Raw genomic sequence first — 222639 nt, forward strand, 5'->3', positions numbered from 1 at the left:
CGTAGCGCAGCTGGTCGGTGGTGTCGGCGAACTGGCGCCCCGCGACGAAGCCGCGCTGCGCCAGCGGCTCCTCACGCTCGAACTGGCGCCGCGTCTTGATCATCGCGAGCTCGGCCTCGAGCACGTTTCGCTGATTGGCGACGCGCGTCTGCGCCAGCGCCAGCTCCTGGCTGCGCATGTTGTTGATTTGCTGCTCGACCTCGGTCTGCCGCGCCAGCGTCGACAGCTGCAGCTCGGCGTTGGAAAGCACCGCGATCGGCTGCCCCTTCGCCAGCGTCGCACCGTCCTCGACCAGCACTTCCTCGACGCGCCCGCCCTCGATCGCGTCGATATAGACCGTCAGCAGCGGCTCGACGCGCGTGCGCAGCGGAATGTAATCGTCGAACGTGCCGCGCGTGACGGTCGCGATCGACAGCCGGTCGGCGGCGACGCTCTGCGTGCCGGCACGCGGCGCCAGCCACCAGAACAGCGCCGCCGCCACGATCAGCGCCGCGACGATCCCACCGATCACCGCAGCCTTGGGCAGGCGGCGACGCTCGATCACCCGGTCCATCCCGCTGCCGGAGACCGCCGCGCCTTCCGCACGATCCTTGGGGAGCCGCACGACGCTCATGTCCGCTTCCGGACGGCGGCGGTGTCCGGTTCCGGACGGTTGAGCGGGTCGGGGGCAGCAAGAACGCGGATCATGCCGGGCTTGTTGCATCGCGCGTGCCAAATGCCCGGCGCCTCAGCGTAGCGACACCGTTGCGCAAGTGGCACAACAATTGATTGTCCGCTGCCGACCACAGGTTGTACGGGAGCGGACGCAATGGGGCCGGAATACGATCGCTGCGTGATCGTCGACGACGACGACGATATCCTGCTCGCTGCGCGCCTGCTGCTGCGGCCGCTGTTCCGCGAGATCGTCACCGCCGGCTCCCCCGCCGAGGCGCTGCCCGCGATCCGCCGGCAGGTGCCTGACGTCGTCCTGCTCGACGCCAATTTCGCGCGCGGCGCGACCGATGCGCGAGAGGGGCTCGCCTGGCTCGATCAGCTCGTCGCGCTCGATCCCGAGATCGTCGTCGTGATGATCACCGCGCATGCCGGCGTCCATGTCGCGGTCGAGGCGATGAAGCGCGGCGCGACCGATTTCGTGCCCAAGCCGTGGTCGAACGAGCGGCTGCTCGCCACCGTGCGCACCGCCGCCGCGCTGCGCCGCTCGCGCGTCGCCGCTGGCGCGCCGCCGCCCACCAGCCCGTCCAAGGCGCCGCAGTCGCCGCTGCTCGGCCGCTCACCCGCGATGGCGCGCGTCCACTCGCTGATCGAACGCGCCGCACCGACCGACGCCAACGTGCTCGTGCTGGGCGAGAACGGCACGGGCAAGGAGCTCGTCGCACGCGATCTTCACGCGCGCTCGCTGCGCGCCGGCCGCGTGCTGCAGACGGTCGATCTCGGGGCGATCGCTGCCGAGCTGATCGACAGCGAGCTGTTCGGCCATGTGAAGGGCGCGTTCACCGATGCGCGCAGCGATCGCGTCGGCCGCATCCAGGAGGCGGACGGCGGCACGCTGTTCCTCGACGAGATCGGCAATCTGCCGCTGCACCTTCAGCCCAAATTGCTCACCGCGCTCGAGCAGCGCCAGATCACCCCCGTCGGTGCGAACAAGCCGATCAAGGTCGACATCCGCGTCATCGCCGCGACCAACATGACGCGCGATCGCCTGACCGACGAGCGCGTGTTCCGCCAGGACCTGCTCTACCGGCTCAACACCGTTGAGATCGCGCTCCCCTCGCTCGCCGAGCGGCCCGAGGACGTGGGCGAGCTCGCCGACCATTTCCTCGATCACTATGCCGCGCGCTACAACCGCCCCCGCCCGATGCTCAGCCCCGCCGCGCGCGACGCGCTTGCGCGGCACGATTGGCCGGGCAACGTGCGCGCGCTGCGTCACGCGGTCGAGCGCGCCGTCATCCTGTCGACCGAGCCCGTGCTCGAGATAGCCGACTTCGGTTTGGACGCACCCGCGCCGCGCACCGGCGCCGCGCCCGCCGCGACCGACGATCTCAACCTCGACCGGGTCGAGCGCCGGCTGGTCGAGGAGGCGCTGCGCAAGCACGGCTACAACATCACGCTCGCCGCGGGCGAACTCGGCCTGTCGCGCGCCGCGCTCTACCGCCGCATGGAAAAGCACGGCCTGTGAGGCACGTGCCGCACTGCACCGGTTTCATCGCCGCGAAGCGCGCCCGCTCGGAACGCCCGCATGGGCTTTGACGGCCGCTTCACGCTCGGCCTCGTCTTCCGCGTCGCGCTGCTGGTGCTCGCGCTGATGATGGTGGTCTGGGCGTTCCGCACCCCGTCGTTCGTCATGGTTCGCCTCGTCGCGGTCGGCATCGCCGGCCTCGCGGCGCTGGCCTTGTGGTATCACGTCGAGCGCACCAACCTCGCGCTCGCGCGCTTCCTCGAGGCGCTGCGCATCGGTGATTTCGCGGCGCATTTCCCGGAAAAGGGCGGCGCCGGCTTTCGCGCACTCGGCACCGCGCTCAACGAGACGATCCGTGGCCTGCGCGAACAGCGCGGGCAGACCGATGCCGAACTGCGCTATTACGAGGCGCTGATCGACGACATGCCCGTCGCGCTGCTCACCGTCGATGCCGGCCGCGTCGAGCCCGGCAACAAGGCCGCGCGCCGCCTCTTCTCGCGCCACGCCGGCGTACGGCCGGACGATTACGCCACCTATGGCGCGACCTTCGCGCAGCGCCTCGCCGAGCCGCGCGGCGACGAGGAGATGCTGATCCTCAACCTCGACGGGCGCGCCAAGCGTACGCTGGTGCGCCACGCCGCACTCAACCGGCTCGGGCGGCAGACGAGCGCAGTCGTCGTCCAGCCGATGCAGGGCACGCTCGACGCGGTCGAGATGGCGGCGCAGACCGATATCGTCCGCGTCCTGACGCACGAAATCCTCAACTCGCTCACCCCCGTCATGTCGCTCGCGCAGACCACCGCCGCACTGCTCGGCGAGGTCGAGGACGGCGATCCGCGCATCGCCGACGCGTGCGAGGCAACGCGCGCGCTCGCTCGCCGAACCGAGGGGCTACGGCACTTCATCGACAGCTATCGCGCGGTGGCGCGCGAACCACGCGTGGTGCGCCAGCGCTTCGCCGCGCGCGCCTTCGCCGACGAGCACGAGCGGCTGTTCCGCGCCGAATGGCCCGCGGTGACGCTGCACGCCGATTGCGCCGACACGACGATCGACGGCGACCGCGCGCTCCTCTCGCAGCTGCTGCTCAACCTGCTGCGCAACGCCGCGCAGGCGGCGAAAGCGCACGCCGCGCAGCCCAAGATCCGGCTCGCGATCGAGCGCACCGCGGACGGCATCGCGATCACCGTCGAGGACAACGGCCCCGGCGTGCCCGACAAGCTGCGGCAGGAGGTTTTCCTGCCGTTCTTCACCACGCGCGCGGAGGGTACCGGCGTCGGGCTCAACCTTGCGCGGCAGATCGCGGTGGCGCATGGCGGCACGCTCGACGTCGCCGACAGCCCGCTCGGCGGCGCGCTGTTCCGGCTGCTGCTCTAGCCGCGACGCGCGCTAGCGCCGCGGCGGCGCCCCGTTTGCGGCTTCACCGCCACGCGACCACGCCTTCTCGCCGCCGATCCACGTCTGCTCGACGCGCGTCGCGCGCAGCGCCGCGGCATCGCCCGCCAGCGGATCGCGATCGACGATGATGAAGTCCGCTTTCTGCCCCGGCGCGAGGTTGCCGAACTGCTTCTCGGCAAACCCGGCATAGGCCGCGCCGCCGGTGAACGCCCACCACGCCTGCTCGCGCGTCACCGCCTCCTCCGGCCGCCAGCCGCCCGCCGGCTGCCCAGCCGCGTCCTGCCTTGTATAGCCCGCCGCCCAGCCGGCCCAGGGATCGGGCTTCTCGACCGGGAAGTCCGATCCGAACGCCAGCCGCGCGCCGTTCGCCAGCATCGATCGCCACGCATAGGCGCCGGCCAGTCGCGCCGGCCCCAGCCGCGCCTCGGCCATCGTCCGGTCCCCGGTCGCATGCGTCGGCTGCATCGAGGCGATCGTGCCGAACTTGCCGAAGCTCTTGAGATCGGCGGGATCGACCACCTGCGCGTGCTCGATCCGCCAGCGCCGGTCGCCGGTATAGGTCTCGCTCAGCACCTGGATCGCGTCCAGCGTCTGCGCATTGGCGCGGTCGCCGATCGCGTGCACCGCGAGCTGAAAATTGTCCATCGCGGCGCGGCTCATCTGGTTCTGCAGCTGCGTATCGGTGAGGAACGCGAGCCCCTTCTCGCCCGGCGCATCGGCATAAGGCGCCTTCAGCGCCGCACCGCGCGAGCCGAGCGCGCCGTCGACGTAGATCTTGACGCCGCCCATCCGCAGCCGATCGGCGTAGAGCCACGGCGTCGGCCCCTTGCCGCCGACGCGGCTCGCCGTCTCCGTCCCCGCGGCATAGCTCATGATGCGCACGCGCAACGCGTTGATGTCGCCCATCCGGCGATAGCTCAGCCAGTCGTCGAGCGTCGTTCCCATGTCCGCCACGGCGGTGACGCCGTTCGACAGCAGCACGCGCTGCGCCTCCAGGAACGCCGCGTCGCGCTCCTTGGGCAACGGCTGCGGCAATGCCTTCTCGATCAGCTGCATCGCCGCGTCGACGAACACGCCCGACGGCGCGCCGCCGCTCTTCTCGATCCGCCCGCCGGCGGGCGCCGGCGTGCTCGCCGTCACGCCTGCTTCGCGCATCGCGACGCTGTTCGCCCAGCCGGCATGGCCGTCCGCGCGTTCGAGCCAGATCGCATGGCCCTGCGCGACGTCGTCGAGATCCGCGGCGGTCGGGAAGCGCCCCAGTCCCCACGCTTCCTGGTTCCAGCCGCGCCCCTGGATCCACTTGCGGTCGGGATTGGCGGCGATGTACGCCGCGATCCGGCTCTTCGCCTCGCCCAGCGACTTGGTCATCGACAGGTCGAGTGAGAGCACGCCGAAGCCCAGCCCCATCACATGCCCGTGCGCATCGATGAAGCCGGGCAGCAGCGTCTTGCCACCCATGTCGACGCGCCAGTCGTACAGCGGCTTGCCAGCGTTCTTCTTCAGCTCCTTGCGGCTGAGCTTGGGCGGCGCCTCACCCGGCGGCACCAGCCGCGTGACGCGCCCGTCCTTGTCGATCAGCACCGCCTTGAAGCGCACGACGCGCCCATCAGCAGTCGGCGCGATGCCGTTGACGTTGTCGACAATCCCGTCCGCGCCCGCGGGCACGGCGGCGAGCATCAGCGCGATGGCGAGCGCGCGCCTCATCGCGGCAACCTGCGCACCAGCGCGCTCGTATCCTGTCGTCCGCCACCCATCTTCTGCACCTCGGCATAGAATTGATCGACCAGCGCGGCGACCGGCAGCACCGCGCCGTTGCGCTTCGCCTCGTCGAGCGCCAGCCCCAGATCCTTGCGCATCCAGTCGATCGCGAAACCGAAATCGAATTCGTCCGTCGTCATCGTCGGCCAGCGATTGACCATCTGCCAGCTCTGCGCCGCACCACCCGAGATCGCCTCGAACACCGCGTCCAAATCGAGCGCACTCGCCTGCGCGAAGCGGACCGCCTCCGACAAACCTTGGAGCACGCCCGCAATGCAGATCTGGTTGACCATCTTGGTCTGCTGCCCAGCCCCCGCCGCACCGACGTGGACGATGCGTGCGGCATAGGCCTCCATCACCGGCCGCGCCTTTGCCATTGCCGCGTCGCTGCCGCCGCACATGATCGAAAGCTGGCCCTTCTCCGCACCCGCCTGCCCGCCCGACACCGGCGCGTCGACCACCAGCGCGCGCGCCTCGGCCAATTGCCGCGCGATCGCCGCCGACACCGTTGTGTGATCGATGAACACCGCATCATCGCGCATCGCGCCGAACGCGCCGTCCGTACCCAGCGTCACCGCCGCCAGATCGTCGTCGTTGCCGACGCACGTCACCACCGCGTCGGCGCCCGTCGCCGCCTCGGCCGGCGTTTCGGTGACGGCGAGCCCCGTCGCCTCCGCCTTGGCACGCGTACGATTATAGACGGTAACGTCGTGGCCGGCGCGGGCAAGGTGCCCCGCCATCGGGGCACCCATCACGCCGGTGCCGATGAAAGCGATCTTCATGGGCGTGGCGGATAGGCGCTGTTTGCACGCCGCGCCAGATGATCCTAGAGGCGCGGGCGCGAACTTGGGATCAATCAGGATTCCGTTCGGGCCGCGCCGTGTCGACGCCCTCCCCTTCTCTTCTCGCTGCGCGAAAGGAAAGATCGGCCAGTCGACGGGCGGCGGGCCTGGCGGCTGGGATATGAAGCGATGGCGACTGCGGCGAAACCGACGACGACCCAACCCGTCACCATCGACGACGTGCGCGCCGCCCACGCGCGCATCCGCGATTCGATCGTCCGCACGCCGACGCTGATCAGCCGTACGCTCTCCGCGCTGACCGGCGCGACAATTTACCTCAAGTTCGAGAATCTCCAGTTCACCGCCGCCTATAAGGAGCGCGGCGCGCTCAACACGCTGCTTCAGCTCAGCGACGAGGCGAAGGCGCGCGGCGTGATCGCCGCCTCGGCGGGCAACCACGCGCAGGGGCTCGCCTATCACGCCAATCGCCTCGGCGTGCCCGCGACGATCGTGATGCCCACCAATACGCCAACGGTGAAGGTTGTGCAGACCGAAGGCCATGGCGCGACGGTAGTGCTGCACGGCAATACGTTCGACGCCGCTTATGCCCACGCCCGCGTGCTCGAGGCGGAGCGCGGCTACACCTTCGTCCACCCGTTCGACGACGCGCGCGTCATCGCCGGCCAGGGCACCGTCGCGATCGAGATGCTCGAGGACGTGCCGGGGATCGACATGCTCGTCGTGCCGATCGGCGGCGGCGGGCTGATCTCGGGCATGGCGACGGTGGCGCGCGCCGCCGATCATCCGATCGAGATCGTCGGGGTGGAGGCGGAGCTGTTCCCGTCGATGTACAACCGCACGCGCGGCACCGACATGCCGTGCGCCGGCGATACGCTGGCCGAGGGCATCGCCGTCAAGGAACCCGGCGTCGTCACCTCGCGTATGGTCGAGGCGCTGGTGGACGATATCGTGCTCGTTTCCGAACGCAGCCTCGAGGAAGCGGTCAGCCTGCTGCTCCAGATCGAGAAGACTGTGGTCGAGGGCGCCGGAGCCGCCGGGCTCGCGGCGATGCTCGCCAACAAGGAACGCTTCGCGGGCAAGACGGTCGGCGTCGTGCTGTGCGGCGGCAACATCGATACGCGGCTCCTCGCCAACGTCCTGCTGCGCGATCTCGCGCGATCGGGGCGGCTCGCCCGGCTGCGCATCCGGCTGCAGGATCAGCCCGGCGCGCTCTACAACGTCGCGCGGATCTTCGATCAGGAACGCGTTAACATCCTCGAGCTCGCGCATCAGCGCATATTTACCAACCTGCCCGCCAAGGGGCTGAGCCTCGACGTCGAATGCGAGACACGCGATCGCGCGCACCTCGATCGCCTCCTCACCGCGCTCGAGACCGCGGCCTATGAGGTGAAGCTGATTGAACTTGCCTGACGCGGCCGCCCTTTGACCCAGAACGGGGCGGTCCGCCGGACTGGAAACTTTCTTAACGCGACGTTAACCTTGTATTGATGATCTCGCGACTTCCCCGAAGGCATCCGGCGATTCATAGCGGCGTTACAGCACGTGCAGCGACACGTTGCATGGAGATCCCACGCCGGTGACCGCGCCTTTTCGTTTCCCTCGTTTCTTCGTCACCAGCCCCGCGCCGTGCCCGTATCTGCCCGGGCGGCAGGAACGGAAGGTCTTCACCGAACTCACCGGCCCGCACGCCGCCGAGCTCAACGATGCGCTCGGCCGGATCGGTTTTCGCCGCAGCCAGGGCGTCGCCTATCGCCCGTCATGCGCGGGGTGCACCGCCTGCGTCTCAGTGCGCGTCGTCACACACGATTTCGCTGCCAACGCGACGCAGCGCAAACTCATCCGTCGCAACGCCGATCTCGAAGTTACCGCCTGCCGCCCGTGGGCGACCGACGAGCAGTTCCAGCTGCTCCGCCGCTATCTCGCGCACCGCCATCCGGGCGGCGGCATGGCCGGGATGGACGAGCAGGATTACGCCGACATGGTCGAACAGTCGCCGGTCAATTCGGTGATCGTCGAATATCGCGAACCCGGCGTCGACGGCCGCCAGGGCCGGCTCGTCGGCGCCTGCCTCACCGATCGTCAGGCCGACGGGCTGTCGATGATCTACAGCTTCTTCGATCCCGAGATCGCGAGCCGGCCGGGGCTCGGCAGCCTCATCATCCTCGATCACATCCTGCGCGCGCGCGCCGCGGGGCTCGGCTACGTCTACCTTGGCTATTGGGTGAAGGGCTCGGCGCGCATGGCGTACAAGGTGCGCTACCGCCCGATCGAGATGCTCGGCCCGCGCGGATGGATGCGGATGGCGGACGAGGACCTCGCGACCGGCGTAGACACGCGCGCGCGGGCGCTGGCGTAGTCGCCGCCGCACCACCCCGCCGCGGCCAGCCGCTTCATCCCTCGGCCTGCACCGTCACGTCGACGTCGAGCGCCTCGACGCCCTCTCCCAGCCGCGATCCCGCGATCGGCGCCGCGCCAATGGCGTCGAGCGCCACCGCGACGCGCACGTGATGCTGGTCGGCGAGCGTGCCGAGCATCGGATCGAAGCCGATCCACCCGGCGCCCGCGATCCACGCCTCGGCCCAGCCGTGCGGCGTCGGACGGTGATCGCCCGCTAGGTCGCAATAGCCCGACACGTAGCGCGCCGGCGCGCCCACGCACCGCGCGCCCGCGACGAACAGCTGCGCCATGTCGCGTGCCGTCAGCGCGGTGCGCGCGAACGCCTCGGCAACTGTCAGCCCCGGAGTCGGCCGCGCGGCGTCGAGCGGGAAGCGTTTCCCGATGGCGGCGTTGAGCCGCGTCAGCGCCGCGCGACCCGCGTCGCCCGCGAGATCGCGCGCGAACGCCTCGACGGCGGCGTCGGCGCTCGTCGTCGGCGTCGTGCGCTGGAACACCGCGGGGGGCAGCGTCTCGTGGCTGCCGTGCAAAACCCCGCCCGAGCTGCTCGTCACCACCTCGCCCGTCACCGTCAGCTCGATGTCCTCGAGCGGCCCCTCGCAGTACAGCATCGTCGTGTGATTGCCGAACCCGTCGCGGTGGTTCGTCATGCGCGCGTCGCAGTCGATCTCGATATGCCACGCCGCCACCGTCTGATCGTAGGTGTTCTCCGGCGTCATCCGCAGCAGCTGGACGATCCGCGCCTGCGGCGTGGTGAAGCGATAGCGGGTACGGTGCTCGATCGACAGTCGCATAGGCCCCCCTGTTTTCCGTGCAGCGCGAGACATGCGGCGCCGCTGCCGCCGCTACATCGTACCTGTTCCGACCTTCCCGCCGCACACTCCGCCGCCCGCGTGCGACCAACGCCCGCGATCGCAGCGCCGGCTGCCGTCTGTTCCGACGCGGATTGCCACCGCGGCGCGCACTCAGTGGAACTTGAACTGGCGGCCGATCGCCCGGTGCAGCTCGTCATTCTCCGCGATCAGCGCCTGGAGATGCTGGTGCAGGCCGGAGACGATCACGTCGCCGGTGCGCGTCTTGGTCATGCGCGCGTGACGGGCGCGTGCCATCCGCCCCGCCTCGCCATGCGTCCCGGTTCGCTTCGCCAGCGCGGTCAGCACGTCGACCGTCTCCTCGATCGCCGCGGCGATGCTGCGCGGCAGCTCGGCGCGCGACAGCAGTAAATCGATGACGTTCGCCGGCACCAGCCCGTCGTTGTAGATCCAGCGATACGCCGTCACCGCCGACACCGTCTGGAGGATCGTCGTCCACTGGTCGCGGTCCACCGTCCCGCCGACGCTCTGATCCTCGGGCAGCAGGATATGGTATTTGACGTCGAGCAGCCGCGCCGTGTCGTCGACGCGCTCGGTCGCCTGGCCCAGCCGCAGGAACAGCGTCGTCTGGTTGCGCAGCATGCGGTGGATCGCGCCTTCGAAACCGCGCGTCTCGGCCTTCACCGCGTCGACCAGCGCGAGCGTGCGATCGGAATCGAGCCGGCTCATCCGCTTGTCGAACACCAGCCACGCGCCGTTGATCGCCGACCATGACTCGCGCGTCAGTGCGGTGCGCACCGCCTTGGCGTTCATCCGCGCCATGTCGAGGCAGCGCACGATCGATCCGGGATGCGACGTGTCACTGGTCAGGAATCGCGCCACCGCCTCACGCGTCAGGCTCGCTCCGCTCGCCTTGAACGCCTCCTCGGTCTCGGTCACCACCAGCGCCGATTGCCACGCCGCCTCACCCGCGGGCCGCGGCGACAGCACGTCGAGGCGCACCGTCGCCTCCACCAGCCGCGCGATGAAATCGGCCCGCTCGACGTAGCGTCCGAGCCAGTAGAGCGACGACGCGGTCCGGCTCAGCATCGGCCGGCGCTCCTGATGCACCGGCTCACAGCGATTGCTCCTGCACCATGCTGCCGCCCATCATCACCTGCGACTGGACCGGGCGTTGCCCGGTGTCGAGCAGCACGAAACTGTCCTTGGTGCCCCCGCCCTGCGACGAATTCACCACCAGCGACCCCTCCTTCAGTGCGACGCGCGTCAGCCCGCCGGGCACCACCTGCACGCCCTTCGATCCCGTCAGCACGAACGGGCGAAAATCGACGTGGCGCGGGCTCAGGCCCCGGTCGGCGAGCGTCGGTACGGTTGACAGCGCCAGCGTCGGCTGCGCGATATAGCGGTGCGGCTCGGCAACCAGCGCCTCGCGGAACGCCGCGATCTCCGCCTTCGACGCGGTCGGCCCGACGAGCATCCCGTAACCGCCCGATCCGTCGACCAGCTTGACGACCAGCTCGTCCAGATGATCGAGCGTGTAGCGCAGCGCCTCGGGCTCGCGGCAGCGGAACGTCTCGACGTTGGGCAAAGCCGCGTCCTTGCCCGAATAGAAGCGGACGATCTCGGGCATGTAGCTGTAGATCGCCTTGTCGTCGGCGATGCCGTTGCCGGGCGCGTTCATGATCGCGACGTTGCCGGCGGCATAGGCGGCGATCAGCCCCGGCACGCCAAGCATCGAATCGGGGCGGAACACCAGGGGATCGAGGAAATCGTCGTCGACGCGGCGATAGATCACGTCCACCTTCACGCGCCCCGCGATCGTGCGCATGTAGACGACGTCCTCGTCCACCACGAGATCGGCCGCCTCGACCAGTTCGATCCCCATCGAATCGGCGAGGAAACTGTGTTCGTAATAGGCCGAATTGTAGTGGCCCGGCGTCAGCACGACGCAATTTGGGTTCTGCCCGCAGGTGCGCGGCGCGACCGATCGCATCGTCTCGAGCAGCCGGTCGGGGTAGCTGTCGACCGCCGCGACGCGGAACTGCTCGAACAGCTCGGGGCACAGCCGCACCATCGCCTCGCGATTCTCGAGCATGTAGCTGACGCCCGATGGCGTGCGGGCATTGTCCTCGAGCACGAAGAAATCGTCGGGCCCGGTGCGCACCAGATCGATCCCGCAAATATGCGCCCACACGCCGTGCGGCGGGTGGATGCCGACGATCTCCGGGCGGAATTGCGGGTTGGAGAGGATCAGCTCCTCGGGCAGCACGCCAGCCTTCAGGATCTCCTGCTTACCGTAGATGTCGTCGAGGAATGCGTTGATCGCCTCGACACGCTGGATCAGCCCCGCGGACAGACGCGTCCACTCGTCGGCGAGGAACACGCGCGGCACGATGTCGAACGGGATGATCCGCTCGCTCGCGTCGTTGTCGCCATAGACCGCGAAGGTGATGCCGAGCTGGCGGAAGGTCGTCTCGGCGGCTTCCTGGCGGCGGCGCAGATCGTCGGTCGGCGTTTCGTCCAGCCAGCGGACCAGGTCCGCCAATTCGGGGCGCGCCTCGCCCCCATCCCCCATGATTTCGTCGAACGCCGTCTGCCCCATTCACCGCCCAACGCGCGAGGATCGTTTCGGGTGCATGCTGCGCCACAATGTTGCGGCGCACAGGCACTGATCGGTAGCAAACAGTCGTGCAGGAATTCACCAACAATGCGAACGGCTAAGCCACGCTCACCTGCCAGGCAGCGCGGTCAGCATCCCGGTAGTAAGCAGCTGCGGCAGCACGCGTGGCTGCTTCGCGCCCTTCGGGTACCACAAGTATAGCGGCACTCCGGCGCGGTTGTGCGCCTCGATGAAGCGGCCGAGTATGGGATCGCCGTCGGTCCAGTCGCCGACCAGCACCGCGACCTTGCCGTTGGCGAACGCGCGCGCCGTTGCCGCGGTCTCGATCGCCGCTTTCTCGTTCACCTTGCACGTCAGGCACCAGTCGGCGGTGAAATAGGCGAACACCGGCCGCCCCTCGCGCTGCAGCGCCGCGAGCCGCGTCTCGCTGAACGGCTCAGCCCCGGCGATCCCCGTCGCGACCGACGCCGTCGCCGCCTGCGGTTTCACCAGTATCACCGCCAGCAGACCAAGCACCAGCGCCGGGATCGCCGGCCACCATGCGCGCACACGTCCGCCCGCCTGCCGCTGCCCGGTCCACCACAGCCCGCATCCGGCGAGCAGGATCGCCGCCAGCCCGATCGTCATCGCGTTGACCCCTGCCTGCCGCCCCAGCACCCAGGCGAGCGCCAGCGCGGTTAGGAACATTGGCACCGACAGGATGTGGCGCAGCCGCACCATCCACGCCCCCGGCCTCGGCAGGCGGCGGCGCAGTGCGGGGACGAAGCCGATCAGCAGGAACGGCAGTGCGATGCCGAGCCCCAGCCCGGTGAATACCAGCATCGCCGCCACCGGCGGCAGCACCAGCGCCGCGCCCAGCGCCGCGCCCATGAACGGCCCGGTGCACGGCGTCGCGACGAACGCCGCCAGCGCGCCGGTCGCGAACGCGCCGCCCGCGCCCGATCGCCCGGCGAAGCGCGGCGTCGGCAGTTCGAACAATCCGGCGAGGTTGAATGCGATCGCCGCGGTCAGCAGCAGCAGCACGCCGATCACCCGCGGGTCCTGCAGCTGGAACGCCCAGCCGACGCTCGACCCGCCCGCACGGAGCGCAAGCAGCACGCCGCCCAGCGCGACGCACACCAGCACCACACCCGCGGTATAGGCGAGCGCCTCGCCTCGCGCGGCGCGCTCGTTCCCGCCCGCCTTGGCGAGGCTCAGCGCCTTGAGGCTGAGGATCGGGAAGACGCACGGCATGATGTTGAGCAGCAGCCCGCCGATCAGCGCCCCGGCAAAGGCGATGGCGGCCGCGCGCCACGCGCCGCCCGTGTCCGCCGCCACCGGCTCGACCCGCCCCGGCGCCGCCGTCACCGCAAACCCGGTCCCCTCGCCCGTCGCCAGCACGCCTTCGATCGATCCGCTCGCCGGCGTCGCCGCCGCCTTGGTGGCAACGACGATCCGGTCGCCGTCGCGCGTCACCGTCTGCGGCGCGGCGTAATCGATCGCGCCCGCCGCCAGCGGATAGAAATAGGCCGAACCGATCGGCGCCTTGGCCGGAAACGGCACCGCCAGCCGGAACGCGCCGTCCGCCGCCGCCCATGTCGCCGGCGAGCCCAGCGGCCGCGGCAATTTGCGCCGCCACGCATCGAACCGCGTGCGCGTCGCCGGGTCGATCGCGCCGTCGCCCACCGTCAGCTCCGTCGACAGCGTTTGCGTTTCGGGCACGCAGATCTGCTCGGTACAGACGAGGTAATCCGCCTTGACGCGCACCGGCAGCCGCGTTCCCGCCGCCAGCCCCGCCGGGATCGTCAGGTCGACGAGCGTCGCGAACGGCGCCTCGTAGACGTAGTTCATCAGCCCCGCGACGATCAGCCTTCCCGGCACGGGGTAGCGCAGCGCGCCCGCGCGGACGCCGGCCGGCAGCGTCCACGTCAGCCGCGTCTCGACGCCTGCGTCCCCGCCGTTCTTCCAATAGCCGTGCCAGCCCTTCTCCGGCCGCGCGTCGAACGCCAGCGTCACCGTGCTGCCCGCCGCCGGCCGCGCGGTCTCGGGAACGAGATCGATCGCCAAGTGCCGCGGTTGTGCGCCCGCGAGCGACGCCGACAGCGTCATCACGATCCAAACGAACGCCGCTACCCACGCTTGCCTAGCTGTCATGACGGGCACATACCGCGCCACACCCCGCTTTGCATCAAGGTCCTCGATGAAACCGTATCTTGCCGCCCTGCTCGCCTCGATCGCGCTGCCGTCCGTCGCCGCCGCGCAGGACCGGGCACCGCAGACCCCCGCCGCAAGCACCGCTCCAAGCCCGCCGCCTCCCGGCGCCGCGCAGGCGACCACCCCCCGCACGCCGCCGCGCCTCGTCGTCGCGATCTCGGTCGATCAGCTCTCGGCCGATCTGTTCGCGCAATATCGCGACAAGTTCACCGGCGGATTCAAGCGACTGCTGACCGGCGCGGTCTTCCCATCGGGCTACCAGGGCCACGCGGCAACGGAGACGTGCCCAGGTCACTCGACGATCCTCACCGGCATGCGCCCCGCGCACACCGGCATCATCGCCAACACCTGGCTCGACCAGCGCGTCAGCCGCGCCGACAAGCTCGTCTATTGTGCGGAGGACGAGCGCGTCCCCGGCAGCAACCACGACAGCTACACCCCCTCCGATCTTCACCTCAAGGTGCCGACGCTGGGCGACATGATGAAGCGCGCCAATCCGAAGAGCCGCGTCGTCTCGGTCGCGGGCAAGGATCGCGCGGCGATCATGATGGGCGGCCACAATACCGATCAGATCTGGTTCTGGAACGGCAAGGAGCTCGCCACGCTCGCCGGCCGCCCGACGCCGCCGGTGGCGCAGCGCGCGAAGGATGCGATCGCGGCGCTTGTCGCCAAGCCGCAGGCGGCGCTCGACCTCCCCGCCTTCTGCCAGGGTCAGTCGAAGCCGATCCGCGTCGGCGAGCAGACGCTCGGCACCGGCCGGTTCGAGCGCGCAGCGGGCGACGCGCGCGCCTTCCGCGCCTCGCCCGCGATCGACGGCGCGGTATTCGCCACCGCCGCTGCCTTCGTTCAGGACATGAAGCTCGGCCAGGGCCAAGCGACCGATCTCATCGCGGTCGGCGCGTCGGCGACCGATTACGTCGGCCACGCCTTCGGCACGCAGGGCTCGGAAATGTGCATCCAAATGGCCGAGCTCGATCAGTCATTGGGCGCCTTCCTCGACAAGCTCGACGAGTGGAAGATCGATTACGAGGTCGTGCTCACCGCCGATCACGGCGCGCACGACATGACCGAGCGGCAGCTCGCGCGCGCGATGCCGATGGAGGCGCACGTCGATCCGACGCTCGCCGCCAAGGTCGTTGGCCCCGCGATCGGCCAGGCGCTCGGCATCGCCGGGCCGGTCCTGCTCGGGCCGGAGAGCGACCTCTACATCGCCAACGACGTGCCGGCGGCGAAACGCCCCGCGGTGATCGCCGAGGCGGTCAAGCGCTACCGCGCGATGCCGCAGGTCGCCGCGGTGCTGACGCGAGCGGAGATCGAGGCGACGCCGATGCCGCGCACCCCACCCGAAACCTGGACGCTCGTCGAGCGCGCGCGCGCCTCCTACGACGCCGAACGGTCGGGTGACTTGCTCGTCCTGCTCAAGCCGCGCGTCACCACCATCATCGCGCCCGGGCCGGGCTATGTCGAGACGCACGGCAGCCCGTGGGATTACGATCGCCGCGTGCCGATCCTGTTCTGGCGCGCCAACATGGATGGGTTCGAACAGCCGCTGTCGGTCGAGACGGTGGATATCGTCCCGACGCTCGCGGCGTCGATCGGCCTGCCGGTCGCCGGGCTCGACGGGCGCTGCCTCGATCTCGACCCCGGCCTCGGCGACACCTGCCGCCGGTAAGCATCCCGGCGCGGCCTCCCACCAATCGGGAGGGCGCGCCCCGGATCAGGGCTGGCGCGTCTCGTAGGGGCGCACGCCGGCGCCCAGCTTGTTGGTGCCCAGCGCCAGCCGCTCGCCGCTGACGTTGGCGAGGAACGCCGGGCTCCTTTCCTGCCCCGGCGCGAGGCGGGCGACATTGTCGTGGACGCTTAGGCCTGCCGAGCGATACTTGCGCTGCTCTGCCGCCACCACGATCATGCCGCTCCAGTTTTCCTTGCGCGTGCCCTGGACGAAGGTGTTGCGCGCGATCTCGCCCGTCCCGCCTTCGGGCAGGTCGATCATGTAGTTGGTGCGATCGCCGCCGGTATCGTCGAAGCTGTTGTCGGTGATCGATACGCGCGGCACGCGTAGCTTCACGTAATGCCCGCCGCGCCCGCGCTCGAAGCGTGAATTGGTGATCGTTACCGATCCCGAATTGCCGAGGTAGATCGAGTGCGCGCAATCCTCGGTCTCGTGACATTGCCCGAGGCCCGAGAAGGTCGACCGGTCGATCGTGATGTTCACCGGATCTTCCGTCGCGCCAAGAATGCCCTCCTGGCTGTCGAGAAACATCGAATTTTTGACGACGAGGTCGCCGATCTCGATCCGGATGCCGGCGCCATTGCCGTCGGGCACGCGAATGCCGCGGAACACCAGCCCGTCGACCACCGCGCCGCCCGCGCGCAGCACCAGCGCCGCCTTGCCCTCGCACGCCCCCTCGAAGATCGCAGTGCCCGGCTGGATCGCCTTGAACGTGACGCGCCCGGCCTGCTGCACCGCGCATTCGTTGTAGACGCCCGGTGCGATCAGCACGGTGAAGTCGCGCCCGCGGTTCCTCGACAGCGCGTCGTCGAGCGTCGCATAACCCTCGCCGGTTTCCTGCACCGTGAACGGTGCGCTCGCCTGCTGGCTGGTCGCGGGCGCGGCAAGCGCGAGGAAGAGAACGAGGGGAGCAAGGCGCATGGAACGGGAATCCTTTCACGCTCGCTCCTGCCGCGTCCGGGTTACCACCGATACCGCCAAACGCGGTTAACGTAGGCCGCGCGCTCCACCCGGCGGTTGATGGTCCGCGCTTCTGTCCCGTCGCGGCACGGCCACCGGCAATCGCGTTTCCTGTTGCAACGCAAATGAGCGCGCCGCATGTGCGTACCGAAACGTCGAATCCAATTGGCGGAGAGGCACGATGCAAAGCTACCTGAAACACTATATCGATGGCGCCTGGGTCGAGAGCGACGGCGGCAAGCGCCACGAGGTGATCGATCCCTCGACCGAGCAGCCCTGCACCGAGATCACGCTGGGCAGCGCGGCGGACGTCGACAAGGCGGTCGCTGCCGCGAAGAAGGCGTTCAAGACCTGGTCGCAGACCAGCGTCGAGGAACGCGCCGCGATCCTGGAAAAGATCATCGCCGGCTACAAGGCGCGCATCCCCGATCTCGCCGCCGCCACCAGCCGTGAGATGGGCGCGCCGATCTCGTTCGCCAGCATGGCGCAGGCACCCGCCGGGCTCGGCCATTTCATGGGCACGCTCGCCGCGCTCAAGGAATTCAGCTTTTCGGAAAGCGCCGCCAAGGGCGCGCGCGTCGTGCACGAGCCGATCGGCGTCGTCGCGATGATCACGCCGTGGAACTGGCCGCTCAACCAGATCTGCGCCAAGGTTGCGCCCGCGCTCGCCGCCGGCAACACGATGGTGCTGAAGCCGTCCGAAGAAGCGCCGAGCAACGCCATGATCCTCGCCGAGATCATCGCCGAAGCGGGCGTGCCCGCGGGCGTGTTCAACCTCGTCAACGGTGACGGCCCCACCGTCGGCGCCGCGCTGTCGAGCCACAAGGACGTCGACATGGTGAGCTTCACCGGCTCGACCCGCGCGGGCATCGCGGTTGCCACTGCCGCCGCCGCGACGGTCAAGCGCGTCCACCAGGAACTCGGCGGCAAGGCGCCCAACGTCGTGCTCGAGGGCGCGAAGCTGGTCGACGTGCTGCCCCCGACGCTCGCAGGCGTCATCGCCAACACCGGGCAGAGCTGCATCGCACCGACCCGCCTCCTCGTCCACAAGAGCCAGGTGAGCGAGGCCGAAGAGGTCGTGAAGGCGATCATGGAAGCGACGCAGATCGACGCACCGGAGAAGCAGGGCGCGCACATCGGTCCGGTCGTCAACAAGGCGCAATTCGACAAGATCCAGACGCTGATCCAGTCCGCGCTCGACGAGGGCGCACGGCTTGTAACGGGCGGTGTCGGTCGTCCCGACGGCCGTAACGCGGGCTATTACGTCAAGCCCACGGTGCTCGCCGACGTCACGCCCGAAATGCGCATCTATCGCGAGGAGACGTTCGGCCCGGTCGCGACGATCTCGACCTACGAGGATACCGATCAGGCGGTCGAGATGGCGAACGACACCGAATACGGCTTGTCGGCAACGATCTCGGGCGATCCGGCCGAAGCGGCGAAGATCGCCGGCAAGCTGCGCGCCGGCCTCGTCACGATCAACGCCTGGGGCCCCAACGGTCCGACGCCGTTCGGCGGCTACAAGTCGTCGGGGAACGGGCGCGAGGGCGGCAAATGGGGCCTCACCGACTTTATGGAAGTGAAGACCATCGTCGGCGAGAACGCCTGAACATCATCATCGAACGGCCGCCCGGTACGAACCGGGCGGCCTTTTTCTTGGGAGAGAGACCATGATCGTCAGCGTGCTGTATCCGAACCACGAAGGCGCGAAATTCAACACCGATTACTACAAGGCGACGCACGCGGAACTCGCCAAGGAGATCTGGAATCCGGAGCGTGTCGAGCTGATCGAGGGTCAGGCCCCTGGCGGCGGCGCGGCGCCCTTCGCGATGATCGCGCACTTCCACTTCTCGTCGCCCGAAGCGATGGCGACGGCGTTCGCGCACCCGCGCAACGGCGAGCTTCACGCCGATGTCGCCAACTGCACCGACATCGCGCCGACCGTCTCGATCGGTAAGGCACTCTGATATCGGCGACCACCCCGGCAAACTCGCCGGGGTGGCGTTCCGCCGTCAGCGCAGCGGCCAGAAGAACATGATCAGCGGCGTGCCCAGTAGCACGACGATCACCGACAGCGGCGCGCCCAGCCGGGCATAGTCGCCGAAGCGATAGCCCCCCGGCCCCATCACCAGCGTGTTGCACTGATGCCCGATCGGGGTCAGGAAGTCGCATCCCGCGCCCACCGCCGTCGCCATCAGGAACGCCTCGGGGCGATAGCCGAGATCGCTGGCGAAGGTCGCCGCGATCGGCGCCATCACCAGCACCGTCGCGGCATTGTTGAGGAACGGCGTCACCGCCATCGCCGCCGCCAGAATCAGCGCCACCGCGCCCCACCCCGGTAGCGTCTGCGCCACCTCGGCCAACCATGTCGCGATCACGTTCGACGCACCCGTCGTGCGCAGCGTGTCGGATACCGGGATCAGCGCGCCCAGCATGATCAGGATCGGCCATTCGACATGCTCGTACGCGTCGCGCACCGGCAGCGCGCCGATCGCCATGATCGTTCCCGCAGCCGCGAAGAACGCCACCGCCACCGGCACCAGTCCGAGTGCGGTCGCCCCCATCGCGACGCCCAGGATGCCCACCGCCAGCCATCCGCGGCGCGACGTGCCTAACCGGACGGCGCGCTCCGCCAGCGGCAGGCAGCCGAGGTCGCGCAGCCGTTCCGGCAGGAGCCCCAACGGCCCCTGCAGCACCACCACGTCGCCCGCGCGCAGTGTGGTATTGGCGAGCCGCCGCGACAGCCGCTCGCCGCGCCGCGAGATGGCGATCAGGTTCACGCCGTGGCGCGCCTGCAGATCGAGCCGCCCGGCCGTCTCGCCTACCATCACCGATCCGACGTTGATCACCGCTTCGATCACGCCCACCTCGTCGTCGGCCGAGCCCGCCGGGGCGGCGCGGTCCTCGCCCTCCAGCTTCAGCCGATCTCCCGCGATGACGCGCTCGAGCGCATCGGGCTCGCCGCCCAGGATCAGCACGTCGCCCTCCTGCAGCACGTCGTCGCGATGCGGCGCGCTGCGCATTTCCGCGCGCAGGATCTGGGTGATCGTGATTTCGCGCTCGTGCCGCTCGAGGAACGCGTCGACCGTTTCGCCGCCCGCCGGCGACCCTTCGGTGATCGTGACTTCGGTGACATAGCCGGTGATATCGAGCGCCTCGCCCATCGTCGGTGCGGCGCGGCGATCCGCCGGAATCAGGCGATAGGCGATCGCGAGATAGACGATACCGACGACGAACAGACACGCGCCGACCGGCGTATAGTCGAACATGCCGAACGGGTGCCCCGTCATCTGCTCGCGCGATCGGCTGACGATGATGTTGGGCGACGTGCCGACCAGCGTCATCAGCCCGCCGAGCAGCGATGCCGACGCCATCGGCATCAGGAAGACCGACGGGCTTGCCTCGGTCTTGCGCGCCGTCTGGAACGCGGCGGGCATCAGCATCGCCAGCGCGCCGATGTTCTTGACCAGCGCGGAGGCAACGCCGACCGACCCGGTCAGCACCAGCAACTGCCCGCGCACGCTCGTCACGCGGCGCGAAACACTGCGCAGGGCGCGCTCGATCACCCCCGATCGCTGCACCGCGCCCGAGATGACGAGCGCCGATCCGACGATGATGACGATATCGTCGGAGAAGCCCTTGAACGCGTCCGCCGGCGCGACGATGCCGAGCGCGAGCGCCACGAGCAACGCGATGATCGCCGTCACATCGTAGCGGAAGCGCCCCCAGATGAAGAGCGCCATCATTCCCGCCAGCGTCGCCAGCGATAGACATTGCGGCAGCGTCATCGGTCCCCCTCGATGGCGTTCAGGAAGATGGGCTAACGGCGGGCACAGACGTTAGGTTGCGCATTGCCACCGGCCGCATGCTTGATCGCGATCAATAGTCCTTCGACACGCGAACGTTCGCGCTTTGCCGCCCGAGCGTCGAGATGCTCGACAGTAGCGAGAGCCAGCGCGTCACCTGATATTCCACGCGGGTCGCGGAATAGCCCTGCCCGTCGGTCACGATCTCGGCATACAGCCGCCGCGTCACGTATTTCCCTGCCGCGATCGACGTGCCCTGCCCGGTTTGCGGATCGGCCGGCAGGATGCGCAGCCGGTCGAGCCCCGCCGCGCGACGCACCGCATTGATCGGGTTCAGCCCGCCGTTGCCGTCGCGCAGCGCGGCGACCGCGGCCGCGAGCTGCAACGCCTCGGGCGCCGACAGATTGGTGATCGAGGTGCCGAACAGCAACCGCGACAGCAACTCGTCCTGCGGCAGCGCGGGCACGCTGGTAAAGGTGATTTCGGGCTTCAGCGCGACGCCCGTCACGCGGATCGACGCGTTCAGCCCGGTCGAATTGGCGTTCGCCTCGATGTCGAGCGCCGGGTTCGCCGGCACCTCGCCGGCGAAGCGGATCACGCCGCGCGCCAGCTCGAATTCGCGGCCGGCAAATTCATAGTCGCCGCGGATCAGGTCGGCGCGTCCGGTGATCGCCGGGTTGTCGGGCGCGCCGCCGATCGCGAGGTCGGCGGACCATTCGCTCGTCAGCCCCAGCCCGGTGACGAACAGTGCATCGGCCGCGCGCGCCTTGATGTCGAGTCGCCACGGCGTCAGCGCGCGCAGCCCATCGTCGCCGCCGTCGGGCGCATTGATTTCGCGCACGATCAGCCGCGGCACCGCGCTCGTCGCGCTCGCCTGCCCCAGCCGGTAGCGGCTGCGATCGAGCCGCACGGCGCCGGAGATCACGCCGCCGCGCCCGCTCGATTGGAAACGCAGCGGCCCCGTCACCGTCGCGGCGATATCGTCGCGGTCGATCATCACTGCGCGCTCGGCATTGAGCGTCAGGTCGAGCCCGATCCCCTGCGCCGCCGCGAAGTCGAACCGCCCGGCGCCGCTCACCCGGCCCTTGCCCGCGTCCGCCGTGAAGCGCTCGATCGCCAGCCGCGATCCGGCGAACCGCCCCGCCGCCTGAACGTTGCTAAGCACCGTTCCCGTCGTCGCGCTCTCGATCCGCGCGCCCTTGGCCTGCACCACGCCCCGGATCTGCGGGTCGGCGACGCTGCCGGTCACGTCCGCCGCGATGCCCACCGGACCAGACAGGTCGAACAGCTCGACGCGGCTCAGCCGCCACAGCGTATCGGCCGGCCCGTCGTAACGCAGCTGCGCGAACAGCCCCGCGCGCGCGATCCGCTGCGCCAGATCCCCTTCGCCCAGCCGCAGCACCGCCTGTGCGCGCCCCACCGTTTTCCCGTCGGACGCCACCACCGCGCGCACGCCGGCGCGATCGGCGCTCAGCACGCCCGCCACCGCCATGTCGATCGGCGTCGACGACAGCAGCAGACCCGACCGCGTCAGCCCGCGCACCGTCATGTCGATCCGCCCGGTCGGCGTGCCGCCCGTGCCGCTGGCATAGCTCAGCCGCCCCGACGCACTACCGCCGAGCCCGAGGCCGGGATACCCGATGTCGAGCACGCCGAGCGGCATCCGGGCGAGCGTCGCGTCGATGCTGTTCCCATCGGTCCCGAAGCGGCCGGAAACGGTCGCCGTCCCCCCGGCAAAGGTCAGCCGCGTCGCTGCCAGCCGCCACGCGTCGCCGTCGCGCGTCAGCACCGCCGGCGTCTCGAGCTGCAGCGGTCGCCGATCGACCGTTCCGCTTGCCATCACGCGATAGCTGTCGGGCCCGACGTCGATCACGCTCTGGATGTCGAACGCGCGTCCGCGCGAGCCGGCGATCGCCGCGCGCACCTGGCCGATGCCGCCGCGCAGTTTGGCGTTGGCGGCAAATCGCGCGAAGCTCAGCGCGCCGCGCCGTAGCCCCGTCCCGCTCAGCGTCGCGTCGATCGACGATCCCGCCGGATCGAGCAATGCGGCGAGGTCGAGCCGCCCCTGGCGCACCGTGCCGATCCCGGCCAGCGTCGCCGCGTTGAGCCCGAGCCGCGCCTCGACGCGCTGGATCGTCCCCTCCGGGCGCAGCGCCACTTCGCCGTCGATCCCGCCGCCCGCCACCGCCAGCCGCCCATCGAAGCCCCCCGGCACGATGTCGATCGTACCGCTCGCGCGAGTCCCGCTAACGTCGAGCCGAGCGAGTGCGATCCGGTCCTGCCCGCCGCGCGGCAGCAGGATCTCGCCCGCGCCGGTGAACGCGCCGAGCCGCGACCCGCCCGCCACGTCGAATGCAAAGCCATTTGCGCTTGGCTCGAGATGCAACCGCACGTCGCTGAGCCCTAGGCTGTCGGCCGGGCGCTGGAACAACAGGTCGATCGTCGGCCGCTCGATCCGGCCATCCAGCTTGAGCGTCACCGGGCCGTAGCTCGCTTGCCGCCCGCCGCCCTCGAAATGGAACGTCCCGTCACGGCGGCGATAGCCGTTGCCCGTCAGCCGGATCGACGGCCCCGTCAGCACCAGGTTTCGGAAATGCAGGATGCCGTCGGGCGTGCGTTCGAGCGCGGTGACGATCCGCGGCAGCCCGCCCGCAAGGGTGCGGAAGAAACCGTTGTCGAGCCGCACCATCTGTGCCGTCCCGGTCCCGACGACGCGCGTGCCCCGCCGCCCCGGCCCCGGCACCACCTGCAGTCGCGACGTCACGTCGACGACGCCGAGCCCGGGGATCAGATAGCGTCCCAGCGCGCCGTTGAGCCCGACCTGATACTCACCGGTGCGCAGATCGACCGTCAGCCCGATGCGCGCGGTCAGCTTATCGGATTTCAACCGCAGGTCGTCGCCCGTGATCATCGCCGCGGTGATCCGCAGCACGCCGTCGACCGACAGGTTGCGCAGGATGCCGCCGGCGACGTCGCCAACACCAGTCACGCGGCGCGCGGTGAAGCGCACCGGCAGCACGATCGGCGCGGCCGACAGCCGCCCCCGCCCAGCGGCCCGCGCCTCGTCGAAGCCGGTGTCGTCGAACGCCACGCGCAGCGCGGTGATGCGATAATCGAACGCGGCGGTCTGGAACGGCCCGTCGAGCACCGCGCGCAGCTCGACGTTGCGCCCGCTCATGTCGTCGAACAGCGCCGCGGGCTGCAACAGCCGCGCGCGCACCCGCAGGTTGCGCCACGCGCTCGCCGCCAGATCGGCGACGCCCGTCGCCTCGAGCTGAAGCGCCGACGAGCGCAGCGAGAGCGTGCCGTCGAGCCGCCGCATCACAAAGGTCGCCGCGCCGTTCACCAGCACGCGCGGCTCGGTCAGCCGCCGCACGCGGCCGGTGGTGAGCACGCCCGGCCGCACCACCCCCGTCAGCGTATAGGCGCCCGCGCGATTGCCGAGCGCGAGGTCGATCACGCGCTCGCCGCCGGTACCCACCAGCGCCACCGCGCGGCCCTGCCACGTCGCCCAGCGGCCTGCCCCGCCGACATTGAGAGCGAGCGAGCGTCGCACCCCCGTCCACCGCGCGAGCACGCCAGTGGCGCTGCCGCGCGCGCGCACGTCGATGTCGAAGCGATTGCGATCGGGCACCGCGTCGATGCGCAGTCGCAGCGCGTCGCTTCCTTCGATCCGCGCGTCGAGCGCGACCTGCGCGCGTCCCCCGCGAATATCGGCGCGCCCGTCGATCCGGCCGTAGCGTACCGCCCCGGTCACCGCGCGTCCGACCACCAGCCGCTCGACCGTCAGCCGCCCGATCGCGATGTCGAAGTCGGGCAGCAGTGGGCTCGGCCCCGTCGCCAGCGTGCGCGGGATCTTGGCGAAGATCGCGACGGGCACGGTGAGCGAGCGGATCTCGAGCCGGTTCGACAGCCACGCGAACGGCCGCCAGTCGAGGTCGGCGCGCGGCGCCGCGAACACCAGTCCCTCGGGATCGGCCACGCGCACGTCGCGCAGCACCGCTTTTGTATAGATCGATCCATCGATCCGCCCGACACTGAAGCGCAGGCCGTTGGCGGGCCGCGCGGCGTTGATCCGCTCGGCGATCCAGCGGTGCCCCATCTGCGTATCGACGATCCACGCCGTCAGCGCCGCGATTGCGACGAGCAGCGACGCGAGCACCGCAATCCAGCGCCACCACCGCATCAGAACGCCTGGCCGAGCGACACGTAGACCGCGATGCGCGAATCACCGCGCTGCGGATTGATCGGCGTGCCCACGTCGAAGCGGATCGGCCCGAAGTTGCTGTAGTAGCGCACGCCGATGCCGGTGCCGTAGCGCAGCCCGGAGAAGTCGGGGGCGCCGCCGGTGTAGATGTTGCCCGCGTCGAAGAACGGCACCACGCCGAAATTGCCGAATGCCTTGATCCGGCCCTCTATCGCGAATTCGGCAAGGCTGCGCCCGCCGATCGGATCGTTGTTGGGATCACGCGGCCCGATCGATTGATAGCCGTAGCCGCGCACCGATGCGCCCCCGCCGGCGTAGAAGCGCCGCGACGGCGCGATCGCATCACGCGGCGCACCCACGATCGTGCCCAGCCGCACACGCCCCGCCAGTACCACGCCGCCGATCGTGCGATACGCGCTCGCGTCGATCTGCGCGCGGGTATAGCCGAACGTCGATCCCTGCAGCGACAGCTCGGGGCTCAGCCGCCCGCCAATCCGGAAGCCGCTCGTTGGGTTCAGCAGGTCGTCCGATCCGTCGTAGGTCAGGCTCGTTGGCGCCGCGGCGATGAAGAACGTCCGCCGCCGCGGCGCGCCCGTCGATACGATGACGTCGCGCTCGTCCGACGCGAGCAGTTCGGCACCGACCGACCACGTCCACGTCTTCTGGAAGAAGATGTTGGTCTGCCGCTCCAGGCTGCCCGACAGCGAAAAGGTGTTCGCCTCGTACGCGTCGCGCTGCGTGTGCGCGGCGGCGATCTGCGCGGTCAGCACGCGGTCGCGCCCGCGGAAATTGTTGCGGCGGAACGTCACCGCGCCGAGCTGCTCCTGCGTGCCCAGCACGCCGCGCAGCGTAAGCCCACCTTCGGGCGGGAACAGGTTGCGGTGCGTCCAGCTCGCTTCGACCCGGGCGCCTTCGCCCGTGCCGTAGCCGACCTCGCCGGCGATCGTGCGCGGCGGTGCGCGTTCCAGCCGCACGTCGATGTCGACCGTCTCGGGCGTCGTCCCCGGCACCGGCTTCACCTCTGCGACCGAGACAAGCCCGGTCTGGATCAGTGCGCGGCGCAGATCGTCCAGTGCTGGCGCGTAATAGGGCTTGCCGGGCGAGAAGCGTGCGATCTCGGCGACGTGCCGCGCATCGAACACGCGATTGTTCGCGTTGGTGCGCACCTGCCCGAACACGCGCGGCGTGCCGGGATCGACGCCGACGTCGAGCGTCGCGGTGCGCGCCTCGCGATCGATCGTCACGACCGGGTCGGTGACGCGCGCGAAGGGGAAGCCCTGCTCGCCCACTTCGCTGCGCAGCCGCGCCTCCGCCGCCGCGATGCGATCGGCGTTGACCGGATCGTCGGGCTTGACCGCGAACGCCTCGCGCAGCGTCGCGGCCTTCGCCCCCGCCGCCGCAACGCCCGCGACGGTCACGTCCTTCAGCCGATAGACCGGGCCGGGCGCGACATCGAGCACCACCAGCGGGCGCACGCCGGCCGTGTCGATCCGCATGTCGACGCGCGCATCGTAATAGCCCTCGCCGCGCAGCAGCGTGACAAGCAGCGCCGCATCCTCGCGCGCGCGCCGATCGAGTTGCGCCGCATTCGAAGCCTCGCCGTCATGCTGGTCGAGCACCGACAGTTCGGCGAACCGCTCGCGCAGCAACGGCGAGCCGATGCCGTCCATCCCGTCGAGCCGCCAGCTGTAGCGCGTTTCGCCGCTCGCGGTGGCTTGCACCGCCGTTGCCGCCGCCGGCTCGGGTGCCAGTTCGGGCCAGGCGACGCCGATATCGGGCAGGTCGGCGAGCGGCGCGGACGGATCGAGCGTAGTGTCGGTCGCAGGTGCGCCCGCCCGCCCGATATCGGCCTGCCGCGCCGCAGGCGCATCGGCCTGCTGCGCCGCTGAAGGCGTCGCGGCGAGGAACGCAAAAAGACCTGCCGCGCCGCCCAGCGCGCCTCGCCCGTACATTCCCCGTCCCTACGGTCTGCGCCCGCCAGCGGCAATGCCGCGCGCGCCTTAGTGCACCGTGCCGCAGGCGTAATCGGTCGCAAGCAGGTCGATCAGCCGCTCGATTTGCCGCCAGCGGCAGAAGTGGGCGACGTTGCCCACCGCGCGGCTGCGGTTCGCGCGGCTCGCAGCCTCGAAGGCGGCCGCACCGCCGTGTTTGGCGATCAGCAAGGCGGCATCGTCGACCGCGGCGCGGTCGGCTAGGAAGATCATCGGCGTCAAGGGCGACCCTGTTTTTGTGGTGTAGCGCCGGTATGGCGCGCAGCCGATGACATCGCGTGAACGGCAAGGGTTAACGCCGGTGGCGTCGGCCGGCGCGACGTGCGATGGACACGCCCATCATGAACGATCGGCCATCCCGCCCCCCCAGCGCTGGGGGTTTCCTCATCGCCATGTCGCTGCTGATCGGCACTGTCCTCGGCTTCATGAACGGGCAGACGACGATCGGCTTCCTGATCGGGCTCGCCGTCGGCGTCGCGCTGTCGGTCGTCATCTGGCTGCGCACACGCGGCTGATCCGCGCCGCGCGCACCGCTACGGCGCGCGCAGCAGCAGCTTCACGCGGCCAATCACCGTCGCCTCGTCCGGCGCGCACGCGATCGGCGGATAGTCCGGATTGTCGCTCAGTAGCGTCAGCCCCGAACGGTCCGCCCGGACGCGCTTGACCAGCAGATCCTCGTCGCGCCTGACGACGTAGATGCCCGTTGCCGCGACGCGCCGATCGCTGCGATCGACCAGCAGGCGATCGCCCGCGCGGATCGTTGGCAGCATCGAATCGCCGACCGCATCGATCATCGATGCCGCGCCAAGGTCGATGCCCTCGTCGCGCAGCATCCGCGCGGTGAACGCCACCGTGCGCAGCACCGTCTCGGGCCCCGCCACCGCGCCGCGTCCCGCCGACGCGGCCAGCGACAGATACGGTACCGCCACCTCCTGTTCCGGCGCCGCGCCGCCCAGCACCGATTCGGCGACGCCGAAGAAGCGCGCGAGCGTGGCCCGGTCGCGTTCGTCCAGCCGCCGGGGCGTTCCACGCCGCACGAACTGCTGCAAATAGGCGACGTTGCGCCCGATCAGCCGCGACAGTTCGGACAGCGACACCCCGCGCGCCGCCGCCAATTGCTCGAGCACAGTTGCGACAGCACGATCCATCACCCGACCCTAGCCATAGGAAATTTCCTAGACAAGTTGGAAAAGGTGAGAGAACAAAGCACGAACATAACGAGTCGGAGTGCACTGCCATGTCCCTGCTGGTCGAGATCGATCGCTACCTTCGCCTGACCGGCGTCTCGCCGTCGACCTTCGGGCGACGCACGGTCAACGATCCGCGGCTGGTGCACGATCTGCGCGCCGGGCGCGTGCCCGGGCCGGGCATTCGTGCGCGCGTCGAAGCCGCGCTGAAGGAGGCGCAGTGATGCGCGGGCCCGGGAGCGGCGCGCTGCTCGGACGCGCGATCGCGCGGTCGGCTGAGGCTGCGGGCGCGATGGTGGCGGTCGAGGATTGCGACACGCATCCGTGGTATAGCGCGACACTCAGCGGCGCGCGCTACGCCTTCGCCCTGACGGCGGACATCGACGCGCCCGTCGCGCACTGGCTGTACTCATTGCCGCAGCAGGACCTGCCGCTGCCCGGCCATCTCGTCGCCGACCTCGCGGTTGCGCCGGCAATCGAATATTCCGGCCGGCTGCACTGGCGGATCGACGCGCTGACCATCGCCGCCGCTTAGCGTGCGGCGGTCAATTCGCCGCCAGTCGCCGCAGCATCCCCAGCGTATCGTCGAGGCTCGCGACCGGCGCCGGAACCGGCGCTGGTGCGGGGGTCGGCGCCGCCGTGCCCCGCCGCCGGGCACCCCGCTCTAGCCGGTCGAGCAGCGTCGCGATCGACGTCTCGCCGACCGGCTTGGGCACCGCCGTCAGGAACGACAGCGTGTCGCCGGCCTCGCGAGCCGGCTCGATCGGCGTCGTCGGCTCGGCCGGCATCGCGCGGTCGATCTCCATCCGCGCCGGGATCACGCCTTCGTCGTCGCCAGCGTCGGCCGACGACCCCAGGTCCGCTGCGGGAGAGCCCACTTCGATCGTCCGCATCGCGATTGCCGGCGCGTCGATTGCGGGATCCCCGCCGACGGCGCGTTCCACCGCTTCCCACGCGGCGGCTGGCACGCGCTGCGCAACAGCCCATCGATCGCCGTCCTCCGACGCCTCGTCGATCTCTTCCCACACCGCATCTTCACTCGGTGACGGCTCGACCATTACCGCAGCGGGGGGCAGCACGACGAGCGGCGGCACGGCAGGGATCGGCAGGCGCGGCACATCGGGCACCGCTATCGGATCGAACGCGGCGAGCGGCTGGTCGAGATCGGCCGGCAGCGGCTGCTCAAGTTGGGGCACGCGCTTCGCCGGGGGCGGCGCGGCGATCGGCAACGGCGGGCCCAGGTCCTCGCTCGCGCGGATCGGTCGGCGCGGCGGCGCATCGGGATGTGCATCGGCGCGCCGAACCGATACCGTGCTCGCGGCCGTCGCCGGCGCCTTCACCCGGCGCGCCGGCAAGCGCAGTCGGCCCTTCGCCATCAGGTGAACGAGCAGCGCCGCGCCTAGGAACGGCAGCAGCGCCGCGATCGCCAGCGCCACCCGCCCCGTCACGCCGACCGGCGGCGCGGCGGCGGGAACGACGTACGGCAGCCACAATCGCCACACCAACAGGTCGATCCGCGGCTGCGGCAGCGCAGCGACGACGCCGGCCACGACCACCCCCAGCCCGGCGAGGGCAATCGGGGCCGCCTGTCGCATCAGGTTCGTACCGTTGTTCGCTGCGCCCATGTCCCACCCTTGCGTGCGGCCATGACGAGCCGCTGATAGACGGGTTCGTAGCGCGCAATATTTGACGACCAGTTACGCTCGCGCTCGACGAACGCGCGCGCCCGCTCGCGCCGCGCCGCCCAGCCGCTGCGATCGGCGAGCAGCCCGGCGAGCGCGTGCGCGATCGCTGCCGGATCATCCGCCGCGAACAGCGTCCCCGTTTCGCCGTCGCGGATCAGTTCGCGGTGCCCGCCGACGTCGGACGCGGCGACCAGCCGGCTCTGCGCCATCGCCTCCAGCGGCTTCAGCGGGGTGACGAGATCGGTCAGCCGCATCCGCTTGCGCGGATAGGCGAGCACGTCGACCAGGCTGTAATAGCGCTCGACCTCATCGTGCGGCACCCGCCCGACGAAGCGGATCCGGTCCGCCGCGGAGGATGCCGCCGCCTGCGCGCGCAGCGTCGCCTCCATCGGCCCCCCGCCCACCAGCATCAGATGCGCGCGCGGCCGCCGTTCGATCAGCGCCGGCATCGCCGCGATCAGATCGTCGAGCCCCTCGTAATCGTAGAAGCTGCCGATGAAACCGATCACCTCGCCGTCGAGCCCCAGCATCTCGCCCAGCGCGCGGTCACGCGGCGGCGGCGCGCCGAACATCGTCATGTCGACGCCGTTTGGCGATACCATGATGCGCTCGTCGGCGACGCCGCGCGCGATCAGGTCGCGCTTTAGCCCCTCGCAGATCACCGCCACCGCGTCGGCGCGCGCCACCGCCCAGCTCTCCAATGCGCGCGTCAGCCGATAGCGCACCGATCCCTCGCGCCCCGTGCCGTTGCCCACCGCCGCATCCTCCCAGAAAGCGCGGATCTCGTAGAGCAGCGGCAATCCGGTGCGCCGCGCCACCGGCAGCGCCGCCAGCGCGCCCAGCACCGGCGAGTGCGCGTGGATGATGTCGGGGCCGAAGTCCCGCGCCACCGCCGCGATGCGCCGCGCGAACGCCGCCACCTCCGCCATTTCACCGAGCGGCGCGGGCAGCCTGATCGCGGGCGCGGTGCGGTAGAAATCGATCCCGTCGACCCGCTCCGCCGCCGGCGCGTCCACGTGGTAGCGCGGCCCCGTCACCGCCGCGACGTCCCAGCCGCGCGCCTGCTGCGCCTTGACGATCGCGCGCGTGCGAAACGTATAGCCGCTCTGCAGCGGCAACCCGTGATCGAGAACGTGGAGAATGCGCATGCGCATCTCCTGCCACGCCCCCGCTTAACGCGGCGTCAACCGCCCGCGGCTAACACCGGCGCTTCCCAGCAGACAGGCGAGCGCGCGGCCGGCCATGATCGACAATTTCGCCCTCGGGCTAAGCCACGGCCTGCTGCTGCTCGCCGCGTGGCTGTTGATGCGCCGCGATGATCTCCACGTCGAGCCGCGCGCCGACGATGCCGCCACGCCCGCCGGGGGGCATCGCCAGCGTGCGTGATCTCGCGTTCATCGGCTTTCTCGTCGCATTGTTCGGGCTCGGCTTCCGCCGCCCGTTCGTGTTCGTGCTGACCTATGTCTACATCGACATCGTCTCGCCGCAGCGGCTGACCTATTATCTGCTCAATTCGGTGCCGATCTCGCTCATCGCCGCGGGGCTCGCGGTGCTCGCCTGGGCGGTGGTCGACAACAAGGCCGATTCGCGCTTCGCCCCGCGGCAGGGCCTGATCCTGCTGCTGCTGATCTATTGCGGCATCACCACGCGCACCGCCGATTTTCCGGTCGAGGCGGCGGAGAAGTGGGAATGGGTGTGGAAGAACCTCGCCTTCGCGGTTTTTCTGCCGCTCACCCTGCGCACCAAGCTCCGGATCGAGGCGCTGCTGCTCTTCATGGTGCTGTCGGCGAGTTCGATCGTCATCGTCGGCGGGATCAAGACGCTCGCCTCGGGCGGCGGCTACGGCGAACTCAACCTGATGGTCTCGAACAATTCGGGGCTCTACGAAGGCTCGATCATCTCGGCGGTGGCGATCTCGCTGATCCCGATCGTCCTGTGGTTCGCGAAGAACGGCACGGTCTACGTCCCCGATTGGCGCGTGAAGCTGTTCTGTTTCGCGCTCGTCTTCGCCTGCCTGTTGATCCCGGTCGGTACCTCGGCACGCACCGGCCTCCTGTGCATAGGTCTCCTCGCCGTGCTGATGTTGCGCGAGGTGAAGCGCCGCATGTTCTACCTCGGGGGAATCGCGCTGCTCGGGCTCGTCGCGGTGCCCTTCCTCCCGTCGGCATTCAGCGAGCGGATGGGCACGATCAAGACGTACAAGGCGGACGAGAGCGCTTCGACGCGCCTCGCGGTGTGGCAGTGGACGTGGGACTATGCCAAGGATCATCCGTTCGGCGGCGGGTTCGAGGCGTACCGCCAGAACCGCATCCGCTACGATACCGTCCACGTCGCGGGCGAGGGTGCGAGCACCACCGTCAAGCGCAGCCTCACCGTCGACAAGAGCCGCGCCTATCACTCGAGCTATTTCGAGATGCTCGGTGAACAGGGCTATTTCGGTCTCGCGCTATGGCTGCTGATCAACGCGATCGGCGTGATCCGCATGGAGGTGCTGCGCCGGCGCTACCGCAGTGGCGATCTTGCGTGGGCGGGCAGCCTCGCCGGCGCGCTGCAGCACGCGCAGCTTATCTACCTGCTCGGCGGCGCGTTCGTCGGCATCGCCTTCCAGTCGTTCCTCTACATGCTGCTCGGCGCGCAGATCGGTCTCGATACCTATCTGAAGCGCCGCGCCAGCGAGACGTCGTGGCAACCGATGCGACGGCAGCGCCCGGTCCCCGCTACCGCCTAGGCGGCTGCTGCCACCGCCCCCTTGTTGCAAGCGGTTCGCGAAAAGCCGCGTGCGTCAAGCCTTTTGTCGCGCAGGTCCCGCTTCCCGCCTTCCCCCTTACTCTCCGCGCTGCTATCGCCCGCGCAAACGTCTCGCCTTCGCCCGTCCGGGCGCGCCCGCGCGAGGGGCCTTGCCGCCCCCGCCTCCCCGCCGCGCTCCTGGCTGGCCGCATCTTTGGGGAAAGGACCCGCATGACCGCCATCGGCCACGATACCTTGAACGCCCGTCGCACGCTCGACGCCGGCGGCAAGAGCTACGATTATTACGCGCTCGAGGTGGCGGCCGCCAAATACGGCGATATCTCGCGCTTGCCCTTCTCGATGAAGGTGCTGCTCGAGAACATGCTCCGCTTCGAGGACGGCAAGACCGTCACGCCCGAGGACGTGCAGGCGATCATCGACTGGCAGCAGGAGCGCCGTTCGGACCGCGAGATCCAGTATCGCCCCGCGCGCGTGCTGATGCAGGATTTCACGGGCGTGCCGTGCGTCGTCGATCTCGCCGCGATGCGCGACGCGATCACCAAGCTCGGCGGCGACGCGGCCAAGATCAATCCGCAGGTCCCCGTCCACCTCGTCATCGATCACTCGGTGATGGTCGACGAATTCGGCACGCCCAAGGCGTTCGAGGATAACGTCGATCTCGAATATGCGCGTAATTCGGAGCGTTACGAGTTCCTGAAGTGGGGCTCCAAGGCGCTCGACAACTTCAAGGTCGTGCCGCCGGGCACCGGCATCTGTCACCAGGTGAACCTCGAATATGTCGCAAACGCCGTCTGGTCGACGCCCGAGACGGGTGACCATGCGACGGGCGCCACCGCGATCGCCTATCCCGATACGCTCGTCGGCACCGACAGCCACACCACGATGGTCAACGGCCTCGGCGTGCTCGGCTGGGGCGTCGGCGGGATCGAGGCAGAGGCCGCGATGCTCGGGCAGCCGGTCTCGATGCTGATCCCCGAAGTCGTCGGCTTCAAGCTGACGGGCGCGCTGCGCGAGGGCATAACCGCCACCGATCTCGTCCTCACCGTCACGCAGATGCTGCGCGCCAAGGGCGTGGTCGGCCGCTTCGTCGAATTCTACGGCCCGGGCCTCGATCAGATGACGCTCGCCGACCGCGCGACGATCGCCAACATGGCGCCCGAATATGGCGCCACCTGCGGCTTCTTCCCGGTCGATGACAAGACGCTCGATTACATGCGTCTCACCGGCCGCCCGGACGAGGTGATCGCGCTGGTCGAGGCGTACAGCAAGGCGCAGGGCATGTGGCGCCACGCCGACGCGCCCGATCCCGTCTTCACCGACACACTCGAACTCGACATGGCAACCGTCGTGCCCTCGCTCGCCGGCCCCAAGCGCCCGCAGGACAAGGTCAGCCTCGACGCGGTGGACGAGGTGTTCAACAGCGATCTGTTCAAGGTCTACCACAAGGAACAGCCGCTGCGCGTGCCCGTCGAGGGCATGACGCACGACATCGGCGACGGCGACGTCGTGATCGCGGCGATCACCAGCTGCACCAACACGTCTAACCCGTCGGTGCTCGTCGCCGCCGGACTCGTCGCCCGCAAGGCACGCGAGAAGGGTCTGAACCGCAAGCCATGGGTCAAGACCTCGCTCGCGCCGGGCAGCCAAGTCGTCACCGACTATCTCAACAAGGCCGGCCTGACCGAGGATCTCGACGCGATCGGCTTCAACCTCGTCGGCTACGGCTGCACCACCTGCATCGGCAATTCGGGGCCGCTGGCGGCGCCGATCTCCGCCGCGATCAACGGCAACGATCTTGTCGCCGCCTCGGTGCTGTCGGGCAACCGCAACTTCGAGGGCCGCGTTTCGGCCGACGTGCGCGCGAACTTCCTCGCCTCGCCGCCGCTCGTCGTCGCCTATGCGCTGAAGGGCACGGTGACGCAGGACATCACCGAAACCCCGCTCGGCCAGGGATCGGACGGTCAGGACGTGTTCCTCAAGGACGTGTGGCCGACCAACCAGGAAGTCGCCGATGTGATGGCGGCGAACATCGACGACGGCATGTTCCGCGCGCGCTACGGCAACGTCTACGCCGGTGACGAGAAGTGGCGCGGGATCGAGGTCGAGGGGTCGGACACCTACACCTGGCGCGCCGGCTCCACCTATGTCGCCAACCCGCCCTATTTCGAGGGCATGGAGATGACGCCGAAGCCGATCACCGACATTATCGAGGCGAAGCCGCTCGCGATCCTCGGCGATTCGATCACCACCGATCACATCTCGCCCGCCGGTTCGATCAAGGCGGACAGCCCGGCCGGCACCTGGCTGCAGGAGCATCAGGTGTCGAAGCAGGACTTCAACAGCTACGGCGCGCGCCGCGGCCACCACGACGTGATGATGCGCGGCACCTTCGCCAACATCCGCATCAAGAACGAGATGGTGCCGGGGATCGAGGGCGGCATGTCGTCGTACAACGGCGAAGTGATGCCGATCTACGACGCTGCGATGCGCCACAAGGCGGACGGCACGCCGCTCGTCATCGTCGCGGGCAAGGAATATGGCACCGGCTCGTCGCGCGACTGGGCGGCGAAGGGCACCAACCTGCTCGGCGTGCGCGCGGTCATCACCGAGAGCTTCGAGCGTATCCACCGCTCGAACCTTGTCGGCATGGGCGTTCTCCCGCTCCAGTTCGCCGACGGCGTGACGCGGCAGACGCTGAAGCTCGACGGCAGCGAGGCCTTCACGATCGAGGGCGTCGCCAGCCTGCGCCCGCGCCAGACGGTGATGGTCAAGCTCACCCGCGCCGACGGCACGGTCGAGCAGATCGAGACGCGCTGCCGGATCGATACCGTCAATGAGCTCGAATACTTCCTCAACGGCGGCATCCTGCAGTACGTCCTGCGCAATCTCGCCGCCTGACGATCCCTGCCGCCCCGGTGCCTCACGTGCCGGGGCGGCAGCCCGTTTGCGACGTACCGCAGCACAACCTGCCTATCCGCTGACTGAATGTTCCGGTGTTCCCGGCGTATCGTTTGTAAGACTCTGCGAGCATGACGGGACGCAGTCAGCTACTGATCTTCGCACCTGACGGTATCTGCTATCCCGGCACTTCGCGCATCTAGGCAGCGATCACCCACCTGCATCGAGCCGCGCTACGCGGCGAGCGCCCCACCGCCCAACCGCCCCCGGTTCCGGCGCGTTTATCTGAAGATTGCTCATCGCCGCGGTCGGCGGCTGGCCGCAGTCGTACGGTCGACGATCGTCCGCTCAGTCGGCGATGTGTCAGGGCATAGCGACGCGACAAGACCATTGCGCGACAATCACCGATTAGCGACGAACCAAACGCTCACGCGAGGCAGCTTCCGGGGTCAATTAAGAAATAACGCCCAACGTCGTGGCTTACCTAGCTAGCAGCGCACCTTCATCATTCGCCGTACTCAGGCTAGCAATTGCACAGCGCCCGCCTGCCTAGCCGTTGTCATCAGCGATCGGCGCGACGCCGAACCGCGGGATATCCATCGCCGGGCAGCGATCCATTACCACCTTGAGCCCCGCCGCCTCCGCGCGCGCCGCTGCCGCGGGATTGACGACGCCGAGCTGCATCCACACTGATTTCGCGCCCGCCGCGATCGCCGCGTCGACTGCCTCGCCGGCCGCTTCCGATCGGCGGAAGATATCGACCATGTCGATCGGCTCGCCGATCTGCCCGAGATCGCCGAACACATATTCGCCGTGGATATGTTCGCCGGGGATCTGTGGGTTGACCGGGATCACGCGATAGCCGTGCGCCTGCAGCGTCCGCATCACGCCGTAGCTCGGCCGATCCGGGCGGTCCGACGCGCCGACCAGCGCGATCGTCCGCGTCTCCTCAAGCAGCGCCTTGATATCGGCGTCGGCGGTCAGCGGCATCGGTGCGTCCCCCAGCAACTGGTCATTTACGAAACTGGTCCGCTCGTGCCGCCGACTGAACGCGCGGGGCACGACCGGTCGCCCATCAACGCGCTGTTCCCGCTTCGGTTTCCAGCCAGTCGGCGACACGGCGGGCAATTGGGCGGAAGGTCGCATCCGCCGGATCGGCCGCCGGCGGCGTCCCCGCGTCGGACGCGGTACGGATGCCGATCGCCAGCGGCACGCGCCCCAGGAACGGTACCCCAAGGTCGCGCGCCGCCGCCTCCGCGCCACCCTGGCCGAACGGATCGGACACCTCGCCGCAGTGCGGACAGGCATAGCCCGCCATGTTCTCGACCAGCCCGATGATCGGCACGCCCGCCTTGTTGAACAGGTCGATCGCGCGCGTCGCGTCGATCAGCGCCAGGTCCTGCGGCGTCGACACGATCACCGCCCCCGCGGGCCTATGCTTCTGGATCATCGTCAGCTGCACGTCGCCCGTTCCCGGCGGCAGATCAATCACCAGCGTGTCGGTGACGCCCCAGTCGGCATCAACCAATTGCCCCAGTGCGCCCGCCGTCATCGGGCCCCGCCACGCGATCGCCTTGCCCGGCTCGATCAGCTGCCCCATCGACAGCATCGGCACGCCGTAGCGCGTCGCGACCGGCAGCAGCACCTTGTCGCGCGCCTCGGGCCGCGTGCCTTCCGCCGCCATCAGCCGCGGCTGCGACGGGCCGTATATGTCGGCATCGACCAGCCCTACGCGGCGTCCTAGGTGGCTCAGCGCGATCGCGAGGTTCGCCGCCAGCGTCGATTTGCCGACGCCGCCCTTGCCGCTCGCCACCGCGATGATGTGGCGATTGGGTCGCTCCGCCGTCACCACGATCCGCGCCGCCGGCCCCGCCGCCATGCGCACCGCCGCCTCCATCGCGTCGCGCGCGGTCGCGTCGAGCCCGGTCGCGTCGACCACCACGCCGATCCGCTCGCCCTCGATCCGCACCGTCGCGCGGTTCCCGGCGACCGCCGCCACCGCCTGCTTCACGTCCATCTCGTCCATGCTCGGGGCGATACGCGGCTTCCGCCCGGCTTGGCACTGTTTTTCGCGGGGGCAGCTCCTATAAAGGAAGCATGACCTTTCTGCCGCCGTGGCTGCGCCGACCGCCGATATTGATGAGCGAGACACCCAGGGGCCCATGGGGCGGCGGCGGCGACGATGGCGGCGCGAAGGACAATGGTGCGCGCAACCCGTGGGCGGTGCCGCCCGGCGGCCGCAAGAGCACGGCGAAGCCGACCGCGCTCGACGAATTCCTGAAGCGTGCACGCGGCGGCGGTTCCGGCGGCGGCGGCAGCGGCGGCCCGCAGTTCCCGCTCGGCGCCAATGCGCGCAACCTGTGGCTGATCGGTGTCGGCGTGATCGTCGCGGTGTGGCTGATCTTCACCTCCTTCCACCAGATCGGCCCGCAGCAGCGCGGCGTCGTCACCTTCCTCGGCCGTTATTCGGGCGAGCTCGATCCCGGCATCCGCCTCACCCTTCCCGCCCCGCTCGTTTCGGTGCAGAAGGTCGACGTCGAGGCCGTGCGCGTCGACGAATTCCCGCGCGACGGCAGCGAGAACGTGCTGACCGGCGATCAGAACATCCTCGATCTCGCCTATACGGTACGCTGGCGGGTCGAGAATCCGCGCGATTTCGTGTTCGAGATCAAGGATCCGGTCGAAACCGTCCGCGCTACCGCGGAAAGCGCCATGCGCGCGGTCCTCGCCACCACCACGCTCAACGACGCGATCGGCGCCGGCCGCACCACGATCGAGGCGCGCGTGACGCAGCTGATGCAGCAGATCCTCAACGATTACGAAGCCGGCGTGCGCGTCCAGGGCGTCTCGATCCGGCAGGCGAGCGCCCCTGCCAGCCTGATCGACGATTTCAACGCCGTCACCGCCGCGCAGCAGGAAGCGGTTGGCAATCTCAACAATGCGCGCAGCTATTCGCAGCAGGTGATCGCGCGTGCGCAGGGTGAGGCCGCGGCGTTCGACAAGGTGTACGAACAGTATCGCCTCGCCCCCGAAGTCACCCGCCGCCGCATGTATTACGAGACGATGGAGGCCGTGCTGGCCAAGACCGACAAGACGATCGTCGAAACGCCCGGCGTCGCCCCGATCCTGCCGCTCGATCGCGCGCGCCGGTTGACGGAGCCGCAGACCGCCGCGCCGGCGACGCCTGCCCCCACCCCGGAGGCCGGCCGATGAACCCGGTGATGCGCAATCCCGTCACGATCGGCTTCGCCGCGCTCGGCGCCGCGATCCTCGCCGCGGCGACCTTCGCGATCGTGCCCGAGACGAAGCAGGCGGTGGTGCTCCGGCTCAACAACCCGGTGGGCCAGCCGGTCAACCAGTATCAGCCCGGCCAGGTCATCGGCCGCACCGGCGCGGGCCTCATCGCGCGCATCCCGTTCATCGACAAGATCGTGTGGGTCGACAAGCGCGTGCTCGATGCCGATCTCGACAACACGCTGGTGCTGTCGACCGATCAGCTGCGCCTCAACGTCGACGCTTTCGCGCGCTTCCGCATCGTCGATCCGCTGCGCGCCGTCACCTCGACGGGCAGCACGTCGAATACCGAGGAGCGCGTCGCCGATCAGCTGCGCCCGCTGCTCGGCACCGCGCTGCGCAACGAACTCGGCAAGGTGCCCTTTTCCGTGCTGCTCAGCCCGGAACGTGGCCGGGTGATGGACGCGATTCAGGCGTCGCTTCAGCGCGACGCGCGGCAATATGGCGCGACGATCGTCGACGTGCGGATCAAGCACGCCGATCTCCCTGACGGCAGCCCGCTCGAAAGCGCATTGCAGCGCATGCGCACCGCGCGCCAGCAGGAAGCGAACACGATCCGCGCGCAAGGGCAGAAGCAGGCGCAGATCGTCCGCGCGGAAGCCGACGCCACCGCTGCCAAGGTCTATGCCGAGGCGTTCAGCAAGGACGCGCAATTCTACGATTTCTACCGGGCGATGCAGTCGTACCGGCACACGTTCGGCGCCGATGGCGGGCCGCAGCCGGAAGGCTCGACCAGCATCATCATGGGCCGCGACAATGCCTATCTGGAGAAATTCAACAATCGATGATGCTTGCCGGGATCCGCGCACGGCGGCTGTCGGTTCGTTCATATTCAATCGCCGTTCATCGACTTGGCGCCATCTAGACCCGGTTCGGCTCGATATCTTTCTCTGGTCCGAACAAACGAGAGGAACATGACGATCGTGCGTTACGCATACGCGCTGACTGGCGCTCTACTTCTCGGCGGCACCGCCGCCTCGCTCGCGCTGCAGAACCCCGCCAGCGCGCAATCGGCGCAGAACGAGCCCGGCTCGATGCAGGCCGCCGCGCCCCGCGCCGGCGCGCCGATGAGCTTCGCCGACATGGTGTCGAAGCTGCAACCGGCGGTCGTCAACATCTCGACCGATCAGAAGGTCACCGTGTCGCAGCCGGCCAATCCGTTCGCGGGTACGCCGTTCGCCGATCTGTTCGGCCAGTTCGGCAACCGCGGTGGTGCGCAGGGCGGCGCCCCCGTGACGCGTGAGGCGCAGTCGCTCGGCTCGGGCTTCATCATCTCGCCCGACGGCTATGTTGTCACCAACAACCACGTCGTCGCGCCGGGCAACCGGCAGGCGACGGTGGAGGCGATCCGCGTCACGCTGCCCGATCGCAAGGAATATGTCGCGAAGCTCGTCGGCCGCGATGCCGCGTCCGATCTCGCGCTGCTCAAGATCGATGCACCCGGCGCGCTGCCGTACGTCAAGTTCGGCGATTCGGCGGGCGCGCGCGTCGGCGACTGGGTCGTCGCGATCGGCAACCCGTTCGGCCTCGGCGGCACCGTCACGGCGGGCATCGTTTCGGCCGTGCATCGCGTCACCGGCCAGGGCGGCGCGAACGATCGCTTCATCCAGACCGACGCGTCGATCAATCAGGGCAATTCGGGCGGCCCGATGTTCAACCTGCGCGGCGAGGTGATCGGCATCAACAGCCAAATCTTTTCGCAGTCGGGCGGCAACATCGGCATCGGCTTCGCGATCCCGGCGGAGGACGCCAAGCCGATCATCGACACGCTGATGAAGGGCAAGGCGGTGCAGCGCGGCTATGTCGGCGTCAGCATCCAGCCGCTCTCGGACGATCTCGCCGCCGCGGTCGGCCTGCCGAAGAATTCGGGCGAGATCATCGCGCGTGCCGAGCCGGGCGGTCCCGCCGCCAAGGCCGGCCTGCGCGCCGGTGACGTCGTGACGAAGGTCAACGGCAAGCAGGTGACGCCCGATACGACGCTGTCGTATCTCATTGCCAACGTGCCCCCGGGCCAGCAGGCGCGGCTCGACGTGATCCGTGACGGCAAGCCGACCACCGTCACCGTGACGACCGCGGTGCGTCCGGCGGAGGAGCAGCTCGCGCAGCAGCTCGGCAACGACGACAGCTTCTCGGAAGACGATTCGAACGCGCCTGCCGCGCCGGCGTCGAACGGGATCGGCGTGACGGTGCAGCCGCTCACCCCGGCGATCGCGCGCCAGATCGGCGTCGATTCGACCGTCCAGGGCGTCGTCATCGGCGCGGTTGATCCGACCAGCGACGCCGGGCAGAAGCTGCGCCGCGGCGACGTGATCGTCTCGGTCAATTCGGTGCCGGCGCGCACCGCGGCGGATGTCGCGCGCGGCGTCGCGGCAGCGAAGGCGGCGAACCGGCCGCAGGTGCTGCTGTCGGTCGTCCGCGGCCGCAATCCTGCGGCGTTCATCGCGGTCAAGATCAAGTAACCTTCCGCCGATCGGCAAAAGAAAAGGGCCTCGCGCATGAAGCGCGGGGCCCTTTTCGCATGCGCACACGCATCTTCCGGGCGGGCCCTGCCCCCGCTATCGTCGCGTCCGAACGGAGGACCGGCATGGCTGACAGCATCTTCATCGGCGCGAGCGACGGCGGCGCCAATCCACAGCTGCTGAACCTCAAACGCGCCAACCGCCACGGCCTGATCGCGGGCGCCACCGGCACCGGTAAGACGGTGACGGTGCAGGGCATTATCGAGGGCTTCTCCGCCGCCGGTGTCGCGTGCTTCGTCGCCGACGTGAAGGGCGATCTCTCCGGCCTCGCGATGGCCGGATCGCCGCAAGCAAAGAACCACGCGGCCTTCGCCGAGCGCGCCGCGGCGATCGGCGACACCGACTGGGCCTATGCCGACATGCCGGTGCAGTTCTGGGATCTCTACGGCGAACAGGGCCACCCCGTCCGCACCACCGTGTCCGAGATGGGTCCGCTGATGCTCGCCCGCCTGCTCGGCCTTAACGACGTGCAGGAAGGCGTCCTCACCATCGCCTTCCACGTCGCCGATCAGGACGGGCTGCTGCTGCTCGATCTCGACGATCTCCAGGCGATCCTCGCGCATTGCGCCGGGCGCGCGCAGGAACTGACCGTCACCTTCGGCAACGTATCCAAACAGTCGATCGGTGCGATCCAGCGCGCACTGCTCCAGCTGCGCAGCCAGGGCGGCGAGCATTTCTTCGGCGAGCCCGCGCTCGACCTCGCCGACTTCCTACGCACCGACGATCGCGGCCGCGGCATCGTCAACATCCTCGCCGCCGACAAGCTGATGGCGTCACCCAAGCTCTACGCCACCTTCCTGCTCTGGCTGCTCTCCGAACTGTTCGAGACGCTGCCCGAGATCGGCGATCCCGATCGCCCGAAATTGTGCTTCTTCTTCGACGAGGCGCATCTGCTCTTCAACGACGCACCCGAGGCGCTGAGCAAGAAGATCGAGCAGGTCGTCCGCCTGATCCGCTCGAAGGGCGTCGGCGTCTATTTCATCACCCAGAACCCGATCGACATTCCCGACACCGTCGCCGGCCAGCTGAACAACCGTATCCAGCACAAGCTCAACGCCTTCACCCCGCGCGATCAGGCCGCGGTGCGCAGCGCGGCGCAGACGTTCCGCGCCAACCCGGGGATCGACGTCGCCGCCGCGATCACCGAGTTGCGCATCGGCGAGGCGCTCGTCTCGCTGCTCCAGCCCGATGGCTCGCCCTCACCGGTCGAGCGCACGCTGATCCGCCCGCCGCGCAGCCGCGTCGGCCCGATCACGCCGGCGGAACGCGCGCTGCTGGTCGAGACCGACGCGATCGGCGCCAAATACGATACGCTGGTCGATCGCGAGTCGGCGGAGGAGCTGCTCGCCGCCAAGACCGCCGAGGCCGCTGCCGCCGCCGCGCAGACACGCGCCGCCGACGATGCCGAGAAGGCCGCGGCGGTGCAGGCCAAGGATGAGGCGCGCGCCGCCAAAGAGGCCGAACGCGCGCGCATCGCCGAGGAGAAAGCCGCCGCCAACTCGCCGTGGAACAAGGCGATCACCTCCGCCACGCGCGCCGCCAGTTCGTCGATCGGGCGGCAGGTCGCGAATGAAATCGGGAAGCAGGTGTTCGGCAGCAGCCGGCGCGGCGGCAGCAAGGCATCGGGCGGGATGGTCGGGTCACTGCTGCGCGGCGTCCTCGGCGGGCTGTTCCGCGGCTAGGCCGCTCGCCGTATCCCCTTCCCTTTCCCGCCGCGCCGCGCGACAACGCCGGCAAACGATAGCGGGAGAGGCCAGGATGAAGTCACCGATCTGCGCGATGCTAGGGATCGATTTCCCGCTGCTCGCCTTCAGCCACTGCCGCGACGTCGTCGCGGCGGTCAGCCGCGCGGGTGGCTTCGGCGTGCTCGGCGCCACCGGCCACACGCTCGAAAGCCTCGAGACCGAACTCGCGTGGATCGATGCGCACGTCGACGGCAAGCCCTACGGCCTCGATGTGCTGATTCCCGAGAACCTCGCCACTGGCGGCGCAAAGGGCCTTACCCGCGCCTCGATCCTCGACAAGGTGCCGGCGCAGCACCGCGCCTTCGTCGGCGATCTTGCCGAGAAGCACGGTTTCACGATGCCCGAGGAACGTGCAGATTCCGCCGCCCCCGCCCCCTTCGATCCCAATCTCGCGCTCGCGATGCTCGACGTCGCCTTCCGCCACCCGATCAAGCTTATCGCCAACGCACTCGGCGTCCCGCCGCAGGCGATGATCGACATGGGCCGCGCGCGCGGCGTGCCCGTCGCCGCGCTCGTCGGGGCGAAGGAACACGCTATCCGCCAGGTCGATGCCGGCGTCGACATCCTCGTCGTGCAAGGCGGCGAAGCCGGGGGCCACTGCGGCGAGGTTTCCACCATTGTTCTCGTCCCCGAGGTGATCCGCGCGCTCGAAGCGCATGGCAAGCGCGTGCCGATCCTTGCCGCGGGCGGAATCATGACGGGGGTGCAGATGGCCGGCGCGATGGCGATGGGCGCGGACGGCGTGTGGACCGGCTCGGTGTGGCTCGCCACACCCGAGAGCGAATGTTCCGACGTGTTCCGCGAGAAGATGGTCGCCGCCACCTCGCGCGATACCGTCCGTTCGAAGAGCCGTACCGGCAAGCCGTCGCGCCAGCTACGCTCGGCATGGACCGACGCGTGGGAGGGCCCCGCCTCCCCCGGCCCGCTGCCGATGCCGTACCAGAGCCTGATCAGCGAGCCCGCAATCCGCGCCTGCGACCTTGCCGCGCAGAAGGGCGATCCCGCCGCGCGCGAGATGGTGACCTATTTCGTCGGCCAAGGCGTCGGCCTCGTCGATCAGGTCCGCCCCGCGGGCCAGGTGGTGCAGGATTTCAAGATCGAGTTCGCCGAAGCGATCGAGCGGATCACCGGGCTCGTCGCCGATTGAGCCAAGCGGCGCCGCACCACGCCGACGCGAACCGGGGCGGGCGAGACCTGATCCGATTTGCGATGAACGGGGCATCCCACGCCTCTTTCGTCTCGCTCACTCATAGGGAGCCGGCCTACACGCCGCGCTACCAGCCAATCGATATCACGGGGCACGCCCGCCAATCGATACCGGTTTTTCATATGGTCGCTCGCCCTGTGAGCAGCGACCTACGCGCTCTTCACGCCTCGTTCGCAGCTGACGCCCGACGGATCCCCGATCACACTGAAAGACCGGCGTTCGTCACCACCTTCGCCGGCGCCACGCTGTCTGCCGCCGTGCTCGCTGCGCGTGATGGAGCCGGCATGGGCTGCGGCGCGTGCGACTGTTGGGGACGGTGATCCCGTTCCTCACCGATATGCGTTGAATGCTCGCCTCGCCGAACTACCTTACGTTCGAGCCTGGACTATTCCTCATCGCTCGCCACCTCGGCCGCACCGGCAGGCTCGCCCGTCGCGCCGCCGCCGCCGCCGCCAAGTCGCGCCACCGCGCAATCGGCGCCACCGCAACCGACAGCTACGCTGGATGATCAACGAGCGCGCCGACTATGTCGTCGCCGACCCAACCGCGCCGGCGCGAAACTGGAAGGTCGATCTCGTCGCTCGCCTCGCTGCGCACTCCGCGGCCCAGACCTGCGCGCGACCGGAGACAACCGGCGCGCCGATCGCGCCGGTCGCCCGCTGCGTCACGCCTTGACCGCGACCACCGGCGGCACCGTCTGCTGGTGCTGCACCACGCGCCACACGTCGTGCTCCAGCCGCCGCATCGTCGTCGTGCAATAGGCGGTGTACGCCTTGTCGTCGCGCTTCGCCTCCGCCTTGTAGGCGATCGCGATCAGCCCTTCCTGCGGCCGCATCACCTGTTGCTCACTGAACGCCACTTCGGTCCAGCGCGGTGTATCCGCCACCGCCTCGATCGCCTGTGCGCCCGTCAGCACGAACGGCTGTTCGGGCAGCACCATCACGCATTCGTCGTCGATCAGCTCGCGATAGTGATCGGCGTCGCCCACCCACAGGCTTTCCTCGAACGCCCACAGCCGTTGGTCTTCCACACGCATTCTCCTCGTCTCGCGAGCAAGAGCGCGGTCGCGCGGCGATCGTTCCCGCGGCGGGCGGGATGAAACGTCTCAGGCGCGCAGCATGACCGGCACATCATCGGGCAGAACGTGCGCCGGCAACACGCGAAAACCGGGTCGCGCCAGCAGATAGCCCTGCATGTAGCGCACGCCCAACGCGCGTAGCGTCCGGTATTCCGCCACCGTCTCAATCCCCTCGGCGACGACGGTAATGTTCATCCGCGCGAACATCTCCACCAGCCCCTCGACGATCATGCGCCGCGGCAGGCTGGCGTCGATGTTGCGCACCAATTCCATGTCTAGCTTGATGATGTCGGTCTGCAGCCGCGCGAGCAGCGACAGGCCGGCATGGCCAGCGCCAAAATCGTCGAGCGCGGTGGCGAACCCCATCCGGCGATAGGTGTCGATGATCGTCGCGACGTGCGCAGTATCGGCCATCTCCTCGTTCTCGGTAAACTCGAAGATCAGCCGATCGGTCGGAAAGCCGACCGCCGCCGCGGTCTTCAGCGTCAGCTGGATGCACGCCACCGGCGAATAGACTGCATTCGGCAGGAAATTGATCGACAGTCGCGCGTCGGTCTCGACGATCCCCGCCGCCACCGCCTGCGTGATCGCGGCGATGCGGCACTGCTGGTCGAAGGCATAGCGGTTCTCCGCGGTCACCCCCGCCAGCACATGGCCCGCGCCCTCGCCGTTCGGCCCCCGCACCAGCGCCTCATACGCCCAGGCGCGCCCGGTCTCGACGTCGACGATCGGCTGGAACGCCATCGCCAGCTCGAACGACGTGCCCGCCTGTCGGCACCCGCTGCATCCACTCATCGCTCGATCTCCATCGATTAAGCTATGAAAATGAATAGCTAAGGCTTCGTTTACCGATGCGGATTCGACCCACAGGATCCGGCCGTTCCGGCGGACAGCCGCCGATCATTCGCGCGCCCCGACCGGCGCAGCGCCCGTACCTCGAGTCAGATCCCCCCGGCCGCCACCCGATGCCCGGCCGCCTCGAGGGCCGCGGTCAGATCCGCGATGCACGCGTCGACCGCCGCCTCGTCGGGCGATCGGACGACGAAATTGGCACCCGTCCGCCCCTCGCGGAAGAACGGATAGCTGCCGATCGCGACGCCCGCGTGCGCCTTCTCGGTCTGCCGCAACAGGTCGGCGACCTCGCTCTCCGCCACCCAGCAGCCGATCTGCTTGCTCACCACCGGCCGCCCGCCTTCCAGCGTGCCGGTCAGCGCGTCGAGCATGCCCGCGGTGATGTGCGGCACGCCCGCCATGATGAACACGTTCTCGATCCGGATGCCCGGCGCACCCGACATCTTGTTCTCGATCAGCCCGGCGCCCTCGGGCACGCGCGCCATGCGCAGCCGCGCCTCGGTCGCCCCGCCGCGCGTCGCGTAATAGCGTTCGAGCACCGCCACTGCGGTCGGGTGATGGACCACGCCGACGCCCAGCGCCGCGGCGATCGCGTCCACCGTGATGTCGTCGTGCGTTGGCCCGATCCCGCCGGTGGTGAAGAGATAGTCGTTGCGCGCCCGCAGCGTGTTCACCGCCTCCACGATCGCGCCCTCCACGTCGGGTACCACGCGCACTTCGACCAGCCGGATGCCTTGGACGTTGAGCCATTGCGCGATCTGCGCGATGTTCTTGTCCTGCGTGCGGCCCGACAGGATCTCGTCGCCAATCACGACGAGCGCGGCGGTCCAGATGCGTTCGCCCATTGCCTCGGTCTCCATCGCCTGCGGGCATAGCCTCGCAAATCGCCGCTCGTCACGCTATATCGGCGGGCATGACCGATTACGTCACCGTCACCAGCGACGCACCGCTCGGGCGCACCGGCGCCATCAAGCTCCACGGCCCCGATGCCTTTGCCGGGATGCACGCCGCCGGCCGGCTTGCCGCCGAAACGCTCGACATGATCGCACCGCGCATGGTGCCCGGCGTGACGACGGCGGAGATCGACCGGCTGATCTATGATTTCGTGCTCGCCAACGGCGGCGTCCCCGCGACGCTTGGCTATCGTGGCTATACGCACAGCAGCTGCATCTCGATCAACCACGTCGTGTGCCATGGGATCCCGAGCGAGAAGACGCTGAAATCGGGCGATATCGTCAACGTCGATGTCACGCCGATCGTCGATGGGTGGCACGGCGATTCGTCGCGCATGTACCTCATCGGCGACGTGCCGCTGAAGGCACGCCGGCTGGTCGACGTCACCTACGAATGCCTGATGATCGGCATCGAACATGCCCGGCCCGGCGCGCATCTGGGCGACGTCGCGCACGCGATCCAGCGCCATGCCGAGGCGCATCGCTACGGCGTGGTGCGCGATTTCTGCGGCCATGGCCTCGGCCGGCTGTTTCACGATGCGCCCGAGGTCGTCCACGTCGGCCGCCCGGGCACGGGTCCCGAGCTCAAACCCGGCATGATCTTCACGATCGAACCGATGATCAACATCGGCCGCCCGGACGTGAAGCTGCTCGACGATGGCTGGACGGCGGTGACGCGCGATCGCTCGCTTTCGGCGCAGTTCGAACACTCGATCGGCATCACCGAGGATGGCTGCGAAGTCTTCACCACCTCGCCCGCTGGGATGCACAAGCCGCCCTACGCCTGATCCGCGCCGCTGCGCCGCATATGTCGGCGCGCGCACCCCCTTCCCTTCCGCGCCAACCTGCGTCAGTCTCTCCGCCCGAGGCTCCGGCACAGGGGCGGGGAGAGGGAAATGCAGCTTCGATACGCGCTGGCCGCGGCACTGGCGCTCACGTCGTGCAACACGGCGGCCACCAACGATACCGCCGCCGCCGATCGCAGCGGCACTACCGGCGCCGGCCGCGTGAACGCCGCCCTGCTCACCAGCGGCGGCGACGGCCGCGACTGGGCGATGACGGGGTATAATTACCAGGAACAGCGCTACTCGCCGCTGACGCAGATCAACGCCGGCAACGTCGGCCAGCTCGGCCTTGCCTGGTATGCCGACATGCCCGACGCGCGCGGCCAAGAAGCCACCCCGATCGTCATCGATGGCAAGCTGTTCGTCACCGGGCCGTGGTCGAAGGTGTTCGCCTACGACGCAGGCACCGGGCAGAAGCTCTGGGAATTCGATCCCGGCGTGAACAAGGAAAAGGGCGTCCAGGCGTGCTGCGACGTCGTCAACCGCGGTGTCGCGGCGTGGAAGGGGCGGCTCTACCTCGGCACGATCGACGGCCGGCTGATCGCGCTCGATGCCGCGACGGGCAAGCAGGACTGGTCGATCCAGACCACCGACAATTCGAAGCCCTACACAATCACCGGCGCGCCGCGCGTGGTGAAGGACATGGTGATGATCGGCAACGGCGGCGCCGAGTTCGGCGTGCGCGGCTACGTCACCGCCTATGATGCCGCGACAGGCGCGAAGAAGTGGCGCTTCTACACCGTCCCCAACCCCACCGGCGCGAAGGACGGCGAGGCGAGCGACGCGGCGATGGCCAAGGTCGCCCCCACCTGGTCGAAGAACGGCCAGTGGAAGCAATCGGGCGGCGGCGGCACCGTGTGGGATTCGATCGTCTACGATGCCGAACTCGACCAGCTCTATCTCGGCGTCGGCAACGGCTCGCCTTGGAACCACGGGCTGCGCAGCGAGGGTCAGGGCGACAACCTCTTCCTCTCGTCGATCGTCGCGCTGAAGCCCGACACCGGCCAATACGTCTGGCATTATCAGGAAACGCCCGGCGAGACGTGGGACTTCACTGCGACGCAACCGATCAACCTCGCCACGCTCATCATCGGCGGGCAGCAGCGGCGCGTGCTGATGCAGGCGCCCAAGAACGGTTTCTTCTACGTCGTCGATCGCACCAACGGAAAGCTCGTCAACGCCGGCCAGTTCATCCCCGGCGTCAACTGGGCGACGGGCTATGACATGAAGACCGGCCGCCCGATCGAGAATCCCGCCTCGCGCTTCTACAAGACGGGCAAGCCGTTCGTCGCGGTGCCGAGCGCGATTGCCGCGCACAATTGGCAGCCGATGAGCTTCAATCCCAAGGCCGGGCTCGCCTATATTCCGGCGCAGATCGTCGGCTCGGCGTATCTCAACCCGTCGTCGCCGCTCGATGCCGCGAAGCCGATCGGCTTCAACGTCGGCCAGGATCTCGGCAATGCGATGTATCCGCGCGATCCCGCGGCGGTGAAGGCCGCGATCGCCGGCGCCACCGGGCGGCTGGTGGCGTGGGATCCCGTCGCCAACAAGGCGCGCTGGACGGTCGATTATCCGACGCCGTGGAACGGCGGCACGATGACCACCGCGGGCAACCTCGTCTTCCAGGGTACGGCATTGGGCGAATTGCGCGCCTACACCGCCGATACCGGCAAGCAGGTGTTCTCCTACCCCGTCGGCACCGGCATCATGGCGGGCGCGTCGACCTTCATGATCGGCAACGAACAATATGTCGCGGTGCTCGCCGGGCGCGGCGGCGCGCTGCCGCTGTCGATCGGCTATGCGATCGGCAAGGCGCGCGACGTGCCCAACGTGCCGCGCCTGCTCGTCTTCAAGCTCGGCGGCACCGTCCAGCTGCCCGGCACGCAGCCGCAGGATTCGACCCCCGTCACCCTCCCCGCCAACACCGCGACGCCGCAGCAGGTGGCGCAAGGCCAGGCGCTGTTCGGCCGCTACTGCCAAGTCTGTCACGGCGCCAGCGCCGGCGGCGGCGGCGTGCTGCCCAACCTTCAGCGTTCGGGCACGCTGGCGGATGCCGATACGTGGAAGGCGATCCTGATCGACGGGATGCTCAAGGACAAGGGCATGGTCAGCTTCGCGCGCGTGCTCACGCCCGAGCAAGCGCAGCTCATCCGCCTCTACGTGATCGACGAGGCGCATTGGGCGCAGAAGAACCTCGCCAGTACCAAAACGGTCGCCCCCGCCCCGGCGGCACAGAAGTCACCCGTGCCGACCGGCGTCCGCTGAAACCCCCGCACCCCCTAGTATGCTCGGGGGGTGCTCTTGGGCGCGCGGGGTATGCCCTTTTGCTATGCATCCGGCGTGGCAGTGCCCGATTGTTAGGCACTCGTTAACCCGCCGCGCCGGCGAGTCTCCACCTTGCCTCGCGCGCGCGCGGCTGGCACGTTCGATGCAAGCCACAGATGTCGGGGCGAGGGTTCTAACCAGGGTGGGCGTTGCCGCGTGAAGAAGATCGAAGCGATCATCAAGCCGTTCAAGCTCGATGAAGTGAAGGAAGCGCTCCACGAAGTCGGCGTGTCGGGCATCACCGTCACCGAGGCGAAGGGGTTCGGCCGCCAGAAGGGCCATACCGAGCTCTATCGCGGCGCCGAATATGTCGTCGATTTCCTCCCCAAGGTGAAGCTCGAGGTCGTCGTCGAGGACGGCCTCGTCGATCGCGTCGTGGAGGCGATCGCGCAGGCGGCGCAGACCGGCCGGATCGGCGACGGCAAGATCTTCGTCATCCCGGTCGAGACCGCGCTGCGCATCCGCACCGGCGAGCGTAACGACGACGCGATCTGATCCACCGCCGGGTGCTCCCCAGCCGCCCCGTCATCACGACCGCCGATCGTTCAGTCGGCGGCGTAACCGCAAGGAAGAGAATAGACATGGCCACCACCGCCAACGACATCATCAAGAAGATCAAGGACGAGGAGATCGAGTGGGTCGACCTGCGCTTCACCGATCCCAAGGGTAAGTGGCAGCACCTAACCATGGTCTCGTCGGTGATGGGCGAGGACGAGTGGACCGACGGCCTCATGTTCGACGGCTCGTCGATCGAGGGCTGGAAGGCGATCAACGAGAGCGACATGATCCTCAAGCCGGATCTCGACGCCGTCTACACCGATCCCTTCTCGGCCACCCCGATGCTGATCGTGTTCTGCGACATCGTCGAGCCGTCGACCGGCGAGGGCTATGCCCGCGATCCGCGCACCACCGCGAAGCGCGCCGAGGCATACGTCAAGTCGACCGGGATCGGTGACACGGTCTACGTCGGCCCCGAAGCCGAATTCTTCATGTTCGACGACGTGCGCTTCGACACGTCGTACAACCAGTCGTACTTCAAGATCGACGATATCGAGCTGCCGACCAACACCGGCCGCGAATATGAGGGCGGCAACCTCGCGCACCGTCCGCGCGCCAAGGGCGGCTATTTCCCCGTCGCGCCGGTCGACAGCGCGGTCGACATCCGCGGCGAGATGGTCACCACCATGCTCGAAATGGGCCTGCCGTGCGACAAGCACCACCACGAGGTCGCCGCCGCGCAGCACGAGCTCGGCCTCACCTTCGGCACGCTGACCACCACCGCCGATCGCATGCAGATCTACAAGTATGTCGTGCACCAGGTCGCGCATGCCTATGGCAAGTCGGCGACCTTTATGCCCAAGCCGATCAAGGAGGATAACGGCTCGGGCATGCACACCCACTTCTCGATCTGGGAAGGCAAGACGCCGCTGTTCGCCGGCAACGGCTATGCCGGCCTCTCCGAGACGTGCCTCTATTTCATCGGCGGCATCATCAAGCATGCCAAGGCGATCAACGCCTTCACCAACCCCACTACCAACAGCTACAAGCGGCTGGTGCCGGGCTATGAGGCGCCGGTGCTGCTCGCCTATTCGGCGCGCAACCGCTCGGCCTCGTGCCGCATCCCCTACGGCACCGGCCCGAAGTCGAAGCGCGTCGAGGTGCGTTTCCCCGATGCGATGGCGAACCCGTACCTCGCCTATGCCGCGCTGCTGATGGCCGGCCTCGACGGCATCCAGAACCGCATCCATCCCGGCGAGGCGATGGACAAGAACCTCTACGATCTGCCCCCGGCCGAACTCGCCGAGGTCCCCACCGTCTGCGCCAGCCTGCGCGAGGCGCTGGAAAGCCTGCTCGCCGACCACGATTTCCTGCTGAAGGGCGACGTGTTCACCAAGGACCAGATCGAGGCCTATGTCGAACTCAAGTGGGCCGAAGTCGCCCGCTGGGAAATGACGCCAAGCCCAGTCGAATACGACATGTACTACAGCGCGTGAGCGGCATGCGGGTAGCGCAAGCGACCCGCACGACCGCGAACGCCGGCCGACCCCGCTACAGCGAGGATCGACGACGCGGCTTCGCCGCGGTGTGGTTTAAGAGAAAGGCGTCCGGTGAAAGCCGGGCGCCTCCTCTTCATCACGATGCGCGCAAGCCGAGTCCTGCGCCAAAGCCCGCCTCTTGCCCGATCGGTACAGACTTCTCACGCAAAGCGTCCTCTTACGCCCAATTGCGGACTTTCGACGATGTGCTAGCGAATCAAAAACGGGGATTCTATTCATGCGCGTCCACCCTCCCAAGCCTTTGCACGGCTGGCGCGAGTTCTTCGGGGAGGTAGGGATTATCGTCATGGGCGTCCTCATCGCCTTGGGCGCTGAGCAAGTAGTGGAGAACTTTCACTGGCAGGATAAGGCGAATTATGCTCGTGAAGCCTTAAGATCGGAACTGCAAGACGCCTACTTCCAAGCAGCCGAGCGGATAGAAGTGACGCCGTGTTTAATCACGCAAATCGAACAGCTGCAAAGTCGGGTTCTTTCGTCGACCGACCGCCTGAACAAGGCGCCGGTATTCCCCAGTAGATTTGGTCCAATCACCTTCCGGCATCCTGTCAGACCTTGGACCGATACTATCTGGCAAAGTGTTCTAACGGAGCAAGTGACATCACATCTTGCACCAGCCGAAAGAGAAAATCTCTCCTCCGCTTATCGTTCTCTTGCTCAATTGCGAGCAGCAAATGAGAAAGAGAATGAACAGGAAGGCGCGTTTCAAATGCTCGCATCAGCAATTCCGCTCGACGCTAGTTTACGCGCACACCTCCTTGAGACACTCGCGAATGAGCGGTGGCGAGCGCAGTATATGAACTTGGTCGCCGGTCAAATCAGCATCCGTATCAAAAAAATCGATGGAAGCATTGGAAGTGGCAAAGGCTATTCCGACTGGCGACGCGCCATGGCTGGGCCTGACACAACCGCAACTTGGTGTCGCGCTCAACGCTTACCATTGTCCATGCAGCACTCAGCGTAGGCCGCGCCCTATAATCGCTGTGTGGCAGCTTTCCTCCCAATACGGCCACCCCGAGCGCCACTCCTCGCTGTTGGCGAAGCCAGTATCAACCGCACGCATGATCGATCCGCTTCGCCGCGGGCGTCCCGCAGCCCAACCGCTCGAAACTGCGTCGGCGCCGGGGTCAGCCGAAACAGCAGCCCCCGCCCCGCACAGATTCTAAAACGTCACCGCCACCCGCGCCGTCACTTTGTCGCCCACGTGCCGCGCCCCCGCGAACCGTGACGCCACCAGCCGGTCGCGCGCGATGTCGGTGCCGGTATAGACAACGCCGATCGTCAGCGGCCCGGTGATATGGTCGACGCCGAGCGACCAGTCGGCGTAGCTGCCCCCCGGCCGCAGCCGCGCTGCGCGGCGCGGATCGTCGACCGAGCCCGACGAGTGGCCGACGCCGCCGTGCAGCGTGAACGGCGTCGCCGGCACCCCGACCCGCGCGCGTGCGCCGACCCACAGATTGTCGCCGCCGATCGCCGCCTGATCGGGGGCGTAACGCGCGTCGACGCCGATCTCCGCCGGCCCCAGCAGGTAGCTCGCACCCAGCCCGCCCTCGACGTAATCGAGCCGCTCGGCCGCGCCGACGAACAGATGCCCCGTCACGAACCCGTCGAGCCGCAGCCCGCTGCCGATGTCGCCACCGAAGCCGCTCGTCACGTCCGCCACCGCGTCCGCCCCGCCGTGGCGCGGGTCGCCGCGCGTGCCGGTGAGGCGCACGCCAAGGTCGAACCCTGCCGGCAGCCCCGCGCGCACGCTCGCCGCGGGTGCAAGGTCTCCGTCGCTCCAGCTGATCCCGCGCCGCCGCTCGTCGGTCGATGCCTCGACGCTCGCGCCGAGCGACACCTGTCCCGTCGCCGCCATCGGCACCGCCGCCGCGATCGTCGCGGCGGCGGCTACCAATATATTTGCAACCTGCATCTCAGCCGCACGCCGGCGCGTGAACGCGATCTAGCTCGAGCGCGAGCGCGCCGCGATCCTCCGCCGCGACCGCCAGCAGATGCTCGCGCATCTCGCTGCTGCGCATCGCCACCTCCTGCGCGATCGCGCCGCGCTGCGTGTCGCACCAGCCCGGGCGCGTGCCGCTGATCGGCGTCTCGCTGGCGATCGCGCGCTTCAGCACGTGGCCCGCGCTGCTGCGCGCCTCGCGCTCTACGGTGAGTTTCGCGGTCCACGCGCAGCGCAGCGTCGCGGGGCGGCCGGGTGCGCCCGCCGCGCCGATCTGGCGATGCGCGAGCGCGGCGTCGCTGCGATAGGTCACCTCGACGCGGTGGCCGCCGTGGTCGATCTCGACGCGGTGGTGATCGATCATCGGGGTGCCGAGCAGCAGCCCGGCGAAGAAGATGGACATGGTTTGCCTCCTGCAGGGCGGCCGGCTTTTGCGCCAGCTCGCCGGTACCGCGCAGGACGGGCGCGGCACCACGTCAACCGATGGCAGACCGCGTGCGTTCAACGCAATCGGCAAGGCAACGATTTCTAACAATCGCGCCATCTTGTCCGCACCCGCGCGGCCCGCCGGGGCCGCACCCCAGCCGCGCCGCCAATCGCCATCCCGGCCCACCGCCGCACCCGCTGGCCACCCCCGCTGGCCACCCCCGCTGGCCGCCGCAACGATCGGCTGATAGCCTCGCGCGCATGCACCGCCTCCTGCTCTTCGCCGTTCCGCTCGCACTCGCTGCCACCCCGGCCCCCGCCGCCCCCACCGCCGCGCAGGCGAAGATGCGGGCCGCGATCGCCGCAGAGGTGCCGCGGCACGAGGCGCTGCTCGAGAAGCTCGTCCGTCAGAACTCCGGCAGCCTCAACCTCGCCGGGGTCAAGGCGGTGGGCGAGATGATGCGCACCGAGCTCGAACCGCTCGGCTTCCGGGTCGAATGGGTCGACATGGCGGCAACGGGCCGTGCCGGTCACATCGTCGCGACGCACACTGGCAACGGCCGTGGCCAGCGCGTGCTGATGATCAGCCATCTCGATACCGTGTTCGAGCCCGACAGCGGCTTCACCGGCTGGTCGCGCGAGGGCAGCAAGGTCACCGGCCCCGGCGTGGGCGATGACAAGGGCGGGCTCGTCGTCATCGTCGCCGCGCTGCGCGCGATGCAGGCTGCTGGTACGCTCAAGGGTGCCGACATCAAGGTCGTCCTCACCGGCGACGAGGAGAAGACCGGCACGCCGCTCGGCGCCGCGCGCCGCGATCTCGTCGAAGCCGGCAAATGGGCCGACGTCGCGCTCGAATACGAAAATGTCGCGACCGACGCGGGCCGCGAACTCGCCACCACGGCGCGGCGCAGCTCGACCAATTGGGAGATCGTCGCCACCGGCCGCACCGGCCATTCGAGCGGCATCTTCAACGCCTCGCTCGGCTATGGCGCAACGTACGAAATGGCGCGCATCCTCGACGAGTTCCGCCGCACGCTGCCCGAGCCAAACCTCACCTTCAACGTCGGGGTGCTCGTCGGCGGCACCCCCGCCGCGCTCGACGACGTTGGCGTCAAGGGCCGCGCGGAGGGCAAGACCAACGTCATCCCCGCCAGATCCGTCGCGCGCGGCGACCTGCGCAGCCTGACGCCCGAGCAGGACGCACGCGTCCAGGCGGCGATGACGGCAATCGTCGCCAAGCATTTGCCCGGCACCGATGCGTCGATCCGCTTCTTCGAGGGCTATCCCTCGATGCCCCCCACCGCCGCCAACCGCGCGCTGATGGCCGAGCTAAACGCCGTCAACCGAGAGCTCGGCCTGCCCGAGATGGCGGAGATGGATCCGGCGAAGCGCGGCGCCGCGGATTCGAGCTTCGTCGCCGCCGATGCGGTCACGATGGGCGGGCTCGGCGCGGCGGGCGGCGGCGCGCACGCGGTCGGCGAATGGGTCGATCTCGCCAGCCTGTCGCGCCAGGCGCTGCGTAACGCCGCGCTCGTCTCGCGCCTCACCGCAACCGCCCGCCGCAAATAACCGCTCTCGCGGCGTGCGCGCCGCAACGATGCGCCACCAGCCTCGTTCAGCAATCCGAAAGGATTGCGGATGCGGCGGTCGGTTGCCGGACCTCTTCTCGTTGCGCTCGCCTGCGCGGTACCTGCGGCAGCGCAGCCAAGTCCCGCCACGCCGCGCGCCTGGTGGGGCGACTATCGCTACGTCTGGAACGGCGGGCGCACCGCTGGTGGATCGGGCGTCGTCGTCACCTATGATCTAGGTCTCGGCGCGGGCGGCTGCCGCATCACCGCGCGCGGCTATCAGACCGATGAGACGATCCGCTGCACTGCCGTTCCCCGCGCCGGCGTGCTGGACATCAACTTCGCGAGCTTTGGCGACGGCGCGCTGCGCAACAAATATGGTGTCGCCGTCTATCGCCCCGGCGAACGGCTTTTCTCGCTATCCAACCGCCGTGGCACGATCTGGACCGGCTGGGGCAGCTACAGCCCATGGGAAAATGATCGCCCGCTTGGCCGCCACTTCCGGAAGGTCGCGTGACGCCCGACGCGCCGCAGATGCGCCTGCCCTACCGCACGGCCGCGCCGACAGCCCACGCGCCGATACCGAGCAACGCCGATCAGCGCGGCGCTACGTCGCCCCGCCTTACTGACCACGATCTGACGCCTGCCACGTCCTTCACTCGTTCCCTTCTCACACCGATTCCAGGAATTGCCGCATGACCGATGCCAGCCGCCGAGACGTTCTGAAGGGCAGCGCCGTCGCCGGCGCCGGCCTCGCCGCCGCCCCCGTCCTCGCGCAGCCCGCGCGCCGCCCGACGCCCGATCCAAAGACCGCCTACACCAGCCAGCCGTTCCCCGAGCAGCGCCAGAAATGGCCCGCGCTTCAGCGCGACATGCAGCCCGTCCCCGATTGCGGCGAGCGCAGCTATCGCGGCTCGGGCCGGCTGCAGGGCATGAAGGCGCTGGTGACGGGGGGCGACAGCGGGATCGGCCGCGCCGCCGTGATCGCCTTCGCGCGCGAGGGCGCCGACGTCGCGATCAACTATTTCCCGACCGAGGAGCCCGACGCGCAGGATATCGCCAAGCTGCTGCGCGCGGAGGGGCGCAAGATCGTCCTCATTCCCGGCGATCTCACCAACGCCAAATTCTGCGCCGATCTCGTCACGCGCGCCAATCGCGAGCTCGGCGGGCTCGACATCGTCGTCAACAACGCCGCGTACCAGCAGTCGAAGGCGTCGATCGACGAGATCACCCCCGAACAGTTCGATCGCACGATGAAGACCAACGTCTATGCGATGTTCCACATCTGCAAGGCGGCGGTGCCGCTGCTCAAGCCGGGTGCGACGATCATCAACACGCTGTCGGTCAATTCGTACAATCCGGGCGAGGAGCTGCTCGACTATGCGACGACGAAGGGCGCGCAGCTGATCTTTACCAAGGGGCTCGCCAAGCAGCTCGGGTCGCGCGGCATCCGCGTCAACGGCGTCGCGCCCGGCCCGGTATGGACGCCGCTGCAGGTCGCCGGCGGGCAGCTTCCCGGCAAGATGGGCGAGTTCGGGCAGGATACGCCGCTCGGCCGCGCCGGCCAGCCCGCCGAATTCGGCGCGATCTGGGTCGCGCTCGCCGATCCGACGACCAGCTTCACCAGCGGCAGCGTGTTCGGCGCCAACGGCGGCACCGGCGTGGTCTGATCGCAAAAGCCACCCCGCCCCGGAGCATCGCCGGGGCGGCGGGTCGGCTCAGTCGAGGTTCGGCCGCAGCCGTCGCTTCGCCGTCTCGGCGTCCACCCCGCGCCGCCGCGCATAGTCCGCCACCTGATCCTCGCCGATCCGCGCGACGCCGAAATATTCCGCCTGCGGATGCCCGAAGTAAAAGCCGCTCACCGCCGCGGTCGGCAGCATCGCATAGCTCTCGGTCAGCGTGATCCCGGTCCGCGCCTCGGCATCGAGCATCTCGAACAGGATCGTCTTCAGGCTGTGCTCGGGGCACGCGGGATAGCCCGGCGCGGGGCGGATGCCGCGATATTGCTCGCGGATCAGCGCCTCGTTGGTCAGCTGCTCGTCGGGGGCATAGCCCCACAATTCGGTCCGCACCTTGCGGTGCATCGCCTCGGCCATCGCCTCGGCGAAGCGGTCCGCCAGCGCTTTGAGCAGGATGTCCGAATAATCGTCGATCGCCGCGCGGAAGCGCTCCAGGTGCGGCTCGATCCCGTGAATGCCCACCGCGAAGCCGCCGATCCAGTCGCCCTTGGGGTCGATGAAGTCGGCGAGGCACATGTTGGGCCGCCCCTCGCGCTTGGCGATCTGCTGGCGCAGGAACGGCAGCCGCACCGTGCGCTCGTCGCGCCGGTCGAGGTCGGGGATGCGGAACCCGTCGGGAATGCTCGCGCCGTCGGGGCTGCGATGGCTCTCGCTATGCGCGGTATAGACCCACACGTCGTCGTCGTGGCGATGACATGGCCACAGCCCGGCGACGCCGCGCGCGGTCAGCCACTTCTCGTTCACGATCCGGTCGAGCATCGCCTGCGCATCGGCGTACAACGCGCGCGCGCTCTCCCCCACCACCGCGTCGTCGAGGATCGCGGGGAAGTTGCCGGCGAGCTCCCACGCGCGGAAGAACGGCGTCCAGTCGATATAGTCGCGCAGGTCGGCGAGGTCCCAGTCGTCGAACACGTGCACGCCCGGCCGGCTCGGCGCGGCGGGCTTCAGCGCCATGTCGGCGACGAAGCCGTTGGCACGCGCGCGCTCCAGCGGGAGCAGGTCGTTCTGCCCCTTTCCCTCGCGCGCCGCGCGCACGGCGGCATATTCGTCCGCCACCTTGGTCACATACGGGTCGCGCTGCGTCTCGGAGACGAGCGCGGTCGCCACGCCCACCGCGCGGCTCGCGTCGAGCACGTGCACCACCGGGCCCTCGTACGCCGGTGCGATGCGCAGCGCGGTATGCACCTTGGATGTCGTCGCCCCGCCGATCAGCAGCGGCATCGTCATGCCCGCACGCTGCATCTCCTCGCCCACCGTCACCATCTCGTCGAGGCTGGGGGTGATGAGCCCGCTGAGCCCGATCATGTCGGCGTCGTTCTCGTTCGCGGCTTGAAGGATCTTGGTCCACGGCACCATCACGCCGAGATCGATCACCTCGAAGCCGTTGCACTGCAGGACGACACCGACGATGTTCTTGCCGATATCGTGCACGTCGCCCTTCACGGTCGCCATGATCACGCGGCCCTTGGCCTTCGAATCCGATCCGCCCGCCGCCTTCTCCGCCTCGATGAATGGCAGCAGGTGCGCAACGGCCTTCTTCATCACGCGCGCCGATTTCACTACCTGCGGCAGGAACATCTTGCCGCTGCCGAACAGGTCGCCGACGACGTTCATCCCGTCCATCAGCGGGCCTTCGATCACCTCGATCGGCCGCCCGCCGCGCGCGAAGATGTCGGTTCGCGCCTCTTCGGTATCCTCGACGACGTGCGCGTCGATGCCCTTGACCAGCGCGTGCTCGATCCGCTTCACCACGTCCCACGATCGCCACTCGGCGGCCTGCTTCTCCGCCACCGCATCGGTGCCGCGGAAGCGCTCGGCGAGCGCCACCAGCCGGTCGCCAGCCTCGGGATCGCGGTTGAGGATCACATCCTCGCACGCAGTGCGCAGCTCGGGATCGATCGTGTCGTACACGTCGAGCTGCCCGGCGTTGACGATCGCCATGTCCATCCCCGCGGGGATCGCATGGTAGAGGAACACCGAGTGCATCGCGCGGCGCACCGTCTCGTTGCCGCGGAAGCTGAATGACAGGTTCGATAACCCGCCCGAGATATGGACGTGCGGGCAGCGCGCCTTGATCTCACGCGTCGCCTCGATGAAGTCGACGCCGTAATTGTTGTGCTCCTCGATCCCCGTCGCCACGGCGAACACGTTGGGATCGAAGATGATGTCCTCGGGCGGGAAGCCGATCCCGGTCAGCAGCTTGTACGCGCGTTCGCAGATCTCGACCTTGCGGTCCCTGGTATCCGCCTGCCCGACCTCGTCGAACGCCATGATCACCGCGGCGGCGCCATAATTCATACACTTGCGCGCGCGGTCGAGAAATTCCTCCTCGCCCTCCTTCATGCTGATCGAATTGACGATCGGCTTGCCCGATACGCACTTCAGCCCCGCCTCGATCACGTCCCATTTGGAACTGTCGATCATCACCGGCACGCGCGCGATATCGGGCTCGGCGGTGATCAGCTTCAGGAACGTCGTCATGGCGTGGTGCGCGTCGAGCAGCCCCTCGTCCATGTTGACGTCGATCACCTGCGCGCCATTCTCCACCTGCTGGCGCGCGACCTCGACCGCGCGGGTATAGTCGCCCGCCATGATCAGCTTCTTGAACGCCGCCGATCCGGTGACGTTGGTCCGCTCGCCGACGTTGACGAAGGTGGAGGAGGAGGATTGCGTCACGACATGTCCTAGCGTCGCCCCGCGCGCGGGGTCGTCAGATCGGCGCGCCTATTTCGGCACGCGCGGGAGAAAGCGTCAGGCCGCCGCCATCGAGAACGGTTCGAGCCCGGCGAGCCGCGTACGCACCGGCGGCGTCGGCAGCCGCCGCGGCGGGACGTCCGCCACCGCCTGGGCGATCGCGGCGATATGCGCCGGGGTCGATCCGCAGCACCCGCCCAGCACGTTGACCTGCCCCGCCGCGGCCCATTCGTGTACCAGCCCCGCGGTCGTCGCGGGCGCCTCGTCGTACGCGCCCAGTTCGTTGGGCAGCCCGGCATTGGGATAGACCATGATCAGCGCGTCGCAGATCTCGCTCAGCGTCTTGACGTGCGGCCGCAGCTGCTCCGCCCCGAACGAGCAGTTGAGCCCGATCGTCAGCGGACGGGCATGGCGGATCGCGTGCCAGAACGCCTCCACCGTATGCCCGGAGAGGTTGCGCCCCGACAGGTCAGTCAGCGTCATCGATAGCATGATCGGCAGGTCGCGCCCCAGCGCATCGCCCGCCTCGATCGCCGCCATTACGCCCGCCTTGGCGTTGAGCGTGTCGAACACCGTTTCGATTAGGATGAAATCCGCGCCGCCCTCGACCAGCGCATCAATCTGCTCGCGGTACACGTCCTTCAGCTGGTCGAAATCGATCTCGCGATAGCCCGGATCGTTGACGTCGGGGGACAGCGACAGCGTTTTGTTGGTCGGCCCCACCGCTCCAGCAACGAAGCGCGGCCGTCCGTCCTTGGCCTCGAACTCGTCGGCGATGCGCCGCGCCAGCTTCGCGCTCTCGACGTTGATCGCGCACACCAGATGCTCGGCGCCGTAATCGGCCTGGCTGATGCGGTTGGCGGAGAAGGTGTTGGTCTCGGCGATATCGGCGCCCGCCGCGAAATACGCGCGGTGGATCGCCTCGGGCACGTGCGGCGCGGTCAGCGCCAAAATGTCGTTGTTGCCCTTCTGGTCATGGCCAAGCCCGAGCGTCCCGGCATAGTCCGCCTCCGACAGCTTCCAGTTCTGGATCTCGGTGCCAAACGCGCCGTCGGTGATCAGGATACGCTTCGCCGCCTCGGCGTGGAACGTCTCGCGCACAGCCATCACGCCGCCTCCGCCCGCGCGGCGGGCCGCGCCCGCACGCCCAGCAGATGGCAGATCGCGAAGCTCAGCTCGGCGCGGTTGAGCGTGTAGAAGTGGAACTGCTTCACCCCGCCGGCATAGAGCTTGCGGCACAGCTCGGCGGTCAGCGTCGCCGCCACCAGCTGCCGCGCCTCGGGCAGATCGTCGAGCCCCGCGAACAGCCGCTCCATCCACGCCGGCACATCGGTGCCGCACATCTTGGACATGCGCGTCACCGCCGCGAAGTTCGTCACCGGCATGATCCCCGGCACGATCTCGGCGTCGATCCCCGCCGCCGCGACGGCGTCGCGATAGCGGAAGAAGGTGTCGGGCGAGAAGAAGAACTGGCTAATCGCGCGCGTCGCGCCCGCATCCATCTTGCGCTTCAGATTGTCGAGGTCCGCCGCCGGGTCGCCCGAATCGGGATGGCTCTCGGGATAGCAGGCGACCGAGATCTCGAACGGGTGCAGCCGGCGCAGTCCCTCGACCAGCGCAGCGGCATTCTCGTATCCGCCGGGATGCGCAGCGTAGCGCTCGCCGGCGCGCGGCGGATCGCCGCGCAGCGCCACGATATGCCGCACGCCGGCCGCCCAATATTCGTTCGCGACCGCGTCGATCTCCGCCCGTGTCGCCTCGACGCAAGTGAGGTGCGCCGCCGCCGGAATATCGGTCTCGCGTGCGATCCGCGCCACCGTCGCGTGCGTCCGCTCGCGCGTCGATCCGCCCGCGCCATAGGTCACCGAGACGAAACGTGGCCCCAACGGCGCCAGCGTCGCGATCGAGTCCCACAGCGTCGCTTCCATCTTCTCGCTCTTGGGCGGGAAGAATTCGAAGCTCACCTCGATGTCGCCCGCCACGTCGGCGTAGAGCGGCGCGTCGAGCGCGCGGCGCGCCTCCTCGAGCTGATTGATCGATAGCGTCATGCCGCCTTCACCTCATGCAATGCGGCGCCGGCCTTGCGGCCGAGCCAGATCTTCACCGTCAATTCGCCGCCTTCCAGCGTCTCGACCTGCGCGACGTCGAGCCCCGCAGCCTCGAACCAGCCGGCGATCTGCCCGTCGGAGAAGCCGAGCCGGGTATGCGCATCGCGCGAGCGCAGCTCCTCGCGATCGTGCGGCGCGAAGTCCGCGATCAGCAGCCGCCCGCCCGGCGCCAGCACGCGCGCCGCCTCGACGATCGCCGCGCCCGGCTGCTGCGCATAATGCAGCACGTGATGGACGATCGCGACGTCCGCCGCACCGTCGCCCAGCGGCAGCGAATAGAGGTCCGCCTGGCGCAGCTCGGCATTGCCCAGCCCCTGCTCGCCAATCTTGGCGCGCGCCAGCCGCAGCATTTCCGAACTGCGATCGATGCCGAGCGCCGTGCGCGCACGCGGCGCGAACAGCTCGATCATCCGCCCCGTGCCCGTGCCGATATCCACCAGCCGGCCGAGCGGCGCGTCGCCCAGCATCGCCTGCATCGCGCGTTCTACGTCGCTCTCGGCGATGTGCAACGATCGGATCGCGTCCCACTCGCCGGCATTCGCCTCGAACCATTGCAGCGCGCTCGCCGCCCGGTCGGCACGCACCGCGGCGAGCCGGGCGGCGTCGGTCGCGCCTTCGCCCGCATCCTCGTCCCACGCATCGATCGCCGCGAGCACCGGCGCCACCAGCCGCGCCGCGCCCAGCGCCACGAACACCCAGCTGCCCTCCTTACGCCGCTCGGCGAGCCCCGCATCGCACAGGATCTTGACGTGCCGGCTGACGCGCGGCTGGCTTTGCCCCAGCACCAGCGCCAGCTCGCCGACCGATAGCTCCATCGTCCGCAGCAGCTGCAGGATGCGAAGCCGCGACGAATCGGCCAGGGCACGGAAGGTCTCGAGCGCGTTGGTCACGGCTAAAAGATATAAAGATATCTTTATATGTCGTCAAACGCGCATCGTTGTGCGCTGCCGTGTGGACCAGCAAAGTTTCGTTGCGGAGCGAAAATACCTGCGCCACGTTAGTCCCGTCGTCGTCGGCAGTGCCGGCGTTCGTCAAACGACAGGGAGTTTTCGGTATGAAGTTCTTCGCCACCGCCGCCACGCTCGTCGCCGCCGCCGCGCTCGCCGCGTGCAGCCAGAACGCCCAGAACGAGACGGCGGACGCCGCCAATGCCGTGGGTGCGGACGTCAGTGCCACCACTTCGAACGCGGTCAACGACGTCGAGGCCGCGACCGATCGCGCACTCGGCTCGGCCGAAGCGACGCTCGACAATGCCGGCGCCCGGATCGAAGGCGGCGCGGATCGTGCCGGCGCGGCGATCGACAATTCGGCCGACCGCGCGGCGCAGGAAACGGGCGAGGCGCTGACCGACGCCGGCAACGCGCTGAAGAACTGATGCGCCACGTGACGGGAGGGGCGCTTGCCGCGCTCCTCCTGCTCGCCGCCTGCTCGTTGGAGCCAGACGCGCCCGGCGCGATCAGCGCCGACGAGGAACAGCAGCTCAACGATGCCGCCGCGATGCTCGATGCCAACAGCATCGCGCTCGACAATGCGATCGAGGATACCCCCGCCCGATGAACAAGCGCCGGCTCGGCTCGTCCGATCTCCAGATCGCCCCGCTCGTGCTGGGCGGCAACGTCTTCGGCTGGACGGCGGATCGCGACGCCAGCTTCGCCGTGCTCGACGCCTTCGTCGCCGGCGGCGGCACGATGATCGATACCGCGGACGTCTATTCGGCATGGGTGCCTGGCCACAAGGGCGGCGAATCGGAGACAATGATCGGCGAGTGGCTGCGTACCTCGGCCAAGCGCGACGACGTGCTGATCGCGACCAAGGTCGGCATGCTGCCCGGCGAGGGTGGCGAGAAGCTCGCCCCCGCCCGCATCGCCGCCGCGTGCGACGCCTCGTTGCAGCGTCTGGGCACCGATCGCATCGATCTCTATTTCGCGCATCAGGATGACGAGGCGACGCCGCAGGAAGCGGTGCTCGAGGCGTTCGCCGCGCTGGTAAAGGCGGGCAAGGTCCGCGTCCTCGGCGCGTCCAATTTCCACGCTGCGCGGCTGAAGTCCGCGAACGAGGCGGCGCGCGCCGCCGGACTGCCGCGCTTCGATGCACTGCAGCCAGAATACAATCTCGTCAGCCGCACCAAGTTCGAGGGCGAACTGCAGGATTATTGCGTCGAACAAAATGTTGGCGTCGTGCCCTATTATGGGCTCGCCTCGGGCTTCCTCACCGGCAAGTACCGCAGCGAGGGCGATCTGTCGAAGAGCGTGCGCGGCGGGCGCATGGGTGATCTTCTTCAGGGTCGCGGTAAGGCCGTGCTCGACGCGATGGACGGCGTCGCCGCGGAAACCGGCGCCAGCCTCGCGCAGATCGCACTCGCCTGGCTAATCGCGCAGGACGGCGTCACCGCCCCGATCGCCAGCGCCACCAGCGCGGCGCAGGTCGAGGAACTGATGCCCGCGATGACGCTGAACCTGACACCCGATCAGCTCGACCGCCTCAGCGCCGCCGGCGCCTGACGCGCCCGCCGAACAATGGAACCGGCGCCCAACCGGAAAAGAGGTTGCTCACCGGGATCGGCTCGCAGGATCGCGCGCCGGCGCGGCTGGCCAGGCGCAGATCGCCGCGCAGGCCCCGGTGAGACGCCGCCCCCATTCGGATCGTATTCGCGCTTCAGGATTATCGGCGTCTAACGATCATCGGATAAGCGGCATCGCGAGGCGTCGTCCGAACACGATGACCTAACCGTAGCGTTAACCTTATCGCGTCAGGTGCCGGCAATCCGGCATCGGCTATTGCTTCGCCATGCTGTCGCCGACTCGCCTCGTGCTTCTGTCGTTCGCGGTCGCCGCGGGATCGGTCGCCTTCGCCTCCACCCGCCCACCGCCCGGCCCCCGCGTCCTCGCCAGCCAGGACGTGCCGACGACGGTCGCGCCGGCCGCGACCGCCGCGAAGCCCGTCGCGCCCGCGCCGCTGCCCGCATCCTACACGATCAGGTCGGTCCTCCCGATCGAAGGCCCGATGAAGATGGGCGACCATCACTGGGATGAGAGCGCGGCCCCGGCGAAGGGCACGATCGTCATTACCGTCGATCTCGCGGCGCAGGTACTCAGCGTCTTTCGCGACGGGCACGAGATCGGCGCCGCCGCCGTGCTGTTCGGCGCCGACGCCAAACCGACCCCGCTCGGCGTCTATCCGATCACGCAGAAGGACGCCGATCACGTCTCCAACATCTACCATGCGCCGATGCCATACATGCTGCGGCTCACCAACGACGGCATTTCGATCCACGCCAGCGAAGTCGCAGACGGCTATATGACGCACGGCTGCATCGGCGTGCCGCTACCCTTCGCCAAAAAGCTGTTCGCGGCGGTCAAGCTCGGCGACAAGGTGATCGTCACGCGCGGTGAGGCGCTCGAGGTCGGTCAGCCCGTCAAAGCCATCTGACCCTCACCGCAACCCCCCCGAAGACCCCACCAAAAGCCCTCCGAACCCCTCACTTTTCGCCAGATTTTGCCCGGCCCGAAGGTCAGTGTTCCTCGCCGACTGCTCGCCCCCGCCGCCCCGCTGCTCGCTCGATGATCAACCTGCGACGCGCCTCGTCGGCGTCGCGCCACGCTCCGATCTCGTCCAGCGTCCGGTAGCAGCCGAGGCACATTTCACCCTCGTCATCGAGCCGGCAGATGCCGATGCACGGCGTCTCGACGCTTGGCATTACCACGCGCCGAACCCCTGATCACCCGCCCGATACTCCGCGATCCGCCGCCGCGTCGCCGGTGACGTATCCTCCGGCAGCGCTTCGACGGTAACCCATGCGACCTCGGCGATCTCGCGCCGATCGGCCGCGATCAGCGCCTCTGGCATGTCGGTTTCGGCAACGAAGACAACGACATGGTCATCCTTGCTCTGTGCCGTATTATGATAGACACCAAGTACGCGCACTAACCGCACGTCGCCCAGCCCCACTTCCTCGCGAAGTTCGCGGCGGATCGCTGCTGCTGCACTCTCGCGCTTGGCGACGCCGCCGCCCGGCAGATACCAGCCATCGATATAATGGTGCCGGACCAGCGCGACGCGCCCCGCGGGATCGATCAGGATCGCCCGCGCCACGAATGTGCGCGGACGTCGGACTTTCGACCACCATCGCATCGCGCGCCCGGCGATCCGGTAGCGCAACGCGGGCACGTCAGCCGCCGATCGTTGCGCTCAGGAACGCCGGCACCGGGCCGTTCCACCCGTCGTCCGGCCCCTCGTCGCGCTCGTGGCGGCGCTGCGACGCGTAACGCTGTTGGCCGGTCTGGTCGTCGCGACCGCGGCCCGCCTGCTCTTGGCGGCTGCCGTCTGCTCGGCCTCCGCGCCCGCGACCCGCCGGATCGTCACGCCGGTCATCCGCACTGTCGCGAGCAGCTGGTTCCTTTTCGGCGGCTGGCGTTGCCAGCGCGTCCGCCGACGGCCTCGAGCGCGTACGACCGGGTCGCTCGCGCGGCGTCTCTGCGCTCGCCTCGTCGGCCGCCGGAACCTCGAACTTGGCGATGGTTTGCCCGGTAAGTTTCTCGATGTTCTGGATGTTCTCGGCGTCTTCGGGCCCGACGAACGTATAGGACGTACCCGTCGCCCCCGCGCGTCCCGTCCGGCCGATGCGATGCACGTAATCGTCCGGATGCCACGGCGCATCGAAGTTGAAGACGTGGCTGACGCCCTTGATGTCGAGCCCGCGCGCGGCGACGTCGGACGCCACCAGAATGTTGATGTCGCCCGACTTGAACCGGTCGAGCTCGGCGATCCGCGCCGATTGCTCCATGTCGCCGTGGATTTCGCCGGCGGCGAAACCGTGCTTCTTCAAACTCTTGTTGAGCTCGCGCACCGTCGTCTTGCGGTTGCAGAAGATGATCGCGTTGGCGACGCCCTCGGATTTCAGCAGTCGCCGCAGCGTATCGCGCTTCTGGAAGGCCGAGCCCTTAACCGGCACCAGCCACTGTGTAATGTTGGTATTGGTGCTCGCCGGCCGCGCGACCTCGATCGTCTTGGGATTGGACAGGAACTTGTCCGCCAGCTTCTTGATCGGCGGCGGCATCGTCGCCGAAAAAAGCAGCGTCTGCCGCTGCTTGGGCAGCTTCGTGCAGATTTCCTCGATATCAGGGATGAACCCCATGTCGAGCATGCGATCCGCCTCGTCGATCACCAGCATGCTGCAGCCGTTGAGCAGGATCTTGCCGCGCCCGAACAGGTCCATCAGCCGCCCGGGCGTCGCGATCAGCACGTCGACGCCGCGCTCCAGCGCCTTGACCTGATCGCCCATCTGCACGCCGCCGATCAGCAGCGCCATCGACAGTTTGTGATACTTGCCGTAGATCTCGAAATTCTCTGCAACCTGCGCCGCAAGTTCGCGTGTCGGCTCAAGAATAAGGCTGCGCGGCATCAGCGCGCGGGCGCGACCGTGCGCCAGGATATCGATCATCGGCAGCACGAACGACGCCGTCTTGCCCGTCCCCGTCTGCGCGATGCCGATGATGTCGCGCATCATCAGCACGCTCGGGATCGCTGCAGCCTGGATCAGCGTCGGGTCGGTATAGCCCGTGTCGCCGACGGCGCGGAGAAGTTCTTCTGACAGGCCGAGGTCGGCGAAGCTCATGGCGATCCTGAAAAAGGGGCGCGAAGCGCACGCCCGTCATTGGACGCGAGACGCGATTGCGCGTCCATTGTCAAGGAAAACGCCGCTATACACAGCGCGGTCGTGTTATTTCGTCGTTGCCGTCAACGTCCTGAACCGGCTGATCTTACAGCGGGCGCCCGATCGCGATCGAAGCACGTCGCGCTTGGCGCAGACCATCCCGTCGCCGGCGCGCTTCAGGTAAAAGCCGCTGTAGAAATTAAGCGTCGGGCAATCGTCGTCGAGCTTGGCGCGCAGGCGGCGACCGTCGGTGACGATCAGGTCGACATCGCCGTCACGCGAGAACATCGCGCTCGCCAGCGTCGCGGCGGCGACGCACTTGGGCGCCTTGTGCTCGCGCCACGTCACCTCCGCATCCGGCTCGCTGCGTCGTACGGGAAGCTGCGGGATGCGGATCACCACCCGCTCGCGGTAGATCATCTGCGCGAGTTCAATGCCGTTCAACCCCGCCGGCTCGTGTGCCGAGATCAGCAGCGGCGCGCAGATCGCGAGCGGAACAAGGGCACGGCGCTGGGTCATCGATTGATTGTGCCGTTGCCGCGAATTGTTTGAACCATGGATGAATTACGGCGATCATGCGGCATGACGCCAGCTCAAACCAGCCTCCTCGACGCGCTCCGCCCGATCGTCCAACCGCGTGCGATCGTCACCGATCCAGACACGATCGCGCCCTGGGAGATCGACTGGCGAAAGCGCTGGCACGGCCGCGCACCGATCATGTTCCAGCCCGGAACGGTGAGCGAGGTGCAGGCGATCGTCCGCGCAGCGGCCGCCAGCGGCGTTCCGCTGGTGCCGCAGGGCGGCAACACATCGATGGTGGGCGGTGCGACGCCGCCGTCGAGCGGCGACGCCGCCCTCCTGTCGCTTCGCCGGCTTAACGCGATCCGCGCGCTCGATGCGGACGCCGGGCTGGCAGTTGCCGAAGCCGGCGTGATCCTCGCCGATCTGCACGCCGCCGCTCTATCGGCCGGTCGCCGCTTCCCGCTGACGCTGGGCGCCCGCGGATCGGCGACGATCGGCGGACTGGTATCGACCAATGCCGGCGGCACGCAGGTGCTGCGCTGGGGCACGATGCGCGGCCTGGTCGCCGGGATCGAAGCGGTGCTGCCGGACGGCGCGCTGCACGACGGCCTGTCGCCGCTCAAGAAGGATAATCGCGGCTATGATCTGACGCAGCTGCTGATCGGCGCGGAGGGCACGCTGGGCATCGTCACCGCGGCGACGCTGCGCCTCGCGCCGGCGATCCGGGCACGGGCAGTGGCCTGGGCGGCGGTTGCCTCGCCCACCGATGCGTTGGCTCTGCTGCGCCGCTTCGAAGCCGCCGGCGATCTGATCGAGAGCTTCGAGCTGCTTCCCGCCGAGTCGCTCGACGCGGTGCTCGCCCACGTGTCCGATACCCGCACGCCGCTCGCGACGCCGCATCCGTGGCACGTGCTGATCGAAGCGGTCGCGGCCGACGAGCAACCCCCCGAAGCATTCATCGAGCGCGTCCTCGGGCCGGCGATCGAGGACGGCCTCGTCGCCGACGCAACGCTGGCGGCTAGCGAGAGTCAGGCAAACGCATTCTGGCGCATCCGCGACTCGATCTCGGACGCCGAACGCGCAACCGGCCCCGCCGCGCAGCACGACATTTCGGTGCCGGTTGAGACGATGCCGCGCTTCATGGTGGACGCCGCTGCGGCGTGCGATGCGCGCTTCCCAGGTACGCGCGCCAGCGGCTTCGGCCATCTTGGCGACGGCAACGTCCACTTCCACGTCCGCGCGCCCGCCGGCGCCGATCGCGACCGCTGGCTGGCCGAGGAAGCGCCCGTCGTCTCGCGTTTCGTCAACGATCTCGTCGTTGCGGTCGGCGGCTCGATCTCGGCCGAGCACGGCATCGGACAGATGAAGATCGACGAGCTCGAACGACTGTCGTCCCCCACGCGCATCGCTGCGTTGCGCGCGATCAAATCGGCGCTCGATCCGCTGACTATCATGAATCCCGGCAAGCTGGTGCCGCTTGCACCGCGCGTGGTGGATCAATAGGGCGCGGTTCATCCGGGCGGCTCGGCGTCGCCCATGCGACATTTCTGGAGAGAACAGATGGCCACCGCGCCGCAGCAGCAACCGCTCCCGCTCTTCTACAACGGGCTGGAACCGCTCTCGAGCGAATTGCACGCCGATTACCGCATCCGCCCGGCGACCTCGGCGCCGTTCCTCGGCGCGCAGCACGCCATCCCGGTGACAATCGACGAGTTCGCGCTGGCGCAGCGTTTCATGCCGATCGTCTTCTCCGCCGGCGACGATGCCATCCCGATCGCGCTGATGGGCCTCAACGAAGGCGTCAACGTCTTCATCGATGCCGAGGGCAAGCTGACCGAGGAGAACTTCTACGTCCCCGCCTACGTCCGCCGCTATCCGTACATGCTCGCGCGCCTGCGTCCCGACGCGGAGGAGCTGTCGCTCTGCTTCGATCCCACGTCGGACACGATCGGGCGCTTCGACGAGGGCGAGCCACTGTTCGAGAACGGCCAGCCGAGCGCGGTGACCAAGAACATCCTCGCCTTCAACGAGCAGTTCGAGCAGGCCGGCGCGCGCACCGCGGCGTTCATGACCGAGCTGCGCGAAGCCGAACTGTTGATGGACGGCGAAGTGTCGATCCAGCACGACAGCAATCCGCAGCCGTTCGTCTATCGCGGCTTCCAGATGGTGAACGAGGAGAAGCTGCAGGATCTGCGCGGCGACCAGCTGCGCAAGATGAGCAAGAGCGGCATGCTGCCCCTGCTCTACGCGCACCTCTTCTCGCTGTCGCTGATGCGCGACATCTTTGCCCGCCAGATGGCGTCGGGCAAGATGCCGCAGCCGAACCTCAACGCCTGATCACAGGGGAAACGCGATGGCCCGTCTGCCGCAGGATCAGCGCTACTCGGGCGTCGCCATCGCGTTTCACTGGATTATCGCGCTGCTGGCGATCGTCAATCTCGCAGTCGGCCTGCTGCACGATGCGATCCCCGCGCTCGGCGCATTGATGCCCGGTCACAAGGCGATCGGGATCACGGTTCTTGCGCTGACGGCTGGCCGCCTCGCCTGGCGGCTCGCACACCGCGCCCCGCCGCTGCCGGCGCACACGCCCGCGTGGGAGAAGGGGCTCGCCCATGCGACGCATTGGACGCTCTACGCGCTGCTGCTGCTGATGCCGCTCAGCGGCTGGGCAATGGTCTCGGGTACCGAGAAGCGCCGCCCGCTCGACTGGTTCGGCACGTTCGACATCCCCTATTTGCCGGTCTCCACCGCGACCGGCGGCGCGGCGCATGAGGCGCACGAACTGCTCGGCTGGCTGATGCTCGCGCTGGTGGTTCTGCACGTCGTGGCGGCGCTGCGCCATCACCTCATCCTGCGCGACAATATCCTCGCGCGGATGGCTCCTGTGCTGCGCCGCTAGACGCGCCAGCTGCCTCGTTTTCTCGTCCCCGCGAGGGGGGCTTGAAACCAAATGCCGCCCTCCTAAGTTAGTGCTGTACGGCTTCCGTGTCCCCCCTTTCGCGGAACCGTATGGCACATCCTTGGATGTGTCCCCTCCCTGAACCTTGGCCACCTCGGGCAACTGCCCGGGGTGGTTTTTTTGTGCTCATTCGGCAGCCAGCGCGCGGGGTTGCGCCATCGCCTCGTCGGCCAGCGCATCGATGATCGCCCGGACGAGATCGACGATCCGCGCCGCGCCGCGCCCGGGACGATCGAACGCTTCGTCGAGGTAGAGCGAGCGGTCGATTTCCAGCTGGACGGCGTGGACACCGGCCGCAGGGGCGGCATGGCGCTCGAGGATATGCCCGCCGGCATAGGGGGCGTTCAGCGCGTGGCCCAGCCCGGCCGCTGCCACCTCTGCCTCGACGCGATGGACGAAGCGGCCTGCCGCCGCCCGGCCAAACCGATCGCCCGTCACGATCCGCGCCGCGCTGTTGGCGATCGGCGGCATCGAATGGAGATCGAGCAGCACGGCCACGCCGAAACGCGCCTTCGCCGCGGCGAGCAGCCGTGCGAGCGTCTCATGATAGGGACGGTGCGCATCGGCGATCCGCGCCGACACGTCGTCGGCGCGTAGCCGGCGCCGCCACAGCTCGCCCGCGGCGGAGGTGCGGCGCGGAACGAGGCCGAGGCCGCTGCGCACCTTGGTGCTGAGATGCCCCGCCTGCGCGCCGTCGTCGAGCCGTGGATCACGATCATGCTCCGCGCGGTTCAGGTCGATCCACGCGCGGCCGATCCGCTGCACGATCGTCGCCTCGCCGCTGCGCGCCGCCAGCGCGATCGCGTCGACGTAGCGATCCTCCAGCCCCGTCAGCGCGGCGGCCGGCACGCGCAGCGCCGCGTACAGCGCATCGGGATAGTCGCGGCCCGCGTGCGGCACCGACAGGACCACCGGGCTCGCAGGCGGCATCTCGCCGTACAGGTCGAACGGTGGCGGCATCTCGGCTCAGCCTATGGAACAACCGGGTCCGCCGCAATGCACGGCCGTACGCGAGACGCCGCCGTCTGGAAAATGTTAAGGGGTTGGCGCATACATGGGCCGCCAGAGCGCGAGGGCACGAATGATCCGGATTTTGCTGGCCGAAGACGACCAGGTGATGCGCGAGTATCTGACGCGCGCGCTGGAGAAATCCGGCTATGCGGTCACCGCCGTTGATCGCGGCACGGCGGCGCTGCCGCTCGTCGAGCAGGAAGAATTCGACCTGCTGCTGACCGATATCGTCATGCCGGAAATGGATGGGATCGAACTCGCGCAGAAGGCAGGCGAGCTGCGCCCGAACCTGCGCGTCATGTTCATCACCGGCTTCGCCGCCGTCACGCTGCGCGCCGGCAAGGCGATGCCGCAGGCGCGCGTCCTGTCGAAGCCGTTCCACCTGCGCGACCTCGTGCTCGAGGTCGACCGCATGTTCGAAGTCGGAGAATTTCTCGGATCGAATTGAGCGGGGTTGCGCTGCGGCAAAGCCCCGGCTAATGGCCCCGCTCCCGTGGGCGTGTAGCTCAGTGGTAGAGCACTGTGTTGACATCGCAGGGGTCGCAAGTTCAATCCTTGCCACGCCCACCATGAAAAGCCCTGCCAGGCGTATCGCTTGGCAGGGCTTTTTTGTGGGTGCCGTTTGCGAGCCGCGAACGGCGTCCGATCAGGCGAGCGTCGCCTGCGCCTCCATGCACGCGCAGCCATCCCCATCGGTCGTCCACAGCGCGACCGGATCGCCCGCCGCCATGTTGAGCCCTGCCGCTGCGCCGACGAACATCGGTCGCGCCCCGCGGAACGAGAAGTGCGTCAGTCGTCGATCGGGCCGCTGACGGAGCAGGAAGTCCGCCAGCAGCATCGCCTGATACGGCCCGTGCACGACGAGGTCGGGATAATGCTCGTCCTCGATGGCATAGGCGCGATCATAGTGGATGCGGTGTGCGTTGAACGTCAGCGCCGAGAAGCGGAACAGCGCGGTCGCGTCCGGCGCGAAGTCGGCTCGTGCGTTTGCGCGACGCGGATCGGGCGCGGCGGGCGCCGGGGTGCCGTTACCGGGCTGGCGGAACACCAGATCCTGCTCCTCGATCACCGCCGCCGCGCCATCGACGACGATCTCGTGCCGGACGGTGACGAAGGTCAACGTGCCGCTGCGCCCCGTCTTTTCATTGACGTCGGTGACGATGCTGCGGCGTGTGGCGGGCGCGCCGATCGGCAAGGGCGCGTTGAAGGTCAGCCGCCCCCCGGCCCACATGCGCCGTGGCGCATCGATCGGCGGCAGTTCGACGCCGCGCTGCGGATGGCCGTCGCGCCCGATCGCCGACTGCCGTGCCTCGGGCAGGAAATACAGCCAGTGCGCGAGCGGAGGCAGCTCACCCACGGGCCAGTGGGCGCTGTCGTGATCGAATAGCGCCGCCAGCCGCCGCAGCGGCGCGGCGATGAAATCGTCGTGCTGCTCGGTCAGCACCGGCTGCCAGCCGTTCATGCTCGCTATCGAATCGTCTGCCACAATCGCTCCTCAGCCCCGCCGTCGCGCTTCGGCATGCCATTCGGCGCGCGTCAGCAGCGCATCGAGATCGTCGCGGCTGATGTCAAAGCTCTCGTGCATATCCGCGAGCGCCGCATCGATATCGGCGATGTGAAGCCCGCTCGGCAGCGGCGGCGCGGGCGTCGGGCGATGCGGGTAGCTGCGCCGCGTCGCGCGGTGGAACGCGATACCTAACGCGACCAGAGCGACCGAGTTGATCCCGACCGGCAACAGCGCGAAGCCGAAGCCGGCATCGTGGATACTCTGGCTGCCGATCACCGCGGTCAGCGCCGCCGCGCCGCCGGGCGGGTGCAGGCACCGCAGCAGCGACATGACGAGGATCGCCCCACCGACGCCGAGTGCGGCCGCCATCACCGGATCGCGAACCAGCGTGAACGCCGCAACCCCTACCAGCGTCGAGATGACGTTACCGCCGATCACCGGCCACGGCTGCGCCAGCGGGCTCGCCGGCACCGCGAAGACGAGCACGGCCGACGCACCCAGCGGCGCCACGATGATCGGCAGGTCGCCGCTGCCGCGCGGGGCGAGCGCGCAGACCATCATCGTCACCGCGATGCCGATCGCCGCCCCGATACACGCGACGATCCGCTCGGGCAGGTGCGCGCCCGCCAGAATGGGCTGGAAGAAACGCAAGCAGCCGGTCCTCGTCGATGATCCCAGCCCCGCCCGTACCAGCGCGAGTCGCTGTCGCGAAAGGAAGTCATTTTTGCTGGCCCCTCGCCGCTTCCTTTCTTATCCGCCCGTTAAATTGGTGGAGGATCCGATGAGCAGCACGTGGCCCGATTACGCCGACATCCGTCGCGAGGTCGCCAAATTGTGCGCCGACTTCCCCGGCCCCTATTGGCGCGCAAAGGATCGCGAGCGCGCCTATCCCACCGAATTCGTCGACGCGCTGACGCGCAGCGGCTTTCTGTCGGTGCTGATCCCGGAGGAATATGGCGGCGCCGGTCTGCCCTTGTCCGCCGCCGCTGCGATCCTCGAGGAGATCCAGCAGCAGGGCGCGAACGGCGGCGCCTGCCACGCGCAGATGTACGTCATGGGCACGATCCTGCGCCACGGCAGCGAGGAGCAGAAGCGCCGCTATCTGCCCGAGGTCGCCAACGGCACGCTGCGGCTGCAGGCGTTCGGCGTTACCGAACCGACGAGCGGCACCGACACCGGATCACTCAAGACGGTCGCGCGCCGCGACGGCGATCGCTACATCGTCTCGGGACAGAAAATCTGGACCAGCCGCGCGCTGCAATCGGATCTGATGGTGCTGCTCGCCCGCACGACGCCGCAGGATCAGGTGACGAAGCGCACCGACGGCCTGTCGGTCTTTCTCGTCGACATGCGCGAGGCGCTGCAGCAGGGCATGACGATCCGCCCGATCACGACGATGATGAACCACTCGTCGACCGAGGTCTTTTTCGATGATGTCCCCGTACCCGCCGCCAACCTGATCGGCGAGGAGGGCAAGGGCTTCAAATACATCTTGTCGGGGATGAACGCAGAGCGCGCGCTGATCGCCGCCGAATGTATCGGCGACGCCAAATGGTTCATCGACAAGGCCAGCGCCTATGCCCGCGAGCGCAAGGTGTTCGGCCGCCCAATCGGACAGAACCAGGGCATTCAGTTCCCGATCGCGCGCGCCTATGCGCAGATGCGCGCCGCAGAGCTGCTGACGCACGAGGCGATCCGGCTGTACGAGGCGGGCGAGAACTGCGGCGCCGAGGCCAATATGGCGAAGATGCTCGCGGCGGAGGCGAGCTGGGCGGCGGGCGAGGCGTGCATCCAGACGCACGGCGGCTTCGGCTTCGCGGAGGAATATGACGTCGAGCGCAAGTTCCGCGAGACGCGGCTTTACCAAGTCGCGCCGATCTCGACCAACCTCATCCTCTCCTTCGTGTCCGAGCACGTCCTCGATCTGCCGCGTTCGTTCTGAACCGCCCGCTTCGCGCGGCGTTGGACCAGGATGATTGAGGTCCCCGCGCCCTATCACCCACCCGTCACACAGCGCGGCAAGCTGTCACTGCGGATCGGCAAGCGTGCGCGCCTCGTCGTGCGCGTCGAGGTGACGAGCGGCGGGCTGCTCGCCATCGGCGGCCTCGTCTCGTCGATCCTGCTGTCGACCGCTATACTAGTCGGCGCCGCGGTCGGCACCCCGCGGCGGCGCCAAGAAGAGCTTGAGGGCCGCGACGTGATTCAGCGCTAGGCGAGACTAATACAAGCGGCTTATATCGGGGCAAAATAGGAGAGACCCCGATGGCCACCGCCGCTGCCGTGCCCAACCCCCCGCCCTTCCGCCGTCTGCCGCAGAAGGGGCCGGACATCACCGTCGATCATCGCGACGACGGCACGATCCTGATCCGTTCGAACCACGCGATGGCCGAGCCCGCCCGCTCGATCCCGCATTTGATGGCCGAGCGTGCCGCGCTCCATCCCGATCGGCCGTGGCTGATGCAGCGCGCGCCGGGCCACGGGCCGTGGCAGGGCGTCACCTACGGCGAGGGCAAGCGCATGGCGGACAGCGTCGCGCAGTGGCTGATCGATCGCGGGCTGGGCGCGGGTGACGCGGTGATATGCCTCAGCGCCAATTCGGTGGCGCAGGGCATCTTGATGGTCGGCTGCTTCACCGCGGGCGTGCCGATCGCGCCGCTCAGCCCCGCCTACAGCCTCGTCTCGACCGATCACGCCAAGCTCAAACACTGTTTCGTCACCGTGCGCCCGCGCATCGTCTTCGCCGAGCAGGCGGCGATGTTCGAGCGCGCCTTCGATACGCTGCGCGCCCTCGATCCGTCGCTCACCTTCGTCACCGTCGACGGCGGCGCGGGCACGATCCCGTTCCGCGAGTTGACCGACACAGTCGCGACCGACGCGGTCGATGCGGCACGCGAGGCGCTGACGCACGACACCGTCGGCAAATATCTCTTCACCTCGGGATCGACCGGGATGCCCAAGGGCGTGCCGCAGCATCAGGGAATGTTCGTCAATCTCATCGCGGCGTCCGAAGGACTGCGCGACGATCCCGATCCAGTCGACCATCCGATCTCGCTCGACTGGATGCCGTGGAACCACATCTCTGCGGGCACGATCCACTTCAACGCCGCGATCGCCGGCGGCGGCACGCTGTACATCGACGAGGGCAAGCCGGTGCCCGGCCTGTTCGAGACGACGATCGCCAATTTGCGCGAGATCTCGCCGATGAGCTTCGGCTCGGCGCCGATCGCCTTTGCGATGCTCGCCGACGCGATGGAGCGCGACCCGACGCTGCGGCACGCCTTTTTCAAGAACCTGCGCGGCATGGGCTATGGCGGCGCGACGCTGTCCGACGATCTCTACGATCGCATGCAGGCGCTGGCGATCGCCGAGACGGGCGAGCGCATGCCCTTCACCACGATGTACGGCGCGACCGAGACGCTCGGCGTCACCGTCGTCCACTGGGCGTCGGAGCGCGTCGGGCTGATCGGCCTGCCGCTTCCGGGCAGCACGCTCAAGCTGGTGCCGAGCGGCGACAAGCTCGAGGTACGCGTAAAGGGGCCGACCGTCACGACCGGCTACCACAATGATCCCGAGAAGACCGCTGCCGCCTTCGACGAGGAGGGCTATTACATGCTCGGCGACGCGGCGCGCTTCCTCGATCCCGATCGGCCCGAACACGGGCTCGTCTTCGACGGGCGCGTGACGGAGGACTTCAAGCTCTCGTCGGGGACGTGGGTGTCGGTCGGCACGCTGCGGCCCGATATCGTCGCCGCCTGCTCGCCCTACCTCCAGGACGCGGTGATCGCCGGGCAGGACAAGGCGTTCATCGCGGTGCTCGCCTGGCCCTCCGCTTCGGCGTTGCAGACGCTCGCCGAGGCGACGCCGGGCGCCGACCCGTTCCCGACGCTTGAGGGGTTGGTGAAGGAAAAGCTGGAGGCGTTCAACGCCGAGGCGGGCGGATCGTCGCGCCGCGTCGGCCGCTTCACCATCTTGCGCTCGGCACCGTCGATCGACGGGGGCGAGATCACCGACAAGGGCTACGTCAACCAGCGCGCGACGCTCACCGCGCGCGCCGACATCGTCAAGGCGCTGTTCGCTGACGAGGTGGGCGAGCACATCATCGATCTGCGCGGCTGAACGAAAACCGCCGCCGTTCCGGGTTTTTCCGGGACGGCGGCGGCTTGGAAGCGCAGGTGCGTATCAGCGACCGACGGCAAGGTCCTTGAACGCCGCATCCTTGTCGGTGCGAATCTCGCCCGGCAGGCCGAGAACACGCTCGGCAATAATGTTCTTCAGGATCTCGTCGGTGCCGCCCGCGATGCGAAGGCCCGGCGCGTTCATCACCGCGCCCTGGAACAGGCCCTTGAGCGGCAGCAGCGCGGGATCGTTGATGATCCCATACTGGTCCTCCGCCTCGATCGCGGCATTGCCCAGATCCTGCAGCACGTTGGCGGCGATGATCTTGCCGATCGAGCTTTCCGGCCCAGGCGTCTGCCCGCGGCTCAGCGCCGTCATCGTGCGCATGCGGGTGTTACGCAGCCCTTCGGACTGGACGTACCAGTCGGCCAGCCGCTGGCGGAACGCACTGTCCTGGATCAGCGGGCCGTCCGCCGCGTCGAGGTCCTTGGCCAGCGCCAGGATCTCCTTCGGGCTCGCCCCGCTCGCCCCACCGACCGCCAGCCGCTCGTTCATCAGCGTGACCAGCGCGACCTTCCAGCCGTCGTCCACTGCGCCCAGCCGCTGCGCATCGGGAATGCGAACGTCAGTGAAATACACCTCGTTGAAGTTCGATCCGCCCGACATCTGGTGGATCGGCCGGATCTCGACGCCGGGCGACTTCAGATCGAGCCAGAACATCGTCAGGCCCTTGTGCTTGGGCACGTCGGGGTTGGTGCGCACCAGAACGATGCCGTAATCCGAATAATGCGCGCCCGAGGTCCACACCTTCTGGCCGTTCACCACCCAATCGTCGCCGTCACGCACTGCGCGGGTGCGGATCGCTGCCACGTCGGAGCCGCCGGCGGGCTCGGAGAACAGCTGCGACCAGATCTCCTCGCCGCGCAGCGCCGGGCCGACGAAGCGCTGCTTGGTTTCGTCATTGGCGAACGCCATCACCGTCGGTACGCACATGCCCAGGCCGATGGTGAAATAGCCGTATTGCACCGGGAACTTGGCCTCTTCCTGGCCGAAGATCACCGACTGGATCGGCGTGCCGCCAGCCCCGCCCCATTCCTTGGGCCAGGTGATCTGCGCGTAGCCGGCCTCGGCCTTGCGCTTCTGCCACGCCTTGCCGGCCGCCATGTCGTCGGCGTGGTTCATCGCCTTGTGCTCGGCCGCGTTCTTCTCGAGCCACGTGCGCGCGGTGGCGCGATACTCGGTTTCTTCGGGGGAATCGTTGAAGTCCATGGGTCTCGTCCTCTCGCTCGGCGCTCAGGCCGCGTTCTTCATCTCGAGCTGGCTCACCAGCCGTTCGCGCCACGTCGCCGGGGCACCTGCGACCAGGCTCAGCTGGCGTGACCGGCGGTAGTAGAGCTGCGGATCCGCCTCCCAGGTGAAGCCGATGCCGCCGTGCGTCTGGATATTCTCCTTGGAGGCGAACCAGAACGCCTCGCTCGCCGCGACACGCGCGGTCGCCGCCGCCAGCGGCAGGTCACCCGCGTCGGTGTTGAGCGCCCAGGCGCCGAAATAGGCGTTCGATCGCGCGACCTCGTTCTTGACGTAGATATCGGCAAGCTTGTGCTTGATCGCCTGATAGCCGGCGATGGCGCGGCCGAAGGCATGGCGGCTCAGCGCATATTCCTTCGCCATCTCCAGGCTCTTGTCGGCGCCGCCGATCTGCTCGAACGCCAGCAGCACCGCCGCACGATCGAACACCGCCTGCATCGCTGCGATGCCGTCCTCGTTGCCGAGCCGCTCGGCCGGCGCGCCCGAGAAGGTGAGCTTCGCCGCCGAACGCGTCGGGTCGAGCGTCGTCAGCACCTCGGCCGATACGCCTTCGCCCTTCTCGACCAGATACAGCCCGTCCTTCGCCAGCACGACGATCAGGTCGGCGACGTCGCCGTCGGTCACCGGGATCTTCTCGCCGGACAGCTTGCCGCCCGACACACTGGTACCGATCGAGCGCGCCGTCACCGGGCCCTTGCCCTCGGCGGTGGCGAACGCACCGATCACCTCGCCGGCGGCGATCTTCGGCAGCCACTTGGCCTTCTGTTCCTGCGAGCCGAACTTCATCAGCGCCTCGGCCACGAAATAGACCGTGGAAGCGAACGGGATCGGCGCGCACGCGCGGCCCAGCTCTTCCGCCAGTCCGCACAGCTCGACATGCCCCATGCCAAGCCCGCCGAACTCCTCGGGGATCGCGACGCCGAGCCAGCCCTGCTCCGCAACGCCCTTCCACAGCGCCTCGTCATAGGCGCGATCGGCGTTGTCGAGCACGCCGCGCACCACCTTGGCGTCGCACTTCGCGGCGAGGAACTTGCGCGCCTCGTCCTTCAGCATCTTCTGGTCGTCGGAATAGTCGAAATTCATCTCACTCTCCCCGCCCGCCCGCCCGTGCCCAACCTGTCGTGGCACGGTAGAGAGGACATGATCCGTTGATTAGCGCGGCTGCATCCGGATCGCGCCGTCGAGCCGCACGTCCTCGCCGTTGAAATAGCCGTTGCGGCACATCTCCAGCGCCAGTTTGGCATATTCCTCGGGCATGCCGAGCCGCTTGGGGAAAGGCACCATTGCCGACAGCGCGGCCTTCACCTGCGGTTTCGCGCGGCCGAGCAGCGGCGTATCGAAGATGCCCGGCAGAATGGTGTTGCAGCGGATGCCTTCGGGCGACAGGTCGCGCGCGACGTTCAGCGTCATGCCGATGATGCCGGCCTTGGCCGACGCATAGGCGACCTGCCCCACCTGGCCTTCCTCGCCTGCGACACTCGCGGTGTTGACGATCGCCCCGCGGTCGCCGTCCTCGGTCGGTTCCAGCGTCATCATCCCCGCCGCCGCGCCGACGATGCAGCGGAACGTGCCGACGAGGTTGAGCTCGAGCGTCTTCTGGTAGTTCTCGACCGGATAGGGCTTGATTGAGCCGTCCTCCTTCGACCGCGCGACCGTTTTGTTCGGGCCGCCGAAGCCGCCGCCCGCGCAATTGACCAGGATCCGCTCCTGCCCGTTCGCCGCGCGCGCCTTGGCAAAGCCGGCGTCGACCGACGCCTGATCCATCACGTCGACCTCGCAATAGGTCGCGCCGATCTCCTCGGCGACGCCGGGGCCGATCTCACCGTTCTTGTCGAACAGCGCGACCTTGACGCCTTCCGCCCGCAGCGCCTTCGCCGTCGCGAGGCCCAGCCCGGAGGCGCCCCCGGTAATGATTGCCGCGATATCCGAACCCAGTTTCACTCAGCCTCTCCCCAGCTCGAACGCGGGCCGATTGCGACCTCGCGATTGCAGGATAACTTTAGTTATGTAGAGTGGCCCGTCAACAGATCAGTGCAACAGACATGAGTGGGAGAGGCCTGTTGGAATATGAGATGATCTCGGTCGAGCGCCGGGGCGAAGTCGATTGGGTGACGATGAACCGCCCGCACGTGCTGAATGCGCTCAACGATCGCCATGTCGAGGAATTGAGCCACTATTTCGGCGCGCTGCACAAGGATCGCGACTGCCGCGTGGTCGTGCTGAAGGGCGCCGGCCGCGCCTATTGCGCGGGGCTCGACCTGCAGGAGGGCGGTCGCTCCGAATTCGACACGATCGATCGCCTCGCGCACCAGCGCTCGATCGCCGAGATCGTGATGAAGATGCGCTATTGTCCGCAGCCGATCATCAGCCTCGTCCACGGCCCCGCATGCGGTGGTGGGTTCGCGATGGCGCTGGCGTCCGACATCCGCATCGCGGGCGAATCGGTGCGCATGAACGCCGCCTTCATCCGCATCGGGCTTTCCGCCTGCGACATCGGCGTCAGCTACTTCCTGCCGCGCCTGGTCGGCGCGAGCGTGGCCGCGGAGTTCATGCTGACCGGCAATTTCATCACCGCCGATCGCGCGCTTGCCACCGGCCTCGTCAGCCGCGTCGTGCCCGACGATCAGATAGAGGAGGCCGCCGCGCCACTGATCGAACAGATGCTCACCACCTCGCCGATGGGCCTCAGGCTCACCAAGGAATGCCTGCGCATGTCGATCGACGCGCCCAGCCTCGAGGCGGCGGTGGCGATGGAGGATCGCAACCAGATCCTGTGCGCGACCGCGCCCGATTTCGGCGAGGGGATCAAGGCGTTCTTCGAGAAGCGCCGCCCCGATTACACCAAGAAGAAGGAGCAGGCGGCATGAACGGGGGACTTGAGGGACGCGTCGCGCTGGTAACCGGCGGGGGCCGCGGCATCGGGCGCGAGATCGCGCTACGGCTGGCACGCGACGGCGCGGACGTCGCGGTGAACTACCGCAAGGACGCCGACGCAGCCGAAGAGGTCGTGCGCGAGATCGAGGGCCTCGGCCGCCGCGCCAAGGCCTATGCCGCCTCGGTCGACCGGTTCGAGGACTGCGCCGCGATGGTCGATGCAGTGGTGGCGGACTTCGGCGGGGTCGACATCCTCGTCAACAACGCCGGCATCGCCAGCCGCGGGCAGAGCGTCGCCGATACCGATCCGGGCGAGTTCGAACGCGTGATGCGCACCCATGCCTTCGCGCCGCATTATATGTCGAAGCTGGTCCTGCCCTCGATGCGCCAGCGCGCGAAGGAGAACGGCCGCGGCGACATCATCATCATCTCGAGCGTCGCGACGCTGTACCACGCCCCCAACGGCGCGCCCTATTCGATGGGCAAGGCCGCGTCGGAGGCACTCGCGCTCGTGCTGTCGAAGGAGGAGCGCGCGAACAACATACGCACCAACATCGTCGCCCCCGGCCTGACGGTGACGGACATGGGCGAGCGCCTGGCCAAGGCGACGCGCGGCGTCGCCGACATCCACGATCTCGCCGCCCAATCGCCGTTCGGCCGCGTCTCCACCCCGGCGGACGTCGCGGCGGCGGTGGCCTATTTCGTCTCGGCCGACGGCGAATATGCCAACGGCCAGAAGATCAACCTCCACGGCGGCGGCTGATCGCATCCGCCCGCACCGTCATCCCGGCCGGCAAACCGGGGTGACGGCGCCGCGATCGAACCGCTCAGCCGCGCAGCCCCCGCTCGCCCTCGATCATATAGTCGCGCGTCACCGGCACCGCGGTGCGGCTCTTGGTCAGCTGGATCTGGTAATTGCACATGCCGCCGTTGCGGAAGGCAGACGCCGCACCCGCCAAATAAAAGGTCCACATGCGGAAGAAGCGTTCGTCGTAGAGCGCGACGATCGCGGCCTTCGCCGCCATCGTGCGATCGTACCAGTGATCGATCGTCCAGGCGTAATGCAGCCGCAGCACCTCGATATCGGTCGGGAACAGCCGCAGCCCTTCGTAGGCGGTGACGATCTCGCTCAGCGCGGGATTGTACCCGCCGGGGAAGATGTACTTGGCGGTCCAGTCGTCGGTCGTGCCCGGCCCGCCCATCCGGCCGATCGTGTGCAGCAGCATTACGCCGTCGTCCGCCAGCAGCTCGCGGCACTTGCGGAAGAAGGTGCGATACTGCGGCGGGCCGACGTGTTCGAACATGCCGACCGACACGATGCGATCGAATTGCCCTTCGACGCGGCGATAGTCGATCAGCTCGAACTTGACGCGATCGGCGACGCCCGCCTCGGCGGCGCGCGCGCGCGCGACCTTCAGCTGCTCTTCGGACAGCGTCACGCCGAGCACGTCGACATCGAAATGCCGGTGAAGATACAGCGCCATACCGCCCCAGCCGCAGCCGATGTCGAGCACGCGCATGCCCGGCTTCAGCGCCAGCTTGGCTGCGATATGCGCCTTCTTGTCCTGCTGCGCCTGTTCGAGGCTGTCGGCGGGATCGGTGAAATAGGCGCAGCTGTACTGCTTGTCGCGATCGAGGAAGAGATCGTAGAGCCGCCCCGACAGGTCGTAATGGTGCGCGACGTTGCGCTTCGATCGCCGCTCCATGTTGATCCGGTCGAGCCGATAGCGCACCGCACCGAACGCGCGCGTCGCGGCGCTCGGCTTCAGGTTGCGCTCCCCGCCTTCCCAGCGGCTGTTGCGCTTCAGCAGCTCGACGAGATCGCGTACGTCACCCTGCTCGATGATCAGCCGCCCGTCCATGTAGCATTCGCCGGCGCCCAGCGCCGGGTTGCGCGCGATCGCCAGCGCGACGCGCCGGTCGGCGAAGCGGATCGTGACGTCGGGGTAGCCCTCCTGCGGGATACCGAAGGTCGCCGGCGCCGCGCCGGGGCGGTGGAGGGTGAGACGGCCGCGCTTCACCGCGCGGGACAGGAACAGATCAATCAACGCCATGGCGCGCGCACGTACCAATCAGATGCCGGCGTACCAATCGTAATCGACATTGTCCTCCCAATACCCGCCCTTGCCACGGCCGATGCCGGCGAGGCTGGCGACCGCATCGATCCGCATCAGATACTTGGCGTGTTTGTATCCCAATTGCCGCTCGACACGCAGCCGGCACGGCGCACCGTTCGCCACCGGCAGGAAGCGATCGTTGAGCGCCCAGGCAAGGATCGTCTGCGGATGGAACGCGTCGACCAGGTCAATCGATTCGTAATAGGGCGCACCGCCATAGAGATCGGCACAGGTGAAGACGATGTAGCGCGCCCCATCCCGCATGCCGGCGGCCTTGAGAACGTCGCCCAACCGTGGGCCTTGCCACTTGCCGATCGCGCTCCAGCCCTCGACGCAGTCGTGCCGCGTGATCTGCGCCCGCTGCGGCAGCGCGCCGAGATCCTTGAGGCTGAACGACAGCGGGCGCGCGACCATCCCGCCCACCGCCAGCCGCCAGTCGGCGAAATTGCCGGCCCGGAGTGCGCCATATTCGGGGGTACCGGGATCGCGCGTGCCGTTCGGTCGGAAGAACGGCGACCGTTGCTCGGGCGCGAACTCGGGCACGAGCGCGTCGCGGTCGGTCAGCGCACGTTGCAGGCCGCGATGCATGTCCTCGCCCAGGAACAGGATGCGCCGCGCGGCAGGCTGCTGGATCACCCGGTCGCATCCGGCGAGCAGCACCGCACCGCTTGCCGCTGTTCCCGCGATCAGCCCCCGCCGCGAGACGATCATGGCCTTTGCTCCTCTGGCACGCGCCACCAGCCGGTGATGACCGAGCGCAGTTCGTTGAGCGGCCCGGCGAGGATCACCAGCACCAGGTGGACGACGACGAACAGCGTAATCGCGATCATGCATAGGAAATGGATCGACCGCGCCGATTGCCGCCCGCCCAACACGTCGAGCAGCCACGGCCAAGCCGCGTTCATGCCGGGTGATAGCGCGAGGCCGGTAAGGACGACCAGCGGCAGCAGCACGAAGATGACGCCGACGTACGACAGCTTCTGCAACAGATTGTACGCCTGCGGATCGGCCGGATCGTGGAAGCGGAACGCTAGGTGTTCGCGCACGTCGGCAGCGACGTGTCGCACCGTCAATTCGCGCCGGCGCACGCGCAGATCGCGCGCGAAATGCCGGTTGAGTAGTCCCGCGATCATGTAGCCGAGCAGCCCGAACGCCAGCACCAACGCGAAGAACAGGTGCCAGCGTCGCGACAGCGCGAGATTGTAGTTCGCCGGGATCGTCAGCCAGGCGGGGAAGCGCGGCAGCTCCCACCATGCGGCATCGAAGTTCGCGCCGTATCGTCCCCAATAGAGCCGCGGATGCGCGTTCGAGATGCCGAGCCCCGAGCCGATCAGAATGAAGATCGCGATCGCGTTGATCGCGTGCCACAGGCGCGTCACGAAGCGATGGCGATAGATCACGGTCATCGCCGGCAGCCTAGACCAAAGCGGAACGTGCCGACAGCATTCATCCGCCGTACGCCCGCCAGAAGAATACCGCCGTCGTCGCGCCGGTAACCAGCAGCGTCCAGACGCGCACCGCGCCCGGCGGCAGGCGCTTGCCAATTAGCGCGCCTGCCCAGCCGCCCGCGATCGCCCCGATCAGCATCGGGATGCCGAGTTGCCACGCCACCATCCCGGCCGCGACGAAGACGATCGCGGCGGCGGCATTGGCGACCGCGAGCATCAGCGTGCGCGGCGCGAACAGCTTGCGTGGGTCGAGCCCGGCGAGCAGCCCGTAGGTCGCCGTCATCATCAGCCCCACGCCGCCGCCGAAATAACCGCCATAGATGCCGAGCAGCGCCTGCGCCGCCACCAGTGAGCGCGGCCCGATCGTAACGCGCCGCGCGAGCCACGCCGACGCGCGCCTGCCGAAGGCGAGCACGACGAAGGCGTAGAGCACCAGCCACGGAACGATGAGATCGAACGTGCGCGTCGGCGTCACGACCAGCAGCGCGCTGCCCGCGAGCCCCGCGACGAAGGTCACGCCGGACAGCGTCCGTACGCCGACGCCGCCGACCGGGGCGAGTTCGTCGCGGAAGCTCCACGCGCTCGTTGCGGCACCCGGCAGCAGCGCGACGTTGGACGTCGCATTGGCAACGTTCGCGGGCAGTCCCGCGGCCAGCAGCGCGGGCAGCGTCGCGAAGGTGCCGCCGCCGGCGAGCGCGTTCATCGCCCCGCCGACGAACCCCGCCCCCGCCGCCAGCGCCGCTCCAGCGGCATCGATCATCGCGAGCGCCGCGCTGCGGACGCGTCGCGAGTCAAGCGTCGATCCGCTCGGTTCCGGTATAGGCGAACAGCAGGTCGGCATCGTTCGAGGCGTGCACGATCTCCTCGCCCGTCAGCATCACGCACTCGCCCGCCTTCCACGCGACGCCGCCGACCACGCCGTGGCCACGCACCGGCACCAGCCAGCCGGGCTTGCCCTCCGGCAGGTGCACCGTTCGCTCGCCACCGGTCCACCGCTCGAGCACGAACTTGGGCCCTTCGACCAGGATCGTACGCCCCGGCGCCACCTCGCCCGGCCGCGGCGGCGCGACATAGGGGGTAAGCTCCGCCACGGCGACGCCGTCGTCGAGGTGAAGCTCGCGCGGGCGCCCGTAGTCGTACAGGCGATAGGTGGTGTCCGAATTCTGCTGCACTTCGATCAGCGTCAGCCCCGCGCCGATCGCGTGGATCACGCCGGAATGCGAGTAATAGAAGTCGCCCGCCTTCACCTTCTTCCAGTCGAGCTTGTCCTCGATCGATCCGTCGAGCGCACTCGCGCGCAGCTCCTCCGCCGTCATCGGCTGCTTCGGCCCGATCGCGATCGTCGAATCGGGCTGCGCATCTAGGATCAGCCAGCATTCGTCCTTGCCACGCGGCAGCCCGCGCTTCTGCGCCTCCTCGTCCGACGGATGGTCCTGCACCGACAGCTTCTCGCTGGTGAACAGATACTTGATCAGCATCTCGGGCTCGTCGGGATGCGGCGACTGGAACCACACCTCGCCGATCGGCTCGCCGCCGGACGCGGGATCGGGAAAACCAGGGTATAATTTGTGGCGGCCCCACGGCTTCTCGACGCGCTTGGTCGCCAGCAAGGTTGCAGTCATGTTGGTACCCCGATGATGAATGGCTGTGCTACCCGCTCAACGCCGCCGCGACCAAGCCGTTTCATTCCGCCTGCATATCGTTCCGCCCGTTCCAGCCCCGCTCGTTTCGCCATTGTTCGCACGCGCGGCCCTGCGCTAAAGGCTCATTCCGATGCGTATCTCCCCGTCCCTGTCCCGGCCCCGTGGCGTTCGGCCGTCCCGTTCCAAGGCGGCCCGCCCGCTCGTCGCCCTGCTGATCGCCGCGGTCGCGCTGCCGATGGCGGGATGCGCGCGCAATCGCGCCGGCAAGGGCGATCTGCCCTATGTCGCGCGTGACGTCGGCACGCTGTACAGCGCCGCGCGCGAGAAGCTCGACCAGCGCCAGTACAAGGTCGCCGCGGCGCTGTTCGATGAGGTCGAGCGCCAGCATCCCTATTCGGTGTGGGCGCGCCGCGCGCAGTTGATGGGCGCGTTCAGCAACTATCTCGCGAAAAGCTACACCGAGGCGATCCAGGGCGCGCAGCGTTTTCTCTCGGTCCACCCCGGCAACCGCGATGCGCCCTATGCCTATTATCTCATCGCGATGAGCTATTACGAGCAGATCAGCGACGTGACGCGCGATCAGAAGATCTCGGTCCAGGCGCAGGACGCGCTGGGCGAACTCACCCGCCGTTATCCCAACACGCGCTACGCCGCCGACGCGCGGCTTAAGATCGATCTCGTGCGCGATCACCTCGCGGGCAAGGAGATGGAGGTCGGCCGTTTCTACGAGCGCCGCGGCCAGTGGCTCGCCGCGACGATGCGCTTCCGCAAGGTCGTCGACGATTATCAGACGACCACGCACACCCCCGAGGCGCTGATGCGGCTGACCGAGACGTATCTGGCGCTCGGCGTGCGCGAGGAGGCGCGGCGCAGCGCAGCGGTGCTTGGCGCCAACTATCCCGAGACCGACTGGTACAAGCGCGCCTTCGATCTGCTCGGCGAGAACCCCGTCATGCCGGTCAAGCCGCTCGCACCGGGCGAGCAGGTCGTCCCGCAGCTCACCGTCCCCGCTCCCGCCGCGCCGCCGCGGACCGAGGTGGAAGTGTTGCCGATCGAAGACGCGCCGACGCCGCGCGCCGAGGCCCCGGGCGCGCCGACCCCGGCGACCACCGCCGGCGGCGCCGGCGCGACGCCCGGCGGCAATGCGCCGAGCAACGCAACGCCGACCGGCGTCCAGCCCGGCACGCCCCCGGCACCGCCGCAGGATCAGTGAGGCACCGCCCGCGGCGCCGGGCGTTGAACCGCGCATGCTGACCGCGCTTTCGATCCGGGACGTCGTGCTGATCGAGGCGCTCGACCTCGATTTCGGTCCCGGGCTCGGCGTGCTCACCGGTGAGACGGGCGCGGGCAAGTCGATCCTCCTCGACGCGTTGGGGCTCGCGCTCGGCGCGCGCGGCGACAGTGGGCTGGTGCGCCACGGCGCCGCGCAGGCGAGCGTCACCGCCACCTTCGATCCCCCCGCCGATATCGCCGGTCTGCTCGACGACAACGGGATCGAGGCGGAGCCGGGCGAGCCGCTGATCGTGCGCCGCGTCGTCAAGGCGGACGGCGGCAGCCGCGGGTTCCTCAACAACCAGCCGGCGTCCGCTGCGCTGCTGCGCGAGCTCGGCACGCGCCTGGTCGAGATCCATGGCCAGCATCACGATCGCGGCCTGCTCAACCCGCGCGGCCACCGCGCGCTGCTCGACACGTTCGGGCGGCTCGACACCGCCGGGGTATCCGACGCCTGGCGCGCATGGCGCACCGCCGACGACGCGCTCCTCGCCGCGCGCGCCGAGATCGAGACCGCGGCGCGCGATCGCGAGTGGCTCGACCATGCCGTCGCCGAGCTCGACGCGCTCGCCCCCGAGGCCGGCGAGGAAGAGGTTCTCGCCGAGCGCCGGCGCATCATGCAGCGCTCGGAGAAGATCACCGAGGATTTGAACGCGCTAGTCGATGCGCTAGAAGGATCGGACGGTGCGCTCGCCAGCATGCGTCAGGCCGCGCGCATCCTCGATCGCATCGCACCCGATCACCCGGCGCTGGCCGAAGCCTTGGCGGCGCTCGACCGCGCGGTGATCGAGACGAGCAATGCCGGCGAGCAGGTCACCGAGGCGAGCCGCGCGCTCGCCTATGATCCGCGCGCGCTGGAGGACGACGAGGCGCGGCTGTTCGAGCTACGCGCCGCCGCGCGCAAGCACCGCCTCCAGCCCGACGATCTTGCCGCGCTCGCCGACGAGCTGCGCGGCCGCCGCGACCGGCTCGAGGCGGGCGAGGAAGGCATCGCCGCGCTCGAGCAGCGCGCGGCCAAGGCACGCGAGGCGTACGTCGCCGCCGCCAAGCGCCTGAGTGACGCGCGCCGCGCCGCCGCCGCCAGGCTCGACGCCGCGGTTGCGGGCGAACTGCCCCCGCTCAAGCTCGACGCGGCGCGCTTCCGTACCGGCGTCGCGCCGTTGCCGGAGGATCAGTGGAGCCCCTTCGGCCAGGATCGCGTCGAGTTCGAGATCGCGACCAATCCCGGCGCGCCCTTCGCGGCGCTGATCAAGATCGCCTCGGGCGGCGAACTGTCGCGCTTCATTCTCGCGCTCAAGGTCGCGCTGGCGGAGGAAGGCGGCGCGGCGACGATGATCTTCGACGAAATCGATCGCGGCGTCGGCGGCGCAGTCGCCTCCGCGATCGGCGAGCGCCTCGCGCGTCTCGCGACCGCCACGCAGCTACTCGTAGTCACGCACTCCCCGCAGGTCGCGGCGCGTGGCGCGGCGCATCTGCTGATCGCCAAGCGCAACGACGGCGTGGTGACGCGCACCGGCGTGCGCCAGCTCGACGATGCGGAACGGCGCGAGGAGATCGCGCGCATGCTCTCGGGCGCGACGATCACTGACGAAGCCCGCGCGCAGGCCGACCGCCTGATCGAGACGGCCTGATCCCCAGAGTCAGCGGGTCGCGATGCGCTGCCCGCTCACCCGAGTGCCGCGAGCTTCTCCTCGGCCTGCCGATCGAGCTCGGCGCGGCTCTTCTTCTCCGCCGCGGTCTTGAGCTGGCCGCACGCGGCATCGATGTCGCGCCCGCGCGGCGTACGCGTCGGCGCGGAGAAGCCGCCTTCGAAGATGATGTTCGAGAAAGCGCGGATCCGCTCGGGCGTCGAGCACTCATACGGCGCGCCCGGCCACGGATTGAACGGGATCAGGTTCACCTTCGCCGGCAGCCGGTAATGCCGCAGCAGCCGCACCAGCTCGCGCGCGTCGTCATCCGAATCGTTCTTGTCCTTGAGCATCACGTACTCGAACGTGATGCGCCGGGCATTGTTTGCGCCGGGATAATCCGCGCACGCCTGCAGCAGCTCCTCGATCCCGTACTTGCGGTTGAGCGGCACGATCTCGTCGCGCACGTCCTTCGTCACCGCGTGGAGCGAGACGGCGAGATTGACGCCGATTTCCTGCCCCGCGCGTGCCATCATCGGCACCACGCCCGACGTCGACAGCGTGATCCGCCGCTTCGACAGCGCGAGCCCGTCGCCGTCCATCACCACCGAGAGCGCGTCGCGCACGTTGTCGAAATTGTACAGCGGCTCGCCCATGCCCATCATCACGATGTTGGTCAGCATGCGGCCTTCGGGCTGGCTCGGCCATTCGCCCAGCCCGTCGCGCGCCAGCATCACCTGCCCGACGATCTCGCCCGCGGTCAGGTTGCGCACCAGCCGCATCGTGCCCGTGTGGCAGAAGCGGCAGTTGAGCGTGCAGCCGACCTGGCTCGACACGCACAAGGTGCCGCGATCCGCGTCGGGGATGAACACCATCTCATAGTCCTGCCCGTCGTCCGACCGGAGCAGCCACTTGCGCGTCCCGTCGACGGAGACCTGCGCCTCGACCACCTGCGGTCGCCCGATCACGAACCGCTCGGCAAGCCACGGGTGCTGCGCCTTGGCGATGTCGGTCATCACCGAAAAATCGGTCGCGCCGCGATTGTAGATCCAATGCCAGATCTGCTTGGCGCGCAGCTTCGCCTGCTTGGGGTCGAGCCCACCGGCGGCCAGCGCCTCGCGCAGCTCGGCCTTGGAAAGGCCGACCAGATCGACGCGGCCATCCGCCCGCGGCGTCACGGCACGCGCGACGGGCACGGGATCGATGTGCCCGGGGATGGGCATGGGCGCAGCCGACGGTGTTTGCATCGCGCGCATATAGCGCGAAACGCGGCGAACTTCCAGCGTCACGGCCTGGCGGCGGTCAGCCGAGACACCCGAGCGTCGCCGCATCGATCGCGGTCGCCGCGCCGCCCAGCGCGTAGCTGTCGGCGAAGGCGCGCCCTGACGCGCTCACCGCCGACACGCTCATGCTGCGCCCCCCGCGCATTGCGGCGACGATCGCGCGATCGGTCGCGGCATCGGGCGCCCAGGCGGCGCGCGCGTTGCCCGGCAGCGTGAAGCGCCGCTCGCCGATCGCTAAAGTCGCCGGCGCCCCCGCGCTGCGCGCGCTCGACAGGCGGATGTAGATCGCTGGTCGCCCGTCGCGGCCGAAGTGTGCGGCGACGCTGGCGAACGGCCGCAAGCGCGCGCTGCCACCGGCACGCAGCGGTTTGCTGATCGCGTAGCAGCGCGCCGGATCGCCATCACGAAACGCGCCCCACGCGTCGTACACGCCGATCGCCGTCCGCTCGCCAGCCAGCAGCAGCGCCACCGCCAGGATCATCGTCGTTCCCGCCGCGATCAGGCCGGGGCGTAGCCGGTGCCGAGATGCACCACCTGCTCCACGCCGCGCTCGATCATCGTCACCGTGCCCTGCGGATGCCCCGGCAGCACCGGCGCCCCGCATGCGTCGAGCGGCGCCCCCGTCATCACCCCGCGCAGCACGCGGCTCGAGATGCCGTGCATGATCACCAGCCGGTCGCCCGGATCGTCCGCGGTATCGGCGAGCCAGCCCGACACGCGATCCGCGATCGCCTCATACCGCTCGCCGTCGGGCGCGGGTCGCAGCAGGCCCCGTTCGTCCACCACCGGCCCCACTTCGCCGATCACGTTGGCGTAATAGCGCCCGCCCCAGCTGCCCATGCCGATCTCGATCAGCCGGTCGTCGTGCCGCGCATCGTGCCAGTCGAGCTCAAGATGCTCGGCCACGATCGCCAGCGTCTGCAGCGCGCGCCCGGTCGACGACGCCCACATCGTCAGCGCCGGCTTCGCGCCCAACGTCTGCCGCAGCGCCCGCCCCATCTCCTCCGCTTGTGCGAACCCAGCGCGGGTAAGCGGGGTATGTGGCGCGTCGCCCTGCAACCGCCGCGCCGCGTTGAACACCGTCTCGCCGTGGCGCGCGATGAAATCACGGCCACGCCGCGCTTGATGATCGATCGTCATGCACGCGTTGTCGAGTGCGGCGGCAGCGAAAGCAACGGCTTTCGATCGTCACCCCGGCCATCTTCCCGCCCGCATCGGCTGGGCATCCACCGCCGCCGCTTCAACCCCCTGTGGCGCAGAAACCACGGAAATCCCTGTTTATCTGGGGTTCATGCAACGTGGCCGCGCTTCGACCATTGGCGCTTTCCCCGCCGCGTTTCGGCGGAGCATGTAGATGGAGTCATTCATGCGTAACCTCATCCTGGCGACGCTCGCCGCCACCACCATTCTCGCCGTCCCCGCCGCCGCGCAGGATGCCGGACCGTTCACCGGCCCGCGCGCCGGCGTGATCTTCGGCTATGACGCGCTGCGCCCGGGCGACACGCAGGATTCGCTGATCCGCGGCGATCAGGGCAGCGACGGTTTCCTCTACGGCGGCGATCTCGGCTACGATGTCGCGTTCAACGGCCTCGTTGTCGGTGTCGAGGGCGAGATCACCGGCTCGACCGGGCGCGTGACCAACGATCCGCGCGATCCCAACGACTTCGGCTTCGGCCGCGTCAAGGCCGGGCGCGATCTCTACATCGGCGGCCGCATCGGCTTCATCGCCACGCCGACGACGCTGATTTACGGCAAGGTGGGCTACACCAACGCGCGACTCGACCTGACGCGCGACGACACGCGCACCGAGACGGGCCGCAACTTCAACCTCGACGGCTTCCGCGTCGGCGCGGGTGTCGAACAGTCGCTGACGCCGCGCACCTACGCGAAGCTCGAATATCGCTACTCAAACTATGGCGATGCGCGGCTCAACTATCCGAACGGCGCCAGCACCGGCACCTTCGGCGTCGATACCGATCGTCACCAGGTCGCCGCGGGTGTCGGCTTCCGTTTCTGATCGTTAACGAAACCGAACTATCCACCGAAAAAGAGGGGTCGGGGCGCTTGCTCCGGCCCTTCGCGTTTGGCTAGGAAACCGGGGAGTTGCCCCTGGTCGAATCCGGCGGGCCGGGGGACGTGAGAATGAAGGCGACGATCGAACGCGCGACGCTCCTGAAGGGGCTGAGCCATGTGCAATCGGTGGTGGAGCGTCGCAACACCATTCCGATCCTGTCGAACGTCCTGCTCGAGGCGACGGCGGAGGGCACGCTGCGGCTAATGGCGACCGATCTCGATCTTCAAATCAACGAGAACGTCGCCGCCGCGGTCGATCAGCCCGGCGCGACGACCGTTTCGGCGCACACGCTGTTCGACATCGCGCGCAAGCTCCCCGAGGGCGCGCAGGTCTCGCTCACCGCCGCCGACGGCCGCATGGCGATCGTCGCGGGCCGCGCGCGCTTCTCGCTCGGCACGCTGCCGCGCGACGACTTCCCGGTGATCGCCGAGGGCGAGCTGCCGACGCAGTTCGAGATGCCCGCCGAGGCGCTGAAGCAGATCATCGACAAGACGCGCTTTGCGATCTCGACCGAAGAAACGCGCTACTATCTCAACGGCATCTTCTTCCACGTCGCCGATGCCGACGGATCGCAGCCCGTACTGAAGGCCGCGGCGACCGATGGCCACCGCCTCGCGCGCGTCACGCTGCCCCGCCCCGAGGGTGCGGAAAACATGCCCGACGTCATCGTGCCGCGCAAATGCGTCGCCGAACTGCGCAAGCTTCTCGACGAGGTCGACGGCTCGGTCGGCGTATCGCTCAGCGGCACCAAGATCCGCTTCGATCTCGGCAAGGCGATCCTCACGTCGAAGCTGATCGACGGCACCTTCCCCGATTACAGCCGCGTCATCCCGACCGGCAACGACAAGATCCTGAAGCTCGACCCGTCCGCCTTCATGGAGGGCGTCGACCGCGTCTCGACAATCGCGACCGAGAAGACGCGCGCGGTCAAGATGGCGCTCGATCGCGACAAGATCACGCTGTCGGTGACGAGCCCCGAGAACGGCACCGCGGCAGAGGAAGTCCCCGGCGAATATGTCGCCGCGCCGTTCGAGATCGGCTTTAACAGCCGCTACCTGATGGACATCCTCGGCCAGATCGACGGCGACGTCGTCGAAGTTCACCTCGCCGATGCCGCCGCACCGACGCTTATCCGCGAGAACGACAAGGCGCCTGCGCTATACGTCCTGATGCCGATGCGCGTCTGATCCGTGGCCCCGGAGGCGCGTGCAGCTGCCGCTCGGTCACGCGCCGGTATTAGTTTCCGAAGTGATACTGCAACGTGAAGCTCTGAACGCCGTGCGGCGACGCACCTCCCGGCGCTTAGCCATCAACGTGAAATGGCAGCAGCGCCGATCGACCGAGCCTGCCGGTCGATCGGCGCCACCTCCATCAGTCGACGCCCTTGCTTCCCCGCGGAGTCAGTTGCCCCGGCGAGATAAAGCCGATCGGCTGGATCGCCGCGGCATCCTGTTTGAGCTTCGCCGCGATCTGTTGATAGTCGCGCTCCATCTCCGGCGTCACGCTCGCGCGAGACTCGTTCAGCGCCGCCAGGAAATGCGACTGGCGCACCTCGCGCGTGTCGAGTGATTCGCGCAGCGCGATCAGACCCGCGCGTCGCACCACGTCCTCCAGATCGGCACCGGTGAAGCGGTCGGTACGCTCAGCAATCGCGTCGAGATCGACGTCGTCGGCAAGTGGCATCTTCTGCGTCTGGATCGCCAATATTCGTCGCCGCCCCTGTGCCGTCGGCACCGATACGTAGATCAGCTCGTCGAACCGCCCCGGGCGCAGCAGCGCCGGATCGATCAGGTTGGGGCGATTGGTCGCGCCGATCACCACCACCGACTGCAATTCCTCCAGTCCGTCCATCTCGGCGAGGATCGTGTTGACGATCCGCTCTGTCACCTGCGGCTCGCCCATTCCGCCGCCGCGCGCCGGCACTAGGCTGTCGAGTTCGTCGATGAAGATCACCGTCGGCGCCACCTGCCGTGCGCGGGCGAAAAGCTTGGCGATCTGCTGCTCGCTCTCGCCATACCACTTGCTCAAGAGGTCGCTCGACTTGGTGGCGATGAAATTCGCCTCCGCCTCGCGCGCCACCGCCTTGGCGAGCAACGTCTTGCCCGTTCCCGGCGGCCCGTAGAGCAGGAACCCCTTCGCCGGGCGGATGCCCAGCCGCCGGAACGCGTCCGGATCCTTCAGCGGCAGCTCGACGCCTTCCTTCAACCGCATCTGCGCGTCGTCGAGCCCCCCGACATCGTCCCAGCGAACCGTCGGCGCCTGCACCATCACCTCGCGCATCGCGCTCGGCTGCACGCGCTTCAGCGCCTCCATGAAGTCCTCGCGCGTCACCGCCAGCGTATCGAGCACCTCGGGCGGAATGGTGCGTTCCTCCAGGTTGAGCCGCGGCATGATCCGCCGCACCGCCTCGATCGCCGCCTCACGCGTCAGCGCGGCGAGATCGGCACCCACGAAGCCGAAGGTGGTCCGCGCCAGCTCGTCGAGGTCGACGCGGTCGCCCAGCGGCATGCCGCGCGTGTGGATGCCCATGATCTCGCGGCGCCCGCGCTCGTCGGGCACGCCGACCACGATCTCGCGGTCGAAGCGTCCCGGCCGACGCAGCGCCTCGTCGATCGCTTCGGGCCGGTTGGTCGCCGCAATGACAACCAGATTGGCGCGCGCTTCCAGCCCGTCCATCAGCGTGAGCAGCTGCGCGACGAGGCGCTTCTCAGCTTCGCCCGATACCTGGCCCCGCTTCGGCGCGATCGAATCGATCTCGTCGATGAACACGATCGACGGCGCGTTCTTCGCCGCTTCCTCGAACACCTGCCGCAGCCGCCCCTCGCTCTCGCCATAGGCGGAGCCCATGATCTCGGGGCCGTTGATCAGGAAGAACTGCGCATCGCTCTCGTTGGCGACGGCGCGCGCCAGTCGCGTCTTGCCGGTGCCGGGCGGGCCATGGAGCAGCACGCCCTTGGGCGGATCGACGCCCAACCGCTGGAACAGCTCGGGATAGCGCAACGGCAGCTCGACCATCTCGCGCAGCTGGTCGATCGTGCCCGCCATCCCGCCGATATCGTCGTAGGTAACGTCGGCACGCCGCGCGTCGTTCGGCTCCTCATATTCAGGCCGCAGCTCGATCTCGGTATTCTCGTCGATATGGACGATGCCCTTGGGCGCCGCGGACACCACGACGAGGCGGATCTCCTGCAACGCATAGGCCGGCGCGTTGACATATTGCGCCATCCCCGGCGGCATGTTCGCGACGCGCTGGTGCCCCGCCGTCGCGATCACGTCGCCCTGGCACAGCGGCCGCCCGATGAACGTCCGCTTCAGCGCCACGGTCGATCCCTGCAGCCGCAGGTTCTGCGCCGCGGGAGCGAATACGACGCGCGTCGCCGGCTTCGATTCGGCACGCCGGACCTCGACGAAGTCGCCCGAACCGACGCCAGCATTGGCGCGCTGCAAGCCATCGATACGGACGAGCGCCAGCCCCTCGTCCTCCTGGTACGGGCCGACCGCGCGCGCCGGCGTCGCCTTCTTGCCGACGATCTCGATCACGTCGCCATCGCTCAGCCCCATCGACGCCATGAACGCCCGCGGCAGATGCGCAATCCCCCGCCCGCTATCCTCCGGCCGCGCATTGGCGACTTGGAGCTTATGGGTGGTGGTGTCGGCATCGGCCATAAACATTCCCCTCGCATCAACGAATGTGAAGCGCCTCAGATAGGGGCGTTGTTCCTCGTTGCTATGGCCGTGGTCGGGTTACGGTCATATCCATTCGACAGCGCGAAGCCCTATCCCAAGTTGCCTGTTGTCAAGCGATTGCGGATCGACGTCACGTGGTCGAAACAGGTGCGTCGACATCAGCTTCAGCAATATCGGCCCTTCGGCGGGATCGACATCGACGATCAACACCGCCTGTGATTTGGGATGCGCGATCGAATAAGGCTGCGCAGGGCCGGAACCGATCGAGATTGTACCGGTGAACCGGGGAAAAGCCGCGTTGACCGGGGCCACGACCGACACTTTCAACCGCCGGCTCCCCCCCGATTGCGGCGGCCTTAGCGTGATCGTCGCATGATGGCCTGCCGTCCAGCGGCCCCAAGGTTCGATCGGGTGCCAGCCAACATACGTTGCATCATCGACAAATCCGGGCGGCAGGCCAATGGCCGCCGCACGCTGGGGATCGATCGGCTGCCCGTTGCGCAGCGAAAGGATCGCCTCGATGAACGCCGCCTGCTGCGTCTGCGATCTGATCGTCGAAAATTTGAACGGGTGGATCGCCATCTTGCGGCGATCAAGGAAGTCGTTGAGCGGATAGCGCTTTTGAAAACCGCGGAAGTCTAGCACGAGCGACTCCGCAGTGTGTACCCGCTCGCACAGCGCGTGCAGCAGCACCGGTACGATAATCTCGACGAACAGCCCCGCCGCGCCTGCAAAGCCCATATGATGCGCGAACGGCTCGAGCTTTGATCGCGGCAAGACGAAGCAATCGGTGAAAAAGCCGGACACGGCCAGGGGGATCGGCAGGTCGATCACGTCACCGCCACCATTGTCACGATCGTTGGCCGCGGCGAGCATCGCGGTCACCGAACGCAAGGCCTCGCCCGCCGCCCGCGTCACCGTGCGCTGCGTCGGACTGCTATGATCGATTTGCGCGGCAAGACCATCGAGCATCACGGCGGAGGGCTTGCGCTCGGCGCTCCCCGCCCGGGACGTAGGGTCATCGGCCTGTCGAATATCGACCTCGACGCGCTCCGTGAACGGCGCGCCCGATCGTTCGAAACCGGCGCGAATCTCGTCACGCGATGGCAGGTATCGCAGTAGATTGCCGGGTTCGATCCCGGTGCCGAACATGAGCGACTTCGGGTAGAGCAGCTTTGGCAGGAAACTGTAATACCATTCCCAGTCGCCCAGCTTCGTCGGGGTGCGCTCGGCGAATGGAATGAAGCCGTCGTCGGCGCCCAACGGAAACAGATTTGCGAAACTACTTTCGTCGAACTGAGGGTTCAGCAACACATCGTCGTGGACGAAGAGAAAGTAGTCGCAATCAATGGTGCGCAGTCGCGGCAACGCGTCCGTCACATAGCCCGCGTGAACATATGATCCACGATAAGTAGTGATCACGTCCGGATCGTCGCTGCGCTCGAACGGGATGAGGAACAGCAGTTCGGAGAAGCGCCCAGCGTAAACCTGGCGCAGCAACGGCAGATTGCCAGGATATGGATGGTTCATCAGCACGCACGCGCATATGCGCGGCGTGGCGTCGCTTGCCCGGCGCTTGTCCGCTTCAACCGCTTCGCGCATCAACCTGCCTGTTCCGCGCCAGCGCGCTCGTCCGTCCGGGAGACCATTTCGTGTCCGATCACCGTTACGCTCTCGTGGTCACCACGATCAATCCTCCCAACAAGGCGCTGACGATGCTCGCAACCGGTGCCGCCAGCCTCGATGCCCGGTTCTGGATCATCGGCGACACGAAGAGCCCGGCCGATTTCTCCCTGCCAAATGCCGACTTCCTCGACGTTGCGGCGCAACAAGATACGGGTTTTCGTACGCGAAAGCCTGTCCGACGTGTCATTACGCGCGAAAGAACATCGGCTACCTCCTTGCCATGCGCGACGGCTCCAACGTGATCATCGAGACCGACGACGACAATTTTCCGAGGGATGGTTTCTGGCAGCCGCGCGACCGGCTCGTTACGGCTCCGATGCTGACAGGTAGCGGCTGGTGCAACGTCTATCGCCACTTCACGGACGCCGTCATCTGGCCGCGCGGCCTTCCGTTGGATCGCGTGCACGATCCGCTAGGGTCAGCGATCCCGGCACAAGCGACGATCGACTGCCCGATCCAGCAGGGGCTGGCGGACGACAATCCCGACGTCGATGCCGTTTACCGGCTTCTGCTTCCCCTGCCGCAAACCTTCCGCGATGGCTCCGTTATCCTCGATCGCGGTCTATGGTGTCCCTTCAACAGCCAGAATACGACCACCTTCCGACCCGCCTTTCCGCTCCTTTACCTGCCGTATCACTGCTCGTTCCGAATGACGGATATCTGGCGCAGCTTTGTCGCGCAGCGTATCGCTTGGGCGAACGACTGGCGGCTGCTGTTCCACGGATCGACGGTCTGGCAGGAGCGTAACGAGCACGATCTCATGCGCGACTTCGCCGATGAGGTGCCGGGTTACCTCAACAATGATCGCATTCGCGCGACGCTCGAAGATCTGGAAATTGCCGGCGGCGCGGCCGCGATGCCCGATGACTTGATGCGCTGTTATCGTGCGCTCATCGCCCTCGGGGTTATCGGATCCGAAGAGGAAGGTCTGCTCGCCGCGTGGTGCGAGGACCTCGCCGCGCTCTAACGGGCGTACCAAACAAAAAAAGGGCCGACGCGAACGCCGGCCCATGAAAGTTTTTAGGAGAGGATGCCTGAAAGGCACGCCTCAAATGTGCCCGGACGCTCGATTGTGCAAGTGCGAAAGGATCGCTGCCACGTGCATTTTATGCAACGGTCTGCGAGGCAGGGTTGCGCAGCCTGTGACGTGACCGCATGATGCACCGCACCATCGACCCGTCGGATTTGTAATGCGCCGCCTTCCGCCTCTCACCGCGATCGAAGCCTTTGTCGCCGTGGCGCGGCTCGGCTCGGTGAAGCTGGCGGCGCAGGAACTGGCGCTGTCGGCGCCTGCGCTAAGCCGTCGGGTACAGACGCTCGAGCGGTTCCTCGGCCGCCCGCTGTTCGATCGACGGCATCAGGCGATGGTGCCCAACAGCGACGGCGATCGGCTCCTGGCTCAGATTGCGCCGGTGCTCGATCAGCTGTCGGATGCGGTGGAATCGATGACCAGCGCGGTGGACGTCGTGCGGCTGCGGCTCGGTGTGCTGCCGCTGTTCGCGTCGCAGCGGCTCTTCCCGCGCCTCGCCGAGCTGCGCGCGACGCATCCCGAGCTTCACCTCGACATCGATACCGCCGGGCACGGCGTCGCGCGGTTAGGCGAGGGGCTGGATGCGGTGATCGCCTTGGCGCGCGACATCGATCCCGCGCTGTATGCCCAACGGCTCGATCGCAACATGGTCTATGTGATCGGCAGCCGTACGCTGGTCGAGCGGCCCGATCCGATCACCCGCCCAGAACAGCTCGCCACGCTGACCGCACTCGTTCACCGCGACATGCCCGACACGTTCGCCGCGTGGCGCGAGGCAGCCGGGCTCGCCGATATCGAGCCGATGGCGGTCGATCACTTCGATTCGGGTGCGCTGATGCTCGAGGCGGCGGCGCAGGGTCTCGGCATCGCCTTCATGCACGAGAGCCATTTCCAGGACGCGGCCGATCCGCGGCTGGTGAAGCTGTTCGATATCGAGGTGGTGAGCCCGTACAGCTACTGGTTCGTCTGCCGCCCGCGCGCACTGCAGCTGAAGCCGGTGCGCATCTTCCGCGATTGGCTGATCGACACGCTCGGCTCGAACGCGGTCTGATCGCGCCGCTGCCGGGACGGACGCCGAGCGCCGCCCCGACAATTGCACGTGCTCAGCGCGTGCTTACGAAGCGCGCATCTTGCTGATCTTGCCCGGCTCGCGCGGCGGCTCGCCCTTGGGCAGCGCGTCGATCAGGTCCATTCCGTCGGTCACCTCACCCCACACGGTGTATTGGCCATCGAGGAAGCGTGCGTCGTCGAAGCAGATGAAGAACTGCGAATTGGCGCTGTTCGGATCGTTGGTGCGCGCCATCGAGCAGACACCGCGCACGTGCGGCTCCTTGGAGAACTCCTGCTTCAGGTTCGGCTTGTCCGATCCGCGCATGCCGGTGCCGGTCGGATCACCACCCTGCGCCATGAAGCCGGGGATGACGCGGTGGAAGACGACGCCGTCGTAGAAGCCCTCGTTGGCGAGCTCGGCGATGCGCTCGACATGCGCCGGCGCCAGATCGGGGCGCAGCTTGATCGTCACGTCGCCGCCGTCCAGCGTCATGACAAGCGTGTTGAAGGTGTCGGCCATAAGGTGGCTCCTTGCGGTAAGGTCGGGAAGGCGGCGCCCTACCGCTGCGGGTGCGCGAAGGCAAATGGCCGCAGTTGGCTTGCGCCCACGACGCCGCTAGGAGCCGGTCCGCCGATCAGCCGAAGGGAGGGCATGCGATGAGCGAGACCGAACTTCGAGAGCCCGAGCGCCGCCCGCTCGAAGATCGCGCCTACGACGAGCGCCCCTTCGACGAGCGTACCACGGGGGTCGACGACGATCAGCTCGACGCCGACGACCGGCTGCGCCCCGAATTCGTCGACGCCGTGCTCGCCGCCGTAGAGGTTGGCGACACCGAAGAGGCGCACCGGCTGGTCGAGCCGCTTCACCCGGCGGACATCGCCGACCTGTTCGAGCTGACGCCGGACGACCGCCGCGCGGGGCTCGCCTCCGCCGTCGCCGACCTGCTCGACGGCGACGTGTTCGCGGAGATGAACGATTACGTTCGCGAACGCCTGATCGACGCGCTCGACGCGCGGCAGGTCGCGGACCTCGCCTCCGAACTCGACACCGACGATGCCGTCGCGATCATCGAGGATCTCGATGCCGACGAGCAGCGCGAGGTGTTGCGCGCGATGGAGCCCGACGATCGCGCCGCGATCGAGGAGGCGCTGTCCTATCCGGAGGAATCTGCCGGCCGCCTGATGCAGCGCGAGCTGATCGCGGTGCCCGAACATTGGACCGTCGGCGACACGATAGATTATCTGCGTGGCCACGAGGAACTGACGACCGACTTCTGGGAGGTGTTCGTCGTCGATCCCGGCCACCGCCCGGTCGGCACCTGCGCCTTGTCGTGGATCCTGCGCACGCCGCGCGGCGTCTCGATGGCGGACGTGATGAAGCGCGAGCAAACGCTGATACCGGTCGACATGGACCAAGAGGAAGTCGCGCTCCGCTTCCAGAAATACGCGCTGATCTCTGCCGCCGTCACCGACGGATCGGGGCGCCTCGTCGGCATGATCACCGTCGACGATATCGTCCACATCATTCAGGAAGAGGCGGGCGAGGACGCGCTGCTGCTGTCGGGCGCCGGCGAAGGCGACATCAACGAGCCGATCCGCTTCACCGTGCGCACCCGCGCGATCTGGCTGATTATCAATCTCGGCGCGACGATGATCTCCGCCTCGGTGGTCGGCGTATTTAGTGAGGAAATCGCCCGCTTCGCGCTGCTCGCCGCGCTGATGCCGATGGTCTCCGCGCTCGGCGGCAATGCCGGCACGCAGACGCTCGCGGTTGTCGTGCGCGCACTCGCCACCAATCAGCTCACCAGCTCGAACACGCTGCGCATGCTGATGCGCGAATTCCGCATCGCGATCTGCAACGGTGCGATCCTCGGCTGCGTCGGCGCGCTCGGCAGCTTTCTGGTGCTTGGCAACGCGCAGCTGTCCCTGGTGTTCGCGCTGGCGATGATGATCAACTCGCTCGTCGCGGGTCTCGTCGGCGTGGTCGTGCCCGTCGCGCTCGATCGCGCCAATATCGATCCCGCGATCTCCTCGGCGGTGTTCGTCACCACCGCCACCGACGTGATGGGCTTCTATTCGTTTCTCGGCCTCGCCTCCTTGTGGGCGCTTTCCGCCTGACCCACATCGCGCGGCCATGCCGTCGTCCCTGCCGCCGCTCCACATTACGAAAGTCGCGTTCGGCAATCCGAGCGTCGATCACCTCGCCGAGCGGCTGAAGCAACGCGCCGCGGAAGGCCCACTGTTCCTGACGACGCGCTTCCTGCCCAAACGGCACGAAGAGATCGCCGGCGTCGGCTCGCTGTTCTGGATCATCAAGCACCAGCTCGTCGCGCGCTCGTCGATCCTGTCGTTCGGCGAGGCCGACGGCGGTCGCGTCGCGATCCACATCGATCCCGAACTGCGCCTCGTCGCCGCGCGTCCGAAGCGCGCGCACCAAGGCTGGCGCTACCTCGAGGCGGCGGACGCCCCCGCCGATCTTGGCGGCGACGGCACCGGCATGGCGGAACTGCCCCCGGCGCTGATCGGCAAGCTCGCCGAACTCGGCCTGGTGTGACTCCGCCTGTTCGCTCGACGTGGGCGCAGACGAGGTATCACCGGGTAACGCTGCCCGATCATGTCCAGCACTTCGCGCAGGGTCGTGGCTAGCGCTTCGCGCTAAAGCAGCGCGCCCACCGCATCCATGAAGCGCATCAGGCTGATCGGCTTCGACACATAGGCTTCGGCCCCAGCGGCGCGGATCCGCTCCTCGTCCTCGCGCCCGGCATAGGCGGTCACCGCCATTACCGGGATGCCGCGCAGCTCCTCATCGGCTTTCAGCTCGAGGATCAGCTCGTATCCCGTCACGTGCGGCATCTGGATGTCCATGATGATCAGGTCGGGCACGAAATCGCGCGCGCGCGCCACCGCCTCACGCCCGTCGCGTACCGGCTCCACCGCGAATTCGTGCGCGCGCAGCAGGTCGCAGAACAGCTTCAGGTTCAGTTCGTTGTCCTCGACAACGAGCACCTTCTTTGCCACGCGCGTTGATCCCCCGTTCCGGGCAAGAGATAGGCAATGAAGCGGACCGATTCAAACGCAGAACCTGCCGATGCGCTCGCGCTGCGTGCGCTGGTCTGGACATTGTCGGAGCCTGACCGTGCATCGCGCCTCGTCTCGCTCACCGGGCTCGATCCCGACGATCTGCGCGCCCGCATTACCGAACCGGGTGTTCTTGCCGCCTCACTGATGTTCCTCGAACAATATGAGCCCGATCTGATCGCCTGCGCGGGCGATCTCGCCGTCAAGCCTGAGGCGCTCGTCCGCGCCCGCCACGAACTGGAAGCCCGATGACCAGACCGCTGCTGATCTCCGACTGCGACGAAGTGCTCGTACACATGGTGCGCCACTTTGGCGACTGGCTGGGCGAGGCGCACGACATCGACTTCACGCCGTCGAGCTGGGAACTGGGCAAGAACATGCGGCGGCGCAACGACGGCGGCGTGCCCTCGCGCGAGGAGATGATGAGCTTCCTCGACGGTTTCTTCCCGCACGAGATGCATCGCCAGACGCTGGTGCCGCACGCCCGCGACGCGCTCGCCCGCATCGCCGAGGTGGCGGACATCGTCATCCTCACCAATTTGCAGGACCAGTGCCGCAGCCACCGCGTCGACCAGCTCGCCGCCTTCGGCATCGCGCATCGCGTCGAGTGCAATCAGGGGCCGAAGGGCGGACCGGTCGCCAGCTTGGTGGCCGAGCACGGCAACCCCGTCACCGTGTTCATCGACGATCTGCCGATGCACCACCAATCGGTCGCCGAGCACGCGCCGCAGGTGCATCGCCTGCACATGGTGTCCGAACCGGCGTTGGCACCGGGCGTGCCCCCCGCTCCCGCCGCCCACGCGCGGATCGATCAATGGCCCGAAGCCCTCGCCTGGGTGCTCGATCGCTTTGCCACCGGCCGCCCGGCTGACGACGCGGCGACGATCGGCGCGCTGCAGGATTGACCCGCCGGGGGCGGTGGTGTTGAACCCGCCGCCATGACCGACCGTATCGATCGCAAACTCGAAGAGCTCGGCCTCGCGCTTCCGCAGGCTGCTGCCCCCGTCGCCACCTACGTTCCTGCCGTCGAGGCGGGTAGGCTGCTGCATGTTTCGGGGCAGCTGCCGTTCCGCGACGGCAAGGTCGTCACCGGCCGGCTCGGCGACGATCTCGACGTTGCCGCCGGCCAGGAAGCAGCGAAGCTCTGCGCGCTGATGGTCGTGGCGCAGGTGAAGGCCGCGCTCGGCGATCTGTCGCGCGTCGCCCGCGTCGTGAAGCTTGGCGTGTTCGTCAATTCGGCGCCCGGCTTCGGCGACCAGCCCGAAGTCGCCAACGGCGCGTCGGACCTGATGGTCGCGCTGTTCGGCGATGCCGGCAAGCATGCGCGCGCCGCGGTCGGTGTCGCGGCGCTGCCGCGCAATGCCGCGGTCGAGATCGACGCGGTGATCGCGGTCGCTTGAGCGCGCCGGTCGACGCCCTATCTTAGGCGGGCATGACCGCCGTCACCGCCCGCCTCGCCGACGGCGTATCCGCTATTCCCGCCGATCAGTGGGATGCGTGCGCCGGCGGCGATAATCCGTTCGTCAGCCACGCCTTCCTTGCCGCGCTCGAACAGTCGAACAGCGTCGGCGCGCGCAGCGGCTGGCAGCCGATCCCGATCATCGTCGACGGGGCAGACAGCGCGCCGGTGGCGGTGGCGCCCGCCTACGCCAAATCGCACAGTCAGGGCGAATACGTCTTCGACCATGCCTGGGTCGACGCGTGGGAGCGGGCGGGCGGGCGCTATTATCCCAAGCTTCAGGTTGCCGCCCCCTTCACCCCTGTCCCCGGTCCGCGCCTGCTGCTGCGCGATCGCGCCGCCGCGCCCGCGCTGATCGCCGCGCTGGAAGCCGTCACCGATCAGCATGAATTGTCCTCTGCGCATGCGACCTTCGTCGACGCCGACCAGATCCCGCTGTTCGAGGCCGCCGGCTGGCTGATCCGCGAGGGCACGCAATTCCACTGGCGAAACCAGGGCTTCGCCTCGTTCGACGATTTCCTCGACACGCTCGCCAGCCGCAAGCGCAAGGCGATCCGCAAGGAACGCGCCGCCGCCGTCGCCGGCCTCACCATCCGGCACCTGACCGGCGCCGAGATCGGCGTGCGCGAGTGGGACGCTTTCTGGACCTTCTATCAGGACACCGGAAGCCGGAAGTGGGGCCGCCCCTATCTCACGCGCAGCTTCTTCCCGCTGCTCGGGCAGGCGATGGGTGATCGCGTGCTGCTCATCCTTGCTGAGCGCGACGGTGTGCCGATTGCCGGCGCGCTCAACCTGATCGGCGGCGATGCGCTCTACGGCCGCTATTGGGGCTGCACCAAGGAGGTGCCGTTCCTCCATTTCGAGCTGTGCTACTATCAGGCGATCGATGCCGCGATCGCGCGCGGGCTAGGAAGCGTCGAGGCGGGCGCGCAGGGCGAGCACAAGCTCGCGCGGGGCTACGCCCCGGTCCCCACTTGGTCGGCGCACTACATTCCGGATGCCGGCTTTCGCCGCGCCGTCGCCGATTTCCTCGTCCGCGAACGCGCCGCGGTCGAGGCGGATCAGAATTATCTCGGCCAGATGACACCGTTCAAGCGCGGCTGAACGGCTTCACTTGCTGACTACGGGCTCGTGGTTGCGCACCTTTGGCTGCAATCCGGGCCCGACCGTCGGCACCACCGCAGGCGGCCGGATACGCCGCGCCAGCTGGAACGACACGCCGACGACAGCGGCATGGTTCATGTTGCGCCGCCCGTCCACCGCACGCTGGCGTTGGTTGAGATAGCCCAGTTCCAAGGCGGCCGACGAAGTGATCGGAAGCTGGACGCCGGCAAAGGTCCACAGGTCGTCGTAGCCGCGCCGCGCGCCCCAGTCGGTATGGTTGAGATTGAGGTACAGCTCGACCGACATCACCCCCACCGGCCCGCCGCTCTCCTTCTTGGTCAGCGGCGTCGCGATCAGCAGTTGCTGCGCAATCCGCGCATTCCACTGCGTCCCCGTCGAACGCAGGCGCTGCTCGAACCGAGTCTGCGCGCGAATGCCGACCCGTCCGATCGCGCCGACGCGGTACGACGCCTGCTGGAAGAAGCGGTTCTCGTTCAGGTCGTTGGGCAGCCGCGCGCCGTCGATGAAGGCGTACAGGTAACCGGCCGACAGGATCAGCGACTCGCTCTTGCGCCACGAAAGCACCGGCGGGATGATCGTGATCGGCGCGGTCGCTGCATTGTCCGAACTGAAGCGCGGCTGGATCTCACCCGACACGAACCAGTCGTCGGCGATCGGTGCGACCACCTGAACGCTGCCCCAGATCTGCTTGCCGTGATTGGTCTGCGCTGCCGCCGGGATGATCGACAGCACGGCGGCGACGATGGCGCACGCCGGCAGCGCACCTGTTCGAACCAACATCTTCATCGCGCGCTTAATGCCTGTTCAACGCGGTCGCACAAGCGCTTAGCTCGGAAGTAGATAGCTTACGCGACGAAGCGAGGGCGGAGACGCGCTACGCCTTTGGCGGCGGTGGCAATTCGCGCTGCTGCGCGCGGGCACGGCGCGCCCGAAGCTCGAGGAACCAACGCGGATACAGTTCCTCGTCGGTGATCTGCGGCGCGGGCCGGCTACGATTCACCTTGAACAGCGCGCTCGCCCCCGTCGGCGATCGCCAGATCCGATCGAGATCGGTCGCGTAGCGCGCGTTGAAAGGCGGCGTGCGGATCAGCCACACGTAATCGAACGCCTCGCGCGGAAACCGCGCCATCGAAAAATCGATCGGCTTCCACCATTCGCGCGGGCACCAGCCCGGCGTGACGATTTCGGATGGATCGTGCGCGAACATGCCTGCCGCGCTGTAGCGCGCGGTCAGCAGCTGCGCGCCCGCCATCGACCATTGATCGTTGGCATAGGCGAGCCGCCGCTCGAGCGCGATCGCCGGGAGGTGCTCCAGCCGGCTCATCCGCCACTCGTTATGGCAATTGGTGCCGACGAACGTCACCACCTTCGCGCCCACCGGCAGCTTGTCGAGCGCGGCGAGTTCGGTGTTGTAGTCGCGGTCGAACTGCCAGTAGCTGATCGTCGTTCCGGCGGTGCGCAGCAGGAAGAAGCTCAGCCCCAGCGCGGCGAGGATGCCCGCATGCCGCGCCGTCATCGTCGCGCGCGGTCGGATCGCGATCAGCGCGATGGCGACGACGAACGGTGCCAGCCGCATGTCGGCATAGGCCGATCCGAAGACGATGCGCGGCAGCGCCACGAACACCGCGGCGAGGAACAGCGCCGACAGCCCCAGATTACGCGAATATTCGATCGCAGGATCGCGGAACGCCTTGAACAGGATCAGCACGAATACCGCGGTCGACGCGATGTCCCACAATTCCCAGCGATCGCGCAGGATCATCATGATCCACGCGACCTTGGCCTGCCAGTTGAACCAATCGGCGGTCTGCCCAGTGACGTGATCGCCCGAGCGCCAGAAGATCATCAGCGCCATTGGCAGCGCGAGCGGAATGCAGCCCAGCCCGGCGCGGAACCAGCTTTCCAGCCAGTGGCCCGAGCCTGCATCCTTGCGTGCGTCGTGCTGCCGGATCATCTCGGCCGAGAAGGCGAGCACGCCGAGCACGCCCCAACCGAACGTATGGCACAGCCACAACAGGCACGAGGCGGGAACGAAGATCGCCGTGCGCAGGCGGAAGCGCTTCAGCCGCCCGAGCCGCAGCCACAGCGCGAACAGGCACAGCGCCAGCGCCATCGACAGCGCGAAGTTCACGAACCCGAACTGGAATGGATAGCTGTAGGCGAGCGGCAGCGCGAACAGCGCCGTCGGCGGGATGCGACCATGCACTTCGCGCGCGATCCACAGCAGCCCGGCGGCGGTTAGCGCGGGGATGCTGATGACGATCAGCTTGACGCCCAGTTCCAGCCCGAACAGCTTGGCAAAGGGGACGATCAGCAGGTCGATGCCGAGATTGCCGATCAGCGACCATTGAAACGCGAACCACTGCGCCAGCCACGGCGCATCTTCGCTTGGCGTCAGCTGGACGCGATACCGCCCCATATGGCCTGGCAGATCGACGAGCGGGGGGATCTGCGGCCACAGCAGCGGCACGATGGTGATGATCGTCGCCGCCACCACGAACGCACGCATCTGCCACCAGCGATGGGGCGCCCCCGACTGCTCCATTGATCCGCCTTACGGGCGGCGCGTCGGGGAGGGCAAGGGGCGAGTGACCCGCCACGCCATCGCCGGGGTGCCGGTTGCGATCGGCACCAGCCAATCAAAGCGTTCGCCGCGCGCCAGCCGCGCCCATAGACCGTTCGGATAGCGGTCGCGGTACAGGTCGGTCTCGTTAAGTCCCGGACAGGCCGCGATATAGTCGGCGCCGCTCCCCAGCACGATCGCGCGTGCCGCGTCGGGCGACGCGCTGAACCCGGTCAGCACGGTGGCAAGTGCCTCTGGCGCGCGATGATAGCCGCCGGCAACTGCGCGGTGATGCGTCGTGGCGAGAATATCAGGGGTGATGTCGAGCGGCGCGAAGACGATCCCGGCGGGCAGGCGGCCGATCACGCGCACGTCGCCAACCCGATCGCACGGCCGCACGCCTGCGTTCCCGACGCTTTGCACCGGAATATTGCTCGTTGCGCCGGGTATTGCGGCATCCGCGATCATCACGCCGAGCGCCGCGGCCTGTCCCGGCGAGGCGACGAGCATCGCCGCCAGCGTCGCCGCCACGCGGCGGCCCGGCCGCGGAACGGCACGTGCGCGAACCAGCAGCGCGTGGAACAGCGCCGCGGCGCCCGGAACGGCGAGCGCGTTGGCGGTCGCCCCGGCACGGTTGACGAAAATTGCGACCCCGAGCGCCGCGGCGACCAGCGCCGCCAGCGTCGCCCAGCGCAGCCGCGCTTCCCCACTTGTGCGCTGCCAGCCGCGCCAGCATCCCACCAGCCCGACGATCGGCAGCCCGACCGTCATCATCGCCCAGGACGGCGTCTGCTCCCAAAACGGCCGTCCTTCGGTGACGTTGACGTACCACAAGTCGCGCACGATTGGCGGCAGCGCCGCGAATGGCCCCGCGAGGCACGTCGGCGCGCTCGCCGCCAGCGTCGCCGCGGTGGCCGCGCCGGCAGCGGCCAGCGCTACCAAGCGGACGATCACCGACTGACGGCCAACCATCGTCGCGAGCGTCGTCGCACCCGCCGCCACGCCCAACATCACTAGCCACGCCGGCGACATCGCGTCGCATGACGGCAGCAGCGATCCCGGCCCGCGCGTCGCGACGTGCAGCACCGCCGCTGCAAGAAATAGGCTCCAGACGAGACCGAGCAGGCGATCGCGCCCCGCCGGCTGCCACGCCCAGTGCAGCGCCGCGACCCCGGCGATCGTCGCCGCGATCGGCATGCCTTCGAGCGACACGGTCAGCAGCCCAGCGAGCGCGAGGCCGGCGAGCGCGCCCGCCCGCCACGTCGCCCGGCCGAGCAGCGGCGCGACCGCCGCCAGCGCGAGCACGATCTGCCAGCCGTGGTGGTCGATCCGCATCGGGCGAAGCTGGTACACCAACGGTGCAGACAGCGGCGCGAGCAGCACCGCGTAGCGCGCGACTTCGCCGCCGGCGAGCCTCAACGTGATCCGATGGATCAGCGCCATTGCCGCGAGCAGCGCCAGCAGCGGCACGACGACGAGCGCGATCCGCGTCGCCGCCCCGTCCCCCAACGGGCCGGCGAGCCACAACACCCCTGCGATCGGCAGGTCGACGAGCCGTGACCAGTGCATCGGGAAATCGCCGCGATTCAGCCGGTGCTGCGCCACGTCCCACCAGCTCTGCCCGCCGAGCCAGTCGCGCACCTCCACCAGTCGCATCGCGTCGTCGGGATCGACGAAGCGCAGCGTCATGATCGGCTCGGCCATCGCCAGCGTCAGTACGATCGCGGCAATGATCCACCCGATCAGAACAGCGCGCGCGCCGCCACGATCGGCGCCCGCCCCAGGCGTCAGCGCTTCCTTGGCTTCCACATCACGCCGCCTTCAGCCGTTCGGGCACTGCGCGCAGGCTGCCGAGCGCCGCCTGTTCGCCCTCGTTGCCGCTCTCGTGATATTCGGCGTCCTCGTTGACCGCCCAGATGTCGTAAACGCGCGCGCCGGCGGCGATGTTACGCACCGTGAGCATCGCGGTCATCATTGCATGATCCTGGTTGTTGTAGCGATGCATGCCGTTGCGCCCAACGCAGTGGAGCGTTGGATAGCGCGCCTCGATCTCGCGGCGCAGCGCGTCGACGTTGGCGGCATAATCCTCGTCATAGACGGGATAGGCCTTCTCCTGACGCACCACCGTGCCGCCGATGACCTGCTCTGCCCCGCACAGGCCAAGCTGAGCCATCTCGCGCGTCGCCAGCGCCACCAGCTCGGCGTCGCTCGACGACCACAGCCCGTCGCCCTCGAAGCAGAAATATTCGAGGCCAACGCACGCGACCTCAGGATCGGGCACCATCTCTGGCGACCAGGAGCGGAAATTCTGCACCCGGCCGACCTTCACCTTCGAATCGTGGATGTAGATCCAATTGTCGGGGAACAGGTCGGGCGAACGGATCATCAGTGCGACGGTCAGGAAATCGCGATATTTCAGGTTCGCCGCTTCGGGGAGCGTCGCGGGCAACGGATGAAGCCGGCTCGCCAGTTCGCGCATCGGGGCGGAGGAGATGACGTGCGCCGCGTTGATCGCGACGGTGCCGCCGTCGCCGTCGCTCGCGGTCACCGTCCAGCGCTGCGTCACGTCGTTGAACGCCAGCTGCTTCAGCTGATGTCCCATCAGCACGTGGTTGCCATGTGCGATCACGTGATCGCGCGCTGCTTCCCACATCATGCCCGGCCCGAGCCGCGGGTAGCGGAAGCTCTCGAGCAGCGTCTTCACCGCCATGCCGTCGTTCGGCCGCTTGTTGAGTCCAAGGCTGCGCTTCAGCCCGTCGGTCACCGCGCCCCACAGGCTTAGCCCCTTGATCCGCTGCGCCGCCCAGTCCGCGCTCATTGTGTCGCACGGCATACCCCACACCTTCTCGGTGTAGGTCTTGAAGAAGATCGAATAGAGCTTCCAGCCGAAGGCGTTGACGGTCCAGTCCTCGAAACTCTTGACGCGGGTGTTCGGCAGCAGCTTTGCCTTGGCGAAGCTCGCCATGCACAGCGCCGAACGCCAGATGCCGAGGTTCCACAGCGCCTCGAACGCGCGCAGCGGGTAGCTGTAGAACTTGCCCTCGTAATAGATGCGGCTCATCCGCGGTCGCTCGATGAAATCGTGCGGAAGGATCTCGTTCCAAAGGTCGACCACGTCCTTCGACTTCGAGAAGAAGCGGTGTCCGCCGATGTCGAAGCGATAGCCGTCATGCTCGACGGTGCGGCTGATCCCGCCGACGTAGCGCGGATCCTTCTCGATCACGGTGACCGAATAACCCGCCTTGCCGAGCAGATAGGCAGCGGTGAGGCCCGCCGGCCCCGCGCCGATGATCGCCACGTCAACCGCGCCGACTGAATTCGCCATTCCCGTGCCGCCCCGTCCTTTACTCGGAACAAGGCAATGAAGGAGGATGGTTGAGGGCGGGTTAACGGATCAGCGGCTCGCCAGCTGCTCAAGCGCCGGCGTGTCGCGGCCATAGGCGTCAGCGACGTAGGTGACGCCGTCCTCGATCGGGCTGGCGGTGAAGTACATGAGATAGACCGGGACCGGATCGGGCACCGGCACATGCTGCTCGGGCGCGGAGCTCTCGGGGGTCAGCGGGCGATCGAACAGCCAGCGTCCCAGCCGCCCCGCATCCTCCAGCCTGACGCAGCCGTTCGAGAAATGCCGGTCGGGCTTGGCGAACAGGTTCTTCTGCGGCGTATCGTGAAGATAGATGCCGAGATCGTTGGGAAACATGAATTTGACCGAACCCATCGAATTGCCGCGCCCGGGCAGTTCGCGCACGCGCGGCTCGACGCTGCCGGCAACGACCGCACGCCAATCGATCGAGGACGAGGGGATCACCGACGCGTCGTTGGTCCAATCCGACAACGCCTCGTATCCCTGGCGCTCGAGCGACGTGCCCGACACAACCTTGGGCGCGATCCGCTTGCGCACGAGATCGACCGGCACGTTCCAATAGGGGTTGAGCGTCGCGTAGCGGATTGTGCCCGCCATCATCGGCGTCTGCGTCTCACGCGTGCCGACGACGACGCGCATCGTACCCTGTTCCGCACCGCCCCCGTAATACCACAGGCGCGCGGCGGCGGCATCGACCACGACGTGTCGCGTCCACGCATCGGGCAGCAGCCGCGCCCGTTCGAGGTTGAGCCGCAGCAGCGCGCTGCGATCAGTAGTGGAAGCACCATCACCCGCATTGAGCGCGGCGAGCGTGCGCGCGCCGACCATGCCGTCCACGGGCAGGCCATGCACCGCCTGGAACCGGCGGACGCGCGCCGCGAGCGCATCGTCGAATACGTCGCCCGGCGGCAGCCCAAGCCGCAACCGCAGCAGGTCGACCCGTTCGTCCGCCATGCCGGGGCGCAGCAGCGCGCCGGGCGGGATGGAGACGCTGGCGTCACCTTGCCCCGGATCGGTGGCGGCAAGCGCGTTACGCAACTGGACGTAGAGCGGGCTCATCCAGCCCAGCGTGCGTACATATTCCAGCGTCGATTTGGCGAGCGCGGCGCGGCGCAGGATCTCGTCGGGCCGGGCGCGCTTCGGCTCGAGCTGATCTTCGAGATAGCGGATCTCGACGTGCGGTTCGCGCATGTCGCGGACCACGTCGGCAAGCGCACCGCTCAGCGCAATTTCGAGATAGGCGAGCGCGCGCGCGTCGCCGGTCCGCGCCTCGTCGATCAAACGACGCAGCCTGTCAGGCGAGTAGCGCTCGGGGTCGAGACCGTCGGCGCCGACCGCCTCGATCACGTCGACCAACGCGCTCGCCTGCGGACCAGGTGTCTCGTCGACGATCCACAGCGGCCAATAGCCTCGCTGACGGTAGAAATCCTTCAGCCGGCCGCCGACCTGGTTACGGATAGCCAGCGCGACGGCACTGGTCGGCGTCGCGGATGCAGCCCCGGGTTCGGACTGCCCAGCCCGTTGCGCGACGGCCACGCCCGGCAGCGCGGCCGTCGAACCTAATAGCAACACGCATAGCGCCAGCCGGCCCGCGCGCCGAATTGGCGCGGCAAGGCCGGCCGACAAGGTCAGCCTCGCTCGCCGCGCGGGGTGGGCGGCGGCGGGGGCGGCGGCGGGGTCGGGCACGGCGGGGCACGGAACGGCACATAGGCACCGTCGGGCGCGTAATAGCCGTCGACGATCCCATCACCATCACGATCGGCAGCAACCGTGCCGGCGAGCGCACCCGGCCCCATCGGCGGCGCCGGCGCGATCATGTCGTCCCGATTGTTGGCGCAAGCCGTGAGCGTCGTCGCGCCCAGCAGCAGCGCGGCAAATGCAGCACCCTTCATCGTTCAACTCCCTCTTAGACGGGGTGCGCGGCACCCCAACCGGTCGATGAACGCGATACGATACGTACTCGTTCCTATGTGGCAACGATCGCCTAGGGCCGATTGTCCCGCATCGGGAACGCGCAACTGCTCACCGCCTCCGTTATAGGCGCCTTGTCTTATTCGCCGTCACGCCGCCCGAGCAGGCGCAGGCGAAGCGCGTTGAGCTTGATGAAGCCCGCTGCGTCGCGCTGGTCGTACGCGCCCTGATCGTCCTCGAACGTCACCACCTTCTCGCTGTACAGCGAGTGCGGCGACTTGCGGCCGACCACCGATACGCTGCCCTTGTAGAGCTTGAGGCGTACGGTGCCCGTCACCTTCGCCTGGCTGTGATCCACCGCGGCCTGGATCATCTCGCGCTCGGGCGAGAACCAGAAGCCGTTGTAGATTAGCTCGGCATAGCGCACCGCCAGCTCGTCCTTGAGGTGCGCCGCGCCGCGGTCGAGCGTCAGCTGCTCGATCCCGCGATGCGCCAGGTGATAGATCGTGCCGCCCGGCGTCTCGTACATGCCGCGGCTCTTCATGCCGACGAAGCGGTTCTCGACCAGATCGAGCCGCCCGATGCCGTGCGCGCGCCCCAGATCGTTGAGCTTGGCAAGCAGCGTCGCGGGCGTCATGCCCTCGCCGTTCACCGCCACGCCGTCGCCGCGCTCGAAATCAATCGTGATGAACTCAGGCGCGTCGGGCGCGTCCTCCGGGTTCACCGTGCGCGAGTAGACGTAGTCGGGCACTTCCTCCCACGGATCCTCGAGCACCTTGCCCTCCGACGAAGTGTGCAGAAGGTTGGCGTCGACCGAGAACGGCGATTCGCCGCGCTTATCCTTGGTCACCATGATCTGGTTCTGCTCGGCGAACTCGATCAGGCGACTGCGGCTGGTGAGATCCCACTCGCGCCACGGCGCGATCACCTTGATGTCGGGCGCGAGCGCGTAATAACCGAGCTCGAAGCGCACCTGGTCGTTGCCCTTGCCCGTCGCGCCGTGGCTTACGGCATCGGCGCCGACCTGACGCGCAATTTCGATCTGACGCTTGGCGATCAGCGGGCGAGCAATCGAGGTGCCGAGCAGGTACAGCCCCTCGTACATCGCGTTCGCGCGCATCATCGGGAAGACGTAATCGCGGACGAACTCCTCGCGCAGGTCGTCGATGAAGATGTGCTCGGGCTTAACCCCTGCCATCTCCGCCTTGCGCCGTGCCGGCTCCAGCTCCTCGCCCTGCCCCAGATCGGCGGTGAAGGTCACGACCTCGCAATTGTAGGTCTGCTGCAGCCATTTCAGGATGACGCTGGTGTCGAGCCCGCCCGAATAGGCGAGGACGACCTTCTTGATTCCGGCGTCACCGGCGGGGCGGTTGGAAGAGGAGTCGGTCATGGTCGGCGCGTCTAGGGGGTGACGCCGCCGCCATCAACCTTCGCGCGAACTTACACCACCGGGTCGTCGAACGCCGCCACCTCCTGCGGATCGGGCTCGCGCAGCGTGAACCAGGAGTAGAGGAACAATAGCACGCACCCCGCGCCCGCCATCAGATACGGCAGCGAGTGCCACATCGTGTACAGTCCCACCCCGATCGATGGGCCAAGGACGAAGCTCGCGCCGTTGACGCTCGTCACCTTGCCCGCGACCGAGCCCTGCTGCGCCGGCCCGACCGCGAGGCTCGATCCGGCGGTGAAGCCCGGCCGCGTGAAGCCGAAGCCGAGGCTCGCCAACGCATACGCAGTGGCGATGCCATAGAGTGATGTCGCAAGCCCGGTCATCGCCGTACCGATCGCAGCGAGCACCAGCCCGACCAGCACCAGCGCGCGCGGTGCGAGGTTGAGCGTCGGGATGATCCCCCATTGCGCGAGCAGCGCCGCGCCTGCGCCCATCATCAGCACGATGCCCGTCGGCTCCAGCGCCTGCGCCGGGGCCAGGCCAAGCCGATCGATGACCAGAAAACCGATCGCCTGCCCCGTCATCGCCTGTGCGTGGCCCATCACCAGCCCGGCGATCATCCAGGCACGGATGCGCCGATCGAAGTAGCTGACGCCTGCGCCGCCCTTCGGCTCGGTCGCCGCGCGCACGCTCGCTCCCGATGCCTGCCCGCCGATCGACGGATAGGCGTTCGCCGCACCGTGCCCAGTGCTCGCCACCCCGCGATCGTCGGGCAGCATCGCGCGGACGGTGACGAACATGATAATGCCGAAAATCGCGAAGACGAACGCCGGTCCTGCCAGCCCGACCTCGATCGTGCCGAGATGTCCCAGGATCAGATAGGGCGCGATCGCCGGCCCCAGGATCGTGCCGAGGCCGAACGCGCTGGCGAGCAGCGTCAGCGCGCGCGTCCGCTCTTCGCGCGTCGTGTCGCCGGCGACCATCGCCTGCACCGCGGGCGGCGCCGCCGATCCGAAGGTGCCGTAGATCAGCCGACCGAGGATGAAGAGGACGAACGCCATCGTCCCGCCGATCCAGCCGTTGATGCCGGCGGCAAGGAACACGCCGCAAGTCGCCAGGCTGACGCAGAACCCGCCCATGCCGAGCAAAATCATCACCCGCCGCCCATGCCGGTCCGATCGATTGGCCCAGAACGGCGCGGCGATCACCCATAACAGCGCCGATACTGAGAATGCCGCCGCGACCGCGCTGTCGGCGACACCCAGCGACCGACCAAGCGCCGGCAGCACCGATTGCAGCGCGGTGTTGCCCGCCGCGATCGTCAGCATCACCATGAACATCAGCGCGAAACGCCGATCGAACGGCTCCCCGCGGCGTTTGCGCCGGCGCGCGCGCAGGCCGCGCCTCCCCTGTCCCGCGTCACTCTCCATCGGTCTGTCGATTAGGGCCTTGGGGCGCCGGTGCAACCCCGCTATGGCAACCGGCGTACGTGTGCCGCGTTCGGCACCATAGACGATCGTTCGGGAGTAACGTGTCCTCCATGCCAAGCTCGACCAGTGCGGTGCGCCGCGCGCGAACCCGTTCCGCCGGCGTCCCCGGGCCATGGCAGATGTTCTTCTCCGGGTTCCTGAAACATCCGGTGATGGTCGGCTCGGTGATCCCCTCGTCGGCGAAGCTGATCGACAAGATGCTCGCGCCGGTCGACTGGGCGAACTGCAAGGTGTTCGTCGAATACGGCCCCGGCGTCGGTACCTTCTGCCGCCCGATTCTTGAACGGATGGCGCCCGATGCGACGCTGATCGCGATCGACACCAACGCCGATTTCATCCGCTATCTCGATCACACGATCGTCGATTCGCGCTTCGTCGCGGTCCACGGCTCGGCCGCCGAGGTCGAGGCGATCGTTGCCGAACGCGGGCATGAGGCGGCCGATTTCGTCCTTTCCGGCCTGCCGTTCTCGACGCTGCCGGCTGGCGTCGGTCCCGCGATCGCCGCGGCGACGCAGCGCGTGATCCGGCCCGGCGGCGCGTTCCTCGTCTATCAATTCAGTCCCAAGGTGCGTGATTTCCTCGCCCCCCATTTCGGGCGGATCGATCACAACATGGAATGGTGGAACGTGCCCCCTGCCCAACTCTACTGGTGCTGGAAGGACTGACGCGGTCGGCGCGTCATGCGTTGATGTAGGTTGCGGCGTAGCGCACTGAAAACTTCACCGAGCGCGCAATGAAGCACACCTGCGCGATCTCGCCATGGCCCAGCGGATCGTCGGCATAGGCGCTGACTGCGATGCCCGCCGCGCTCGCCAAGTGAAGATACCACAGCATGCGGCACGCCGAGAGCGCGGCGATCAGCAGATCCTCAGGATTGTGCAGCGCCGGATCGCCGCCTAGCCGCGGATGGTTCGAACATCGCACCGCCGGCTTGCCCGGCGTCTCGATCGACTAGGTGCGATCATAGCCCAGGTAACGCGCCGTCCCGTCGCCCCGGTCGCCCGTCCAGGCAATGCGTGGGCTGTAGTCGTGCGACACGCTCATTCGTCGATCCCGAAATTGAGGCTTCGTGACAGGAACGGATCGGCGACCCCGACGATCAGATAGGCCACGAACTGCTTGGTGCGCTGCCACAGCCCGGTTGCGGCGAGGTAGCGGTCGAGCGTGATCTCCTCCGAGCGCGCGATCTCGCCGTCGATATAGTCGCGCACATGCGCGGCGAATGCCGCATCCTCGATCCGCAGCATCAGTTCGAGATTGATGAACAGGCTGCGCATGTCGAAATTGGCGCTGCCGATATGCGTCGCGTCCCCCACGGCATAGAGCTTGGTGTGAAGCTTGGTGGGCAGGAATTCGAACACCCGCACGCCCTTCTTCAACAGCCCGCGATAGGTGAAGCGTGCGGCAGCGATCGTCGCATTGTTGTCCGACTTGCGCGCGGTGACGACGCGCACCGGCCGCCGCAACCGCCCAGCCTTGTCGAGCCGCCGCAACAGTGCGGGGCTGGGCGTGAAATAGGCTGCGATGATGTCGATTCGAGGTGCGACGCGCATGTCGGCACGCACGGCGCGTGCCCAGGGCGACAGGCGGCGCGTCGGCCCGCCGATCAGCCAGCGGACCGGCCCTTCGGTCTCGCTCCACCGCGCGAGATCGCGATTGAGCCGGCGCAGCTTCGCTTTTGGCGTGCGCACCCAAGCCTCCAGCGCGTCGAAATACCCGGCCATCCGGGCCGCCGCCGGCCCCTCGACCAGCAGCCCCAGGTCGCGCCATGCCTGGTCGTCGTCGGTGCCGAAATAATCGTCCTCAACGTTGAACCCGCCGACGATGATCCGCGCTGTCCCCGCCTCACCGTCGGCGAGCGCGAGCTTCTGGTGGTTGCGCAACAGGTAGCGCCGCCCGAGACGCGGCACGAACCGGCAGACCGAGACGCCCGCCTCCTCCATCCCGTCGAAGAAATTGTTCTCCGCCGCCTCACCGCTGCCGAAACCATCGACGATCAGCTGAACCACGACACCACGTCGCGCCGCGTCGATCAGCGCCGCCGAGACCTGGCGCCCGGACGCATCATCGGCGTAGATATAGTAGAGGATGCGCAACGACGTGCGCGCGCCGCCGATCAGATCGAGCAGCGCGGCCAGCCGCTCTGGGCCCTCGGCGAGCAGTGTCAGCCGGTTGTCGTCGACGGTGAAGGGGGTGGCGCTGGTCATCGGGCGGTGATGGCGTGCGCACGCCGCCGCGGCAACCCGCGCGCTTCCTTGACTTGGCGCCTGCCCGCGCGTAGGTCGCGGCGCTTCATCTATCGGTATTTTGCGAAGGAAGCGTCCATGGCGCGCGTCACCGTCGAGGATTGCGTCGACAAGATCCCCAACCGCTTCGATCTGGTCCTGCTTGCAGCACAGCGCGCGCGGCAGGTGTCAGGCGGCGCCGAACTGACGATCGATCGCGATCGCGACAAGAATCCGGTCGTCGCGCTGCGCGAGATTGCCGAACAGACGGTGAAGCCGAAGGATCTCAAGGAATCGGTGATCCAGAGCCTGCAGCGCGTGCAGATCGATGACGAGGAAGAGGCCGACGCCGTCGGCTCGCTCGCCGCATCGGCCGAGGCGCTGCGGCTCACCGCCGCCGCCCCGCCGCGCAACCAGAACCTCGGCGCCGACTACGAAGGCTGAGGCTAAGGGCCGGAATTAGCACAAGCCAATTCCGGATAGACCGAAGCCACGGCCGACGGGTCGGCAAAGCCGAACCCCGTCCGACGACCCGGGCTGGCCCGCGGCTAGTTCCGACAACCCAAAAAGCCGCAGCGGCAACGCTGCGGCTTTTGCGTTTCGCCTTTAGTCGCTCTCTCTTATCGGAGCACCGACGATCGCGGGCATCATGCCGCGTGCTCGTCATGCTCGCATTGCGTGCAATAGTGCCTCGCCTTCGCCTCGTCCGAAGCGCCGCCAGTCATTGATTCCGCCGCTCGACGAACAGGCATCGATCGATCGAGCGCAAAGGCTGCTACCGCGCCGCCGTGGACCTGATCGCGGCGTATCCCGCGAAGCGGCATCCGAAGTGCGATACGATGTCGTGATTTCCACGCGCCTCGGAAGCGCGCCTACGCCGCCGATTAGGCTGGTGCCGTCGCGATCCTGCCGAACACACGGCACCGCTACGTTGGGTTCGGCTAGAACGCCTATCTCGATGCGACCCCCGCATTCCTGCGCCGCGATCGCGCCGCCTGGAAGACCACGCGCGACCGTCTCCCCGCACCGTCGCTGCCGCACACGATCATCGGCTGTTCGACGATGCGAGACGAGCCCTCGCGATGCCGGCACCCGATCCGGGCGAACAGTGGCGCCGACATTTTCGTGGTCGACGCCCTGCTGCGCTGCTTCACCCGATCCTACCGGCAGGCCTACGCGGCCGCGGCCTGCCACGCAGCGCCCGGCGCGGCTATTCCTGCTCTTCCAGCGCCGACGCAGCCCGCCCCTTGAAGCCCTGCGCGACGACAAACCATTCCACCGAACCCTTGCGGCTCGCCGGCGGCTTGGCGTGCTTCACCGTCGTGAAATTCTTCTTGAGCAGCGCGACCAGCGTTGAATCGGCGCCGCCGGCGAACACCTTGGCGACGAACGCACCGCCGGGGCGCAGCACCGATATCGCGAAGTCGCTCGCCGCCTCGACCAGCCCCATCGTCCGCAACGCATCGGTCTGCGGATGCCCCACCGTATTCGCCGCCATGTCCGACAGGACGATGTCGGGCGCACCGCCGAGCTCGGCGATCAGCCGGTCGGGCGCATCGTCGTCCATGAAATCGAGCTGCAGGATCGTCACACCGTCGAGCGGATCGACCGGGAGCAGGTCGATGCCGACCACCGCGCATCCCGGCACCTGCCGGCGCACCACCTGGCTCCATCCACCCGGCGCCATGCCCAAATCGACGATCCGCTTCGCCCCCTTCAGGAAACCGAAGCGCTCGTCGAGCTCGATCAGCTTGTAGGCGGCGCGGCTGCGATATCCCTCCGCTTTGGCGCGGCGGACATAGGGGTCGTTCAGCTGGCGCTCGAGCCAGCGCGTCGACTGTGCTGTGCGTCGCCGTGCGGTCTTCACCCGCGTGCGCAGGCCACCACCATCTCTCACGATTGATCCTTCACGTCAGTCTCTATCGCGCCGTCGCCATCAGCCGCCGCAGAATCCCCTCGCGGATTCCACGGTCGGCAATGCCGAGCCGCTCGGCCGGCCACAGGTCGAGGATCGTCTCGAGGATCGCGCACCCAGCGACGACCAGATCGGCACGCTCGCGCCCGATGCACGGCAGCAGCGCGCGTTCGGCGATCGACAGATGCGCCAGCCGCTGGCTGATCGCGCGCATCGACGCCGAGGGCGCGATCAGCCCGTCGACCTGCGCGCGATCGTAGCGGTCGAGTCCCAAGTGAACGCTCGCCAGCGTCGTCACCGTTCCCGACGTGCCGAGCAGCCGCCGCGGCCCCTCCACCTTCGGTAGCCGCGCCGTAAACGGCGCGAAACTCTCGCGCACCAGCCCACGCATTCGTTCGTACACCGCCGCCAGCCCCGCCGGTCCCTCGCTACCGCTGCCGCCCGCGCTCTCGGTCAGCGACACGACGCCCCATGGCGCCGAATGCCAGTCGATCACCGTCGGCACTGTGGTCGAGGTGTCGATCAGGACCAGCTCGGTCGATCCGCCGCCGATATCGAATACCAGCGCGGGCGCATTGCCCGGTTCGAGCAGCACGTGGCAGCCGAGCACCGCGAGCCGCGCCTCCTCCTCTGCCGAGATCACGTCGAGGTGGATGCCCGTCTCCTCGTGCGCGCGGGCAATGAACGCCGCGCCGTTAGAGGCGCGTCGGCACGCCTCGGTCGCGACAGATCGCGCCAGGGTGACGTTGCGCCGCTTCAACTTCTCGGAGCAGATCCGCAGCGCACCGATCGTGCGCTCGATCGCCGCGTCGGACAGCCGCCCGCTCGTCGCCAGCCCCTCGCCCAGCCGCACGATGCGCGAGAAGGCGTCGACCACCGCGAAGCCATCGCCCTGCGGCCGCGCGATCAGCAGGCGGCAATTGTTGGTGCCCAGATCAAGCGCGGCATAATGGCGCGCGAAGCCCTGGCGTAGCCGGGCCGCTGACGGGCCCTCGGAGGCCGGACGGGCGCGGGATGGATCGCGCCGGTACGGCAAGTCGGCGGATTGTTGCGCCACGTGCCGTTGCTTTCATTCTATGTTCTGCCGTCACGGACATTGCGTCCGTTCGGTGCTTGGGCCTGAAGCTAGCGTGCAGTGCCGCAAGCTGCAAGCGGGCGCTTGACCTTGCCGGCGGAGCGGCTTAGAGGCGCGGCCCTGCCGGTGCCCGATCCTCTAATGGTAAGAGAGCGGACTCTGACTCCGTCAATCAAGGTTCGAGTCCTTGTCGGGCATCCAGCAGCTCCCCAAACCGCCAGTAGATCAGTGACGCGCTGCCCCGCGGGCCGCGGCAATTCCTGGCGACTGTCGTCGAAGAGCGCCTGACCGATGCTGATCCTCTCGCTCCTGCTCCAGGCGGCCTCGCCGCAACCAGGCGGTCCCCCGCCATTACCGGCACAGCCGCCTGCGACAATGGCGTTCGAACCGGCCGCGATGCTGATCGCGACGTTCGACGCCGACGGCGATGCCCGCGTCACCCATGCGGAGCTGGAAGCCGGTGTCCGTCGCAGCTTCACCGCGATCGACACCGCCAACGCAGGCACGCTCGGCTACATTGCCTTTGCCGACTGGGCCGAGCGCTATCTCGGCGATCGCAACGCTTTGCCGAGCCCGTTCGAGACCGACAGTGATGGTGACAACCGCATCTCGCTGGCCGAGCTCCAGGCCAAGATGCGCGAATTCTTCACCCGCTACGATCGGGACAAGGACGGCGCCGTCACGCGCGCCGAATTGCTGACGATCCGCGCCCGCGCCTATGGCGACGATCGCGTGCCGCCACCCGGGCGAAAGCCGCGCCGGCGATGAACGAGCGCTTCGCCTTCACCATTGAGGCGACCGACGGCGCGGCGCGCACCGGCGCGATCGCGATGCACCGCGGCACGATCCGGACACCTGCCTTCATGCCCGTCGGCACTGCCGCAACCGTCAAGGCGATGAAGCCCGCTGACGTCGCGGCGACCGGCGCGGATATCATCCTCGGTAATACCTATCACCTGATGCTGCGCCCCGGGGCGGAGCGCGTCGCGCGGCTCGGCGGGCTCCACGCCTTCATGGGCTGGGATCGCCCGATCCTTACTGATTCGGGCGGGTATCAGGTGATGAGCCTCGCCGATCTCACCAAGCGGTCGGAAGAAGGCATTACCTTCAAGTCGCATCTCGACGGCACGCGCCACCTGCTCAGCCCCGAACGCTCGATCGAGATCCAGCGGCTGCTCGGGTCGAACATCGTCATGGCGTTCGACGAACTCGTGCCGACGACGTCGACGCGCGAGGTGCAGGCGGCGGCCATGGAGCGATCGATGCGCTGGGCGAAGCGCAGCCGCGCCGCGTTCGACGCCGGCGGCGCGCATGCCGCGCAGAACGCGATCTTCGGCATTCAGCAGGGCGCGCTCGACGAAGGCTTTCGCAAGGCGAGCGCCGACGCGCTGATCGACATCGGCTTCGATGGCTATGCGATCGGCGGTCTCGCGGTCGGCGAAGGGCAGGAGGCGATGTTCGGCTGCCTCGATTTCGCCCCCGGCCAACTGCCGGCGGATCGGCCGCGCTACCTGATGGGGGTCGGCAAACCCGACGACATCGTCGGCGCGGTCGAGCGCGGGGTCGACATGTTCGATTGCGTGCTGCCGACGCGCTCGGGGCGCACAGGGCAGGCGTTCACGCGCAACGGGCCGCTCAACATCCGCAACGCGCGCTTCAACGAGGATCAGGGCCCGCTCGATCTCGACTGCGGCTGCCCGACCTGCGCCGGCTGGAGCCGCGCCTATCTCCATCACCTCGTCCGCAGTGGCGAGATCCTCGGCGCCATGCTGATGACCGAGCACAACATCTTCTTCTACGAGGCGCTGATGGCGGATCTGCGCGCGGCGATCGCCGAGGCGCGGTTGAAAACATTCGCCGACGGCTTTCGCGCGCGATATCAGCGGGGCAAAGGCTGACGTCCGGCCAGAAATTGCGGAGAGTAAGCGTGTCCGACGAACCCAATGAGATCCTCGCCGCCGCCGCCGCGGCGAAGCAGCATCAGACCGCCGCCAACGACGCGCGCCGCGATCGCAAGGGCTGGGATCTCGGCAAGATCGGGCTTGGCGTCGGCATCGGCTCGGCCGCGGTCGCCGCCGCGGTGATCTTCGCCAACCGCAAGAAGGACTGACGCGCCTCGGGATCGGCGCAGCGCCGATCCCGATCTTGGCATCACGCGTCTGGCGAGCGCACTGATCTATACCGTCAGACCGGAACGAACCGCACCGGCAGGCCGTCCTTGGGCTTCGGGATCGGGAAGATCTGCCAGTCCGCGCCCGCCCCCGGCGCCAGCTCGATACGATAGCGGCTCAGCAGCTGCGCCATCAGGATGCGGATCTGCATCGTCGCGAAGTGCAGGCCGATGCACATATGCGCGCCGCCGCCGAACGGCACCCAGGCGAAGCGGTGCCGTCCCTTCGACGCTTCGGGCGAGAAGCGCATCGGATCGAACGTCTCGGGATTGGGCCAGTGCTCGGGCATGTGGTGCGTGTAGGCGGTGTTGACGCCGACGAACGTGCCCGCCGGAATGTGATAGCCGCCGAACTCGAAATCGCGCATCGCCCGGCGCGGGATCGACGGCACCGGCGGCATCAGTCGCAGCGACTCTTTGAACGCATATTCGGTCAGCACCAGGCGATCGAGTTGGCCGTACGGCACCGTCCCGTCGTTGCTGCCGAGATCGCCGATCTCTTCGCGCAACCGCTCCTGCCACTCGGTGTTGCGGCCGAGCAGCATGACGAGGCTCGTCGCCGACGACGTGATCGTGTCGTGCGCCGCCATCATCAGGAAGTTCATGTGATCGACGATCGCGTCGGCAGGCAGCGGCGCGCCGTGCTCGTCGGTCGCGCGGCAGAATTGCGAGAAGAAATCCTGCCCGCTGCCGTTGCGGCGGGCGGGGATCTCGCGGGTGAAGAAATCGACGAGATATTCGCGCGCCTTCACCCCCTTGCGCATCGACGTGCCGGGCAGCGGCGTGCGGATCGGCGACACCGACGCCTGAACCTCGTCGACGAACGCCTGGTTGATCCGCGCCGCCTCGTCACCCAGCGGCACGCCGAGAAAGCTCGTGGCGGCGAGATCAAGCGTCAGCGCCTTGATCGTCGGGTAGAAATCGAGCGGGCGGTTCGCCCAGCTGCCGACCTGCGCCGCGATGCCGGCGTTCAGCTCCTCGGCATAGTGTTTCATCGGTTCGGGCTTGAACGCCACCGACAGCGCCTTGCGATCGGCGCGATGCTTCTCGAAATCCATCAGCATCAGGCCGCGCGGAAAGACCAGGTTGAGCACCGGGCCCCAGCCTTGCTCGGACGAGAAATTTTTGTCCTTGTCGAACAGGACGAGCTCGTTCGCCTCCGGCCCAAGCAGCACCACCGAATCGCCGCCGAAGCTGTTGTTGCGATATACCGGCCCGTGCTTCGCCACCATCTTCCTGGTGAAGGCGAGCGGGTCCTTCAGCACCTCGAACGTGTTGCCGATGAAGGGCCAGCCGCGCTCGCCGGGAATCGCGTTCAGCGACGATGGCGGATTGAGCGGCAGCCAGTGCGGGTTGGCCTCGATCGTGTGCGCGTGCGGCATGGTGTATCTCTCCCTGCCGGCTCCAGCTCCGGCTTACTTACATCGGTATAAGTAAGCCGGAGCGGTTACGCCATCCCTACCATAATACGCCCTTCTCCGGCGTCAGCGGCGGCGGCGCCTCGTCGCCGATCGACTGCAACAGATCGATTTCGATCGTGCGGCACATCGCGTTCAGCGGCACGTCGTGGATCGTATTGGCAAACGGATCGACCAGGTCATCGCCAATCTGCAGGATGGCAAGGAACATCAGCCCCGCGATAGTCGATCCGATCGGCGTCGCGATTCCCAGCGTCTCGACCAGCCCGATCGGCAGCAACACACAGAACAGGCGCGTGAAGAACGTCGGGAAGAACCGATACTGGTTGGGCAGCGGCGTGTTCTTGATCCGCTCCATGCCGCCCTGCGCATTGGCGATGTCGACCAGCAGGCCCTCCAGATGCGCCTGCTGGATCGTGTCGATCATTCCCGCTTTGCGCGCGTCGTCGATCCGCCGCGAGGTACCGTCGAGAATGCCGTTGGCGATATTGGTCCGCTGCAGCGCCGGCTCCGCCTCACCGCGCGACAGGAAGCGCAGTACCTCGCCGTCGGCGGGCAGCTTGCGCAACTGGCAACGCAGCGCATTCACATAGGCGACGTGGCGCAGCACGATCGTGCGCTTCAGGTCGCGTGCCTCATCGGGCAGCATGCTGCGCGCGCCGCGCGCCAGGCTGCGTGAGGCATTGATCATCAGCCCCCACAGCCCGCGCCCTTCCCACCAGCGTTCGTACGCGGAGTTATCGCGGAAGCCGAGGAACAGTGCGAGCGCCGAGCCGAACAGCGTCAGCGGCAGTGACGGCGCGGTGAACGGCGCGAAGATGTACACCGCGGTGACGATGCAATCCCAGACGAACAATGCGGCCAGCGGGCGCCACACCTCGCTGACGATGTTGCTGAGCCGCGGGGAGGCGGTGGTAATCATATATCCGGATCAACTCGCTACGACAGGTGCGAAGCGCCCTACGCTCCGCGGGCGCTTCGGGTCCGTAACGAAGTTTTGCAGGAGGCTAGGAGGGCGCCTCCGGCCAGATTTAACCGGCTTTGATCAGCCGAGCCGCTCGCGCAGGTCGAGCATCGCCAACGCCGCCTGCGCCGCGCCACCGCCCTTGTTGAGCTGCGCGGGATCGGCCCGGGCGATCGCCTGTGCCTCGTTCTCGGTCGTCAAAATGCCGTTGCCGATCGGGATGCCGTCCATCGTCAGCGCCATGATCCCGCGCGCGCTCTCGTTCGAGACGATCTCGAAGTGATAGGTCTCACCGCGGATGACGACGCCCAGCGCGACGAACGCGTCGTAGCGCTCGCTCTCCGCCGCCATCGCGATCGCGCCGGGCACCTCGAGCGCGCCAGGCACCGTCAGCACCTCGGCCTGGTGCCCCGCTGCCTCGATCGCCGCGCGCGCGCCGGCGATCAGCATGTCGTTCAGGTGATCGTAGAAACGTGCCTCGACGATGAGGATGTTGGCCATCAGTCTTCCTTCGGTATGCCGTGCGCGACGAGACTGCCGCCCTGGTAGCGGGGATCGTCGCTGACCTCCCGTATCGTACCGGGCGGCGCGGGCAAGCCTCGCAGCCCACGGTCGTCGGGCCATTCGATCTCGGCGAGGATCAGCCCCGCCAGCGCCCCCTCGAAACGATCGACGCTGTAGGTCAGGTCGCCAGATACCAGATCGTAGCGCCGCTTGACGATCGCCGTACCCGGCAGTTCGGCGAGCAGCGCGTACTCAGGCTCGTCGAGATAGGCGGTGACGATCGCGCGCGCGAGCGGATCGTCCGCCGGATATTTCTTGGTCAGCTTCAGCGCGACACCGCCACCGCCGCTGTCGGTCATCCGCCGCAGCCGCATCCGCGTGCCCGCCAGATAGCGGTCCTCGATCAGCACGTGATCCGCCGGCAGCGGGGGCAGGCGTGTCGGATCGATCAGCCAGCGGCGCTCACGTTCGATGTGCGCGTATTTCGGCGCCGCCGCTTCGTCGGCGCCGGTTCGCATCACTCCCCGCCGGTGCCCGGGATCGGCCGCTCGCCGACGATCGACAGGCCATAGCCCTCGAGCCCGACCAGCGTGTGGTGGGTGTTGGTGAGCAGGATCATCTCCTCGACGCCCAGGTCCGCCAGGATCTGCGCGCCCACGCCATAGTCGCGCAGCTCCTCGACTTCGGGGGCGCCGGCGCTCTTGCCCTCGGCGCGCAGCTGCATGAAGCGGGTGATGACGCCCTTCATCGGCCGATTGATGACGACGATCACGCCCGCGCCTTCCTCGGCGATCAGCTCCATCGAATGCGACAGCAGCCCCGACCGCTCGGACGTCTCGCCGAACATGTCGACGAAGAAGCTCGCGGTGTGCATCCGCACCAGCGTCGGCTCGGCGGGATCGATCTTGCCCTTGACCAGCGCGATCGTCTCGTCGCCGGTCGCCTTGTTGTGGAACGTCATCGCCTTCCACTGCCCGCCCCACTTCGATTCGAACGCCATCTCGGCCTTCTTCTCGACGAGGTGGTCGTTGCGCCGGCGATAGGCGATGAGGTCGCGGATCGTGCCAATCTTGAGGTTGTGAAGCTGCGCGAACGAGACGAGGTCGTCCATCCGCGACATCGTCCCGTCCTCGTTCATGATCTCGCAGATCACGCCCGACGGATTGAGCCCGGCAAGCCGCGACACGTCGACCGCGGCCTCGGTATGCCCGGCACGCACCAGCACGCCGCCGTCGCGCGCGACCAGCGGGAAGACGTGGCCCGGCGTCACGATCTCGTCGCGGCTCTTCGACGCGTCGATGGCAACCGCGATCGTCCGCGCACGATCGGCGGCGGAGATACCCGTCGTCACCCCGTCGCGCGCCTCGATCGAGACGGTGAAGGCGGTCTCGTGCCGCGTGCCGTTGTGGCGGCTCATCAGATCGAGCCCGAGCGCGTCGACACGCGACTTGGTCATCGCCAGGCAGATCAGGCCGCGACCGTGCCGCGCCATGAAGTTGATCTTCTCGGGCGTCGCCATCTGCGCCGGGATCACCAGATCGCCCTCGTTCTCGCGATCTTCGTCGTCGACCAGGATGAACATCCGGCCGTTCTTCGCCTCGTCGATGATTTCCTCGGGCGTCGAGAGGAAGGCGTGGCGCAGGCGCGCGAGCTCAGCGGGCTTTTGCACGATAATGTTCCATCCGTTGGAGGTAGCGGGCGAGGACGTCGATCTCGATGTTGACCGCGACGCCGGGCGCGAGCGCGGACAACGTGGTGACGGCCTGGGTATGCGGGATGATGTTGATCGCGAAGGTGCTCGATCCGTCAGGCGCATCGTCCACCGCGTTGACCGTCAGCGACACGCCGTCGACCGTCACCGATCCCTTGGGCGCGAGGAACGGCGCAAGATCGCTCGGCACGCGGAAGCGGACGCGCTTCGAATCGCCGTCGGCGGTGACGTCGATCACTTCGGCGACGCCGTCGACGTGCCCCGTCACGATATGCCCGCCGAGCTCGTCGCCGAGCTTCATCGCGCGTTCGAGGTTGAGGGGGCGTCCCTCGCTCCACTGGCCCTGCGCGCTGCGGCTGATCGTCTCGCCCGAGACGTCGAACGCAAGCCAGTTCGGCCCCTTGTCGACAACGGTCAGGCAGACACCAGAGCAGGCGACCGACGCGCCAAGATCGATCTCGGCGGTTTCATAGGCGGTGCGGACGACGACGCGGGTGTCACCGCGCGTCTCGACGCGCGCAATCTCCCCGACGTCGGTTATGATCCCGGTAAACATCGCACCCGCTCGTAGACCTCGAGCCGGTCGCTGCCAAGCTGGCGCGCATCGGTCAAATCCCAGCGGCCGTGCGCGTCGCCGAGCGCGCCCAGCCCGATATCGCCGAGCGCCGGCCGCCCGCCGCCGATCAGAATCGGCGCGCGGTACAGCAGCAGCCGGTCGACAAGGTCCGCGGTGAGGAACGCGGACGCCGCCCCCGCACCCCCCTCAACGAAAAGATGGTCGCCCGGCAGTCCGGCGATCGCGCCGGGCGCGGCGATGACGGTTACGCCGTCCGCGTCAGGCAGGCGATCCGATCGGCTCGACAGGACGACGCGCTGCGGCGCGCGCGACTCCAGCCCCGGCAGGCGGACGTCGAGCGTGGGGCGGTCGATCTCCCACGTTTCGCGGCCGACCAGGATCGCCTCGTGCCGGCTGCGCTCGAGATGCGCGTGCGCGCGCGCTTCGGCGCCGGTGATCCAGCGACTCTCCCCGTCGGCACGCGCAATGCATCCGTCGAGCGAGGTGGCAAGCTTGAGCGTTACCTGCGGCCTGCCATGCGCAAGGCGTGTCAGGAACCCTGCCATCGCCGCCTGCGCTTCTGCCGCCCGCACGCCGCTGGTCGTCGCGATCCCCGCCGTGGCAAGCCGCGCCAGCCCCTTGCCGTCGGTCCGTGGATCGGGGTCGCCGCTGCCGACCACGACGCGCCCCACCCCGGCCGTTACCAGCAGGTCGGCGCAGGCCGGCCCACGCGCCGACTGGTGCGCGCACGGCTCCAGCGTGACATAGGCAGTCGCCCCGCGCGCGCCGTTGCCCGCCTGCGCCAGCGCCATCGCCTCGGCATGCGGACGCCCGCCCGGCTGCGTCCAGCCGCGCCCGACGATCCGACCATCACCAACGATCACGCAGCCAACACTTGGGTTCGGGCTGGTCCGTCCGCGCCCGCGCGCGGCAAGCGCCAGCGCCGCCCCCATCCAGCGCGCGTCGTCGCTGGTTACAGCCCCCACTGGTTGAGCTTGTCGTCGATCCGCTTGAACTGCGCCTGCCGCGCCTCGCGCCGCTTGCGCTCGACGTCGATCGCCTTCTGCTTGATAGGTCCGTCGATCGCCTGCTGCGCGCGGATCTCGGCGTCGGTCCGGTCGAGCCGCCACTGCTGCACGTAGATGATCTTGGGGCGATATTCCTTCTCGATGTGCGAATCCTTGACGAACCCGATCAGGATCACGCCGGTCACCAGGATCGAAATCAGAAGGAACACCAGTTCGTACGGCTGGCGCTGCGCCAGGAACAGCCGCAGGTCGCGAACCGCGCGCAGCGGACTCATCCGGGCAAAGAAGTTCATCGCGTCGATATAGGGCTGCGGGAACGGCGCGACCAGCCCCGCCCCCGGAACGACACAACAGCGAAGGCGATGTCCGCTGCGGCCGCGCCCGCCGCTTACTATTGCAGTTCGAAGCGCACCGTCATCTCCTTGGTCGCCTCCACCGCCACGCCGTCACGCGTCGCTGGCTGGAAGCGCCATTTCGCCAGCGCCTGCGCGCGCGTCGCGCGGCAGAAGGCGTCGCTCGCCGCGCTGCTGCACGCCGCCGCGGTGACCCGCCCGTCGACACCGATCGTGACGCGCACCGTCACCCGCCCCTCGTGCTCGGCGCGACGCTCGCCCGGTGGATAGGCGGGCTGGAGATCACGCGCGTACGGCGGGTCGAGCTGCGCCCCGACCGTCACCGGCGCGGCAGGCGGATCTATCCGCACGGCCTCGCCCGGCGGCAACGGCGGTAAGGGCGGCAGTGGTGGCAACGGTGGGGGCAGCACGAAGTCGCCGTGCGTCGGCGGCAGTATCGGGATCGTTACGTCGACCCGCTCGGGCAATGCCGCGGACCGCGTATTCGCGACGGGTTTGGCTTCGGGCGGGATCGGTTCGGGCGGCGGGTCGATCGGCACGTTCTCGATCGTCAGTCCGCGATCGCGCTCCTTCACCTCGAACACCGGCGTCACGAAAAGCAGGGCACCGATCAGCCCTGCGTTGATACCGATGGCGACGATCAGGCTGCCGGGCTTGATCCCCTCCGGCGGGGCGTGACGGTCCGCGTACATGGTCTTACCTCTCCTCGATGCTGCTCCTTCCCGGGTATCTCGCCCAGATCGTGATGTTACAACGTATCTATGCTAGCGCAATACGTTTCATAAGGATGATCGATCAGCCTTGCCGGAGCCGGGCGAGCGCCCGATCACGGTCAATCAGCGGCAGCAACGCCGCCATGTCGGGCCCATGGTCGCGACCCGTCAGCGCACGGCGCAGCGGCAGGAACAGCACCTTGCCCTTGCGCCCAGTCGCTTCTTTGAGCCGCGCTGTCAGCGCGTGCCACGGGTCGTCCGACCAGTCGATCTCCGCCGCCGCCTCAGCTGCCGCAGCCAGATACCGGGCGTCGTCGCCAGCCACTGCCGCCGCGTCGATCGGCCCTTCGATCACCTGCCACCAGTCCGCCGCCTCGGCGAGGGTCGACAGGTTCGGCCGCACCGCCTCCCAGGCGCGTGCGTCCATCCCGGCCGGCAGCCGATCGGCGACGGCGGCATAAGGCAGTTGGTGAATGATCCGCGCGTTCACCTGCGCGAGCTCGCCCTCGTCGAACCGCGCCGGCGCGCGGCCGAAGCGGGCGAAATCGAACCCGGCGAGCAGCGGCGCCATCTCCACCACCGGCTCGACCGGGTCGCTGGTGCCGAGCCGTGCCAGCAGCGCGCGAATCGCCTGCGGCTCGATCCCGCCCGCGCGCAGCTCGTCCACCCCTAGGCTGCCGAGCCGCTTGGAAAGCTTGCCCTCCGCGCCCGTAAGCAGCGCGGCGTGCGCGAACGCCGGCGGCGTGCCGCCGAGCGCGGCGAACATCTGGATCTGCAGCGCGGTGTTGGCGACGTGATCCTCGCCGCGCACGACATGCGTAATTCCCAAGTCGACATCGTCGATCGCCGACGGCAGCATGTAGAGCCACGATCCGTCGGCGCGGCGGATCACCGGATCGCTCATCGTCGCCGGATCGAACCGCTGGGGCCCGCGTACCAGATCGTCCCACTCGACCGGCGCGTCGTGATCGAGGCGGAAGCGCCAGTGCGGCCGCACGCCATCAGCCTCCAGCCGCGCGCGATCGGCCTCGCTCAGCGCTAGCGCCGCGCGGTCGTAGATCGGCGGCAGCCCGCGGCCCAGCTGCACCTTGCGCTTGAGATCGAGCTCCTGGCTGGTCTCGTAGGCGGGATAGATCCGACCCGCCGCCACCAAAGTGTCGAACCGCGCCTGGTACAGCGCGAACCGGTCCGACTGGCGCACCTCGCAATCGGGCGTAAGGCCGAGCCACGCGAGATCCTCGCGGATCGCCGCGACGAACCGTTCCTCACTGCGCGCCGCGTCGGTATCGTCGATGCGCAGCAGGAAGCGCCCGCCGTTCGCGCGCGCCCACATCCAGTTGAACAGCGCAGTGCGGATGTTGCCGACGTGGAGCCGGCCGGTCGGCGACGGGGCGAAGCGGGTAACGATCGTCATGCGGCCAGCGGTTAGCGCGCGGCGCGCGCGACGCAAACCGCGCCGTGCATGCGCGCCCGATCGGTGACGCGAGATTGCAACATGGGGCCGGGCCGCTAAGGGGTCCGCGACGAAAGGGCGCAACGCATGAAACTGATGACGGGCAATTCGAACCTGCCGCTGGCACGGGACATCGCCGCCTATCTCGAGCTGCCGTTGACGGAGGCGCTGGTGCGCCGCTTCGCCGACGAGGAGATCTTTGTCGAGATCATGGAGAACGTCCGCGGCGAGGACGTCTTCCTGATTCAGTCGACCAGCTTCCCGGTCAACGACAACCTCATGGAGTTGCTGATCTGCATCGACGCGCTGAAACGCGCCTCGGCCAAGCGGATCACCGCGGTGCTGCCCTATTTCGGCTATGCCCGGCAGGACCGCAAACCCGGCCCGCGCACGCCGATCTCGGCCAAGCTCGTCGCCAACCTCATCACCACCGCGGGCGCCGATCGCGTGCTGTCGGTCGATCTCCATGCCGGGCAGATCCAGGGCTTCTTCGACATCCCGACCGACAATCTGTTCGGCGCGCCGGTGATGTCGGCGGATATCAACGCGCGCTTCGGCTCGAAGAACCTGATGGTCGTCTCGCCCGACGTCGGCGGCGTGGTGCGCGCGCGCGCGCTCGCCAAGCGGCTCAACAACGCGCCGCTCGCGATCGTCGACAAGCGGCGCGAGCGCGCCGGCGAATCGGAAGTGATGAACATCATCGGCGACGTCGAGGGGCGCTTCTGCATCCTGATCGACGATATCGTCGATTCGGCCGGCACCCTCTGCAATGCCGCCGCCGCGTTGAAGGAAGCCGGCGCGGAGGACGTCGTCGCCTATGTCACCCACGGCGTGCTGTCTGGGGGCGCGGTCGCGCGCGTCGAGGGATCGGTGCTGCGCGAACTCGTCATCACCGATTCGATCGGCAACGCGGAGGCGATCGAGGGCGCGAAGCGCATCCGCCACCTCACCATCGCCCCGCTGCTCGCCGAGGCGATCAAGCGTATCGCCGACGAGACGAGCGTGTCGTCGCTGTTCGACTAAGAGTTGGGGGCTCAGCGACTACTAAAAGAAAACGCCGCGGCTTAGCCGCGGCGTTGGACGGGTTCGGCGTTGCGACCCGCCAGCCGCCTTCGCTGCGCTCAGCTGTTCCCGAGTGCCACGATGTGGTCGAACACCGCCGGGTGCAGTGGCTTGGAGAACGCACAGCCGTAGCGGTACTTGTCGCGCCACGCGACCACCGCCTCCAACCCGGCGAGCCCCGGCAGCGTCAGCCACACCGTCGTGCCCGGCCACAGCGTGAAGCTCGTCTGCGCGCGGAATCCCGTCACCGACAGGTCGACCACTTCGATCTCGAAGCGGGTCGTGCCACGATCGCGCAGATGGGCGCGCATCCGCACCGCCTTGCGCAGCGCACGGCGGCTTTCTTCGCTTTCGCCCGGGATCGGAAGAGATGCAGCGTTATCCATGGGGCGAACTTATCCGCCGCATTCGTTACTTTTCGGCAAACGCACGCGCGGCCCATCGCCCACTCCCCACGGCCATGGATATAGCCATCGCCGCCCGCCGTCGCTACGTCGCACCGCACCATGACCGACGACGCAGCCGCCAGCATTCACGACGCCGCAGCCACCCCGACGGACGAGCGCCGCGCCGCCGCGCTCGAATCCAAGGCCTGGCCGTACGAGGAAGCGCGCAAGCTCATCAAGCGCTGGCCAGATGGCAAGCCGAACGGCGAGCCGATGCTGTTCGAGACCGGCTACGGCCCCTCGGGCCTGCCGCACATCGGCACCTTCCAGGAAGTGCTGCGCACCACCATGGTCCGCCGCGCCTATGAGGAGATGACGGGGCTTCCGACGCGGCTGGTGGCGTTCAGCGACGATATGGACGGGCTGCGCAAGGTGCCCGACAACGTACCCAACAAGGAATTGCTGGCGGCGAACCTCGGCAAGCCGCTGTCGCGCGTCCCCGATCCGTTCGGCAAGTTCGACAGTTTCGCCGCGCACAACAACGCCATGCTGCGCGACTTCCTCGATCGCTTCGGCTTCGACTACGAATTCGTCTCGTCGACTGACTATTACGCGTCGGGCCGCTTCGACGAGAAGCTGCGCGACGTGCTGCGCCATTACGACAAGATCATGGCGGTCATGCTGCCGACCCTGCGCGCCGAACGGCAGGCGACCTATTCCCCCGTCCTCCCGGTCAGCCCGACGAGCGGCATCGTCCTCCAGGTGCCGGTCGAGGTGGTCGACGCCGAGGCCGGGATCATTCGCTTCACCGACACCTCCGTTCCGGGGGGCGAGACGGTCGAGCAGTCGATCCTCGGCGGCAAGGCCAAGCTGCAGTGGAAGCCCGACTGGGGCATGCGCTGGGCCGCACTCGGCGTCGATTATGAGATGTACGGTAAGGACCTGATCGATTCGGGCGTGCTCGGCGGCAAGATCGCGCAGGTGCTCGGCGGGCGTAAGCCCGAAGGGCTGATCTACGAGCTGTTCCTCGACGCCAAGGGCGAGAAGATCTCCAAGTCGAAGGGTAACGGCCTGTCGATCGAGGAGTGGCTGACCTACGGCCCCGACGAGAGCATCGCCTTCTACATCTATCGCGAGCCCAAGAAGGCCAAGTCGCTCCACCTCGGCCTGATCCCGCGCGCGATCGACGACTATTGGCAGTTCCGCGCCAATTACGCTGGGCAAGGCTGGAAGGAACGGCTCGGCAACCCGGTGCACCACGTCCACTCGGGCGACGTGCCCGGCGAGACGCTGCCGGTCACCTTCGGGCTGCTGCTTAACCTCGTCGGCGTGATGGGCGAAGGCGCGACCAGCGCGCAGGTGTGGGGCTATCTCGCCAATTACCTGCCCGACGCCGCGCCGGAGAAGCACCCCGAGCTCGATCGCATGATCGGCTACGCGCTCGCCTACCACCGCGACTTCATCGCGCCGACGCTCAAGCGCCGCGCGCCCGAGGGGATCGAGATCGACGCACTGCGCCGTCTCGACGACGATCTCGCCGCGCTCAGCGAAGACGCCTCGGCCGAGGACATCCAGAACGTTGTCTACGAGATCGGCAAGAGCACGTTCGGCGACGCGGGCGGCTTCGCCGAACTGCGCGACTGGTTCAAGGCGCTGTACGAAACGCTCCTCGGCTCGAGCCAGGGCCCGCGCATGGGCAGCTTCATCCGCCTCTACGGCGTCTCCAACACCCGCCGCCTCATCGCCGAGGCCCTAACGGCGGCGTAACCGCGGCGATGCGTCGCGCCGCCGGTTGAGCTCAACGTTCGGTCGGTGAGCGCCCGGGCATCGCCTCGCTCACTCGTCCGCATCCCGGAGCGGCGTAGCGTCCAACGCCTCCCGCCACAGGATCTCAACCAGCTGCGCGGCAGGCAGCGAACGCGCGAGCGGCGCGCCTTGGCCGGCCCAGTGCGCGCCGAACCCCGGCTCACCGGCAACGCGCGCCGCCGCGTTCAGCGCCTTGCCCGCATCGTAGGCGATTGGATAATCCGGCGCGGGAAGCCCGGTCGCTTCCCCCCATCGGGTAAAGCGGTTCGCCAGGCAGCGCGCCGGCCGGCCCGATATAGCGCTCGTCATGATCGTGTGATGCGCATCTTCCCCGAACAGCGCCGCGCGATAGCTGGCGTCGGCGCTGCTCTCCGGACACGCGACGAAGGCGGTGCCCAGCTGCGCGGCCGCGGCGCCGAGGCTGAGCGCCGCGCGGACGCCGGCGCCATCCATGATCCCGCCCGCGGCGATGACGGGTAGGGTCGTTTGCGTGACGAGCAGCCGCGTCAGCGCCACTGTGCCGAGCCGGTCATCGCGCGCCGCAGGATCGAACACGCCGCGATGCCCGCCGGCCTCCCACCCCTGCGCGACGACCAGATCGATGCCGGCCGCTTCGATCTGCCGCGCTTCATCGAGGCTGGTAGCAGAGGCGAGCAACAGGCAGCCGGCGCCCTTCAACGCCGCGATCTTTTCCTTTGTCGGCACGCCGAAGTGGAAACTGATCACCGGCGGCGCCGTCTCCAGCAGCATCGCGAACATCGTGTCGTCATCGGCGAAGCTGGTGTAGATCGTCCTCAACACCGGCGGCGGCGACGCGCCGTAGCGCTCGAAATTCGGCCGAAGCGCATCGATCCATCGCCGCTCGCGCATGGCATCGCGCTGCGGCGTCGCATGGACGAAGAGATTGACGTTGAAGGCGCGGCGGGTTCGGGCGCGAACGGCGTCGATCATCGATCGCGCTCCGGCGGCATCGGTCGCGCCGACACCGATCGAACCCAGACCGCCGGCCTCGGACACCGCAGCCGCCAATTGCGGTGTTGAAACGCCCGCCATCGGAGCCTGTACAATGGGAATGGTGACACCGAGATGCTGGAGCGAGCGCATCACCGGGCCATGCGCGCGGCGGCGGCGCGTCGCAATCGTGCAGCGCCCTAGCAACCGCGCCACCGACGCGTCGCGATCGCACCCACGAACGAGGCACAGATGAATCGCCAACACATCGATCAGAAGCGGCCGACAAGGTTAGCGCCCGCAGGCGCAACCCGCTAACCCTCCCCGCATGTGCAACGAGGCCGCCCGCCGCATCGCTCTCGGCGAACTCCGCAATGACTGGGGCGAGACGCGCATACCGCTCGTTTTCCCCGAAGGCGTGCCAAACATGGCACCGCTCGAGGGCTTCCGTATCACCGATCCGACGATCATCATTCGCGGCGTCGAGGGCGCCGCGGATCGGGCGGAATGCGTCACGCGCCGCTGGAGCTGGCCGGGTGCAGGCGGGCGGCCGGTCTACAATTATCGCTCGGACGGGCGCAGTCTCGTCCAGGGCCGCTGCCTGATCCCGGTCGACGCGTTCTTCGAGTTCACCGCGCCGGCCGATCCCAAGGCGAAGCGCAAGGACAAATGGGCCTTTCGCCTCGTCGATCATCCGTGGTTCTGCATCGCCGGCCTGTGGCGGCACGACGCGGCAGTCGGCGAAGCCTTCACCATGCTGACGTGCGAGCCCGGCCCCGACATCGCGCCCTATCATTCGCGCCAAGTCGTCGTGCTCGGCCGTGATGCCTGGGCAGCGTGGCTCGACCCGGCGGTGCCCTCAGCCGATCTGTGCCGGCCGCTGCCCGCGGGCAGCCTCTCGGTGGAGCCGGCGCGTTGACGCGGCGCCGCTCCGCGCTGCGCGCGTTCCTCGCCAACGAGGCCGCCGGCGGCGTCGTCCTGATCGTCGCCGCGATCCTCGCGATGATCGTCGCCAACCTGCCCGCGACGGCAGAGGGCTATGCGCACGCGCTCCATGCCGAAATCGGTCCGATCCTAGCGCCGCAGCTCGGCTCGATGACGGTCCACCTGTGGATCAACGACGGGCTGATGGCGCTGTTCTTCCTGCTCGTCGGGCTGGAGATCAAGCGCGAGTTCGTCGACGGACGGCTGGCACAGGCGGATCAGCGCCGCCTGCCCTTCCTCGCCGCCGCCGCCGGCATGGCAGTCCCCGCGCTCGTCTTCCTAGCGATCGTCGGCGACGCGCCGCAGCTGCAGCGCGGCTGGGCGATCCCCGCGGCGACCGATATCGCCTTCGCCGTCGGCATCATGGCGATGCTCGGCTCGCGCGTTCCCTCCGCGCTGAAGCTGCTGCTGACGACGGTGGCGATCGTCGACGATATGGGCGCCGTCGCGATCATTGCGCTCGCTTATACCGATCAGATCAGCGCGGTCGCGCTCGCCGGTGCGGGGCTCGCCACGATCGTCCTCTACGTCATGAACCGGCGGGGGGTGATGGCGTTGTGGCCGTATCTGCTCGTCGGCGCCGCATTGTGGCTGTTCGTGCTGCGATCGGGCGTCCATGCGACGATCGCGGGCGTCGTCACCGCCGCCTTCGTGCCCATCGTTCGCACGCCGGGTGCGCCCGACGCCGCGCACTCGCCGCTCCACCGCCTCGAACACGCGCTTCACCCGTGGGTCGCCTTCGCGATCGTGCCGCTGTTTGCGTTCGCCAATGCCGGCGTCGCGCTGGGCGGCACGGGGTGGGCGATCGTCGGCGAGCCGCTCGTGCTGGCGGTGGCGGCAGGGCTTTTCTTCGGCAAGCAGATCGGCATTTTCGGCATGATCTGGGGCGCCGCGCGACTCGGCATCGCCAAGCCGCCGCACCGCGTCAGCTGGGCGCAGCTCTACGGCATGGCGCTGCTCGCCGGGATCGGCTTCACGATGAGCCTGTTCATCGGCACGCTCGCCTTTCCCCTCGACCCCGCGCTGGTCGAGGAAGTGAAGGTCGGCGTGCTCGCCGGCTCGATCGCTTCGGCGCTCGCCGGCGCGATCGTCCTCGCGCTCGCGAAGTCCGCGAGCCGGGCGTCGTGAAACGCTTCTTCTCCCCCGCACAGCTCGCGCACGCGCCGCGGCACGAGCTCCACAACGGCGGTTTCACGGACTATGCCGAGAAGCCCGCCCGCGCACAGGCGATCCTCGACGCGATCGGCGGCGCGGACGCCCCGCCCGATCGCGGCGACGCGCCGATCCTCGCGGTGCATTCGCCCGACTATTGCGCGTTCCTGCAACAGGCTTCAGCCGCCTGGGCTGCCGCCGGACGCCCCGGCGATGCCCTGCCTTATGCTTTTCCGATCGTCGGCCGTCGCCCGCTGCGGCTCGATCGCATCGACGCGCTGCTCGGCCGCCATTCGTTCGACGCGACGACGCCGATCACGCCCGCCACCTGGACGAGCGCCTACGGCAGCGCGCAATCGGCGCTCGCTGCCACACACGCGGTGCTCGGCGGGGAGCCCGCCGCCTTCGCGCTGTGCCGTCCGCCCGGCCACCACGCCGGCGCCGATTATTGCGGCGGCTACTGCCACCTCAACGTCGCCGCGATCGCCGCGCAGGCAGCGCGCGATGCCGGCCACACGCGCGTCGCGATCCTCGACATCGACTATCACCACGGCAACGGCACGCAGGACATCTTCTGGCAACGCGGCGATGTTTTCTACGCCAGCGTCCACGCCGATCCCGCGACCGATTATCCCTTCTACTGGGGCCACGCCGACGAGACCGGCGAGGGCGCGGGCGAAGGCACGACGCTCAACCTGCCACTGCCGCACGGCACCACGCTCGACGCGTTCCGCACAGCGCAGAGCCGCGCTCTCGACGCGATCGCGCGCTGGGGCGCGAGCTTCCTCGTGCTCAGCTTCGGTGCGGACACGTGGGAGGGTGATCCGATCAGCCACTTCGCGCTGCGCACGCCCGATTACACCGTCCTCGCGCGCGATATCGTCGCACTCGGGCTGCCGACGGTGATCGTGATGGAGGGCGGCTATGCGATCGATGCGCTCGGCGCCAACGTCGCGAGCCTCCTCGCCGGCTTCTGAGGCGTCAGTTCGGCGCGGTTGCGTCGATCGGCGGCCGGCCCTTCTGGCTCGCCGCTACCGCCTCTACCCGCTCGATCACGCGCAGCACGTTGCCCTGCGCCATCGCCGCGAGATCGACGTCGCTCCACCCACGCCGGGCAAGCTCGGCGAACAGCCTCGGATAGCCGTCAACGCCCGCCATGTCCTCCGGCGCCGTGCCGCCGATCCCGTCGTAATCGCCGCCGATCCCCACCGCGCCGCGCCCGGCGACGCGCGCGATATGCTCGACATGGTCGGCAAGGGTTGCGGCGGTCACGCGCGGCATCGGATGCGCGGCATCCCACGCGACCAGCGGCGCCGGCGCCTTGGGGCCGTAGGCATCGGTGGCAAGCCCGTTCGCCTTGCCGAACGCGGTCCGCTCGCGATCCCACGCCCGCCACGCGCTCGACAGGAACGCCGGATAGACGTTGACCATCACCACGCCGCCCGCCGTGCCGATCCGCCGCAGCAGATCGTCAGGGATGTTGCGCGGCGCATCCGCCAGCGCGCGCGCCGAGGAATGCGACGCGATCACCGGTGCCGCCGCGACGTCGAGCACCGCGGCCAGCGTCGCGTCGGACACATGGCTCACGTCGACGATCATCCCGATGCGGTTCATCTCCGCCACCACCTGCCGCCCGAAGGCAGTGAGTCCGTTGGCGCGCGGGGCATCGGTCGATGAATCGGCCCAGGCAAGGCTCTTGCCGTGCGTCAGCGTCATGTAACCAACGCCGAGCGCCTTCATCTGGCGCAGCACCGAAAGCCGCCCGTCGATCTGATGCCCGCCCTCGATCCCGATCAGCGAAGCGATCCGCCCGGCGCGCTGCGCCTCGCGTATGTCGGTGGCGCTCGTCGCCAAGGCGAACGCGGCCGGTTTCGCCGCGACGAAGCGGCGCACGATGTCGATCTGCTCCAGCGTCATTTCCACCGCGCGCGGCCCGGTCGTGTCGGCGGGTATCCACACCGACCAGAATTGCCCGCCGACCCCGCCCCGCCGCAGGCGCGGCACGTCGGTCTGCAGCGGATAGGGCAGCGCGGCCGTGTTGCGCGAGAGATCCAGCGCCTCCACCCGCGCCTCGTGCCGCTCGCGGATCTCCCAGGCGAGATCGTTGTGCCCGTCGATGATCGGGGCGCGTTCCAGCAACCGCGTCACGCGTGCTGGCACCGGCGGCACCGCGGGCGCAGCAGCGGCAAGTAGAAGCGCGATCAATGCCATAAGCCCCCGCTTCGGAACGGAACGGAAACGCACGCACCGCGTTCTGCACCGTTAACTCCCGGCGATGTTGCCGGGATTCACAGCATTGGAAAGACACCCGGACGAAAGATCAAGGCAAATGGCAGGCACTATATCAAGGCCGTGAGCGACGTTCGAAAAGATCGCCACCTGCCTGATTTAAAACTGTAAAATTGCGCCCATATGGAAGCGCAGGAGAGACCGGAGTAGCATTGGTGACCGACGACAAGGACTATTTCTACCGCCGCGCCGAACTCGAGTTGGAAATGGCGCAGCGCACCGAGCATCCGGAAGCGGTGAAGGCGCATTACACGATCGCCAGCTACTATCTCGACAAGGTCTACAGCGACGCGGACGACGCCGTCATCGATCCCGCCGCGTCGGACGAGCCGACGCCCGCCTAGCGTCGCCGCTTAGCCGTCCTTGCGCCCCTCGATCAGCCACGGGCGCGGGCGGCCGGTCGGGCGCGGTTTGCCGTCGAGCCGCACCGATCGGGTAATGACGACGGGCTTCAGCAGCATCGTTCCTGCCATCCGCCCGCCGGTCGGCTGCGCCAGGATACGCTTGATCACCGCTTGGCCCCCAACCACCCGGCCGAACGCCGCATAGCCCGGGTTGGTCTTGGTCCAGTCCATTTGCGGCGCCGCGCCGACGGTGATGAACCAATTGCCGTTCGCCGATCCCGGTGGCCCACGCCGCGCCATCGATATCGTCATGTCGAGATGCTTGATCCCCGTCTTGGCCGTCGATTCATGCGGGATCAGATCGAGGAAGCGGCGCGCGTCGGTGCGGATGCCCGATTGCACGAAGCCATATTGCGGCGCCGCTTTGTTGCGCGCCACGCGGTAGAAGGCGATCCCGTCGAACCGCCCGTCGTCGACATAGCGCATGAAGTTGGCGGTCGTCTCCGGCGCGCGCTTCGCGTTCAGCGCCAGCACGATCGGCCCCATCGCCGTTTCCAGCCGAACGCGGACGAAGCCCGGCGTCGGCCGATCGGCGCGCTGCGCGGCGGCGGGGGCCACGATCGTAGGCAGCATCGCGCCGATCAGCGCGGACGACAGGATGATACGCATCCCCGCGCGGTAGCCGCCGACGCTTCGCAGCGCCAGCGCTCCGCGCGCTCACCTCATTTCGACAGATCGGTCAGCACCGAACGGTAATAGCGCACGCCAAGCGGCACGTTGTCGATCGGGGTGCGCTCGTTCAGCCCGTGTGCGAATTCGTCCGATTCTTTCAGGAACAGCGGGCTGATGCCGTAGCTGGGGATGCCGACCGATCGGAACCACATCGAATCGCTCGCGCCGGCGGACATCGACGGGAACATCGGCACGCCCGGCCGCACCGCGCCGATCGCCTTCTTCACCGCGGTCATCACGTCGGGGCGCAGCGGCGAGGCGTCGGTCGGATTCGAGCCCTCGGTCACGTCGCTGAACTTTACTGCCGGATCAGCGGCGACGCGTTGCAGCTCGGCCATCACCGCCGCCGGCTTCACGCCCGGAAAGATGCGGCAGTTGATGTTGGCGGTCGCGCGCTGCGGCAGCGCGTTCAGCGCATGTCCGCCGCTGATCGTCGTCGTCACGCACGTGGTGCCGATCTGCCCGACATAGGCGGGGCTCGCCGCCAGCGTTTCGATCGCCGCCTTGTCAGCAGGGTTCACCGCAAAGGCGCGCATCGCCTTGCCGAGTTCCGGTGTCTGGCGCGCGGCGATGCCCTCGAAATAGCCCTTGGTGATCGGGCTCAGCTGCGGCGTGAAGCGATAGCCGCCGATCCGCGCCAGCGCCGCCGCCAACTGGTTGATCGCATTGTCGCGCCGTGGCGCCGACGAATGGCCGCCGGCGTTGGTCACCTCCAGCTGGAAATCGGCGTAGGTCTTTTCCGCCGCGCCGACGGTGAAATATTGCGGACGCCCGTCCTCGCCCAGCAGCCCGCCGCCGCCATCGACGTTGAGCGCCATCTCCGCGCCCTTCAGCCGCTCGGCAAGGATCGACGATGTCTTCATCACCGTTTCCTCGTCGCCCGAGAAGGCGAGCACGATGTCGCGCCGCGGCGTGTAGCCGGCACGCTTCATGTCGATCAGCGTGGCGACCACCAGCGCCATGTCGAGCTTCATGTCGGTCGCGCCGCGGCCGAAGAGATAGCCGTTCTCGATCACCGGGGTGAACGGATCGCGCTGCCAGTCGGCAGGCTTCGCCTCGACGACGTCCATATGGCCGGAGATGACGAGCGCCGGCGCCTTTGCGTCGCTCCCGCGCCACCGCGCCATGAACAGCGCGGTATCGTCGACCGGCTCGACGGTGATGTCCCCGGCGGCGAACCCCGCCGCCACCATCTGCTGCTTGAGATAGGCCGCTGCCGCCGGCGTCTGGTTGCCCGCCCCGCGCACCGTGCGCAGCGAGATCAGCTTCTTGGCGATCTCGATCGCCTGCGCGTCCGCCGCGCCTCCCGCCGGCGCCGCCTGCGCGCCGCTCGCCGCCAGCAACACTGCCGCGAGCATCCCAACCGTCTTCATCTGCTGACCCCCTGCTTTCCCGCCACGCTACCGGGGCGCTCCAGATATGAGAAGGGGCGGATAGGAGAAGAGCCGGATAGGAGAAGAGCCGGATATGAGAAGAGGTTGCCGAACGATCCCGCAGGACCGTCCGACAACCCCTAAACATGGTCAGCGGCCGGAGAGCTCCAGCCCGGGAGACCATGCGGGCCTCTACTGCCTATGCATTCCGGCGTTGACTGGGGGAGGATACCCCCCGCCGGGCCGCGGCGGCGTTAGAAGCGCGTCCCCCGAACGAACTGAACCGACCCCATTGCTGAACCATGAGACATCGGATCACCTCCTTTCGCTGGTTGATAACGAGCGTGGCCAGCGCGGCCACACCGGCAATGTCAGCCGAAGTGCGGCGCGATGCAAGGGCTGTTTTGCACCGTTCGCCGTATGGCCGCCGCATCGCCCGCTACACCCGCATCAGCCGCGGCAATCCTCGATCACGCGCCCGATCTCGGCATAGGTCGGCAGCACCAGCGGCGGCGTGCCGGCCTGTTCCAGCACGACGCGCCCGCGGCTGAACGCCATCGCGTCGAGCAGCGGATCGCGCACGCCAAGCTCCGCCGCGACGTACGGCACCGTCCCGCCCGTCGGCCGCACCGTCACCGCCTTGGTGGTGTTGCTGGTGCGTACCGTCATCGCCCCGGTCGCGTCGCCGGCGCGCGACAGATAGATGCGTCCCGCCCCCCGGTCGCAGCGCAGCACCGCACGCGCCTCGCCGCCCGCCTGCCCGAACATCGCGCGCGAGCCGCGCTCGTTGCGCCGATACGTCCACGTCCCCGGCGTACGCGGCCAATCCTGCCAGTCCGACGCAAGCGGCGCCGGTGCCGACACGGGCGGCGGTGGCGGTGGTGCCTTCGGCGGCGGCGGCGCGGGCGGCTCGGCCGGCGGCGCGACGCAGCAGGTGACGGCGAGCATCAGGGCGCTGGCGGCGAATAGGCGGGAATTTCGCATCGTGCGCACCCTAGCGGCCCTGCCGAAAGGCTCAACTGGAACCGGCGCGGCCCTGGAGCGGTTCAGCGCGACAGGAGGACATATATGAGCACGACCGATACGCAGACCCTGGTACTGATCGAAACATCGCTCGCCGGCACGATGAAGGTCGAAAGTCGCGACGGCGACAAGCTCGGCAGCGTATCCGCGTTCATGGTCCACAAGCGCATCGGCCGCGTGACGCACGCCGTGCTCAGCCTCGGCGGGTTCCTCGGCGTCGGCAAGAGCTACTATCCCCTGCCCTTCTCGCTGCTGCAGTTCGATCCGGTGCGCGATCTCTACGTCGTCACGATCGATCGCCGGCTGCTCGAAGGCGGGCCGAGTTGGGCGAACAACGCGCCGCAGTTCGACCAGGCCTATGCCGATCGCGTCGCAAGCTACTACGGCGCGGGAACCGAGGATCTCTCGCTGAACTGACGCCGCGGCGACGGCGGAGCGGCGGTCAGCGCCGCTTCGCCATCCGCATCTGCTGCTGCTTGCCGAACCGCGTCTTGCGCGTCCCCGGCTTGCCCTCGTTGCTGCGCCCCATCAGCGGCGCCTTCTGCTCGTGGACGGGGAGGCCGAGCTCTTCCTGCTCGAGGTTGCGGATTTCGTCGCGCAGGCGGCCCGCTTCCTCGAACTCGAGATCCGCGGCGGCCTTGCGCATCTTCTTCTCGAGCTCCTCGATATACGCACGCAGGTTGTGCCCCACCATGTGCGGCCGCTGCTCGTCACCCGTATCGACCAGCACGCTGTCCTGGTTGGAGACGTGCGCGATGATGTCGCCGATGTTGCGCTTGATCGTCGTCGGCGTGATACCGTGTTCCAGGTTGTACGCCTCCTGCTTCTCGCGGCGGCGCGCGGTCTCGTTCATCGCGCGCTCCATCGATCCGGTGATCCGATCGGCGTAGAGGATCACGCGCCCGTCGACGTTGCGCGCCGCGCGTCCGATCGTCTGGATCAGCGACGTCTCGGAGCGCAGGAAGCCCTCCTTGTCGGCGTCCATGATGCACACCAGCCCGCATTCGGGAATGTCGAGCCCCTCGCGCAGCAGGTTGATGCCGATCAGCACGTCGTAGACGCCCAGCCGAAGGTCACGGATCAGCTCGATCCGCTCCAATGTCTCGACGTCGGAGTGCATGTAGCGGACCTTGACGCCCGCTTCGTGCATATACTCGGTGAGATCCTCCGCCATGCGCTTGGTCAGCGTGGTGACGAGCGTACGATAGCCGAGCTCCGCCGTCTTGCGGCACTCGACGATACAGTCCTGCACCTGCTCCTCGACCGGCTTGATCTCGACCGGCGGGTCGATCAGCCCGGTGGGGCGGATGACCTGCTCCGCGAACACGCCGCCGGTCTGCTCCATCTCCCACCCGCCCGGCGTCGCCGAGACGCTGACGGTCTGCGGGCGCATCGCGTCCCACTCGTTGAAGCGCAGCGGGCGATTGTCGATGCAGCTCGGCAGGCGAAAGCCGTACTCCGCCAGCGTGATCTTCCGCCGATGGTCGCCGCGCGCCATCGCGCCGATCTGCGGCACCGTCTGGTGGCTCTCGTCCACGAACAGCAGCGCGTTCTCGGGCAAGTATTCGAACAGTGTCGGCGGCGGCTCGCCCGGCAGGCGGCCGGTCAGGAAGCGGCTGTAATTCTCGATCCCGTTGCAGCTTCCCGTCGCCGCGATCATCTCGAGATCGAAATTGGTGCGCTGCTCCAGCCGCTGGTGCTCGAGCAGCTTGCCCTCGGCCTCCAACTCCTTCAGCCGCTCGGTCAGCTCGTGGCGGATCGCCTCGCTCGCCTGCTTCATCGTCGGCCCCGGCGTCACATAGTGCGAATTGGCGTAGATCCGCACCGAGTTCATGCTCGCCGCCTTCTTGCCCGTCAGCGGATCGAACTCGACGATCTCCTCGATGTCGTCGCCAAAGAAGCTGATCCGCCACGCCGCGTCTTCGAGGTGCGACGGGAAGATTTCCAGATTGTCGCCCTTCACGCGGAAATTGCCGCGCGCGAACGCCGCGTCGTTGCGCTTGTACTGCAGCGCGACGAGCTTCCGCACGATCTCGCGCTGGTCGACGGTCTGCCCCTTCTTCAGGTCGAAGATCATCGCCGAATAGGTCTCGACCGATCCGATACCGTACAGGCAGGAAACAGAGGCGACGATCAGTACGTCGTCGCGCTCGAGCAGCGACCGCGTAGCCGAGTGGCGCATCCGGTCGATCGCCTCGTTCACCGAGCTTTCCTTCTCGATGTACGTGTCGGACCGCGGGACGTACGCCTCGGGCTGGTAATAATCATAGTAACTGACGAAATACTCGACCGCATTCTCCGGGAAGAAGCTCTTGAACTCGCCGTAGAGCTGCGCCGCGAGGATCTTGTTCGGCGCGAGGATCAGCGCCGGACGCTGCAATTTCTCGATCACCTTGGCCATGGTGAAGGTCTTGCCCGAGCCGGTGACGCCCAGCAGCACCTGGTCCTTCTCGCCCGCCAGCGCCGCCTGCGTCAGCTCGGCGATCGCCGCGGGCTGGTCACCCGCCGGCTCGTAATCCGATACCAGCTTGAAGCGGCGTCCGCCCTCCACCTTCTCCGGCCGGGTGGGGCGATGCGGAACGAAGCTCGCGCCGGTTTCTGGTTCGTCGAGGGTCGTTCGGATCTGGATCGCCATGCTGCACGATATGGGTCGCGACAGGGGCGAACGAAAGGGCATCGGGGCCGACGAAGCGGCTTCACCGCGCCACGTCGACGGCTATGGTGCCCGACGATCAATCGGGGGAATCGCATGCGCCGCACCGTCACCGCCATCCTGCTCGCCGCGGCGCCTCTGCCCGCGCTCGCCGCGCCCGATTACCAGGCGCAGGTGAAGGCCGACTGGGATCGCGACCTCGGCAGATTGTGGGACCAGTTCCACCGCAATCCCGAGCTGTCGTTCCGCGAGATCAAGACCGGCGCGGCGATGGCGGCCGAATTGCGCAAGGTGCCCGGCATGCAGGTGACGGAGAAGGTCGGCCAGACCGGCGTCGTCGGCGTGCTGAAGAATGGCGCCGGGCCCGTGGTGCTGATCCGCGCCGATATGGACGGGCTGCCGGTGGAGGAGAAATCCGGCCTCGCCAACGCGTCGAAAGTGCGCCAGGTCGGCGTCGACGGCGTCGAGGCGCCGGTGATGCACGCTTGCGGCCACGATACGCACATCGTCGCGCTGCTCGCCGCCGCGCGCCGCCTTGCCGCGCTCAAGGATCGCTGGGCCGGCACGATCGTATTCATCGTCCAGCCGGCGGAAGAGCGCGTCGGCGGCGCCAAGGCGATGCTGGCGGATGGCCTCTACAGCAAATTTCCCAAGCCCGATTACGCGCTCGCCTTCCACGTCGCCGCCGCGATGGAGACGGGCAAGGTCGCCGCGGGCGAGACGATCCAATATTCCTCGTCCGATTCGGTCGACATCACCATCCCCGGCATCGGCGCGCACGGCGCCAGCCCGCACATGGGCAAGGACCCGGTCTACATGGCCTCGCAGCTCGTCGTCGCTCTGCAGGGGCTCGTCAGCCGCGAGCGCTCGCCGCTCGCACCCGGCGTCATCACCGTGGGCTCGTTCCACGCCGGGCTGAAGCACAATATCATCTCGGACGAGGCGAAGCTGCAGGTGACGGTGCGCGCCAACCACGAGGCGACGCGCGCGCAACTTCTCGCCGGGATCAAGCGCGTCGCCGCCGGCATCGGCACGCTGAACGGCGTGCCGGCGGACAAGATGCCCGTCGTGACGGTGACCGAGGGTACGCCGACGACGATCAACGATACCCCGCTCGCCAAGCGGCTCAACGCGGTAATGGTTGACACGCTCGGCGCCGCCAACGTCGTGCCGTTCGAGCAGATGGGCATGGGGGCGGAGGACTTCGCCTATCTGGTACAGCCCGATACCGGCGTGAAAGGCTATTATTTCGCGGTCGGCGGCACGCCGCGCGCGGCGTTCGAGGCGGAGCGCCAGGGCGGCCCCGCGGTGCCCTCGCACCACTCGCCGCTGTTCAAGATCACCCCCGAACCCGTCGTCGTCACCGGTGCGACGGCGATGACCGCCGCCGCACTCGATCTGCTGAAGCCAGGCGCCACCGTGGGTGCCGCACGGTGATCCGCGCCCGCTCTACGCTCGCCGCGCTGCTCCCCGCGATCCTGCTCGCCGCCTGCGACGTCGGCCCCGACCCCGCCGAGGTCGCGCGCATCCGTGAGGGCACTGAGGCGGTCCGCGCGACGCTGAAGCAGCCTCAGACCGCGCAGTTCAAGAACGTCGCGGCGTACGGCCAGACGGTGTGCGGCGAGGTCAACGCCAGCGTCGGCATGGGGCAGACGGGCTACGAGCGCTTCATCCTGAAGGACGGCAAGGTCACGCTCGCGTCGCAGCTGTCGACCGATACCGAGATGGATCAGCGGTGGGCCGCCGACTGCAAGACGTGATCCGCGTCCGGCGGCGCGTCAGCGCAATGTACTGATCGCCGGGCTGCGCAGCGCCGGCCCGATCCGCGCCTCGTCGATCCGCTGCGTCGGCGGCGCATAGCCCGGCACCTCCACCGGCACGCCGATCGGCACCGGTGCGAATGCCGCCGGGTCGCCGCCGCTCGCGCGCATCACCGCGTCGAGCATCCGCGGCGGCGTGTCGCGCGCTTCGTAGCTCAGCCGGAACGTGCCCCAGTGGATCGGGATCGCGCGCGCCGCGCCGAGCCGGGCGAACACGCGTGCCGCCTGGCCCGGCCCGATATGGCTACCCGATTCCATCTGTCCCGGCACGAAGCGGAACGCCCCGATCGGGATCAGCGCCAGCCGCACCGGGCCAAGCGCCGCCGCCTCAGCGGGCCATTTGCCGTCGCCGAGCCCGGTGTCGCCGGCGAAGAACAGATTGCCGCCCGGCAGGCGGACGACGAAGGCGGACCACAGCGCCCGATTGCGATCGACGAACCAGCGGCTGCCCCAGTGATGATTGCGCACCACCGCCACCTCGATCCCGGGCCGCACCACCACGCGCTGCCCCCAGTCGATCGCCGTCGCGCGCGCGCCGGTCTGTCCGATGACGCTGTCGTTGCCGAGGCTCGTAACGATCGTCGGCCGGTCGCGCTCCCACAATTGCTTCAGCGTCGCCTTGTCGAGATGGTCGTAGTGATTGTGGCTGACGAGGATGAGGTCGATCTTGGGCAGGTCCTCGATCCGCACGCCGGGCGCGGTCACGCGCTTGGGGCCGAACCCGAACGGCCCGGCATTCTCCGCCCAGATCGGGTCGGTCAGGATGTTGATCCCCTGCGTCTGCACCAGCACGCTCGCATGGCCGATCCACGTCGCGACCATCCGCGCGCCCGCGATCCGCGGCGCCGGGCGATGCTGTGCCACCGCGACACGCTCAGGCCACGCCGGTCGCCCGTCGGTCCCTGTCAGGTTCCCCCACAGGAAGCCCGCGCGGCTGCCGCCCGTCGGCGGGCGCGCGGTATCCTCGTCACCGTCGGGATTGAAGAAGCGCCCGCCGTCGAAATGGCCGCCTGCCGGCCCCTCATAATAGATGCGGTCGAGGAAGCGCGGCACGATCGTCACCGTCAGCAGCACCGCGATGACGACGAACAGCGCAATCGCGCCAAGTCGCTTGAGGATCAGCGCCATCGTCTCGTTCCATGCTGCGTAGCGATTGATAAAGATCAGGCGGCTCGGCCGGTTCCGCCGCCCGTCATCAGCCCGTCACCCGCGCAGCAGCTCGTCGCGAACGTGGATCGCGCGCAGCGAGATCCGCACCTCGATCATGAAGGAGACCAGGCTGGCGATCAGCAGCAGCATCGCCAGGATGAAGGCGACCGCGACATATTGCCCGATATGCAACATCGCGAGCACCGCGACGAACAGCAGCGCGACGACCGCGCACGTCATCACCGCCGACGAGACGGCCAGGAACAGCGCACGGTTGATGATCGTCATGCGCCGGTCGAGCAGCCGCAATTCCCACACGTGGCGCTCATGCTCTGGCCCGCTCGATCGCGGATGCAGCGCCTCCAGCGCCCGCGCACGATCGATCACGCGCGACAGCCGCCCGGCGAGCACGTTGAGCAGTGCGCCGATCCCCGCCAGCATGAACACCGGGCTCAGCGACAGCTGGATCGTCTGCGCGATCGTCAACACTTCGGGCGAATAGGGCATGACGCGCGATGTGCCGCGCTGGCGGATCGCCGGCAAGCGGCAACGCGGGGGTAACCCTCGCCGCCGCAGCAATGCGGCGGTTACCCCCGCCGCCGCAACGCGGCGGTAACCTCCGCCGCGCTAAGCGCGCGGACATGACCAAGCCGCTCGTCCTAGATGCGTTCGAACGCCTGCCCCGGCTGGTCCGCACCACCTTCGTCGAAGGGCTGTCGAACACGATCGATCAGGTGGCGGAAGCAGCCGCGCCGAGCCACGCCTTCCTTCGCCAGTCGTGGTTCGCGGCGGCGATCGCGGCGTATGGCGGGCGTGTACGCACCCTCACCGTGCATGCCGAGGACCATCCCGTTCTCGCGCTACCGCTGATATCGGTCGGTCCCGCGCTGCTCGGCGTCGCGGCGGTGCCAGGGAGCTACTGGCCGTTCCGCAGCTTTCCGCTCGCGCCCGATGCCGGCGCCGAAGTGCTCGATGCCGCGCTCGCCGCCCTCGCCCCGCGGATCGCCGCGCTGCGTATCGGCCCGGTGTACGACGACGACGTCGCGGTAATGCCGCTGCTCGACGCGGCGCGCGCACGCGGTTGGGGCGTCGTCGGGCGCTTCATCGCATCGAGCTTCCTGCTCGACATGGCCGCCGCGCGCGCCGAAGGCACGTGGCCGCGCAATTCCACGCTGCGCAAAAATCGCTTCCACGAAAAGCATCTCGCCGAGCACGGCCGGCTCGACTGGCGCTTCGTCTCGGGCGCCGACTGGCCGGCCGCGTTCGACGATCTCGCGGCGGTCGAATGGACCAGCTGGATCGCGACGCGCACCGATGGGCGCGACGCAAAGTTTACGCGCGCGGGGCACGGCGCCTTCTGGCGCGCCGCCGCCGCCGATCCGGTGCTCGCCGCGATGTTTCGCGCGGCGCTGCTCACCGTCGACGATCGCCCCGCCGCCTTCTCGTTCGATATCGACGCCGGCCCGCTCAAATATGCTATCGCCAACAGCTACGATCCCGCCTTCGCCAAACATTCGCCGGGCAAGCTGCTCTACTATCGCAACCTCGTCGACGCGCTCGATCGCGGCATCGCTCGCGTCGACTGGGGGGCGGGCGACAGCGGCTACAAGCGAACGATCGGCGCCGCCGAAGGCCCCGCGATCCGGGACTGGCTGCTGCTGCGCCCCGGCGTGCCCGCCGCGCTGGCGCCCGCGATCAGGCGCCTCTGGCGGGGCCGATGAGCACCGCCTCGACCGCGTCGATCATCCCCTCGGTCGCCACCGGCTCGCCCCAATAGGGGTGATCGAGCCCCGCGCCGGCATCGCGCGCCGCCTCGCGCCCGGCGAGCAGCGTGCGCAGCGACAGCCCCGCGAACAGCAGTCGCTGGTTGACCAGTGCGAGCGGCAGGTGATCGAGTAGGCGGTGGAAGTGCGCCAGGCACCGCACATAGCCCGCCGAATGCTCGCCCCCCGCCCATTGGTCGAACATTTGCCGCCGTTCGGTCTGCATGCTCGTCATGAAGCGGAAATACGTCTCGCTTTCGCCGTTCGCGCCGCCCATCTCAGCGTTGGGGACGACGAGCGCGCGGACGACGTCGCGCAGCTCGACGGTCCCGCGCGCCTCCGCCTCGTCGAGCATCCGCATGCGCAGCCCGTCGATCAGATCGGCGCCCTCGACGACGAGTTCGCGCAGCAGATCGTCCTTGCTGCCGAAATAATAATGCACCGCCGCCGCGTTGCGCTGTCCCGCCGCCTCTACGATCTCGCGCATGCCCACCGCCGCGATCCCGCGCTCGGCGAACAGGCGGCGGGCGGCACGCTTCAGCTCGTTTCGGGTGGTGCCGCCGCGGCCGGCGGATTGGGGACGCGCAAGGTTCATACGGCGGCAGCATCGACCATGGCGCGCGGCGGTTCAAGTCACCTGGCTTAGATTGACGCGCCCCACCCCCCTCTCCATGATAATCCGAACGACTTAACGACGGGTGGGAGAGGCGATCGTGGCAGAGCTGGCGCACGACCGGGAGGCTTGGCGCGAACTGATCGATCTCGGCGCGCTCGCACGCTGGATGGACGGTAAAGACCTCGGCACCGGCATGCCGATCGAAGACGCCGACACGCTCGGCGGCGGCACGCAGAACATCCTGCTGCGCTTTACCCGCGCCGGCCGCACCTATGTCCTGCGTCGCCCGCCGCGCCGCCCGCGGCCCGAGAGCGACGAGGTGATGCGGCGCGAAATGAAGGTGCTCGCCGCACTCGCCGGATCGGACGTGCCGCACCCCGGCTTCATCGCCGGCGAGGGCGATCCCGCCGTGCTCGGTACCGCTTTCTACCTCATGGAGCCGATCGACGGCTTCAACGCGACCGTCGGCCTGCCGCCGCTTCACGCCGGCAGCGCCGACGTGCGCCGCCGCATGGGGGAGGCGATCGTCGACGGCGCGGTCGCCCTGTCGCGCGTCGATCCGCACGAGGCGGGGCTCGACGATCTCGGCAAGCTCGACGGCTGGCTCGAACGGCAGGTCGGCCGCTGGCGCGCGCAGCTCGACGGCTATGCCAAGTTCGACGGGTGGAGCGGGCTCGAAGCGCTGCCCGACGTCGAGGCGATCTGCGCCTGGCTCGATGCCAATCGTCCCGCGACGATGCAGGCGGGGCTGATCCACGGCGATTATCACCTGTCGAACGTCATGTATCGCCCCGACGGGCCGGAGCTCGCCGCGATCGTCGATTGGGAGCTCGCCAGCCGCGGCGATCCGCTGCTCGATCTCGGCTGGCTGACGGCCACCTGGCGCGATCCCGACGAAGCGAACCAGCGCGTCTCGGTAACGCCGTGGGACGGGTTCCCGACGCTCGCCGAGATCGTCGATCGCTATCTTGCCGCCACCGGCCGTAGCGCCGCCGACGCGCGCTGGTACACCGTGCTCGCCCCGTTCAAGCTCGGCGCGATCCTGGAAGGAAGCCACGCGCGCGCCTGCGCCGGCCTCACGCCAAAGCCGATCGGCGACGCGCTCCACGCGCACACCATCTCGCTGTTCGAACGCGCGCTGCGCCGGATCGACAAGCCGCTGCTGTAACGCGGTCTTTGCGGTTCGCGGGTCCACGCAGCCCCGTGACCTAATCTCGCACACGGCAGGGCTCAGCGCGCGAACAACAGCGCGGCGGCGATGCCGACCGACACGGCGAACAATATGGCGGGCGATAACAGCCCGATCTGGGGCGCCAAACGCTCCCAGGCTGGCGCGCTCGGCAAGCGTCGTGATCCCTCGCGATCGTCAGCAGCACGCCAGTCGCGGGCCTGCGCTGCCACACAATGGGATCGCGAGCCGACCGCGCATCATGCGCCGATCACCGGACGTGACACAAGCAAACGCGGGGTCGCGCTTGTTCGTTAAAGTCCCCGCCCGCATTGCCCAGCGATACATGGAACCGCGCCGCGGATAGCGGCGGCGCTTTAATTAGCTGCGGAGCGCGCCTCGCTCGAACGGTGCGCGCGCGCCTTGGCGGTCAGCACGATATGGCCGCGCTTCTCCTGCACCCATCCCAGCCGGGTCAGCGCGTCGAGCGTATATTGGCAGTCGCCGCGCGAGATCATCAGATGTGGTCCGGCGTGACGCGCGGACCCCAGAACCTTTTCGAGCAATTCGGGCGTGATCCACGCGCCGTCGTCTTGCTGACCCAATGCGAACCCCCCACGGGTGATCGGCCGTCGGATGCGACCTGCATCGCTACCGAGCGCCGACTCGCCGCGCGGGTCAAGCCGGTGCGCGGCGCCATCTGTCCGGCCGAAACGTTTCGGCGACGAGTCGTTGCGGCCGGGCCATGCCGGCGCCGTTGGAGCACCGTTAGAGGCGGGACGGTGACCCCCCCCAGCGCGCATGTCGTCCCGAGTCGGTCCTTCAGCCGATGCGGTTCGCTACCAGATCGTCGACCACCGCGGGGTCTGCCAGTGTCGACGTGTCGCCCAGGCTCGATACGTCGCCTTCGGCAATCTTGCGCAGGATCCGCCGCATGATCTTGCCGCTGCGCGTCTTGGGCAGCCCGGGTGCGAACTGCAGCGCGTCGGGGCTGGCGATTGGCCCGATCTCCTTGCGCACCCACTGGCGCAGCTCGCCCGCCAGCGCGTTCGTTCCCTCCTCGCCGGCGTTGAGCGTGACATAGGCGTAGATGCCCTGCCCCTTCATGTCGTGCGGCATACCCACCACCGCCGCCTCGGCAACCTTGGGATGGAGCACCAACGCGCTCTCCACCTCGGCGGTGCCCATGCGATGGCCCGACACGTTGATCACGTCGTCGACGCGGCCCGTGATCCAATGATAGCCGTCCGCGTCGCGCCGGCAGCCGTCGCCGGTGAAATACTTGCCGCGGTAGGTCGTGAAATAGGTCTGGAAGAAGCGATCGTGATCGCCCCACACGGTGCGCATCTGCCCCGGCCAGCTGCCCGTAATGCACAGGTTGCCGCTCACCGCCCCCTCGAGCACCGCGCCATTCTCGTCGACCAGCTGCGGGTGGACGCCCGGCAGCGGTTTGGTCGCCGATCCGGGTTTGAGGTCGGTCGCGCCGGGCAGCGGCGCGATCAGCGCGCCGCCCGTCTCGGTCTGCCACCAGGTATCGATGATCGGCGAGCGGCCCTCACCCACCACGTCGTGATACCAGCGCCATGCCTCGGGGTTGATCGGCTCGCCGACGGTGCCGAGCAACCGCAGGCTCGCCCGGCTGGTCGCCTTCACCGGCGTGTCGCCCTCCTTCATTAGGGCGCGGAGCGCGGTCGGCGCGGTGAAGATCGTGTGAACCTGGTGCCGGTCCACCACCTGCCAGATGCGGCTCGCGTCGGGCCAGGTCGGCAGGCCCTCGTACATCAACGTCGTCGCGCCATTCGCCAGCGGGCCGTAGACGATGTACGTATGCCCAGTGACCCAGCCGATATCGGCCGCGCACCAGAAGACATCGCCCGGGCGATAATCGAACACCAGCTCGTGCGTGTAGCTCGCCCACAGCAGGTACCCGCCGGTGGTGTGCAGCACGCCCTTGGGCTTCCCCGTCGATCCGCTGGTATAGAGGATGAACAGCGGGTCCTCTGCGTTCATCGGTTCGGGCGCGCAATCGGCCGGTACGCCCGCCGCCGCCTCGTGATACCAGACGTCGCGCGCGTGCATCGGCACGTCGTCCCCCGTCGCCCTGACGACGATCACCTTCTCCAGGCTCGGCGCGCGCTCGGCCGCCGCATCGACGTTCGCCTTCAGCGGGATCTTCTTGCCCCCGCGCCGCCCGCAATCGGCAGTGATGACGAGCTTCGAATCGCAATCCTCGATCCGCCCGGCGAGCGCGTCGGGGGAGAAGCCGCCGAACACCACCGAGTGGATCGCGCCGATGCGCGCACACGCGAGCAACGCGAACGCCGCCTCCGGGATCATCGGCAGATAGATCGTCACGCGATCGCCCTTGCGCACGCCCTGCGCCTTCAGCACGTTGGCGAAGCGGCACACTTCGGCGTGAAGCTCGGCATAGGTGAAGCGGCGCGGCGCCTCACCCGGCTCGTCGGGTTCCCAGATGATGGCGACACTGTCGGCACGCTCGGGCAGGTGCCGGTCGATGCAATTGGCGGAGACGTTGAGCACGCCGTCCTTGAACCATTCGATGTGGAAATCGCCCTCGTCGAACGACCAGTCACCCGCCGTAGTCGGCGAAGTCATCCAATCGAGCCGCTTCGCCTGCTCCAGCCAGAAGGCGTCGGGATCGGTTGCCGCCGCCGCGTAGAGCGCGTCATAGCCCGCCCGATCGACCCGCGCCGCCGCCGCCCATGCGTCGGGCACGCGATAGAGTTGCTGGTCGGCCATGCGTCGTCTCCTTTTACGCCCTGATGGCCGCTTGGCGACACGCTTGGCAACCCGCCGCGCCCTGCCCTTCGGTGCGACGTGCACCTCGATAGCGGGGGCGGGAACCGCTAGCCCAGCTGGGCCTGCACGCCGTCGATCACGAACTGCACCGCCAGTGCGGCGAGCAGTACGCCGAGCAGCCGGGTGATCACCGCCTCGATCTTGTGCCCCAACAGCCGCATCATCGGCCCCGCGGCGAGCAGTGCGATCAGCGTCAGCGCGAGATTCAGCCCCAGCGCCGCCATAACGATCGCCGATCGCTCCAGTCCGTCGTTGCGCGCCATCAGCAGCATCACGCTGGCGATCGATCCCGGCCCCGCGATCATCGGCATCGCCATCGGGAAGATCGAGACGTCTTCCGCCTCCTCGGGGGTGATGTTCGCCGCGCGATCCTCGCGCCGCTGCGTCCGCTTCTCGAACACCATCTCGAGCGCGATCAGAAACAGCATGATCCCGCCCGCGATGCGGAACGAGGCGAGCTCAATGCCGAGCCCCTTGAGCAGCTTCTCGCCGAACAGCGCGAAGACGAGCAGGATCAGCGCCGCGACCCCGACCGCGCGCACCGCCATCGCCCGCCGCTGTGCGGCACCGGCCCCTGCGGTCAGCCCGGCATAGATCGGCGCGCATCCCGGCGGGTCGATGACCACGAAGAAGGTGATGAAGGAAGAAACGAACAGCTCGATCACGGGCGCTGCTCCTTGCGCGGCGACGCCGGAACGCGGCCGTCGATCACCGAACCGTATGATCCTCCGGCCCACGATTGCACGACGTCGCCATGACCGCCGTCGGGTGCGACAGACCAGCGCCGGCGCAGCGTGCCGTCCGATTGCCGCTGCCAGATTGTGGAGAAATAATTTGATCGACCGCCAAGCGACAGCGTCCCGCCGGTATTCGCTGCGGTCGCGCCGTCGCACGAAGCGAAGCTCGCTGTCGGCCACCCGTCGACCGCAAGTGGCGGATCAGGCGCGTCCTTCATCAGCGCGTCGATCACGCGCTGCCGCGGCAGGGAAAGCGCGGCGTCCGCTTCCCATCTGCGAAACGCGGTCCACTGCCCGACCGCCTTCGCTTCAGCGGCGGAGGCGCGCTCCGCTTCGACGGCGGACTGCGGCGCGGCCGCCACGAGCAGCAGGGCGGACAACATCAGATCGCCGCAGCGAGCGTAATGCCGGCGCGCCGCGCGGCGGACACCAACGTATTGCGCAGCAGCACCGCGATCGTCATCGGCCCGACGCCGCCCGGCACCGGCGTCATTGCGCCAGCCACCTCAGCACAGGCAGGGTCGATGTCACCCACCAGCCCCTCCTCGGTGCGGTTGATGCCGACGTCGATCAGCGTCGCGCCCGGCTTGATCCACTCGGGCTTGATCATCTTCGGCCGGCCGACAGCGGCGACGACGATATCAGCGCGCTTCACGACCTCGGGCAGGTCGCGCGTGCGTGAATGGGCGACCGTCACGGTACAGCTGTCACTGATCAGAAGCTGCGCCATCGGCTTGCCGACGATGTTCGATCGCCCGATCACCACCGCGTCCCTGCCGCTCAGGTCGCCGAGCACGTCGCGCAACAGCATCAGGCAGCCGAGCGGCGTGCACGGCACGAAGCCCTCGAGTCCCGTCGCCAGCCGCCCGGCATTGACCGGGTGGAATCCGTCGACGTCCTTGTCGGGATCGATCCGCGTGATGATCGCGCTCTCATCGAGATGCTTGGGCAACGGCAGCTGGACCAGGATACCGTCCACTGCCGGATCGGCGTTGAGTCGATCGACCAGCGCCTCCAGCGCCGCCTGCGGCGTATCGGCCGGCAAGCGATGCTCGAAACTCTCCATCCCGGCGGCGATCGTCGCCTTGCCCTTCGAGCGGACATAGACCGACGATGCCGGGTCCTCGCCGACCAGCACCACCGCCAGCCCGGGCCGGCGGCCGGTCGCCGCCGTCACCTCGGCTGCGCCCGTCGCTACCCGCGCGCGAAGATCCGCCGCGAACGCCTTACCGTCGATTATCCGTGCCGTCATGGCCGCGCGCATAGCCGCGGTGGCGCGGTTACGCCACACACGCGGGGGCAAATCGTCACGACATCAGAATGCATCCCGCCCAGCGAGGCGCGGATCAGATCGATCCGATCATCACGCTGGCGGCGATGTTGTTGAGCACGATCGTCAGAATCGCGATCCCGATCAGCACCACCGCCGGCGCCAGATCGATCCCCTGCAGCTGCGGCAGGATGCGGCGCAGCGGGCGGTACATCGGCTCGGTCAGCCGGTCGAGCCCCTGGTAGAGCGAGCGGACGAAGTTCGACTGCATGTTGACGACGTTGAACGCGACCAGCAGCGACAGCACGAACTGGATGATGATCACCCACCAGACGACGTTCAGCAGCACCTGCAGGATCTGGATGATGGTTAGCAGCAGCAAGATCGATCTCCGTCGGCGTGTATCAGTCGTATAGCACAGTTGGGTGCGGCGCGCATCCCGGTCAAGGCGTCATCCCTGACGGATCAGCGTGCCCGCGCCGCGCCGCGTGAAGATCTCGAGCAGCATGCCGTGCGGCACGCGCCCGTCGAGCACCACCGCCGCGTCGACACCCGATTCGACCGCCGCGACGCACGTCTCGAGCTTGGGGATCATCCCGCCCGATATCGTTCCATCGGCGCGCAGCCCGGCGATGTCGCCCGGCGTCAGGTCGGTCATCAGCTCGCCGCTTTTGTCGAGCACGCCGGCGACGTCGGTCAGCAGGAAGAAGCGCTTGGCCCCCAGCGCCGCGGCGATCGCGCCGGCCATCGTGTCGGCGTTGATGTTGTAGGTGTGCCCGTCCGCGCCGATCCCGATCGGCGCGATCACGGGGATGATGCCCGCCGCGCTCAGCGTGTCGATGATTGTGCGGTCGACCGCCACCGGCTCGCCGACGAACCCAAGGTCCACCTTGCGCTCGATTCCCTGCAGCGGATCGGGCTGGTTGCGACCGACCTTCTCCGCCTGCACCAGGCCTGCGTCCTTGCCCGAAATGCCCACCGCGCGCCCGCCCGCCGCCGCGATCCACGACACGATCTGCTTGTTGATCGATCCGGCGAGGACCATCTCGGCGATCTCGGCGGTCTCGGCATCGGTCACGCGCAGGCCGTCGACGAAGCGCGATTCGACGCCGAGCCGTTTCAGCATCGATCCGATCTGCGGGCCGCCGCCGTGCACCACGACGGGGTTGATCCCCACCGCCTTCAGCAGCACGACGTCCTCGGCGAAATCGCGCTGCGCCTCGGGATCGCCCATCGCATGCCCGCCGTATTTCACGACAAACGTCGCGCCCGCGTACCGCTGCAGATACGGCAGCGCCTCGACGAGCGTCTCGGCTTTGGCCAGCAGCGCCGGCGCGGGGGCATGATCGGTCATGCGCGCAGGCGTTACGCCGGGCGTGCCGCCCCGTCCAGTTTGCGCCCCAACGCCACGAACCCGTAGATCAGCGGCGGCACCAGCACGATCGACAGCGTCACCTTGGCGAGCATCTGCCCCAGCAGCAGCTCGCCGATCGGGAACACGCCGTAGAAGGCGATCGTCACGAACAGCAAGGTGTCGACGATCTGCGACAGGACGCTCGCCACCGCCGCGCGCAGCCACAGCAGCCGCCCGCCCTCGCGCCCTTTCAGCGCGGCGAACAGCGTGACGTTGAGCGTCTGCGACGTGCCGTAGGCGATGATCCCACCGATCCAGATCCGCCACGTCGATCCCAGGATCAGCTGGATCGCATCGCGATTCGCCGGCTGCATCTCGGGCGCGGCGGGCAGCGTATGGACGATCCATGACAGGATCAGCGATGCGATCAGCGGCACGAAGCCGATCTGCACCAGCCGGTTGGCGACGTGCCGGCCGTGCAGTTCCGCCACCGCGCTCGACGTGACGACGAGCAGCAGGAAGGCAAAGATCCCCGCCTCCACGGCTAGCGGCCCGAGCGACACCTGCTTGTTGCCGAGCACCCCGGCGATGCACACCATCCCGCCGTAGAAGATCGCGAAGGCGAAGAGCGAGCGCGAGATCGACGCTGGACGGGTTGTTTCCATCCGATCGCGGGTAGCATCGCGACCGGCGCGGGCGAAAGCCCGTTTTGCGCCGCCTCAAGCCACACCGCACCGAGCGCCGACACCTGTGTCGCCCGCGCGACACGCCACGGCAGCGAATGCGCGCCCGGCTTGTCGAACCGTCGCCACCTTCCCTATGATGACGGGCGTAGAGCACAGGCGGCGCGCTTCCGCCCGCAACGGGGGTCGCACTTGAGCCGTTTTCTGATCGGCATCGCCGGTATCGTCGTGATCCTGGCGCTTGCGCTCGCTTTGTCGACGAACCGCCGCGCGATCCGCCCGCGCGTCGTCGCCAGCGCCTTCGCGCTGCAGGTCGGCATCGCCGTGCTCGTCCTCTACGTCGATTGGGGCAAGCGCATTCTGTCGGGCATGTCGGCCGGCGTGTCGAACCTGCTCGGCTACGCCAAGGCGGGGGTCGATTTCCTGTTCGGCCCACTCGCCAGCCCGGCGATCGGCGGCAACAGCTTCGCGATCGCGGCGCTGCCCGTCATCATCTTTTTCGCCAGCCTCGTCTCGATCCTCTACTATCTCGGCATCATGCAGCTTGTCGTGCGCTGGCTCGGCGGGGCGATCGAAAAGGTGATTGGCGTCTCCAAGGTCGAGAGCCTGTGCGCCGCCGCCAACGTCTTCGTCGGGCAGAGCGAATCGCCGCTCGTCATCCGCCCCTATCTCGCCGGGCTCACCCCGCCGCAGCTGTTCACGGTGATGACGAGCGGAATGGCGGGCGTCGCGGGGACGATCCTCGCGGCCTATGCCTCGATGGGAATCCGCATCGATTACCTGCTCGCCGCCAGCTTCATGGCGGCGCCCGGCGGCATCCTGATGGCGAAGATCATCATGCCCGATTCGTCGGTGCCGCCGGAGGGCGAGCTGCCGCTTGGCGATGTGCCCGATCCCGACGCGGAAATCCGCGTATCCGAGGCGCGCATCGCGCCGGCCAGCATCGCCGCGCTGCCCGACGAACTGACGCCGGGCGAGCCGATGCCGCAGGCGACGCACGACGAGGAGGCGCCCGCCAACCTCATCATGGCTGCCGCGCAGGGCGCGCAGACCGGCGTGCGGCTCGCCGTCGCGGTCGGCGCGATGGTGCTCGCCTTCGTCGCGCTCGTCGCGCTCGCTAACGGCATCCTTGGCGGCATCGGCGGGATGTTCGGCTACCCGCAGCTCAGTTTCCAGCAGATCCTCGGCTACGTCTTCGCCCCCGTCATGTTCCTCATCAACGTGCCGTGGGACGAGGCGCTGCGCGCGGGCGGGCTGTTCGGCGAGAAGATCGTGCTCAACGAATTCGTCGCCTACATCGATCTCGGCAAGCAGGCGGCCGCCGGCCTCTCGGCGCGCACCGTCGCGATCGTCACCTTCGCGTTGTGCGGATTCGCCAATTTCTCGTCGATCGCGATCCAGATGGCGGTGACGGGCAACCTTGCACCGAACCAGCGGCCGATGATCGCCAAGCTCGGCATCCGCGCGCTGCTCGCCGGCAGCCTCGCCAACCTCATGTCCGCCGCGCTCGCCGGGCTGCTGATCGGTTAAGACGCTGGCGGTCGATCGCGAAGACCGGAGATCGAGGTTCCTTGCCGGGCCCGATGCGCGCATGATAGCCTGCGGCCATGCCGACGCAGCCCCGCACGATCGACTATCTGCTGGAGCAGGCGGCGGGCGCGGGAGCGATTTCGGCCAAGCCGATGTTCGGCGAGTACGGCGTATACCTAGACGGCAAGATGATCGGCTCGGTGTGCGACGATCGCCTGTTCGTGAAGCCGACACCATCGGGTCGCCGCCATACCGAACCCGTGTCCGAGGCACCGCCCTATCCGGGCGCCAAGCCGAACCTGCTGATCGAAGCCGACCGCTGGGACGACACCGACTGGCTCGCCGATCTGCTCCGCCTCACCGCCGCCGAGCTACCGGCCCCCAAGCCGCGCAAGCCGAAGCGCGCGCCCTAATGCGCCAGTGATCAGGAAGGTCGTACCCACCGCTCAATTGTTTTGAGTTTGGCTGTTGATAGCGGATCGGCAGCAAACGCCGGTGGCGGCCAGTCAGTTCATTCATGGCTCTTCCCGAAACCTGCGAGTGCGCATACTCGTCGGGCCGGGCTACCAAGGGATTTCAGGATGATAAGCGTTGTACTGACGATGATAACCCAAACAGCAACGGCGGCATGGTCTCCCCCCGTCCAAGCGGAATGGCGAGGCGATGGTTCAGCTATCAACGCTCATATCGTGTCCAATGGCAAACAAATCCCTATGGATGGGGTGACTGCGCTTACTGTGCTCCTGTCGTCCGACGATGGAAGTCTTCGGGTTTCACCTTTTATAGCTGCCACGCGCGGGATCGCTTTTGAAGTGATTGATCAGAGCGGAAAAATGGTCGCCCCGCGCGAGCCAATAGCCATTTCACCCCCTGCACCACCAATAGACCGAAGCAAGCTCACCGCAGCGACAGTTGATCGTCCATTGAAAGTCACAATTGGTGAGCGCGCTTCCAACCTGTTCCCAAAGCCCGGTAAGTATCGGGTTCGGGCGATCATCCGCCTCTTGAGCGTTGCTGTTGCGCCAGCGACATATAAGCACTTGCGAACCAACTATGTGGTGGTCGAGGTGGCTGACTGACCCTAGGTAAGCGTCGACTTTCGTAACGGCCTTGCACCAAAGCCGACAGGCAATCCCCTCCTAAAAGCAGACCAATCAGCGCCCTGTCAGAGCCCCTGCCCTGCCCGCATCCGCTTGCGCACGCTCCCCGGCATCCACCGCGCCGCGAAGCCCAGCCGGCGCGCGGTCTTGCCGACCAGCGTGTGCACCTTGTCACCGTGCACCGCCGCCCACGCCGCCTCCGCCACCGTCTCGACCGGGGTGAATTCCAGCCCCGCCTCGACCACCGTCTCGCGCACGTTGCGGTTCGATCCGCCAACGCCTGCGTGAAGCAGCGGCGTGTCGATGAACCCCGGCATCAGGCTGCGCACGCGGATGCCGTCCGCCGCCCATTCGCCGTCGAGCGCCTCGGTCAGCCCGCGCACGCCGAACTTCGTCGCCGAATAGACCGCCGCGCCCGCCGTGCCGTAGATGCCGGCGGCCGACGCGGTGTTGAGCAGGCACGATCCCGTCGTCGCGGCGAGATACGGATAGGCGAGCCGCGCGCCGTACACGACGCCCTTCAGATTGACGTCGAGCGCGCGGTCGAGATCGTCGAGCGCCGCCGCGCCGAACGCGCCGCCCACCGCGACGCCCGCGTTGTTGAACAGGACGTCGAGCCGCCCGCCACTCGCGCGGGTGAACTCGCCCAGCACTTCCTCCCAATCCTCAGGCGAGCGAACGTCCATGACGTGGCTCGTCGTCCGCTCGGCCGGCAGCAGCGCGGCGGTGTCGACCAGCCCCGCCGGGTCGCGGTCCGCCAGCCCGACGCGCCAGCCGCAGCCGGCAAATAGCTGCGCCACCGCGCGCCCGATGCCCGATCCGCCGCCGGTGATGAGGATTGCCTTCATTGTCCGAGTTTCCCGCGTTTGACGTCGCCCGCCGCATCCCGCATCCTCACGTCCGATGCCAGCGGAAAAGCCCGGACCGACGGTCGCCTTCCACGGCGTCACCAAGAGCTTCGGGGAAGCGGCACCGGCGGTCGCTGACGTGACGCTCGAAATCGCGGGGGGCAGCTTCGTCGCGCTCGTCGGCACCTCGGGTTCGGGCAAGTCGACGCTGCTCAAGACGATCAACCGCCTGGTCGCGGCAACCGCCGGCCATGTCCTGATCGACGGTGAAGATGTCGCCGATCGTCCGCTTCCGGCGCTGCGTCGCGGCATCGGCTACGTGTTCCAGAACGTCGGGCTGTTCCCGCACCTCACCGTCGGCGATAATATCTCGCTGCCGCTGCGGATCGCCGGACGCGCGATGGAAGCGCGCGTGGGCGAGATGCTCGATCTCGTCGAGCTACCGCGCGATCTTGCCCGCCGCATGCCCGCGCAGCTGTCGGGCGGCCAGCGGCAGCGCGTCGGCGTCGCCCGCGCGCTCGTCGCCGGCCCGACGCTCCTGCTGATGGACGAGCCGTTCGGTGCGCTCGATCCGGTCACGCGCGATTCGCTCGGCCAGGCAGTGCGCGCGCTGCACGACCGGCTCGCCCTCACCACGATCATGGTCACGCACGACATGGCGGAGGCGCTGCTCCTCGCCACCCGCGTGCTGGTGATGAAGGAAGGCGCGATCGTCGCCGACGAAACCCCGCAACGCCTGCTCGCCGGCGACGGCGGCGAGGCGGCGCAGGCGCTCGTCGCGGTGCCGCGGACGCAGGCCGAACAACTCGCGGCACTCGCGCGATGAACGACGCCTTCGCGCGCGTTCCCGAGCTTGCCGCGCAGCATCTGCTGCTCGCGATGGCCGCGCTCGCGCTCGGCATCGCGATCGCCGTCCCGCTCGGCTTCTGGTCGGCGCATCGCCCGATCGCCGCGCGCGTGGCGTTCGGCGTCGCCAGCCTCGTCCAGACGATCCCCAGCCTTGCGCTGCTCGCGTTGTTCTATCCGGTGCTGCTGTGGATCGGCGGCGTGCCGGCGCTCGGCTTCCTGCCGTCGCTGCTCGCGCTGACGCTCTACGCGCTGCTGCCGATCCTGCGCAACGTCGTCACCGGCCTGCAAGGGCTCGACCCCGCGGTGATCGAGGCCGCCGACGGCATCGGCATGACGGCATGGCAGAAACGCCGGCTGGTCGAAGCGCCGCTCGTCCTCCCGGTCGTCACCGCCGGCATCCGCACCGCCGCGGTATGGACGATCGGCGCCGCGACGCTCTCCACCACCGTTGGTCAGCCGAGCCTAGGCGACCTGATCTTCGCCGGGTTGCAGACGCAGGCATGGCCGCTCGTCCTCGCCGGCTGTATCGCCGCCGCCGCGCTTGCGCTGTCGGTCGACGCGCTGCTCGGCCTCACCGAATACGGCCTCGCCACCCGCCGCCGCTGGCTCGCGATCGGCGCGCTCGCGCTGCTCGCCGGGGCGACACTCGCCGCCAGCGCGCCGCTGTGGCGCGGCGCGAACGATCGCCGCGTCGTCGTCGGCGCGAAGAACTTTTCCGAGCAATATATCCTCGCGCGTCTGATCGGCGATCGCCTGCGTGCGGCGGGGTATGACGTCGAATATCGCGACGGTCTCGGCTCGGCGGTCGCGTTCGGCGCGGTCGCGAGCGGCGCGATCGACGTCTACGTCGATTACGCGGGCACGATCTGGACCGGGCAAATGAAGCGCGCCGACGTGCCGCCCCGCGCCGCTCAGGTGGCGGCAATCGGCGATTGGGCGAAGCATACGCACGATGTCTCGCTCGTCGGGTCGCTCGGTTTCGAGAACGCCTACGCCTTTGCGATGCGCGGTGCCGACGCCCGCCGCCTGGGCATCGCCTCGCTCGACGATCTCGTCCCCGCCGCCCCGCGCCTCACGCTCGGCGCCGATCTCGAATTTCTCGACCGCCCGGAATGGGCGGCGGTGCGCCGCGCCTATCCGCTGCGCTTCAGGGCGATGACGCCGTACAGCCCGACGTTCATGTACCGCGCGCTCACCAGCGGTCGGGCCGACGTCATCAGCGCCTTCTCGTCGGACGGCCGCATCGCCGCCGACAAGCTCGTCGTGCTGAGCGATCCCAGAGGCGCGATCCCCGGCTATGACGCGATCCTGCTCGCCGCGCCGCGCCGCGCCGATGACACGAAATTCCTCGCGGCGCTGCGCCCGCTCGTTGGCCGGATCGGGGTCACCGCGATGCGCGAGGCGAACTACATGGTCGATCGCGACGCGAACAAGGCGACGCCCGAAGCCGCCGCCGCCTGGCTCGCCCGCCACCTGGGCAGGCGATAGCCAGCGATCGGTGCCGGGACGAACCCGGCACCCCCGTCAATCCAGCGTCAGTTGAGCACCACCGTCACCGCGCGGCGGTTCTGCGCCCAGCTCTCCTCGTCCGATCCCAGCGCCACCGGGCGTTCCTTGCCGTAGCTGATCGTCGTGATCCGGCTCGGCGAGATGCCGCGCGCAACGAGATAGTTCTTGGCGGAATTGGCGCGGCGATCGCCCAGCGCCAGATTATACTCGCGCGTGCCGCGCTCGTCGGCATGGCCTTCCAGCGTCACGCGGACGTTGGGATAGCGGTTGAGCCACACGACCTGGCTGTCGAGGATGCCACGCGCGGTCGCGTCGATGTCGATCATGTCGAGCCCGAAGTTAATCGTGTCGCTCGTCACCGATCGCTTGAAATCCTCCGACGAGCCCGGCGTCGCGACGCCCGTGCCGCCCGCGCCGCCGCCATTGGGATCGACCGCACCCGACGGTGCATCGCCCGGCGCCGGCGGCAGCACCTCCGGCCGCTTCTTGGAGCAGGCCGCCGTGGTCACGAGCGCCGCCGCGAGCAGCATGGTGGTGGTCATTCTGGCCATCGTCTTCTCCATATGTCGCACCCCGTCGTCGCCCCCGATAACAGATACTGGTCCGATAGCAGCTTCAGGGCCTGAGCGGACCCCATGACGGATCGGATCCGTCGAGCGGTGTCGGCACGCGTCGCTCGTTGACGCCGGTCAGGTCGACCGACCACAGATCCGCCTTGCCGCTGCGCCCCTGCGCCGCGCGATAGAACATCAGCACGCGGCCGTTCGGCGACCACGACGGCCCTTCGTCCTGCCAGCTGTTGGTCAGGATCTTCTCGCCCCCCCCGCTCGGGCTCATCACGCCAATGCGGAAGCCGCCCGAGATGCGTGTAAAGGCGATCAGGTCGCCGCGCGGGCTCCACACCGGCGTCGCATAGCGTCCGCCGCCGAAGCTGATGCGCTGCTGGTTCGATCCATCGGCGTTCATCACATAGAGTTGCTGCCCGCCCGACCGGTCGCTCTCGAACACGATCCGGCTGCCGTCGGGCGAATAGCTGCCGCCGGTGTCGATGCCGGGCGAATTGGTCAGCTTCTGCGGCGTGCCGCCCTGCGCCGACACGCGGTAGAGATCGGTATTTCCGCCCGTCGCCATCGAGAACAGGATCCACCGTCCGTCGGGCGAGAAGCGCGGTGCGAAGGTGGTGGCGACATTCTGCACCACCATCCGCTGCCGCCCCGATCCGATCTCGTAGACGTAGATCGCGGGCACGCGCCCGACGTAGCTCATGTAGACGATCGACTGCTGGTTGGGCGAGAAGCGCGGCGTCAGTACGATTGACTGGCCATTGGTCAGGAAGCGGTGGTTGGCGCCGTCCTGGTCCATGATCGACAGCCGCTTGATGCGGTTGCCCTTCGGCCCCGTCTCCGAAACGTAGACCACGCGGCTGTCGAAATACGGCCCCTCGCCGGTCAGCCGGGCGTAGACCATGTCGGCGCATTTGTGCGCCGCGCGCCGCCAGTCCGATGGCGGCACGACGAAACCTTGCCGCATCAGCTCGTTCTGCGCCGATACGTCGTAGAGGTAGCAGCCGACCGTCAACGTGCCGTCGCCATTGGCGCGGATGTAACCCTGCACCAGCGCCTGCGCGCCCGACCCGCCCCAGTAATCGAACGCCGGTGCCTGCACCTCGGGGAACATCACCGTGCGCAGCTGCGCGGGCGGCAGCGGCGTGAACAAGCCGGAATTCCTGAGGTCGTTGGTGACGATCTCGGCCAGCTGCCGCCCCAGCGCGTCGGTCGATCCCGCCGGCGTCTGCGCGATCGCCGCGGCCGGCATATAGGGGATCGCGATTGGCATCGGCGCGGAGATGCCGCCGGTCACGTCCACCTCGAGCGGCCCGCCGCTCGTCGGCGCCCCCGCACCCGTCGCAGGTGCCTGCGCGGGAACGTCGAGCGGCGTCGGCGGCACGTCCTGCGCGAAGGCGGACGACGCCAGCAGCGTGGCTAATAGCATGAAGCGCTTCATCGTCTGACTCTTCCCTCGCCGTCGCGTCCGGTGTCGCTCGCCGGTGGCTTTGCAGCACGAGCGCGCGACGCTGCGATCACCGCAGCTTCCAGTTGAAATTGATGTTGTTCCACCCACCATTCGGCGTGTCATAATATTCCGCCGGCAGCTTCAGCGGCGAACAGCCCTTGAACGCGGCGATGCCCAGGTCCTTGACGCGCTGGGCATAGCGCTCGTTCTCGTCGGTCAGCCCGCGCTGGCGCACCACCGTCGGCGTCGCGGCGAGCGTGCCGTTGGCGTTGAGCCGCAGGTTCAGCGTCGTCACGATCTGGTTCGCGCCGGGGCCGGGATCGACCTGCCGATCGGCGCACGGCTGGATCTGCCGCGCGATCGCCTGGACGATCGACGCCAGCGCCCGCCCGTCGATCTTCGCCGCGCGCGGCGCCTGGCTCTTGCTCGTCGACGGTTCGGTCGTCAGCCCCTTGAGGAAATCGTCGCCGAGCCGCCCGCCGCGCGGCCGCGACGCGGCCGACTTGCTGTCGGTTCCCGATCCGCGCGCCTTGGCCGCCGCGGCCGCCTTGGCCTTCGCGTCTGCCGCAGCCTTCGCGCGTGCGTCCGCAGCAGCCTGCGCCCGCGCGGCCGCAGCGGCCTTGGCCTGGGCGGCAGCCGCCGCGCGCTTCGCCGCTGCCTCGGCCAGCGCCGCCTCGGCCTTCTTGGCGGCGGCGCGTTCCGCCGCTGGATTTGGCCGAGGCTTGGGCGCGGGCTTGGGCTTTTCGACCGGCTTGGGCGCAGGCTGCGGCTTGGGCGGCGCGGGCTTCGGCTTGGGTTCCACCTTCGGCGCCGCCTTGGGCGCCGGCTGCGGCGGCGCGGGCTTGGGCTGCGGCGCAGGCGGCGGCGGGGCCGGCGCGGGCTCGGGCGCCGGCTGTTCGGCCGGCGCGGGCGGCGCTGCATAGTCGGGCTCGCCCGTCTCGGGCGCGATCGATGGCGCGGGTTGCTCCGCCGCCTGCGGCGCGGTGGCCTCCAACCCGACGTCCTTGACCAGGCTCACCTCGATCGGCGTCTGCTTCAGCTTGTCGGGATTGGGCGTCGCGAGAAAGCCGACCGACAGCAGCCCGAACAGGATCAGATGTCCCGCCCCGGCGATGCCCAGCCCGATGCGTTCGGCCCGCTCCATCGGGTTATTCGTCCCCGATCGTCACCAGCGCCACGCGGTTCAGCCCGGCGCGGTTGAGCTCACCCATCACCTTCATCACCTGGCCGTAGCCGAGCACGCGGTCTGCGCGCAGATACACCTGCGGCGGCTCGCCCTCGCCCGCCCCAGCGGCGATCGCGTCGAGCCGCGCGGGCAGCGCGTCGGCGCTCACCTCTTCCTTGGCGATGAAGATCTTGCCGTCGGCGTCGAGCGAGATCTCGGTCGGCTGCTTGTCCTGGTCGAGCGGCTTGGCGCGGCTGTCGGGCAGGTTCACCGGCACGCCCGCGGTCAGCAGCGGCGCCGTGACCATGAAAATGATCAGCAGCACCAGCATCACGTCGACCAGCGGCGTCACGTTGATGTCCGCCATCGGCGCGCGGCGCCCGCCCGAGCGCTGCGAGGGAAGCTGCATCGCCATCGGCTAGCCTCTCACTTCTCGCGGTCGAGCTGGCGCGACAGCGTCGCGTGGAAGCCGTCGGCGAAGCGGTTCAACCGCGCCTCGATCCGGTTGATGCCGTGGCTGAAGCGATTGTACGCGATCACCGCCGGGATCGCCGCGAACAGCCCGATCGCGGTGGCGAACAGCGCTTCCGCGATGCCCGGCGCGACGACCGCGAGGCTCGTGTTCTGCTGGCTTGCGATGCTGGTGAAGCTGCGCATGATGCCCCACACCGTGCCGAACAGCCCGACGAACGGCGCAACCGAGCCCACCGTCGCCAGCACGTTCAGCCGGTCGGACAATTTGTCGATCTCGTTCGCGACGGCTGCGCCCATCGTCGTCGCCAGCCGCTCGCGCGTGCCCGAGCGATCGATGCCTACGCCCTGCGTCGATCGCCGCCACTCCGCCACGCCCGCGGCGAAGACACGCGCACTGGGCAGATCCTCGTCGGCGCGCGTCTTGTAGAAGGCGTCGATATCCTCCGCCTTCCAGAAATCGCGCTCGAACACCTCGGTCGCTTTGCGCGTCCGGCCAAGCTTGCGCCAGAACATGAAGATGATCGCCCAGGTCCACACGCTCGCCGCGAGCAGCCCGAACATCACCGCCTTGACGACGAAATCGGCCTGCAGGAACAGCGCGATCGGCGACAAGGTGGCAGCGTCGGTATTGAAGAACGGGTTCAAGGCCTTGTTTCCCCCTGATCGACGAGAGCCGCGAAACGGTCGATCCACGCGCGCGGTTGCCGCCGTGGCCGCCCGCTGGGGGCGACCAGCGCGGCCACCACGTCCGCTTCGGCCAGCACAAGCGCGTCGCGCATGACTCTCTGATGAATGGAGACGCTGGCGGCGCGTACCGCCGTCACGCGCGTCGCAACGACCAGCGCGTCGTCGAGCCGCGCGGGCGCGGCATAGCGGATCGCAAGGCTGGCGACGGCATAAGCGCCCTCGCCTGCCTCCTGCGCGGCACGCTGGTCGACGCCCGCGAGCCGCAGCATGTCGGATCGACCGCGCTCCATGAAGCGCAGGTAATTGGCGTGATAGACCACGCCCGACAGGTCGGTATCCTCGAAATAGACGCGCACGGGCAGGCGGTGCTCGATCCCGTCGAAGCGCCCCTCGACGGGCAGGTCGGCGCGGCCGGTCTCCATGAAGGCGTTGTTAACCGAACGTATCGCCCCGCGGAACCCCCGCGTGCCTACGCGGCGGACAGCATTTCCGTACCGAGTCGCGCTGCCGCCGAGACGCGCGATCGGCCGGGGGTCAGAGCCCCGACAGGTCGAGGTTCAGCTTCGGCACGACCTGCGTCGACGCGTTGGCCGCCGGCGTCGCAACTTTCGGTGTCCGACCGATCGGCGCGGGCGGAATTGCTGCCGCGCGCGTCCCGATGGCGGGCATCGGGGCACGCGTCGCCGCAACGGCCGGCTGCGGTGCCGCCACGGGCGACGCGATCGGGCGCGGCGCGGCGGGGGTGGCCGCTACCGGGCGAGGCGCGTAGCTCACCGGCGCGACGACGGGCCCCATGCCGGACGAGGCGACCGCGATCACCTGCCGCGGCATCGCCATCTCGGCGAACGGCGCGTCGAGCGTCGGCAGCACCACCGCGGCGAAGCGCTGCAGCTCGCCTGGGGTCAGCCGCTCGCTCTCCGCCAGCGTCGCTGCGGCGGCGGTGCAGAAGGCGTCGCGCGCCTGCGCTTGCGAGAAGAAATTGTAGAGCCGCGTCATCGCATCGTCGTAGCGGTCCTGCCAGTCGCCGCCGCCCGCCTTATACTCGGCCGACAGCGTCGTCTGCGCGCCGGCGAGCGTCGTCTTGTGCGTCGCCAGCATCGCATTGTAGCGCCGCACGATTTCGGCCTCCCCCGCGCCGCGACACGCCAGCGCCGCGACGTTGAGTGCGGAGCGCACGTGCCATACCGTCGCCGCCTCGCTCAACCCGCGGTTGATCGGCGAAATCGGCGGGGTAACGTATACCGGAACCGCGGGCGGCGGCGGCAGCGGCACCGCGGCGATCTCCTTCGGCTTCGCGGCGCACCCCGTCATGACGACGAGGGCGGCGATGATGGCGGCTTGGCTAACGCGTGACATGGCGGCTCCGTTTTCCCCCGGGCTTCCGATGCCTCGTCCTGCGCGCGTCAAGGTTAACGCGGTCTAAAGCCTGCGGCGAACGGTTCGCGGTTCCTCGATCGGCGGCGCGTCTTGGCGAGTCCCGCGCACCGCCAGCGGCATGATCGTTCCGCCCGCCGCAATACGGGCGCACAACGCCGCGCGGATCGCATCGGCATCTGCCGTTTCCGCCGTTTCGCCCTCGGCAACGGCGGTCGTGAGATAGCTTTCTAGATCGTGATGCGCCGCCACCAGATAGGTCAGCGGAGACACGTGGCGGATATCCGCCACGTCGCAGGCGAAGAGGAAATCGGCCAGCGCGTGAAAGGCCAGCACCGTCACCCCGCGGTTGGGCGCAAGGCCGCCGGACGAATGCCGGACGACCGATCCGAGATAGGGGTTGCCGGCGAACGCGTCGAATCGCGCCGAGCGGCTCGCCAATACCGGCGTGAACGGGCAGCGCGCCTGGTTGCGGCGGTTCAGCAGGATCGTATGCGCCAGCGCCCCGCCGCCGAACATCTCGACCCCGTGGCAGGCCGACCCTTCCATGAACAGCGCTACCTTGGCGTTGGCATAATGGGCCAGCTGCTCCGCCAGCGGCAGCGCCTGCGCATGGATGACATGAAAGCCAGCCGTTGCCAGCGCCGTTTCCAGTACTCGCTCCCCCAGGATGCCCGATCGCTGCCCCAGTGCCGACCGCGACACGTAGATCTTTTCGGGATAGCCCGCATCGTGCGTGATCCGCGCCGGGCCGTGATCGCGCAACTGGTCGAGATACCAGTCCTTCGGCCCATCGCCGAGATCCGATCCTGCTTCGACGATCAGCAATTCCTCGACGATCGCATCGCCGCCGATCACGGTGCAATTAGACGTATCGATGCCGAACTGCGCCAGCACCGTGCGGCAGACGCCCGGCAGCGCGTCGAAGCTTGACGGGCTGCCGCGCGGCGCAGCGATCAACCAGCGGGGATCGGGCTCGATCAGCCGCGTCGGCACGATGCGATGGATCGTTTCGGCCATCACATGGCCGAAATGCCCGAACGATATCCCCAAATACGCGTACGTGCCGCTCAGCCGGACGGGATCGACCAATGTCGGCGCGAAGACGTCGACCGGCACGCCCCGCCGGTTATGGCGCAGCAGTCGGCCCGCCGGCCGATCGCCCAGCATCGGCCCACCCAGTATCTGCCCGGGGGGCCGCGCCGTCGCTTGGACGCGCGCGTCGCGCACACGCCGCACATACGGGCCTGTCGCTTGCATCTCTTCCCCCGCCGCAGGGCGCTACCGCGCCATCCGCCGGTATAGGTCATGCATCGTCGCTTGCGAAGCCGAACCGCCTGCCGCGAGCGGCACGGATCGGCCTTGGCAACTTACGCCGCGCGCGCCACCAATGCCTGTGCCGCCTCGTCGATCAGCGTCGCGATGATGTCGGCGATCGGCTCTTCCTTCGTCACCATGCCGACCGACTGGCCCGCCATCACGCTGCCGTGCTCGACGTCGCCGTCGATCACCGCGCGGCGCAGCGCGCCCGCCCAATAATGTTCGATCGCCAACTGCGCTTCCGCCATCGCCACCGCCCCCTCGTCGAGCGATTGCGCGACCTCGCGCTGCTTGGCGGTGAACAGCTCGCCGCCAGCGTTCTTCAGCGCGCGCACCGGGATCACAGGCAGCCGCGGATCGATCTGCACGCTCGCCACCGCGTCACGCGCGGAGGCGCGGATGAACGCCTGCTTGAACTTCGGGTGCGCGATCGACTCGGTCGCGCAGACGAAGCGCGTGCCGAGCTGAACGCCCGCCGCGCCCATATCAAGATAGCCCGCGATCGCCTGCCCGCGCCCGATCCCGCCGGCGACGAACACCGGCACCGCCTCGGCGATCTCGGGCAGCATCTCCTGCGCCAGCACGCTGGTCGACACCGGGCCGATATGCCCGCCCGCCTCCATCCCCTCGATCACCAGCGCGTCGACGCCCGATCGGATCAGCTTCTTCGCCAGCGCCGGCGTCGGCGCGAAGCAGATCACCTTCGCACCCGATGCCTTGATCGCCTCGAGCGAACCCTTCGGCGGCAGTCCGCCAGCGAGCACGACATGCCCGACGCGGTGCTTCGCGCACACCGCGATCAGCGCCATCAGATCGGGGTGCATGGTGATCAGATTGACGCCGAACGGCTTGTCGGTCAGCGCCCTGGTCGCGGCGATCTCGGCGTCGAGCAGGTCGGTCGTCATCGCGCCGCACGCGATCACCCCGAACCCGCCGGCGTTGGACATGGCGGCGACAAGGTTGCGCTCGCTCACCCAGCTCATCGCCCCCGCCATGATCGCCACCTCGCTGCCGAGGAACGCCGCGCCGCGCGCCATGCGACGGGTCAGGCGGGCAGCGCCGCTATTGGCGGAACTCGAACGGTCGATGGCGGTATCGGTCATGCCCGCGCCGCTACACCGGCGCGGCCGCGGAGACAAATATGCGGCAACAATCGAGCAACATCATCGTCGGGACGCCCGGCCAGGGCCTGCACGAAATCACCGACCGGGTGCTGGCCTGGGTCGCGCAGGCCGCGATCGAGGAGGGCCTGCTGACGCTTTTCGTCCGCCACACCTCGGCATCGCTGCTGATCCAGGAGAACGCCGCGCCGGCCGCACGGCGCGACCTCGAGCGCTGGGTCGCGCAGATCGCCCCCGAATCGCGCGGGTACGAGCATGACGACGAGGGCCCGGACGACATGCCCGCGCACCTGCGCGCGGCCATCACCGCCACCAGCCTGTCGATCCCCGTTGCCGGCGGACGGCCGGTGCTCGGCACGTGGCAAGGCATCTACCTGTTCGAGCATCGCCGCGCGCAGCACCGCCGCGAGATTGCGGTGCATTTGTTCGGGGAATGACTAAACGCGACTAGTCACGCCTCAATGATACGAACCACAGCAAGCCGACAGGAATAATCGGCGGGCCTGCCTAGGCCGCCTCGTCCGCGTCCAGCCCGTAGGCGGTATGCAGCACGCGCACCGCTAGCTCGGTCTCGTCCTCATGGATCAGCACGCTCACCTTGATCTCGCTGGTCGAGATCGCCTGGATGTTGATTCCGCGCTGGCCCAGCGTCGAGAACATCGTGCTCGCGACGCCGGCGTGGCTGCGCATGCCGACGCCCACGACGCTGATCTTCGCCACGCGCGTGTCGTGCACCAGCTCGCCGAAGCCGATCGCCTCGCGCCCCTGGTTGAGCGCCTCGATCGAGCGGGCGAGATCGGCCGCGGGCACGGTAAAGGTCACGTCGGTCGAGCGCGACCCATGCGCGATATTCTGGATGATCATGTCGACGTTGATGTTCGCCGCGGCGAGCGGCTCGAAGATCGCGGAGACCGAACCCGGCTTGTCGGGCACCGCGGTCAGCGTGATCTTCGCCTCGTTCTTGTCGTGCGCGATCCCGGTGATCAGCTGGCGTTCCACGTCTTCAACCTCCTGTTCGCCCACGATCATCGTTCCGGGCAGCGTATCCGCCATCGGTGCAGTATCGCCGGTGAACGACGAGAGCACCTGGACGCGGACGTTCTCCTTCATCGCGAGCCCGACCGACCGCGTCTGCAGCACCTTGGCGCCGACGCTAGCGAGCTCCAGCATCTCCTCGTACGTCACCTTGGCGAGCTTGCGCGCGCGCGGCACGATGCGCGGATCGGTGGTGTAGACGCCGTCGACGTCGGTGTAGATGTCGCAGCGATCCGCCTTGATCGCCGCCGCCACCGCCACCGCCGACGTGTCCGATCCGCCGCGGCCCAGCGTCGTGACCCTATTGTCGTGTACGCCCTGGAAGCCGGGGATCACCGCCACCTCGCCCGCGCCCATGCTGGCGAGCAGCGCGTCGGTGCCGATATCCTCAATCCGCGCCTTGGCGAAGGCGTCGGAGGTATCGATCGGCAATTGCCAGCCGAGCCACGAGCGCGCGGGAACGCCCGCCGCCTGCAACGCGATCGCCAACAGCCCGCTGGTTATCTGCTCGCCGGCGGAAACGACGACGTCATATTCGCGCGCATCGTACAGCGCGCTCGCCTCGCGGCAGAAATTGACCAGCCGGTCGGTCTCGCCCGCCATCGCGGAGACGACCACCGCCACCTCGTTGCCCGCCGCCACTTCGCGCTTCACCCGCGCGGCGACCGAGCGAATCCGCTCGATCCCCGCCATCGATGTGCCGCCGAACTTCATGACGATGCGGGCCACGCGCTGAGACCTTCGGAATGCTTGGGAGAAACAGGCGCGCCTGATAGGAAGCGCACATGGCCGACGCAACCGTAACAACCGATACCTCTCCCACCGCCATTGCCACCGTCCCGGCGCCCGGCAATGCGAGCGTCATCGCGAAGCAAGCCGCACATTTCGGCGCGATGGCGAAGGAATGGTGGGATCCGCGCGGCTCCTCCGCGATGCTTCACCGGCTCAATCCAGTTCGGCTGCGCTACATCCGCGAGCAGGCCGATCGGCACTGGGACGGCGACCCCGCGAGCTTCACACCGCTGAAGGGCCGTACCGCGCTTGACGTCGGTTGCGGTGCCGGTCTGCTCGCCGAACCGCTGGCGCGCCTCGGCGCGCGCGTCACCGCGATCGATGCTGCGGCGGAGAACGTCGCGGTAGCGCGGCTCCACGCGCAGACGAGCGGCCTGGTGATCGATTATCGCGCCGGCGGGATCGAGGCGGCAGCGGGCGAGACGTTCGATCTCGTAACCTGCCTCGAGGTGATCGAACATGTCGCCGATCCCGCCGCCTTCGTCGCGGGGCTCGCCGAGACGCTGGCTCCCGGCGGCCTGTTGATCGTGTCGACGCCCAATCGCACGCCGCTATCGCGCGTCGCGATGATTACCGTGGCCGAGGGGACCGGGCAGATTCCGCGCGGAACCCACGACTGGGACCGCTTTGTCACACCCGACGAATTGACGACGATGCTCGAGGTCAATGGCCTCCATGTCCGCGACTCCCGCGGCATCGCCTTCTCGCCTACGTCGGGGTTCAGCCTCTCATCGTCGCTCGCGCTGAACTACATCCTCGCCGCGACGCGCGGCTGACGATCAGCCCGTCGGCTTCGTCTCGCTCGCCGAAACCCACTGCGGACCGTTCGAGCGGCAGGCTGCGCTGATCACTGGATAGCTGAGATCGGTGTTGCGCGCGAGCGCCGCCGGCAGTGCCGCGCGGCACTGCTGCACCGTGGCATATTGCACCGGCTCTACGCGTGCCTCGGCGCATCCGCTGGTATCGTCCCCACAGCCCATAATCGCTAGGACGAAGAAGATCGGTTGCATACATCGCCTCCACTCTCCCAACTATAAAATCGTATCGACACAAGATGTTCCCTGGAAACTCTTGCGCGTGTCTTAGTATGGTGACACACCCGGACATCGGTCGAAAATGCGGCCGCCAGGGGAGGATCGATCATGCCGTCCAAGACCAAGATTTTGCTCGCCGCGACCGGCATCGCGCTCGCCGCCGCCACTGCGGCGCTCGCCGCGCCAAAGGCACCGGGCGACGTGCCGCTGATCGAGCGCACCAAGCTGTTCGGCAATCCCGAGAAGACCGGCGGCCTCCTGTCGCCCGACGGCAAGTGGATCAGCTTCATCGCGCCGCGCGACGGGGTTCTCAACGTGTGGGTCGCGCCCGCAGCCGATCCCGCCGCCGCGCGCCCGCTGACCGCCGAAAAGATTCGTCCGATCCGGCAGACCTTCTGGGCGCCTGATTCGCGCCAGATCCTGTTCGTCAACGACAAGGGCGGCGACGAGAACTTCCGCCTCTACGGCGTCGCCGTCGATGGCGGCGCGGCGCGCGACTATACGCCGTTCGACAAGGTGCGCGTGATGCCGATCGGCGAGAGCACTACGATCAAGGACCGCATCCTGATCGGCCTCAACAACCGCGATCCACGCTGGCACGACGTCTACAGCCTCGATCTCGCCACCGGCAAGCTGACGCTGGTGATGCGGAACGACGGCTACGGCGGGTTCCTCGCCGACGACGCGCTCACCGTCCGGCTCGCCTCGCGCCCCCGCCCCGACGGCGGTGACGACTGGTTCCGCGTGGTGAACGGCACGGTCGAGGCGACCCCGCTCGTCTCCTACGGGCATGACGACAGCCTCACCACCGCGCCGCTCGGCATCACCACCGACGGCAAGACGATCTACTGGATGGATTCACGCGATCGCGACACCAGCGCGATCATGGCGCAGGACGCGGGCGGCAAGATGACGCTCGTCGCGCAGGATCCGCGCGTCGACGTCAGGCGCGCGCTGTTCAATCCCGGGACCGGCGCGATCGAGGCGTATCAGCAGGATTATCTGCGCAGCGAGTATGTGCCGGTGGGCGACGCTGTGAAGGCCGACCTCGCCTTCCTCAAGGCGCAGAACAAGGGCGAGTTCACGGTAACCAGCCGCACGGAGGCGGACGACAAGTGGCTCGTCGCGTTCGATCCGGTATCCGCCCCCGCCTCGACTTGGGTCTACGATCGCCGGGCGAAGACGCTGAAGCAGCTCTACGTCTCGCGCCCCGCGCTGGTCGGCGCGCCGCTCGTGCCGATGATCCCGACCGTCATCAGGTCGCGCGACGGGCTCGATCTCGTCTCCTATCTGACGTTGCCCAAGGGTGTCGACGCGAACGGCGATGGCACGGCGGACCGGCCGGTGCCGATGGTGCTGTTCGTCCACGGCGGCCCATGGGGCCGCGACGGCTACGGCTACAACAGCTACCACCAGTGGCTCGCCAACCGCGGCTACGCCGTCCTGTCGGTCAACTTCCGCGCCTCGACCGGCTTCGGCAAGAAGTTCCTCGCCGCCGGCAACATGGAATGGGGCCGCAAGATGCACGACGATCTGCTCGACGCGGTCGACTGGGCAGTGAAGCGCGGCGTCACCACCAAGGACAAGGTGGCGATCATGGGCGGCTCGTACGGCGGCTATGCTACGCTCGCGGGTCTCGCCTTCACGCCGGAGACGTTCGCCTGCGGGGTCGACATCGTCGGCCCGTCGAACCTCAACACGCTGCTCGGTTCAATCCCGGCCTATTGGGAGGCCGGCAAGCAGCAGATGTACCGCCGCATGGGTGATCCGACCACGCCGGAGGGGCAGGCGATCCTCAAGGAACGCTCGCCGCTGTTCGCCGCCGACAAGATCAAGCGGCCACTGCTGATCGGTCAGGGCGCCAACGATCCGCGCGTCAACATCCGCGAGAGCGATCAGGTGGTGGACGCGATGCGCGCCAAGAACATCCCCGTAACCTACGTCGTCTTCCCCGACGAGGGTCACGGCTTCGCGCGTCCGGTGAACAACATCGCGTTCAACGCGGTGACGGAAAATTTCCTCGCCCCCTGCCTCGGCGGCCGCGCCGAACCGATCGGCGACGCGCTGAAGGGCTCGACCGCCGAGATCCGCCACGGCGCGAACTACGTCACCGGGCTTACCGCCACGAACTGACCGCGCCTCGGTCAGCCCTCCGCCAGCGCCTGCCGGATCGTCTCGATCGGCAGGCGCAGTACCTCGGCGAGGCTCTCGGGAGTTGCGCCGCGCGCGGCCAGCGCACGGATGCGGTCTGAATCGATTACCATGCGATAGCCGCTGGTGTCGCGATCCTCGCGCACGATATCCTTGCGCCCCGATCCGCGCCGCCGCTGCGCCGCTGCGGTATGCGGATCGCTCTCCCTCAGCGCCGCATCCGCCGCGCGCGCCGCCTGCCGCGCTGTCTCGCGCGAGGCGGCCGATGCGGCGCGTGCCGCCGCGCGCGCTTCCAGTCGGTCGGCCAGCGGCTCGCTTCGCGCGCGTCGTTCAATCGGTGGTGTCGGGGCCAACCCCCAGCTCTTGTCGACCATCAGGCGCGCGCCCATCCGCCAGCGGCGCCCGCGACGCAAGCCGCATCGCGCCGGAACCCCGGTGTGCAACTTCTACGCGAGAGCCCCCGACGTCCGGCCCATTGCGCCCGGCCGCTCCCGCGCCGACATAGCGCGGCAATGCCGCCAACTGATCCGACCAACCGCACCGCCGACCGCCCGCTCGGGCCGACGCTGTGCCGCTTCCTCCCCTATCTCTGGCCTTCGGACGCGCCGGGGATGAAGCTGCGCGTCACCGGCGCGATGCTGCTCGTCGTCGCCTCGAAGCTGGTGCAGGTCTATGGCGCCCCCTTCGCGCTGCAAGGCGCGGTCGATGGCATGGCCGGCGTGCCGCGCTCGCCCGCCAGCCTCGTGATCCTACTCGTCATCGGCTATGCCGCGGCGCGCTTCGGCAGCACGCTGTTCGACAATCTGCGCAACACGGTGTTCGAAAGCGTCGGGCAGGAGGCGACCCGCCGGCTCGCCGCGCAGGTGTTCCGCCACCTTCACGATCTGTCGCTGCGCTTCCACCTCGAACGGCGCACCGGCGCGGTCACCAAGGTGGTCGAGCGCGGCACCAAAAGCATCGACACGATGCTCTACTTCCTCCTGTTCAACATCGCGCCGACCGTGCTCGAGCTCAGCCTCGTGCTCGGCATCTTCTGGGTGAAGTTCGGCTGGCCGCTCGTCGCCGCGACGGTGGCGATGGTCGTCATCTACATCTGGTTCACGCGAAAGGTGACTGACTGGCGCGCCGCCCTGCGCGAACAAATGAACGATCTCGATACCGGTGCGGTCGCGCACGCGGTCGATTCGCTGCTCAACTTTGAGACGGTGAAATATTTCGGCGCGGAGGAACGCGAGGCCAAGCGTTACGACGCGGCAATGGGCGCCTATGCCAAGGCCGCCGTGCGCTCGGAGAACAGCCTCGCCTGGCTCAACGTCGGGCAGGCGGCGATCACCAACCTGATGCTCGGCGGCGGCATGGCGTTCGTCGTCTGGGGCTGGGCGCAGGGGCGGTTCAGCGCGGGCGACGTGGTGCTCGTCTCGACGCTGCTCGCGCAGCTGTTCCGCCCGCTCGATCTGCTCGGCATGGTCTATCGCACGATCCGCCAGGGGGTGATCGACATGGGCGCGATGTTCGATCTCGTCGACACGCCGTCGGAGGTGGTCGACGCGCCGAACGCCCAGCCGCTGGTGGTCGATCGCGGCCACCTGCGCTTCGAGGACGTGCGTTTCGGCTACGACGCCGATCGCCTGATCCTGAAGGGCATCACGCTCGACATCCCCGCCGGCGCCACGGTCGCCGTCGTCGGCCCGTCGGGCGCGGGCAAGTCGACGCTCGCGCGTCTTCTCTACCGCTTCTACGATCTCACCGATGGCCGCGTCACGATCGACGGGCAGGATATCGCACAGGTCACGCAGGCGTCGCTGCGCCGCGCGATCGGCATCGTGCCGCAGGACACGGTGCTGTTCAACGACACGATCGGCTACAACATCGCCTACGGCCGCGAGGGCGCCAGCGAAGCGGAAATCCACGCCGCTGCGCGCGGCGCCGCGATCGCCGGCTTCATCGAGGGGCAGAGCGACGGCTACGACACGCGCGTCGGCGAGCGCGGGCTCAAACTGTCGGGCGGGGAGAAACAGCGGGTCGCGATCGCGCGCACTTTGCTCAAGAACCCGCCGATCCTAATTCTCGACGAGGCGACGTCGGCGCTCGACAGCCGGACGGAGGCGGACATCATGGCGACGCTCCACGCGATTGAGCGCGGCCGCACCACCATCGTCATCGCGCACCGCCTGTCGACGATCGTTCATGCCGACAAGATCGTCGTGCTCGAGGCTGGCCGTGTCGTCGAACAGGGCACGCACGCCGAATTGCTGCGCGCCGACGGTACCTATGCCGAACTATGGGCGCGCCAGGCGAACGAGCGGCGCGAAGCGCTGGTCGACGGCTGAACGGCTGGCCACCCACAGGGCGCCCCCGCTTGAAAAGACGACGATCCGGCCGAGGAGTCGCGTGACGGCACGAACGAAGCTGAACCTAGGCGCCGCGAGAATTCGGATAGCAGGAGGCATCAGGTGACCGCAGCTCCCCCGGGCTCGCACATCCTATACCCTGCGTGGCGCCAGCATTGCCACGCCCTTAGTCGCAACGACTTTAATGCTACGCCAGCAGGTCGCGATACGCCGGATGCTTGCGGATGAACGCCGCGACGAACGGGCATTGCGGCACCACCTTCAACGCCTGATCGCGCGCGCTGTCGAGCGCGGCACGGATTAGCTTTGATCCCACGCCCCGCCCCTCGATCGCAGGTGGCACGACAGTGTGGGTGAAGACGATGCGGTCCCCCTCCCGCTGATAGGCGGCGACGGCGCGATAGCCGTCGAGGTCGAGCTCGAATTCCTGCTCGGCACGATTGTCGCGGACGGTGTTCATCCGATCGGCCTAGCGCGTCGGCAGCGCCGCGTCACTGGCACAGCGCATCAACCGGATCAGCCGACCCGGTGCGCTTTGATCACCGCGGGATGTTGACGACGACGCGGCGGTTTCGCGCCCGGCCGTCCGGATCATCGGTGCCGTCCGGGCGCGCATTGGGTGCGATCGGCTCGGCCTCACCGCGGCCGGCGGCGACGAACGCGCGAGCCGCCATGCCCGGCTGACTCTTCAACCAGGCGGCCACCGCCTCGGCGCGGCGCGTCGACAGGGCGAGGTTGTACGCTTCCTCCCCCTTCGAGTCGCTGTGCCCGACGACGCTGATCTCGCCGGGTCCGCCCTGTCGCACCAGATCGGCCGCGCGCTGCAAATTGGCCTGCGCCTCCGGGGTCAGCGTCGCCTCGTCGAACGCGAACAGCGTGTCGGCGGCGAGTTGGACGCGCGTCTGCGTCGCGGTCCGTTCGACCACGAAGTCACTGACGGCGCCGCTGAGCGGGCTCGTCGTCCCGCTCAGCGCACTGACGGTACCGATCTGCCGTGACGGCGCGGTCGGCGTCGCGGCGGGTGCTGCCTCGGTAGGTCGCTCTACCGCGGCGTCCGGTGCCGGCTTCCCGCACGCTGCAAAGCCGATCGCCGCTGCGCCTGCCAACGCCCAACCCGCGCGCCGACGGATCATCGCGTCACCGGCACCGCATCGAAGGGCGCCACGCCAGGCAGCGCGATCGACACCGTCTTGCTGGTCGCGGGCGGCGCGGGGAATTTGAACCACACGACCGAAGGGGTGCGCCAGCTCTCTGGGCTCACGCTCGTGCCGTTCGATTCGAGCGGCGCCGCCATGTACTTCCCGGCGTTGTCCTTCAACACGCCGATCCGCTGCGACGTCGTGTCGTCGATCACACTGACGTCCTCGATGCGCATATGGGCGCAGCACGTGCCGCCCGAAAAGGTCATCGATACCGTCAGGATATCGCCGGTGACGGCGACGCGGTTCAATGCGACGTTGTTCCCCTTCGGCCCCGGCTGCGTCTGGATCGCGGGCGCCTGGATCTGCGCCACCGGCGAAGCGCTCGGCGTCGCCGCGGGAACGACCTCGCGGGTCACGCCGGCGCCCCCCGCCGATACGTCATCTTTGGTCTCGGATGCCGAGGCGTTCGCGTGCGTGTCGTCACGCGGGGCGGAGCATCCCGCCAACGCCGCGGCCACGATCAGCGACATGCCTCCCCACGTCCTGCGCATCGATTCTCTCCCGAAATGACGTCGGGTCAATGCCCGGCGCCGATCCGTGGTTCCCGCCTGTCGCCCGGTTGCCGCCCCCGCCTCCCCCGCCTAGAGCCGCCGGCAATGGCCGCCGATCCCGTCCCCATCCTTCAGAAGCTGTTCGGTTTTCCCGATTTCCGCGGTGTTCAGCGCCAGGTGGTCGACCGTGTCCTCGCCGGCCAGTCGACGCTCGCGGTGATGCCGACGGGCGCGGGCAAGTCGCTGACGTATCAGCTGCCCGCCACGATGCTCGAGGGCACCTGCGTCGTCGTCTCGCCGCTGATCGCGCTCATGCACGATCAGCTGCGCGCGGCGGAGGCGGTCGGGATCCGCGCCGCGACGCTCACCAGCGTCGACGAGAACAAGGCGGAGACACGCGGCCGCTTCCTCGATGGCGCGCTCGACCTGCTGTATATCGCGCCGGAACGCGCCTCCACCGCCGACTTCCGCGACCTGCTCGATCGCGGCCGCGTGGCCTTGTTCGCGATCGACGAGGCGCATTGCGTCAGCGAATGGGGGCATGATTTCCGCCCCGATTACCGCCTGCTGCGCCCGCTGCTTGATCGCTTCCCCGATGTCCCCCGCCTCGCGCTGACGGCGACCGCCGACGCGCATACCCGCGACGACATCCTCGAACAGCTCGGCATTCCGCACGACGGGATGATCGTCGCCGGGTTCGATCGGCCAAACATCCGCTACGCGATCACCCCGCGCGACAATACGACGCGCCAGATCGCCGATCTGATCCGCGACACGCCCGGCGCCGGGATCGTCTACGTTCCCTCGCGCGCCGGCACCGAGAAGATGGCCGACGTGCTGCGTACCGCGACGGGCCGCCCGGTGCGCGCCTATCACGCGGGGCTCGGTCCCGAGGTGCGCCGCCGCAACCAGGCCGATTTCGTCGCCAGTGAGGACATGGTGATCTGCGCCACCGTCGCGTTCGGCATGGGCATCGACAAGCCCGACGTCCGCTTCGTCGCGCACGCCGGCCTGCCCAAGTCGATCGAGGCCTATTACCAGGAAACCGGCCGCGCCGGGCGGGACGGCGATCCGGCGGTCGCGCATCTCTTCTGGGGTGCGGTCGACTTCGCCCGCGCGTGCCAGCGCATCGGAGAGGTCGAGCCCGCCCGCCAGCCCGGCGAGCGCCAGCGGCTCAACGCGCTCGGCGCGCTGGTTGAAACGGCGGGCTGCCGCCGCCGCATCCTGCTCGCGCATTTCGGCGAGCACCCGCCCGAGACATGCGGCAATTGCGACAATTGCCTCTCGCCCCCCGCCGCGATCAACGCGACCGAGACAGCGCGCAAATATCTCTCGGCGGTCTTCCGCACCGGGCAGAGCTTCGGCGCGACCTATGTCGAGGAGGTGCTGACCGGCAAATCGAGCGAGCGCAGCCTGATGAACGGGCACGAGGCGCTGTCGGTGTGGAACATCGTCGAAGGTGACGAGGCGGCGCTGCTCAAGCCCGTCGGGCGCGCGCTGCTGCTGCGCGACGCGCTGCGCGCCAATCATCACGGTGGGCTTGAATTCGGGCCGGCCGCGCGCGGCTTCATCAAGGGTGAGGACAGTTTGAAGCTCGTCGTCCCGCCCAAGCGCGCGCGCCGCCGCCGTGGCGATCAGCCTGCCAATCCCGTCAACGATCCGCTGTTCGACGCGCTACGCAACCGCCGCCGCGAGCTCGCGCAGGAGGCCGGCGTCCCACCCTACGTCATCTTCCACGATTCGGTGCTGCGCGAGATGGCGGCGCTCCGCCCCGCCACGCTCCACGCGCTCGGCCGCCTCACCGGCATCGGCCAGCGCAAGCTCGATGCCTATGGCGAACCGTTCCTCAAAGTGATCCGCGAGAATTAGCCGCCGTATCGATCGGCCAGCTTCACGGATCGATTGAACGTCAACACAGGACGAACCGGACGTAGCGGTCTCCGCCTTCTGACGGCCGAGCGCGCGCCTTGCCGTCGCCACAGCGGTTGCTCGGGGTCCGACGCCGCCCGTCTGCCCCGGCGCCGCCACGCCGGCGCGATCGATACGCCACGCCGACCGGAATCGCCGAACCAGACCCGACGAAGCGGTTCTCCCCCGCGCCAACCTGCGCTAGGAACGATGCCATGCTCGACATCCGCCGCATCGACGATCGTGTCTCGGTCGCCCCGCAGATCGCCCCCGAGGATATCGCCGCGATCAAGGCCGCGGGCTTCGTCGCGATCGTCAACAACCGGCCCGATGGCGAGGAGGGCGGCCAGCCGACCAGCGACGCGATCCGCGCCGCGGCCGAGGATCACGGCCTCGCCTACACCGCCATTCCCGTCACCCACGCCGGCTTCTCGATGCCGCAGGTCAGCGCGATGATCGACGCGCTCACCACCGCGAACGGCCCGGTGCTGGCCTATTGCCGCTCGGGCACCCGCTCGTGCAACCTGTGGGCGCTGGCGCAGGCGGGGCTCGGCGCCGATGCGGAAGCGCTCGTCACGCAGGCGCGCGGCGCCGGCTACGACATCTCGGGGCTGCGCCCGCTGATGGAAGCCGTCAAACCCGCCGAGTAAGCGCGCGGCATCGATCGCCGACGCGTCATCCTTCCTCCCGACCGATCGACCCGCATGAACTGGATCGTCTTCGCCGCCTCGCTCGCCGCGGTGCTCGCGCTTGCCGGGCTCGCCGCGTGGCTCAAGCTCGGCGGCACCGACCGGCGGCTCGCCGACCCCGAACAGGTCATGCGCGCCGCGGAGGAAGCGCTGCCCGGTTTCGTCGCGCAGTCCGCGGCGGTCGGCAGCGACGGACGCGCGGCGCTGATCTTCGGCGACGGCCTGCGTATCGTCGTGGTGAAGGCACACGGCGCGCGCATCGCGGCGCGCGAGATCGTCTGGCGCGACGTTCGCGCGACGCATGAGGGAATGGTCGTCGCCACCGGCGAGCGGCGCTTCGGCGAGGTGCTCGTCGCCGGCGTCGACAATCTCGACGTCCGCCGGCTGGCGCCGCAACTGACACGCGTGTAAGCACCTTTCCATAACAGGAGAGGCTTGCCGCGCACCATGGCGCTACCCGACCCCGTAAGCCTGGCGGTGCCCGGCTTCGTCCTGCTCGTTCTCGTCGAGATGATCGTCGCGTGGGCGAAAGACCGGACGCGCTACGAAGCGCGCGATACGCTCACCTCGCTCGGTCTCGGGCTCGGCAGCACCGTCGCCGGCGTTCTGTCGGCGGGCGCCGTCTTCGCGCTCGCCACCTGGCTTCACCGCTTCCGCCTCTTCGACATCGGCTACGCCTGGTACTGGTTCGTCGTCGCCTTTGTGCTCGACGATTTCGCCTATTACCTCTTCCACCGCTCGGCGCATCGCGTCCGCTGGTTCTGGGCGAGCCACGTCATCCATCACAGCTCGCAGCACTATAATCTGTCGACTGCGCTGCGACAGACCTGGACCGGCTTCTTCAGCCTTACCTTCCTCTTCCGGCTGCCGCTGTTCCTCCTCGGCTTCCCGCCCGCGATGGTGTTCTTCGTCGCCGGGCTCAACCTCGTCTACCAGTTCTGGATCCATACCGAAGTGATCGGCCGGCTGCCGCGCTGGGTCGAGGCGGTGATGAATACGCCCTCGCACCACCGCGTCCACCACGCGACCAATCCCCGCTACCTCGATCGCAACTACGCCGGCGTGTTCATCGTGTGGGATCGCCTGTTCGGCACGTTCGAACCCGAGCGCGACGATGATCGGCCGCGCTACGGCATCGTTCACCAGCTCGGCAGCTTCAACCTCTTGTGGGCCGCGTTCCACGAATGGATCGTGATCGCGCGCGACACATGGCACGCACCCTGGGGATCGAAGCTCGGCTACCTCTGGCGCCCGCCCGGCTGGAGCCACGACGGCTCGCGCCCCACCAGCGAGAGGCTCAAGGCCCAGTGGCTGACGCGCGAGGAGGCACGGCGGCCGGATCGTTCGGCCTGAAAGTTACGGCTAGCTACTGCCAGTCAGCTGTCACATGGCAGTGCCAGAGTGTCACAAGGCGGACCAGACGATGAAGCGGACACTTGTGACGATCGCGATTGCTGTCGTGACGGCGCCGGTTCAATCCACGGCGCAACCATCACCAGCTACGTCATCGCGTCTGTCACCCGTTCAAGCGGTCATCAACGCAGCGGAAATGCCGCGTGGCATCGGCGGCGTGTTCGAGATGGTCGTGCGCGCGACGGGCAGGCAGGACGGCTTTCTATACCTCAATTCCGAGAAGGATTATCGCGACCCCCGCAATTTGACGATCGTGATCGCACCGCCGCAGGAGCAGGCGCTGGTCGAGCGCCTCGGACAGCCGATCGAAAACCATCTCGTGCGCAAGGTGATCGCCGTCCGCGGCGTTGCTCGCAAGACCAGGATCGACTTCACGGCAGATGGGCGGCCGACCGGAAAATACTATTTCCAGACGCACCTCGTTCTCAGGTCGGCACGCGATCTCACGGTCGAGGGTGAACGCTCGATCCCCTGATCGAACATCGAGTAATACCGCACCATTCAATCCGTGGCGGACATGATCCGCGCGCGCCTCGCGCGGGCCCGTCCCTCACGTCACCAGTTTCTCCAGCGCTGCCACTGTGTCCGCCTCCGCCGCTGGCTTGTCGGTCCGGATGCGCGCGATCCGCGGGAAGCGCATCGCGACGCCCGATTTGTGCCGCTTCGATGCGTGGATCGAATCGAACGCGATTTCCAGCACCAGCGTCTTTTCCACCTCGCGCACCGGCCCGAAGCGCGCGACCGTCTTGGTCCGCACGAACTTGTCGAGCATCTTCAGCTCCTCGTCGGTGATCCCCGAATAGGCCTTGCCCACCGGCAGCAGCTCGCCGTCCGCGGTCCAGCAGCCGAAGGTATAGTCGCTGTAAAAGGATGAGCGGCGCCCACTGCCGCGCTGGGCGTACATCATCACGCAATCGGCAGTCAGCGGATCACGCTTCCACTTGTACCACAGCCCCGCACGCCGCCCCTGGACATAGGGCGAGTCGCGCCGCTTGAGCATCATCCCCTCGATCGCGGCGTCGCGCGCGCCGGCGCGAATGCCCTCCAGCGCGGTGAAGTCCGCCGCCTCCACCACCGCGCTCACGTCGAAGCGATCGGGGTCCAGCCGCGCGGCGAACGCCTCCAGCCGCGCGCGGCGCGCGTGCCACGGCAGTTCGCGCAGATCCTCCGCGCCGTCGAACAGGATGTCGTACAGCCGCACGAAGGCGGGCGCTTCCTCGAGCATCTTCGCCGACACAACCTTGCGTCCGAGCCGCTGCTGCAGCGCGTTGAAGCTCGCCGCGCCGCCGCCGTCCTCCAGCGTGCCGCCCTGCGCCTCACCCTTCACCAACAGTTCGCCGTCGACCACGCCATGCGTCGCGAACGCCGCGGCGACATCGGGAAAGGCGCGCGTCATGTCGTCTCCCGTACGGCTGTAGAGCCTCGTCTCGCCGCCACCTTCGCCGGGTACGTGGACGATCTGCACGCGAATGCCGTCCCACTTCCACTCGGCGACATAATCGGCGAGGTCGAGGCGCAGATCCTCCAGCGGGTGCGCGAGCATGAACGGGCGGAACACCGGCACGTCGGCGGCGGTCGGCTGCTCGCCGCGCCCCTCGGCCCAGGCGAACAGCGCGTCGTACGGCGGGTCGATACCGTGCCACACCTCCTCCACCGCCTCGACCGCGATGCCGAAGGCATCGGCCAGCGCCTGCTTGGCAAGCCGCGCGGACACGCCGACGCGCAGCGCGCCCGTTGCCATCTTCAGCAGCGCGAACCGCTCCTCGGGATCGAGCACGTCGAGCATCGCGGCGAGCGCCGCCGGCGCCTCGCCGCGCGGCAGATGCATCAGCCGATCGACCACCGCCGATACGCTGAGCGGCGGCACGTCGGGCAGAACCTTGGGCGTCGGCCACAGCAGCGATACCGTCTCCGCCGAATCGCCCACGAAGTCGCGGCTCATGCGATAGAGGACGGGATCGATCCGCTCCTCGATCAGCCCGCGGATCACCGCCGGCTTGACGCCGGGGATGTCCAGGTCGCCGGTCAGCGCCGCCATCGCCCAACCACGGTCGGGATCGGGCGTCGCGCGTAGATAGTCGCCGATCAGCTTCAACTTGGCGTTGCGCGACCGCGTATAGATCAACGAATCGAGCAACTGGGCGAAGGCGTGCATGGCGCAGCCAACGCATGGCACCGCGGTTGCGCTCCGGCTATCGCGTCGGGCATGCCGCGAGCGCCCGCCCTCCTCCGGTACCTCGCCGGCGTGTCGATCGTCGTCGCGCTTGCGATCCTCATTGGCGGCTGGCGCGCGGCGCATCGCGATCCGGTCGTCCGCCGCGTGACGCTGGCCTTGCCCGATTGGCCGCGCGGCGCGCCGCCGATCCGCGTCGCCCTCGGCAGCGATATTCACGCTGGCGGCGGCGCGGTGCCGGCGGATCGCCTCGTGAGGATGATCGACCGGATCGCTGCGACGAGCCCTGCGCTGGTGATTCTCGCGGGCGATTTCGTCGATGGCCGCGCAGGCCGAACCGCGCGCGCCGCCGCCCCTTCGCTGGCCGCCGCGCTTCGCCGCCTGCACCCGCCGCTTGGGACGATCGCGGTGCTCGGCAACCACGACAATGACAGCGATCCCGCCGCGGTCGCGCGCGCGGTGCGACGGTGCTAGAGAACGAGGCGGTGGTGCGTGGCCCGCTGGTGATCGGTGGCGTAGGCGACGCGTACAGCGGGCACGATCGCGTGGCACGCACGGTTGCGGCAATGCAAAGCCACCCCGGAGCGCGGCTGTTCGTCACCCACTCACCCGACATCGCGACGAAATTGCCGCCGACTGCGACGCTGCTCGCCGGCCATACCCACTGCGGCCAAATCGTGCTGCCGCTGATTGGCGCACCGTGGGTGCCGTCACGCTACGGCAACCGCTATCGCTGCGGCATCGTGCGCGAGAGTGGGCGCACGGTAATCGTCACGGCGGGACTCGGCACCAGCATGGTACCTTTGCGCATCGGTGCGCCGCCCGACATCTGGCTCGTCACGCTCGGCCCGCGACGCAACTGAAGCGTCGCGGCCTTGCGATCAGTCGATTGCGTCCTTCACCTTCTTGCCCGCGACCAAGCCCAGCACCAGCAGCACGACAAAGATCGCGATCGCGACAAAGAACAGGATCTTGGCGATACCGACGAACGCGCCGCCGACCCCGCCGAACCCCATCGCGCCCAGGATTAGCCCGAGCACGAGGAAGATCAGCGCCCACTTCAGCATGGCGCGTCAGGCCTTGCGGCTGGCTTCGAACAGGAACCAAGCGCGTTCCTCGGCCTGATCGGTCCACTCGTCGACGATCCCGCTCGTCGCATTGTCCTTCGCCTCGTCGGCGGCGTCCTTCACCACACGGAAGCTCTCGACCAGCTTGAGGTTGTCCTCGCGCAGCTCGGCGAGCATCTCCGCCGCGGGCACGAAGTCCCGGTCGTTGTCGGCGATCGTCTGCCGGCGCGAGATGTCGCCGATCGAGCGCAGCGTGACGTTACCCGTCTTGCGCACGCGCTCGGCGATCGCGTCGGTCACGCCCAGGATCTGCGCCGCCTGATCGTCGAGCAGCAGGTGGTAATCGCGGAAATGCGGCCCCGAGACATGCCAGTGAAAATTCTTGGTCTTAAGGTACAGCGCGTAGCAATCGGCGAGCGACGAGTTGAGCGCATCGGCAACCGACTTGACGTCGTTGCGCTGCAGGTCGGTCGGGGTCTTCAACTGGGGGGCGATATCGGCCACGGTTTCGGCTCCATCAGAACGGTTCGTTGCGACAACGGACCGATCGCGGAATCGCTCCACGCACGCCGCCGATCGCAATCTCGCGCCGGCCGATCAGATCAGCCGCATCGCCGACAGGCCGAACACCACGCCCGCGATCACCAGCAGCGCGGCGGTGGTCCAGCGGATCGCGCGCTGCGGCAGCGCGAGCCACTGCTGCTCGCCGATCAGCGCCGCCGGCGCTGCCACGGCCAGCGCGCCGATCGTCGCCCCGATCGCAGCGAGCCACGGCAGCGCGCTCCCCGCCGCCAGCGCGGCGACGATGAACTGCATGCGATCGCCGAAGATCATGATCGCGAGCCCCAGCACGCTCGTCCCGCACGCGCCGAGCCGCCATCCCTCCAGCCGATCGGGGGAGGTCGCGCGCAGCGTCGTGCTCGCCCCCGCGAGCACCAGCGCCAGCGCGAGCAGCAGCAGCCGCGCATTGGGCGTCAGCAGCGGCGCGATCAGCAGCGCGCCGAGAACGCCGAGCGCGTAATTCGCGGCAAGGCCGGCGGCGGTTGCGGCGATCACCAGTCCCGGCGCCCGGAAGCGATCGGCGAGGATCGCCGCCAGCCACGGCGTCTTGTCGCCCGCCTGGCAGATCGCACCGAGCACCAGCGCGGCCATCAACTCACCCATCGTGAACGATCACGCCGCGAAACGCACCTGGCAGGCCGCGGCGAACGCGGCCGAGGCTGCCGCATCCTGTCGGTCGCTACCGACCGCTTCGCGCAGGATGCCGAGCCAGCCATGGACGAGCGCGCCGCGCTCGCCCCGTGCCAACGCCGCTTCGAGCAGCTGCGCCACCGTCACCGCTGGCAGCATCTGCGCGCGGTGCGCGGTGCGCCGGATCGCGTCGATGTCGCCCGCGATCACGCCGGGCCGCGCGCGCCACTCGATCGCGCCGATGCGATGCAGCAGCTCCGCGCGCACGTCCTGCAAACCGTCGTTGGTCATCGCCTGCCCCTCCCCGGATCGAGGTGGCATGCCGCCGCAACTCGATCACGCACCGATATGGCATGCGCGATGTAAAGGCGGCGTTACTTCGCGGGGCGGCACTGCGCGATAGAGGATGAAGCCGGATGCCCGAACAACGCCTGCCGAGCCTTCGCAATAGAGCGTACGCCAGTCCGTATTTCCCTATCTGAGCACGACGCCGAACGACGCGAAGCGCGCGCCCGGCTTGACTTGCCCCGCCCGATCCGCCATGCGGCGCAGCGTTGGAAGCGGCGCGCCCACGCTCGCCGCTCTTTTTTGTTTTGCTTCAAAAGAACAGGATTCGCGGGTCATGGCAAAGCCGACCACCGTCAAGATCAAGCTCGTCAGCACGGCCGACACCGGCTTCTTCTATGTCACCAAGAAGAACCCGCGCACCAAGACCGAGAAGCTGAGCTTCAACAAGTATGATCCCGTCGTGCGCAAGCACGTCGAGTTCAAGGAAGCCAAGATCAAGTAAGCGGCCGCGTCGCTCTGCGCTTCGGGCGCAGCGGCGACCCTGCGCGTTCGATCGAGCCGTCGCCGCACCCCGGCGGCGGCTTTTTGCGCGAGCAGCGTCCGCCAACGCGTAGCCGACCGTCAGCGCGACTGGCCCGTACCGCCCCCTTCACCGCAGCGCACGGGGCCACCGGCCGAGGCCTGTACCGTGCACTTCGCCTTGCCCGTCACCGTCACGCTGCCGAGCCCGGTTGAGGTGACCGCCGCAGTGTAACGCGCCGCCGCCCGCGTCTCGCCCGGGCCGTCTAGCCGCACCGTCAGATCGTTCACCGCGAGCTCCGTCGCGTCCATCGTTCCCGCGCCGTCGGTCAGCAATCGCGCCCGGTTCGCCCGCCCGCCGAGCGTCACCGATCCCGCGCCAAGGATCGATGCGTACAGCTGATCGGTATCAGCCTGCGCCACCGCGAGGCGTCCGCTGCCGGTAATCGACAGATCGATCCACTGCGCCTTCATCCGATCGACCGCAACCTGCGCGCCCGCCGTCACGAACAGCGTCGTCAGCCGCGGTGTCGACAGCGTCACCACCGGCGCGCTGCCGTCACGGCGCAGCGGCGTCTCGCCCCACCCCCCGGTGCCGATCCGCACCGTCAGCGTCGTACCATTGACCGCGATTGCGAGGCGCTCGAGCAACTGCCGGTCGCCCGACGCCTTCGCACCCGGTGACGTTCCCGTCACGATGCGCACCTCGAACGGCCCGTCGACACGCACGCGATCGTAACTGCCGACCGAGAAGACGCGATCCGCCGCCGACGCCGGCGTCGCAGGTAGCAGGAACAGGGCAAGCGATAGCAGGCGAAGCGTCATGCGCGCACGTCGCACCAACCGCGCGCGCCGCGCAAGGGGTTCAGCCGCCGCAGCGCACCTCGCCGGCGCCCATCTTGCTTGTCTTGCAGCGCGCCTTCGGCCCAAGATCGACGTCGCCCGATCCCATGATCGAAACCTTGGCGTCGCCGTCGACCATCGCCTTGACGCTGCCTGATCCGGCAATGTTGATCGATGCGCCGCGTGCCTGAAGCCCGCCGCCGTCGACATCCCCCGATCCGGCGATATTGATCTTGAGGGCATTCGCCGTACCGCGCGCCGCCGCGCTACCCGATCCGGCGATCGACAGGCCCAGCGTATCCAGCGCTACCGCGCCCAGCATCATGCTGCCCGATCCCGCAATCGCGCCGTCGAACGCACCGCCTTCGACGCGGTCGATGGTCATGTCGCCCGATCCGGCCAGGTTCGCTGCGGTGATGCGCGGCATCGTCACGTAGATCTTGATGCCTTCGCCGCTGTTCCAGTTGATGCCGCCAAGCCGCGCGCGTCCGACCCGCAGCGAATCACCCATGCGCGCGATGCGGATCTTGTCGAGCGTCTTGGCGTCACCTTCGGCCCGCACGGAAAAGCCCGAGCCGACCCGTACATCGATGTCGTCGGGCCCACGCTGATCGATCTTGATGAAATCGGCCGCGGCGTAACTGCGTGTCGTGCCGCTCCCGCTTGCGCCGATCGCGGCGCCGTCGTCATCGTCGGACCAGCTGATGTTGCACGCAGCAAGCGGCATCAGCATTGCCAGGGTCAAAGCACGCATGATCGATCCTCCTCCTGTGTATCACTGTGTTAATACACTAGAGGATCGCTCGCAACCCTGCTTCAGCTACCGCACGTGACGCGACCGCTTCCCATCCGCGTCACGCTACACCGCGCCCCGCGGCCAAGATCGACCGAGCCGTTGCCGACCAGCGAGACGCTGGCCGTGCCGATGACGCTGGCGCGCACACCACCCGACCCCGCCATCGCCACGTCGGCGCTGCGCGCCCGAAGATCGGGTGCGACCAGCCCGCCCGAGCCACCGGTGTTGACGGCAAGCTTCGCAGCCGTGCCCGCAGCAGCAACGCTGCCCGATCCGCCGATCGCGACGTCGAACTCGTCGACGGCGATGCGCGCGAACGACAGCGCGCCCGATCCCCCGACCGCCGCATTCAGCCGGCTGCCGGTGACCTGATCCACCCGCATACGCCCCGCGCCGCCGACCGACGCGCTGGCGAGGCGCGGCAGCGTGACGGATATGCGCACCTGCTGCTCCAGCCGCCAGTCGCCGTTGCGCGCACCCTTCGGCCGGCGCAGCGCCAACGTGTTGCCGTCGCGTTCGACGCGCAGCGCTGCGAGTGCTGCTGCAGGGCCGGTCGCGCGCACCGACCACGTCGGCCCGACGCGCACGTCGACCGTCGCCGCCGTGCCGAGCGCAACGCCATCGAACCCCTGCGCTCGGTAGATCGTCGCGTCGCCGCTACGTTCACCCGCGATCGCAACGCCGCCTCGATCCTGCGCGATCGCCACACCGGCGAGGGGAAGCAGCAGCAGGGCAATGAAGCGCATCGTCGATCTCCAACAGGTTCGAGCCACGGATAGCGCTACCGACTACGTATGTAAACGACCCGTGGCGAACAAATAAAAAGGGGCGCCCCATCGGGAGCGCCCCTTGATCCTCATCGGTACGACCGTGTCAGGCCGCAACCTTGTCCTTGTTGTAGATCGCCGCTGCCGCACGCAGGATTTCCAGGATCTTCTCCTGCGCTGCCGGCTCGTCGATCTGCTCCATCGCGGCGAGTTCGCGGGCGAGACGGCTCGTCGCGCCCTCGAAGATCTGCCGCTCGGAATAGCTCTGCTCGGGCTGATCCTCGGCACGGAACAGATCGCGGACCACTTCGGCGATCGACACCAGGTCGCCCGAATTGATCTTCGCCTCATATTCCTGCGCGCGGCGCGACCACATGGTGCGCTTCACCTTGGGCTTGCCCTTCAGCGTTTCCATCGCCTCACGCATCGTCTTGTCGCTCGACAGCTTGCGCATGCCGACGCTTTCGGCCTTGTTGGTCGGCACGCGGAGCGTCATCTTCTCCTTCTCGAACCGCAGCACGTACAGCTCGAGCTGCATGCCGGCGATTTCCTGTTTCTGCAGCTCGATGACACGGCCGACACCGTGCTTCGGGTAAACGACGTAATCACCGACATCGAAATGCAGCGCCTTGGCAGCCATAGGAACCGGACCCTCGGGGTTGATCACGCCAGGGACGCGGAAATGCGCGGGCCGGTGCCCGCCCGTATCCGGCCTGCAAAAGCGTGAAGGGTTGAGCTTCTCCAGCGGACGCGAAAGAGCGATGCGTCCGTCGTGGTCTTATATAGCAGCGTTGCAGCAATATTACCAGCGCCGATCGGACAGCATCGCTGGCGTTTTCACGCGCGCACGAAAAACCGCCGCGCCAGTGCGATCCCGGCGCAGCGGTTGACGGTCGCGCAAGGCCCGGCGGGCGGGCGACGGCGCGCTGCGATCAGTCGCCCGCGCCTGCCTCGGCCGAGAAATACTTGTCGTACTTGCCCTCTTCACCCTTGTGCTCGTCGGCATCGGCGGGGGTCTGGTCACCCTTGCGCGTCACGTTGGGCCACTGGCTCGAGAAGGTCGCGTTGATCTCCAGCCACTGCTCCAGCCCGCTCTCGGTATCGGGCAGGATCGCCTCGGCGGGGCATTCCGGCTCGCACACGCCGCAATCGATGCACTCGCTGGGATTGATGACGAGCATGTTCTCGCCCTCATAGAAACAGTCGACCGGGCACACTTCGACGCAATCCATATATTTGCAGCGGATGCACGCGTCGGTGACGACATAGGTCATGGCCGGTAAACTCCCCTCAGTCGGACTTGGGCGCTGCTGCTATGCCTGCCTGCCGCCAGCGTCAATCGCTCGCGCCTTCCTGCGATTCACTCTCGTCTAACGCGCCGGGCTGTAGCTCGCGATAACATCCTTGCGCCTCGGGTGCCGGACCGCGGCGCAGCGGCAGCGCCTCGATGCGGATGACGCGCACCGCACCTGCCTTCGCGAAGGTGACGATATTGCCGATTCGCACCGCCGCGTGCGCGCGGTCGATCACCCGGCCGTCGATCCGCATCCGCCCCGCCGCCGCCATCGCCTGCGCCGCGCTCCGCGTCTTCGCCAGCCGCGTGAACCACAAATAACGGTCGAGCCGCATCGTCGCGCCCGCATCCTGAGCGTCAGCCAAGCCCTAGTTCCACCAACGCGGCGAAGGCGTTGTCGCGGCGCGGTGCGGCAACCTTGGCCGGCGGTCGCCCGCGCCATGCCCAGCGGCCCTCGGGCAGCGGGCGGAAGCCTAATTCTGTCATCAGCCGCGCAATCGTCCCCGCCTCCAACCCGATCGACGTGGCGAGCGCCGGATCGGGCACGAACGGCGCCCGCCCGTTGCGCGCGTCATGCGCTGCGCGCGCGATCCGCTCGACCAGATCGATGCGCGCTGCCTGCGCGCCGAGCGGCCGGTAGCCCGCCTCGATCACCGCGCCGGGCGCGCCGCGCGGCAGCACGCTCGCGCCGTCGCGCGGGGCATCGGGCACCGCCAGCCCCGCCGCGGCGAGCAGTGCCGCCCGCCAGCCGCGCGCGCGCGGTCGCAGCAGCCGCGCGTCGAACAGGTCGAGCGCGCCGATCGTCACGCCGGCACGCCGCAGCCGCTGGCGGTCAGCACCGGTCAGCGCCTCCACCGCGACGCGGACCGGCAATCGTGGCGTCAGCCCACCGCTCGCCTCGATCGCGCCGGCTACGCTGCGCAGCGCCGGCGTCGCAGCCGGATCGCGCGCCATCGTCGCCAGTGCGGTGAGCGCTGGCAGGTGCGCCGCGATCTGCCCCTCCACCCAGCGCTGCATCCGCTCGGCCGCCGCGCGGCGCTGCGCCGGATCGAGGCAATTGAGCGCATCGTCGAGTACGACGACAGGCCGCGCCAGCGAGCGACCGCGTGCCAGCCGCCCCGCGACATGGCCGCCCCACACTATACCGCCACCCGGCTCCAACACGAAGGCATCGTCGGCCGACCCTACGAGCGCCTCGCCGCGCGACCGCCGCTCGCTCGCCAGCCGCTTCTCGGCGGTCGCCAGCAGCAGTCGCTTGTCGCTCGCCCGCGCCTCGGGCGCGACGGTGAAACGAAAGCCGTCGAGCCGCCCGATCGCATGCGTGTCGATCGTCACCTCGCCCTGCGGCCCGATCTCGACCGGCAGCGCGCCGGCCCCCGCGCCGATCTGCTTCATCAGCGCGCTGGTCCGCTTGTCGACGAAACGCTGCGTCAGGCTGGCGTGCAGCGCGTCGGACAGCCGCTCCTCTACCGCCAGCGTGCGCGCCGCCCAGTGCGCAGGGTCGGCGAGCCAGTCGCGGCGCTGCGCGATATACGCCCAAGTGCGGATCGCCGCGACGCGCCCGGCGATCGTCTCGACGTCGCCATCGGCACGGTCGAGCCGCGCCACCTCATCGGCGAACCACTGGTGCGGCAGATATCCTTCCGCGAGATAGCCGAATACACGCGCGACGAACCGTGCGTGCGGCTCGACGCCCAGCTTCTGGAAATCGGGAATGCTGCACGCCGCCCACAGCCGATCGACCTGCCCACGCGCCCGTGCGCGCACCGCCGGATCGTCGGTCAGCCGGCGCAGCACGGCAAGATCGACCGCTTCGGGCGCGGGACGCAGCGCATCGTGCATCGGCGGCGCGCTGAGCGAGGCGAGCAGCGCGTCGACGCTCGACAAATCGGGCGCACCCTCGCGCCAGAACAGCGTGTCGAGCGTGGGAAATCGATGTTCCTCGATCGCCAGCACTTCCTCGGGCAGAAAGGCGTCGGGGCCCTCTTCCGCGATCGCGCCGAACGTGCCGTCGCGCTGGTGCCGCCCCGCACGGCCCGCGATCTGCGCCATCTCCGCGGTGAACAGCCGCCGCCGCCGCTTGCCGTCGAACTTGTGCAGCCCGGCGAAGGCGACGTGCGCCACGTCCATGTTGAGCCCCATGCCGATCGCGTCGGTGGCGACCAGATAGTCGACCTCGCCGGCCTGGAACATCGCTACCTGTGCGTTGCGGGTGCGCGGGCTGAGCGCGCCCATCACCACCGCCGCCCCGCCGCGCAGCCGGCGCAGCATCTCGGCAACGGCGTAGACTTCCTCCGCGCTGAACGCGACGATCGCCGAGCGGCGCGGCAGGCGGCTGATCTTCTTCGCACCGGCGTAGGACAAGTCGGAGAAGCGCGGCCGCTCGACGATCTCGACACCCGGCACCAGCGCACGCACCACCGGCTTGAGCGCCGCCGAGCCGAGGATCATCGTCTCCTCGCGCCCGCGCGCGTGCAGCAGTCTATCGGTGAAGACGTGCCCGCGCTCGGCATCCGCGCCCAGCTGCGCCTCATCGAGCGCGACAAAGGCGACGTCGCGGTCGATCGGCATGCTCTCCGCGGTGCACAGGAACCAGCGCGCGTCTTTGGGCACGATGCGTTCCTCGCCGGTGATCAGCGCCACGCGCTCCGGCCCCTTCATCGCGACGACGCGGTCGTACACCTCGCGCGCCAGCAGCCGCAGCGGAAAGCCGATCATGCCGCTCGAATGCGCCACCATCCGCTCTACCGCGAGGTGGGTCTTGCCGGTATTGGTCGGCCCCAGAACCGCGGTAACGCGGGCGTTGTCATGGCCAGGCATGCCGCTGAACATCGGGCGCAATCGCGCCTGAATCAACTAGCTGAATCGTGCCCGGCCGTTTCGCCGCGCCCGGCCCACGCTTCGGCGCAAGGCGAGTCGTGGGCGCCTGCGGTTAATTTGACTTTAGCATCTCGCGATCACAACGCTCCTGCCTGCGCCGGGGGTGGATCGGCGACCAGTTTTGCGTTTGGGGGCGCTTCTTCTCGCCGTGTTTCTGCGCGAGCAGCCAGGACTTGAGCTTGCCGGGGCCGCCGGTTCGCGTGGCCTTGCCCGGTCGCGCGATTTCGGGCGGGCGATCGTGCCGGTGCGGCAGGTGCCGCTGCACGATCGCATGCGCGGCGCGCTGCACCAGATCGATTGGGTGCCCGATCTCGGCGCGCGGATCGGCAGCGTCACGTGGTGGCGCGGCCTCGCCACTTGCGTCGGGCTGATCGCCACCGTCACGCTGACCAATCCCGGCATCCGCCCGATCCCCGGCTTCGTCGCGACCGGGATGACGGGTGCGGAGCGCGAGGAAGCGCGCACGCTGTCGATCGCCCCGCTCGGCCTCGGCGCCTCGACCGGCCGGCGGATGGCGGCGAACGATCTCGTCCGCCCGCTCGCCGAAACGCCCGAACGCCCGGTGATCGAGCTTACCGCGACGCTCGGCAGCGGCGACAGCTTCGGCGCCGCGCTCCAGCGCGCCGGCGTTGGCCGCGCCGATGCCGCGCGCGCCGCCGATCTCGTCGCGGGCGCGGTCGCGCTGGGCGATCTCCAGCCCGGCACCGTGCTCGATCTCACGCTCGGCCGCCGCCACGATCGCCGCACCGCGCGCCCGCTCGAGCAGCTCGCGTTCCGCGCACGTTTCGATCTCAACCTCGCGCTGCACCGCCAGGAGGGCGGCTTGACGCTCGAGCGGCGCCCGATCGCGATCGATCGCACGCCGCTGCGCATCCAGGGACTGGTCGGCGCCAGCCTCTATCGTTCGGCGCGCGCCGCGGGCGCCTCGGCGAAGCTAGTCGGGGCCTATATCAAGGCGATCGCCGCGCGCACCTCGATCGGCGGCATCGGCGCGAACGACCGGTTCGACATCATCGCCGATCACGCGCGCGCCGCGACCGGCGAAGTGCAGATTGGCCAGCTGCAATATGCCGGGCTCGATCAAGGATCGAAGAAGCTCCGCCTCGTGCGCTGGGAAGACGGCGATGGCAACGGCGGGCAGTTCTGGGACGCCAACGGCCAGGTCAAGCGCAGCGGCTTCATGGGCATGCCCGTGTCGGGTCGCGTCTCGTCGACCTTCGGGATGCGCCGCCATCCGCTGCTCGGCTTCCTGCGCATGCACAAGGGGCTCGATCTCGCCGCGCCCAGCGGCACGCCGATCTACGCCCCGATCGACGGGCGCGTCGCGATGGCGGGCCGCAACCGCGGTTATGGCAATTTCATTAAGCTCGATCACGGCAGCGGCGTCGCCAGCGGCTACGGCCATCTCAGCCGCTTCGCCGTCTCGTCTGGGCAGCGCGTGCAGCGCGGCCAGATCATCGGCTACGTCGGGTCGACCGGTCTGTCGACCGGCCCGCACCTCCACTGGGAAGTGTGGAAAAACGGCGTCAACGTGAACCCACGCTCGATCTCGCTGTCGAGCGTAGCGACGCTGTCGGGCGAGAAGCTGCGCGCGTTCAAGGCCAAGGTCGCGAGCCTGCTGGGCGTCGCCCCCGCGCACTGAACCTGGTTGCGGCGTGCTTCCACGTGCGTCGGACTAGATCGCCTGCCCCGCTGCGACGCCGCTCGCCCACGCCCACTGGAAGTTGTAGCCGCCGAGCCACCCGGTAACGTCGACCGCCTCGCCGATCACGTACAGCCCCGGCACCTTCTTCGCCGCCATCGTCTGCGATGAGAGTTCGGCCGTCGATACGCCGCCAACCGTCACCTCCGCCTTCGCGAAGCCCTCGCTGCCGCTCGGTGTGAAGCGCCACGCCGCCAGCGTCTGCTCCGCGGCGGCGAGTTTCGCATCGGTCTGGCCGCCCAACTCGCCGGCGAGGTCGAGTTCGTCGGCCAGCGCGTCCGCCAGCCGCTGTGGCAGCGCTCCGGCCAGCACCTTGTTCCCGCCTGCACGTGGGTTGGCACGCTTCGCCGCACGGAGCCAGCCCGCATCCTGATCGGGCACCAGGTCGACGGTCACAGGCTCGCCGTGCCGCCAGTAGGACGATGCCTGCAGCGTCGCCGGACCGGACAGGCCCCGATGGGTGAACAGCATCGCCTCGCGAAATGCCGCCTTGCCCGCGCGCGCGACGACCGGCGTGGCGACGCCCGCCAGCGCGCGGAACCTCTGGTCCTCGCCGCCCAGCGTCAGCGGCACCAACGCCGGCCGCGGCTCGACTACCTTCAGCCCGAACTGCCGCGCCAGATCATAGGCGAAGCCGCTCGCCCCCATCTGCGGGATCGCCGGCCCGCCGGTCGCGATCACCAGCGCCGCGCCGCGATACGTCCGGGCGCCACTCGCGACGGTGAAAAGGCCATCGGCGTGCATCACCGCGCCGGTATCGTTCCCCAGCGCGAACTCGACGCCGCCCCTATCGCATTCCGCCACCAGCATCGCCACGATCTGCCGCGCCGATCCGTCGCAGAACAATTGCCCTAGCGTCTTCTCGTGCCACGCGATGCCGTATCGCTCGACCAGCGCCAGAAAGTCCGCCGGCGTGTAGCGCGCCAGCGCCGATCGCGCGAAATGGGGATTCGCCGACAGGTAGCGCTCGGGCACCGTACCGAGGTTGGTGAAGTTGCACCGCCCCCCGCCCGAAATGAGGATCTTCTTGCCCACCTTCTCCGCGTGATCGATCACCAGCACGCGCCGCCCGCGCTGCCCGGCGATCGCGGCGCACATCAGCCCCGCCGCGCCGCCCCCCAGCACGATCGCGTCGTAAGGGTCGCTTGCCACCGGCTCAGTGCAGCTTGGCGATCGACAGGCCGTCCTTCTTCGCCTGTTCCTTCACCGATTCCTCGCTGCGTGTCAGCGCCTTGGCGATGGCCTTCAGCGCCATTCCCTTCTTCGCCAGCGTGTGCAGCTTCTGGATCTCGTCGGGCCGCCACGGCTGGCGGTGTCTCTCAAAGCGTTCGGCCATGGCGGGGGCTTTAGCGTGCGGCGGCGTCGCCGTCTGCCGCCAATCCGCGCGCCAGCATCGCGGCGATCGTATCGCCGATCGCGTCGATCGCGGGATCGTCGTCCCACACGCCGTAGCGCAGCCCCAGGAACACGTTCATCCCCATGATCGCCCAGGCGTGGACTTCGCCCACGTCGCCGCGCAACTCGCCGCGCGCCGCTGCCGCCTGCAGCCGCTCGGCGATCCGCTCCGCCGTGGTCGAGTAATGAAGGCGGAAGCTCTCCGGATCGACGAACTCCGCCTCGTCGATCACGCGGTAAATTGCCTTGTGCCCGCGCACGAAGTCGAGAAAGCTGACCAGGCCCGCGCGCTCGGCCGCGATCTGATCGGGTGCGGCGCGGATGGCTGGGCCGACATGGTCGCGCACCCGGTCCGACAGGTCGCGCACCAGCGCGCGGAACACCGCGTCCTTCGAATCGAAATAGGTGTAGAAACTGCCAAGCGCGACGCCCGCGCGCTTGGTGATCGTGCTGATCGACGCTTCGTGGAAGCCGCGCTCGCCGAACTCGCCCATCGCCGCGTCGAGGATCGCGCGCTGCGTGCGCCGCCCACGCGCGGTGCGCGGCGCCTTGGGTTCGGGCGGCATCGCCTCGCCATTCGTCGCCTCGCTCACCTAGCCCTCCCATTCCCAAGTTGAAACCTGGTTCAGCTTTCACTATTGGACGCGTCATCGTTTCACAACCCGGCCGAGACCGGGCGGCGTCACAGGGGCGCCGGTTCATCATCGGGGGGGATATCCCATGACTTTCCGCACGTCCGCCATGCGTCGTCTGCCGCTTGCTTCGGCGCTTCTCGCCTCCAGCCTGCTCACCGCGCTGCCGACCTACGCGCAGACCGCCGAGCCCGCGCCCGACACGGCCGAAGCGCTCGCGAACGATGCCGGCGGCGAGATCGTCGTCGTCGCACGTCGGCGCGAGGAGCGGCTGGTCGACGTGCCGATCGCGGTCAGCGCGCTGTCGGCGGAGCAGCTGTCGAAGAGCCAGGCGCTCGACATCTCGGGCATCCAGGGCGCGGTGCCCAACGTGAACCTCGTCCAGGGCCGCGGTACCTCAACCAACGCCAACATCTTCATCCGCGGCATCGGCCAGCCCGATGCGCTGCAGACGTTCGATCCCGCGGTCGGCATCTACGTCGACGGCGTCTACATCAGCCGCATCCAGGGCGCGCTGTTCAACCTGTTCGACGTCGAGCGGATGGAGGTGCTGCGCGGGCCGCAGGGCACGCTCTACGGCAAGAACACGATCGGCGGCGCGGTCAACATCGTCAGCCGCAAGCCCGATCTGAACGACTTCCGCGCCAGCGGCAGCGTCACCTACGGCAGCTACGACCAGTGGCTCGTCAACGGTTATGTCTCCGCGCCGATCGTCACCGATCGCGTCGCGCTGAGCGTCGCCGGCGTCTACGACAAGCGCGACGGCCTCGTCACCGATCCGGTCACCGGCCGCAAGTTCAACGATCGCGACACGCTGGCCGGCCGCGCGATCCTGCGCTTCCAGGCGACCGACGATCTCGATTTCAGCCTCGCGGGCGACTACACCCGGATCCGCACCGCGCCGACGCTCGGCCAGGCGACCGCGCCGCTGATCGCGACCAGCTTCACCACCGGCACGCGCGTGCTCGCACCTGCCTATCCACTCGGCCGCCGCTTCCGCTACGAGGCACGCACTTCATTGGCGCCCGGCCAGGACCAGGACCTCGATCACGCCGGCATCGCGCTCACCGCCAACCTGAACCTCGGCGGCGGCTTCACGCTCACCTCGATCAGCGCCTTTCGCGACCTGAATTCGGATGCCTTCATCGATATCGATGCGACGGAGTTCGAGCTCGGTGACGTCTTCGTCGGCGTGCGGCAGCAGCAGTTCAGCCAAGAGCTGCAGCTGAAATACGCCGGCGATCGCGTCAACGGCGTATTCGGCCTCTACTATCTGCGCGAGGACGTGACGTCGCATCAGGAGGCCTATGCCGACAGCCTGTTCGAACTGACGCCGGCCGTCCCCTTCACCTTCACCCGCTTCATCGACGACGATCAGCGGCTCGACAGCTACGCCGCCTACGGCCAGCTGACCTACGATCTGACCGACCAATTCTCGGTCACCGGCGGGCTGCGCTACACCAAGGAGACGAAGCGCTACGATCGCTTCACACGCACCGTCTCGACGCTGCCCGCGCTCAACAACATCACCTTCGCCTTCCCGGGCAATCTGCCCGCGCCGCTCAACGCGGATAACGAGGTGTCGTTCGATGCCTGGACGCCGTCCGCCACGCTGTCGTTCAAGCCGACGCGCGATACATTGCTCTACGCGTCCGCATCGCGCGGCTTCAAATCGGGCGGGTTCAACGGCCGCGTCAACTCGCTCAACGACGTGACGGAGGTGGTGAACGGCCAGCCCGTCATTCGTCCCTTTTTTAAGCCTGAAACGGTGTGGACGTACGAAACCGGCGCGAAGGGCAATTTCCTCGGCGGGCGCGTCAGCCTGTCGGGCGCCGCCTTCTACTCCGACTACCGCAATTTCCAGGCGCGCGTCGGCGCGGGCAACAACACCGGCACCAGCGGCGGCGCGCTGCCCGTGCTCAATGCCGGCAAGCTGCGCATCTGGGGGATCGAGAGCGAGATCGCGGTGCGCCCGGTGCCCGAATGGGCGATCCGTTCGAGCTTTGGCTACCTCAACGCCAAGTATCGCGAGTTCGACGACGCGCGGCGCGCGCCGGCCGCCAGCTTCTCATGCAACCCCACCGGCCAGGCGATCGTCTGCAAACCCGCCTTTGCGCCGCCGATCACCTTCAGCCTCGCGTCGGACTATGCGATCCCGCTCGGCACCGCGGGCAGCCTGACGGTCGGCGGCGACATGCGCTTCGTCGACAAGCAATTCCTGTCGGTCGACAACCGCCCCGGCCTGTCGGAAAACGGCTACACGCTGTTCAACGCCTTCGTGCAATATGACGCGCCGGGCGGCCGCTACTATCTGCGTGGCGGCGTGAAGAACCTGACCAAGGAATTGTACAAGACCGACGGGCAGGAATTCTCCAGCGTCGGTAATATCCAGACGGTCTATTACGGCGACCCACGCACCTGGAACGTAACCGCCGGCTTCCGGTTCTGATGGCCGAAGGCGCCGCGCTGCGCCGCGGCGCCGGTGCCCGCCACGCGGGCATCGGCCGTCACGGCCGGCGACGGCGAAGTCGATCGTCCGACGACGGCTTTGCCGTCGTTGCCGCCGTCACGACGCTCATCCAATCAGCAGCCGCCGCGATATAATCCGAAAGCAACCATCCTATTCAGCACCCGCCGACCCGCCTCACCGCTCGCGCGTCGCGGCGAATGTCACCTTGGCATAGCGGTCGGCAATATACCCCACTTCCCACGCGCTCTTGGCGAGGAACACCGGATTGCCGTCGCGATCCTTCGCCAGCGCGCCACGGTTGAGGTCCATGAAGTCCTTCAGCGCCGCCGCGTCGTCCGACGAGATCCAGCGCGCGGTATCGTACGGCGACGGCTCCAGATTGGCGCCGACCTTATATTCCGCCTCCAGCCGCGACAGCAGTACCTCGAGCTGAAGCTGCCCGACCACGCCGATGATCCAGTTCGATCCGATTTCGGGATAGAATACCTGGATCACGCCCTCCTCGGACAGATCGTCGAGCGCCTTGCGCAGCTGCTTGGTCTTGGTCGGGTCCTTCAGCGCGACACGACGCAGGATTTCGGGCGCGAAGTTCGGCAGGCCGGTGATCCGCACCCCCGGCTTCTCGCTCAGCGTGTCGCCGACGCGCAGCGTGCCGTGGTTGGGAATACCGATGATATCCCCCGGAAACGCCTCGTCGGCGATCTCGCGATCCTGCGCGAAGAACAGGATCGGCGAATGCACCGCGATCGGCTTGCCATGGCCGGTCGGCGTCAGTTTCATGCCGCGCTTGAACGTGCCCGAGCACAGCCGCATGAACGCGATCCGGTCACGGTGCTGCGGGTCCATGTTGGCCTGCACCTTGAAGACGAAGCCGGTGACGTCCTTCTCGTCCGGCTGCACCGGCGCGGGCTCCGCCGGCTGCGGGCGCGGCGGCGGCGCGAAGTCGGCCAGCGCGGCGATCAGCTCGGCCGGGCCGAAATCCTTCAGCGCCGATCCGAAGTAGACCGGCGTCAAGTCCCCGGCGCGATACGCCTCCGCATCGAACGGCGCATAGCCCGCCTGCGCCAGCTCGATCTCCTCGGCCACCTCCGCCGGCAGCTCGGGCGCCTCCTCGGTGCGCCCCTGGAACGTCCGGCTGTCGCCATCGGGGCGGCTGATGCGATTGGTCTTGAGATCCAGCACGCCCTCGAACGTGCCCCCCATGCCGACCGGCCAGCTCATCGGGCACACGTCGAGCGCAAGCACATCGGCGATCTCGTCGAGCAGCTCGAACACCGGCCGCCCCTCACGGTCGACCTTGTTGACGAAGGTGATGATCGGCACGTTCCGCAGGCGGCAGACCTCGAACAGCTTGCGCGTCTGCGCCTCGATGCCGCGCGCCGCGTCGATCACCATCACCGCCGAATCGACCGCGGTCAGCGTGCGGTACGTGTCCTCGCTGAAATCCTCGTGCCCCGGCGTATCGAGCAGGTTGAAGAACACGCCGTCCTTCTCGAACGTCATGACGGAGGACGTGACGGAGATGCCGCGCTGCTGCTCGATCTTCATCCAGTCCGATCGCGCGCGCCGGTTCTGGCCCCGCGCCTTGACCTCGCCCGCCAGATGGATCGCGCCGCCGACGTACAGCAGCTTCTCGGTCAGCGTCGTCTTGCCGGCGTCAGGGTGCGAGATGATCGCGAAGGTACGGCGGGGGGATGGCATGTCAGGTCTCGAATAGAAGGACGTACACAAAGATCCGTTCGTGCTGAGGATGCCTTGCGCCAGTCGAAATGCCGTCTCAAAGCACAGCGGGTGCGCTTCGGGACGAGGCTTCGACTGCGCTCAGCCCCTCCTCAGGGTGAACGGACGTGGATTAGGCGCGCGGCGTCGCACGTCCGGCGATATAGTCGCTCACTGCGCCAAAGGTAGCGTCGAGCGTGACGAACGCCTCCTCGCGCTCGAACAGGTCGCCGACGCGCGACGGCAGGTTCGGGCTCACCCCCGTCGCACGCTCGACCGCCTCGGGGAATTTCGCCGGATGCGCGGTCGCCAGCGTCACCATCGGCGCGGTGACACCTGCCTGACGCGCGGCGGCAAGCGCGATCGCGGTGTGCGGATCGATCACCTCGCCAGCATGTTCGCACGCCCAGCGCATCGCCATCGCCATGCCATCGGCGTCGATGCTGGCGCTCGTCAGTAGCCCCGCCGCGCCCTCGTGCTGCGCGTTGGTCAGCCGCATCGCCTTCGACGTCTCGAACCCGCCCATCTGCCCCGCCAGCGCCACGCCGTCGCACCCACCCAGGTCGAACAGCAGCCGCTCGAAATTGCTCGATACCTGGATGTCCATCGACGGCGTCGCGGTCGGCACCACACTCGCCGAGGAATAATCGCCGTTCGACAGCGCGCGGTGCAGGATGTCGTTGACGTTGGTGGCGACGATCAGCCTGGCGATCGGCAGCCCCATCTTGGCCGCGACATAGCCCGCAAAGACGTCGCCGAAATTGCCCGTCGGCACGCTGAACGTGATCGCGCGCTCGGGCGCGCCGAGCCGCACCGCGGCGTAGAAATAATAGACCACCTGCGCCATCAGCCGCGCCCAGTTGATCGAATTGACCGCGCTCAGCCGGAACCGCCCTGCGAAGCCGCGATCGTTGAACATCGCCTTCACCAGCGCCTGCGCGGTATCGAAATCGCCGCGGATCGCGATGTTGTGGACGTTGGGCGCCTGCACCGTCGTCATCTGACGTCGCTGCACCTCGCTCACCCGGCCGGCAGGATGCAGCATGAAGATGTCGATTCCCGCGCGTCCGGCGACCGCATCGATCGCCGCCGATCCGGTATCTCCGCTCGTCGCGCCGACGATCGTCAGCGGTGCGCCATCGTCATCCTTCAGGAATCGTTCGAACAGCAGCCCAAGCAGCTGCAGCGCCACGTCCTTGAACGCCAGCGTCGGGCCGTGGAACAGCTCGAGCACCCACTGGTCGTGATCGAGCTGTCGCAGCGGCGTCACCGCGGCGTGCGCGAAGCGGCCATAAGCCTGTTCGCACAGCGCGCGCAGTTCCTCGTGCGACAGCGCGTCGCCGACGAACGGCGCCATCACCGCCACCGCCGTGTCGACGTACGACAGCCCCGCCATGCCGGCGATCGCGTTGCGGCTCAGCGTCGGCCAGTGCTCGGGCACGTAGAGCCCGCCGTCGGACGCGAGCCCGGCGAGCGTCGCACCGCGAAAGTCGAGCGTCGGGGCGGTCCCGCGGGTACTGATGTAGCGCATGGACCCGCCGGTTAGCCGCCCAGCCGGTCGAGAACAACCGTAGCTCGTCTATCCCGCCACCGAACGCCGGTTTGCCGCCTCAGGGCTCCCGGCGCGCGCGCGATCGGTGACGCAGCGCCACGAAGTACACCACCGCCGCCACTGCAGCGAAGAAGAACCACTGGCCGGCATAGGCGAGGTGATTGTTCGGCACGAGGCCGACGTCGGGCCGCGTGTTCGCCGAAAGGTCACCGATCGGGCGGTCGGCAACCAGCAGCATCTGCTGCGGGACGCGCCGGATCAGCCGCAGCCCGAGCGGCGTTGCATCGGGCGCGTGGCTGATCCAGCCGCTCACCGCCCCGCCCGGCCAGCTTACCATGCGCATCGGATCGCGCGTCGTTCCCAGCTGCACCTTGAAGATCGGCGCGCTGGGCGCCGAACGGCAGTCGGCGATCAGGCGATATCCTGCGCCCCCTGCCCCCGCCCGGCCGATCCCGACCACCTCGCGGCACATCGCAGCGCTGCGCCGGAACAGCAGCGAATCGTCGGGCGCCAGCGGAAAGGCAACCGGTGGCCGCCTCGGATTCGCCGCCAGCTGCGCGAGTTGAGCCTCCTTCTCGGGCAAGCGGATCAGCAACTGCCACAGCCCGAGCGCGATCATCAGCGCGATCGCCAGCGCGACGATCAGCGACGCCACGATCGGCACCCGCCGTCCCCCCCGCCGCGCCCCGTCCATCACCGATCCCGTCATGATCTCACCCGTCGCCCGCCTGCCCCAAACAGCAAGGGCGCGGTCCCTGCGGAACCGCGCCCTCGCCATGTTCATCGATGGTGCCGGTCAGCCGCCGTGGACCGGTGCACCCCAGCCGCCCCAGATGTAGATCGAGACGAACAAGAACAGCCACACCACGTCGACGAAGTGCCAGTACCACGCCGCCGCCTCGAACCCGAAGTGCTGCCTGGGCGTGAACTCGCCCTTGTAGGCGCGGATCAGGCAGACGATCAGGAAGATCGTGCCGATGACGACGTGGAAGCCGTGGAAGCCCGTCGCCATGAAGAACGACGCGCCGTAGTTGATGCCCTTGAACGGGAACGGCGCGTGCATGTACTCGTACGCCTGGATCGCGCTGAAGATCAGGCCGAGCACGATCGTCAGCCACAGTCCCTTCAGCACGCTGTCGCGCTCGCCCACGCCCAGCAGACCCCACGCGCCGCGCTTCTCGCCGCCGCGTTGGTTGTGGATCAGCCCATGGTGAGCCCAGGTGACGGTGGTGCCCGACAGCAGCAGGATCAGCGTGTTGAGCAGCGGCAGCTCGAACGCGTTGATGACTTCCAACCCCTTGGGCGGCCACTGCGCAATGATCGCCGCCGCGTCGCTGCTGCGCTCCACCGCGCCGTCCACGAAGGCGATCGCGTCGGGGAACAGCGCGAAATCGAAATATGCCCAGAACCAGCCGACGAAGAACATCACTTCGGACGCGATGAACAGGATCATGCCGTAGCGGAAGTGCAGCTGCACCACCGGCGTGTGATCGCCGGCATGCGCTTCCTTGATCACGTTGCGCCACCAGCTGTACGCGGAGAACAGCACCGCGAAGAGGCCCGCGAAGAACAGGATCCCGCCGCCGTTCGGCTTGCCGACGTGGCCGCCGTGCATCCACATGATGCCGCCCGCCGCCATCGCCAGCGCCGAAAAGGCGCTGATCATCGGCCAGGGATCGGGGGGCAGGATATGATATTGGTGGTTCTTGGCGCCGGCCATCTGGCTTTCCCTGTCAGTACGCTGTTGCGACCCGCTTAGCTCGGCGTCTTGCCGGAATCCACCGGGTAAAACGTGTAGCTGAGCGTGATCGTGTCGATGTCGCGCGCGTCGGGATCGTCGCGGATCTTGGGATCGACGAAATAGATCACCGGCATGCGCACCGTCTCACCCGGCTTCAGCGTCTGCTGGGTGAAGCAGAAACATTCGATCTTGGTAAAATATTTGCCCGCCTGGTCGGGGGTGACGTTGAACGTCGCCGTGCCCGTCACCGGCTGCGCCGCGCGGTTGGTCGCGGTGAAGAACGCCATCGTGCGCGCGCCGATCGCCACCGTCTGGCTGGCCTGTTCAGGGGCGAAGCGCCACGGCAGCCGGGTGTTGGTGTTGGCGTCGAAATCGACGCGAATCTCACCGCCGACCGCGCCGGGCGCCACCAGCCCGCGCTGCGTCGTGCCGTTGAGCCCGGTCACCTGGCAGAACAGGCGGTACAAAGGCACGCTGGCGAAGGCGAGGCCGGTCATGAAGCAAATGCCCAGCACCGCGAGCGCCGCCGTGCGCGCCTTGCCGGAGAAAACGCGGATCATCCGACCGTCACGCCCTGCTGGATCTTCACCAGCGAGATCGCGAACACCAGGATCACGAACGCCCCCAGCAGCAGCGCCATCACGATCGAGCGCCCTTTCTGGCGCCGCCGGATCAGCTCTTCCTGCGTCAGCCTGTCATCGTCTTGCATCATGCCATCCACCGATCGACGACGAGCGCGCCGAACACCACGAAGAGATAGAGGATCGAGAATTTGAAGAGGCCCTTTTCGGGCAGCATCGCATCGTCCGCGCCGGTCGTGCGCGCCGCGACGCGCACCGCCAGCAGCGCGAACCACGCCGTCATCGCCAGCGATACGACGCCGTAGATCGCACCTGTCAGACCTAGCGGCCACGGCGCGATCGCGACGAACGCCATCGGGATCGTGTACAAGCCGATCTGCCGCCGCGTCACCCGCTCGCCCGCCACCACCGGCAGCATCGGCACGCCGGCGTTGGCGTAGTCGGTCTCGACGAACAGGGCGAGCGCCCAGAAATGCGGGGGCGTCCACAGGAACACGAGCATGAACAGGAGCAGCGGCAGCAGCGCCACCTGCCCCGTCGCCGCGGCCCAGCCGATCAGCGGCGGAAAGGCACCCGCCGCGCCGCCGATGACGATATTCTGCGGTGTCCGCCGCTTGAGCCACACGGTATAGACGAGGACGTAGAACAGGATCGAGATCGCCAGGATCGCCGCGGCGGCATAGTTCAGCGCCAGCCCCATCAGGATCACGGAAAAGGCGCTGAGCCCCACGCCGAAGTGGAGCGCCGCCTGCCGATCCATCCGCCCCGCGGGCAGCGGCCGCTGCGCGGTGCGCTTCATCACCGCGTCGATATCCGCCTCATACCATTGGTTGAGCGCGCCCGCCGCGCCGGCGCCCAGCGCGATGCACAGGATCGCGGTGAAGCCAAGCACCGGGTGGATCGGCACGGGCGCCGCCAGCATGCCGCACAGCCCGGTGAAGACGACGAGCGTCATCACGCGCGGCTTGGTCAGCGCCAGGAAATCGCGCCAGTCGGCCGGCGGTAGCAGGGGGGCGGTCGGTGTCATCGGTTCGGGACGCGCCATACGCCGATGCGTCGCGAGGGGAAAGGGCGTCGCGCCGCTCGATGCCGGCACCGCTTCGGCTCACCTATACTGGTGCGGCACGCAGCAGCGGGGCGCGAGCCAGCTACCCCCCGCGCCGATACCAACCCGTCCGTGATGGCGAGACGCCGTCGATTCTCAGCCGTGCAGCACGTGATCCCGGTCACGCACCGTACGGGCGCTGTTCGCCGGATGCGCCGCATCCTCGTAACCGAAGGCGATGCCGAACAGCAGCTTCTGATCCTCACCGACGCCGAGCTCGCGGTGCACGATCTCGGCATGGTGGCTCAACGCCCCCTGCGCGCACGACGCCAGCCCGTTGGCGGCCAGCGCCAGCATGAACGATTGTGCGTACATTCCGCAGTCCGCCGCCTCGCGCATCCCCGCCCACGCCGGGATGAACAGGAACATCGCGTGCGGCGCGTCGAAGAAGCGGAAGTTGCGCAGGAACGATTCGGTCCGCGCCGGCACGTCGTCGCGCGCCACGTTGGTCGCCGCGAACAGCGACTTGGCGGCATCGATCTGCCGCCCGCGATAATGGCCGGGATAGGCGCCGGTCAGCGGAAAATCGGGCGTCATCTTGGTGCCGCTCTTGGCCGCATCGTGCAGCGCCGTGCGCATCCGCTCCGCCGCCTCGCCCGACACGACGTGCGCCGTCCACGGCTGGACGTTGCAGTTCGACGGGGCGAGCTGCGCCATGTCCATCACCCGCTCGAGGAGATCGGCCGGCACCCGATTGGGCTTGAACCCGCGCACCGAACGCCGCTCGCGCAGCAGATCGTAGAGCACATCACTGTCGTCGCGGTCCGTCCGATCGATTGTCGCCGTCGCCTGCATGCCTCGTCCTTTCTTTTCTCTATCGAGAATGTTTTTCTTCCACGCGAATAAACCTTGCCTCATCCCTACGACGAAGTCACCATCGCCGCAAAATCAATGAGGAGAGGGCCATGTACGATCTGGTCATTCGCGGCGGCACGATCGTCGACGGTTCGGGCGGTACGCCCTATGTCGGCGACGTCGCGATCAAGAGCGACCGTATCGCCGCGATCGGCAGCGTCGACGGCCCCGCCGCGCGCGAGATCGATGCCACCGGCAAGCTCGTCACCCCCGGCTGGGTCGATATCCACACGCATTACGACGGCCAGATCACCTGGGCCTCGCGGATGGACCCCTCGTCGACGCTCGGTGCCACCACCGTCGTCGTCGGCAATTGCGGCGTCGGCTTCGCGCCCGTCCGCCCGCAGGATCACGACACGCTGATCCGCCTGATGGAGGGGGTGGAGGACATCCCCGGCGCCGCGCTTCACGAAGGGCTGTCGTGGCAGTGGGAGAGCTTCGGCGAGTATATGGACGCGATCGACAAGCTGCCGCACGATATCGACGTCGCCGTCCAGGTGCCGCACGGCGCGCTGCGCGTCTACGTGATGGGCCAGCGCGGCGCAGACCGCGATCCCGCGACGCCGCAAGAAAACGAGGAAATGCGCCGGCTGACGGCCGAGGCGCTGCGCGACGGCGCGCTCGGCTTCTCCACCACGCGCACGATGGTCCACCGCACCGCCGACGGCGATCTCACCCCCACCGTCCGCGCCGCGCGCGAGGAGATGGAGGCGATCGCGCGCGGCATCGCCGATGCCGGCACCGGCGTGCTGCAATGGGTGTCCGATTTCCAGGAGATGGACGAGGAATTCAGCCTGGTGCGCGACCTGACGAAGATCTCGGGCCAGCCCTTGAGCTTCTCGATGGTTCAGGCCGATGTCGTCCCCAACCAGTGGCGCCAACTGACCGAGCGACTCGATGCCTCGGTCGCGGAGGGGTATTCGCTCAAGGCGCAGATCGCCGGCCGCCCGGTCGGGCTGATGCTCGGCCTGCAGGGTTCGGTCCACCCCTTCATCAGCCGCCCGAGCTATCGCGAGATCGCCGACCTGCCGCTCGAGGAGAAGGTCGCCCGGATGCGCGACCCCGAATATCGCGCCCGGCTGATCGCCGAGATGCCCGAGAAGGACCACCCCTTCGTCAACTCGGTCGCCGGCGCGCAACACAAGATGTTCCGCATCACCGATCGCGTCGATTACGAGCCCGATCCCTCGACCAGCCTCGCCGCCGAGGCCGAGCGGCAGGGCGTTCACCCCGACGAACTCGTCTATGATGCGCTGCTCGAGGACGACGGCCGCGCCTTTCTGTTCTTCCCGATGCACAATTACGTCGAGGGCAATCTCGACAACGTCCACGCGATGATCACCAACCCGAATACGCTTTCCGGCCTGTCGGACGGCGGCGCGCATGTGGGCGCGATTTGCGACGTCAGCCTGCCGACCTTCATGCTGACCCACTGGTGCCGTGATCGCACCCGCGGGCCGCTGCTGGGTCTCGCCGAAACGGTGAAGCAGCAGACGCTCGACACCGCCAGGGCGGTCGGGCTCGACGATCGCGGGCTGCTCGCGCCGGGCTATCTCGCCGACGTCAACGTGATCGATTTCGACGCGCTCGAACTCGGCAAGCCGTACATGGTCTATGATCTGCCCACCGGCGCGCGCCGCCTGATGCAGAAGGCAACGGGCTATCTCGCGACGATCAAGTCGGGCCAGGTGATCTACCGCAACGGCGAGCCGACCGACGCGCTACCCGGCAAGCTCATCCGCGGCCGCCAACCCGCCCCCGCCGCTGCTGCCGAGCGCGCCGCGGTCGCTGCCTGACATGCCGCCGCTGATCATCGAAGCGGCGCTGAACGGCGCGACGCCAAAGGCGCGCAACCCCAACGTTCCCGTGTCGCCCGAGGAAATCACGGCGCAGGCGCTCGCCGCGATGGAGGCGGGCGCCGCGATCGTCCACACGCATATCGAGCGGATGGACATGACCGGCGATGCCGCGGCCGACCGCTACATGGAAGGCTATGGGCCCGTCCTGGAGCAGCGTCCCGACGCGATCCTGTGGGGCACCGTCGCCACCGGCCCCGACGTCGAGGCGCGGTTCGGCCACTATCGCGGGCTCGCGCGCGCCGGCGTCCGGATGGGCGCGTTCGATCCCGGCTCGGTCAATCTCGGCACGCATGGCCCCGATGGCCTTCCCGGCGCGTCGGTGCTCTACGCCACCACCTATCGCGACATCGCCTGGCTCGCCGACCTGCACGATCAGGAGAAGCTCGCCCCTGCGATCGCGATCTACGAGCCCGGCTGGCTGCGCACTACGCTTGCCTATCACCGCGCCGGCAAGCTTCCCGCGGGCGCGTTCGTGAAGCTCTATTTCGGCGGCCGCTACAACTTCCTCGATGGCAAGCGAAGCGACGTCACCTTCGGCCTGCCGCCGTCGGAAAAGGCGCTCGACGCCTATCTCGAGTTGCTTGAAGGCGCCGACCTGCCCTGGGCGGTGGCCGCGATCGGCGACTGCGTCGTCGAGACTGGCCTTGCGAAGCTCGCGATCGAACGCGGCGGCCACGTCCGCGTCGGGCTGGAGGATTGGGGCGGCGAGCGCCAGCCGAACAATCTCGATCTCATTGCGCAGGTCGTCGATCTGGCGAACGCCGCCGGCCGTCCGATCGCGACGCCAGCGCAAGCCGCCGCGCTGCTGAAGCTTCCGCGGTGAGCGCGGCCGCGCCGAGCGCGCTGCTCGACGCCGCCGATCGCGGCGCGGGCAACGTCACGCATCTCGCCAAGCCGGTCGGCGCGGTGATCGCGGCGGTCGCCATCCTGCGCTGCCTCGGCCGCCACCGCGCCGCGCTTCGGCTGTCCGATATCGTGCGCGAGGAGCGTCTCAATACCTCGACCGCGCTCAACATCCTGCGCACGCTCGAGCACGAACGGCTCGTCGCCTTTGATCGCGAGACCAAGCGCTACACGCTCGCGCGCGGCCTCGCTGATCTCGCCGCGCCGCTCGTCGGCGACGACGATCCGGTGCGCCGCGCCGCCCCCGCGATGGCCGCCGCCGCGCAGGAACTGCACGCCACGATCGGGCTGTGGCGCCGCGTCGGCGACGCGGTCGAACTGATCCACGTCGCCGATTCGTCCGCGACGATCCGCGTCGCCTTCACCATCGGTCGCCGCCTGCCGATGCTGCTCGGCGCGATGGGCCGTCTTGTCGCGGCGCGCGGCGATCTCGACGGCGATGCCCTCAGGGAGGGGTTCGACGCCGTCCCCTGGGCGATCGCACCCGATTACGCCGCCTGGCTGGGCGAGGTCGCCACCGCGCGGCGCAGCGGCGTCGGGATCGATCGCGGCCACGTCAACGCCGGCATTCTCGGCGTTGCCGTGCCGGTCGAGCGCGACGGCCCGCTCGTCCACGTCCTCGCCGCCGCAATGTTCGACGCCGGCCCGCACCCCGACGAAGCGGTGATCGTCGATCGCCTGCAGACCGTCGCCGCCGTGGCCGACGGCCGGTGATGCTCGGCTCGCCGCCTATCCTTCCGCCCACCCCACCTCCTTTCGTACCGCACACCCTACCGCCGTTCGTGCTGAGGAGGTGCTGAGCCAAAGGCGAAGTGCCGTCTCGAAGCATCGTTTCAAGACACAAGCCCTTCGAGACGAGGCTTCGACAAGCTCAGCGCCTCCTGAGGGCGAACGATTAGATAACCAAAGACACAGGAGAGAGCCCCCATGTACGACCTGCTCGTCAAGAACGGCACCATCGTCGACGGTACCGGCGCGCCACGCTTCCGCGGCGACGTCGGCGTCGCGGACGGCAAGATCGTCGAGGTCGGCGCGGTCTCCGGCACCGCGCGCGAGACGATCGACGCCGACGGCTGCGTCGTCACGCCCGGCTTCGTCGATATCCATACGCACTACGACGGCCAGGTATCGTGGGACAGCGTGCTCGCCCCCTCGTCGATCAACGGCGTCACCTCGGCGGCAATGGGCAATTGCGGCGTCGGCTTCGCGCCCGCACGTGCCGACAAGCACGATTGGCTGATCCAATTGCTCGAAGGCGTCGAGGACATTCCCGGCACCGCGCTCGCCGAGGGGCTGACGTGGGATTGGGAAAGCTTCCCCGACTATCTCGATGCGCTTGGCCAGCGTGAATATGCCATCGATCTCGGCGCGCACATGCCGCACGCGGCGCTCCGCGCCTATGTCATGGGCGATCGCGGCGGCGACCATATGGAACGCCCGACGACGGGTGAGGTCGACCGCATGGCGCGGCTGACGGCGGAAGCGATGGAGGCCGGCGCGCTCGGCTTCTCCACCTCGCGCACGCACGCGCACCGCAGCCGCGACGGGCTAAACATCGGCACGCTGACGGCGGAGGATCCCGAACTGCTCGGCATCGCCGCCGCGCTGCGCCAGACGGGCAAGGGCGTGATCCAGCTCATCTCCGACGCGTATCTCACCGCCGACGACGCCTTCGCCACCGCCGAGCTCCAGCTGATCCGCCGCCTCGCCGAAACCAGCGGCCGCCGCGTCTCCTTCACCGTGCAGCAGACCGACGACGCGCCCGACCGCTGGAAGAGCATCTACCGCGAGATCGACCAGATGGTGGCGGACGGGCTGCCCGTCAGCGCGCAGGTCGCGCCGCGCCCGATCGGCGCGATCCTCTCCTTCGCCTCCACCACCAATCCGTTCGTCGTTTCGGGCACCTATCGCCGCATCGCGGCGCAGGCGGCGAGCGTCGACGACCGCCTGCGCGCGCTCGCCGATCCCCAGGTGCGCGCCGAAATCCTCGCCGAACACGCCGCCTTCCACGCCAGCGAAGGGTTCATCGCGCTGATCACGCGCGGCTATTCGCGCATGTTCCGGATGACCGATCCGGTCGATTACGAACCGCACGAGAGCCAGTCGATCGCTGCCGAGGCGGCGCGCGCCGGCGTCGATCCCGCGGCCTATGTCTACGACGCGCTGATGGAGGAAGGCGGGCGTCGGCTGCTCTACATGCCCCTGATCAACTACGCGAACGGCAACCTCGACGACGTCCACGGCATGATGACGGGCGATCACGTGCTCTACGGCCTGTCGGACGGCGGCGCGCACTGCGGCACGATCTGCGACGGCAGCTTTCCGACCACCACGGTCGCGCTCTGGTCGCGCGGCAACAAGGCCGGGCTGTCGACACCGCTCGAGCGGCTCGTCCACGGCTATACGCAGAAGAATGCAGCGCATGTCGGGTGGTACGATCGCGGCGTGCTGGCGCCGGGCTATCTCGCCGATCTCAACGTCATCGCGCTCGACGATCTCGCGCTCGCTCCGCCCGAGATCGTGCAGGATCTGCCCGCCGGCGGCACGCGCCTGCTCCAGCAGCCGCGCGGCTATCGCTGGACGGTGAAGTCGGGCGTGCCGACGTTCGAGCGCGGCCAGTGGACCGGCCGCACGCCCGGCCGCCTGCTGCGCGGCGCGCAACCGCTCGCCTGATCACGGCGATGGGGCGGCGTCTTCCCAAACGCCGCCCTGCCCGCGCCGACCTTCCGGGGCCGATCCGGCGCTAGTCCTGTTAGCCTTCCCCTAACGTTGCCCGCATAAGGCAGGCACCATGCACAGCGCCGCCTGGATCCTGCTCCTGCTGCCGGCCGCGATCTTCGCGGGCTATCCCGCGCTGATCCTCGCCGCCGCCGCGCTGCGCCCGCCCCGCCCCCGCCCGCCCGCCGCGCCGCCGCCGTCGATCACGATCCTGATCGGCGCGCACAACGAGGCCGCGACGATCGGCGCGAAGCTCGCCTCGATCACCGCCGCGCTCGCCGCCTGGCCGGGGCTCGCCGAGGTGATCGTCGCCGACGACGGCTCGACCGACGATACCGCGCAGATCGCCGAAGCCGCCGGCGCGCACGTCATTCGCGCGCCGCGCGGCGGCAAGGCGGCGGCGCTCAACCGCGCCGTCCCGCACGCACGCGGCGACGTGATTGTGATGACCGACGCCGATCCGTTGTTCGACGAAGGCACGCTACCGGCGCTCCTTGCCCCCTTCGCCGATCCGCACGTCGGCGCGGTCGCCGGCCATGTCGCGACGATCGGCAAGACCGGCCGCTTCGCAGGCGCCGATCGCTGGTTCCGCGCCTATGAATCCGCGCTGCGCGCCGCGGAGGATCGGCTGTTCGGCTGCGTCTCCGCCGATGGCGGGCTTTACGCGATCCGCCGCGCCCTCGTGCCGCTCGTCCCGTCGGACGTCACCGACGATTTCCACATCAGCACCGCCGCGGTCGCGGCGGGCTATCGCATCGCCTTCGCCGCCGACGCGCGCGTCTGGGAACACAGCATCGGCGGCGGGCGTCAGCAGTTCCGCCGCCGCGTACGCATCACCGTGCGCGGGCTCACCGCGCTGTGGCGTCGCCGCGCGCTGATGAACCCGTGGCGTACCGGCTGGTACGCGCCCGCGCTCGTCCTTCACAAGGTCGGCCGTCGGCTCACGCCGCTGTGCCTCGTGCCGCTGTGGCTGATCGCGCTGTGGCTCGGGCTTCACGGATCGGCGTGGTGGGCGCTCGTCGCTGCCGGGCTGAGCGGCGCCGCCGCGATCGCGATCGCCGGCGCATTAGGCGTCCGGCTGCGCGGCCCGCTGCGGCTCGTTTATGGTGCGATGCTGCACCTCGCCGGGCTCGCGCTCGGCACATTGCTGTTCGTCGGCGGGCGTCGCTACGCGCAGTGGACGCCGCAGAAACAGGCATGACGCGCGCGCGCCTGCTCCTTGCCCCGCCGGTCCTCCTCACCGCCGCGCTCGCACTCGCGACCGGGCCGGCGGTGGAGCGCGGCGGCGACGATTTCGAGCGCGGTCTGCGGTTCGATCGCCGCCCCTGGGCGCTCGCGCAGCAGGTCAACGGCAGTGTCCGCCTCGCGGCCGCGCCTGATCGCGCCGGCCGCGCGCTGCTCGCCGCCGCCGGGCCGAAGCGCGGCAGCACCGTCGCCAAGGCCGATCTTGTCGCACGCGTCGCGCTGATGCCACCAGGCACGCGGCTCGAGATCGCCTTCGATTTCCGCGCGCCGGCGACGACACCGCTCGATTCGCTCCAGCTCGTCGACGTCGAGTGCGCGACCTGCGGCGAGGGTGGCAATCCCGGCATCCGTCTCTATCTGCGGCGCGGCCGATTGCGTGTCGATCGATCGAAGATCGGCATCCGCCACGCCTGGACGCGTGACGACGCGCCGACGCTGCGTCCGGACCGCTGGCATCGCATCACTTGGCAACTACTGCTCGCCCCCGACGATCGCGGCGCGACGCGGGTTCTGCTCGACGGACGCGAGGTGCTCGCCGCACGGGGCGCGACGCTTGACGCGCTGCCGCGGCTCGGCGCCGATCGCATTCAGATCGGCATCACCGCCAATTCGAACTCGGTCCCCGCCAGCGCGTGGTTCGACAACATCGCCGCTGCCATCCGCCGCTGACACGCGGCGTCAGTGCGCCCCGTCGCCCCGCTTCACCGCGCTGATCGTCTTCACGATCAGCCCCAGGTCCTGCTTCGCCGACAGCGATCGGATGTAGCGCACGTCGAGCTCGGCGCGCTCGTCGAAATCGATGTTGGCGCGCCCCGATACCTGCCACAGCCCGGTCAGCCCGGGCTTCACCGCCAGCCGCGGCAGATGCCCCATGCGATACGTCGTCGCATCGAACGACGTCGGCCGCGGCCCCACCAGCGCCATATCGCCGCGCACGACGTTCCACAGGTTCGGCAGCTCGTCGATGCTGGTCTTGCGCAGCAGCCGTCCGATGCGCGTCACGCGCGGATCGTCGGTCAGCTTGAAATCGGGCGAATCGTCGCCGTGGATGTTGTGCGCGCGCAGCTTCACCTTCAGCGCCTCCGCATCGGTCACCATCGTGCGAA

Annotated in this window: 224 protein-coding genes and 2 tRNA genes (2 of these 226 cut by a window edge); 97 read left to right on the forward strand and 129 right to left on the reverse strand. The window is 68.4% G+C overall.

Features of this window, described 5'->3' with window-relative positions; all coding sequences use genetic code 11:
* Positions 1-613, reverse strand: the 5' portion of a protein-coding gene (locus F1C10_RS08120; RefSeq protein ID WP_258042786.1) for an efflux RND transporter periplasmic adaptor subunit. It extends 710 nt beyond the left edge of the window; 613 of the gene's 1323 nt are visible here — the first part of the coding sequence; the start codon lies at positions 611-613; its stop codon lies beyond the left edge, outside the window.
* A gap of 195 nt (positions 614-808) precedes the next feature.
* Here F1C10_RS08120 and F1C10_RS08125 point away from each other — a divergent pair, with 195 nt between their 5' ends.
* On the forward strand, positions 809-2176 hold the full coding sequence (locus F1C10_RS08125; protein ID WP_185205288.1) for a sigma-54 dependent transcriptional regulator: 1368 nt from the start codon (positions 809-811) through the stop codon (positions 2174-2176).
* 60 nt (positions 2177-2236) lie between these two features.
* Entirely contained in the window at positions 2237-3550 is a 1314-nt protein-coding gene (locus tag F1C10_RS08130) for a PAS domain-containing sensor histidine kinase (RefSeq protein WP_185205290.1), read from the forward strand.
* 12 nt (positions 3551-3562) lie between these two features.
* Here F1C10_RS08130 and F1C10_RS08135 read toward each other — a convergent pair whose 3' ends face one another.
* Together F1C10_RS08135 and F1C10_RS08140 are read right to left on the reverse strand one after the other, a co-directional pair.
* Positions 3563-5275, reverse strand: coding sequence for an amidohydrolase (locus F1C10_RS08135; protein WP_185205292.1), 1713 nt, complete (start codon positions 5273-5275; stop codon positions 3563-3565).
* The gene (locus F1C10_RS08140; RefSeq protein WP_185205294.1) at positions 5272-6111 is read right to left on the reverse strand and encodes an NAD(P)-dependent oxidoreductase; all 840 of its coding nucleotides are present in this window, start codon (positions 6109-6111) and stop codon (positions 5272-5274) included. The genes F1C10_RS08135 and F1C10_RS08140 overlap by 4 nt, the downstream gene beginning before the upstream one ends.
* A 189-nt stretch (positions 6112-6300) precedes the next feature.
* On the opposite strand from F1C10_RS08140, the gene F1C10_RS08145 reads away from it, so the two are divergent.
* Both F1C10_RS08145 and F1C10_RS08150 read left to right on the forward strand, forming a co-directional pair.
* Complete coding sequence (locus F1C10_RS08145; RefSeq protein WP_185205295.1) at positions 6301-7542, forward strand: threonine ammonia-lyase; 1242 nt, start codon at positions 6301-6303, stop codon at positions 7540-7542.
* A gap of 166 nt (positions 7543-7708) precedes the next feature.
* Positions 7709-8488 carry an arginyltransferase gene (locus F1C10_RS08150; protein ID WP_185205297.1) on the forward strand — a complete coding sequence of 260 codons (780 nt, stop codon included), beginning with the start codon at positions 7709-7711 and terminating at the stop codon, positions 8486-8488.
* Positions 8489-8522: 34 nt separating this feature from the next.
* On the opposite strand, the gene F1C10_RS08155 is transcribed toward F1C10_RS08150, so the two are convergent.
* From F1C10_RS08155 to F1C10_RS08170, 4 genes are all read right to left on the reverse strand, one after another.
* Entirely contained in the window at positions 8523-9320 is a 798-nt protein-coding gene (locus F1C10_RS08155) for a transglutaminase family protein (protein WP_185205299.1), read from the reverse strand.
* Positions 9321-9491: 171 nt separating this feature from the next.
* Entirely contained in the window at positions 9492-10427 is a 936-nt protein-coding gene (locus tag F1C10_RS08160) for an alpha-E domain-containing protein (protein WP_185205300.1), read from the reverse strand.
* A 25-nt stretch (positions 10428-10452) separates the two neighbouring features.
* Positions 10453-11940, reverse strand: a complete 1488-nt coding sequence (locus F1C10_RS08165) for a circularly permuted type 2 ATP-grasp protein (protein ID WP_185205302.1) — start codon at positions 11938-11940, stop codon at positions 10453-10455.
* A 126-nt stretch (positions 11941-12066) separates the two neighbouring features.
* Complete coding sequence (locus F1C10_RS08170) at positions 12067-14091, reverse strand: protein-disulfide reductase DsbD (RefSeq protein ID WP_185205304.1); 2025 nt, start codon at positions 14089-14091, stop codon at positions 12067-12069.
* A 46-nt stretch (positions 14092-14137) separates the two neighbouring features.
* Here F1C10_RS08170 and F1C10_RS08175 point away from each other — a divergent pair, with 46 nt between their 5' ends.
* The gene (locus F1C10_RS08175; RefSeq protein ID WP_185205305.1) at positions 14138-15823 is read left to right on the forward strand and encodes an alkaline phosphatase family protein; all 1686 of its coding nucleotides are present in this window, start codon (positions 14138-14140) and stop codon (positions 15821-15823) included.
* 45 nt (positions 15824-15868) lie between these two features.
* Here F1C10_RS08175 and F1C10_RS08180 read toward each other — a convergent pair whose 3' ends face one another.
* Positions 15869-16804: a right-handed parallel beta-helix repeat-containing protein gene (locus tag F1C10_RS08180; RefSeq protein ID WP_185205307.1), complete on the reverse strand. Its 936-nt coding sequence runs from the start codon at positions 16802-16804 to the stop codon at positions 15869-15871.
* A gap of 220 nt (positions 16805-17024) precedes the next feature.
* Between F1C10_RS08180 and F1C10_RS08185 the strand changes: the two genes are divergently transcribed.
* On the forward strand, positions 17025-18452 hold the full coding sequence (locus tag F1C10_RS08185) for an aldehyde dehydrogenase family protein (protein ID WP_185205309.1): 1428 nt from the start codon (positions 17025-17027) through the stop codon (positions 18450-18452).
* A gap of 61 nt (positions 18453-18513) precedes the next feature.
* On the forward strand, positions 18514-18810 hold the full coding sequence (locus tag F1C10_RS08190) for an EthD family reductase (RefSeq protein ID WP_185205310.1): 297 nt from the start codon (positions 18514-18516) through the stop codon (positions 18808-18810).
* 45 nt (positions 18811-18855) lie between these two features.
* Here F1C10_RS08190 and F1C10_RS08195 read toward each other — a convergent pair whose 3' ends face one another.
* From F1C10_RS08195 to F1C10_RS08210, 4 genes are all read right to left on the reverse strand, one after another.
* Entirely contained in the window at positions 18856-20631 is a 1776-nt protein-coding gene (locus tag F1C10_RS08195; RefSeq protein WP_185205312.1) for an SLC13 family permease, read from the reverse strand.
* A 91-nt stretch (positions 20632-20722) separates the two neighbouring features.
* The gene (locus tag F1C10_RS08200) at positions 20723-24835 is read right to left on the reverse strand and encodes a translocation/assembly module TamB domain-containing protein (protein ID WP_185205320.1); all 4113 of its coding nucleotides are present in this window, start codon (positions 24833-24835) and stop codon (positions 20723-20725) included.
* Positions 24835-26808: an autotransporter assembly complex family protein gene (locus F1C10_RS08205; protein ID WP_185205321.1), complete on the reverse strand. Its 1974-nt coding sequence runs from the start codon at positions 26806-26808 to the stop codon at positions 24835-24837. The genes F1C10_RS08200 and F1C10_RS08205 overlap by 1 nt, the downstream gene beginning before the upstream one ends.
* 48 nt (positions 26809-26856) lie before the next feature.
* Positions 26857-27060 carry a hypothetical protein gene (locus F1C10_RS08210; RefSeq protein ID WP_185210148.1) on the reverse strand — a complete coding sequence of 68 codons (204 nt, stop codon included), beginning with the start codon at positions 27058-27060 and terminating at the stop codon, positions 26857-26859.
* 179 nt (positions 27061-27239) lie between these two features.
* On the opposite strand from F1C10_RS08210, the gene F1C10_RS16515 reads away from it, so the two are divergent.
* Complete coding sequence (locus tag F1C10_RS16515; protein ID WP_258042790.1) at positions 27240-27362, forward strand: hypothetical protein; 123 nt, start codon at positions 27240-27242, stop codon at positions 27360-27362.
* Positions 27363-27380: 18 nt separating this feature from the next.
* Here the strand turns inward: F1C10_RS16515 and F1C10_RS08215 are convergent, their stop codons facing one another.
* Positions 27381-27995 (reverse strand): S24 family peptidase, encoded by a 615-nt coding sequence (locus F1C10_RS08215; protein ID WP_185205323.1) that lies wholly within the window; start codon positions 27993-27995, stop codon positions 27381-27383.
* Positions 27996-28084: 89 nt separating this feature from the next.
* Between F1C10_RS08215 and F1C10_RS08220 the strand changes: the two genes are divergently transcribed.
* Both F1C10_RS08220 and F1C10_RS08225 read left to right on the forward strand, forming a co-directional pair.
* A complete protein-coding gene (locus tag F1C10_RS08220) occupies positions 28085-28258 on the forward strand; it encodes a hypothetical protein (RefSeq protein WP_185205325.1) in 174 nt (57 codons plus the stop codon).
* A complete protein-coding gene (locus F1C10_RS08225) occupies positions 28258-28569 on the forward strand; it encodes a hypothetical protein (protein WP_185205327.1) in 312 nt (103 codons plus the stop codon). The genes F1C10_RS08220 and F1C10_RS08225 overlap by 1 nt, the downstream gene beginning before the upstream one ends.
* 10 nt (positions 28570-28579) lie before the next feature.
* Here F1C10_RS08225 and F1C10_RS08230 read toward each other — a convergent pair whose 3' ends face one another.
* Together F1C10_RS08230 and F1C10_RS08235 are read right to left on the reverse strand one after the other, a co-directional pair.
* Positions 28580-29629, reverse strand: coding sequence for a hypothetical protein (locus F1C10_RS08230; protein ID WP_185205329.1), 1050 nt, complete (start codon positions 29627-29629; stop codon positions 28580-28582).
* The gene (locus F1C10_RS08235) at positions 29629-30867 is read right to left on the reverse strand and encodes a TIGR04063 family PEP-CTERM/XrtA system glycosyltransferase (RefSeq protein ID WP_185205331.1); all 1239 of its coding nucleotides are present in this window, start codon (positions 30865-30867) and stop codon (positions 29629-29631) included. Before F1C10_RS08235 ends, F1C10_RS08230 begins: the two co-directional genes overlap by 1 nt.
* A 94-nt stretch (positions 30868-30961) precedes the next feature.
* Between F1C10_RS08235 and F1C10_RS08240 the strand changes: the two genes are divergently transcribed.
* The 3 genes from F1C10_RS08240 (at position 30962) to acnA (ending at position 35365) form a co-directional block, all read left to right on the forward strand.
* Complete coding sequence (locus F1C10_RS08240; protein WP_185205333.1) at positions 30962-31105, forward strand: hypothetical protein; 144 nt, start codon at positions 30962-30964, stop codon at positions 31103-31105.
* Positions 31098-32447 carry a putative O-glycosylation ligase, exosortase A system-associated gene (locus F1C10_RS08245; protein WP_185205335.1) on the forward strand — a complete coding sequence of 450 codons (1350 nt, stop codon included), beginning with the start codon at positions 31098-31100 and terminating at the stop codon, positions 32445-32447. The genes F1C10_RS08240 and F1C10_RS08245 overlap by 8 nt, the downstream gene beginning before the upstream one ends.
* Positions 32448-32677: 230 nt before the next feature.
* On the forward strand, positions 32678-35365 hold the full coding sequence (gene acnA, locus F1C10_RS08250) for an aconitate hydratase AcnA (protein ID WP_185205337.1): 2688 nt from the start codon (positions 32678-32680) through the stop codon (positions 35363-35365).
* 549 nt (positions 35366-35914) lie between these two features.
* Here the strand turns inward: acnA and F1C10_RS08255 are convergent.
* Together F1C10_RS08255 and F1C10_RS08260 are read right to left on the reverse strand one after the other, a co-directional pair.
* On the reverse strand, positions 35915-36355 hold the full coding sequence (locus F1C10_RS08255; RefSeq protein WP_185205339.1) for a CoA-binding protein: 441 nt from the start codon (positions 36353-36355) through the stop codon (positions 35915-35917).
* Positions 36356-36440: 85 nt separating this feature from the next.
* Positions 36441-37391, reverse strand: coding sequence for an Mrp/NBP35 family ATP-binding protein (locus F1C10_RS08260; RefSeq protein WP_185205341.1), 951 nt, complete (start codon positions 37389-37391; stop codon positions 36441-36443).
* A gap of 71 nt (positions 37392-37462) precedes the next feature.
* Between F1C10_RS08260 and hflK the strand changes: the two genes are divergently transcribed.
* The 7 genes from hflK (at position 37463) to F1C10_RS08295 (ending at position 44805) form a co-directional block, all read left to right on the forward strand.
* On the forward strand, positions 37463-38578 hold the full coding sequence (hflK, locus tag F1C10_RS08265; protein WP_185205343.1) for a protease modulator HflK: 1116 nt from the start codon (positions 37463-37465) through the stop codon (positions 38576-38578).
* Entirely contained in the window at positions 38575-39447 is an 873-nt protein-coding gene (hflC, locus tag F1C10_RS08270) for a protease modulator HflC (RefSeq protein WP_185205344.1), read from the forward strand. Before hflK ends, hflC begins: the two co-directional genes overlap by 4 nt.
* 135 nt (positions 39448-39582) lie before the next feature.
* On the forward strand, positions 39583-41118 hold the full coding sequence (locus tag F1C10_RS08275) for a Do family serine endopeptidase (protein ID WP_185205346.1): 1536 nt from the start codon (positions 39583-39585) through the stop codon (positions 41116-41118).
* A 125-nt stretch (positions 41119-41243) separates the two neighbouring features.
* Positions 41244-42860 carry a helicase HerA-like domain-containing protein gene (locus tag F1C10_RS08280; RefSeq protein WP_185205348.1) on the forward strand — a complete coding sequence of 539 codons (1617 nt, stop codon included), beginning with the start codon at positions 41244-41246 and terminating at the stop codon, positions 42858-42860.
* Between the two features lie 76 nt (positions 42861-42936).
* Complete coding sequence (locus F1C10_RS08285; RefSeq protein WP_185205350.1) at positions 42937-44070, forward strand: nitronate monooxygenase family protein; 1134 nt, start codon at positions 42937-42939, stop codon at positions 44068-44070.
* Between the two features lie 406 nt (positions 44071-44476).
* Complete coding sequence (locus F1C10_RS08290) at positions 44477-44638, forward strand: hypothetical protein (RefSeq protein WP_185205352.1); 162 nt, start codon at positions 44477-44479, stop codon at positions 44636-44638.
* Entirely contained in the window at positions 44635-44805 is a 171-nt protein-coding gene (locus tag F1C10_RS08295) for a hypothetical protein (protein WP_185205354.1), read from the forward strand. Before F1C10_RS08290 ends, F1C10_RS08295 begins: the two co-directional genes overlap by 4 nt.
* Here the strand turns inward: F1C10_RS08295 and F1C10_RS08300 are convergent.
* The 3 genes from F1C10_RS08300 to F1C10_RS08310 all read right to left on the reverse strand — a co-directional run bounded on the left by F1C10_RS08300 (position 44795) and on the right by F1C10_RS08310 (position 46905).
* Positions 44795-45166, reverse strand: coding sequence for a nuclear transport factor 2 family protein (locus F1C10_RS08300; RefSeq protein WP_258042792.1), 372 nt, complete (start codon positions 45164-45166; stop codon positions 44795-44797). The two genes, F1C10_RS08295 and F1C10_RS08300, sit on opposite strands and share 11 nt — an antisense overlap.
* Positions 45167-45235: 69 nt before the next feature.
* Positions 45236-46003: an EAL domain-containing protein gene (locus F1C10_RS08305; RefSeq protein WP_258042793.1), complete on the reverse strand. Its 768-nt coding sequence runs from the start codon at positions 46001-46003 to the stop codon at positions 45236-45238.
* 146 nt (positions 46004-46149) lie between these two features.
* The gene (locus tag F1C10_RS08310; protein ID WP_185210150.1) at positions 46150-46905 is read right to left on the reverse strand and encodes a molybdopterin-binding protein; all 756 of its coding nucleotides are present in this window, start codon (positions 46903-46905) and stop codon (positions 46150-46152) included.
* A 68-nt stretch (positions 46906-46973) separates the two neighbouring features.
* Here F1C10_RS08310 and map point away from each other — a divergent pair, with 68 nt between their 5' ends.
* The 5 genes from map to F1C10_RS08335 all read left to right on the forward strand — a co-directional run bounded on the left by map (position 46974) and on the right by F1C10_RS08335 (position 53201).
* Entirely contained in the window at positions 46974-47801 is an 828-nt protein-coding gene (gene map, locus F1C10_RS08315) for a type I methionyl aminopeptidase (protein WP_185205358.1), read from the forward strand.
* Between the two features lie 108 nt (positions 47802-47909).
* Positions 47910-50123 carry a PQQ-dependent dehydrogenase, methanol/ethanol family gene (locus tag F1C10_RS08320; protein WP_185205360.1) on the forward strand — a complete coding sequence of 738 codons (2214 nt, stop codon included), beginning with the start codon at positions 47910-47912 and terminating at the stop codon, positions 50121-50123.
* A gap of 216 nt (positions 50124-50339) precedes the next feature.
* Positions 50340-50678: a P-II family nitrogen regulator gene (locus tag F1C10_RS08325; protein WP_066777324.1), complete on the forward strand. Its 339-nt coding sequence runs from the start codon at positions 50340-50342 to the stop codon at positions 50676-50678.
* 86 nt (positions 50679-50764) lie between these two features.
* Entirely contained in the window at positions 50765-52177 is a 1413-nt protein-coding gene (gene glnA, locus F1C10_RS08330) for a type I glutamate--ammonia ligase (protein WP_085808641.1), read from the forward strand.
* 280 nt (positions 52178-52457) lie between these two features.
* Positions 52458-53201: a hypothetical protein gene (locus F1C10_RS08335; protein WP_185205362.1), complete on the forward strand. Its 744-nt coding sequence runs from the start codon at positions 52458-52460 to the stop codon at positions 53199-53201.
* 198 nt (positions 53202-53399) lie between these two features.
* Here F1C10_RS08335 and F1C10_RS08340 read toward each other — a convergent pair whose 3' ends face one another.
* Together F1C10_RS08340 and F1C10_RS08345 are read right to left on the reverse strand one after the other, a co-directional pair.
* A complete protein-coding gene (locus tag F1C10_RS08340) occupies positions 53400-54134 on the reverse strand; it encodes a TorF family putative porin (RefSeq protein WP_258042795.1) in 735 nt (244 codons plus the stop codon).
* A gap of 19 nt (positions 54135-54153) precedes the next feature.
* Entirely contained in the window at positions 54154-54582 is a 429-nt protein-coding gene (locus F1C10_RS08345; RefSeq protein WP_185205365.1) for a hypothetical protein, read from the reverse strand.
* Positions 54583-54866: 284 nt separating this feature from the next.
* On the opposite strand from F1C10_RS08345, the gene F1C10_RS08350 reads away from it, so the two are divergent.
* From F1C10_RS08350 to F1C10_RS08360, 3 genes are all read left to right on the forward strand, one after another.
* Positions 54867-56174 (forward strand): M20/M25/M40 family metallo-hydrolase, encoded by a 1308-nt coding sequence (locus tag F1C10_RS08350; RefSeq protein WP_185205367.1) that lies wholly within the window; start codon positions 54867-54869, stop codon positions 56172-56174.
* 69 nt (positions 56175-56243) lie between these two features.
* Positions 56244-56690: a DUF5991 domain-containing protein gene (locus tag F1C10_RS08355; protein WP_185205369.1), complete on the forward strand. Its 447-nt coding sequence runs from the start codon at positions 56244-56246 to the stop codon at positions 56688-56690.
* A gap of 178 nt (positions 56691-56868) precedes the next feature.
* The gene (locus F1C10_RS08360; protein ID WP_185205371.1) at positions 56869-57843 is read left to right on the forward strand and encodes an SDR family oxidoreductase; all 975 of its coding nucleotides are present in this window, start codon (positions 56869-56871) and stop codon (positions 57841-57843) included.
* Positions 57844-57891: 48 nt separating this feature from the next.
* On the opposite strand, the gene metH is transcribed toward F1C10_RS08360, so the two are convergent.
* From metH to F1C10_RS08380, 4 genes are all read right to left on the reverse strand, one after another.
* A complete protein-coding gene (gene metH, locus F1C10_RS08365) occupies positions 57892-60588 on the reverse strand; it encodes a methionine synthase (protein WP_185205372.1) in 2697 nt (898 codons plus the stop codon).
* A 75-nt stretch (positions 60589-60663) separates the two neighbouring features.
* On the reverse strand, positions 60664-61713 hold the full coding sequence (locus F1C10_RS08370; protein ID WP_185205374.1) for a homocysteine S-methyltransferase family protein: 1050 nt from the start codon (positions 61711-61713) through the stop codon (positions 60664-60666).
* Positions 61713-62654 (reverse strand): methylenetetrahydrofolate reductase [NAD(P)H], encoded by a 942-nt coding sequence (gene metF, locus F1C10_RS08375; protein ID WP_185205376.1) that lies wholly within the window; start codon positions 62652-62654, stop codon positions 61713-61715. Before metF ends, F1C10_RS08370 begins: the two co-directional genes overlap by 1 nt.
* Entirely contained in the window at positions 62651-63604 is a 954-nt protein-coding gene (locus F1C10_RS08380) for a metalloregulator ArsR/SmtB family transcription factor (RefSeq protein WP_185205378.1), read from the reverse strand. Before F1C10_RS08380 ends, metF begins: the two co-directional genes overlap by 4 nt.
* A 164-nt stretch (positions 63605-63768) precedes the next feature.
* Here F1C10_RS08380 and F1C10_RS08385 point away from each other — a divergent pair, with 164 nt between their 5' ends.
* From F1C10_RS08385 to F1C10_RS08400, 4 genes are all read left to right on the forward strand, one after another.
* Positions 63769-64089, forward strand: coding sequence for a hypothetical protein (locus tag F1C10_RS08385; protein WP_085808651.1), 321 nt, complete (start codon positions 63769-63771; stop codon positions 64087-64089).
* The gene (locus tag F1C10_RS08390; RefSeq protein ID WP_185205380.1) at positions 64089-64271 is read left to right on the forward strand and encodes a hypothetical protein; all 183 of its coding nucleotides are present in this window, start codon (positions 64089-64091) and stop codon (positions 64269-64271) included. The genes F1C10_RS08385 and F1C10_RS08390 overlap by 1 nt, the downstream gene beginning before the upstream one ends.
* Positions 64268-65215: an aldo/keto reductase gene (locus F1C10_RS08395; protein ID WP_185205382.1), complete on the forward strand. Its 948-nt coding sequence runs from the start codon at positions 64268-64270 to the stop codon at positions 65213-65215. The genes F1C10_RS08390 and F1C10_RS08395 overlap by 4 nt, the downstream gene beginning before the upstream one ends.
* A 286-nt stretch (positions 65216-65501) precedes the next feature.
* Positions 65502-66143 carry a L,D-transpeptidase family protein gene (locus tag F1C10_RS08400; RefSeq protein ID WP_185205384.1) on the forward strand — a complete coding sequence of 214 codons (642 nt, stop codon included), beginning with the start codon at positions 65502-65504 and terminating at the stop codon, positions 66141-66143.
* 82 nt (positions 66144-66225) lie between these two features.
* On the opposite strand, the gene F1C10_RS08405 is transcribed toward F1C10_RS08400, so the two are convergent.
* From F1C10_RS08405 to F1C10_RS08420, 4 genes are all read right to left on the reverse strand, one after another.
* The gene (locus F1C10_RS08405; RefSeq protein ID WP_185210151.1) at positions 66226-66411 is read right to left on the reverse strand and encodes a DUF1289 domain-containing protein; all 186 of its coding nucleotides are present in this window, start codon (positions 66409-66411) and stop codon (positions 66226-66228) included.
* Positions 66411-66881 (reverse strand): NUDIX domain-containing protein, encoded by a 471-nt coding sequence (locus F1C10_RS08410; RefSeq protein ID WP_219729726.1) that lies wholly within the window; start codon positions 66879-66881, stop codon positions 66411-66413. Before F1C10_RS08410 ends, F1C10_RS08405 begins: the two co-directional genes overlap by 1 nt.
* Before the next feature lies 1 nt (position 66882).
* Positions 66883-68328, reverse strand: a complete 1446-nt coding sequence (locus F1C10_RS08415; protein WP_185205387.1) for a DEAD/DEAH box helicase — start codon at positions 68326-68328, stop codon at positions 66883-66885.
* A 105-nt stretch (positions 68329-68433) separates the two neighbouring features.
* The gene (locus F1C10_RS08420) at positions 68434-68886 is read right to left on the reverse strand and encodes a hypothetical protein (RefSeq protein WP_185205388.1); all 453 of its coding nucleotides are present in this window, start codon (positions 68884-68886) and stop codon (positions 68434-68436) included.
* 63 nt (positions 68887-68949) lie between these two features.
* On the opposite strand from F1C10_RS08420, the gene F1C10_RS08425 reads away from it, so the two are divergent.
* Genes F1C10_RS08425 through F1C10_RS08435 form a run of 3 tightly spaced genes read left to right on the forward strand, consistent with a single transcriptional unit; the run spans position 68950 to position 71788 of the window.
* Positions 68950-70392: an FAD-binding oxidoreductase gene (locus F1C10_RS08425; RefSeq protein ID WP_185205389.1), complete on the forward strand. Its 1443-nt coding sequence runs from the start codon at positions 68950-68952 to the stop codon at positions 70390-70392.
* A gap of 57 nt (positions 70393-70449) precedes the next feature.
* Positions 70450-71226, forward strand: coding sequence for a SapC family protein (locus F1C10_RS08430; protein WP_185205390.1), 777 nt, complete (start codon positions 70450-70452; stop codon positions 71224-71226).
* 16 nt (positions 71227-71242) lie between these two features.
* Complete coding sequence (locus F1C10_RS08435; protein WP_185205391.1) at positions 71243-71788, forward strand: cytochrome b; 546 nt, start codon at positions 71243-71245, stop codon at positions 71786-71788.
* Between the two features lie 186 nt (positions 71789-71974).
* Here the strand turns inward: F1C10_RS08435 and F1C10_RS08440 are convergent, their stop codons facing one another.
* Positions 71975-72808 carry an N-formylglutamate amidohydrolase gene (locus tag F1C10_RS08440; RefSeq protein ID WP_185205392.1) on the reverse strand — a complete coding sequence of 278 codons (834 nt, stop codon included), beginning with the start codon at positions 72806-72808 and terminating at the stop codon, positions 71975-71977.
* A 121-nt stretch (positions 72809-72929) separates the two neighbouring features.
* On the opposite strand from F1C10_RS08440, the gene cpdR reads away from it, so the two are divergent.
* Both cpdR and F1C10_RS08450 read left to right on the forward strand, forming a co-directional pair.
* Positions 72930-73307: a cell cycle two-component system response regulator CpdR gene (cpdR, locus tag F1C10_RS08445; RefSeq protein ID WP_085808662.1), complete on the forward strand. Its 378-nt coding sequence runs from the start codon at positions 72930-72932 to the stop codon at positions 73305-73307.
* A gap of 47 nt (positions 73308-73354) precedes the next feature.
* A tRNA-Val gene (locus tag F1C10_RS08450) sits at positions 73355-73429 on the forward strand.
* A 76-nt stretch (positions 73430-73505) separates the two neighbouring features.
* Here F1C10_RS08450 and F1C10_RS08455 read toward each other — a convergent pair.
* Entirely contained in the window at positions 73506-74345 is an 840-nt protein-coding gene (locus F1C10_RS08455) for a MaoC family dehydratase N-terminal domain-containing protein (RefSeq protein WP_185205393.1), read from the reverse strand.
* A gap of 9 nt (positions 74346-74354) precedes the next feature.
* Positions 74355-75017 (reverse strand): HPP family protein, encoded by a 663-nt coding sequence (locus F1C10_RS08460; protein ID WP_185205395.1) that lies wholly within the window; start codon positions 75015-75017, stop codon positions 74355-74357.
* A gap of 130 nt (positions 75018-75147) precedes the next feature.
* Here F1C10_RS08460 and F1C10_RS08465 point away from each other — a divergent pair, with 130 nt between their 5' ends.
* From F1C10_RS08465 to F1C10_RS08475, 3 genes are read left to right on the forward strand one after another with little or no spacing between them, the layout of a single operon-like run.
* Positions 75148-76308 carry an acyl-CoA dehydrogenase family protein gene (locus F1C10_RS08465; protein ID WP_185205397.1) on the forward strand — a complete coding sequence of 387 codons (1161 nt, stop codon included), beginning with the start codon at positions 75148-75150 and terminating at the stop codon, positions 76306-76308.
* Between the two features lie 30 nt (positions 76309-76338).
* A complete protein-coding gene (locus tag F1C10_RS08470; protein ID WP_185205398.1) occupies positions 76339-76578 on the forward strand; it encodes a hypothetical protein in 240 nt (79 codons plus the stop codon).
* Between the two features lie 50 nt (positions 76579-76628).
* Entirely contained in the window at positions 76629-78482 is a 1854-nt protein-coding gene (locus F1C10_RS08475) for an AMP-binding protein (RefSeq protein WP_185205400.1), read from the forward strand.
* 63 nt (positions 78483-78545) lie between these two features.
* Here F1C10_RS08475 and F1C10_RS08480 read toward each other — a convergent pair whose 3' ends face one another.
* The 3 genes from F1C10_RS08480 to F1C10_RS08490 all read right to left on the reverse strand — a co-directional run bounded on the left by F1C10_RS08480 (position 78546) and on the right by F1C10_RS08490 (position 81731).
* Positions 78546-79751 (reverse strand): acyl-CoA dehydrogenase family protein, encoded by a 1206-nt coding sequence (locus tag F1C10_RS08480; RefSeq protein ID WP_185205402.1) that lies wholly within the window; start codon positions 79749-79751, stop codon positions 78546-78548.
* 24 nt (positions 79752-79775) lie between these two features.
* On the reverse strand, positions 79776-80873 hold the full coding sequence (locus tag F1C10_RS08485; RefSeq protein ID WP_185205403.1) for an acyl-CoA dehydrogenase family protein: 1098 nt from the start codon (positions 80871-80873) through the stop codon (positions 79776-79778).
* Between the two features lie 69 nt (positions 80874-80942).
* A complete protein-coding gene (locus tag F1C10_RS08490; protein WP_185205404.1) occupies positions 80943-81731 on the reverse strand; it encodes an SDR family NAD(P)-dependent oxidoreductase in 789 nt (262 codons plus the stop codon).
* A gap of 131 nt (positions 81732-81862) precedes the next feature.
* Between F1C10_RS08490 and F1C10_RS08495 the strand changes: the two genes are divergently transcribed.
* The gene (locus F1C10_RS08495; RefSeq protein WP_258043148.1) at positions 81863-82657 is read left to right on the forward strand and encodes an enoyl-CoA hydratase/isomerase family protein; all 795 of its coding nucleotides are present in this window, start codon (positions 81863-81865) and stop codon (positions 82655-82657) included.
* Positions 82654-83427 (forward strand): SDR family NAD(P)-dependent oxidoreductase, encoded by a 774-nt coding sequence (locus tag F1C10_RS08500; protein WP_185205406.1) that lies wholly within the window; start codon positions 82654-82656, stop codon positions 83425-83427. Before F1C10_RS08495 ends, F1C10_RS08500 begins: the two co-directional genes overlap by 4 nt.
* 64 nt (positions 83428-83491) lie before the next feature.
* On the opposite strand, the gene F1C10_RS08505 is transcribed toward F1C10_RS08500, so the two are convergent.
* From F1C10_RS08505 to F1C10_RS08525, 5 genes are read right to left on the reverse strand one after another with little or no spacing between them, the layout of a single operon-like run.
* Positions 83492-84718: a cyclopropane-fatty-acyl-phospholipid synthase family protein gene (locus F1C10_RS08505; RefSeq protein WP_185205407.1), complete on the reverse strand. Its 1227-nt coding sequence runs from the start codon at positions 84716-84718 to the stop codon at positions 83492-83494.
* An 18-nt stretch (positions 84719-84736) separates the two neighbouring features.
* Positions 84737-85492, reverse strand: coding sequence for a molybdopterin-dependent oxidoreductase (locus tag F1C10_RS08510; protein ID WP_185205408.1), 756 nt, complete (start codon positions 85490-85492; stop codon positions 84737-84739).
* The gene (locus tag F1C10_RS08515) at positions 85489-86187 is read right to left on the reverse strand and encodes a cytochrome b/b6 domain-containing protein (protein WP_185205410.1); all 699 of its coding nucleotides are present in this window, start codon (positions 86185-86187) and stop codon (positions 85489-85491) included. The genes F1C10_RS08510 and F1C10_RS08515 overlap by 4 nt, the downstream gene beginning before the upstream one ends.
* A gap of 40 nt (positions 86188-86227) precedes the next feature.
* Positions 86228-86989 (reverse strand): sulfite exporter TauE/SafE family protein, encoded by a 762-nt coding sequence (locus F1C10_RS08520; protein WP_185205412.1) that lies wholly within the window; start codon positions 86987-86989, stop codon positions 86228-86230.
* Positions 86990-87020: 31 nt separating this feature from the next.
* Positions 87021-87851, reverse strand: a complete 831-nt coding sequence (locus tag F1C10_RS08525; RefSeq protein ID WP_185205414.1) for a class I mannose-6-phosphate isomerase — start codon at positions 87849-87851, stop codon at positions 87021-87023.
* 151 nt (positions 87852-88002) lie between these two features.
* On the opposite strand from F1C10_RS08525, the gene F1C10_RS08530 reads away from it, so the two are divergent.
* Both F1C10_RS08530 and recN read left to right on the forward strand, forming a co-directional pair.
* Positions 88003-89085 carry an outer membrane protein assembly factor BamD gene (locus tag F1C10_RS08530; RefSeq protein WP_185205416.1) on the forward strand — a complete coding sequence of 361 codons (1083 nt, stop codon included), beginning with the start codon at positions 88003-88005 and terminating at the stop codon, positions 89083-89085.
* A gap of 34 nt (positions 89086-89119) precedes the next feature.
* Positions 89120-90775 carry a DNA repair protein RecN gene (gene recN / locus F1C10_RS08535; RefSeq protein WP_185205418.1) on the forward strand — a complete coding sequence of 552 codons (1656 nt, stop codon included), beginning with the start codon at positions 89120-89122 and terminating at the stop codon, positions 90773-90775.
* A 35-nt stretch (positions 90776-90810) separates the two neighbouring features.
* Here recN and rlmN read toward each other — a convergent pair whose 3' ends face one another.
* The 3 genes from rlmN to F1C10_RS08550 all read right to left on the reverse strand — a co-directional run bounded on the left by rlmN (position 90811) and on the right by F1C10_RS08550 (position 93195).
* Positions 90811-91995, reverse strand: coding sequence for a 23S rRNA (adenine(2503)-C(2))-methyltransferase RlmN (rlmN, locus tag F1C10_RS08540; RefSeq protein ID WP_185205420.1), 1185 nt, complete (start codon positions 91993-91995; stop codon positions 90811-90813).
* A 79-nt stretch (positions 91996-92074) separates the two neighbouring features.
* The gene (locus F1C10_RS08545; RefSeq protein ID WP_185205422.1) at positions 92075-92536 is read right to left on the reverse strand and encodes a hypothetical protein; all 462 of its coding nucleotides are present in this window, start codon (positions 92534-92536) and stop codon (positions 92075-92077) included.
* A gap of 17 nt (positions 92537-92553) precedes the next feature.
* Positions 92554-93195 carry a histidine phosphatase family protein gene (locus F1C10_RS08550; RefSeq protein ID WP_185205424.1) on the reverse strand — a complete coding sequence of 214 codons (642 nt, stop codon included), beginning with the start codon at positions 93193-93195 and terminating at the stop codon, positions 92554-92556.
* A 226-nt stretch (positions 93196-93421) separates the two neighbouring features.
* Here F1C10_RS08550 and F1C10_RS08555 point away from each other — a divergent pair, with 226 nt between their 5' ends.
* Together F1C10_RS08555 and dnaN are read left to right on the forward strand one after the other, a co-directional pair.
* Complete coding sequence (locus F1C10_RS08555) at positions 93422-94072, forward strand: outer membrane protein (RefSeq protein WP_185205426.1); 651 nt, start codon at positions 93422-93424, stop codon at positions 94070-94072.
* A gap of 125 nt (positions 94073-94197) precedes the next feature.
* On the forward strand, positions 94198-95316 hold the full coding sequence (gene dnaN, locus F1C10_RS08560) for a DNA polymerase III subunit beta (RefSeq protein ID WP_085808687.1): 1119 nt from the start codon (positions 94198-94200) through the stop codon (positions 95314-95316).
* A gap of 184 nt (positions 95317-95500) precedes the next feature.
* Here dnaN and F1C10_RS08565 read toward each other — a convergent pair whose 3' ends face one another.
* Both F1C10_RS08565 and F1C10_RS08570 read right to left on the reverse strand, forming a co-directional pair.
* Positions 95501-97795 carry a CDC48 family AAA ATPase gene (locus F1C10_RS08565; RefSeq protein ID WP_185205427.1) on the reverse strand — a complete coding sequence of 765 codons (2295 nt, stop codon included), beginning with the start codon at positions 97793-97795 and terminating at the stop codon, positions 95501-95503.
* An 84-nt stretch (positions 97796-97879) separates the two neighbouring features.
* Entirely contained in the window at positions 97880-99418 is a 1539-nt protein-coding gene (locus F1C10_RS08570) for a hypothetical protein (RefSeq protein WP_185210301.1), read from the reverse strand.
* A 50-nt stretch (positions 99419-99468) separates the two neighbouring features.
* Here F1C10_RS08570 and F1C10_RS16560 point away from each other — a divergent pair, with 50 nt between their 5' ends.
* The 3 genes from F1C10_RS16560 (at position 99469) to F1C10_RS08580 (ending at position 101583) form a co-directional block, all read left to right on the forward strand.
* A complete protein-coding gene (locus F1C10_RS16560; RefSeq protein WP_219729727.1) occupies positions 99469-99744 on the forward strand; it encodes a hypothetical protein in 276 nt (91 codons plus the stop codon).
* Positions 99723-100469, forward strand: a complete 747-nt coding sequence (locus tag F1C10_RS08575; protein ID WP_219729728.1) for an STELLO glycosyltransferase family protein — start codon at positions 99723-99725, stop codon at positions 100467-100469. The genes F1C10_RS16560 and F1C10_RS08575 overlap by 22 nt, the downstream gene beginning before the upstream one ends.
* Before the next feature lie 223 nt (positions 100470-100692).
* Positions 100693-101583, forward strand: a complete 891-nt coding sequence (locus F1C10_RS08580) for a LysR substrate-binding domain-containing protein (RefSeq protein WP_185205429.1) — start codon at positions 100693-100695, stop codon at positions 101581-101583.
* 63 nt (positions 101584-101646) lie between these two features.
* Here F1C10_RS08580 and F1C10_RS08585 read toward each other — a convergent pair whose 3' ends face one another.
* Complete coding sequence (locus tag F1C10_RS08585) at positions 101647-102102, reverse strand: peptidylprolyl isomerase (protein ID WP_185205431.1); 456 nt, start codon at positions 102100-102102, stop codon at positions 101647-101649.
* A 137-nt stretch (positions 102103-102239) separates the two neighbouring features.
* Here F1C10_RS08585 and mgtE point away from each other — a divergent pair, with 137 nt between their 5' ends.
* Positions 102240-103700, forward strand: a complete 1461-nt coding sequence (mgtE, locus tag F1C10_RS08590) for a magnesium transporter (protein WP_185205433.1) — start codon at positions 102240-102242, stop codon at positions 103698-103700.
* Between the two features lie 16 nt (positions 103701-103716).
* Entirely contained in the window at positions 103717-104136 is a 420-nt protein-coding gene (locus tag F1C10_RS08595; protein WP_185205435.1) for a DUF1489 family protein, read from the forward strand.
* A gap of 101 nt (positions 104137-104237) precedes the next feature.
* Here F1C10_RS08595 and F1C10_RS08600 read toward each other — a convergent pair whose 3' ends face one another.
* Positions 104238-104600, reverse strand: a complete 363-nt coding sequence (locus F1C10_RS08600) for a response regulator (RefSeq protein WP_185205437.1) — start codon at positions 104598-104600, stop codon at positions 104238-104240.
* Between the two features lie 36 nt (positions 104601-104636).
* Between F1C10_RS08600 and F1C10_RS08605 the strand changes: the two genes are divergently transcribed.
* The 4 genes from F1C10_RS08605 to F1C10_RS08620 are packed head-to-tail and all read left to right on the forward strand — an operon-like array spanning position 104637 to position 107223.
* On the forward strand, positions 104637-104912 hold the full coding sequence (locus F1C10_RS08605) for a DUF3572 domain-containing protein (protein ID WP_185205439.1): 276 nt from the start codon (positions 104637-104639) through the stop codon (positions 104910-104912).
* Entirely contained in the window at positions 104909-105565 is a 657-nt protein-coding gene (locus F1C10_RS08610) for an HAD family hydrolase (protein WP_185205441.1), read from the forward strand. Before F1C10_RS08605 ends, F1C10_RS08610 begins: the two co-directional genes overlap by 4 nt.
* 33 nt (positions 105566-105598) lie before the next feature.
* Positions 105599-106060, forward strand: coding sequence for a RidA family protein (locus F1C10_RS08615; RefSeq protein WP_185205442.1), 462 nt, complete (start codon positions 105599-105601; stop codon positions 106058-106060).
* A 32-nt stretch (positions 106061-106092) separates the two neighbouring features.
* Positions 106093-107223, forward strand: a complete 1131-nt coding sequence (locus F1C10_RS08620; RefSeq protein WP_185205444.1) for a GNAT family N-acetyltransferase — start codon at positions 106093-106095, stop codon at positions 107221-107223.
* Positions 107224-107229: 6 nt separating this feature from the next.
* On the opposite strand, the gene F1C10_RS08625 is transcribed toward F1C10_RS08620, so the two are convergent.
* The 8 genes from F1C10_RS08625 to F1C10_RS08660 all read right to left on the reverse strand — a co-directional run bounded on the left by F1C10_RS08625 (position 107230) and on the right by F1C10_RS08660 (position 117812).
* Complete coding sequence (locus F1C10_RS08625; RefSeq protein WP_185205446.1) at positions 107230-108030, reverse strand: DUF2490 domain-containing protein; 801 nt, start codon at positions 108028-108030, stop codon at positions 107230-107232.
* Between the two features lie 88 nt (positions 108031-108118).
* Positions 108119-109789, reverse strand: a complete 1671-nt coding sequence (locus tag F1C10_RS08630; protein WP_185205448.1) for a hypothetical protein — start codon at positions 109787-109789, stop codon at positions 108119-108121.
* Between the two features lie 9 nt (positions 109790-109798).
* Positions 109799-111616, reverse strand: a complete 1818-nt coding sequence (locus F1C10_RS08635) for a hypothetical protein (protein WP_185205449.1) — start codon at positions 111614-111616, stop codon at positions 109799-109801.
* Between the two features lies 1 nt (position 111617).
* The gene (locus F1C10_RS08640; protein WP_185205450.1) at positions 111618-113132 is read right to left on the reverse strand and encodes an NAD(P)/FAD-dependent oxidoreductase; all 1515 of its coding nucleotides are present in this window, start codon (positions 113130-113132) and stop codon (positions 111618-111620) included.
* 69 nt (positions 113133-113201) lie between these two features.
* The gene (locus F1C10_RS08645; protein ID WP_185205451.1) at positions 113202-114743 is read right to left on the reverse strand and encodes a L,D-transpeptidase family protein; all 1542 of its coding nucleotides are present in this window, start codon (positions 114741-114743) and stop codon (positions 113202-113204) included.
* A 56-nt stretch (positions 114744-114799) separates the two neighbouring features.
* Positions 114800-115063, reverse strand: coding sequence for a hypothetical protein (locus tag F1C10_RS08650; protein WP_185205452.1), 264 nt, complete (start codon positions 115061-115063; stop codon positions 114800-114802).
* A gap of 158 nt (positions 115064-115221) precedes the next feature.
* Positions 115222-116472: an argininosuccinate synthase gene (locus F1C10_RS08655; protein WP_185205453.1), complete on the reverse strand. Its 1251-nt coding sequence runs from the start codon at positions 116470-116472 to the stop codon at positions 115222-115224.
* Between the two features lie 50 nt (positions 116473-116522).
* Positions 116523-117812 (reverse strand): MFS transporter, encoded by a 1290-nt coding sequence (locus F1C10_RS08660; protein ID WP_258043149.1) that lies wholly within the window; start codon positions 117810-117812, stop codon positions 116523-116525.
* 200 nt (positions 117813-118012) lie between these two features.
* Between F1C10_RS08660 and F1C10_RS08665 the strand changes: the two genes are divergently transcribed.
* Complete coding sequence (locus F1C10_RS08665) at positions 118013-118627, forward strand: class I SAM-dependent methyltransferase (RefSeq protein WP_185205455.1); 615 nt, start codon at positions 118013-118015, stop codon at positions 118625-118627.
* Between the two features lie 13 nt (positions 118628-118640).
* Here F1C10_RS08665 and F1C10_RS08670 read toward each other — a convergent pair whose 3' ends face one another.
* Together F1C10_RS08670 and F1C10_RS08675 are read right to left on the reverse strand one after the other, a co-directional pair.
* On the reverse strand, positions 118641-118886 hold the full coding sequence (locus F1C10_RS08670; RefSeq protein WP_258042801.1) for an OsmC family protein: 246 nt from the start codon (positions 118884-118886) through the stop codon (positions 118641-118643).
* A gap of 116 nt (positions 118887-119002) precedes the next feature.
* Positions 119003-120169, reverse strand: coding sequence for a phosphatidylserine/phosphatidylglycerophosphate/cardiolipin synthase family protein (locus F1C10_RS08675; protein WP_185205456.1), 1167 nt, complete (start codon positions 120167-120169; stop codon positions 119003-119005).
* A gap of 117 nt (positions 120170-120286) precedes the next feature.
* On the opposite strand from F1C10_RS08675, the gene rpoZ reads away from it, so the two are divergent.
* A complete protein-coding gene (gene rpoZ, locus F1C10_RS08680) occupies positions 120287-120631 on the forward strand; it encodes a DNA-directed RNA polymerase subunit omega (RefSeq protein WP_085808708.1) in 345 nt (114 codons plus the stop codon).
* A 766-nt stretch (positions 120632-121397) separates the two neighbouring features.
* Here the strand turns inward: rpoZ and F1C10_RS08685 are convergent.
* Both F1C10_RS08685 and F1C10_RS08690 read right to left on the reverse strand, forming a co-directional pair.
* The gene (locus tag F1C10_RS08685) at positions 121398-122087 is read right to left on the reverse strand and encodes an RlmE family RNA methyltransferase (protein ID WP_185210152.1); all 690 of its coding nucleotides are present in this window, start codon (positions 122085-122087) and stop codon (positions 121398-121400) included.
* A 19-nt stretch (positions 122088-122106) separates the two neighbouring features.
* The gene (locus tag F1C10_RS08690; protein ID WP_144037093.1) at positions 122107-123159 is read right to left on the reverse strand and encodes a Ppx/GppA phosphatase family protein; all 1053 of its coding nucleotides are present in this window, start codon (positions 123157-123159) and stop codon (positions 122107-122109) included.
* Positions 123160-123304: 145 nt separating this feature from the next.
* Between F1C10_RS08690 and F1C10_RS08695 the strand changes: the two genes are divergently transcribed.
* The 4 genes from F1C10_RS08695 to F1C10_RS08710 all read left to right on the forward strand — a co-directional run bounded on the left by F1C10_RS08695 (position 123305) and on the right by F1C10_RS08710 (position 125287).
* Positions 123305-123378, forward strand: a tRNA-Gln gene (locus F1C10_RS08695).
* Between the two features lie 174 nt (positions 123379-123552).
* Positions 123553-123945, forward strand: coding sequence for an EF-hand domain-containing protein (locus F1C10_RS08700; RefSeq protein ID WP_308458051.1), 393 nt, complete (start codon positions 123553-123555; stop codon positions 123943-123945).
* Complete coding sequence (gene tgt / locus F1C10_RS08705; RefSeq protein WP_185205459.1) at positions 123942-125075, forward strand: tRNA guanosine(34) transglycosylase Tgt; 1134 nt, start codon at positions 123942-123944, stop codon at positions 125073-125075. The genes F1C10_RS08700 and tgt overlap by 4 nt, the downstream gene beginning before the upstream one ends.
* A gap of 29 nt (positions 125076-125104) precedes the next feature.
* On the forward strand, positions 125105-125287 hold the full coding sequence (locus F1C10_RS08710) for a hypothetical protein (RefSeq protein ID WP_085808711.1): 183 nt from the start codon (positions 125105-125107) through the stop codon (positions 125285-125287).
* Positions 125288-125361: 74 nt separating this feature from the next.
* On the opposite strand, the gene F1C10_RS08715 is transcribed toward F1C10_RS08710, so the two are convergent.
* From F1C10_RS08715 to gltX, 10 genes are all read right to left on the reverse strand, one after another.
* Entirely contained in the window at positions 125362-126729 is a 1368-nt protein-coding gene (locus F1C10_RS08715; protein WP_185205461.1) for a cytochrome P450, read from the reverse strand.
* A 76-nt stretch (positions 126730-126805) separates the two neighbouring features.
* Positions 126806-127687, reverse strand: coding sequence for a bestrophin family protein (locus tag F1C10_RS08720; RefSeq protein WP_185205463.1), 882 nt, complete (start codon positions 127685-127687; stop codon positions 126806-126808).
* 123 nt (positions 127688-127810) lie between these two features.
* A complete protein-coding gene (gene ribH / locus F1C10_RS08725) occupies positions 127811-128230 on the reverse strand; it encodes a 6,7-dimethyl-8-ribityllumazine synthase (protein ID WP_085808714.1) in 420 nt (139 codons plus the stop codon).
* Complete coding sequence (locus F1C10_RS08730) at positions 128230-128751, reverse strand: hypothetical protein (RefSeq protein WP_185205465.1); 522 nt, start codon at positions 128749-128751, stop codon at positions 128230-128232. The genes ribH and F1C10_RS08730 overlap by 1 nt, the downstream gene beginning before the upstream one ends.
* Positions 128751-129902 (reverse strand): 3,4-dihydroxy-2-butanone-4-phosphate synthase, encoded by a 1152-nt coding sequence (ribB, locus tag F1C10_RS08735; RefSeq protein ID WP_185205466.1) that lies wholly within the window; start codon positions 129900-129902, stop codon positions 128751-128753. Before ribB ends, F1C10_RS08730 begins: the two co-directional genes overlap by 1 nt.
* Positions 129886-130500, reverse strand: coding sequence for a riboflavin synthase (locus F1C10_RS08740; RefSeq protein WP_185205468.1), 615 nt, complete (start codon positions 130498-130500; stop codon positions 129886-129888). Before F1C10_RS08740 ends, ribB begins: the two co-directional genes overlap by 17 nt.
* Complete coding sequence (ribD, locus tag F1C10_RS08745; RefSeq protein ID WP_185210153.1) at positions 130482-131453, reverse strand: bifunctional diaminohydroxyphosphoribosylaminopyrimidine deaminase/5-amino-6-(5-phosphoribosylamino)uracil reductase RibD; 972 nt, start codon at positions 131451-131453, stop codon at positions 130482-130484. Before ribD ends, F1C10_RS08740 begins: the two co-directional genes overlap by 19 nt.
* Before the next feature lie 20 nt (positions 131454-131473).
* Positions 131474-131821, reverse strand: coding sequence for a hypothetical protein (locus F1C10_RS08750; protein WP_185205470.1), 348 nt, complete (start codon positions 131819-131821; stop codon positions 131474-131476).
* Positions 131822-131919: 98 nt separating this feature from the next.
* Positions 131920-132573 carry an energy transducer TonB gene (locus F1C10_RS08755; RefSeq protein WP_185205472.1) on the reverse strand — a complete coding sequence of 218 codons (654 nt, stop codon included), beginning with the start codon at positions 132571-132573 and terminating at the stop codon, positions 131920-131922.
* A 103-nt stretch (positions 132574-132676) separates the two neighbouring features.
* Positions 132677-134008: a glutamate--tRNA ligase gene (gene gltX, locus F1C10_RS08760; protein WP_185205474.1), complete on the reverse strand. Its 1332-nt coding sequence runs from the start codon at positions 134006-134008 to the stop codon at positions 132677-132679.
* A gap of 126 nt (positions 134009-134134) precedes the next feature.
* Here gltX and F1C10_RS08765 point away from each other — a divergent pair, with 126 nt between their 5' ends.
* Positions 134135-135070: a ribose-phosphate pyrophosphokinase gene (locus F1C10_RS08765; RefSeq protein WP_185205476.1), complete on the forward strand. Its 936-nt coding sequence runs from the start codon at positions 134135-134137 to the stop codon at positions 135068-135070.
* 98 nt (positions 135071-135168) lie between these two features.
* On the opposite strand, the gene F1C10_RS08770 is transcribed toward F1C10_RS08765, so the two are convergent.
* Positions 135169-135495, reverse strand: a complete 327-nt coding sequence (locus F1C10_RS08770; RefSeq protein ID WP_185205478.1) for a pilus assembly protein PilZ — start codon at positions 135493-135495, stop codon at positions 135169-135171.
* 120 nt (positions 135496-135615) lie between these two features.
* Between F1C10_RS08770 and F1C10_RS08775 the strand changes: the two genes are divergently transcribed.
* A complete protein-coding gene (locus tag F1C10_RS08775) occupies positions 135616-137262 on the forward strand; it encodes a lysine--tRNA ligase (protein ID WP_185205479.1) in 1647 nt (548 codons plus the stop codon).
* Between the two features lie 69 nt (positions 137263-137331).
* Here the strand turns inward: F1C10_RS08775 and F1C10_RS08780 are convergent, their stop codons facing one another.
* Positions 137332-138405 carry a nitronate monooxygenase family protein gene (locus F1C10_RS08780; protein ID WP_185210154.1) on the reverse strand — a complete coding sequence of 358 codons (1074 nt, stop codon included), beginning with the start codon at positions 138403-138405 and terminating at the stop codon, positions 137332-137334.
* 274 nt (positions 138406-138679) lie between these two features.
* On the opposite strand from F1C10_RS08780, the gene F1C10_RS08785 reads away from it, so the two are divergent.
* From F1C10_RS08785 to F1C10_RS08795, 3 genes are read left to right on the forward strand one after another with little or no spacing between them, the layout of a single operon-like run.
* Positions 138680-139171 (forward strand): SOS response-associated peptidase family protein, encoded by a 492-nt coding sequence (locus F1C10_RS08785; protein WP_258042803.1) that lies wholly within the window; start codon positions 138680-138682, stop codon positions 139169-139171.
* Positions 139168-140364 carry a Na+/H+ antiporter NhaA gene (gene nhaA / locus F1C10_RS08790; RefSeq protein WP_185205482.1) on the forward strand — a complete coding sequence of 399 codons (1197 nt, stop codon included), beginning with the start codon at positions 139168-139170 and terminating at the stop codon, positions 140362-140364. The genes F1C10_RS08785 and nhaA overlap by 4 nt, the downstream gene beginning before the upstream one ends.
* Positions 140361-141365 carry a histone deacetylase family protein gene (locus tag F1C10_RS08795; RefSeq protein WP_185205484.1) on the forward strand — a complete coding sequence of 335 codons (1005 nt, stop codon included), beginning with the start codon at positions 140361-140363 and terminating at the stop codon, positions 141363-141365. The genes nhaA and F1C10_RS08795 overlap by 4 nt, the downstream gene beginning before the upstream one ends.
* A gap of 4 nt (positions 141366-141369) precedes the next feature.
* On the opposite strand, the gene F1C10_RS08800 is transcribed toward F1C10_RS08795, so the two are convergent.
* A complete protein-coding gene (locus tag F1C10_RS08800) occupies positions 141370-142599 on the reverse strand; it encodes a dipeptidase (RefSeq protein ID WP_185205486.1) in 1230 nt (409 codons plus the stop codon).
* A 233-nt stretch (positions 142600-142832) separates the two neighbouring features.
* Here F1C10_RS08800 and F1C10_RS08805 point away from each other — a divergent pair, with 233 nt between their 5' ends.
* Positions 142833-143021, forward strand: coding sequence for a hypothetical protein (locus F1C10_RS08805; protein ID WP_185205488.1), 189 nt, complete (start codon positions 142833-142835; stop codon positions 143019-143021).
* Between the two features lie 9 nt (positions 143022-143030).
* On the opposite strand, the gene F1C10_RS08810 is transcribed toward F1C10_RS08805, so the two are convergent.
* The 3 genes from F1C10_RS08810 to F1C10_RS08820 all read right to left on the reverse strand — a co-directional run bounded on the left by F1C10_RS08810 (position 143031) and on the right by F1C10_RS08820 (position 146110).
* Positions 143031-143690, reverse strand: a complete 660-nt coding sequence (locus tag F1C10_RS08810) for a peptidylprolyl isomerase (protein ID WP_185205490.1) — start codon at positions 143688-143690, stop codon at positions 143031-143033.
* A 53-nt stretch (positions 143691-143743) separates the two neighbouring features.
* Complete coding sequence (locus tag F1C10_RS08815) at positions 143744-145126, reverse strand: M20/M25/M40 family metallo-hydrolase (RefSeq protein WP_185205492.1); 1383 nt, start codon at positions 145124-145126, stop codon at positions 143744-143746.
* A 450-nt stretch (positions 145127-145576) separates the two neighbouring features.
* Positions 145577-146110: a hypothetical protein gene (locus tag F1C10_RS08820; RefSeq protein WP_185205494.1), complete on the reverse strand. Its 534-nt coding sequence runs from the start codon at positions 146108-146110 to the stop codon at positions 145577-145579.
* Positions 146111-146194: 84 nt separating this feature from the next.
* Between F1C10_RS08820 and F1C10_RS08825 the strand changes: the two genes are divergently transcribed.
* Positions 146195-146566 carry a PRC-barrel domain-containing protein gene (locus F1C10_RS08825; RefSeq protein WP_185205495.1) on the forward strand — a complete coding sequence of 124 codons (372 nt, stop codon included), beginning with the start codon at positions 146195-146197 and terminating at the stop codon, positions 146564-146566.
* Positions 146567-146591: 25 nt separating this feature from the next.
* On the opposite strand, the gene uvrB is transcribed toward F1C10_RS08825, so the two are convergent.
* The gene (gene uvrB, locus F1C10_RS08830; RefSeq protein WP_185205497.1) at positions 146592-148784 is read right to left on the reverse strand and encodes an excinuclease ABC subunit UvrB; all 2193 of its coding nucleotides are present in this window, start codon (positions 148782-148784) and stop codon (positions 146592-146594) included.
* A gap of 114 nt (positions 148785-148898) precedes the next feature.
* On the opposite strand from uvrB, the gene F1C10_RS08835 reads away from it, so the two are divergent.
* Together F1C10_RS08835 and F1C10_RS08840 are read left to right on the forward strand one after the other, a co-directional pair.
* The gene (locus F1C10_RS08835; protein WP_185205499.1) at positions 148899-150239 is read left to right on the forward strand and encodes an amidohydrolase; all 1341 of its coding nucleotides are present in this window, start codon (positions 148899-148901) and stop codon (positions 150237-150239) included.
* Positions 150236-150562, forward strand: coding sequence for a hypothetical protein (locus tag F1C10_RS08840; protein WP_185205501.1), 327 nt, complete (start codon positions 150236-150238; stop codon positions 150560-150562). The genes F1C10_RS08835 and F1C10_RS08840 overlap by 4 nt, the downstream gene beginning before the upstream one ends.
* An 18-nt stretch (positions 150563-150580) precedes the next feature.
* Here F1C10_RS08840 and F1C10_RS08845 read toward each other — a convergent pair whose 3' ends face one another.
* Complete coding sequence (locus F1C10_RS08845) at positions 150581-151750, reverse strand: MBL fold metallo-hydrolase (RefSeq protein WP_185205503.1); 1170 nt, start codon at positions 151748-151750, stop codon at positions 150581-150583.
* A gap of 75 nt (positions 151751-151825) precedes the next feature.
* A complete protein-coding gene (locus tag F1C10_RS08850) occupies positions 151826-152278 on the reverse strand; it encodes a DUF2721 domain-containing protein (RefSeq protein WP_185205505.1) in 453 nt (150 codons plus the stop codon).
* A 134-nt stretch (positions 152279-152412) separates the two neighbouring features.
* On the opposite strand from F1C10_RS08850, the gene F1C10_RS08855 reads away from it, so the two are divergent.
* On the forward strand, positions 152413-153492 hold the full coding sequence (locus tag F1C10_RS08855) for a GNAT family N-acetyltransferase (RefSeq protein WP_185205506.1): 1080 nt from the start codon (positions 152413-152415) through the stop codon (positions 153490-153492).
* Here the strand turns inward: F1C10_RS08855 and F1C10_RS08860 are convergent.
* Positions 153467-154129: a TetR/AcrR family transcriptional regulator gene (locus F1C10_RS08860; RefSeq protein WP_185205508.1), complete on the reverse strand. Its 663-nt coding sequence runs from the start codon at positions 154127-154129 to the stop codon at positions 153467-153469. The two genes, F1C10_RS08855 and F1C10_RS08860, sit on opposite strands and share 26 nt — an antisense overlap.
* A gap of 118 nt (positions 154130-154247) precedes the next feature.
* Here F1C10_RS08860 and F1C10_RS08865 point away from each other — a divergent pair, with 118 nt between their 5' ends.
* Positions 154248-155318: a phosphotransferase family protein gene (locus tag F1C10_RS08865; RefSeq protein WP_258042805.1), complete on the forward strand. Its 1071-nt coding sequence runs from the start codon at positions 154248-154250 to the stop codon at positions 155316-155318.
* A 377-nt stretch (positions 155319-155695) separates the two neighbouring features.
* Here F1C10_RS08865 and F1C10_RS08870 read toward each other — a convergent pair whose 3' ends face one another.
* The 8 genes from F1C10_RS08870 to F1C10_RS08905 form a co-directional block, all read right to left on the reverse strand.
* Complete coding sequence (locus F1C10_RS08870) at positions 155696-155923, reverse strand: hypothetical protein (RefSeq protein ID WP_185205510.1); 228 nt, start codon at positions 155921-155923, stop codon at positions 155696-155698.
* Between the two features lie 217 nt (positions 155924-156140).
* A complete protein-coding gene (gene acs, locus F1C10_RS08875; protein WP_185205512.1) occupies positions 156141-158078 on the reverse strand; it encodes an acetate--CoA ligase in 1938 nt (645 codons plus the stop codon).
* Positions 158079-158185: 107 nt separating this feature from the next.
* Complete coding sequence (locus F1C10_RS08880; protein WP_185205513.1) at positions 158186-158803, reverse strand: MarC family protein; 618 nt, start codon at positions 158801-158803, stop codon at positions 158186-158188.
* A complete protein-coding gene (locus tag F1C10_RS08885) occupies positions 158800-159258 on the reverse strand; it encodes a hypothetical protein (protein WP_185205515.1) in 459 nt (152 codons plus the stop codon). Before F1C10_RS08885 ends, F1C10_RS08880 begins: the two co-directional genes overlap by 4 nt.
* Positions 159258-160127, reverse strand: coding sequence for a bifunctional methylenetetrahydrofolate dehydrogenase/methenyltetrahydrofolate cyclohydrolase FolD (gene folD, locus F1C10_RS08890; RefSeq protein ID WP_185205517.1), 870 nt, complete (start codon positions 160125-160127; stop codon positions 159258-159260). The genes F1C10_RS08885 and folD overlap by 1 nt, the downstream gene beginning before the upstream one ends.
* 94 nt (positions 160128-160221) lie before the next feature.
* Complete coding sequence (locus F1C10_RS08895) at positions 160222-160527, reverse strand: YggT family protein (protein WP_258042806.1); 306 nt, start codon at positions 160525-160527, stop codon at positions 160222-160224.
* Between the two features lie 69 nt (positions 160528-160596).
* Positions 160597-161499 (reverse strand): acetylglutamate kinase, encoded by a 903-nt coding sequence (argB, locus tag F1C10_RS08900; protein WP_185205519.1) that lies wholly within the window; start codon positions 161497-161499, stop codon positions 160597-160599.
* Positions 161500-161510: 11 nt separating this feature from the next.
* Entirely contained in the window at positions 161511-162164 is a 654-nt protein-coding gene (locus tag F1C10_RS08905) for a queuosine precursor transporter (protein ID WP_185205521.1), read from the reverse strand.
* Positions 162165-162374: 210 nt separating this feature from the next.
* On the opposite strand from F1C10_RS08905, the gene F1C10_RS08910 reads away from it, so the two are divergent.
* From F1C10_RS08910 to F1C10_RS08920, 3 genes are all read left to right on the forward strand, one after another.
* A complete protein-coding gene (locus tag F1C10_RS08910; protein WP_185205523.1) occupies positions 162375-163712 on the forward strand; it encodes a NupC/NupG family nucleoside CNT transporter in 1338 nt (445 codons plus the stop codon).
* Positions 163713-163789: 77 nt separating this feature from the next.
* Positions 163790-164125 (forward strand): TfoX/Sxy family protein, encoded by a 336-nt coding sequence (locus F1C10_RS08915; RefSeq protein WP_185205525.1) that lies wholly within the window; start codon positions 163790-163792, stop codon positions 164123-164125.
* A 168-nt stretch (positions 164126-164293) separates the two neighbouring features.
* A complete protein-coding gene (locus F1C10_RS08920; protein ID WP_185205527.1) occupies positions 164294-164791 on the forward strand; it encodes a hypothetical protein in 498 nt (165 codons plus the stop codon).
* An 86-nt stretch (positions 164792-164877) separates the two neighbouring features.
* Here F1C10_RS08920 and F1C10_RS08925 read toward each other — a convergent pair whose 3' ends face one another.
* The gene (locus F1C10_RS08925) at positions 164878-165660 is read right to left on the reverse strand and encodes an SDR family oxidoreductase (RefSeq protein WP_185205529.1); all 783 of its coding nucleotides are present in this window, start codon (positions 165658-165660) and stop codon (positions 164878-164880) included.
* Between the two features lie 55 nt (positions 165661-165715).
* Here F1C10_RS08925 and F1C10_RS08930 point away from each other — a divergent pair, with 55 nt between their 5' ends.
* Together F1C10_RS08930 and F1C10_RS08935 are read left to right on the forward strand one after the other, a co-directional pair.
* The gene (locus F1C10_RS08930) at positions 165716-166486 is read left to right on the forward strand and encodes an ATP-binding cassette domain-containing protein (RefSeq protein ID WP_185205531.1); all 771 of its coding nucleotides are present in this window, start codon (positions 165716-165718) and stop codon (positions 166484-166486) included.
* Positions 166483-167997 (forward strand): ABC transporter permease/substrate-binding protein, encoded by a 1515-nt coding sequence (locus F1C10_RS08935; protein WP_185205533.1) that lies wholly within the window; start codon positions 166483-166485, stop codon positions 167995-167997. The genes F1C10_RS08930 and F1C10_RS08935 overlap by 4 nt, the downstream gene beginning before the upstream one ends.
* 47 nt (positions 167998-168044) lie before the next feature.
* Here the strand turns inward: F1C10_RS08935 and pal are convergent, their stop codons facing one another.
* The 9 genes from pal to F1C10_RS08980 all read right to left on the reverse strand — a co-directional run bounded on the left by pal (position 168045) and on the right by F1C10_RS08980 (position 176154).
* Positions 168045-168569, reverse strand: coding sequence for a peptidoglycan-associated lipoprotein Pal (pal, locus tag F1C10_RS08940; protein ID WP_185205535.1), 525 nt, complete (start codon positions 168567-168569; stop codon positions 168045-168047).
* Positions 168570-168633: 64 nt separating this feature from the next.
* A complete protein-coding gene (gene tolB, locus F1C10_RS08945) occupies positions 168634-170022 on the reverse strand; it encodes a Tol-Pal system beta propeller repeat protein TolB (protein WP_185205537.1) in 1389 nt (462 codons plus the stop codon).
* Between the two features lie 76 nt (positions 170023-170098).
* Positions 170099-171175 (reverse strand): cell envelope biogenesis protein TolA, encoded by a 1077-nt coding sequence (locus tag F1C10_RS08950; RefSeq protein ID WP_185205538.1) that lies wholly within the window; start codon positions 171173-171175, stop codon positions 170099-170101.
* A 4-nt stretch (positions 171176-171179) separates the two neighbouring features.
* Positions 171180-171611, reverse strand: a complete 432-nt coding sequence (tolR, locus tag F1C10_RS08955; protein WP_185205540.1) for a protein TolR — start codon at positions 171609-171611, stop codon at positions 171180-171182.
* Between the two features lie 11 nt (positions 171612-171622).
* On the reverse strand, positions 171623-172315 hold the full coding sequence (gene tolQ, locus F1C10_RS08960) for a protein TolQ (RefSeq protein ID WP_085808756.1): 693 nt from the start codon (positions 172313-172315) through the stop codon (positions 171623-171625).
* Positions 172312-172779, reverse strand: coding sequence for a tol-pal system-associated acyl-CoA thioesterase (gene ybgC, locus F1C10_RS08965; RefSeq protein ID WP_308458052.1), 468 nt, complete (start codon positions 172777-172779; stop codon positions 172312-172314). Before ybgC ends, tolQ begins: the two co-directional genes overlap by 4 nt.
* 112 nt (positions 172780-172891) lie before the next feature.
* Entirely contained in the window at positions 172892-173713 is an 822-nt protein-coding gene (locus tag F1C10_RS08970) for a hypothetical protein (protein WP_185205542.1), read from the reverse strand.
* A gap of 63 nt (positions 173714-173776) precedes the next feature.
* On the reverse strand, positions 173777-174961 hold the full coding sequence (locus F1C10_RS08975; protein WP_219729729.1) for a glycosyltransferase 61 family protein: 1185 nt from the start codon (positions 174959-174961) through the stop codon (positions 173777-173779).
* Positions 174962-175101: 140 nt separating this feature from the next.
* The gene (locus F1C10_RS08980; RefSeq protein ID WP_258042808.1) at positions 175102-176154 is read right to left on the reverse strand and encodes a nitronate monooxygenase family protein; all 1053 of its coding nucleotides are present in this window, start codon (positions 176152-176154) and stop codon (positions 175102-175104) included.
* Between the two features lie 38 nt (positions 176155-176192).
* Between F1C10_RS08980 and F1C10_RS08985 the strand changes: the two genes are divergently transcribed.
* Positions 176193-176609, forward strand: a complete 417-nt coding sequence (locus tag F1C10_RS08985; protein ID WP_185205546.1) for a secondary thiamine-phosphate synthase enzyme YjbQ — start codon at positions 176193-176195, stop codon at positions 176607-176609.
* A gap of 70 nt (positions 176610-176679) precedes the next feature.
* On the opposite strand, the gene F1C10_RS08990 is transcribed toward F1C10_RS08985, so the two are convergent.
* Positions 176680-177936, reverse strand: a complete 1257-nt coding sequence (locus F1C10_RS08990) for an aspartate kinase (RefSeq protein WP_185205548.1) — start codon at positions 177934-177936, stop codon at positions 176680-176682.
* A gap of 164 nt (positions 177937-178100) precedes the next feature.
* Here F1C10_RS08990 and ubiG point away from each other — a divergent pair, with 164 nt between their 5' ends.
* Positions 178101-178775 carry a bifunctional 2-polyprenyl-6-hydroxyphenol methylase/3-demethylubiquinol 3-O-methyltransferase UbiG gene (ubiG, locus tag F1C10_RS08995; protein ID WP_258043150.1) on the forward strand — a complete coding sequence of 225 codons (675 nt, stop codon included), beginning with the start codon at positions 178101-178103 and terminating at the stop codon, positions 178773-178775.
* A 3-nt stretch (positions 178776-178778) separates the two neighbouring features.
* Here the strand turns inward: ubiG and F1C10_RS09000 are convergent, their stop codons facing one another.
* Positions 178779-179009 carry a hypothetical protein gene (locus F1C10_RS09000; RefSeq protein WP_185205552.1) on the reverse strand — a complete coding sequence of 77 codons (231 nt, stop codon included), beginning with the start codon at positions 179007-179009 and terminating at the stop codon, positions 178779-178781.
* 132 nt (positions 179010-179141) lie between these two features.
* Between F1C10_RS09000 and F1C10_RS09005 the strand changes: the two genes are divergently transcribed.
* Entirely contained in the window at positions 179142-181166 is a 2025-nt protein-coding gene (locus F1C10_RS09005) for a S9 family peptidase (protein ID WP_185205553.1), read from the forward strand.
* Between the two features lie 11 nt (positions 181167-181177).
* Here the strand turns inward: F1C10_RS09005 and F1C10_RS09010 are convergent, their stop codons facing one another.
* Positions 181178-181558 (reverse strand): hypothetical protein, encoded by a 381-nt coding sequence (locus F1C10_RS09010; protein ID WP_185205555.1) that lies wholly within the window; start codon positions 181556-181558, stop codon positions 181178-181180.
* A 138-nt stretch (positions 181559-181696) separates the two neighbouring features.
* Here F1C10_RS09010 and F1C10_RS09015 point away from each other — a divergent pair, with 138 nt between their 5' ends.
* Positions 181697-183514: an ABC transporter ATP-binding protein/permease gene (locus F1C10_RS09015; protein WP_185205557.1), complete on the forward strand. Its 1818-nt coding sequence runs from the start codon at positions 181697-181699 to the stop codon at positions 183512-183514.
* 208 nt (positions 183515-183722) lie between these two features.
* On the opposite strand, the gene F1C10_RS09020 is transcribed toward F1C10_RS09015, so the two are convergent.
* From F1C10_RS09020 to F1C10_RS09030, 3 genes are all read right to left on the reverse strand, one after another.
* The gene (locus tag F1C10_RS09020; protein ID WP_185205559.1) at positions 183723-183995 is read right to left on the reverse strand and encodes a GNAT family N-acetyltransferase; all 273 of its coding nucleotides are present in this window, start codon (positions 183993-183995) and stop codon (positions 183723-183725) included.
* 79 nt (positions 183996-184074) lie between these two features.
* On the reverse strand, positions 184075-184668 hold the full coding sequence (locus F1C10_RS09025; RefSeq protein WP_185205561.1) for an OmpA family protein: 594 nt from the start codon (positions 184666-184668) through the stop codon (positions 184075-184077).
* Positions 184665-185228, reverse strand: coding sequence for a hypothetical protein (locus F1C10_RS09030; protein ID WP_185205563.1), 564 nt, complete (start codon positions 185226-185228; stop codon positions 184665-184667). Before F1C10_RS09030 ends, F1C10_RS09025 begins: the two co-directional genes overlap by 4 nt.
* Before the next feature lie 105 nt (positions 185229-185333).
* Between F1C10_RS09030 and F1C10_RS09035 the strand changes: the two genes are divergently transcribed.
* The 5 genes from F1C10_RS09035 to F1C10_RS09055 all read left to right on the forward strand — a co-directional run bounded on the left by F1C10_RS09035 (position 185334) and on the right by F1C10_RS09055 (position 189713).
* Complete coding sequence (locus F1C10_RS09035) at positions 185334-187097, forward strand: RecQ family ATP-dependent DNA helicase (RefSeq protein ID WP_185205565.1); 1764 nt, start codon at positions 185334-185336, stop codon at positions 187095-187097.
* A 254-nt stretch (positions 187098-187351) separates the two neighbouring features.
* Positions 187352-187786 carry a TIGR01244 family sulfur transferase gene (locus tag F1C10_RS09040; protein ID WP_185205566.1) on the forward strand — a complete coding sequence of 145 codons (435 nt, stop codon included), beginning with the start codon at positions 187352-187354 and terminating at the stop codon, positions 187784-187786.
* Between the two features lie 54 nt (positions 187787-187840).
* Complete coding sequence (locus F1C10_RS09045) at positions 187841-188236, forward strand: hypothetical protein (RefSeq protein WP_185205568.1); 396 nt, start codon at positions 187841-187843, stop codon at positions 188234-188236.
* Positions 188237-188272: 36 nt separating this feature from the next.
* Positions 188273-189178 (forward strand): sterol desaturase family protein, encoded by a 906-nt coding sequence (locus F1C10_RS09050; protein WP_185205570.1) that lies wholly within the window; start codon positions 188273-188275, stop codon positions 189176-189178.
* 70 nt (positions 189179-189248) lie between these two features.
* Positions 189249-189713 carry a hypothetical protein gene (locus F1C10_RS09055; RefSeq protein WP_258042809.1) on the forward strand — a complete coding sequence of 155 codons (465 nt, stop codon included), beginning with the start codon at positions 189249-189251 and terminating at the stop codon, positions 189711-189713.
* Positions 189714-189788: 75 nt separating this feature from the next.
* On the opposite strand, the gene F1C10_RS09060 is transcribed toward F1C10_RS09055, so the two are convergent.
* A complete protein-coding gene (locus F1C10_RS09060) occupies positions 189789-191393 on the reverse strand; it encodes a cisplatin damage response ATP-dependent DNA ligase (protein WP_185205572.1) in 1605 nt (534 codons plus the stop codon).
* Positions 191394-191444: 51 nt separating this feature from the next.
* On the opposite strand from F1C10_RS09060, the gene F1C10_RS16690 reads away from it, so the two are divergent.
* A complete protein-coding gene (locus F1C10_RS16690; protein ID WP_258042810.1) occupies positions 191445-191885 on the forward strand; it encodes a metallophosphoesterase in 441 nt (146 codons plus the stop codon).
* The gene (locus tag F1C10_RS16695; protein ID WP_258042811.1) at positions 191879-192274 is read left to right on the forward strand and encodes a hypothetical protein; all 396 of its coding nucleotides are present in this window, start codon (positions 191879-191881) and stop codon (positions 192272-192274) included. The genes F1C10_RS16690 and F1C10_RS16695 overlap by 7 nt, the downstream gene beginning before the upstream one ends.
* A gap of 18 nt (positions 192275-192292) precedes the next feature.
* On the opposite strand, the gene F1C10_RS09070 is transcribed toward F1C10_RS16695, so the two are convergent.
* The 5 genes from F1C10_RS09070 to F1C10_RS09090 form a co-directional block, all read right to left on the reverse strand.
* Positions 192293-192478: a DUF1328 family protein gene (locus F1C10_RS09070; RefSeq protein WP_185205573.1), complete on the reverse strand. Its 186-nt coding sequence runs from the start codon at positions 192476-192478 to the stop codon at positions 192293-192295.
* A gap of 6 nt (positions 192479-192484) precedes the next feature.
* A complete protein-coding gene (locus F1C10_RS09075; protein ID WP_185205575.1) occupies positions 192485-192982 on the reverse strand; it encodes a Dps family protein in 498 nt (165 codons plus the stop codon).
* A 93-nt stretch (positions 192983-193075) separates the two neighbouring features.
* Entirely contained in the window at positions 193076-193630 is a 555-nt protein-coding gene (locus F1C10_RS09080; RefSeq protein ID WP_258042812.1) for a TMEM165/GDT1 family protein, read from the reverse strand.
* Positions 193631-193651: 21 nt separating this feature from the next.
* A complete protein-coding gene (locus F1C10_RS09085; RefSeq protein WP_085808777.1) occupies positions 193652-193960 on the reverse strand; it encodes a hypothetical protein in 309 nt (102 codons plus the stop codon).
* A gap of 183 nt (positions 193961-194143) precedes the next feature.
* Positions 194144-194293, reverse strand: a complete 150-nt coding sequence (locus tag F1C10_RS09090; RefSeq protein WP_185205579.1) for a hypothetical protein — start codon at positions 194291-194293, stop codon at positions 194144-194146.
* On the opposite strand from F1C10_RS09090, the gene rpmG reads away from it, so the two are divergent.
* Positions 194292-194459 carry a 50S ribosomal protein L33 gene (gene rpmG / locus F1C10_RS09095; protein WP_028967260.1) on the forward strand — a complete coding sequence of 56 codons (168 nt, stop codon included), beginning with the start codon at positions 194292-194294 and terminating at the stop codon, positions 194457-194459. The two genes, F1C10_RS09090 and rpmG, sit on opposite strands and share 2 nt — an antisense overlap.
* A gap of 119 nt (positions 194460-194578) precedes the next feature.
* On the opposite strand, the gene F1C10_RS09100 is transcribed toward rpmG, so the two are convergent.
* From F1C10_RS09100 to F1C10_RS09130, 7 genes are all read right to left on the reverse strand, one after another.
* Positions 194579-195301 carry a GIN domain-containing protein gene (locus F1C10_RS09100; RefSeq protein WP_185205581.1) on the reverse strand — a complete coding sequence of 241 codons (723 nt, stop codon included), beginning with the start codon at positions 195299-195301 and terminating at the stop codon, positions 194579-194581.
* A 40-nt stretch (positions 195302-195341) separates the two neighbouring features.
* Positions 195342-196073: a head GIN domain-containing protein gene (locus F1C10_RS09105; RefSeq protein ID WP_185205583.1), complete on the reverse strand. Its 732-nt coding sequence runs from the start codon at positions 196071-196073 to the stop codon at positions 195342-195344.
* 62 nt (positions 196074-196135) lie between these two features.
* Positions 196136-196861, reverse strand: a complete 726-nt coding sequence (locus tag F1C10_RS09110; protein WP_185205585.1) for a GIN domain-containing protein — start codon at positions 196859-196861, stop codon at positions 196136-196138.
* A gap of 127 nt (positions 196862-196988) precedes the next feature.
* A complete protein-coding gene (locus F1C10_RS09115) occupies positions 196989-197522 on the reverse strand; it encodes a CarD family transcriptional regulator (protein WP_085808781.1) in 534 nt (177 codons plus the stop codon).
* Between the two features lie 292 nt (positions 197523-197814).
* Positions 197815-198156: a ferredoxin FdxA gene (fdxA, locus tag F1C10_RS09120; RefSeq protein WP_185205587.1), complete on the reverse strand. Its 342-nt coding sequence runs from the start codon at positions 198154-198156 to the stop codon at positions 197815-197817.
* Between the two features lie 61 nt (positions 198157-198217).
* Positions 198218-198511 carry a S4 domain-containing protein gene (locus F1C10_RS09125; RefSeq protein WP_185210160.1) on the reverse strand — a complete coding sequence of 98 codons (294 nt, stop codon included), beginning with the start codon at positions 198509-198511 and terminating at the stop codon, positions 198218-198220.
* 22 nt (positions 198512-198533) lie between these two features.
* The gene (locus F1C10_RS09130) at positions 198534-200996 is read right to left on the reverse strand and encodes a helicase-related protein (protein WP_185205589.1); all 2463 of its coding nucleotides are present in this window, start codon (positions 200994-200996) and stop codon (positions 198534-198536) included.
* A 187-nt stretch (positions 200997-201183) separates the two neighbouring features.
* Between F1C10_RS09130 and F1C10_RS09135 the strand changes: the two genes are divergently transcribed.
* On the forward strand, positions 201184-202698 hold the full coding sequence (locus tag F1C10_RS09135) for a M23 family metallopeptidase (RefSeq protein ID WP_258042813.1): 1515 nt from the start codon (positions 201184-201186) through the stop codon (positions 202696-202698).
* A gap of 33 nt (positions 202699-202731) precedes the next feature.
* On the opposite strand, the gene F1C10_RS09140 is transcribed toward F1C10_RS09135, so the two are convergent.
* Genes F1C10_RS09140 through F1C10_RS09150 form a run of 3 tightly spaced genes read right to left on the reverse strand, consistent with a single transcriptional unit; the run spans position 202732 to position 204719 of the window.
* Positions 202732-203856, reverse strand: coding sequence for an NAD(P)/FAD-dependent oxidoreductase (locus F1C10_RS09140; protein ID WP_258043151.1), 1125 nt, complete (start codon positions 203854-203856; stop codon positions 202732-202734).
* A 58-nt stretch (positions 203857-203914) separates the two neighbouring features.
* Entirely contained in the window at positions 203915-204094 is a 180-nt protein-coding gene (locus F1C10_RS09145) for a hypothetical protein (RefSeq protein ID WP_066778880.1), read from the reverse strand.
* 10 nt (positions 204095-204104) lie between these two features.
* Positions 204105-204719, reverse strand: a complete 615-nt coding sequence (locus tag F1C10_RS09150; RefSeq protein WP_185210162.1) for a TetR/AcrR family transcriptional regulator — start codon at positions 204717-204719, stop codon at positions 204105-204107.
* Positions 204720-204873: 154 nt separating this feature from the next.
* Between F1C10_RS09150 and F1C10_RS09155 the strand changes: the two genes are divergently transcribed.
* Positions 204874-207234 (forward strand): TonB-dependent receptor, encoded by a 2361-nt coding sequence (locus tag F1C10_RS09155; RefSeq protein ID WP_258042814.1) that lies wholly within the window; start codon positions 204874-204876, stop codon positions 207232-207234.
* Positions 207235-207429: 195 nt separating this feature from the next.
* Here the strand turns inward: F1C10_RS09155 and F1C10_RS09160 are convergent, their stop codons facing one another.
* The 8 genes from F1C10_RS09160 to F1C10_RS09195 all read right to left on the reverse strand — a co-directional run bounded on the left by F1C10_RS09160 (position 207430) and on the right by F1C10_RS09195 (position 214748).
* Positions 207430-208956, reverse strand: a complete 1527-nt coding sequence (locus F1C10_RS09160) for a peptide chain release factor 3 (RefSeq protein ID WP_185205592.1) — start codon at positions 208954-208956, stop codon at positions 207430-207432.
* Between the two features lie 151 nt (positions 208957-209107).
* Complete coding sequence (gene thrC / locus F1C10_RS09165) at positions 209108-210505, reverse strand: threonine synthase (protein WP_185205594.1); 1398 nt, start codon at positions 210503-210505, stop codon at positions 209108-209110.
* Positions 210506-210584: 79 nt separating this feature from the next.
* The gene (locus F1C10_RS09170) at positions 210585-211235 is read right to left on the reverse strand and encodes an SURF1 family cytochrome oxidase biogenesis protein (protein ID WP_258042815.1); all 651 of its coding nucleotides are present in this window, start codon (positions 211233-211235) and stop codon (positions 210585-210587) included.
* A gap of 87 nt (positions 211236-211322) precedes the next feature.
* Complete coding sequence (locus tag F1C10_RS09175; RefSeq protein ID WP_185205596.1) at positions 211323-212246, reverse strand: cytochrome c oxidase subunit 3; 924 nt, start codon at positions 212244-212246, stop codon at positions 211323-211325.
* A 35-nt stretch (positions 212247-212281) separates the two neighbouring features.
* The gene (locus F1C10_RS09180; protein WP_085808789.1) at positions 212282-212827 is read right to left on the reverse strand and encodes a cytochrome c oxidase assembly protein; all 546 of its coding nucleotides are present in this window, start codon (positions 212825-212827) and stop codon (positions 212282-212284) included.
* Entirely contained in the window at positions 212824-212976 is a 153-nt protein-coding gene (locus F1C10_RS09185; protein ID WP_219729820.1) for a hypothetical protein, read from the reverse strand. The genes F1C10_RS09180 and F1C10_RS09185 overlap by 4 nt, the downstream gene beginning before the upstream one ends.
* Positions 212976-213893 carry a heme o synthase gene (locus F1C10_RS09190; RefSeq protein WP_374939346.1) on the reverse strand — a complete coding sequence of 306 codons (918 nt, stop codon included), beginning with the start codon at positions 213891-213893 and terminating at the stop codon, positions 212976-212978. The genes F1C10_RS09185 and F1C10_RS09190 overlap by 1 nt, the downstream gene beginning before the upstream one ends.
* Before the next feature lie 156 nt (positions 213894-214049).
* Positions 214050-214748: a nitroreductase gene (locus F1C10_RS09195; RefSeq protein ID WP_185205598.1), complete on the reverse strand. Its 699-nt coding sequence runs from the start codon at positions 214746-214748 to the stop codon at positions 214050-214052.
* Positions 214749-214858: 110 nt separating this feature from the next.
* Between F1C10_RS09195 and F1C10_RS09200 the strand changes: the two genes are divergently transcribed.
* The 6 genes from F1C10_RS09200 to F1C10_RS09225 all read left to right on the forward strand — a co-directional run bounded on the left by F1C10_RS09200 (position 214859) and on the right by F1C10_RS09225 (position 222202).
* A complete protein-coding gene (locus F1C10_RS09200; RefSeq protein ID WP_185205600.1) occupies positions 214859-216604 on the forward strand; it encodes an amidohydrolase family protein in 1746 nt (581 codons plus the stop codon).
* 1 nt (position 216605) lies between these two features.
* Entirely contained in the window at positions 216606-217490 is an 885-nt protein-coding gene (locus F1C10_RS09205) for a 3-keto-5-aminohexanoate cleavage protein (protein ID WP_185205601.1), read from the forward strand.
* Positions 217487-218284 (forward strand): IclR family transcriptional regulator, encoded by a 798-nt coding sequence (locus F1C10_RS09210; RefSeq protein WP_185205603.1) that lies wholly within the window; start codon positions 217487-217489, stop codon positions 218282-218284. The genes F1C10_RS09205 and F1C10_RS09210 overlap by 4 nt, the downstream gene beginning before the upstream one ends.
* A gap of 213 nt (positions 218285-218497) precedes the next feature.
* The gene (locus tag F1C10_RS09215; protein WP_185205605.1) at positions 218498-220243 is read left to right on the forward strand and encodes an amidohydrolase family protein; all 1746 of its coding nucleotides are present in this window, start codon (positions 218498-218500) and stop codon (positions 220241-220243) included.
* 118 nt (positions 220244-220361) lie between these two features.
* The gene (locus F1C10_RS09220; protein ID WP_185205607.1) at positions 220362-221489 is read left to right on the forward strand and encodes a glycosyltransferase; all 1128 of its coding nucleotides are present in this window, start codon (positions 220362-220364) and stop codon (positions 221487-221489) included.
* The gene (locus F1C10_RS09225) at positions 221486-222202 is read left to right on the forward strand and encodes a heparin lyase I family protein (protein ID WP_185205609.1); all 717 of its coding nucleotides are present in this window, start codon (positions 221486-221488) and stop codon (positions 222200-222202) included. The genes F1C10_RS09220 and F1C10_RS09225 overlap by 4 nt, the downstream gene beginning before the upstream one ends.
* 9 nt (positions 222203-222211) lie before the next feature.
* On the opposite strand, the gene F1C10_RS09230 is transcribed toward F1C10_RS09225, so the two are convergent.
* Positions 222212-222639: the 3' portion of a sugar transferase gene (locus tag F1C10_RS09230; RefSeq protein ID WP_185205611.1), read on the reverse strand. The gene runs 298 nt beyond the window's last position; only the last 428 of its 726 coding nucleotides appear in the window; its start codon lies beyond the right edge, outside the window — the gene reads right to left on this strand; the stop codon is at positions 222212-222214.

Origin of the sequence: Sphingomonas sp. NBWT7, from assembly GCF_014217605.1 — a bacterium.
Lineage (GTDB): Bacteria > Pseudomonadota > Alphaproteobacteria > Sphingomonadales > Sphingomonadaceae > Sphingomonas.

Excerpts from the sequence above, each read along its gene's own strand:
- F1C10_RS08570 (WP_185210301.1), bottom strand. The coding sequence starts at position 99,418 with ATGCGCGAAGCGGTTGAAGCGGACAAGCGCCGGGCAAGCGACGCCACG.
- F1C10_RS08625 (WP_185205446.1), bottom strand. The coding sequence starts at position 108,030 with ATGAAGATGTTGGTTCGAACAGGTGCGCTGCCGGCGTGCGCCATCGTC.
- F1C10_RS08255 (WP_185205339.1), bottom strand. The coding sequence starts at position 36,355 with ATGCCGCTGACCGCCGACGCCGATATCAAGGCGCTGCTTGAGGAGACG.
- metF (WP_185205376.1), bottom strand. The coding sequence starts at position 62,654 with ATGACGCTATCGATCAATCAGCTCGAGGAGGCGCGCCGCGCGCTCGAC.
- F1C10_RS08505 (WP_185205407.1), bottom strand. The coding sequence starts at position 84,718 with ATGGCGTTGATTGATCTGTTCCTGTCCCGCGCGGTGAAGCGCGGCCGT.
- F1C10_RS08850 (WP_185205505.1), bottom strand. The coding sequence starts at position 152,278 with ATGCCCTATTCGCCCGAAGTGTTGACGATCGCGCAGACGATCCAGCTG.
- F1C10_RS09185 (WP_219729820.1), bottom strand. The coding sequence starts at position 212,976 with ATGCAAGACGATGACAGGCTGACGCAGGAAGAGCTGATCCGGCGGCGC.
- F1C10_RS08700 (WP_308458051.1), top strand. The coding sequence starts at position 123,553 with ATGGCGTTCGAACCGGCCGCGATGCTGATCGCGACGTTCGACGCCGAC.
- F1C10_RS08290 (WP_185205352.1), top strand. The coding sequence starts at position 44,477 with ATGCTCGCCTCGCCGAACTACCTTACGTTCGAGCCTGGACTATTCCTC.
- F1C10_RS08925 (WP_185205529.1), bottom strand. The coding sequence starts at position 165,660 with ATGAAGGCAATCCTCATCACCGGCGGCGGATCGGGCATCGGGCGCGCG.
- F1C10_RS08845 (WP_185205503.1), bottom strand. The coding sequence starts at position 151,750 with ATGGCGCTGATCCTCAAGCGACTTGGCGCGATTGCGCTGTTCGTCGTC.
- F1C10_RS09110 (WP_185205585.1), bottom strand. The coding sequence starts at position 196,861 with ATGCGCTTCATTGCCCTGCTGCTGCTTCCCCTCGCCGGTGTGGCGATC.
- F1C10_RS08235 (WP_185205331.1), bottom strand. The coding sequence starts at position 30,867 with ATGCGCATTCTCCACGTTCTCGATCACGGGTTGCCGCTGCAGAGCGGC.
- F1C10_RS09200 (WP_185205600.1), top strand. The coding sequence starts at position 214,859 with ATGTACGATCTGGTCATTCGCGGCGGCACGATCGTCGACGGTTCGGGC.
- F1C10_RS08520 (WP_185205412.1), bottom strand. The coding sequence starts at position 86,989 with ATGATCGATGCCGCTGGAGCGGCGCTGGCGGCGGGGGCGGGGTTCGTC.
- F1C10_RS08820 (WP_185205494.1), bottom strand. The coding sequence starts at position 146,110 with ATGCGAAATTCCCGCCTATTCGCCGCCAGCGCCCTGATGCTCGCCGTC.
- F1C10_RS09055 (WP_258042809.1), top strand. The coding sequence starts at position 189,249 with ATGAAGCGGACACTTGTGACGATCGCGATTGCTGTCGTGACGGCGCCG.
- F1C10_RS08615 (WP_185205442.1), top strand. The coding sequence starts at position 105,599 with ATGACCGACCGTATCGATCGCAAACTCGAAGAGCTCGGCCTCGCGCTT.
- F1C10_RS08170 (WP_185205304.1), bottom strand. The coding sequence starts at position 14,091 with ATGACAGCTAGGCAAGCGTGGGTAGCGGCGTTCGTTTGGATCGTGATG.
- hflK (WP_185205343.1), top strand. The coding sequence starts at position 37,463 with ATGACCTTTCTGCCGCCGTGGCTGCGCCGACCGCCGATATTGATGAGC.
- F1C10_RS08300 (WP_258042792.1), bottom strand. The coding sequence starts at position 45,166 with ATGCGTGTGGAAGACCAACGGCTGTGGGCGTTCGAGGAAAGCCTGTGG.
- F1C10_RS09195 (WP_185205598.1), bottom strand. The coding sequence starts at position 214,748 with ATGCAGGCGACGGCGACAATCGATCGGACGGACCGCGACGACAGTGAT.
- F1C10_RS08630 (WP_185205448.1), bottom strand. The coding sequence starts at position 109,789 with ATGGAGCAGTCGGGGGCGCCCCATCGCTGGTGGCAGATGCGTGCGTTC.
- F1C10_RS08280 (WP_185205348.1), top strand. The coding sequence starts at position 41,244 with ATGGCTGACAGCATCTTCATCGGCGCGAGCGACGGCGGCGCCAATCCA.
- F1C10_RS08355 (WP_185205369.1), top strand. The coding sequence starts at position 56,244 with ATGCGGCGGTCGGTTGCCGGACCTCTTCTCGTTGCGCTCGCCTGCGCG.
- F1C10_RS08765 (WP_185205476.1), top strand. The coding sequence starts at position 134,135 with ATGAAACTGATGACGGGCAATTCGAACCTGCCGCTGGCACGGGACATC.
- F1C10_RS08485 (WP_185205403.1), bottom strand. The coding sequence starts at position 80,873 with ATGAATTTCGACTATTCCGACGACCAGAAGATGCTGAAGGACGAGGCG.
- acs (WP_185205512.1), bottom strand. The coding sequence starts at position 158,078 with ATGGCCGACCAGCAACTCTATCGCGTGCCCGACGCATGGGCGGCGGCG.
- F1C10_RS08860 (WP_185205508.1), bottom strand. The coding sequence starts at position 154,129 with ATGAACCTTGCGCGTCCCCAATCCGCCGGCCGCGGCGGCACCACCCGA.
- F1C10_RS08480 (WP_185205402.1), bottom strand. The coding sequence starts at position 79,751 with ATGGACTTCAACGATTCCCCCGAAGAAACCGAGTATCGCGCCACCGCG.
- tolR (WP_185205540.1), bottom strand. The coding sequence starts at position 171,611 with ATGGCGATGCAGCTTCCCTCGCAGCGCTCGGGCGGGCGCCGCGCGCCG.
- F1C10_RS08425 (WP_185205389.1), top strand. The coding sequence starts at position 68,950 with ATGACGCCAGCTCAAACCAGCCTCCTCGACGCGCTCCGCCCGATCGTC.
- F1C10_RS09010 (WP_185205555.1), bottom strand. The coding sequence starts at position 181,558 with ATGGTCGACAAGAGCTGGGGGTTGGCCCCGACACCACCGATTGAACGA.
- F1C10_RS08285 (WP_185205350.1), top strand. The coding sequence starts at position 42,937 with ATGAAGTCACCGATCTGCGCGATGCTAGGGATCGATTTCCCGCTGCTC.
- F1C10_RS08780 (WP_185210154.1), bottom strand. The coding sequence starts at position 138,405 with ATGCGCTCGCTCCAGCATCTCGGTGTCACCATTCCCATTGTACAGGCT.
- F1C10_RS08155 (WP_185205299.1), bottom strand. The coding sequence starts at position 9,320 with ATGCGACTGTCGATCGAGCACCGTACCCGCTATCGCTTCACCACGCCG.
- F1C10_RS09030 (WP_185205563.1), bottom strand. The coding sequence starts at position 185,228 with ATGCGCAGGACGTGGGGAGGCATGTCGCTGATCGTGGCCGCGGCGTTG.
- F1C10_RS08825 (WP_185205495.1), top strand. The coding sequence starts at position 146,195 with ATGAGCACGACCGATACGCAGACCCTGGTACTGATCGAAACATCGCTC.
- F1C10_RS08160 (WP_185205300.1), bottom strand. The coding sequence starts at position 10,427 with ATGCTGAGCCGGACCGCGTCGTCGCTCTACTGGCTCGGACGCTACGTC.
- F1C10_RS08390 (WP_185205380.1), top strand. The coding sequence starts at position 64,089 with ATGCGCCACGTGACGGGAGGGGCGCTTGCCGCGCTCCTCCTGCTCGCC.
- F1C10_RS09220 (WP_185205607.1), top strand. The coding sequence starts at position 220,362 with ATGCACAGCGCCGCCTGGATCCTGCTCCTGCTGCCGGCCGCGATCTTC.
- F1C10_RS08420 (WP_185205388.1), bottom strand. The coding sequence starts at position 68,886 with ATGACCCAGCGCCGTGCCCTTGTTCCGCTCGCGATCTGCGCGCCGCTG.
- F1C10_RS08720 (WP_185205463.1), bottom strand. The coding sequence starts at position 127,687 with ATGATTACCACCGCCTCCCCGCGGCTCAGCAACATCGTCAGCGAGGTG.
- F1C10_RS09060 (WP_185205572.1), bottom strand. The coding sequence starts at position 191,393 with ATGCACGCCTTCGCCCAGTTGCTCGATTCGTTGATCTATACGCGGTCG.
- F1C10_RS08430 (WP_185205390.1), top strand. The coding sequence starts at position 70,450 with ATGGCCACCGCGCCGCAGCAGCAACCGCTCCCGCTCTTCTACAACGGG.
- F1C10_RS08610 (WP_185205441.1), top strand. The coding sequence starts at position 104,909 with ATGACCAGACCGCTGCTGATCTCCGACTGCGACGAAGTGCTCGTACAC.
- F1C10_RS08835 (WP_185205499.1), top strand. The coding sequence starts at position 148,899 with ATGCGCCGCACCGTCACCGCCATCCTGCTCGCCGCGGCGCCTCTGCCC.
- F1C10_RS08770 (WP_185205478.1), bottom strand. The coding sequence starts at position 135,495 with ATGGATAACGCTGCATCTCTTCCGATCCCGGGCGAAAGCGAAGAAAGC.
- F1C10_RS09150 (WP_185210162.1), bottom strand. The coding sequence starts at position 204,719 with ATGCCGCCCGAACCCAAGGCGCCGCGCACCGCGCGTGGGCGGCGCACG.
- F1C10_RS09005 (WP_185205553.1), top strand. The coding sequence starts at position 179,142 with ATGCCGTCCAAGACCAAGATTTTGCTCGCCGCGACCGGCATCGCGCTC.
- F1C10_RS08400 (WP_185205384.1), top strand. The coding sequence starts at position 65,502 with ATGCTGTCGCCGACTCGCCTCGTGCTTCTGTCGTTCGCGGTCGCCGCG.
- F1C10_RS08405 (WP_185210151.1), bottom strand. The coding sequence starts at position 66,411 with ATGCCAAGCGTCGAGACGCCGTGCATCGGCATCTGCCGGCTCGATGAC.
- F1C10_RS08240 (WP_185205333.1), top strand. The coding sequence starts at position 30,962 with ATGATCGACAATTTCGCCCTCGGGCTAAGCCACGGCCTGCTGCTGCTC.
- F1C10_RS09015 (WP_185205557.1), top strand. The coding sequence starts at position 181,697 with ATGCCGCCAACTGATCCGACCAACCGCACCGCCGACCGCCCGCTCGGG.
- F1C10_RS08605 (WP_185205439.1), top strand. The coding sequence starts at position 104,637 with ATGAAGCGGACCGATTCAAACGCAGAACCTGCCGATGCGCTCGCGCTG.
- F1C10_RS08220 (WP_185205325.1), top strand. The coding sequence starts at position 28,085 with ATGTCCCTGCTGGTCGAGATCGATCGCTACCTTCGCCTGACCGGCGTC.
- F1C10_RS08740 (WP_185205468.1), bottom strand. The coding sequence starts at position 130,500 with ATGTTTACCGGGATCATAACCGACGTCGGGGAGATTGCGCGCGTCGAG.
- F1C10_RS08810 (WP_185205490.1), bottom strand. The coding sequence starts at position 143,690 with ATGCGTATCATCCTGTCGTCCGCGCTGATCGGCGCGATGCTGCCTACG.
- F1C10_RS09170 (WP_258042815.1), bottom strand. The coding sequence starts at position 211,235 with ATGACGGGATCGGTGATGGACGGGGCGCGGCGGGGGGGACGGCGGGTG.
- F1C10_RS09175 (WP_185205596.1), bottom strand. The coding sequence starts at position 212,246 with ATGGCCGGCGCCAAGAACCACCAATATCATATCCTGCCCCCCGATCCC.
- F1C10_RS08980 (WP_258042808.1), bottom strand. The coding sequence starts at position 176,154 with ATGACCGATACCGCCATCGACCGTTCGAGTTCCGCCAATAGCGGCGCT.
- argB (WP_185205519.1), bottom strand. The coding sequence starts at position 161,499 with ATGACCGATCATGCCCCCGCGCCGGCGCTGCTGGCCAAAGCCGAGACG.
- F1C10_RS08180 (WP_185205307.1), bottom strand. The coding sequence starts at position 16,804 with ATGCGCCTTGCTCCCCTCGTTCTCTTCCTCGCGCTTGCCGCGCCCGCG.
- F1C10_RS08730 (WP_185205465.1), bottom strand. The coding sequence starts at position 128,751 with ATGCGAACCGGCGCCGACGAAGCGGCGGCGCCGAAATACGCGCACATC.
- ribD (WP_185210153.1), bottom strand. The coding sequence starts at position 131,453 with ATGGGGGCGGCGCTGGCGCTTGCCGCGCGCGGGCGCGGACGGACCAGC.
- F1C10_RS08930 (WP_185205531.1), top strand. The coding sequence starts at position 165,716 with ATGCCAGCGGAAAAGCCCGGACCGACGGTCGCCTTCCACGGCGTCACC.
- F1C10_RS08660 (WP_258043149.1), bottom strand. The coding sequence starts at position 117,812 with ATGTTCATGGTGATGCTGACGATCGCGGCGGGCAACACCGCGCTGCAA.
- F1C10_RS08230 (WP_185205329.1), bottom strand. The coding sequence starts at position 29,629 with ATGCGACAGGCGGCCCCGATTGCCCTCGCCGGGCTGGGGGTGGTCGTG.
- gltX (WP_185205474.1), bottom strand. The coding sequence starts at position 134,008 with ATGACGATCGTTACCCGCTTCGCCCCGTCGCCGACCGGCCGGCTCCAC.
- F1C10_RS08885 (WP_185205515.1), bottom strand. The coding sequence starts at position 159,258 with ATGTTGTCCGCCCTGCTGCTCGTGGCGGCCGCGCCGCAGTCCGCCGTC.
- F1C10_RS08475 (WP_185205400.1), top strand. The coding sequence starts at position 76,629 with ATGGCCACCGCCGCTGCCGTGCCCAACCCCCCGCCCTTCCGCCGTCTG.
- rpmG (WP_028967260.1), top strand. The coding sequence starts at position 194,292 with ATGGCAAAGCCGACCACCGTCAAGATCAAGCTCGTCAGCACGGCCGAC.
- F1C10_RS09025 (WP_185205561.1), bottom strand. The coding sequence starts at position 184,668 with ATGATCCGTCGGCGCGCGGGTTGGGCGTTGGCAGGCGCAGCGGCGATC.
- F1C10_RS08500 (WP_185205406.1), top strand. The coding sequence starts at position 82,654 with ATGAACGGGGGACTTGAGGGACGCGTCGCGCTGGTAACCGGCGGGGGC.
- F1C10_RS09180 (WP_085808789.1), bottom strand. The coding sequence starts at position 212,827 with ATGATCCGCGTTTTCTCCGGCAAGGCGCGCACGGCGGCGCTCGCGGTG.
- fdxA (WP_185205587.1), bottom strand. The coding sequence starts at position 198,156 with ATGACCTATGTCGTCACCGACGCGTGCATCCGCTGCAAATATATGGAT.
- cpdR (WP_085808662.1), top strand. The coding sequence starts at position 72,930 with ATGATCCGGATTTTGCTGGCCGAAGACGACCAGGTGATGCGCGAGTAT.
- F1C10_RS08715 (WP_185205461.1), bottom strand. The coding sequence starts at position 126,729 with ATGCCGCACGCGCACACGATCGAGGCCAACCCGCACTGGCTGCCGCTC.
- F1C10_RS08580 (WP_185205429.1), top strand. The coding sequence starts at position 100,693 with ATGCGCCGCCTTCCGCCTCTCACCGCGATCGAAGCCTTTGTCGCCGTG.
- F1C10_RS08320 (WP_185205360.1), top strand. The coding sequence starts at position 47,910 with ATGCAGCTTCGATACGCGCTGGCCGCGGCACTGGCGCTCACGTCGTGC.
- F1C10_RS09115 (WP_085808781.1), bottom strand. The coding sequence starts at position 197,522 with ATGGCTGCCAAGGCGCTGCATTTCGATGTCGGTGATTACGTCGTTTAC.
- F1C10_RS09000 (WP_185205552.1), bottom strand. The coding sequence starts at position 179,009 with ATGCAACCGATCTTCTTCGTCCTAGCGATTATGGGCTGTGGGGACGAT.
- F1C10_RS08985 (WP_185205546.1), top strand. The coding sequence starts at position 176,193 with ATGCGGCAACAATCGAGCAACATCATCGTCGGGACGCCCGGCCAGGGC.
- F1C10_RS08395 (WP_185205382.1), top strand. The coding sequence starts at position 64,268 with ATGAACAAGCGCCGGCTCGGCTCGTCCGATCTCCAGATCGCCCCGCTC.
- F1C10_RS08435 (WP_185205391.1), top strand. The coding sequence starts at position 71,243 with ATGGCCCGTCTGCCGCAGGATCAGCGCTACTCGGGCGTCGCCATCGCG.
- F1C10_RS08855 (WP_185205506.1), top strand. The coding sequence starts at position 152,413 with ATGACCAAGCCGCTCGTCCTAGATGCGTTCGAACGCCTGCCCCGGCTG.
- F1C10_RS09215 (WP_185205605.1), top strand. The coding sequence starts at position 218,498 with ATGTACGACCTGCTCGTCAAGAACGGCACCATCGTCGACGGTACCGGC.
- F1C10_RS08575 (WP_219729728.1), top strand. The coding sequence starts at position 99,723 with ATGCGCGACGGCTCCAACGTGATCATCGAGACCGACGACGACAATTTT.
- F1C10_RS09155 (WP_258042814.1), top strand. The coding sequence starts at position 204,874 with ATGACTTTCCGCACGTCCGCCATGCGTCGTCTGCCGCTTGCTTCGGCG.
- acnA (WP_185205337.1), top strand. The coding sequence starts at position 32,678 with ATGACCGCCATCGGCCACGATACCTTGAACGCCCGTCGCACGCTCGAC.
- pal (WP_185205535.1), bottom strand. The coding sequence starts at position 168,569 with ATGGCCAGAATGACCACCACCATGCTGCTCGCGGCGGCGCTCGTGACC.
- F1C10_RS08195 (WP_185205312.1), bottom strand. The coding sequence starts at position 20,631 with ATGACGCTGCCGCAATGTCTATCGCTGGCGACGCTGGCGGGAATGATG.
- F1C10_RS08260 (WP_185205341.1), bottom strand. The coding sequence starts at position 37,391 with ATGGACGAGATGGACGTGAAGCAGGCGGTGGCGGCGGTCGCCGGGAAC.
- F1C10_RS08815 (WP_185205492.1), bottom strand. The coding sequence starts at position 145,126 with ATGAAGACGGTTGGGATGCTCGCGGCAGTGTTGCTGGCGGCGAGCGGC.
- F1C10_RS08130 (WP_185205290.1), top strand. The coding sequence starts at position 2,237 with ATGGGCTTTGACGGCCGCTTCACGCTCGGCCTCGTCTTCCGCGTCGCG.
- F1C10_RS08465 (WP_185205397.1), top strand. The coding sequence starts at position 75,148 with ATGAGCAGCACGTGGCCCGATTACGCCGACATCCGTCGCGAGGTCGCC.
- F1C10_RS08750 (WP_185205470.1), bottom strand. The coding sequence starts at position 131,821 with ATGAACTTCTTTGCCCGGATGAGTCCGCTGCGCGCGGTTCGCGACCTG.
- ybgC (WP_308458052.1), bottom strand. The coding sequence starts at position 172,779 with ATGGAGACCGGCCGCGCCGACCTGCCCGTCGAGGGGCGCTTCGACGGG.
- F1C10_RS08495 (WP_258043148.1), top strand. The coding sequence starts at position 81,863 with ATGATCTCGGTCGAGCGCCGGGGCGAAGTCGATTGGGTGACGATGAAC.
- F1C10_RS08515 (WP_185205410.1), bottom strand. The coding sequence starts at position 86,187 with ATGACCGTGATCTATCGCCATCGCTTCGTGACGCGCCTGTGGCACGCG.
- F1C10_RS09190 (WP_374939346.1), bottom strand. The coding sequence starts at position 213,893 with ATGGCGCGTCCCGAACCGATGACACCGACCGCCCCCCTGCTACCGCCG.
- F1C10_RS08215 (WP_185205323.1), bottom strand. The coding sequence starts at position 27,995 with ATGGATCGTGCTGTCGCAACTGTGCTCGAGCAATTGGCGGCGGCGCGC.
- F1C10_RS08550 (WP_185205424.1), bottom strand. The coding sequence starts at position 93,195 with ATGACGATCGATCATCAAGCGCGGCGTGGCCGTGATTTCATCGCGCGC.
- tolB (WP_185205537.1), bottom strand. The coding sequence starts at position 170,022 with ATGAAGCGCTTCATGCTATTAGCCACGCTGCTGGCGTCGTCCGCCTTC.
- F1C10_RS09035 (WP_185205565.1), top strand. The coding sequence starts at position 185,334 with ATGGCCGCCGATCCCGTCCCCATCCTTCAGAAGCTGTTCGGTTTTCCC.
- ribH (WP_085808714.1), bottom strand. The coding sequence starts at position 128,230 with ATGGCCAACATCCTCATCGTCGAGGCACGTTTCTACGATCACCTGAAC.
- F1C10_RS09085 (WP_085808777.1), bottom strand. The coding sequence starts at position 193,960 with ATGACCAACGACGGTTTGCAGGACGTGCGCGCGGAGCTGCTGCATCGC.
- F1C10_RS09145 (WP_066778880.1), bottom strand. The coding sequence starts at position 204,094 with ATGGCCGAACGCTTTGAGAGACACCGCCAGCCGTGGCGGCCCGACGAG.
- F1C10_RS16690 (WP_258042810.1), top strand. The coding sequence starts at position 191,445 with ATGCCGCGAGCGCCCGCCCTCCTCCGGTACCTCGCCGGCGTGTCGATC.
- F1C10_RS09020 (WP_185205559.1), bottom strand. The coding sequence starts at position 183,995 with ATGAACACCGTCCGCGACAATCGTGCCGAGCAGGAATTCGAGCTCGAC.
- glnA (WP_085808641.1), top strand. The coding sequence starts at position 50,765 with ATGGCCACCACCGCCAACGACATCATCAAGAAGATCAAGGACGAGGAG.
- F1C10_RS08345 (WP_185205365.1), bottom strand. The coding sequence starts at position 54,582 with ATGTCCATCTTCTTCGCCGGGCTGCTGCTCGGCACCCCGATGATCGAT.
- F1C10_RS08200 (WP_185205320.1), bottom strand. The coding sequence starts at position 24,835 with ATGCGGTGGTGGCGCTGGATTGCGGTGCTCGCGTCGCTGCTCGTCGCA.
- F1C10_RS08650 (WP_185205452.1), bottom strand. The coding sequence starts at position 115,063 with ATGAAGGGTGCTGCATTTGCCGCGCTGCTGCTGGGCGCGACGACGCTC.
- F1C10_RS08525 (WP_185205414.1), bottom strand. The coding sequence starts at position 87,851 with ATGACTGCAACCTTGCTGGCGACCAAGCGCGTCGAGAAGCCGTGGGGC.
- F1C10_RS08905 (WP_185205521.1), bottom strand. The coding sequence starts at position 162,164 with ATGGAAACAACCCGTCCAGCGTCGATCTCGCGCTCGCTCTTCGCCTTC.
- F1C10_RS08145 (WP_185205295.1), top strand. The coding sequence starts at position 6,301 with ATGGCGACTGCGGCGAAACCGACGACGACCCAACCCGTCACCATCGAC.
- F1C10_RS08350 (WP_185205367.1), top strand. The coding sequence starts at position 54,867 with ATGCACCGCCTCCTGCTCTTCGCCGTTCCGCTCGCACTCGCTGCCACC.
- F1C10_RS09105 (WP_185205583.1), bottom strand. The coding sequence starts at position 196,073 with ATGCGTGCTTTGACCCTGGCAATGCTGATGCCGCTTGCTGCGTGCAAC.
- F1C10_RS08555 (WP_185205426.1), top strand. The coding sequence starts at position 93,422 with ATGCGTAACCTCATCCTGGCGACGCTCGCCGCCACCACCATTCTCGCC.
- F1C10_RS08620 (WP_185205444.1), top strand. The coding sequence starts at position 106,093 with ATGACCGCCGTCACCGCCCGCCTCGCCGACGGCGTATCCGCTATTCCC.
- F1C10_RS08755 (WP_185205472.1), bottom strand. The coding sequence starts at position 132,573 with ATGTACGCGGACCGTCACGCCCCGCCGGAGGGGATCAAGCCCGGCAGC.
- F1C10_RS08665 (WP_185205455.1), top strand. The coding sequence starts at position 118,013 with ATGCCAAGCTCGACCAGTGCGGTGCGCCGCGCGCGAACCCGTTCCGCC.
- ubiG (WP_258043150.1), top strand. The coding sequence starts at position 178,101 with ATGGCGAAGGAATGGTGGGATCCGCGCGGCTCCTCCGCGATGCTTCAC.
- F1C10_RS08920 (WP_185205527.1), top strand. The coding sequence starts at position 164,294 with ATGATAAGCGTTGTACTGACGATGATAACCCAAACAGCAACGGCGGCA.
- F1C10_RS08175 (WP_185205305.1), top strand. The coding sequence starts at position 14,138 with ATGAAACCGTATCTTGCCGCCCTGCTCGCCTCGATCGCGCTGCCGTCC.
- F1C10_RS09080 (WP_258042812.1), bottom strand. The coding sequence starts at position 193,630 with ATGGCCGCGCTGGTGCTCGGTGCGATCTGCCAGGCGGGCGACAAGACG.
- F1C10_RS08675 (WP_185205456.1), bottom strand. The coding sequence starts at position 120,169 with ATGACCAGCGCCACCCCCTTCACCGTCGACGACAACCGGCTGACACTG.
- F1C10_RS08370 (WP_185205374.1), bottom strand. The coding sequence starts at position 61,713 with ATGGCTGTGCGCGAGACGTTCCACGCCGAGGCGGCGAAGCGTATCCTG.
- F1C10_RS08800 (WP_185205486.1), bottom strand. The coding sequence starts at position 142,599 with ATGGCATTGATCGCGCTTCTACTTGCCGCTGCTGCGCCCGCGGTGCCG.
- mgtE (WP_185205433.1), top strand. The coding sequence starts at position 102,240 with ATGAGCGAGACCGAACTTCGAGAGCCCGAGCGCCGCCCGCTCGAAGAT.
- F1C10_RS08935 (WP_185205533.1), top strand. The coding sequence starts at position 166,483 with ATGAACGACGCCTTCGCGCGCGTTCCCGAGCTTGCCGCGCAGCATCTG.
- F1C10_RS08165 (WP_185205302.1), bottom strand. The coding sequence starts at position 11,940 with ATGGGGCAGACGGCGTTCGACGAAATCATGGGGGATGGGGGCGAGGCG.
- F1C10_RS08360 (WP_185205371.1), top strand. The coding sequence starts at position 56,869 with ATGACCGATGCCAGCCGCCGAGACGTTCTGAAGGGCAGCGCCGTCGCC.
- F1C10_RS08530 (WP_185205416.1), top strand. The coding sequence starts at position 88,003 with ATGCGTATCTCCCCGTCCCTGTCCCGGCCCCGTGGCGTTCGGCCGTCC.
- F1C10_RS08915 (WP_185205525.1), top strand. The coding sequence starts at position 163,790 with ATGCCGACGCAGCCCCGCACGATCGACTATCTGCTGGAGCAGGCGGCG.
- F1C10_RS09100 (WP_185205581.1), bottom strand. The coding sequence starts at position 195,301 with ATGACGCTTCGCCTGCTATCGCTTGCCCTGTTCCTGCTACCTGCGACG.
- F1C10_RS08950 (WP_185205538.1), bottom strand. The coding sequence starts at position 171,175 with ATGGAGCGGGCCGAACGCATCGGGCTGGGCATCGCCGGGGCGGGACAT.
- F1C10_RS08595 (WP_185205435.1), top strand. The coding sequence starts at position 103,717 with ATGCCGTCGTCCCTGCCGCCGCTCCACATTACGAAAGTCGCGTTCGGC.
- F1C10_RS08385 (WP_085808651.1), top strand. The coding sequence starts at position 63,769 with ATGAAGTTCTTCGCCACCGCCGCCACGCTCGTCGCCGCCGCCGCGCTC.
- F1C10_RS09205 (WP_185205601.1), top strand. The coding sequence starts at position 216,606 with ATGCCGCCGCTGATCATCGAAGCGGCGCTGAACGGCGCGACGCCAAAG.
- F1C10_RS08295 (WP_185205354.1), top strand. The coding sequence starts at position 44,635 with ATGATCAACGAGCGCGCCGACTATGTCGTCGCCGACCCAACCGCGCCG.
- dnaN (WP_085808687.1), top strand. The coding sequence starts at position 94,198 with ATGAAGGCGACGATCGAACGCGCGACGCTCCTGAAGGGGCTGAGCCAT.
- F1C10_RS08640 (WP_185205450.1), bottom strand. The coding sequence starts at position 113,132 with ATGGCGAATTCAGTCGGCGCGGTTGACGTGGCGATCATCGGCGCGGGG.
- rpoZ (WP_085808708.1), top strand. The coding sequence starts at position 120,287 with ATGGCGCGCGTCACCGTCGAGGATTGCGTCGACAAGATCCCCAACCGC.
- F1C10_RS08135 (WP_185205292.1), bottom strand. The coding sequence starts at position 5,275 with ATGAGGCGCGCGCTCGCCATCGCGCTGATGCTCGCCGCCGTGCCCGCG.
- F1C10_RS08310 (WP_185210150.1), bottom strand. The coding sequence starts at position 46,905 with ATGGGCGAACGCATCTGGACCGCCGCGCTCGTCGTGATTGGCGACGAG.
- F1C10_RS08470 (WP_185205398.1), top strand. The coding sequence starts at position 76,339 with ATGATTGAGGTCCCCGCGCCCTATCACCCACCCGTCACACAGCGCGGC.
- F1C10_RS08785 (WP_258042803.1), top strand. The coding sequence starts at position 138,680 with ATGGCACCGCTCGAGGGCTTCCGTATCACCGATCCGACGATCATCATT.
- F1C10_RS09070 (WP_185205573.1), bottom strand. The coding sequence starts at position 192,478 with ATGCTGAAGTGGGCGCTGATCTTCCTCGTGCTCGGGCTAATCCTGGGC.
- F1C10_RS09225 (WP_185205609.1), top strand. The coding sequence starts at position 221,486 with ATGACGCGCGCGCGCCTGCTCCTTGCCCCGCCGGTCCTCCTCACCGCC.
- F1C10_RS08140 (WP_185205294.1), bottom strand. The coding sequence starts at position 6,111 with ATGAAGATCGCTTTCATCGGCACCGGCGTGATGGGTGCCCCGATGGCG.
- F1C10_RS08565 (WP_185205427.1), bottom strand. The coding sequence starts at position 97,795 with ATGGCCGATGCCGACACCACCACCCATAAGCTCCAAGTCGCCAATGCG.
- F1C10_RS09160 (WP_185205592.1), bottom strand. The coding sequence starts at position 208,956 with ATGCCATCCCCCCGCCGTACCTTCGCGATCATCTCGCACCCTGACGCC.
- F1C10_RS08655 (WP_185205453.1), bottom strand. The coding sequence starts at position 116,472 with ATGACCGACTCCTCTTCCAACCGCCCCGCCGGTGACGCCGGAATCAAG.
- F1C10_RS08125 (WP_185205288.1), top strand. The coding sequence starts at position 809 with ATGGGGCCGGAATACGATCGCTGCGTGATCGTCGACGACGACGACGAT.
- folD (WP_185205517.1), bottom strand. The coding sequence starts at position 160,127 with ATGACGGCACGGATAATCGACGGTAAGGCGTTCGCGGCGGATCTTCGC.
- hflC (WP_185205344.1), top strand. The coding sequence starts at position 38,575 with ATGAACCCGGTGATGCGCAATCCCGTCACGATCGGCTTCGCCGCGCTC.
- F1C10_RS08585 (WP_185205431.1), bottom strand. The coding sequence starts at position 102,102 with ATGGCCGACACCTTCAACACGCTTGTCATGACGCTGGACGGCGGCGAC.
- tgt (WP_185205459.1), top strand. The coding sequence starts at position 123,942 with ATGAACGAGCGCTTCGCCTTCACCATTGAGGCGACCGACGGCGCGGCG.
- uvrB (WP_185205497.1), bottom strand. The coding sequence starts at position 148,784 with ATGGCGATCCAGATCCGAACGACCCTCGACGAACCAGAAACCGGCGCG.
- F1C10_RS08335 (WP_185205362.1), top strand. The coding sequence starts at position 52,458 with ATGCGCGTCCACCCTCCCAAGCCTTTGCACGGCTGGCGCGAGTTCTTC.
- F1C10_RS08440 (WP_185205392.1), bottom strand. The coding sequence starts at position 72,808 with ATGCCGCCACCGTTCGACCTGTACGGCGAGATGCCGCCTGCGAGCCCG.
- F1C10_RS08305 (WP_258042793.1), bottom strand. The coding sequence starts at position 46,003 with ATGAGTGGATGCAGCGGGTGCCGACAGGCGGGCACGTCGTTCGAGCTG.
- F1C10_RS08225 (WP_185205327.1), top strand. The coding sequence starts at position 28,258 with ATGCGCGGGCCCGGGAGCGGCGCGCTGCTCGGACGCGCGATCGCGCGG.
- F1C10_RS09045 (WP_185205568.1), top strand. The coding sequence starts at position 187,841 with ATGAACTGGATCGTCTTCGCCGCCTCGCTCGCCGCGGTGCTCGCGCTT.
- F1C10_RS09140 (WP_258043151.1), bottom strand. The coding sequence starts at position 203,856 with ATGTGCGCCGCGATCGCCGGGCAGCGCGGGCGGCGCGTGCTGGTGATC.
- F1C10_RS09090 (WP_185205579.1), bottom strand. The coding sequence starts at position 194,293 with ATGACCCGCGAATCCTGTTCTTTTGAAGCAAAACAAAAAAGAGCGGCG.
- map (WP_185205358.1), top strand. The coding sequence starts at position 46,974 with ATGACCGATTACGTCACCGTCACCAGCGACGCACCGCTCGGGCGCACC.
- F1C10_RS09050 (WP_185205570.1), top strand. The coding sequence starts at position 188,273 with ATGGCGCTACCCGACCCCGTAAGCCTGGCGGTGCCCGGCTTCGTCCTG.
- F1C10_RS08190 (WP_185205310.1), top strand. The coding sequence starts at position 18,514 with ATGATCGTCAGCGTGCTGTATCCGAACCACGAAGGCGCGAAATTCAAC.
- F1C10_RS09125 (WP_185210160.1), bottom strand. The coding sequence starts at position 198,511 with ATGCGGCTCGACCGTTATTTGTGGTTCACGCGGCTGGCGAAGACGCGG.
- F1C10_RS08415 (WP_185205387.1), bottom strand. The coding sequence starts at position 68,328 with ATGAGCTTCGCCGACCTCGGCCTGTCAGAAGAACTTCTCCGCGCCGTC.
- F1C10_RS08545 (WP_185205422.1), bottom strand. The coding sequence starts at position 92,536 with ATGATCCTGGCGGTGGCGCTGCTGCTGGCTGGCGAGCGGACGGCGATC.
- F1C10_RS08970 (WP_185205542.1), bottom strand. The coding sequence starts at position 173,713 with ATGTCACGCGTTAGCCAAGCCGCCATCATCGCCGCCCTCGTCGTCATG.
- F1C10_RS08185 (WP_185205309.1), top strand. The coding sequence starts at position 17,025 with ATGCAAAGCTACCTGAAACACTATATCGATGGCGCCTGGGTCGAGAGC.
- rlmN (WP_185205420.1), bottom strand. The coding sequence starts at position 91,995 with ATGCCCATCCCCGGGCACATCGATCCCGTGCCCGTCGCGCGTGCCGTG.
- F1C10_RS09130 (WP_185205589.1), bottom strand. The coding sequence starts at position 200,996 with ATGCCTGGCCATGACAACGCCCGCGTTACCGCGGTTCTGGGGCCGACC.
- F1C10_RS08205 (WP_185205321.1), bottom strand. The coding sequence starts at position 26,808 with ATGTACGGGCGAGGCGCGCTGGGCGGCGCGGCAGGTCTTTTTGCGTTC.
- F1C10_RS09040 (WP_185205566.1), top strand. The coding sequence starts at position 187,352 with ATGCTCGACATCCGCCGCATCGACGATCGTGTCTCGGTCGCCCCGCAG.
- F1C10_RS08210 (WP_185210148.1), bottom strand. The coding sequence starts at position 27,060 with ATGATCTTCCTAGCCGACCGCGCCGCGGTCGACGATGCCGCCTTGCTG.
- thrC (WP_185205594.1), bottom strand. The coding sequence starts at position 210,505 with ATGCGCTACATCAGTACCCGCGGGACCGCCCCGACGCTCGACTTTCGC.
- F1C10_RS08510 (WP_185205408.1), bottom strand. The coding sequence starts at position 85,492 with ATGATCGTCTCGCGGCGGGGGCTGATCGCGGGAACAGCGGCAAGCGGT.
- F1C10_RS08775 (WP_185205479.1), top strand. The coding sequence starts at position 135,616 with ATGACCGACGACGCAGCCGCCAGCATTCACGACGCCGCAGCCACCCCG.
- recN (WP_185205418.1), top strand. The coding sequence starts at position 89,120 with ATGCTGACCGCGCTTTCGATCCGGGACGTCGTGCTGATCGAGGCGCTC.
- F1C10_RS16515 (WP_258042790.1), top strand. The coding sequence starts at position 27,240 with ATGTCGCTGCTGATCGGCACTGTCCTCGGCTTCATGAACGGGCAGACG.